This window comes from Arthrobacter gengyunqii, assembly GCF_023022985.1.
Classification (GTDB): Bacteria; Actinomycetota; Actinomycetes; order Actinomycetales; family Micrococcaceae; genus Arthrobacter_B; species Arthrobacter_B gengyunqii.
In genome coordinates, this window is sequence record NZ_CP095461.1 from 737,028 (window position 1) to 965,093 (window position 228,066).

The 228,066-nt window shown below is 65.0% G+C and carries 221 protein-coding genes, 1 pseudogene and 3 riboswitches (2 of these 225 running past the window's edge); of the genes and pseudogenes, 131 read left to right on the forward strand and 91 right to left on the reverse strand.

What is annotated here, in order from left to right; all coding sequences use genetic code 11:
* Both MUG94_RS03340 and MUG94_RS03345 read right to left on the reverse strand, forming a co-directional pair.
* On the reverse strand, positions 1-774 hold the 5' portion of the coding sequence (locus MUG94_RS03340; protein ID WP_227908390.1) for a carbohydrate ABC transporter permease. The gene continues 213 nt to the left of window position 1, outside the view; 774 of the gene's 987 nt are visible here — the first part of the coding sequence; it begins with the start codon at positions 772-774; the stop codon falls past the left edge of the window.
* Positions 774-2,138 carry an ABC transporter substrate-binding protein gene (locus tag MUG94_RS03345; RefSeq protein WP_227908391.1) on the reverse strand — a complete coding sequence of 455 codons (1,365 nt, stop codon included), beginning with the start codon at positions 2,136-2,138 and terminating at the stop codon, positions 774-776. Before MUG94_RS03345 ends, MUG94_RS03340 begins: the two co-directional genes overlap by 1 nt.
* A 147-nt stretch (positions 2,139-2,285) precedes the next feature.
* Between MUG94_RS03345 and MUG94_RS03350 the strand changes: the two genes are divergently transcribed.
* Positions 2,286-3,317, forward strand: coding sequence for a LacI family DNA-binding transcriptional regulator (locus MUG94_RS03350; protein WP_227908392.1), 1,032 nt, complete (start codon positions 2,286-2,288; stop codon positions 3,315-3,317).
* Positions 3,318-3,436: 119 nt separating this feature from the next.
* Here MUG94_RS03350 and MUG94_RS03355 read toward each other — a convergent pair whose 3' ends face one another.
* The 4 genes from MUG94_RS03355 to MUG94_RS03370 all read right to left on the reverse strand — a co-directional run bounded on the left by MUG94_RS03355 (position 3,437) and on the right by MUG94_RS03370 (position 7,663).
* Positions 3,437-4,240, reverse strand: coding sequence for an ABC transporter permease (locus MUG94_RS03355; RefSeq protein WP_227908393.1), 804 nt, complete (start codon positions 4,238-4,240; stop codon positions 3,437-3,439).
* Between the two features lie 9 nt (positions 4,241-4,249).
* On the reverse strand, positions 4,250-5,176 hold the full coding sequence (locus tag MUG94_RS03360) for an ABC transporter permease (protein WP_227908394.1): 927 nt from the start codon (positions 5,174-5,176) through the stop codon (positions 4,250-4,252).
* Between the two features lie 145 nt (positions 5,177-5,321).
* Entirely contained in the window at positions 5,322-6,521 is a 1,200-nt protein-coding gene (locus MUG94_RS03365; RefSeq protein WP_227908395.1) for an ABC transporter substrate-binding protein, read from the reverse strand.
* Positions 6,522-6,598: 77 nt separating this feature from the next.
* Positions 6,599-7,663 (reverse strand): ABC transporter ATP-binding protein, encoded by a 1,065-nt coding sequence (locus tag MUG94_RS03370; RefSeq protein ID WP_227908396.1) that lies wholly within the window; start codon positions 7,661-7,663, stop codon positions 6,599-6,601.
* A gap of 169 nt (positions 7,664-7,832) precedes the next feature.
* On the opposite strand from MUG94_RS03370, the gene MUG94_RS03375 reads away from it, so the two are divergent.
* The 10 genes from MUG94_RS03375 (at position 7,833) to MUG94_RS03420 (ending at position 17,530) form a co-directional block, all read left to right on the forward strand.
* Complete coding sequence (locus MUG94_RS03375) at positions 7,833-8,621, forward strand: FadR/GntR family transcriptional regulator (protein ID WP_227908397.1); 789 nt, start codon at positions 7,833-7,835, stop codon at positions 8,619-8,621.
* Entirely contained in the window at positions 8,618-9,373 is a 756-nt protein-coding gene (locus MUG94_RS03380) for a PDC sensor domain-containing protein (RefSeq protein WP_227908398.1), read from the forward strand. The genes MUG94_RS03375 and MUG94_RS03380 overlap by 4 nt, the downstream gene beginning before the upstream one ends.
* Before the next feature lie 30 nt (positions 9,374-9,403).
* The gene (locus MUG94_RS03385) at positions 9,404-10,003 is read left to right on the forward strand and encodes a phosphatase PAP2 family protein (RefSeq protein WP_227908399.1); all 600 of its coding nucleotides are present in this window, start codon (positions 9,404-9,406) and stop codon (positions 10,001-10,003) included.
* Positions 10,004-10,104: 101 nt separating this feature from the next.
* Positions 10,105-10,602: a hypothetical protein gene (locus MUG94_RS03390; protein WP_227908400.1), complete on the forward strand. Its 498-nt coding sequence runs from the start codon at positions 10,105-10,107 to the stop codon at positions 10,600-10,602.
* Positions 10,599-11,594: a hypothetical protein gene (locus tag MUG94_RS03395; protein WP_227908401.1), complete on the forward strand. Its 996-nt coding sequence runs from the start codon at positions 10,599-10,601 to the stop codon at positions 11,592-11,594. The genes MUG94_RS03390 and MUG94_RS03395 overlap by 4 nt, the downstream gene beginning before the upstream one ends.
* Positions 11,545-12,126: a hypothetical protein gene (locus tag MUG94_RS03400; protein ID WP_227908402.1), complete on the forward strand. Its 582-nt coding sequence runs from the start codon at positions 11,545-11,547 to the stop codon at positions 12,124-12,126. The genes MUG94_RS03395 and MUG94_RS03400 overlap by 50 nt, the downstream gene beginning before the upstream one ends.
* Before the next feature lie 5 nt (positions 12,127-12,131).
* A complete protein-coding gene (locus MUG94_RS03405) occupies positions 12,132-12,563 on the forward strand; it encodes a hypothetical protein (RefSeq protein WP_227891693.1) in 432 nt (143 codons plus the stop codon).
* A 364-nt stretch (positions 12,564-12,927) separates the two neighbouring features.
* Entirely contained in the window at positions 12,928-15,039 is a 2,112-nt protein-coding gene (locus tag MUG94_RS03410; RefSeq protein ID WP_227908403.1) for an FAD-dependent oxidoreductase, read from the forward strand.
* Between the two features lie 442 nt (positions 15,040-15,481).
* Positions 15,482-16,132, forward strand: coding sequence for an Ltp family lipoprotein (locus MUG94_RS03415; protein ID WP_227908404.1), 651 nt, complete (start codon positions 15,482-15,484; stop codon positions 16,130-16,132).
* Between the two features lie 189 nt (positions 16,133-16,321).
* Positions 16,322-17,530, forward strand: coding sequence for an alpha-hydroxy acid oxidase (locus tag MUG94_RS03420; RefSeq protein ID WP_227908405.1), 1,209 nt, complete (start codon positions 16,322-16,324; stop codon positions 17,528-17,530).
* A 108-nt stretch (positions 17,531-17,638) separates the two neighbouring features.
* Here the strand turns inward: MUG94_RS03420 and MUG94_RS03425 are convergent, their stop codons facing one another.
* The 7 genes from MUG94_RS03425 to MUG94_RS03455 all read right to left on the reverse strand — a co-directional run bounded on the left by MUG94_RS03425 (position 17,639) and on the right by MUG94_RS03455 (position 26,589).
* A complete protein-coding gene (locus MUG94_RS03425) occupies positions 17,639-19,033 on the reverse strand; it encodes an LLM class flavin-dependent oxidoreductase (protein ID WP_227908406.1) in 1,395 nt (464 codons plus the stop codon).
* On the reverse strand, positions 19,033-20,331 hold the full coding sequence (locus tag MUG94_RS03430; protein ID WP_227908407.1) for an acyl-CoA dehydrogenase family protein: 1,299 nt from the start codon (positions 20,329-20,331) through the stop codon (positions 19,033-19,035). Before MUG94_RS03430 ends, MUG94_RS03425 begins: the two co-directional genes overlap by 1 nt.
* Before the next feature lie 67 nt (positions 20,332-20,398).
* The gene (locus tag MUG94_RS03435) at positions 20,399-22,207 is read right to left on the reverse strand and encodes an ABC transporter ATP-binding protein (protein ID WP_227908408.1); all 1,809 of its coding nucleotides are present in this window, start codon (positions 22,205-22,207) and stop codon (positions 20,399-20,401) included.
* Positions 22,208-22,221: 14 nt separating this feature from the next.
* The gene (locus MUG94_RS03440; RefSeq protein ID WP_227908409.1) at positions 22,222-23,109 is read right to left on the reverse strand and encodes an ABC transporter permease; all 888 of its coding nucleotides are present in this window, start codon (positions 23,107-23,109) and stop codon (positions 22,222-22,224) included.
* A gap of 23 nt (positions 23,110-23,132) precedes the next feature.
* Positions 23,133-24,092: an ABC transporter permease gene (locus MUG94_RS03445; RefSeq protein ID WP_227908410.1), complete on the reverse strand. Its 960-nt coding sequence runs from the start codon at positions 24,090-24,092 to the stop codon at positions 23,133-23,135.
* A gap of 2 nt (positions 24,093-24,094) precedes the next feature.
* A complete protein-coding gene (locus tag MUG94_RS03450) occupies positions 24,095-25,750 on the reverse strand; it encodes an ABC transporter substrate-binding protein (RefSeq protein ID WP_227908411.1) in 1,656 nt (551 codons plus the stop codon).
* Between the two features lie 98 nt (positions 25,751-25,848).
* A riboswitch (SAM riboswitch) is annotated at positions 25,849-25,937 on the reverse strand.
* A 154-nt stretch (positions 25,938-26,091) separates the two neighbouring features.
* The gene (locus MUG94_RS03455; protein WP_227908412.1) at positions 26,092-26,589 is read right to left on the reverse strand and encodes a hypothetical protein; all 498 of its coding nucleotides are present in this window, start codon (positions 26,587-26,589) and stop codon (positions 26,092-26,094) included.
* A 210-nt stretch (positions 26,590-26,799) separates the two neighbouring features.
* Between MUG94_RS03455 and MUG94_RS03460 the strand changes: the two genes are divergently transcribed.
* From MUG94_RS03460 to MUG94_RS03490, 7 genes are all read left to right on the forward strand, one after another.
* A complete protein-coding gene (locus MUG94_RS03460) occupies positions 26,800-27,024 on the forward strand; it encodes a hypothetical protein (RefSeq protein ID WP_227908413.1) in 225 nt (74 codons plus the stop codon).
* A 148-nt stretch (positions 27,025-27,172) separates the two neighbouring features.
* The gene (locus MUG94_RS03465; RefSeq protein ID WP_227908414.1) at positions 27,173-28,138 is read left to right on the forward strand and encodes a D-2-hydroxyacid dehydrogenase; all 966 of its coding nucleotides are present in this window, start codon (positions 27,173-27,175) and stop codon (positions 28,136-28,138) included.
* Between the two features lie 164 nt (positions 28,139-28,302).
* A complete protein-coding gene (locus MUG94_RS03470; protein ID WP_227908415.1) occupies positions 28,303-29,340 on the forward strand; it encodes an NAD(P)-dependent alcohol dehydrogenase in 1,038 nt (345 codons plus the stop codon).
* Entirely contained in the window at positions 29,337-29,963 is a 627-nt protein-coding gene (locus tag MUG94_RS03475; protein WP_227908416.1) for a hypothetical protein, read from the forward strand. Before MUG94_RS03470 ends, MUG94_RS03475 begins: the two co-directional genes overlap by 4 nt.
* Positions 29,960-31,585, forward strand: coding sequence for a GMC family oxidoreductase (locus MUG94_RS03480; RefSeq protein WP_227908417.1), 1,626 nt, complete (start codon positions 29,960-29,962; stop codon positions 31,583-31,585). The genes MUG94_RS03475 and MUG94_RS03480 overlap by 4 nt, the downstream gene beginning before the upstream one ends.
* A gap of 6 nt (positions 31,586-31,591) precedes the next feature.
* Positions 31,592-32,758 (forward strand): NAD(P)/FAD-dependent oxidoreductase, encoded by a 1,167-nt coding sequence (locus MUG94_RS03485; protein WP_227908418.1) that lies wholly within the window; start codon positions 31,592-31,594, stop codon positions 32,756-32,758.
* Positions 32,759-32,905: 147 nt separating this feature from the next.
* The gene (locus tag MUG94_RS03490; protein WP_227908419.1) at positions 32,906-33,868 is read left to right on the forward strand and encodes a lantibiotic dehydratase C-terminal domain-containing protein; all 963 of its coding nucleotides are present in this window, start codon (positions 32,906-32,908) and stop codon (positions 33,866-33,868) included.
* A gap of 46 nt (positions 33,869-33,914) precedes the next feature.
* Here MUG94_RS03490 and MUG94_RS03495 read toward each other — a convergent pair whose 3' ends face one another.
* Entirely contained in the window at positions 33,915-34,265 is a 351-nt protein-coding gene (locus MUG94_RS03495) for an ArsR/SmtB family transcription factor (RefSeq protein WP_227891676.1), read from the reverse strand.
* 111 nt (positions 34,266-34,376) lie between these two features.
* Between MUG94_RS03495 and arsB the strand changes: the two genes are divergently transcribed.
* From arsB to MUG94_RS03520, 5 genes are all read left to right on the forward strand, one after another.
* Positions 34,377-35,474, forward strand: coding sequence for an ACR3 family arsenite efflux transporter (gene arsB / locus MUG94_RS03500; RefSeq protein WP_227908420.1), 1,098 nt, complete (start codon positions 34,377-34,379; stop codon positions 35,472-35,474).
* Positions 35,471-35,896, forward strand: coding sequence for an arsenate reductase ArsC (locus MUG94_RS03505; protein ID WP_227908421.1), 426 nt, complete (start codon positions 35,471-35,473; stop codon positions 35,894-35,896). The genes arsB and MUG94_RS03505 overlap by 4 nt, the downstream gene beginning before the upstream one ends.
* A gap of 12 nt (positions 35,897-35,908) precedes the next feature.
* Positions 35,909-37,405 (forward strand): FAD-dependent oxidoreductase, encoded by a 1,497-nt coding sequence (locus MUG94_RS03510; protein ID WP_227908422.1) that lies wholly within the window; start codon positions 35,909-35,911, stop codon positions 37,403-37,405.
* A complete protein-coding gene (locus MUG94_RS03515; RefSeq protein ID WP_227908423.1) occupies positions 37,406-38,521 on the forward strand; it encodes an ArsO family NAD(P)H-dependent flavin-containing monooxygenase in 1,116 nt (371 codons plus the stop codon).
* Between the two features lie 101 nt (positions 38,522-38,622).
* Positions 38,623-39,069: a hypothetical protein gene (locus MUG94_RS03520; RefSeq protein WP_227908424.1), complete on the forward strand. Its 447-nt coding sequence runs from the start codon at positions 38,623-38,625 to the stop codon at positions 39,067-39,069.
* 61 nt (positions 39,070-39,130) lie between these two features.
* On the opposite strand, the gene MUG94_RS03525 is transcribed toward MUG94_RS03520, so the two are convergent.
* A complete protein-coding gene (locus MUG94_RS03525; RefSeq protein WP_227908425.1) occupies positions 39,131-40,333 on the reverse strand; it encodes an ROK family transcriptional regulator in 1,203 nt (400 codons plus the stop codon).
* A 232-nt stretch (positions 40,334-40,565) separates the two neighbouring features.
* Here MUG94_RS03525 and xylA point away from each other — a divergent pair, with 232 nt between their 5' ends.
* From xylA to MUG94_RS03555, 6 genes are all read left to right on the forward strand, one after another.
* On the forward strand, positions 40,566-41,753 hold the full coding sequence (gene xylA / locus MUG94_RS03530) for a xylose isomerase (RefSeq protein ID WP_227908426.1): 1,188 nt from the start codon (positions 40,566-40,568) through the stop codon (positions 41,751-41,753).
* A gap of 91 nt (positions 41,754-41,844) precedes the next feature.
* A complete protein-coding gene (locus MUG94_RS03535) occupies positions 41,845-43,251 on the forward strand; it encodes a xylulokinase (protein WP_227908427.1) in 1,407 nt (468 codons plus the stop codon).
* Between the two features lie 48 nt (positions 43,252-43,299).
* Complete coding sequence (locus MUG94_RS03540; protein ID WP_227908428.1) at positions 43,300-43,704, forward strand: DUF3021 domain-containing protein; 405 nt, start codon at positions 43,300-43,302, stop codon at positions 43,702-43,704.
* Positions 43,705-43,799: 95 nt separating this feature from the next.
* Positions 43,800-44,333: an ArsR/SmtB family transcription factor gene (locus MUG94_RS03545; RefSeq protein ID WP_227908429.1), complete on the forward strand. Its 534-nt coding sequence runs from the start codon at positions 43,800-43,802 to the stop codon at positions 44,331-44,333.
* 1 nt (position 44,334) lies between these two features.
* Entirely contained in the window at positions 44,335-45,423 is a 1,089-nt protein-coding gene (locus MUG94_RS03550; RefSeq protein WP_227908430.1) for a serine hydrolase domain-containing protein, read from the forward strand.
* Positions 45,423-45,902 carry a hypothetical protein gene (locus MUG94_RS03555; protein WP_227908431.1) on the forward strand — a complete coding sequence of 160 codons (480 nt, stop codon included), beginning with the start codon at positions 45,423-45,425 and terminating at the stop codon, positions 45,900-45,902. Before MUG94_RS03550 ends, MUG94_RS03555 begins: the two co-directional genes overlap by 1 nt.
* A gap of 4 nt (positions 45,903-45,906) precedes the next feature.
* Here the strand turns inward: MUG94_RS03555 and MUG94_RS03560 are convergent, their stop codons facing one another.
* Genes MUG94_RS03560 through MUG94_RS03580 form a run of 5 tightly spaced genes read right to left on the reverse strand, consistent with a single transcriptional unit; the run spans position 45,907 to position 52,351 of the window.
* On the reverse strand, positions 45,907-46,878 hold the full coding sequence (locus MUG94_RS03560) for an acetylxylan esterase (protein ID WP_227908432.1): 972 nt from the start codon (positions 46,876-46,878) through the stop codon (positions 45,907-45,909).
* 9 nt (positions 46,879-46,887) lie between these two features.
* Positions 46,888-49,272, reverse strand: a complete 2,385-nt coding sequence (locus MUG94_RS03565) for a beta-xylosidase/alpha-l-arabinosidase (protein WP_227908433.1) — start codon at positions 49,270-49,272, stop codon at positions 46,888-46,890.
* Positions 49,272-50,090 (reverse strand): carbohydrate ABC transporter permease, encoded by an 819-nt coding sequence (locus MUG94_RS03570; protein ID WP_227908434.1) that lies wholly within the window; start codon positions 50,088-50,090, stop codon positions 49,272-49,274. The genes MUG94_RS03565 and MUG94_RS03570 overlap by 1 nt, the downstream gene beginning before the upstream one ends.
* Positions 50,090-51,037: a carbohydrate ABC transporter permease gene (locus MUG94_RS03575; RefSeq protein WP_227891659.1), complete on the reverse strand. Its 948-nt coding sequence runs from the start codon at positions 51,035-51,037 to the stop codon at positions 50,090-50,092. The genes MUG94_RS03570 and MUG94_RS03575 overlap by 1 nt, the downstream gene beginning before the upstream one ends.
* 9 nt (positions 51,038-51,046) lie before the next feature.
* A complete protein-coding gene (locus tag MUG94_RS03580) occupies positions 51,047-52,351 on the reverse strand; it encodes an ABC transporter substrate-binding protein (protein ID WP_227908435.1) in 1,305 nt (434 codons plus the stop codon).
* Positions 52,352-52,503: 152 nt separating this feature from the next.
* Here MUG94_RS03580 and MUG94_RS03585 point away from each other — a divergent pair, with 152 nt between their 5' ends.
* On the forward strand, positions 52,504-53,553 hold the full coding sequence (locus MUG94_RS03585) for a LacI family DNA-binding transcriptional regulator (protein WP_227908436.1): 1,050 nt from the start codon (positions 52,504-52,506) through the stop codon (positions 53,551-53,553).
* Between the two features lie 13 nt (positions 53,554-53,566).
* On the opposite strand, the gene MUG94_RS03590 is transcribed toward MUG94_RS03585, so the two are convergent.
* Together MUG94_RS03590 and MUG94_RS03595 are read right to left on the reverse strand one after the other, a co-directional pair.
* Positions 53,567-54,865, reverse strand: a complete 1,299-nt coding sequence (locus MUG94_RS03590) for a multidrug effflux MFS transporter (RefSeq protein WP_227908437.1) — start codon at positions 54,863-54,865, stop codon at positions 53,567-53,569.
* A gap of 121 nt (positions 54,866-54,986) precedes the next feature.
* The gene (locus MUG94_RS03595; protein WP_227908438.1) at positions 54,987-55,976 is read right to left on the reverse strand and encodes a nucleoside hydrolase; all 990 of its coding nucleotides are present in this window, start codon (positions 55,974-55,976) and stop codon (positions 54,987-54,989) included.
* Between the two features lie 140 nt (positions 55,977-56,116).
* Here MUG94_RS03595 and MUG94_RS03600 point away from each other — a divergent pair, with 140 nt between their 5' ends.
* The 6 genes from MUG94_RS03600 (at position 56,117) to MUG94_RS03625 (ending at position 62,131) form a co-directional block, all read left to right on the forward strand.
* Positions 56,117-57,058, forward strand: a complete 942-nt coding sequence (locus MUG94_RS03600) for a DUF5996 family protein (RefSeq protein WP_227908439.1) — start codon at positions 56,117-56,119, stop codon at positions 57,056-57,058.
* 209 nt (positions 57,059-57,267) lie between these two features.
* Positions 57,268-58,248, forward strand: coding sequence for a carbohydrate ABC transporter permease (locus MUG94_RS03605; protein WP_227908440.1), 981 nt, complete (start codon positions 57,268-57,270; stop codon positions 58,246-58,248).
* On the forward strand, positions 58,245-59,168 hold the full coding sequence (locus MUG94_RS03610) for a carbohydrate ABC transporter permease (RefSeq protein WP_227908441.1): 924 nt from the start codon (positions 58,245-58,247) through the stop codon (positions 59,166-59,168). Before MUG94_RS03605 ends, MUG94_RS03610 begins: the two co-directional genes overlap by 4 nt.
* Positions 59,169-59,214: 46 nt before the next feature.
* The gene (locus MUG94_RS03615; protein WP_227908442.1) at positions 59,215-60,612 is read left to right on the forward strand and encodes an ABC transporter substrate-binding protein; all 1,398 of its coding nucleotides are present in this window, start codon (positions 59,215-59,217) and stop codon (positions 60,610-60,612) included.
* A gap of 115 nt (positions 60,613-60,727) precedes the next feature.
* The gene (locus MUG94_RS03620) at positions 60,728-61,591 is read left to right on the forward strand and encodes a methylenetetrahydrofolate reductase (RefSeq protein ID WP_227908443.1); all 864 of its coding nucleotides are present in this window, start codon (positions 60,728-60,730) and stop codon (positions 61,589-61,591) included.
* An 84-nt stretch (positions 61,592-61,675) separates the two neighbouring features.
* A complete protein-coding gene (locus tag MUG94_RS03625; RefSeq protein WP_227908444.1) occupies positions 61,676-62,131 on the forward strand; it encodes a DUF3817 domain-containing protein in 456 nt (151 codons plus the stop codon).
* Positions 62,132-62,235: 104 nt separating this feature from the next.
* Here the strand turns inward: MUG94_RS03625 and MUG94_RS03630 are convergent, their stop codons facing one another.
* From MUG94_RS03630 to MUG94_RS03640, 3 genes are all read right to left on the reverse strand, one after another.
* Complete coding sequence (locus MUG94_RS03630) at positions 62,236-63,099, reverse strand: SDR family oxidoreductase (protein WP_227908445.1); 864 nt, start codon at positions 63,097-63,099, stop codon at positions 62,236-62,238.
* A gap of 7 nt (positions 63,100-63,106) precedes the next feature.
* Positions 63,107-63,808: a type 1 glutamine amidotransferase domain-containing protein gene (locus MUG94_RS03635; RefSeq protein WP_227908446.1), complete on the reverse strand. Its 702-nt coding sequence runs from the start codon at positions 63,806-63,808 to the stop codon at positions 63,107-63,109.
* 62 nt (positions 63,809-63,870) lie between these two features.
* Positions 63,871-64,743, reverse strand: coding sequence for an aldo/keto reductase (locus MUG94_RS03640; RefSeq protein ID WP_227908447.1), 873 nt, complete (start codon positions 64,741-64,743; stop codon positions 63,871-63,873).
* Positions 64,744-64,878: 135 nt separating this feature from the next.
* On the opposite strand from MUG94_RS03640, the gene MUG94_RS03645 reads away from it, so the two are divergent.
* The 15 genes from MUG94_RS03645 to MUG94_RS03715 all read left to right on the forward strand — a co-directional run bounded on the left by MUG94_RS03645 (position 64,879) and on the right by MUG94_RS03715 (position 77,905).
* Complete coding sequence (locus tag MUG94_RS03645; RefSeq protein WP_227891638.1) at positions 64,879-65,271, forward strand: protocatechuate 3,4-dioxygenase; 393 nt, start codon at positions 64,879-64,881, stop codon at positions 65,269-65,271.
* Between the two features lie 28 nt (positions 65,272-65,299).
* Positions 65,300-66,151: a class III extradiol dioxygenase subunit beta gene (locus MUG94_RS03650; RefSeq protein ID WP_279324705.1), complete on the forward strand. Its 852-nt coding sequence runs from the start codon at positions 65,300-65,302 to the stop codon at positions 66,149-66,151.
* Positions 66,144-67,547 (forward strand): MFS transporter, encoded by a 1,404-nt coding sequence (locus MUG94_RS03655; RefSeq protein ID WP_227908449.1) that lies wholly within the window; start codon positions 66,144-66,146, stop codon positions 67,545-67,547. Before MUG94_RS03650 ends, MUG94_RS03655 begins: the two co-directional genes overlap by 8 nt.
* Positions 67,544-68,245, forward strand: a complete 702-nt coding sequence (locus tag MUG94_RS03660; RefSeq protein WP_227908450.1) for an alpha/beta hydrolase — start codon at positions 67,544-67,546, stop codon at positions 68,243-68,245. The genes MUG94_RS03655 and MUG94_RS03660 overlap by 4 nt, the downstream gene beginning before the upstream one ends.
* Before the next feature lie 27 nt (positions 68,246-68,272).
* The gene (locus tag MUG94_RS03665; protein WP_227891634.1) at positions 68,273-68,551 is read left to right on the forward strand and encodes a muconolactone Delta-isomerase; all 279 of its coding nucleotides are present in this window, start codon (positions 68,273-68,275) and stop codon (positions 68,549-68,551) included.
* A complete protein-coding gene (locus tag MUG94_RS03670; protein WP_227908451.1) occupies positions 68,548-69,291 on the forward strand; it encodes an SDR family NAD(P)-dependent oxidoreductase in 744 nt (247 codons plus the stop codon). Before MUG94_RS03665 ends, MUG94_RS03670 begins: the two co-directional genes overlap by 4 nt.
* A gap of 58 nt (positions 69,292-69,349) precedes the next feature.
* Positions 69,350-70,075, forward strand: coding sequence for a PIG-L deacetylase family protein (locus MUG94_RS03675; RefSeq protein ID WP_227908452.1), 726 nt, complete (start codon positions 69,350-69,352; stop codon positions 70,073-70,075).
* Positions 70,072-70,752 (forward strand): 4-carboxy-4-hydroxy-2-oxoadipate aldolase/oxaloacetate decarboxylase, encoded by a 681-nt coding sequence (locus MUG94_RS03680; RefSeq protein ID WP_227908453.1) that lies wholly within the window; start codon positions 70,072-70,074, stop codon positions 70,750-70,752. Before MUG94_RS03675 ends, MUG94_RS03680 begins: the two co-directional genes overlap by 4 nt.
* Positions 70,753-70,909: 157 nt before the next feature.
* Complete coding sequence (locus tag MUG94_RS03685; protein ID WP_227908454.1) at positions 70,910-72,415, forward strand: GAF domain-containing sensor histidine kinase; 1,506 nt, start codon at positions 70,910-70,912, stop codon at positions 72,413-72,415.
* On the forward strand, positions 72,415-73,080 hold the full coding sequence (locus tag MUG94_RS03690) for a response regulator transcription factor (RefSeq protein ID WP_227891627.1): 666 nt from the start codon (positions 72,415-72,417) through the stop codon (positions 73,078-73,080). The genes MUG94_RS03685 and MUG94_RS03690 overlap by 1 nt, the downstream gene beginning before the upstream one ends.
* A gap of 231 nt (positions 73,081-73,311) precedes the next feature.
* Complete coding sequence (locus MUG94_RS03695; RefSeq protein WP_227908455.1) at positions 73,312-74,178, forward strand: methylenetetrahydrofolate reductase; 867 nt, start codon at positions 73,312-73,314, stop codon at positions 74,176-74,178.
* An 8-nt stretch (positions 74,179-74,186) separates the two neighbouring features.
* On the forward strand, positions 74,187-75,134 hold the full coding sequence (gene purU, locus MUG94_RS03700) for a formyltetrahydrofolate deformylase (protein ID WP_227908456.1): 948 nt from the start codon (positions 74,187-74,189) through the stop codon (positions 75,132-75,134).
* A gap of 72 nt (positions 75,135-75,206) precedes the next feature.
* The gene (gene ligM / locus MUG94_RS03705) at positions 75,207-76,616 is read left to right on the forward strand and encodes a vanillate/3-O-methylgallate O-demethylase (protein ID WP_227908457.1); all 1,410 of its coding nucleotides are present in this window, start codon (positions 75,207-75,209) and stop codon (positions 76,614-76,616) included.
* A 52-nt stretch (positions 76,617-76,668) separates the two neighbouring features.
* The gene (locus MUG94_RS03710; protein ID WP_341482171.1) at positions 76,669-76,935 is read left to right on the forward strand and encodes a GntR family transcriptional regulator; all 267 of its coding nucleotides are present in this window, start codon (positions 76,669-76,671) and stop codon (positions 76,933-76,935) included.
* Positions 76,925-77,905 (forward strand): DUF1648 domain-containing protein, encoded by a 981-nt coding sequence (locus tag MUG94_RS03715; protein ID WP_227908458.1) that lies wholly within the window; start codon positions 76,925-76,927, stop codon positions 77,903-77,905. The genes MUG94_RS03710 and MUG94_RS03715 overlap by 11 nt, the downstream gene beginning before the upstream one ends.
* Positions 77,906-77,932: 27 nt before the next feature.
* Here MUG94_RS03715 and MUG94_RS03720 read toward each other — a convergent pair whose 3' ends face one another.
* The 3 genes from MUG94_RS03720 to MUG94_RS03730 form a co-directional block, all read right to left on the reverse strand.
* Positions 77,933-80,749, reverse strand: coding sequence for an FAD-binding and (Fe-S)-binding domain-containing protein (locus tag MUG94_RS03720; protein ID WP_227908459.1), 2,817 nt, complete (start codon positions 80,747-80,749; stop codon positions 77,933-77,935).
* 161 nt (positions 80,750-80,910) lie between these two features.
* A complete protein-coding gene (locus MUG94_RS03725; protein WP_227908460.1) occupies positions 80,911-81,423 on the reverse strand; it encodes a CinA family protein in 513 nt (170 codons plus the stop codon).
* 53 nt (positions 81,424-81,476) lie between these two features.
* Positions 81,477-81,614 carry a hypothetical protein gene (locus tag MUG94_RS03730; protein ID WP_227908461.1) on the reverse strand — a complete coding sequence of 46 codons (138 nt, stop codon included), beginning with the start codon at positions 81,612-81,614 and terminating at the stop codon, positions 81,477-81,479.
* Between the two features lie 212 nt (positions 81,615-81,826).
* On the opposite strand from MUG94_RS03730, the gene MUG94_RS03735 reads away from it, so the two are divergent.
* The 3 genes from MUG94_RS03735 to MUG94_RS03745 are packed head-to-tail and all read left to right on the forward strand — an operon-like array spanning position 81,827 to position 84,800.
* Entirely contained in the window at positions 81,827-82,627 is an 801-nt protein-coding gene (locus MUG94_RS03735; RefSeq protein ID WP_227908462.1) for a (Fe-S)-binding protein, read from the forward strand.
* Positions 82,624-84,168 (forward strand): LutB/LldF family L-lactate oxidation iron-sulfur protein, encoded by a 1,545-nt coding sequence (locus tag MUG94_RS03740; protein ID WP_227908463.1) that lies wholly within the window; start codon positions 82,624-82,626, stop codon positions 84,166-84,168. Before MUG94_RS03735 ends, MUG94_RS03740 begins: the two co-directional genes overlap by 4 nt.
* Positions 84,165-84,800: a LutC/YkgG family protein gene (locus MUG94_RS03745; protein WP_227908464.1), complete on the forward strand. Its 636-nt coding sequence runs from the start codon at positions 84,165-84,167 to the stop codon at positions 84,798-84,800. The genes MUG94_RS03740 and MUG94_RS03745 overlap by 4 nt, the downstream gene beginning before the upstream one ends.
* 32 nt (positions 84,801-84,832) lie before the next feature.
* Here MUG94_RS03745 and MUG94_RS03750 read toward each other — a convergent pair whose 3' ends face one another.
* Entirely contained in the window at positions 84,833-85,936 is a 1,104-nt protein-coding gene (locus MUG94_RS03750; protein ID WP_227891614.1) for an alpha/beta hydrolase, read from the reverse strand.
* A gap of 226 nt (positions 85,937-86,162) precedes the next feature.
* On the opposite strand from MUG94_RS03750, the gene MUG94_RS03755 reads away from it, so the two are divergent.
* Entirely contained in the window at positions 86,163-86,843 is a 681-nt protein-coding gene (locus tag MUG94_RS03755) for a hypothetical protein (RefSeq protein WP_227908465.1), read from the forward strand.
* A gap of 86 nt (positions 86,844-86,929) precedes the next feature.
* Here the strand turns inward: MUG94_RS03755 and ligM (MUG94_RS03760) are convergent, their stop codons facing one another.
* Positions 86,930-88,336 carry a vanillate/3-O-methylgallate O-demethylase gene (gene ligM / locus MUG94_RS03760; protein ID WP_227891612.1) on the reverse strand — a complete coding sequence of 469 codons (1,407 nt, stop codon included), beginning with the start codon at positions 88,334-88,336 and terminating at the stop codon, positions 86,930-86,932.
* Between the two features lie 222 nt (positions 88,337-88,558).
* On the opposite strand from ligM (MUG94_RS03760), the gene MUG94_RS03765 reads away from it, so the two are divergent.
* Positions 88,559-89,521, forward strand: a complete 963-nt coding sequence (locus MUG94_RS03765; RefSeq protein ID WP_227908466.1) for an ABC transporter substrate-binding protein — start codon at positions 88,559-88,561, stop codon at positions 89,519-89,521.
* A gap of 25 nt (positions 89,522-89,546) precedes the next feature.
* Here MUG94_RS03765 and MUG94_RS03770 read toward each other — a convergent pair whose 3' ends face one another.
* The 10 genes from MUG94_RS03770 to MUG94_RS03815 all read right to left on the reverse strand — a co-directional run bounded on the left by MUG94_RS03770 (position 89,547) and on the right by MUG94_RS03815 (position 100,554).
* Positions 89,547-91,004 (reverse strand): DUF5129 domain-containing protein, encoded by a 1,458-nt coding sequence (locus MUG94_RS03770; protein WP_227908467.1) that lies wholly within the window; start codon positions 91,002-91,004, stop codon positions 89,547-89,549.
* 101 nt (positions 91,005-91,105) lie between these two features.
* On the reverse strand, positions 91,106-91,798 hold the full coding sequence (gene urtE, locus MUG94_RS03775) for an urea ABC transporter ATP-binding subunit UrtE (protein WP_227891609.1): 693 nt from the start codon (positions 91,796-91,798) through the stop codon (positions 91,106-91,108).
* Entirely contained in the window at positions 91,798-92,625 is an 828-nt protein-coding gene (gene urtD, locus MUG94_RS03780) for an urea ABC transporter ATP-binding protein UrtD (protein WP_227891608.1), read from the reverse strand. The genes urtE and urtD overlap by 1 nt, the downstream gene beginning before the upstream one ends.
* Positions 92,622-93,902, reverse strand: a complete 1,281-nt coding sequence (gene urtC / locus MUG94_RS03785) for an urea ABC transporter permease subunit UrtC (protein WP_227908468.1) — start codon at positions 93,900-93,902, stop codon at positions 92,622-92,624. Before urtC ends, urtD begins: the two co-directional genes overlap by 4 nt.
* A complete protein-coding gene (gene urtB / locus MUG94_RS03790; RefSeq protein WP_227908469.1) occupies positions 93,899-94,783 on the reverse strand; it encodes an urea ABC transporter permease subunit UrtB in 885 nt (294 codons plus the stop codon). Before urtB ends, urtC begins: the two co-directional genes overlap by 4 nt.
* A gap of 46 nt (positions 94,784-94,829) precedes the next feature.
* Positions 94,830-96,092, reverse strand: coding sequence for an urea ABC transporter substrate-binding protein (gene urtA / locus MUG94_RS03795; protein ID WP_227891605.1), 1,263 nt, complete (start codon positions 96,090-96,092; stop codon positions 94,830-94,832).
* Positions 96,093-96,230: 138 nt separating this feature from the next.
* Positions 96,231-97,247, reverse strand: a complete 1,017-nt coding sequence (locus MUG94_RS03800; protein WP_227908470.1) for an alpha/beta hydrolase — start codon at positions 97,245-97,247, stop codon at positions 96,231-96,233.
* Positions 97,248-97,256: 9 nt separating this feature from the next.
* On the reverse strand, positions 97,257-98,993 hold the full coding sequence (locus MUG94_RS03805; protein WP_227908471.1) for an L-lactate permease: 1,737 nt from the start codon (positions 98,991-98,993) through the stop codon (positions 97,257-97,259).
* Positions 98,994-99,241: 248 nt separating this feature from the next.
* On the reverse strand, positions 99,242-99,796 hold the full coding sequence (locus MUG94_RS03810; protein WP_227908472.1) for a GNAT family N-acetyltransferase: 555 nt from the start codon (positions 99,794-99,796) through the stop codon (positions 99,242-99,244).
* Between the two features lie 62 nt (positions 99,797-99,858).
* Positions 99,859-100,554, reverse strand: a complete 696-nt coding sequence (locus MUG94_RS03815) for a YoaK family protein (protein WP_227908473.1) — start codon at positions 100,552-100,554, stop codon at positions 99,859-99,861.
* 117 nt (positions 100,555-100,671) lie between these two features.
* Between MUG94_RS03815 and MUG94_RS03820 the strand changes: the two genes are divergently transcribed.
* The 6 genes from MUG94_RS03820 (at position 100,672) to MUG94_RS03845 (ending at position 108,367) form a co-directional block, all read left to right on the forward strand.
* Positions 100,672-102,339 (forward strand): ABC transporter substrate-binding protein, encoded by a 1,668-nt coding sequence (locus MUG94_RS03820; RefSeq protein ID WP_227908474.1) that lies wholly within the window; start codon positions 100,672-100,674, stop codon positions 102,337-102,339.
* 2 nt (positions 102,340-102,341) lie between these two features.
* The gene (locus tag MUG94_RS03825) at positions 102,342-103,295 is read left to right on the forward strand and encodes an ABC transporter permease (RefSeq protein ID WP_227908475.1); all 954 of its coding nucleotides are present in this window, start codon (positions 102,342-102,344) and stop codon (positions 103,293-103,295) included.
* Entirely contained in the window at positions 103,295-104,197 is a 903-nt protein-coding gene (locus tag MUG94_RS03830) for an ABC transporter permease (protein WP_227908476.1), read from the forward strand. Before MUG94_RS03825 ends, MUG94_RS03830 begins: the two co-directional genes overlap by 1 nt.
* Before the next feature lie 70 nt (positions 104,198-104,267).
* Positions 104,268-106,016, forward strand: a complete 1,749-nt coding sequence (locus MUG94_RS03835) for a gamma-glutamyltransferase family protein (protein ID WP_231705240.1) — start codon at positions 104,268-104,270, stop codon at positions 106,014-106,016.
* A complete protein-coding gene (locus tag MUG94_RS03840; RefSeq protein ID WP_227908478.1) occupies positions 106,000-107,655 on the forward strand; it encodes a dipeptide ABC transporter ATP-binding protein in 1,656 nt (551 codons plus the stop codon). Before MUG94_RS03835 ends, MUG94_RS03840 begins: the two co-directional genes overlap by 17 nt.
* Positions 107,645-108,367 (forward strand): GntR family transcriptional regulator, encoded by a 723-nt coding sequence (locus tag MUG94_RS03845; protein ID WP_227908479.1) that lies wholly within the window; start codon positions 107,645-107,647, stop codon positions 108,365-108,367. Before MUG94_RS03840 ends, MUG94_RS03845 begins: the two co-directional genes overlap by 11 nt.
* Here MUG94_RS03845 and MUG94_RS03850 read toward each other — a convergent pair.
* A complete protein-coding gene (locus tag MUG94_RS03850; protein ID WP_227908480.1) occupies positions 108,364-109,080 on the reverse strand; it encodes a hypothetical protein in 717 nt (238 codons plus the stop codon). The two genes, MUG94_RS03845 and MUG94_RS03850, sit on opposite strands and share 4 nt — an antisense overlap.
* Positions 109,077-109,514, reverse strand: a complete 438-nt coding sequence (locus MUG94_RS03855) for a hypothetical protein (RefSeq protein WP_227908481.1) — start codon at positions 109,512-109,514, stop codon at positions 109,077-109,079. The genes MUG94_RS03850 and MUG94_RS03855 overlap by 4 nt, the downstream gene beginning before the upstream one ends.
* Before the next feature lie 217 nt (positions 109,515-109,731).
* Between MUG94_RS03855 and MUG94_RS03860 the strand changes: the two genes are divergently transcribed.
* Positions 109,732-110,694 carry an L-lactate dehydrogenase gene (locus MUG94_RS03860; RefSeq protein ID WP_227891596.1) on the forward strand — a complete coding sequence of 321 codons (963 nt, stop codon included), beginning with the start codon at positions 109,732-109,734 and terminating at the stop codon, positions 110,692-110,694.
* 58 nt (positions 110,695-110,752) lie between these two features.
* On the opposite strand, the gene putP is transcribed toward MUG94_RS03860, so the two are convergent.
* The 5 genes from putP to MUG94_RS03885 form a co-directional block, all read right to left on the reverse strand.
* Entirely contained in the window at positions 110,753-112,264 is a 1,512-nt protein-coding gene (gene putP, locus MUG94_RS03865; protein ID WP_227908482.1) for a sodium/proline symporter PutP, read from the reverse strand.
* A gap of 99 nt (positions 112,265-112,363) precedes the next feature.
* Complete coding sequence (locus MUG94_RS03870) at positions 112,364-113,869, reverse strand: gamma-aminobutyraldehyde dehydrogenase (protein ID WP_227908483.1); 1,506 nt, start codon at positions 113,867-113,869, stop codon at positions 112,364-112,366.
* Positions 113,866-115,305 (reverse strand): NAD(P)/FAD-dependent oxidoreductase, encoded by a 1,440-nt coding sequence (locus tag MUG94_RS03875; protein ID WP_227908484.1) that lies wholly within the window; start codon positions 115,303-115,305, stop codon positions 113,866-113,868. Before MUG94_RS03875 ends, MUG94_RS03870 begins: the two co-directional genes overlap by 4 nt.
* Positions 115,306-115,310: 5 nt before the next feature.
* Complete coding sequence (locus MUG94_RS03880) at positions 115,311-116,684, reverse strand: aspartate aminotransferase family protein (RefSeq protein ID WP_227908485.1); 1,374 nt, start codon at positions 116,682-116,684, stop codon at positions 115,311-115,313.
* Positions 116,685-116,703: 19 nt separating this feature from the next.
* The gene (locus MUG94_RS03885; protein ID WP_227908486.1) at positions 116,704-118,194 is read right to left on the reverse strand and encodes a CoA-acylating methylmalonate-semialdehyde dehydrogenase; all 1,491 of its coding nucleotides are present in this window, start codon (positions 118,192-118,194) and stop codon (positions 116,704-116,706) included.
* A gap of 164 nt (positions 118,195-118,358) precedes the next feature.
* Here MUG94_RS03885 and MUG94_RS03890 point away from each other — a divergent pair, with 164 nt between their 5' ends.
* Complete coding sequence (locus MUG94_RS03890) at positions 118,359-120,011, forward strand: PucR family transcriptional regulator (protein WP_227908487.1); 1,653 nt, start codon at positions 118,359-118,361, stop codon at positions 120,009-120,011.
* A 14-nt stretch (positions 120,012-120,025) separates the two neighbouring features.
* Here MUG94_RS03890 and MUG94_RS03895 read toward each other — a convergent pair whose 3' ends face one another.
* Genes MUG94_RS03895 through MUG94_RS03915 form a run of 5 tightly spaced genes read right to left on the reverse strand, consistent with a single transcriptional unit; the run spans position 120,026 to position 124,264 of the window.
* The gene (locus MUG94_RS03895; protein ID WP_227908488.1) at positions 120,026-120,271 is read right to left on the reverse strand and encodes a helix-turn-helix domain-containing protein; all 246 of its coding nucleotides are present in this window, start codon (positions 120,269-120,271) and stop codon (positions 120,026-120,028) included.
* Entirely contained in the window at positions 120,271-120,936 is a 666-nt protein-coding gene (locus MUG94_RS03900) for a hypothetical protein (RefSeq protein WP_227908489.1), read from the reverse strand. Before MUG94_RS03900 ends, MUG94_RS03895 begins: the two co-directional genes overlap by 1 nt.
* Positions 120,937-120,991: 55 nt before the next feature.
* The gene (locus tag MUG94_RS03905; RefSeq protein ID WP_227908490.1) at positions 120,992-122,395 is read right to left on the reverse strand and encodes an NAD(P)/FAD-dependent oxidoreductase; all 1,404 of its coding nucleotides are present in this window, start codon (positions 122,393-122,395) and stop codon (positions 120,992-120,994) included.
* 1 nt (position 122,396) lies between these two features.
* A complete protein-coding gene (locus MUG94_RS03910; protein WP_227908491.1) occupies positions 122,397-123,800 on the reverse strand; it encodes an aspartate aminotransferase family protein in 1,404 nt (467 codons plus the stop codon).
* Complete coding sequence (locus MUG94_RS03915) at positions 123,797-124,264, reverse strand: Lrp/AsnC family transcriptional regulator (protein ID WP_227908492.1); 468 nt, start codon at positions 124,262-124,264, stop codon at positions 123,797-123,799. Before MUG94_RS03915 ends, MUG94_RS03910 begins: the two co-directional genes overlap by 4 nt.
* Before the next feature lie 238 nt (positions 124,265-124,502).
* On the opposite strand from MUG94_RS03915, the gene MUG94_RS03920 reads away from it, so the two are divergent.
* The 4 genes from MUG94_RS03920 to MUG94_RS03935 are packed head-to-tail and all read left to right on the forward strand — an operon-like array spanning position 124,503 to position 128,672.
* Complete coding sequence (locus tag MUG94_RS03920; protein ID WP_227908493.1) at positions 124,503-125,717, forward strand: ABC transporter substrate-binding protein; 1,215 nt, start codon at positions 124,503-124,505, stop codon at positions 125,715-125,717.
* Positions 125,717-126,910 (forward strand): ABC transporter ATP-binding protein, encoded by a 1,194-nt coding sequence (locus tag MUG94_RS03925; RefSeq protein WP_227908494.1) that lies wholly within the window; start codon positions 125,717-125,719, stop codon positions 126,908-126,910. Before MUG94_RS03920 ends, MUG94_RS03925 begins: the two co-directional genes overlap by 1 nt.
* Positions 126,910-127,866, forward strand: a complete 957-nt coding sequence (locus MUG94_RS03930) for an ABC transporter permease (protein WP_227908495.1) — start codon at positions 126,910-126,912, stop codon at positions 127,864-127,866. Before MUG94_RS03925 ends, MUG94_RS03930 begins: the two co-directional genes overlap by 1 nt.
* 8 nt (positions 127,867-127,874) lie before the next feature.
* Positions 127,875-128,672 (forward strand): ABC transporter permease, encoded by a 798-nt coding sequence (locus tag MUG94_RS03935; protein ID WP_227891581.1) that lies wholly within the window; start codon positions 127,875-127,877, stop codon positions 128,670-128,672.
* A 5-nt stretch (positions 128,673-128,677) separates the two neighbouring features.
* On the opposite strand, the gene MUG94_RS03940 is transcribed toward MUG94_RS03935, so the two are convergent.
* Positions 128,678-128,974, reverse strand: a complete 297-nt coding sequence (locus MUG94_RS03940; protein ID WP_227908496.1) for a DUF3253 domain-containing protein — start codon at positions 128,972-128,974, stop codon at positions 128,678-128,680.
* Between the two features lie 154 nt (positions 128,975-129,128).
* Here MUG94_RS03940 and MUG94_RS03945 point away from each other — a divergent pair, with 154 nt between their 5' ends.
* From MUG94_RS03945 to MUG94_RS03965, 5 genes are all read left to right on the forward strand, one after another.
* Complete coding sequence (locus MUG94_RS03945; RefSeq protein ID WP_227908497.1) at positions 129,129-129,617, forward strand: SRPBCC family protein; 489 nt, start codon at positions 129,129-129,131, stop codon at positions 129,615-129,617.
* A gap of 110 nt (positions 129,618-129,727) precedes the next feature.
* On the forward strand, positions 129,728-130,717 hold the full coding sequence (locus MUG94_RS03950) for an LLM class flavin-dependent oxidoreductase (protein ID WP_227908498.1): 990 nt from the start codon (positions 129,728-129,730) through the stop codon (positions 130,715-130,717).
* 44 nt (positions 130,718-130,761) lie between these two features.
* Entirely contained in the window at positions 130,762-131,232 is a 471-nt protein-coding gene (locus MUG94_RS03955) for an acyl-CoA thioesterase (protein ID WP_227908499.1), read from the forward strand.
* 186 nt (positions 131,233-131,418) lie between these two features.
* Complete coding sequence (locus MUG94_RS03960; protein ID WP_227908500.1) at positions 131,419-131,967, forward strand: DUF421 domain-containing protein; 549 nt, start codon at positions 131,419-131,421, stop codon at positions 131,965-131,967.
* A gap of 229 nt (positions 131,968-132,196) precedes the next feature.
* Complete coding sequence (locus MUG94_RS03965; RefSeq protein WP_104055090.1) at positions 132,197-132,400, forward strand: cold-shock protein; 204 nt, start codon at positions 132,197-132,199, stop codon at positions 132,398-132,400.
* A gap of 154 nt (positions 132,401-132,554) precedes the next feature.
* Here the strand turns inward: MUG94_RS03965 and glsA are convergent, their stop codons facing one another.
* Positions 132,555-134,438, reverse strand: coding sequence for a glutaminase A (gene glsA, locus MUG94_RS03970; RefSeq protein ID WP_227908501.1), 1,884 nt, complete (start codon positions 134,436-134,438; stop codon positions 132,555-132,557).
* Positions 134,439-134,649: 211 nt separating this feature from the next.
* On the opposite strand from glsA, the gene MUG94_RS03975 reads away from it, so the two are divergent.
* Positions 134,650-134,853: a cold-shock protein gene (locus MUG94_RS03975; protein WP_104055094.1), complete on the forward strand. Its 204-nt coding sequence runs from the start codon at positions 134,650-134,652 to the stop codon at positions 134,851-134,853.
* 149 nt (positions 134,854-135,002) lie between these two features.
* Here the strand turns inward: MUG94_RS03975 and MUG94_RS03980 are convergent, their stop codons facing one another.
* Genes MUG94_RS03980 through MUG94_RS03990 form a run of 3 tightly spaced genes read right to left on the reverse strand, consistent with a single transcriptional unit; the run spans position 135,003 to position 138,893 of the window.
* Positions 135,003-136,805, reverse strand: a complete 1,803-nt coding sequence (locus MUG94_RS03980) for an ABC transporter permease (RefSeq protein ID WP_227908502.1) — start codon at positions 136,803-136,805, stop codon at positions 135,003-135,005.
* Between the two features lie 10 nt (positions 136,806-136,815).
* The gene (locus MUG94_RS03985; protein ID WP_227908503.1) at positions 136,816-137,829 is read right to left on the reverse strand and encodes an ABC transporter ATP-binding protein; all 1,014 of its coding nucleotides are present in this window, start codon (positions 137,827-137,829) and stop codon (positions 136,816-136,818) included.
* A gap of 14 nt (positions 137,830-137,843) precedes the next feature.
* Complete coding sequence (locus tag MUG94_RS03990; RefSeq protein WP_227908504.1) at positions 137,844-138,893, reverse strand: extracellular solute-binding protein; 1,050 nt, start codon at positions 138,891-138,893, stop codon at positions 137,844-137,846.
* 211 nt (positions 138,894-139,104) lie between these two features.
* Between MUG94_RS03990 and MUG94_RS03995 the strand changes: the two genes are divergently transcribed.
* The 12 genes from MUG94_RS03995 (at position 139,105) to MUG94_RS04050 (ending at position 151,264) form a co-directional block, all read left to right on the forward strand.
* A complete protein-coding gene (locus MUG94_RS03995) occupies positions 139,105-140,637 on the forward strand; it encodes an ABC transporter substrate-binding protein (RefSeq protein ID WP_227908505.1) in 1,533 nt (510 codons plus the stop codon).
* 6 nt (positions 140,638-140,643) lie between these two features.
* Positions 140,644-141,591, forward strand: a complete 948-nt coding sequence (locus tag MUG94_RS04000) for an ABC transporter permease (protein WP_227908506.1) — start codon at positions 140,644-140,646, stop codon at positions 141,589-141,591.
* Positions 141,588-142,415: an ABC transporter permease gene (locus tag MUG94_RS04005; protein ID WP_227908507.1), complete on the forward strand. Its 828-nt coding sequence runs from the start codon at positions 141,588-141,590 to the stop codon at positions 142,413-142,415. The genes MUG94_RS04000 and MUG94_RS04005 overlap by 4 nt, the downstream gene beginning before the upstream one ends.
* Positions 142,415-144,208, forward strand: coding sequence for a dipeptide ABC transporter ATP-binding protein (locus MUG94_RS04010; protein ID WP_227908508.1), 1,794 nt, complete (start codon positions 142,415-142,417; stop codon positions 144,206-144,208). The genes MUG94_RS04005 and MUG94_RS04010 overlap by 1 nt, the downstream gene beginning before the upstream one ends.
* 96 nt (positions 144,209-144,304) lie before the next feature.
* A riboswitch (SAM riboswitch) is annotated at positions 144,305-144,429 on the forward strand.
* A gap of 30 nt (positions 144,430-144,459) precedes the next feature.
* Complete coding sequence (locus tag MUG94_RS04015) at positions 144,460-144,636, forward strand: hypothetical protein (protein WP_227908509.1); 177 nt, start codon at positions 144,460-144,462, stop codon at positions 144,634-144,636.
* Positions 144,633-145,031 carry a PIN domain-containing protein gene (locus MUG94_RS04020; RefSeq protein ID WP_227908510.1) on the forward strand — a complete coding sequence of 133 codons (399 nt, stop codon included), beginning with the start codon at positions 144,633-144,635 and terminating at the stop codon, positions 145,029-145,031. The genes MUG94_RS04015 and MUG94_RS04020 overlap by 4 nt, the downstream gene beginning before the upstream one ends.
* Positions 145,032-145,239: 208 nt before the next feature.
* Positions 145,240-146,541 carry an Nramp family divalent metal transporter gene (locus MUG94_RS04025; protein WP_227891564.1) on the forward strand — a complete coding sequence of 434 codons (1,302 nt, stop codon included), beginning with the start codon at positions 145,240-145,242 and terminating at the stop codon, positions 146,539-146,541.
* Between the two features lie 216 nt (positions 146,542-146,757).
* The gene (locus MUG94_RS04030) at positions 146,758-148,122 is read left to right on the forward strand and encodes a serine/threonine-protein kinase (protein ID WP_227908511.1); all 1,365 of its coding nucleotides are present in this window, start codon (positions 146,758-146,760) and stop codon (positions 148,120-148,122) included.
* On the forward strand, positions 148,119-148,424 hold the full coding sequence (locus MUG94_RS04035; RefSeq protein ID WP_227891562.1) for a hypothetical protein: 306 nt from the start codon (positions 148,119-148,121) through the stop codon (positions 148,422-148,424). Before MUG94_RS04030 ends, MUG94_RS04035 begins: the two co-directional genes overlap by 4 nt.
* A gap of 39 nt (positions 148,425-148,463) precedes the next feature.
* On the forward strand, positions 148,464-148,904 hold the full coding sequence (locus MUG94_RS04040; RefSeq protein WP_227908512.1) for a YchJ family protein: 441 nt from the start codon (positions 148,464-148,466) through the stop codon (positions 148,902-148,904).
* Between the two features lie 145 nt (positions 148,905-149,049).
* Positions 149,050-150,105: a zinc-dependent alcohol dehydrogenase family protein gene (locus tag MUG94_RS04045; protein ID WP_227908513.1), complete on the forward strand. Its 1,056-nt coding sequence runs from the start codon at positions 149,050-149,052 to the stop codon at positions 150,103-150,105.
* A 142-nt stretch (positions 150,106-150,247) separates the two neighbouring features.
* A complete protein-coding gene (locus MUG94_RS04050; protein WP_227908514.1) occupies positions 150,248-151,264 on the forward strand; it encodes a zinc-binding dehydrogenase in 1,017 nt (338 codons plus the stop codon).
* A gap of 8 nt (positions 151,265-151,272) precedes the next feature.
* Here MUG94_RS04050 and MUG94_RS04055 read toward each other — a convergent pair whose 3' ends face one another.
* Positions 151,273-151,428, reverse strand: a complete 156-nt coding sequence (locus MUG94_RS04055) for a hypothetical protein (protein WP_227908515.1) — start codon at positions 151,426-151,428, stop codon at positions 151,273-151,275.
* Here MUG94_RS04055 and MUG94_RS04060 point away from each other — a divergent pair.
* The 6 genes from MUG94_RS04060 (at position 151,418) to MUG94_RS04085 (ending at position 158,483) form a co-directional block, all read left to right on the forward strand.
* Entirely contained in the window at positions 151,418-153,088 is a 1,671-nt protein-coding gene (locus tag MUG94_RS04060; RefSeq protein WP_227908516.1) for a glycoside hydrolase family 13 protein, read from the forward strand. The two genes, MUG94_RS04055 and MUG94_RS04060, sit on opposite strands and share 11 nt — an antisense overlap.
* 76 nt (positions 153,089-153,164) lie before the next feature.
* Complete coding sequence (locus tag MUG94_RS04065) at positions 153,165-153,806, forward strand: ABC transporter permease (protein WP_227908517.1); 642 nt, start codon at positions 153,165-153,167, stop codon at positions 153,804-153,806.
* Positions 153,799-155,031 carry an ABC transporter ATP-binding protein gene (locus MUG94_RS04070; RefSeq protein ID WP_227908518.1) on the forward strand — a complete coding sequence of 411 codons (1,233 nt, stop codon included), beginning with the start codon at positions 153,799-153,801 and terminating at the stop codon, positions 155,029-155,031. Before MUG94_RS04065 ends, MUG94_RS04070 begins: the two co-directional genes overlap by 8 nt.
* Positions 155,028-155,846: an ABC transporter permease gene (locus MUG94_RS04075; RefSeq protein WP_227908519.1), complete on the forward strand. Its 819-nt coding sequence runs from the start codon at positions 155,028-155,030 to the stop codon at positions 155,844-155,846. Before MUG94_RS04070 ends, MUG94_RS04075 begins: the two co-directional genes overlap by 4 nt.
* Positions 155,847-156,863: a glycine betaine ABC transporter substrate-binding protein gene (locus MUG94_RS04080; protein ID WP_227908520.1), complete on the forward strand. Its 1,017-nt coding sequence runs from the start codon at positions 155,847-155,849 to the stop codon at positions 156,861-156,863.
* 159 nt (positions 156,864-157,022) lie between these two features.
* Positions 157,023-158,483 (forward strand): SLC13 family permease, encoded by a 1,461-nt coding sequence (locus MUG94_RS04085; protein ID WP_227908534.1) that lies wholly within the window; start codon positions 157,023-157,025, stop codon positions 158,481-158,483.
* Here the strand turns inward: MUG94_RS04085 and MUG94_RS04090 are convergent.
* From MUG94_RS04090 to MUG94_RS04125, 8 genes are all read right to left on the reverse strand, one after another.
* Positions 158,480-159,415, reverse strand: coding sequence for an alpha/beta fold hydrolase (locus tag MUG94_RS04090; RefSeq protein WP_227891552.1), 936 nt, complete (start codon positions 159,413-159,415; stop codon positions 158,480-158,482). The two genes, MUG94_RS04085 and MUG94_RS04090, sit on opposite strands and share 4 nt — an antisense overlap.
* A gap of 95 nt (positions 159,416-159,510) precedes the next feature.
* Positions 159,511-160,371, reverse strand: coding sequence for an urease accessory protein UreD (locus MUG94_RS04095; protein WP_227908521.1), 861 nt, complete (start codon positions 160,369-160,371; stop codon positions 159,511-159,513).
* On the reverse strand, positions 160,334-161,119 hold the full coding sequence (ureG, locus tag MUG94_RS04100) for an urease accessory protein UreG (protein ID WP_227908522.1): 786 nt from the start codon (positions 161,117-161,119) through the stop codon (positions 160,334-160,336). The genes MUG94_RS04095 and ureG overlap by 38 nt, the downstream gene beginning before the upstream one ends.
* Positions 161,112-161,840 (reverse strand): urease accessory protein UreF, encoded by a 729-nt coding sequence (locus tag MUG94_RS04105; RefSeq protein WP_227908523.1) that lies wholly within the window; start codon positions 161,838-161,840, stop codon positions 161,112-161,114. The genes ureG and MUG94_RS04105 overlap by 8 nt, the downstream gene beginning before the upstream one ends.
* A 10-nt stretch (positions 161,841-161,850) precedes the next feature.
* Positions 161,851-163,557, reverse strand: a complete 1,707-nt coding sequence (locus tag MUG94_RS04110; protein ID WP_227908524.1) for an urease subunit alpha — start codon at positions 163,555-163,557, stop codon at positions 161,851-161,853.
* Positions 163,558-163,559: 2 nt separating this feature from the next.
* Entirely contained in the window at positions 163,560-163,901 is a 342-nt protein-coding gene (locus MUG94_RS04115; protein ID WP_227908525.1) for an urease subunit beta, read from the reverse strand.
* The gene (locus tag MUG94_RS04120) at positions 163,898-164,200 is read right to left on the reverse strand and encodes an urease subunit gamma (protein ID WP_227891546.1); all 303 of its coding nucleotides are present in this window, start codon (positions 164,198-164,200) and stop codon (positions 163,898-163,900) included. The genes MUG94_RS04115 and MUG94_RS04120 overlap by 4 nt, the downstream gene beginning before the upstream one ends.
* Before the next feature lie 109 nt (positions 164,201-164,309).
* A complete protein-coding gene (locus MUG94_RS04125; RefSeq protein ID WP_341481656.1) occupies positions 164,310-164,861 on the reverse strand; it encodes a hypothetical protein in 552 nt (183 codons plus the stop codon).
* Between the two features lie 238 nt (positions 164,862-165,099).
* Between MUG94_RS04125 and MUG94_RS04130 the strand changes: the two genes are divergently transcribed.
* Positions 165,100-165,996: a phosphodiesterase gene (locus MUG94_RS04130; RefSeq protein WP_227891545.1), complete on the forward strand. Its 897-nt coding sequence runs from the start codon at positions 165,100-165,102 to the stop codon at positions 165,994-165,996.
* A gap of 13 nt (positions 165,997-166,009) precedes the next feature.
* On the opposite strand, the gene MUG94_RS04135 is transcribed toward MUG94_RS04130, so the two are convergent.
* Complete coding sequence (locus MUG94_RS04135; protein WP_227891544.1) at positions 166,010-166,447, reverse strand: pyridoxamine 5'-phosphate oxidase family protein; 438 nt, start codon at positions 166,445-166,447, stop codon at positions 166,010-166,012.
* Positions 166,448-166,621: 174 nt separating this feature from the next.
* Between MUG94_RS04135 and MUG94_RS04140 the strand changes: the two genes are divergently transcribed.
* Positions 166,622-168,283 (forward strand): catalase, encoded by a 1,662-nt coding sequence (locus tag MUG94_RS04140; protein WP_279324697.1) that lies wholly within the window; start codon positions 166,622-166,624, stop codon positions 168,281-168,283.
* 113 nt (positions 168,284-168,396) lie between these two features.
* On the opposite strand, the gene MUG94_RS04145 is transcribed toward MUG94_RS04140, so the two are convergent.
* The 5 genes from MUG94_RS04145 to eat form a co-directional block, all read right to left on the reverse strand.
* Positions 168,397-169,176, reverse strand: coding sequence for a 3-oxoacyl-ACP reductase (locus tag MUG94_RS04145; RefSeq protein ID WP_227908527.1), 780 nt, complete (start codon positions 169,174-169,176; stop codon positions 168,397-168,399).
* 22 nt (positions 169,177-169,198) lie between these two features.
* Positions 169,199-170,566 (reverse strand): aldehyde dehydrogenase family protein, encoded by a 1,368-nt coding sequence (locus tag MUG94_RS04150; protein WP_227908528.1) that lies wholly within the window; start codon positions 170,564-170,566, stop codon positions 169,199-169,201.
* The gene (locus tag MUG94_RS04155; protein ID WP_227908529.1) at positions 170,563-171,297 is read right to left on the reverse strand and encodes a gamma-glutamyl-gamma-aminobutyrate hydrolase family protein; all 735 of its coding nucleotides are present in this window, start codon (positions 171,295-171,297) and stop codon (positions 170,563-170,565) included. The genes MUG94_RS04150 and MUG94_RS04155 overlap by 4 nt, the downstream gene beginning before the upstream one ends.
* Positions 171,278-172,615: a glutamine synthetase family protein gene (locus tag MUG94_RS04160; RefSeq protein ID WP_227908535.1), complete on the reverse strand. Its 1,338-nt coding sequence runs from the start codon at positions 172,613-172,615 to the stop codon at positions 171,278-171,280. The genes MUG94_RS04155 and MUG94_RS04160 overlap by 20 nt, the downstream gene beginning before the upstream one ends.
* A 125-nt stretch (positions 172,616-172,740) precedes the next feature.
* On the reverse strand, positions 172,741-174,174 hold the full coding sequence (gene eat / locus MUG94_RS04165; protein WP_227891539.1) for an ethanolamine permease: 1,434 nt from the start codon (positions 174,172-174,174) through the stop codon (positions 172,741-172,743).
* 169 nt (positions 174,175-174,343) lie between these two features.
* Here eat and MUG94_RS04170 point away from each other — a divergent pair, with 169 nt between their 5' ends.
* Positions 174,344-175,072 (forward strand): FadR/GntR family transcriptional regulator, encoded by a 729-nt coding sequence (locus MUG94_RS04170; protein ID WP_227908530.1) that lies wholly within the window; start codon positions 174,344-174,346, stop codon positions 175,070-175,072.
* Here the strand turns inward: MUG94_RS04170 and MUG94_RS04175 are convergent, their stop codons facing one another.
* A complete protein-coding gene (locus MUG94_RS04175) occupies positions 175,073-176,518 on the reverse strand; it encodes a stealth family protein (protein ID WP_227908536.1) in 1,446 nt (481 codons plus the stop codon).
* A gap of 359 nt (positions 176,519-176,877) precedes the next feature.
* Between MUG94_RS04175 and MUG94_RS04180 the strand changes: the two genes are divergently transcribed.
* The 7 genes from MUG94_RS04180 to MUG94_RS04205 all read left to right on the forward strand — a co-directional run bounded on the left by MUG94_RS04180 (position 176,878) and on the right by MUG94_RS04205 (position 182,481).
* Positions 176,878-177,525 carry a hypothetical protein gene (locus tag MUG94_RS04180; RefSeq protein ID WP_227908531.1) on the forward strand — a complete coding sequence of 216 codons (648 nt, stop codon included), beginning with the start codon at positions 176,878-176,880 and terminating at the stop codon, positions 177,523-177,525.
* A gap of 184 nt (positions 177,526-177,709) precedes the next feature.
* Complete coding sequence (locus MUG94_RS04185) at positions 177,710-178,351, forward strand: DUF6318 family protein (RefSeq protein WP_227909260.1); 642 nt, start codon at positions 177,710-177,712, stop codon at positions 178,349-178,351.
* A gap of 107 nt (positions 178,352-178,458) precedes the next feature.
* Complete coding sequence (locus MUG94_RS04190) at positions 178,459-179,268, forward strand: hypothetical protein (protein ID WP_227907941.1); 810 nt, start codon at positions 178,459-178,461, stop codon at positions 179,266-179,268.
* A gap of 322 nt (positions 179,269-179,590) precedes the next feature.
* Entirely contained in the window at positions 179,591-180,235 is a 645-nt protein-coding gene (locus MUG94_RS04195; protein ID WP_227891830.1) for a DUF6318 family protein, read from the forward strand.
* A gap of 227 nt (positions 180,236-180,462) precedes the next feature.
* Entirely contained in the window at positions 180,463-180,765 is a 303-nt protein-coding gene (locus tag MUG94_RS17315; RefSeq protein ID WP_423724357.1) for a PKD domain-containing protein, read from the forward strand.
* Between the two features lie 213 nt (positions 180,766-180,978).
* Positions 180,979-181,653 (forward strand): DUF6318 family protein, encoded by a 675-nt coding sequence (locus MUG94_RS17185; protein WP_227907942.1) that lies wholly within the window; start codon positions 180,979-180,981, stop codon positions 181,651-181,653.
* 141 nt (positions 181,654-181,794) lie between these two features.
* Positions 181,795-182,481 carry a DUF6318 family protein gene (locus MUG94_RS04205; RefSeq protein WP_227907943.1) on the forward strand — a complete coding sequence of 229 codons (687 nt, stop codon included), beginning with the start codon at positions 181,795-181,797 and terminating at the stop codon, positions 182,479-182,481.
* Here MUG94_RS04205 and MUG94_RS04210 read toward each other — a convergent pair.
* The 3 genes from MUG94_RS04210 to MUG94_RS04220 all read right to left on the reverse strand — a co-directional run bounded on the left by MUG94_RS04210 (position 182,478) and on the right by MUG94_RS04220 (position 184,707).
* On the reverse strand, positions 182,478-183,275 hold the full coding sequence (locus MUG94_RS04210; RefSeq protein WP_227907944.1) for an MSMEG_6728 family protein: 798 nt from the start codon (positions 183,273-183,275) through the stop codon (positions 182,478-182,480). The two genes, MUG94_RS04205 and MUG94_RS04210, sit on opposite strands and share 4 nt — an antisense overlap.
* Positions 183,276-183,287: 12 nt before the next feature.
* Positions 183,288-183,839 (reverse strand): GNAT family N-acetyltransferase, encoded by a 552-nt coding sequence (locus MUG94_RS04215; RefSeq protein WP_227907945.1) that lies wholly within the window; start codon positions 183,837-183,839, stop codon positions 183,288-183,290.
* Positions 183,840-184,071: 232 nt separating this feature from the next.
* The gene (locus tag MUG94_RS04220; protein ID WP_227907946.1) at positions 184,072-184,707 is read right to left on the reverse strand and encodes a DUF1684 domain-containing protein; all 636 of its coding nucleotides are present in this window, start codon (positions 184,705-184,707) and stop codon (positions 184,072-184,074) included.
* A 22-nt stretch (positions 184,708-184,729) separates the two neighbouring features.
* Between MUG94_RS04220 and MUG94_RS04225 the strand changes: the two genes are divergently transcribed.
* Both MUG94_RS04225 and MUG94_RS04230 read left to right on the forward strand, forming a co-directional pair.
* Entirely contained in the window at positions 184,730-185,482 is a 753-nt protein-coding gene (locus tag MUG94_RS04225; protein WP_227891529.1) for a TSUP family transporter, read from the forward strand.
* A 106-nt stretch (positions 185,483-185,588) separates the two neighbouring features.
* Complete coding sequence (locus tag MUG94_RS04230; protein ID WP_227907947.1) at positions 185,589-186,875, forward strand: cell division protein PerM; 1,287 nt, start codon at positions 185,589-185,591, stop codon at positions 186,873-186,875.
* A 164-nt stretch (positions 186,876-187,039) separates the two neighbouring features.
* Here MUG94_RS04230 and MUG94_RS04235 read toward each other — a convergent pair whose 3' ends face one another.
* The gene (locus MUG94_RS04235) at positions 187,040-187,477 is read right to left on the reverse strand and encodes a hypothetical protein (RefSeq protein WP_227891526.1); all 438 of its coding nucleotides are present in this window, start codon (positions 187,475-187,477) and stop codon (positions 187,040-187,042) included.
* A 39-nt stretch (positions 187,478-187,516) separates the two neighbouring features.
* Between MUG94_RS04235 and purN the strand changes: the two genes are divergently transcribed.
* Positions 187,517-188,095, forward strand: a complete 579-nt coding sequence (gene purN, locus MUG94_RS04240; protein ID WP_227907948.1) for a phosphoribosylglycinamide formyltransferase — start codon at positions 187,517-187,519, stop codon at positions 188,093-188,095.
* 33 nt (positions 188,096-188,128) lie between these two features.
* On the opposite strand, the gene MUG94_RS04245 is transcribed toward purN, so the two are convergent.
* Positions 188,129-189,481: an MFS transporter gene (locus MUG94_RS04245; RefSeq protein ID WP_227907949.1), complete on the reverse strand. Its 1,353-nt coding sequence runs from the start codon at positions 189,479-189,481 to the stop codon at positions 188,129-188,131.
* A gap of 288 nt (positions 189,482-189,769) precedes the next feature.
* On the opposite strand from MUG94_RS04245, the gene MUG94_RS04250 reads away from it, so the two are divergent.
* The 3 genes from MUG94_RS04250 to MUG94_RS04260 all read left to right on the forward strand — a co-directional run bounded on the left by MUG94_RS04250 (position 189,770) and on the right by MUG94_RS04260 (position 194,449).
* Positions 189,770-191,317, forward strand: coding sequence for an HNH endonuclease (locus tag MUG94_RS04250; protein ID WP_227907950.1), 1,548 nt, complete (start codon positions 189,770-189,772; stop codon positions 191,315-191,317).
* Positions 191,318-191,440: 123 nt separating this feature from the next.
* Entirely contained in the window at positions 191,441-193,054 is a 1,614-nt protein-coding gene (gene purH, locus MUG94_RS04255; RefSeq protein WP_227907951.1) for a bifunctional phosphoribosylaminoimidazolecarboxamide formyltransferase/IMP cyclohydrolase, read from the forward strand.
* A 174-nt stretch (positions 193,055-193,228) separates the two neighbouring features.
* Positions 193,229-194,449: an NADP-dependent isocitrate dehydrogenase gene (locus MUG94_RS04260; RefSeq protein ID WP_227891521.1), complete on the forward strand. Its 1,221-nt coding sequence runs from the start codon at positions 193,229-193,231 to the stop codon at positions 194,447-194,449.
* 273 nt (positions 194,450-194,722) lie between these two features.
* Here MUG94_RS04260 and MUG94_RS04265 read toward each other — a convergent pair.
* The 3 genes and pseudogenes from MUG94_RS04265 to MUG94_RS04275 all read right to left on the reverse strand — a co-directional run.
* Positions 194,723-195,118: pseudogene (locus tag MUG94_RS04265) on the reverse strand (Hsp20/alpha crystallin family protein); the annotation flags it as partial.
* Between the two features lie 193 nt (positions 195,119-195,311).
* Positions 195,312-196,781 (reverse strand): glutamate-cysteine ligase family protein, encoded by a 1,470-nt coding sequence (locus MUG94_RS04270; protein ID WP_227891520.1) that lies wholly within the window; start codon positions 196,779-196,781, stop codon positions 195,312-195,314.
* A 93-nt stretch (positions 196,782-196,874) separates the two neighbouring features.
* The gene (locus MUG94_RS04275; RefSeq protein WP_227907952.1) at positions 196,875-197,414 is read right to left on the reverse strand and encodes a hypothetical protein; all 540 of its coding nucleotides are present in this window, start codon (positions 197,412-197,414) and stop codon (positions 196,875-196,877) included.
* 272 nt (positions 197,415-197,686) lie between these two features.
* On the opposite strand from MUG94_RS04275, the gene MUG94_RS04280 reads away from it, so the two are divergent.
* From MUG94_RS04280 to MUG94_RS04290, 3 genes are read left to right on the forward strand one after another with little or no spacing between them, the layout of a single operon-like run.
* Entirely contained in the window at positions 197,687-198,487 is an 801-nt protein-coding gene (locus MUG94_RS04280; protein ID WP_227907953.1) for a hypothetical protein, read from the forward strand.
* A complete protein-coding gene (locus MUG94_RS04285) occupies positions 198,487-198,906 on the forward strand; it encodes a phage holin family protein (RefSeq protein WP_227891517.1) in 420 nt (139 codons plus the stop codon). Before MUG94_RS04280 ends, MUG94_RS04285 begins: the two co-directional genes overlap by 1 nt.
* Positions 198,903-199,499 (forward strand): DUF3618 domain-containing protein, encoded by a 597-nt coding sequence (locus MUG94_RS04290; protein WP_227907954.1) that lies wholly within the window; start codon positions 198,903-198,905, stop codon positions 199,497-199,499. The genes MUG94_RS04285 and MUG94_RS04290 overlap by 4 nt, the downstream gene beginning before the upstream one ends.
* Positions 199,500-199,613: 114 nt before the next feature.
* Here the strand turns inward: MUG94_RS04290 and MUG94_RS04295 are convergent, their stop codons facing one another.
* The 3 genes from MUG94_RS04295 to purU (MUG94_RS04305) all read right to left on the reverse strand — a co-directional run bounded on the left by MUG94_RS04295 (position 199,614) and on the right by purU (MUG94_RS04305) (position 202,243).
* Complete coding sequence (locus tag MUG94_RS04295) at positions 199,614-200,609, reverse strand: Gfo/Idh/MocA family protein (RefSeq protein WP_423724360.1); 996 nt, start codon at positions 200,607-200,609, stop codon at positions 199,614-199,616.
* A gap of 190 nt (positions 200,610-200,799) precedes the next feature.
* Positions 200,800-201,324: a gamma carbonic anhydrase family protein gene (locus MUG94_RS04300; RefSeq protein WP_227891514.1), complete on the reverse strand. Its 525-nt coding sequence runs from the start codon at positions 201,322-201,324 to the stop codon at positions 200,800-200,802.
* A gap of 58 nt (positions 201,325-201,382) precedes the next feature.
* Complete coding sequence (gene purU / locus MUG94_RS04305; RefSeq protein WP_227907956.1) at positions 201,383-202,243, reverse strand: formyltetrahydrofolate deformylase; 861 nt, start codon at positions 202,241-202,243, stop codon at positions 201,383-201,385.
* A gap of 46 nt (positions 202,244-202,289) precedes the next feature.
* Here purU (MUG94_RS04305) and MUG94_RS04310 point away from each other — a divergent pair, with 46 nt between their 5' ends.
* Entirely contained in the window at positions 202,290-202,832 is a 543-nt protein-coding gene (locus tag MUG94_RS04310) for a GNAT family N-acetyltransferase (protein ID WP_227891512.1), read from the forward strand.
* Here MUG94_RS04310 and MUG94_RS04315 read toward each other — a convergent pair.
* The gene (locus MUG94_RS04315; RefSeq protein WP_227907957.1) at positions 202,757-203,875 is read right to left on the reverse strand and encodes an FAD-dependent oxidoreductase; all 1,119 of its coding nucleotides are present in this window, start codon (positions 203,873-203,875) and stop codon (positions 202,757-202,759) included. The two genes, MUG94_RS04310 and MUG94_RS04315, sit on opposite strands and share 76 nt — an antisense overlap.
* A gap of 168 nt (positions 203,876-204,043) precedes the next feature.
* Positions 204,044-204,131: riboswitch (ZMP/ZTP riboswitch) on the forward strand.
* Between the two features lie 106 nt (positions 204,132-204,237).
* On the opposite strand from MUG94_RS04315, the gene glyA reads away from it, so the two are divergent.
* From glyA to MUG94_RS04340, 5 genes are all read left to right on the forward strand, one after another.
* A complete protein-coding gene (gene glyA, locus MUG94_RS04320) occupies positions 204,238-205,521 on the forward strand; it encodes a serine hydroxymethyltransferase (RefSeq protein WP_279324698.1) in 1,284 nt (427 codons plus the stop codon).
* Positions 205,522-205,631: 110 nt separating this feature from the next.
* The gene (locus MUG94_RS04325) at positions 205,632-206,525 is read left to right on the forward strand and encodes a bifunctional methylenetetrahydrofolate dehydrogenase/methenyltetrahydrofolate cyclohydrolase (RefSeq protein ID WP_227908112.1); all 894 of its coding nucleotides are present in this window, start codon (positions 205,632-205,634) and stop codon (positions 206,523-206,525) included.
* A gap of 39 nt (positions 206,526-206,564) precedes the next feature.
* Positions 206,565-207,530, forward strand: a complete 966-nt coding sequence (locus MUG94_RS04330) for an ABC transporter ATP-binding protein (protein WP_227891510.1) — start codon at positions 206,565-206,567, stop codon at positions 207,528-207,530.
* On the forward strand, positions 207,523-208,428 hold the full coding sequence (locus MUG94_RS04335) for an ABC transporter permease (RefSeq protein ID WP_227891509.1): 906 nt from the start codon (positions 207,523-207,525) through the stop codon (positions 208,426-208,428). The genes MUG94_RS04330 and MUG94_RS04335 overlap by 8 nt, the downstream gene beginning before the upstream one ends.
* 2 nt (positions 208,429-208,430) lie before the next feature.
* A complete protein-coding gene (locus tag MUG94_RS04340) occupies positions 208,431-209,270 on the forward strand; it encodes an ABC transporter permease (RefSeq protein WP_227908113.1) in 840 nt (279 codons plus the stop codon).
* Here the strand turns inward: MUG94_RS04340 and MUG94_RS04345 are convergent.
* Complete coding sequence (locus MUG94_RS04345; RefSeq protein ID WP_227907958.1) at positions 209,233-209,787, reverse strand: O-acetyl-ADP-ribose deacetylase; 555 nt, start codon at positions 209,785-209,787, stop codon at positions 209,233-209,235. The two genes, MUG94_RS04340 and MUG94_RS04345, sit on opposite strands and share 38 nt — an antisense overlap.
* 190 nt (positions 209,788-209,977) lie before the next feature.
* On the opposite strand from MUG94_RS04345, the gene MUG94_RS04350 reads away from it, so the two are divergent.
* The 6 genes from MUG94_RS04350 (at position 209,978) to MUG94_RS04375 (ending at position 214,321) form a co-directional block, all read left to right on the forward strand.
* Positions 209,978-210,730, forward strand: coding sequence for an SDR family NAD(P)-dependent oxidoreductase (locus MUG94_RS04350; protein WP_227907959.1), 753 nt, complete (start codon positions 209,978-209,980; stop codon positions 210,728-210,730).
* A gap of 10 nt (positions 210,731-210,740) precedes the next feature.
* Positions 210,741-211,103, forward strand: a complete 363-nt coding sequence (locus tag MUG94_RS04355; protein ID WP_227891505.1) for a VOC family protein — start codon at positions 210,741-210,743, stop codon at positions 211,101-211,103.
* 95 nt (positions 211,104-211,198) lie between these two features.
* On the forward strand, positions 211,199-211,714 hold the full coding sequence (locus MUG94_RS04360; RefSeq protein ID WP_227907960.1) for a hypothetical protein: 516 nt from the start codon (positions 211,199-211,201) through the stop codon (positions 211,712-211,714).
* 131 nt (positions 211,715-211,845) lie between these two features.
* A complete protein-coding gene (locus MUG94_RS04365) occupies positions 211,846-212,694 on the forward strand; it encodes an exodeoxyribonuclease III (RefSeq protein WP_227891503.1) in 849 nt (282 codons plus the stop codon).
* A 10-nt stretch (positions 212,695-212,704) separates the two neighbouring features.
* A complete protein-coding gene (trpS, locus tag MUG94_RS04370) occupies positions 212,705-213,739 on the forward strand; it encodes a tryptophan--tRNA ligase (protein WP_227907961.1) in 1,035 nt (344 codons plus the stop codon).
* Positions 213,740-213,760: 21 nt separating this feature from the next.
* On the forward strand, positions 213,761-214,321 hold the full coding sequence (locus tag MUG94_RS04375; RefSeq protein WP_227891501.1) for a 2'-5' RNA ligase family protein: 561 nt from the start codon (positions 213,761-213,763) through the stop codon (positions 214,319-214,321).
* Between the two features lie 33 nt (positions 214,322-214,354).
* Here MUG94_RS04375 and MUG94_RS04380 read toward each other — a convergent pair whose 3' ends face one another.
* The 5 genes from MUG94_RS04380 to sdhC form a co-directional block, all read right to left on the reverse strand.
* A complete protein-coding gene (locus MUG94_RS04380) occupies positions 214,355-215,146 on the reverse strand; it encodes an alpha/beta hydrolase family protein (RefSeq protein WP_227907962.1) in 792 nt (263 codons plus the stop codon).
* Positions 215,147-215,236: 90 nt separating this feature from the next.
* Positions 215,237-216,013 (reverse strand): succinate dehydrogenase iron-sulfur subunit, encoded by a 777-nt coding sequence (locus MUG94_RS04385; protein ID WP_227891499.1) that lies wholly within the window; start codon positions 216,011-216,013, stop codon positions 215,237-215,239.
* On the reverse strand, positions 216,013-217,779 hold the full coding sequence (sdhA, locus tag MUG94_RS04390) for a succinate dehydrogenase flavoprotein subunit (protein WP_227891498.1): 1,767 nt from the start codon (positions 217,777-217,779) through the stop codon (positions 216,013-216,015). Before sdhA ends, MUG94_RS04385 begins: the two co-directional genes overlap by 1 nt.
* A gap of 72 nt (positions 217,780-217,851) precedes the next feature.
* Positions 217,852-218,331: a succinate dehydrogenase hydrophobic membrane anchor subunit gene (locus MUG94_RS04395; RefSeq protein ID WP_227907963.1), complete on the reverse strand. Its 480-nt coding sequence runs from the start codon at positions 218,329-218,331 to the stop codon at positions 217,852-217,854.
* A gap of 3 nt (positions 218,332-218,334) precedes the next feature.
* Positions 218,335-218,715, reverse strand: coding sequence for a succinate dehydrogenase, cytochrome b556 subunit (gene sdhC / locus MUG94_RS04400; protein ID WP_227891496.1), 381 nt, complete (start codon positions 218,713-218,715; stop codon positions 218,335-218,337).
* A 226-nt stretch (positions 218,716-218,941) separates the two neighbouring features.
* Between sdhC and MUG94_RS04405 the strand changes: the two genes are divergently transcribed.
* The 8 genes from MUG94_RS04405 to MUG94_RS04440 all read left to right on the forward strand — a co-directional run.
* Positions 218,942-220,081, forward strand: a complete 1,140-nt coding sequence (locus tag MUG94_RS04405) for a mannose-1-phosphate guanylyltransferase (RefSeq protein ID WP_227907964.1) — start codon at positions 218,942-218,944, stop codon at positions 220,079-220,081.
* A gap of 119 nt (positions 220,082-220,200) precedes the next feature.
* Positions 220,201-221,367, forward strand: coding sequence for an amidohydrolase (locus tag MUG94_RS04410; protein ID WP_227891825.1), 1,167 nt, complete (start codon positions 220,201-220,203; stop codon positions 221,365-221,367).
* A gap of 255 nt (positions 221,368-221,622) precedes the next feature.
* Positions 221,623-222,735, forward strand: coding sequence for a BMP family lipoprotein (locus MUG94_RS04415; RefSeq protein ID WP_423724363.1), 1,113 nt, complete (start codon positions 221,623-221,625; stop codon positions 222,733-222,735).
* Positions 222,736-222,868: 133 nt separating this feature from the next.
* Positions 222,869-224,413, forward strand: a complete 1,545-nt coding sequence (locus MUG94_RS04420) for an ABC transporter ATP-binding protein (protein ID WP_227907965.1) — start codon at positions 222,869-222,871, stop codon at positions 224,411-224,413.
* A gap of 68 nt (positions 224,414-224,481) precedes the next feature.
* On the forward strand, positions 224,482-225,777 hold the full coding sequence (locus MUG94_RS04425) for an ABC transporter permease (protein WP_104055502.1): 1,296 nt from the start codon (positions 224,482-224,484) through the stop codon (positions 225,775-225,777).
* The gene (locus tag MUG94_RS04430; protein ID WP_227907966.1) at positions 225,774-227,063 is read left to right on the forward strand and encodes an ABC transporter permease; all 1,290 of its coding nucleotides are present in this window, start codon (positions 225,774-225,776) and stop codon (positions 227,061-227,063) included. The genes MUG94_RS04425 and MUG94_RS04430 overlap by 4 nt, the downstream gene beginning before the upstream one ends.
* A gap of 113 nt (positions 227,064-227,176) precedes the next feature.
* On the forward strand, positions 227,177-227,590 hold the full coding sequence (locus MUG94_RS04435) for a cytidine deaminase (RefSeq protein ID WP_227891492.1): 414 nt from the start codon (positions 227,177-227,179) through the stop codon (positions 227,588-227,590).
* 5 nt (positions 227,591-227,595) lie between these two features.
* Positions 227,596-228,066, forward strand: partial view of a thymidine phosphorylase gene (locus MUG94_RS04440; protein ID WP_227907967.1) — the beginning only. Its footprint extends 819 nt past the window's final position; 471 of the gene's 1,290 nt are visible here — the first part of the coding sequence; it begins with the start codon at positions 227,596-227,598; the stop codon falls past the right edge of the window.

Consider the following 228,066-nt stretch of genomic DNA (forward strand, 5'->3'; position numbering starts at 1 on the left):
CAAGGTCGCCAGGACCGCGATTTCCTGCCGCAGCCCCGGCAGCGTGACGGTGAAGAATTCCCGCCACCAGCCGGCGCCGTCGAGCCTGACCGCTTCATAGAGGGAGGTATCGATTTTGCCGATGCCGGTCAGCAGCAGCACCGTGCACAGACCGGTGAGGACCCAGGAACCGATGAGCCCGACGGCGGGAAGGGCCGTTCCGTAATCCGCCAGCCACGAACGGGTGATCCCGCCGAGCCCGACAGCACTGAGGAACTGATTGACCGTGCCTGTCTGCGCGTACATCCATGACCAGGCAATACCGGCCGCGGCAAGGGGCACAATCTGCGGCAGGAACAGGATGGTCTGTGCTGCCGAAGACATCAGGCCCTGGCGCATGGAGCGGATCAGGCTGGCCAGGATCAGCCCGACGCCGATGGGGATGAGCGTGAAGAACACGATCAGGGTGATGGCGTTGAGGATCGAACCGAGCAGAACGGGGTCCGTCAGAACCTTCGCGTAATTCTTGATCCCCACGAAGGTGGATGCTCCGACCCCGTTCCAGTCATAGAACGAGTACTGCAGCCCCATGGCCAGCGGAATCAGGACGAACCCGGCGTAGACGCCTATTGCCGGAAGCAGCATCAGCCAGGCGACATAGCCGGCGCGGCCCACGGACTTCCGTTTGCGCGGTTTGCGGGCGGCCACTGCCGGCCCTGCCGGAGTCGAACCCGCAGCTGCGTTTTCCTGCTGCCCGGAACGACGGCGGACAGGGCCGGTGGCGGCCTTTTGCATTAGTCGTTCACTTCGCTCTCATAGAACGCCTGCACGCGGTTGACGAAGTCCTCGCCGGTGATCTTGCCTGTCACCAGCAGCTGCGACTCCGGGATGATCGATCCGGCGTAGATGCCGGAGGTGGTGTTGGACATGAAGTCCACCTGGCCGTTCTCCGCACCGATCTGTGCGGCCATATCCAGGGCGGACGCAATCAGCGAACCTTCCTCCACCGTGGGCTGCTCGAGCTCGGGGTCTCCGCCCGGGGACGCTCCGGTGACGTCGGAGATGATCTGGCGTGCGGCCGGATCCGTGTGGATCCAGTCCAGGAAGTACGTGGTGGTGTCCAGATCATCAGAGCCCGCGGCCACCGAGAACGAGTTGGCGGCGCCCATGGCTACGTGGTCGCCTCCCTCTTCCAGCGGCGGAACGAGGAAGAAGTCGACGTTGTCGCCCAGCGCCTTCTGGTAGTTCGCGGCCTCCCAGTTGCCGTTGAAGGTAAACAGGCCGTCACCTTCCGAGAACCGGCTGACGAAGGTGAAGTAGTCAATGGCATTGATGTCGGAAGGGAAGTACCCCTTGTCGGCCCAGGTGCGGATGACTTCGGCACCCTGGATGTTGCCCTCGGTGGCATAGGAACTTCCGGGTTCGTTGAACATCCAGGAGAGGAACTCGTCCTTGTCCGCATACTGGTTCATCGCTGCCTGGATTGCGAAGTTCACCACGCCGTCCTTGTCTCCGGCCATGATGGGCTGGACACCGCCGGCTTTCGCCGTTGCGAGGTCCTCCTCGAGCTCGGCCCAGGTTTGCGGAGGGCCGTCAATCCCCAGCTCGTCGGCAAGGGCGGTGTTCATGAAGATACCCGTGACGCTGTAGCCAAGGCCCACCTGGTAGAGCGGTCCGGAACCGCGCGTTCCTTCCTCATTCATCCGCAGCGGTGACAGCTGCGTCTCGGGCCAGGCATCCCATCCGTAGGCTTCGGCGTACGGATCGAGGTTTGCGAGCAGCCCGTCGCCGGCGGTGTCACCGATGGTGGGCAGCCGGATCAGGTCCGGAGGATTGTCCCCGGCCAACAGCTTGGGGGCGTTGGCGGTGAGGTTCTGGAAGGTGTCCCGCGTGATCTCAAAGGTGACGTTGGGGTGCTGCTTGGTGAACTCCTCCGCCAGCTTGTCCGTCACGGGGAAGCCGGTTTCATCGGCGATGGTGATGGTGACGTCCTCTGATGTGAGCTCGGTGTTCACCTCGGCGCTGGTGACGTCCGAGGACTCGGTGTTGTCTCCGCCGCTGCCCGGAGCGCATCCGGCGAGGGCCAGACCGGCGGCGGCCATGAAAGTAACCACGGCAACTGGTTGACGGCGCCGCGAGCGCCCCAGGGATGAAAGCATTGTTGACTCCTTTGTCGCTGCTTGTGTGACAGGTCACTTGGCGCTGTGCGCTAAATCCATTCAGCACACACCCTGTCCCTTATCCGGCAATACCGCAAGTGAATTTGCCAAGTCGTTACAGGCGGTTAGCATCGAGCAGGAGGAATTATGGCCACCAGCAAGCGTGTGACCCTTGCCGACGTCGCACGTCGGGCAGGTTTGTCGTCTTCCGCGGCGTCCATGATTCTCAACGGCCGTCCGGATACCCGGTTGTCCAAAGATGCCCATGACCGGGTGAACCGCGCCGCTGCCGAGCTCGGTTACCGGCCGAATGTGGCGGCGCGCAGCCTGCGCATGGATAAGACCCAAACCATTGGATTTGTCTCCGACACTGTCGCCACAACACGATTCGCCAGCGGGCTGATCAAGGGCGCCCTGGCGGCAGCGGAACGGGCCGGGCACGTCATTCTGTTGGCCGAGACCGGCGGAGACCATGCGCGTGAAACCGAAGCAATTGCCGCGCTGCTGGATCGACAGGTTGACGGCATAGTTTTCGCCGCGACCCGGGCCCGTGAACTGTTTATCCCCGCTCTGCAGGAAAACGTCCCCGTGGTTCTGCTCAACGCCATCAACGAGCACTTCCCGGTGTCGGTTCTGCCCGACGAAGAACGCGGCGGCCGGGCAGCCGTGTCACTGCTGGCAGACGCCGGCCACAAAGAGGGCATATTCCTTATCGGGCATGACGGGGTGAAAGAGCGGAATGTTTTCCGGTCGACCACGGTGGCCCGGCGGCTGGACGGAATACGGGCGGAAATGAAGGACCGGGGACTGTCCTTTGAACGCGAAGAATCCATCTGGGATTGGGAACCGCAGAACGGCTACGCCTGCGTGCATGAACTCCTGAACGAAGTGCCCCAGCCACGGGCATTGATCTGTTTGAATGATCCGCTGGCATTCGGTGCCTATCAGGCGTTGACGGAGAAGGGCCTCCGGGTGCCGGAGGATGTTTCCATTGTTTCCTTCGACAATGACGAAATAGCGTCCTATCTTCGGCCCGGACTGACGACGATCGGACTTCCCCACGAGGAGATGGGCCGCCTCGCCGTTGAATTGCTTTTGGACGGCGCCAAGGGCGGCGAGCACCTCGTGGACATGCCCGTCATTGTCCGCGCCTCCATCAAGAAGCGAGACCAGCCATGAAACGCAGAATTCCCCAATCAAAGAACTCCGCGACCTGGCCCGGTTCAAGCCTCTTGACCTCGACCGGTGCCGGGCACGGCTGGCGAAGGCCACCAATGCGTGGGAACTGCGCGCAGGCGCTACTTCTTGTCATCTCCGGTGAGCCGCTGGGAAAGATAGACCGGGATCATTGAGGCCACGATCAGGACGGCGGCGATCACGTTGACGATCGGTGCCTGGTTGGGCCGGGCCATGTTGTTGAAGATCCAGATCGGCAGGGTTTCGGTGCCCGGCGGAGCGGTGAAAGTAGTCACCACCACCTCGTCGAAGCTAAGCGCAAAGGCGAGCAGGCCACCGGCCACAAACGCCGAGCGGAAGCCCGGGAACGTCACGCCGAAGAAGGTCTTCACCACATTGGCTCCCATGTCCATCGCAGCCTCTTCCAGTCCGCGGTTCATCCGCCCCAACCGGGCCTGCACGTTGTTGAACACCATCACGATGCAGAAGGTGGCGTGGCCCACGATCACGGAAAACAGGCCCAGCCCGATCCCGAGGGGTTCAAGCACGGTCTTGAAGGTGTTGTTAAGCGCGACGCCGGTGACGATGCCCGGCAGGGCGATTGGCAGGACCACCAGCAGATTGATGGTGTTCTTTCCGAAGAAGTCGTAGCGGGACAGGGCAAAGGCCACCATGGAACCCAGCAGCAGCGCGATCACGGTGGCGACGGATGCCACTTTGAGCGAGGTCCAGAGGGCCTCGCGGACGCCTTCGTTGTGCCAGGCTGCCACCCACCAGCGGGTGGTGAATTCCTTGATGGGGAACGCGCCGGAGGTGGTGGCGTTGAACGAGTTGGCGATCACCAGCAGCAGCGGCAGGTAGATCGCGGCCATCACCAGCCCGGCGAAAACGCGCAGGGTGATCTTGGCGGAAGCGGAAAGCCTCATGGCAGTCTCCTACAGTTGCTTCAGGGCGCCGGACTTGCGGGCCAGGAACAGATAAAGCACGACGACGATGATCGGCACGGTGCCGAATGCTGCGGCGAGCGGCGGGTTCAGGTTGATGTTCGAGGCGATGACGGTGCCGATGACCTGGGTCTTACCGCCGACAAACTGGGCTGCGATGTAGTCGCCCAGGCTCAGCGAAAAGGTGAAGATGGACCCGGCTACGAAGGCCGGCTTCAGCAGTGGAACGGCCACGGTCCAGACCGTGGACCACGCTTTGGCGCCGAGGTCAGCGGAGGCATCAAAGAGGCTGTCGGGGATCTGCCGGAACGCATTGTAGACCGGCACTGCCATATAAGGGAACCAGAGATAGGCCAGCGTGACGATCAACGCGGCGGTGCCGTAGCCGGGACCGGTCATGCCCAGCGGTGCCAGCAGCCAGTCCAGCGGTCCGCCGGAGGAAAACGTGATGCGCCAGGAGAAGACCTTGACCAGGTAGCCGGCCCAGAGCGGCAACGTGATTCCGATAGCCAGAGCGGCCCGCATCCGCGGCGAGGCGACCTTGGCCATGTACAGGCCCAGCGGCAGCGCAAGTGCCGCGCAGAGTACCGTCACTGCCAGGGCGATTCCGATGGTCCGCAATGCAGTCTGCTGGTAGGCCGGGACGGTGATGATCTCAATGAAGTTTTCCAGCGTGAACGCGGGAATGACCTTCGAGGTGAAGCTGTCCGTGGTCCAGAACGCCGTGATGAACAGAAGGATCAGGGAGCCGATGTAGAGCACGCCGAGCCAGCCGAGCGGAAGCAGCAGCAGGCCGGCCAGTCGGGCCTTCGGCCGGGCATAGAGCATTCGGGAGAGCCGGTCGCCCGGACTGTTCCGGGGGTGTGCCTGGGACGCGCCGGGGGCGGGCGGGGACGGTGTTTCTTGGATTACTGCCATGGCGCTTTCCGGCGGGTTCCGCCGATTCTCCTCTTGGGCCGGGCCTGTGGGACATGTCGCCGCGGTGTGCGGCGGGGAGGGTTGGTACTGGTGGGGGCGGAGGTCGTTCAATCCGCCGCCCACCAGCGGTCACTGCAGGGCCTGGCTAGCCCTTGATCTCGGTCCAGGCCTTGGTCCAGTCCTGGTAGTTAGTGCAGGTCACGTCCGTGCGGCCGTCAACGCACTGCTCAACCGGGGTGGTCCACATCCAAACCTGCTTGTAGTACTCCTCGTCCGTGGCGTGGAAGGTCTCGCAGTGCGCGGTGTTCGCCTCGGAACCTTCACAGGCAAGGGCGTTGGCAGGGGCCATGCCGAAGTTCTGCGATATCTGCGCGTTGACCTCGGCGGAAGACGCGTAGTCCATCCACTTGTAGGCACAGTTCGGGTTCTTCGACTCTGCGGCGATCATCCAGGTATCGGACCAGCCGGTAGCGCCTTCCTTGGGCAGAACGGACTCGACCTTGCCGCCGTCGCCCTGTGCCAGGTTCACGATTACCTGCCAGCCGCTGCCCATGTGCACGGTGCCGGAGGAGATGGAGCTGACAGCCTTCAGGGCATCGTTCCAGTACTCGCCCACCAGCCCGTTCTGGGTCTTGAGCAGTTCGACGGCGGCAGCGAGCTGCTCTTCGTCGAGGGCGTAGGGGCTGGTGATGCCCAGGTCCGGCTGCGTCGCCATCAGGTACACGGCGGCGTCGGCGATGTAGATCGGGGAGTCGTACGCCATGGTCTTGCCGGCGTAGTCAGTGTCCTCTTCCCACAGCGGCGCCCAGGAGTCCGGGGCTTCGGCTACGTGGTCGGTGTTGTACATCAGCACGTTGGCGCCGCGGCCGATCGGAACGCCGTAGCTCTTGCCGTTCAGCGTGTCATAGACCTGGCCCTTGAGGCCGTCCACAATGTTGCCGAAGTTAGGGATCAGATCGGTGTTGATCGGGGCAACGTCGCCGCCTGCGATCAGGCGCAGGGACGCGTCGCCCGACGCGGATACGAGGTCGTATTCCCCGCTGCGCATCAGCTGGACCATTTCATCCGAGGTAGCGCCGACCTTGCGGTTCACCTGGCATTTGGTCTCTTCCTCGAATGCGGAAACCCAGTCGGCGTCGGGGTTGGTCGAGCCGTCTTCCACGAAGCCAGCCCAGGCGATGATGTTGACCTGGCCTTCGCTTTCGCCAACTTCGGACGCCGTCGGCAGATCGGGGACCTGGATGCCGGTTGAGGATGAATCAGAGGCTGCTCCGCCTCCGCATCCGGCCAGGACCAGCGAGAGCGAGGCGAGGGCTGCCAGGGGCAGCGCCTTGGAGATCTTCATAAGGGAACCTTTCATAGTGGGTGCGGGTGGAGCCTGTGAGCGGGTGGAGAGTGAATCGGCCGGGGCGGGCCCGAGGCCTAAAGGACGGTGAAGTTGAAGCGGGAGGGCCACTGCAGTTCGACGGCGTCTCCGCGGCTGGCGGCGGTGGCACGGGAGTCGTTCTGCTCCTGCACAATCAGCCGGTCCCCGGTTTCCGTGGCGGCGATGTACCGCGTGGTGGGCCCGGTGTAGACGATCTCCTCGATGGTTGCGGAGACAGCGGAGAAATCCTCCGGTGCCGCAGTGCCGGGGGAGACGAGGTGGATGCGCTCGGGCCGGATGCTGACCAGCCCGCGGGAGCCGGTCAGGCGGCGGGCGAGCTCGCCTTCGATCAGGTTGGTGCTGCCCAGGAAGGTCGCAACGAACCGGGTGGCCGGACGCTCGTAAAGGTCCTCCGGGGTGCCCACCTGTTCGATTCCGCCGTCATTGAACACCGCGATCCGGTCCGAGAGGGTCAGCGCTTCCTCCTGGTCGTGGGTGACAAAGACGAAGGTGATGCCGACTTCGCGCTGAATCTGCTTGAGCTCGATCTGCATCTGTTCACGCAGCTGCTTGTCCAGAGCGCCCAGCGGCTCGTCCAGCAGGAGGACCTGCGGGCGCAGAATCAGAGCCCGGGCCAGGGCGATGCGCTGGCGTTGGCCGCCGGAGAGCTGGGAGGGCAGTCGGTCGGCCACCTGCGGCAGCCGGACCATCTCCAGTGCTTCGGCGACGCGGCGCTGCCGTTCGGCCCGGGGCGTTTTGCGCAGCTTCAGCCCGTAACCGACGTTCTGGGCAACCGTGAGGTGGGGGAACAGGGCGTAGTCCTGGAACACTGTGTTGACGTTGCGTTCGAACGGCGCCTTATTGGTGACATCGGTGCCGTGGAGTGCAATGGTGCCGCTGGTCACCGGCTCGAAACCTGCCACCATGCGCAGCACCGTGGTTTTTCCGGAACCCGAGGGACCAAGCAGGGAGAAGAACTCGCCCGAGTGGATGTCCAGGTCCAAGTTCTTGACCGCGGAGAAATCGCCGAAGCTCTTTGTCACCTGGGACAGGCTGATGGCGTTGCCGGAGGGAGCCTGCTCCTGGGCGGCGGTGGAGTCGGTTGCTGCACTGGCTCGCACGTTTGGTTCCTTTCACTTCAGCTGGGGGGCGCCGAAGCGCTTCAGGTAGTAAAGCTATAAAACCAGATGTTATATGTAATTTAGGTCACTTCATGTAAATTTCTTGTTACGGATGCGCGGCCCGGCCTCTTGGCATCATCGGTGCCGCCAAGCTGGAAAGATCGTGTATATGCCCCAAAACACCACTCCGCAGAAACGCCTGCTCACCGCTGTCTTCGCTCCGCTGGGCGACGCAGGCAAAGCCAGCCGCGTCGAAGAACGCATAGTTCAGGGGATCTCTGCGGGTGCCCTGCTCGACGGCGACAGGCTCCCCACCGAACTGGAACTGGCGGCTTCCATGGGCGTTGCCACCGTCACCGCGCGCGAAGCGCTGGCCGGGCTGCGAAACCGCGGTTTGGTGGAGACCCGGCGCGGACGTGAAGGCGGCACCTTTGTTACGTTGCCCTCCGGCGACAGATCGGAGTTGGTCAGACGCAGGCTGGCCGCCATGAGCCGGGTGGAACTGCGGGACCTGGCCATCCACTATTCAGCGATCGCGGCCACTGCCGCGGAGCTCGCCACCGATGCTGCGGATGGTGAAGATATCGCCGCGCTCGCACACCTGCTCGATGCTCCCATGGGCGGTAACCGCGCCGTCGGGAATTTCCTGCTCGAACTCGCAGCCTTGAGCCAATCTGCTCGGCTGACCCGTGAGTATGTCCGTCTGCACACCGACTACGGGTCGCTGCTTGGCCTGGCCCATGCCGACCCCGCCTTCGATGCCTCCATGGTCAGCCTGTGCCGGAGCATCTGCGCCGCCATGGGCGCGGAGGATGCTTCGACTGCCCGGGCGCTCGTCCGTGAGTATGTCCAGACCTCAGTGGCCTGGCTGATCGATGAACACACCCGTCTTCACTCCTCTGCCGAAGTCACTACGGCAGAGAACCCACACCCCGCACCCGCCAGGAGGAAAGCATGAGCATTTCCCGCAGTGAGTCCCTGCCGTCCGGAGCGGCGCCGCCCGCGTCAGCACTGGGCAGTTTCTTTGAGAATGTCCTGGGCCTCCTTGAGGCCTGGACGCCGGAACTGGCCCTTCTCTTCGACGATCCGGCGGCGCCGCCCGATCGTCGGGACGTTGACGCCGTCGTCGAACCCCTGACCGCCTCCCTGCTGGCGCAGGAGGACTATCCGCTGGCCGGCGGCGGATTCGTGGCTGCCCATCAGGTACTCGGCGATGCCCCCTGGCACATGGCGTGGTGGCAGGGACGGAGCAAGGAACTGCTGGTGCTCTCCTCTGTGGAGTCCATGGGGGAGGCATACTCGCGGCGCGAGTGGTTTACGGTTCCGCTCGAGACCGGGGTCCGCCATGTGACCGGCCCGTATGTCGATTTCATCTGCACGGACGAATACACGGTGACCCTGACTTCCCCGGTCATCGTGGATGGCCGGGTGGTTGGCGTGGTGGGAGCTGATGTCTATGTGGAGTCACTTGAGAAAATCCTGCTGCCCGGTCTGCGCCGGCTGCATCCGGAAGCTTCCCTGGTGAACCGGGTGGGGCGAGTGGTGGTGTCAGCGGACCCGCAGCTGGCGGCCGGGCGGCTGCTGGTGGGGGACTGGCGGCACGCCGCGGACCCGCTGAAGATGGAACTGCGCGGCGCCGAATATTTCGGTCGTCTGACCGCCGTCCACCCCTGCGGATCGTTGCCGCTGGCAGTGACCCTTCCCCGCTGAATCTCAAGCCGGCCCCGCTAGAATCGAATGATGTCTCAAACGCAGCAGATTCCAGCCACCGGCGTGTCCACAGTGGCGCGCATCGTCACCGAAACGACGGCCCCGGCCGTCCTGGTGGGGATCCTCCTGCTGCTGCAGCCCCTGCTCAGTCCCGGTGTCACCTGGGTGCAGGGCATCGTGGCGGCCGGATTCACCGTGGGCTTGCCCTTCCTGATGATTATTTGGCTGAAGCGGCGCGGCGCCGTGACCGACCACCACGTGGGAGTGCGCTCGCAGCGGGCGCCGATCCTGGCGGCATCGGCGGTGTCGATTGGTATCGGCGCCCTCATCCTTTTTTTCCTGGGAGCCCCGGCGGTTCTCTTCGGCGAAATCGGCGGCGTATTTATTGGCCTTGTTCTTTGCATGGCGGCGAACTTGGTGTGGAAACTATCCGTTCATTCCGCCGTCGCCGCCTACGTCGGCCTGACGCTGCTGGCCCCCATCCCGGTCTTCGGTCCGGCGCTGGCCGTGATGTTGGCATCAGCGACGGGTTGGTCCCGGGTGAAGCTCGGCGACCACACCCCTACGCAGGTGTTCGCGGGCCATCTGGCCGGCTGCGTGGCCTTCGCCGCCGCACTGCTGCTGCCCTGACGCCAGCTTTGTGGGTGACCCACGCCCCTTTTGGGATACAGTCCTAACGTCCAGGCTCTTCACCTGCGCGCATAATGTCGCGAGACAACGATGGGGAATTGATGGCAGTGCGTTTTAGGAAGTCCGACGGCGGCGGGCAGGCGGCGTCGAAAGCAGCGGTGGCAGCCCTGAAACTGGACGGGCACGTGACCTTCGAGGAATTGCTGGCCGTTGTCACCAAAGCCCACGGAAAGCCAATCGAGCTGCGGGACATTGACCATTCAGTGATTCCAGCCGTCACGGGGCTGTGGATCGAGAAGGACAAGAAGTCGATCATCCTGCTGCCCGCCGGTGACAATCGCCTGCACCGCACCCATGCTGCGTGCCACGAATTTGGGCACATCCTCCTGCGCCACCAGGGCTGTGGCGGTGTGGAGACGTCCATGCCGTCCGTCTTCCAGCACGTTGGCAGCCGCAAGGGCATCAAGCGGATGCTGGCCCGGTCCCTGGACTGGAACGAGACCGAGCGGGCCGCGGAACACGTTGCCTATCTGCTCTCCCTGGCGCTGCTGCCCCATGAGCGGGAAAGCCCCAGCGACTTTGAGCGGACGTTCATGTGACGTGGCTGCAGATCCTTCCGATCATCGTGCTCTGGACGATGGTCGCGATCCGGCTGCTGGGGCTCTGCTTTGGCTGGCGGCCGGGCATCCTGCCTGCCGTGTCGCTGGTGGCCCTGGGCGCAACCCTGAACATCGACCCGGTGTACCTGGCCGTTGATCAGTACCTGGGCGGTTGGAATCTGCTCAATCTGATGGTGCACCTGCTCATGGGACTGGGCATGACCGAGCTGAGCCGGCTGCTGCTGAGAGTCACCGGCCGTTCACACCACGTCAAAGTGCTGATCAGCATAGGGTCGGTGCTGGCGGTGGCACAGATTGTGCTCCTGCTTGTTTCGAACACCGAAGGATCCGCCGCCAGCTTCACGGACACCTTCGGCGACACCCCGACCGTTGCTTTGTACCAGGCCAGCTTCTTTGCCTGGTTCGGCATGATCACCGGCTATACGGGCTGGGAAACCCTGCGCCGGAACCGGCGGGGAGAATCGCGTCCCTTCCGGATCGGTTTCGACATCCTGTGTGCCGGCTGCATGGCCGGTGTCCTGGCGGCAGCCACAAAAATGATCCAGATCGGCCTGGAAATCGGAGGCGTCAATGACCGGGACAACAACGCCCTGGTCACCGGATACCATGTTCTGCTCGCCCTGATGATTGTGGGATTTGCGGTGGGCTTCATCCTTCCGTCCTACGAACGCATTCGGCAGACCTTCCGGGCACGGACAGAATGCGCAAGGGACCTTGCAGCCTTGCGGCCCGTTATGGGTCGTCTGGTGCAGACGCCCGAAGGCCGCCGGTCCATGGGGGCCGCCAACATTGTCCTCGACGCCCGCGCGTCCAAGGCCCAGCTGTACCGCTGGTTCATCTTCATAGGCGATATCCGGGTCCTGGACCCCGGCCTGCTGTCGCCGCAGGAAACCCGAATCATCGACGAGATAGGCACGAGAATTGAGCACAACAGTTCACCGGCGCAGCGTACCGCTGCTCCTCGCGGCTAGCTGCTCCAAGATACTGCCGCCCGCCCTGGTCCTGACCGTCCTGGTGTTCCTGGCGGGGATCAAGGCGGGGCTGGGGCCGGCGGGAGTGATCCTGCTGGTGGCCGGCATCGTCGGTATTCCGGGAGTGATCTACAAAGGGGCCAAGCCCGTTTTCCGTCGCCGCGGCCTTCCGGACAGCTGGCGGACCAACATTGTGGCAGTCCTGATGCTTGTGGGCACGGTGATCTGCTGGATTATTCCCCTTGAGGCGCCGATCCCGCTCACCGTCGCGGCGTTGTTTCTCGGCAATGCAGGACTGGTGTTCTTCCGCCGCTGGCTCGATGTTTCAGCCCATGTGTCCGTTATTACCTTCGCAGTTTTGTGGGTTACGGCAATGTCTGGGGGAGCCTGGGCGTGGCTGTTGGTACTATCGCCGTTGATGATGTTCAGCCGGGTGGTCCTGCGCGAACACACCCGACGGGAAGCGTTGTCAGGCGCGGCATTGGGAGTGTCAACTTTCTGCTGTTATCTCGTAGCAATGACTTGGAGCTGAACTAAGTGAACGATTTTGGTCTTTCCCCGGAACGAGCCGCCGGCATCCGGCGCGCCGAGACGCTCGCTCGAAAGATCAATCTCCTCTTGGATGTCATCATGTCCGACTCAGGCAAGCCGTATGACTACCAGGCCATCAGGGACGGCGCGCAGAAAGCCGGCTACTACCTTTCCCGCACCCGTTGGTCCCTGTTGAAGTCAGGCAAGGAGCAGGTTGTCCCGGACGAGGCACTGCGTGCCATTGCCGCGGTCTTCGACGTGGATCCGGAATATCTGCTGCAGGAGGGCGGAAAGCTGCCGGAGCGGGTTGAGGCCGAGCTGGAACTGCTCCGCAGCATGCGGCGTGCCGAGGTGCGCAACTTCGCCGCCCGCGCCCTGGGTCCTGTCGACCCGGAAGCACTGCGCGCCATTGCGAAAATCCTGGATGAGGACGAGTAGTTCTTGAGGACCCTCCCGTAAAAGTCTTTGACCGCCCATCGACACACTGCTATGGTTTCAATCATGTTTCACACATGTGTGAAACATGATTGAAACCATAAGGCTGCAGGTTGGAGACGGTGGTTGACTGGGGGGTCACCTCCGTCTCCGCCTGTGCTTATGAGCGGTATATCCGAGCTGCAGGGCTCGGTGGACCACTGATTGTGGAACATCCGCTGCCTGTGGGGGGTCAGCGTGACGTGAATGCGAAGCCAGCGAATTTTTCCGCTGGCTTCGCTGCGTTTGGGGCGGGTGTGGAACCGGGGGTGCCCGCGGTGGCAGCCCCGCGTGGTCGTCGTCGGCCGTTGTAGGTAGAATTCATAAAGTGAAACTCAATTCCTTTTCCCATCTGATGGCACCGGGCACCATCGGTCCGATGGAAGCCCACAACCGCATCGTTCTGCCCGCCATGGACATGAACGTCTCCGAGCACGGCGAGATCGAACAGACCGAGATCGACCACTACGTGGCACGTGCCGCCGGCGGCGCGGGCCTGATCATCACCGGCGCCTGCGCCATTGCGTTCCCGCACGGCGCAGCTTCCATGAAGGAACCGGGCCTCTCCGATGACAAGTTCATTCCAGGTCTGAAGGCGCTGGCCGATGCCGTCCACGCCGCCGGCAGCAAGCTGTGCATCCAGTCCACGCACCACGGCAAGGTAGCCCGCGTGGACGTCGCCAACGACCGTCCGGTGCTGGCCCCGAACCAGCCGGACTACAGCTATGACATGTCCGCCCTGGCCGACAGCACCCCGACCGAACTTGGCAAGATGGGCGCGGCCACCGCCGGCAAGCAGGTCACCTACCGCGAGATGACCGCTGAGGACATTTCCTGGCTGGTCTCCACCTGGGCCGATGCCGCCGAACGCATCGCCAAGGCCGGAGCCGACGCGATCGAGATCCACGCCGCCCACGGCTACATCCTCGGCGTGTTCCTGAACCAGCGGGACAACAAGCGCACCGACGAATACGGCGGCTCGCTGGCCAACCGCGCCCGTCTGGCGTGTGAAGTCATCAGCGCGGTGAAGGAACGGGTCGGCGACAAGCTGGCCATCCTGGTCCGTGTTGCCGGTGAGGAATACGGGCAGGAGGGCGGACTGACCCTGCCCGAGGCCGTTGAAGCCTCCAAGCTGTTTGAGCAGGCCGGCGCGGATGCCATCCACGTCACCGGCTGGGGCCGGAACCCGTTCGACAACTTCACCGACGGCCCGCTGCCCAGCAAGGTCGGCGCCTACCTGGACAACGCCGCGGAGATCAAGAAGCACGTCAAGGTGCCGGTCATCGCCGTCGGCCGGATGCTGCCGAAGGTTGCCGAGAAGGCGCTGGCAGCCGGGCAGATCGACTTCGCCGCCATGGGACGCCAGCTGCTGGCCGATCCGGAGCTGCCGAACAAGATCCGGGACGGCAAATTCGACCAGGTCCGCCCCTGCATCAACTGCTACCTGTGCGTCGCGGAGAACTTCTTCGACGACACCCCCTTCTGTGCGGTCAATCCGGCCCTCGGCAACGAGGCCCTGCTTCCGCTGAAGCCCGCCTCGATGACCAAGCACGTCGTCGTCGTCGGCGCCGGTCCCGCGGGGATGGAAACCGCACGGGTGCTGACCGAACGCGGCCACCGTGTCACCATCGTGGACAAGGCCGACCGGCTGGGCGGCACCATGTGGTTCTCCACCATGACGACGCCGGACAACGAACGCCTGCTGCGCTGGTTCAAATCCGAGATCAAGCGGCTCAACATTGCTGTCAAGCTGAACACCCCGGCAACCGTTGAGACCATCCGTGAACTGCACCCGGACCATGTCATTGTGGCAACCGGCGCCGTCCGCCCCAAGCCTGACTTCCCGGGCGGCGATCTGCCGAATGTGCAGACCGGCGACACGCTGCGCGCGATGATGCTCGGCACGGCAACGGCGGAGGAAGCGGGTGCGGTGCTCAGTACGCTCGGCAAGCTCGGCCGCCTTTCCGGCGTGACCAAGAGCCCCGAGTTTGTCCGCCAGTTCACCAAGTTCTGGCTCCCCATGGGCAAGGACGTTGTGGTCATCGGCGGGTCCTTGGTGGGCCTGGAGCTGGCCGAGTTCCTCGCCGAGCGCGGCCGCAGCGTGACCCTGCTGCACGAGAAGCAGCAGCTTGGGCTGCCGCTGGCCATGCCGCGCCGCTGGACCGCGGTGAAGGATTCCAAGGACCACGGCGTGCGGATCCACCGCAACGTGAAGATCACGCGCATCACGGAGAAGGCCGTGGAGTGGACCGAGGGGGAGCAGAGCTTCACCGCACCCGCCTCCATGGTGGTTTACGCGGACGGCACGACGTCGGCTGCCCCGCTCGCGGACGAGCTGCGCGCGGCGGGCATCAGCTGCGACGTCGTTGGCGACGCCGGTGCCGTGAACTACATCCACGGCGCCATCCATTCCTCGTGGAAGGTCAGCACCGAGCTTTAGACGAGTTCCGTCTGGAGGGGAGGCTCGGTTCATTCGGACCGGGCCTCCCTTTCCATTTGGGTTCCGACTCTCTTTTTGGTCCTGACTTGTCCTGCTCGGTGTCATTGCCGTGGCAGGAGACCCTTCCACTTGGTAAAGCAAGGCATCATCGCCGGGACACGGCCCAACCCCTCGCGGGTGGTCGATTCACCTGCGGGAAGCGAGGGGCCCTTCCGCGGACCAAACCGGCAATGATGCTTCTCACGAAGGTCCGAAAGCCTGCTGGCGGAGGCGGGCCGGGGGCCAATTCTGCAGGGAGGTACATAGGAACAAGAACTAAATCCACCACTTTCGAACCGTTTTCTGACTCTTGTCTTAGCGAGACGTTCCCCCGCTAAGACACCCCGGCCCCGTCACCGCGGCGGGGCCTCGACCAGACTCACTCGGAAAGGAACGCACCACCATGAAGATCAACAGGAAGATTGCCGCCACCGTCGCCTCTGTCGTCATCATCGGTGGAGCCGCTGCAGCAGGCGGCGAGGATGCCCCGGCTCCTGACCCCACTCCCGACGTCACCGCCGAGGCCACCGCGCCCGCTACCCCTGAGGTGTCCGAGGAGACCCAGGCTTTAATTGACGAGAGTAAGGCCCTTAAGGAACAGGTCAAGGAAGACATTGCCGCTGAGGAGGCAACCGAGCCCGCTGAACCGGCCGAGACCGGGGCCGTTGAACCGGCTGAGACCGAGGCCGCAGAACCTGCTGAGACGGGGGCCGTTGAACCGGCTGAGACCGAGGCCGCAGAACCTGAGGTCCCGACCGAGTACAAGTCCGCGCTCCGGAAGGCCCAGTCCTACTCCGACCACATGCACATGAGCAAGGCAGGCCTGTACGACCAGCTCACCAGCGAGTATGGCGAGCAGTTCACCCCTGAAGCCGCCCAGTACGCCGTCGATAACGTGGACGCCGACTGGAACGCCAACGCCCTTGCCAAGGCTGAGAGCTATGTGGAGACGATGGCGATGTCCCCAGCAGAGGTCTACGACCAGCTCACCAGCGAATACGGCGAGCAGTTCACCCCTGCAGAGGCGGAATACGCGGTAGCGAATCTGCGGTAGCCATCGCGCACCTACACCTAACAGGAGTGGCCTGTACCGCTACGGGGGCGGGTGGCTGGTTCTTCGGAATCGGCCGCCCGCCCTTTCTGCGCCTCCAAGCTTAAGGATGGTGCGTAACGAACGGTTTCCCACTGCTGCCCGGCGTCCCGGCCGTCCTAGACTGGCGTCACACCGAGCCAGAAAGCAGCCATGAAACGCCGAATTCCCCAGTATTCCGAGCTCCGCAACCTCGTCCAGTTCAAGCCCTTTGACCTCGACCGCCGGCGGGCGCGGCTGGCGAAGGCGACGAACGTCTGGGAACTGCGGGACGTTGCCAAGCGGCGGATTCCGACGGCGGCCTTCGACTATGTGGACGGCGGGTCGTTCGGCGAACACTCCCTGAACCGCAACCGCGCGGCGTTCGACGACGTCGAATTCGTGCCGAACGTGCTGCGCGACGTCACGAGCGTGGACCTGAGCACCAAAATCGCCGGCACCGAGGCCGCGATGCCGGTGGGCATTGGACCCACCGGGCTGACCCGGCTGATGCATTCCGAGGGCGAGGTGGGGGGAGCGCAGGCAGCGGCCGCTTTCGGCATTCCGTTCTCGCTCTCCACCATGGGCACGGCATCGATCGAGGAACTCACCGAGACCGTGCCCGACGCCGCGAAGTGGTTCCAGCTCTACCTCTGGAAGGACCGCGGCCGGTCCCGGGAACTGGTGAGCCGTGCGGCGGCCGCCGGGTACGGCGCGTTGATTGTCACCGTGGACACCCCGGTGGCCGGCGCCCGGCTCCGCGATACCCGCAACGGCATGACCATGCCGCCCACCCTGACGCCGAAGACCATCCTTGACGCCTCCTACCGGCCGGAGTGGTGGTTCAACTTCCTGACCACCAAACCACTGGGGTTCGCGAACTTCGAGGGGGAGCGGGTGTCACTGGCCGAGACAGTGAACTCCATGTTCGAGCCTTCGCTGAACATGGAGGACCTGGGCTGGCTGCGCGAAACCTGGCCGGGAAAACTGATCGTCAAGGGCATCCAGAACCCGGCCGACGCCGTCGAGGTCTTTGCCCGCGGCGCCGACGCAATTGTGGTCTCCAACCACGGCGGCCGACAGCTGGACCGGGCTCCCGTGCCGCTGCGGATCCTGCCCGCCATCCGCGCAGCCGTCGGGCCCGATGCCGAGATCATCCTGGACTCGGGCATCATGTCCGGCGGCGACATTGTGGCCGCGATCGCCGCCGGTGCCGACTTCACCCTGATCGGCCGCGCCTATTTGTACGGGCTGATGGCCGGCGGGCGGCAGGGCGCCGAGCGGACCCTGGAGCTGCTGCGTACCGAGATGACCACCGTGATGCAGCTGCTCGGCGTCACCAGCCTCGCGGAGCTGACGCCGGAACATGTGCGGCGGGTTTAGGCTCAGGCGCTGACCGGTGCCGCCCAAATCCCTCCGATTTGGTAAAAATCGACCGGTTTGGGAAATCCCTGCCACTGCGGAACGGCAGGGATTTCCCAAAGTGGAGGCCTAAACCTCCACTGGCTCCACCGACGAAAACGCACCGCGGTACTTCGCGCCGGGATGCCGCGGCGGCAGCCGGGCATCGCCGTCGAACAGTTTCTGGCGCAGGGTGCCGGGACGGTATTCGGTCTGGGCAAGGCCGCGGCGCCGCAGCTCCGGCAGCACCCCGTCGATGAAGTCTGTGTAGGAGCCCGGCAGGATCTGGTTGATGATGTTGATGCCGTCCACGCCGGCGTCCTGCCAGACCTCCAGCTGGTCCGCGATCTGTTCCGGAGTCCCGGCGATCTGCTGGTTGTAGGCACGGTAGCGGGCGACGTCGGCAATGGTCGGATTGCCGCCGGGCACCGAGGCGAACAGCGCCTCCAGTACTCCGCGGGCGCCGTCGGTCCGCAGGTCGCCCAGCGTGGTGTCCAGCGGCAGGCCGCCGAGGTCGACGCCGATGCCGCCGCCGATGTGCGCGACAATCGCGTCCAGATCCAGATACTCGTCAAACTCGGCCTGTTTCGCCTTCACTTCGGCCTCGGTGGAGCCGACTACAAAGGACAGGCCGGCAAAGAACTTGATGTCCTCGTTGCGCCGGCCCAGGCTCCGGGCCAGCGCCCGGACGGAGTCGGTGGTTTTCTTCGCGTAGGCGGTGTGCGGGGCAAAGATGAACACGGCTTCGGCGTTGGCGGCGGCGAACTGCTGGCCGCGTCCGGAGCTGCCGGCCTGGAACAGTACCGGCGTGCCCTGCGGGGAGGGCGCGGACAGGTGTGGTCCGTCCACGGAGTAGCGCGGGCCGCGGTGCAGGATCTTGTGCACCCGCGCCGGATCGGCATGGATCCCGGCGGCCTTGTCCTGCAGCAGAGCGCCCTCGTCCCAGGAGCCCTCCCAGAGTTTGTAGCAAACCTCAAGGTACTCGTCGGCCCAGTCGTAGCGGCTGTCATGCTCGGCCAGCCCGTCGCCGCCAAAGTTGCGGTGCGCGTTCTCCAGCACGGACGTGACAATGTTCCACGCCGCACGCCCGTTGCTGAGGTGGTCCAGCGTGGACAGTTGCCGGGCGAACTGGAACGGATGCGCCTGCACCACGGAGCTGGTCAGCGCCAGGCCCAGATGCTCGGTCCGGGCGGCCAGCGCGGACTGCAGCACCAGCGGATCATTCGCCGGCACCTGCAGGCCGCGTTCCACATGGGAGGCCCAGCCGCCGTCGTGATTGCCGTACAGCCCGACGACGTCGGCCAGGAACAGGGCGTCAAACTTCGCCGCCTCCAGCCGGGCCGCCAGATCGGTCCACAGCCCGAGTTCGTTGAAGCGGTGCTGCTGCGCGTCGGGATGCCGCCACAAACCCCCGAGGATGTGGCTGGTGGTGTTCATGGCGAAGGCGCTCAGCAGCAGCCGCGGGCGTTGCGTGAAGGTTGCCATCAGGAAATCGCTCCGGAGGTTGAAGGGGCAGCGGATGAGGGAGAGGTCGACGACGCCGCGGCAGCGGGCGACGGGGCGTCGCCGATGCTGTGCAGGCCGGTGGGGATGGTGCCGTTGACCAGGTAGTCGCCGACGGAGCGGGCCTTGAACGCACTGGGGTTGTGGGTGGCGACAGTGCGGGCGTTGCGCCAGTGCCGGTCCAGGCCCCTGCCCCGGCTGACCGCGGAGGCTCCCGTGACGTCGAAGAGGGCGCTCGCGGCGTCCAGGACCAGGCCGGGAACCGCCACGTGAGCCTGCTGCACGGCCAGTTCCGCGCGCAGGAATGCCTCCTCGGGGGAAAGCTCCAGGGCCGGATCAACTGCGGCGTCCAGGTCGCGGGCTGCTGCGGTGACCACGGCCTCGGCCGCGTAGACCTTGGCGGCGAGCAGACCAACGTGTTCCTGAATCAGCGGATCGTTGCGGAACAGCTCACCGGACCCGGTGTTAAAGGTGCGGGTGCGGGACTGCACCAGTTCCGTGGCGTCGCGAAGGGCTGCCCGGCCGATGCCGGCGAGGACGGCCAGCAGGAACAACTGGAAAAACGCGGGTTCCAGGGTGCTGGTGACCTGGCGCTGCAGGATGTTCCCGGCTTCCACCGGCACGTCATTGAACACCGCGGTGCCGGTGCCGGTGAGCGGCTGCCCGAAGCCGTCCCAGTCATCGACGATGCGCACCTGCGGGGCGTCGGCGGGCACGACGGCGTACTGCCGGCCCTCCACGCCGGCGGTGCTGGCCATGACGACCACCCAGTCAGCGAAGATGCTGCCCGTGGTGTAGTACTTTTCGCCCTTCAACAGCCAGCGGCCGTCCTCCTCCCGCAGTGTGGTGGAGGTGGTGCCCAGGGCGTTGTCGGAGCGTTCGGTGGCGGCGTTGCCGAAGATCTGCCCGGCCAGGATCCGCGGAAACCAGAGCTCCCGGAACGCGGCCGGTTGCAGGGCGGCGGTCTCGCCGAAGGCGAAGTGGGAGCGCAGCAGGTGCGCCACGTTGGAGTCCGCCGCCGCCAGCTCAATCAGCAGCCGGAAGAGGTGTTCGGCGCTGACCGGGTCTCCGCCGTGCTCGGCCGGCACACGCAGTGCGGTGAAGCCGGCGTCTTTGAGCCAGCCCACCTGTTCGAACGGCAGGGTCCGGGACTGTTCACGGTCCAGGGCTCCGGCGGCGATGCGGTCAAAGACGGGACGGAAATGGGCGGCGAGGTTCGCGTATCGGGCCTCGCCGGTGGCGGTTCGATGGTTCAGGGTGATGCTGCTGGTGCTGGTCATGGGATTCCTTTCGGAAAGGGGAGAACGTGGAAGGAGCGTGAAAGGGGCTACGGGACAGGAAAGCTGTTCAGGTCCGGGACGGGGCCAGATTTCGCGGCGGGGCAGGACTCAGGGAAGGGGCCAGATCCCGGGACGCGGCGAGGTCCCGGAGCCGGTGCCCGGGGTTGGCGGCGAGGAGCCGCCGGGTGTATTCACTGGCGGGATCGGCGAAGATGGCCGCGGTGGGCCCGGTTTCGACCAGCTGCCCGCGGTGCATGACGCCGACGTCGTCGGAGACCTGTTCCACCACATGCAGGTCATGGGAAATGAACAGATAGGACAGGCCGAGCTCCTCCTGCAGCGACTTCAGCAGCTCCAGGACCTGTGCCTGGGTCAGGACATCCAGGGCGCTCAGGGCCTCGTCGAGGACCAGCGTCCGGGCACCCGGCGCCAGCGCGCGGGCGATGGCCACCCGCTGCCGCTGGCCGCCGGACAGCTCCATCGGCCGGCTCCGTCCCAGGCGGCCGGGCAGATTCACCTGCTCCAGCAGCTCGGTCACCCGCGCCTTCTGCTCGGCCTTGGACCCAATCCGGTAGTTGCGCAACGGTTCACCGATGATGTCCGCGACGCTCAGCCGCGGATCCAGCGCGGTGTCCGGATTCTGGTAGACCAGCTGCACGCTGCGCCACAGTTCCCGCCGCGCATTTCCGGCGGTGGAGGTGACGTCGTCGCCGGCGATCCGGATGGTGCCGCCGGTGGGGTCCGCCAGCCGCAGGATCAGCCGGGCAGTGGTGGATTTGCCGGAGCCGGATTCCCCGACGAGAGCGAAGGTGGTGCCGGGGCGGACGGCGAAGGACACTGCGTCCACCGCCCGGCGTTCGGTGCCGGTGCGGGAGAAGACCTTGGTCAGGTTCCGGACTTCCAGCGCGGGCACGCCCGACGACGACGGCGGCCGGGGCCGGGAATCGTCTGACCGGTGTCCGGGGGAGGCGCCGGCGAGCAAGTGCGCTGTGTACGGGTCCTCGGGCCGGGCCAGGATGTCCAGCACCGGCCGGTCTTCGCGGATGCGGCCTCCGTTCATGACGACGACGCGCGAGGCATGGTCGGTTGCCACCGCCAGATCATGCGTCACGAAGAGGACGGCGGTTCCGTAGCTGCGGGCGAGCCGCTCGAAGACCTCCAGCACGCGGCTCTGCACCGTCACGTCCAGGGCCGACGTGGGCTCATCCGCGATCAGCAGATCGGGTTTGAGCGCGAAAGCGATCGCGATGAGGACCCGTTGCTTCAGGCCGCCGGAGAGCTCATGCGGATACTGATGCAGGCGTTCTTCGGGACGGTCAATGCCGACCAGTTCCAGCAGCCGAAGCACCTCGCCGCGCAGCTCCGCCCGGGTATGCCGCTTTCCCTGCGGGCCCGCCTCCGGGTGCAGGCGGAAGATCTCGGCAACCTGCGCCCCGATGGTCTTCACCGGGTCCAGCGATGCTCCCGGATCCTGCGGCACCAGGCCGATCCGGCGGCCGCGCAGCCGCCGGAAGCCGCGGTCCGGCAGGCCGGCCAGATTCTGTCCGTCGAAGGTGATGCTCCCGGCGGTGATGCGGCCGGTGTCCGGCAGAAGTCCGATGATCGCCTTGGCCAGGGTGGATTTCCCGGACCCGGATTCACCGACCACCGCCACCACTTCGCCGCGGTTCACCTCGAGGTCGACGCCGCTGACCGCCGGAGCGGAAGCGTTGCCGGAGCGGGCAGGGTGGCGGCCGTACTCGACGGTCAGACCGCGCACCGAGAGCAGGGGCCGCGCAGGGGTGTCAGCAGGGGTCTGAGCGGGGGAACCGGCAGGGGAGCCGGAGGGGGAGGGAGCGGGGGACGAACTGGGGGACGAAGCTGTGGAGGAGTTCATGCGGGGTTCCTTTCTCAGAACCGGAAGCTCTGAAGCAGCTGCCGGCCGAGGGCGGCCAGCAGTACCACGGCGGCAACGATGACGAGGCCGGGCAGGGTGGTCATCCACCAGGCGGTGCCCAGATACTGGCGGCCCTCGGCGATCAGCAGCCCCCACTCGGGTTCGGGCGGGGGCGCGCCGAAGCCCAGGAAGCCCAGCGAGGACACCACGAGGATGGCAGCGCCCAGATCCACGGCGACGAGGGACAGCACCGGGCCGGCGGCGTTGGGCAGCAGGTGCCTGCGCAGCACGGTCCAGTAGGTGCCGCCGGTGAGGAAGGCCGCCTCCACGAATTCCAGGTTCCGCACCCGCAGCACTTCGGCCCGGACCACCCGGGCAAAGGAGGCGATGGCGGCGATGCCCACCCCCAGGCCAAGGGACACGGGCCCCGGTGCGGACGCGGTGACGATGATCAGCGCGATCAGGAAGCCGGGAACCGCGAGCAGGACATCGACCAGGCGCATGGTGACCGCGTCGGCGGCGCGTCCGCCGGTGGCGGCGAGAACACCGATTCCGGTGCCGGCCACCAGCCCGATCAGCACGGCCAGCCCGGCGGTCAGGAACGTCTGCGAGGTCCCGTGCACCACGCGGGCAAACACGTCCCGGCCCAGGTGGTCGGTGCCGAACCAGTGCTCGGCCGTGGGCGCCTGGAACTTTTCCTGCGGGATGCCGCTGATCGGATCCTGTCCGGTGAAGAGTCCGGGAAAGAGCGCCCAGGTGGCGATCAGGAGCACCGGCAGCAGGGACAGGGCGAGGGCGGGGCGCACTCCCGGCCGCCGTCGTCGTCGTGCCGGTGCGGCGGGCGGGTCTGCCGGGCCGGGCGCAACGTCGCCCGGTGCTGCGGAAGGGGAAAGAAGGGTCATCGGGAGTCCTTGGGGAAGCGGTGTCAGGAGACCAGGGCGGGGGCTGAACCCTGCCGGGAGTCTTTGAGGATGCGCGGATCCAGCAGCGGGTGCAGCAGATCCACGAGGAGGTTGACCGCCACAAACACCGTGGCCGTCAGCAGCACCAGGCCCTGGACCAGGGGGACGTCCTGGGTGGTGACTGCCTGCAGGACCACCGAGCCCAGGCCTGCGCGCGCAAACACGGTCTCCGTGATCACCGAACCGGCAAAAAGCGTGCCCACGGTGATGCCCAGAATGGTCATGGCGGGACCGGCCGCGTTCTTCAGTACGTGCCGGTAGAAAATCCAGGCCGGAGAGGCGCCCTTCGCCCGGAGCACATCAATGAACGGCTGCCGGTAGACCTGCTCCACGCTCTTGAGCAGCACCTGCGCCATGGGCGCCGAGACGTGGACGGCCAGTACGAGGACCGGCACGGCGAGGGAGAGGAAGGACCCGTCGGGGAACAGCGAAAGCAACCCCAGCCGGATGGAGAGCAGTTCCAGCAGCACAAGCCCGAGCCAGAACACCGGCACGGCGGAGAACAGCGGCGGCAGGTTCGCCAGTGCCCGGCGCAGCACCGGCGACGGTGCCAGGGCGGCCGCCGCGACCACGGCCAGGGCGATGACGGCGGCGGTCACCAGCGCCGAGCCGGCCAGCGCCAGGGTGGAACCGATGGCGCCGCCGATGCGCTCGGTCACCGGCTCGCCCGAGGTCAGGGAGTAGCCGACGTCGCCGCGCAGCAGGGCGGCCAGCTGCTGGAGGTACTGGATGAGCAGCGGCTGGTCGTAGCCGTATTGGCGTTTCATGGTGTCGATCGCGGCCTGGTCCACCGCGGAGTCGGAGGTCAGGAAGATAGTGACCGGATCGCTGGGCAGCAGCTGCACGGCGAGGAAAATCAGGGTGTACGCGAGCCAGACCACCAGCAGTGCCTGCCCGATCCGGTGCACGAGGTAGCGGGCCACGGTTAGCCGTCCACTTTCCAGGCGCCCTGGAAGATGGGAGCGGTGCCGGAGGTGAACTCGATGTGCGTGTTGCGGTGCGCGCCGTAGACCTGGACTTCATCCCAGAGGACCAGGGAAAAGGCCTTGTCCACTACGAGCGCCTGCTGCTCGGCCGCCAGGACCTCGTCCCGTTCCGGGCCCGGGGCTGCGGCGCGCTCGGCGGCGAACAGGGCATTCAGCTCCGGGTCAGAGGTGTGGGTCATGGTGTTGTTGGCCGGTTCGAAGATGGGCCCGAGTCCGCCGTAGATGAACTGGCGGGTGCCGAAGAACTCGACGTTCGGATCGGGCATGGCGGTGGTGAGGAACGTGTTGTCGCCGGCCCGGTTGTTCAGTTTTACGCCGATCTGCCGCCACTGCTGTTCGATCAGTTCGAAGGCCGGCTTGATGACCACCGAGTTGTTGGAGCTGGTGACCGTGATTTCAAGCTTCTCCCCGTCCTTTTCCCGGATACCGTCGCTGCCTTCCTTCCAGCCGGCGTCGTCCAGCAGTTGCCGTGCCTTCTCCGGGTCGTAGGCCAGATCCGTGCTCAGATCCACGAAGCCGGGGGCCTGGTGGTTCAGGACCGACGCGGCCAGGGTGTAGCTCTCGGAAAGCACGGTGTCCTTGATGCTCTGCCGGTCGATGCCAACCTGCAGGGCCTGCCGCACGGTGGGATCGCCCAGTTTTCCGCTGCCGGTGCGCACGGCTGCCATGTTGACGGTGAGGTCCACGCCGTCGGCCGCCAGCACCTGGTTGCCGCTGGCCGCCAGCGCCGCCTCGTCCACCGGCTGCAGGCCGCGCACCAGATCCACCTGCCCGGACTGCACGGCGCCGGCGCGGTGCGCGACCTCGGGCAGGTACTTGATGACCACGCTGTCCAGGTGCGCCTCGCCCGGGTTGTCCGCTCCGTCCGGAGCCCAGGCATAGCCGTCCCGCTTCACGAGCACGACTTCCTCGTCGGGCTTTTCCGATTCATAGACAAAGGGTCCGGAACCGGAAATGGAGGAGATGGCGGACTGTCCGGCAGCATCCTTCTGCAGGGTGGCAGGGGAGACGAGGCCGGCGGTGACGGAGGAGGTGGCGCGCAGGAAGTTGGAGTTCGGGGCCTCCAGGGTTACCTTCACCTGGTCGGCTCCGATCACTTCGGCGGTCTTGTAGCGGGCGAAGTCCACGTTCGGCTGGATCTGCGCGGCGGGAACGCCCAGGCCAAAACTGTCCAGGTTGGCCTTCACCGCCGCAGCGTCGAGCGGAGATCCGTCGCTGAAACTGACGTCGGGGCGGATGGTGAAAGTGAACTCCGTGCTGTCGGCGTTGGCGGAGAACGCGGAGGCAATCCACGGCACCAGTTCCCCCTTCTCCGGATCAAAGTAGGTCAGGCGGTCCAGGACGCTGTTGAGCACGTTGGCTTTTTCGTAGAACCGGGCAGCCTGCGTCTGCCAGTTGTTGATGGGGGTGACCTCCGCATAGACCAGGGTGCCGCCGGAAACGGGTTCCCCGGTACCGGCCGGCGAGTTGGCAGCTGCGGTTTCCGGACCGGATCCGCAGCCGCCCAAGGCGAGTGCAGCAGCAGCCAGCAGCGCGGCGAGGCGCGGGGCAGCGGGGGAGCGGCGGGTACGGGAAGGGGATGGGTGGGCAGGCATGAAGAGTCCTCTCAGTCAACACCGGGGAACACTGCGTTCACGCACGCTGGAGGCGTCACTGAGAAGGACTCTGCAGTGACGGACCAACGCCGGAAGTGAGTCCATCGGTCCTGGCATGAGCACCGGCCCCGAAGGGTGGTTGCTGCGGCGTCAACGAGCCAGGTCTCTCAGCCGCTCTGGATGGTTAGTGTCCGTACCGGAAAGGCGGACAGGACCATGGAAGCTGAGAAACGCAGACCGGGGCAAGACAATGACGCGGCATTTCCGTAAACGCCGGCAGGTGTTGTTTTATGACGCGTCTGACATTCCCGTTGTCATAAAGGGCGTCACCAACGGGATCACTAACGACGGCGGACGGGCCGGCGCGACGGCGGCCGGCCGGGTTTCGCCGTCGACCGCTCACCCGGCGGCAGGCCGCGCACCCGGCGCCGCCCGTCGCTGAGCAGGCGCACGCCCTCGTCCAGGGTGTCGCGCAGCTCCATCAGCGCGAACTGGTAGCGCTCCGGCTCCCGGCTGGCCCGGCGCAGATAGAGGGTGCAGGCCGCTGCCATCCGCAGGAGTACTCCGGTGTTGGCTGAGCCCCCGCGCATGTAGGTGAGGGTTTCCATAATTCGGTCACGGGCGTCCAGCACCGTGCCGCGCAGCCGGGCCTCGCCGTCGGATCCATCGACGACGCGGGGTTCGATGGCTGCCAGCGACCGCTTCAGGTGCAGGTCCATGATCAGCGCATTCAGGGCCGCCGACTCCTCGCGGCGGTCGATGCCCGCGCGGGTGCTCCAGCCCGCTCCCATGCCCACTATGAGGCCGAGGATGGGCGCGGTGAATGCCAGCCATTCCATGCAGGACCTCCGGACGGTGCGTTCTTCGACGGTACCTTCGGGCCCTTAACCCGGGCCAGCGTTGGGGCGGGTTCCCGAGGTGCACAAAGGAAATTCGCCGGCCGTCAAGCCGGTCTTGAAAGCAGGGGACCGAACCTGTCCGCAATACCCTGCGCTGTGCCGTTCCGGCAGGCCTAGCGTGAACTATTACGGGCCAAGGAGGCGAGAACTATGGGCCTGATGGAAATCGAACTGGCCAAAGCGGTGCACCGGGAGCGTTTGGCGGATGCGGCCCGACAGCGGCAGCGCAAAGAGTGCCAGCGTATGGCACGGGAGCAGGAAGCTGCGGATACGGCGGATCAGCGCATCAGCCCGAAGGTGGACTGGCCAATATTCTCGCTGCGGATTGGCGGCTTTCAACTGGTCGCATTCCGAACCGTGAGGCTCGGATCTTAATCCTCTGCGGCTGCTCACGAGGAACTGAAGAATCCGGTGAGCCCCGGGACGGATCAGGAACTCACCGTGGAACCGGCCGGTTCCTGCGTGTCCGCTGCCCGTATGGCCGGGCCGATCTGCTCTTGGCCGTAGGCCGTAGGGTGGATCCATGCAGCCTCAACCCGTCATCGCAGTCCTGGCCGGCGCCCAACCCGTGGAAGGACTAGCCGCGCTTGAACGGCAGGCCGAGGTTCGGGTCACCGACGCTGCAGGGCTGCCGGAAGCCCTGGCCGGAGCGGACATTCTCTACCTCTGGGACTTCTTCGCCGACGGCGTCCGGCAGGCGTGGCCGGCCGCCGGATCGCTGCAATGGATCCATGTTCCCGCTGCCGGAGTGGAGAAGCTGCTGTTCCCCGAGCTGGTGGCCTCCGACGTTGTGCTCACCAACGCGCGGGGACTCTTCGACCGTCCCATGGCCGAACACGTACTGGGTGCGATGCTGCACTTCGCCAAGGACTTCGGCCGGGCTGCGGCTCAGCGGCAGCAGAAGCAGTGGCGCCGGTACGCCACCACCGACCTGGCCGGCGCCTCGGTGCTGGTGGCCGGCACCGGCAGCATCGGCCGCTGCACCGCACGCCTGCTGACCGCAGTCGGGATGCGGGTGCAGGGACTTGGACGCACCGCCCGCACCGGTGACCCGGATTTCGGAACCATCCATGCCAGCGCCGACTTCGCCGCCGTCGTCGGGACCTTTGATTACGTGGTTCTGGCGGCGCCGCTGACGTCGGCAACCCGGGGAATGCTCGGCCGCGGGGTGCTGGCGGCGATGAAGCCGACGGCGGTCCTCGTCAACGTGGGCCGCGGAGCGTTGGCGGAGGAGACAGCGCTGGAGGAGGCGCTGCGCAACGGGACCCTGGCGGGGGCTGCGCTGGATGTCTTCGAGACCGAGCCGCTGCCCGGCAACAGCGGGCTGTGGGAGCTGGACAACGTGCTGATCACCCCGCACCTCTCCGGAGATGCACGAAAGCAGCTGCCGGCGCTGGCGGAGCAGTTCGCGGACAACCTCGCCGCGTGGAAAGCCGGCCGTCCGCTGATGAACGTCGTGGACAAGGAGCTGGGGTTCGTCGCCTCGTAGGCCGGACGCGGGTCCGCCGGACAAATCCCGTTACCCGTTGACCCTGCACCCGCTCCGGACAAGACTGGGACGCACTGCCGGACGGATTCCCTGAGAAGAATCTCCGTCACCGAATCCTGCCGGTGAATTCAGCTGACCGAATTCAATGGAGAAGGAAGTGCTGCGTGAAAGCTGTCCGGCTGCACCGCTACGGCGAGGATCCACACATTGACGAGGTGCCGGAGCCGAAGATCACAGGTCCGTGGGACGTGATTGTGGACGTTGGAGCAGCAGGGCTGTGCCGCACCGACCTGCACATCATCGAGGGCCAGTGGGACGCGATCCAGCACCCGCAGCTGCCCTACACTCTGGGCCATGAAAACGCCGGCTGGGTGCGGGAGGTGGGTTCGGCCGTTTCCAATGTGGCACCCGGGGACACGGTCATCATGCATCCGCTGGTGACCTGCGGACTGTGTTCCGCGTGCCGGGAAGGACAGGACTCGCACTGCGAGAACGCCCTGTTTCCCGGACTGAACACCGACGGCGGCATGGCCGAGCAGCTGAAAACCAATGCCCGCGCCGTGGTGAAGCTCGATCCCGCGCTGCAGCCGGCGGACATCGCGGCGCTGGCCGACGCCGGCCTGACCGCCTACCACGCGGTCCGCAAGGCAGCACCGCTGCTGTATCCGGGAACCCACGCCGTGGTGATCGGCGCCGGCGGGCTGGGACACATCGGCGTGCAGTCACTCAAAGCGCTCACCGCCGCGGCCATCACCGTGATCGACACCTCCGAAGCGGCCCTGGAACTGGCATCATCCCTGGGCGCGGACACGGTGCTGCGCAGCCCGGACACCGCCGCCGTGCTAGAAGCCACCGACGGCGGAGCCCATGTGGTCTTCGACTTCGTGGGGGAGCACGGCACGGAGGCACAGGGCCTGGAGACGCTCCGCAACCGGGGCAGCTACTACGCCATCGGGTACGGCGGAGAAGTGCGGATTCCCACCATCGAGCTGATCTCCCGGGAAATCTCCGTGGTGGGCAACCTGGTGGGCACCTATCAGGACCTGGTGGAACTCATGACCCTCACGGCCCAGCGCGACATCACCCTGCACACCACCGCCTACGACCTCGACGACGCTCTCCAGGCCATCCACGACCTCGACGCCGGCAAACTCACCGGCCGCGGCATCCTCATCCCGCCAGCAGGAGGAAGAACCCCATGACGTATCCGGCCAAATATCCCACCCTGAACGAAACCACCCTCACGCCCGAGGCCCGCGCCATCCTGAAGCGCATCATCAAAACGGCCTTTCCGCATCCGGACTTCCCCGACGAAGCCTACGAGCGGATGACCAGCCGGATTGTCACCGAAGCCGACGCATCCACCTGGTTCCGGGTGGTCCTGACCCAGGGGCTCATTGCGCTGGGAGCCCAGTCGGAGGAACCCTTCCTGGAACTGTCCGATGAGCGGGCGCTCGCCGTGCTGCGCCGGGTAGCCGACCTGGAGTTCTTCGGCTTCATCCGCCGCACCACTGTGCTGAATCTTTACGACGATCCGCAGGTCTGGGAAGTGCTCGGCTACGAAGGACCTTCCTTCGACAAGGGCGGCTACCTGCACCGCGGGTTCGCCGACCTGGACTGGCTGCCCACGCCGCGGATCGAAGCGCTGGTTGGTTCCGTTCCGGACACCGGACCGCTGCCGTATCCGGTCCTTCAGCCAGGCCAGCCCCGCCAACCTGAAACAGACGCCGCGGCAGGCTCGGCGGCCGCCAGAGCGGCAGGGCCGGCTCCGGAATCGGGCACCGGAGCCCAGGCATCCCAGCAGCGAGGTGGAGGAAGCAAATGAGCGAAGATATCAGCAGTTTCTCTCCCACGGGGAGCAGGGATCCGCTGGCGGAGTCGGCGCACTTTGAGCTCGACGACGAGTCCGTCGTCGTCGTCATTGGTTCCGGAGCCGGCGGCGGCACGCTTGCCCACGAATTGGTGGAAAAGGGCGTGAAGGTGGTGCTGCTCGAAGCCGGACCGTTCCTGACCAACTCGGACTACGTGAACAACGAGTGGGAAGCGTTCAACCAGATGGCCTGGCTGGATCCGCGCACCACCTCCGGGACCTGGCGCATCGCCCGCGACTTTCCGAACCTGCCCGCCTGGATCGTCAAGGCCGTGGGCGGCTCCACCACGCACTGGTCCGGAGCCACGCCGCGGTTCAAGGCGCACGAGTTCACCGCACGCACCACGTATGGGCGGATCGACGGCGCGAACCTGCTGGACTGGCCGCTCACCCTGGAGGACCTGGAACCCTACTACGACCGCGCCGAGCGGAAGATGGGTTCCACCCATGTGCACGGCAGGCCGGCGCTGCCGGCGAACAACAACTACAAGGTGTTCGCCAACGGTGCCGAAAAGCTGGGCTACCGCCACTTTGCCACCGGCCCCTACGCCACCAACGCCGAACCCTACGACGGACGGCCGGCCTCGGTGCAGGACGGCTTCAACTTCCAGGGCGACAAGTCCGGCGCCAAATGGTCCACGCTGGTGTCCGAGATTCCCAAATCCTTGAAGACCGGACGGCTGGACCTGCGCCCGGACAGCCAGGCCGTGCAGATCACCTCCACCCCCGAGGGCCGGGTGGACGGGGTGGTGTACGCCGACGGCGACGGGCAGCTGCATCATCAAAAGGCGCGGGTGGTGGCGGTGGCGGGCAACGCGATCGAGACGCCGCGGCTGCTGCTGCTCTCGGGCTCGCCGCTGTTTCCCGACGGGCTGGCGAATTCCTCGGGCCAGGTGGGGCGGAACTACATGCGCCACACCACCGGTTCGGTGTACGCCCAGTTCGAGGCGCCGGTGCACATGTACCGCGGCGAGACCATGGCAGGTCTGATCGCGGACGAGTCCCGGCATGACCCGGACCGCGGGTTCGCCGGCGGCTACTACATGGAAACCATTTCGCTCGGTCCGGCATTTCTGGCGTCCTTCGTGGACCCCGGGGCGTGGGGACCGGGCTTCGCCTCCATCCTGGACGGCTACCGGCGCACCGCCGGCATGTGGATTGTGGGGGAGGACATGCCGCAGGAAACCAACCGGGTCACGCTGAACACCACGGTCACCGACCCGCTGGGGCTGCCGGTGCCCAACGTGCACTTCGATGACCATCCCAACGACGTTGCCATGCGCGAACACGGCTACGGGCAGGGCGCCGCGCTGTACGAGGCGGTGGGCGCGACGTCGGCGGTGCGGACCCCGCCGTATCCCTCCACCCACAACATGGGCACGGCGCGGATGAGCCTGCGCCCGGAGGACGGGGTGTGCAACGGGTTCGGGCAGACGCATGACGTGCCGAACCTGTTCATTTCCGACGGCTCGCAGTTCACCACCGGCGCGGCAGCGAACCCCACGCTGACCATTGTGGCGCTGGCGATCCGGCAGGCGGAGTACCTGTCGGCGCAGATGGCCCTGGGCGAGATCTGAGATGCCGTGAGTTCGGGCGGGAGCGACGGGAACGGGCCGCAGATCGCCGTGCTCGGCGCCGGGATCCTGGGGGTGTCCACGGCGGTGCAGCTGCTGCGCGGCGGCGCGTCCGTCACCCTGGTGACGGATGCGCATCCTGCCAGCGGGGCATCGGGTCGCTCCCTTTCGTGGTTGAACTCCGGCGGCGGCTATCCGCCGGAGTATCACCGGCTGCGGCTGGCCGGCATGGACCGTTACCGGACCCTGCTGGCGGAGAACCCCGACCTCGACTGGCTCCGGTTCGACGGCGGCGTGTACTGGGACGGCGGCGCGCTCGCGGACAGGTGCGAGGCGCAGCGGGACCGCGGATATGACGCACGGCTGGTTCCGGCGAGCGGCGTGGCCGGCGTGGCCCCCGGCCTGGACCCGGCGGCGCTGCCGGCCGAAGTGCTGTTCAATCCCGGCGAAGGCTGGGTGAGCCTGCCACACCTCATCCGGCACCTGCTGGCAGAATTCGCGCTGCTCGGCGGAACCCTGGTCACCGCAGCGGGACCGGCCTCCGTGATCGTGGAAGGAGGCGCCGCCGTCGGGCTCCGCACTGAATCCGGGGAAGTGCATCCGGCTGACGCGGTGCTGGTGGCCGCCGGCGCCGGCACTCCCGCCCTCCTTGATGGGCTGGGGGTACAGCTGCAGGACGGATCGGATCTGGCCATGCTGGTGGTGACCGAGCCCAAGGCACACAGCCTCAGGGCGGTGCTGAACACCCCGCGGGTATCCGTGCGGCCGCATCCGGGCTCCCGGCTTGCGATGGATTCCACCTGGTATCTGGATCAGATCACACCCAACGACGACGGCGGCTGGTCGGTGGATCCGCAGGTGGTGCTGGACCTGGTGGACGAGGCCTCGGCTCTGCTTGCCGGCCACCCGCGGCTGGTGGCACAGAGCTGGCGGATCGGGTTGAAGCCGGTGCCCGGCGACGGCCGGCCCGTGCTGGGGGAGCTGACGGGGATGCCCGGATGCTACGTGGCGTTTACCCATTCCGGAGCGACTCTCGGGTTGATTGCCGGTGAGCTGCTGGCCCGCGAGATCCTCTCCGGACGGCGGCATCCAATGCTTGGTCCATTCCGGCCGGAGCGGATGGCATGCTACGCTCCGGTGCGGGCCGGACAGGCCGGGTTCTTCGGCCAACTTTGAAACACTACGCAGCCGGTGAACGGCTTTCAAGAGGAACTTCGTGCAGATTACGCATTGTTTTCGCTTGGACATGGCTCACGCGGTTTCCGTGTCACGCTTTCGAATCCAGACAGTGCCGCCTGGGCAGCCACGAATCCGGAGGACGGAATGAGTCACACCACGATACCGAGGACAGTTGAAGGGTCAGCGGACAGATCCGGCAGGCAGCGGGCCGGAAAGACCAGCCTTTGGTGGGCCCTGACTATTGAACCGGAGGAGAAGGGGTCGTGTGACGGGTGGGTCAAGCATGTTGTTGCGCCGCTGAGCGCGCAGGCGCGGAACTGGGGTGCCGGCCGGGCGGGCTTCTCACGCAGCGAAGATGAGAACAGCCCCTCCCTCAACATGAATGTGGTGGCCCCCGCCGACGTTGTGGACCGTGTGTGGGACTTTGCCAACGCGCTGGCTCTCCGGTCCGGCCCGACGCTTGGCTCCGTAAAGCTTGCTCAAACCAAGGCAATCACCCCGCCATGGGCGGGAGGGCCGGTGCCACGGAAAATGGAAGCAGCACTGGCAAAGTACGGTGGCATGCAGGGTATGGAGCTGGCGGGCGATGTTGCGGAGCTTTCCTCTGACCTGGCTATTTGGGCGGTCGGCCGTTTCCCCGGCAGCAACGTGCGCTCGCCGTTGGCCGCCCTGCTGCTCTTCGACACGTGCCACAGCATGATGAGGGGGCCGCGGTCGGCTGTGTGGGCTGACCGCCGGACAGTGAGCTGGAATTACTACTGGGACATGCACCTGCGCAGCTGCACTGCTTCCTACGGCCTCCGCTCGGAGCGCGCGCACCAGACGCTGAAGGACCAGCTTGCTCCGAGGATTGTTCCTGCCCACCGGATTATGGCCGCCCTTGCCTCTGAGCCTTCCGTTGACGCTTGGCGCAAGCGCTGGGTGCGGGTCATTGATAACTACCTGTACCGGGCAGACAAGGCACGCGTTAGCCGCAGCGCTCAGCAGATGACCATGACCCAGGGCAGGCACATGCTCAACCGCCTCGGCATCTCCGTGCGTGATGAGGCTGCCCTCGGCCAGTACGCACGTGCCTGGACCAAGGAACTTGAGGATGGCCTTGCGTGAAAGGGCGCTCTGAGACAGTAAGCCGGACGGGGCCGCCGGGCCCTGTCTACCGCGGTGAGAGAACGGCGGCGGCCCGCTCCAGAGCACCGGGAACAATCGAGTAGTACGCCCAGACACCCCGCTTTTCGCGGTGCAGGATGCCGGCGTCCACGAGGATCTTCAAGTGATGCGACACGGTGGGCTGGCCCAGGCCGACCGGCTCGGTGAGATCGCAGACGCAGGCTTCCTTGTTCTCCTGTGCGGCGATCAACGAGACCAGGCGCAGCCGCGTCGGTTCAGCCACGGCTTTGAGCAGCCGGGCAAAACGCTGGGCATCTTCGGCACTGAGCGCTTCGGAAGTCAGCGGCGTGCAGCACTCTTCGGCAAGGGGATCGGCGGCGATCTGAACGGGGGTCACCCGTCCATTATGCTCCCCGGATTGACATCCGTCGATGGCTGGGAGAATACTCAATATTGATAAACATCGATATTGTTCGATACCTGCTGTCTCGAACGTCTGAGGAGTTACGTGAGCACCCCCGCCACATCTACCGGTCAGGTTACTGCCCGGCTGTCGACCCTGGACCGCTTCCTGCCTGTGTGGATCCTGACCGCCATGGTGACCGGCCTGCTGCTGGGCCGGCTGCTCCCCGGCGTCGGCCCGGCCCTGGACTCGGTCAAGGTCGCCAACGTGTCCCTGCCCATCGCCGTCGGCCTGCTGGTGATGATGTATCCGGTGCTGGCCAAGGTCCGCTACGACGAAACCTCCAAAGTGGTTGCGGACCGGAAGCTGATGGTCACCTCTCTGGTGCTGAACTGGGTGGCCGCGCCGGCGTTCATGTTTGCGCTGGCTTGGATTTTCCTGCCGGACCTGCCCGAGTACCGCACTGGATTGATCATTGTGGGGCTGGCCCGCTGCATCGCCATGGTGATGATCTGGAACGATCTGGCCTGCGGGGACCGCGAAGCCGCCGCCGTGCTGGTGGCGATCAACTCCGTCTTTCAGGTCCTGGCTTTTGGTGCCCTGGGCTGGTTCTACCTGCAGGTGCTGCCCGGCTGGCTGGGGCTGGAAACCACAAGTGTTGAGTTCTCGTTCTGGGCCATTACGCTCAGCGTCCTGATCTTCCTGGGCATCCCGCTGCTCGCCGGCTTCCTGACCCGCATCCTCGGCGAAAAAGCGAAGGGCCGCGACTGGTACGAGGGCACGTTCCTGCCGAAGCTGGGCCCGTGGGCTCTCTACGGACTGCTGTTCACCATCGTGCTGCTGTTCGCCCTGCAGGGGGACGAAATCACCTCGAACCCGCTCGACGTCGCCCGGATCGCCCTGCCGCTGCTGGTCTACTTTGTTGTTGTGTTCAGCGTCGGCATGCTGCTCGGCAAGATCCTGAACCTGGGCTACCCGCGCACCACTACACTGGCGTTCACCGCCGCCGGCAACAACTTTGAACTGGCTATCGCCGTGGCAATCGGCACCTACGGGGTGACCTCCGGGCAGGCCCTGGCCGGCGTCGTCGGGCCCCTGATCGAAGTCCCGGTGCTGGTGGCCCTGGTTTACGTTGCCCTCTGGGCGCAGAAAAAGTACTGGCCCTCCGCCGCACCCGCCTCTCCAGAAATGACGAACCGATGAGCACCACCGAAACCACAACCAAGCCCTCCGTCCTCTTCGTCTGCGTACACAACGCCGGCCGGTCGCAAATGGCTGCCGCCTACCTGCGCAGCCTCGGCGAGGGACGGATCGAGGTCCGCTCCGCCGGCTCCGCACCCGCGGACGCGGTTAACCCCGCCGCTGTGGCCGCTATGGCAGAGGACGGGATCGATATGTCCGCGGAACTGCCGAAGGTCCTGACCACCGAGGCCGTGCAGGAGTCCGACGTCGTGATTACCATGGGCTGCGGCGATGCCTGCCCGATCTTCCCCGGAAAACGCTACGAGGACTGGAAACTCGAGGATCCCGCCGGACAGGGCGTGGAAGCAGTCCGGCCCATCCGGGACGACATCAAGGCCCGGATTCAGGATCTGATTGCAGACCTGCTGCCCGAGCACGCATAGAGGAGAACACCCATGCCTGAGAACACCGAGATTTCCGAACTTCCCGTCGCCGTGATCGGTGCCGGACCCGTGGGCCTGGCCGCCGCCGCAGAGCTGCTCGAACGCGGCCTGGCCCCGATCATCTTCGAAGCCGGCGCCACGCCCGCTTCCGCGGTCGCCTCCTGGGGCCACATCCGCCTGTTCTCGCCGTGGCAGTACGACGTCGACGCCGCCGCCCGCCGCCTGCTCGCCCCCACGGGGTGGCAGGAACCCGACGCCGAAACCCTGCCCACCGGCGCCGAACTCCATGCGCAGTATCTGTCACCGCTGGCCGCCGTCCCCGCGATCGCCGACGCACTGCACACCTCCACCCGGGTTCTCGCCGTCAGCCGCGAGGGACTGGACAAGACCCGCACCGGCGGCCGGGAGAACGCGCCGTTCCTTCTCCGGGTGGAAGATGCAGAGGGCACGATCACCGATTACCGGGCACGCGCCGTCATCGACGCCTCCGGCACTTGGAGCACACCGAACCCGCTGGGCCAGGCAGGGCTGCGGGCCGTCGGGGAAGCCGACGCGTTTGAGGCAGGGCTCATCACCGCTCCTTTGCCTGACGTTACCGGCCGCGACCGCGCCCGGTTCGCCGGCAAACACGTCCTGGTGGTCGGCGCCGGCCACTCGGCCGCGAACACCCTGCTGGCCCTGGGCGAGCTGGCCGAGCAGGAGCCCGGCACCCGGATCAGCTGGGCCATCCGCAGTGCCTCCGCCAACGGGGTTTACGGCGGCGGCGACCTGGACGGCCTGCCCGCCCGTGGCGCGCTGGGCAGCCGGCTGCGCACCCTGGTGCAGGAGGGGCGGATCGAGCTGCACACCTCCTTCACCATCACCGGCTTCAAGACCTCCGATACCCTCGCAGTGGTCGGCACTACGCCGGAAGGTGAGAAGCAGCTGGACGTGGACCTGCTGGTTCCGGCCACCGGATTCCGCCCTGACCTGAACCTGCTGCGCGAAATCCGGCTGGACCTCGACCCCGCCGTGGAGGCACCGCGGGAACTCGGTCCGCTGATTGACCCCGAGTTCCACAGCTGCGGCACCGTGGCACCGCACGGCGCCAAGATGCTGTCCCACCCGGAGAAGGACTTCTACATCGTGGGCATGAAGTCCTACGGCCGGGCCCCCACATTCCTGATGGCCACCGGCTACGAGCAGGTCCGCTCCATCGCCGCAGCCCTGGCCGGAGACCAACAGGCCGCCGACGACGTGCAGCTGGTCCTGCCCGAAACCGGCGTCTGCTCCACCGACCTCGGCGGCAGCTGCGACGCACCGGCCGCTGATGGGGCAGCGGAAGCAGTGTCCTGTTGCGGAACGGCACCTGAACCCGCAGCCGAGCAGGCATCATCCTGCTGCGGCGCTCCCGAAGCGGCACCGGAACCTGCCCCGGCGGCGTCGTCCTGCTGCAGCGCACCCGAACCGCAGTTCCTGGGTATTCCCACCGGACTGGAACACGGCCGCTCCGCGGCTCGGGAGAGCTGATTGCCCGTCACCTCGGGGCGCAATGTTGATGTCCTGGTGATCGGGGGCGGCCAGGCCGGTCTCGCCGCAGGGTTCTACCTGAACCGGCTGCGGCGGGACGAGGCCTCGGGTCGCTCCGGTCCGGCTCCAACCTTTGCCATTCTGGACGCCAACGCGGAGCCCGGCGGTGCGTGGCAGCACTACTGGAACAGTCTGGAACTGTTCTCCCCAGCGGCCTACAGTTCCCTGCCCGGTTACCGGATGCCTGCATGGAAGGGCGAAGGCAACCCCTCCGCCGACCACGTTGCGAACTATCTTCGCACCTATGAATCGCGCTATGACCTGCCGGTGCACCGCCCGGTCCGGGTGCAGGCAGTTCGCGCGGCCGATGGCGGCGGATATGTAACGGACACCGATCGCGGGCAGTGGACCAGCCGGGTGGTCATCAACGCCACCGGGAGCTGGAACACCCCTCAGTTCCCGCGGCCGCCCGGCAGCGACCGGTTCGCCGGACAGCAGCTGCACACGGCCGGCTACCGGGGCCCGGAGCCTTATGCCGGACGAAACGTTGTGGTGGTGGGCGGCGGGAACTCCGGTGCGCAGATTGCCGCGGACCTCGCACCGACTGCGGCGGTCACCTGGGTGACCCGGAACCCGCCGCGGTACCTGCCCGACGACGTCGACGGCCGGGCACTGTTCGACATCGCCACCCGCCGCGTCCGGGCCCTTGCGGCGGGGGAGCCCGAGGGCGGCGGGGTCGCTTCCTTGGGAGACATTGTTGCCGTTCCGTCCGTGCGGGCGGCACGGGACGCCGGCCTGCTTGATGCGCGGCCAATGTTTTCCCGGCTCACTCCCGGCGGCGTGCAGGAGGAGGACGGGAAACAGCTGGATGCCGATGTGATCATTTGGTGCACCGGTTTCCGGCCGGACCTGCAGCATCTGCAGCCGCTTGGCCTCACCACCCGGAACGGTGTCCCGGCAACTGACGCGTTGCCGGCCACGCGCTCAGTCGACAGCCCTGGCCTGTTCTTCCTGGGGTACGGAGACTGGTGCGGTCCGGCGTCGGCCACCCTCATCGGCGTGGGCGCTGCCGCGCGTGACACCGTGGCGGCCGTTGCGGGATCGGTGTCTTTGTAGCGAACCGGGGTTCTCTGCGTTAGGCTCCCGAAATGGGGAATTCCAAGCGCACATCCGAAGAGGATTACCGGCATTATGCCCGACCAGAACCAGGCTCCAATGTGAGTTGGGTGGAGGTCATTGACGACGGCAGCGGACGAGAGACACCGGCGGACTCAGATCGGTTGTTCGATCCGGTGTCCGGGTCCGTGACGAATCCTGACCTCGGCGGGGCGGAGAACGTCGGCGTTCCTGTGCAAGTGCCGTCGGGCGCTCCCGTGGTGCACCGCAGAAATCGAAGCCTCTGGGCTGCATGGGTGCTGGTGGCGTTTGCCCTGGTAGTCGGGCTCGGTTGGCTTTTCGGGCTCCTCCCGTCGCAGTGGGACGGCAACGTGTGGGCGGCCGACGGTTCTTTTTCCTCAGCAGCCGAGACCTCATGGCTCAGCCTGGAGATGCAGATGAACCTGTCTATGGCGGGGCCGTATCTTGTTTTCGTAGGACTGCTGGGCGCCATCATCCTGCTGGCCCTGCAGGCAGTCATCTTCCGCCGGGATCCCCGGACGGATTGAGTCCTGAGGGACAGCTCCATGTAGTTATCCGTTGTACGGCACGGCCGCGAGTCCCGTGGAGTCAGCGTCGGCTCAGGTCGTGCGCCGGCAGCGACCCCACCGAGGGCGGATCGGCCAGCAGCCCGGCAAACACCAGTTCGGCGGCGCCCACCAGCAGCAGATCGGTGCCCAGGGCGGCGCGGCGGATGGACACTTTGCTGCCCAGGCCGCCGATGGCGCCGGCGGCCACTCCGGACTCCAGTCGACCCGGAATAAAAGAGTCCAGGACGCCCAGGAAGCCGCCGAGCACGATGGTGCCCGGGTTAAAGATGTTCACGAAGTTGGCCAGGGCCTCCGCGAGCAGGTCCAGCTGCCGGTGGGTTTCGGCGATCAGCGCGGGGGAGTTGTCCTGCGTCATGGCGTCTTCGAGCTGGTCCTGATCAGCATGGTCCAGCCCCAAGATCGCCAACAGCCTGCCCAGGCTGACCTCCGTTTCCAGGCAGCCGCGGCGCCCGCAATGACAGGGGGTGCCTCCGGGCGTCACCACGGTGTGGCCGAGTTCCCCGGCGAAGCCCGCCGCTCCGCGGAGCGGAACCCCGCCCACTATCGCTCCGCCGCCGATGCCGCTGGCGCTGCCGTTGAGATAGACGACGTCGGATGCTCCCACCGCCGCGCCGAACAGGCTCTCGGCCAGGGAGCCGAGATTGGCATCATTTGCGGCGCGTGCGGGCAATCCCAGGCCCGCGCTGAGGGCGGCCGCGAGCGGCTCGTTGGACCACTGCAGGTGCGGGGCGAGCAGGACGGAACCGTCGGTGCTGTTGACCAGTCCAGGCACGGCTGCACCCACTCCGATTACCCGGGTCATGCCCGCCAGCTCGGTCTGCATGCCTTCGACCACTGCCTTGGAAATGTTGACGGTCTCCGTCACGGTAGGCAGGGACCCGGCGTCGTACCGGACCCTGCGGTGGACCTTGCCGCCCAGTCCCACCACGCCCACCGTGACCGCATCGACGTCGGGATGCACGGAAATGGCCGCAATGCGATTGTTCGCGTGAACCAGCGGACTGGGCCGGCCCACCCGTTTGAGGGCAGGCGGCTCCGTCTCATACGCGAGTCCCAGTTCGCCGAGTTCGGCCACGAGCGCGCCCACAGTGGAGCGGTTGAAACCGCAAAGGCGGGTCAGATCGGCACGGGAGAGCGGTCCGCGGCGGTGCAGGAGGGTTAGGACACGGGAGAGGTTCTGCGCGCGGATACTCTCCGTGCCGGAGGGGGTGCCGTTGTGCATGCTCTGCCGTTTCTGCCGGGAAGTTGTTTGCCTGCGTTGTTCCGGACCGCAAACCGGACCGTTTCTCAGCGTAACCCCATGTGGACGCGGATGTCCGGTTTTGTTGTGGGGAGACAGAAATATGGTGCAGGGAGGGTTGACGGGCGCATCTATGGAAGCAGAAGGCATTGACAGCGGAGCCCGGGAGCCATAAGTTGTTGTTCCCAACTAATATCGGCTTTTGGAGTGAATTGTGACAACGACGCCCTCACCTTCCGACCGTTTTACCTTTGGCCTCTGGACAGTGGGCTGGACCGGCAATGACCCGTTCGGTGTTCCCACCCGCGTGGAGCTGGATCCGGTGGAGGCCGTCCACCGGCTCGCCGATCTGGGCGCGTACGGCATCACGTTCCACGACAATGACCTGATTCCGTTCAACGCCACGGCCTCCGAACGCGAGCAGATCCTCAAGAACTTCCGGGCAGCCCTGGCCGAAACCGGCCTCAAGGTTCCCATGGTCACCACCAACCTCTTCAGCCATCCGGTGTTCAAGGACGGCGGTTTCACCTCCAATGACCGCTCCATCCGCCGTTTCGCGCTGCGCAAGGTCATGGCCAACATGGACCTGGCCGCCGAAATGGGTGCTGAAACCTTCGTCATGTGGGGCGGGCGTGAAGGCTCCGAGTATGACGGCTCCAAGGACTTCGCCGCCGCCTACGACCGGATGAAGGAAGGCGTCGACACCGTCGCCGGCTACGTCAAGGAGAAGGGCTACAACCTCCGCCTGGCGCTGGAGCCCAAGCCCAACGAACCCCGCGGCGACATCTTCCTGCCCACCGTCGGACACGCCCTGGCGTTCATCAACGAGCTGGAGCACGGCGACATAGTCGGCCTGAACCCGGAAACCGGCCACGAACAGATGGCCGGACTGAACTTCAACCACGGCATCGCCCAGGCGCTGTGGGCCGGCAAGCTCTTCCACATTGACCTCAACGGCCAGAAGTCCATCAAGTTCGACCAGGACCTGGTGTTCGGCCACGGCGACCTGACCAGCGCCTTCTTTACGGTGGACCTGCTCGAAAACGGCTTCCCCAACGGCGGCCCGCACTACGAGGGTCCCCGCCACTTCGATTACAAGCCCTCCCGCACCGAAGGCTATGACGGCGTCTGGGAATCCGCGAAGGCCAACATGTCCATGTACCTGCTGCTCAAGGAACGCGCCCTGTCCTTCCGCGAAGACCCCGAGGTCCAGGAAGCACTGGCCACCTCCGGTGTGTTCGAGCTGGGCCAGCCCACGCTTGGCGCCGGGGAAAGCACCGCGGACCTTCTGGCGGACACCGCGTCCTTCGAAGATTTCGACGCCGACAAGGCCGCCGAACGCTCCTTCGGATTCGTCCGGTTGAACCAGCTCGCCCTGGAACACCTCATGGGCGCCCGCTAAAAGAGATGCCTTGCTGCCGCCGGGTCCGTCACAACGGGCCCGGCGTTGCAGCGTCGAACGAGTTCCGCCGAAAACGATGAAAGGTACCGCCATGGCACTGGTCGCCGGAGTGGACAGCTCCACCCAATCCTGCAAAGTGGTGATCCGGGATTCCGCCACCGGCACCCTGGTCCGCTCCGGAACCGCGCGGCATGCCGAGGGCACCGAGATAGATCCCGAAAACTGGTGGCAGGCCCTGCAGGATGCGGTGCGGGCTGCCGGCGGGCTCGACGACGTCGAGGCCGTGGCGGTCTCCGGCCAGCAGCACGGCATGGTGTGCCTCGATGAGGACGGCGCGGTGGTCCGCCCGGCCCTGCTGTGGAATGACGTGCGCTCCGCGGCGGCGGCCGAAAAGATGGTCTCCGAGGCCGGGCCCGACGGCGCTGCCTACTGGGCGGGGGAAACCGGCACCGTGCCGGTGGCCTCCATTACCGCGGCCAAGCTGCGCTGGCTGGCGGAGAATGAACCGGAAAATGCTGCCTGCACTGCTGCGGTCTGCCTGCCGCACGACTGGTTGAGCTGGCGGCTGGCCGGCTACGGCCCGGGCAGCGGCCGCGCCGGACTCGAAGCGCTGCGCACCGACCGCTCGGACGCGTCCGGGACCGGCTACTGGTCACCGGCCACCGGTGAATATCTTCCCGCCGTGCTGGAGCAAACCCTCGGTCATGTACCGCTGCTGCCGCGTGTTCTGGGGCCGCTGGAAGCGGACCAGCGGACGCCGTCGGGCGCTGTGATCGCGCCGGGCACCGGGGACAACGCCGGCGCCGCCCTGGGTGTGGGAGCCGGAGTGGGCGACGTCGTTGTGTCCGTGGGCACCTCCGGCACCGTGTTTGCGGTGACCGAGGATCCTTCCGCCGACGCCATCGGTCTGGTGGCCGGATTTGCCGATGCCACCGGACACTTCCTGCCGCTAACCGCCACGCTTAATGCCTCACGGGTCCTGGACGCCACCGCAGCGCTGCTGTCCGTGGACCTTCCGGAACTGACCCGGCTGGCGCTGGCAGCACCGGACGGTGCCGGCGGGCTGAGCCTGGTGCCCTACTTTGAAGGGGAACGAACCCCGAACCTTCCCGACGCCACGGGTTCGCTGCACGGGATAACCCTGGCGAACTTCACGCGGGAGAACCTGGCGCGCGCCGCCGTTGAAGGAATCGCCTGTTCCCTGGCAGATGGCTTGCAGGCGCTGCGCAATCTGGGCATTGAAGCCCGCCGCATCATCCTGGTGGGCGGAGGGGCCCGCTCCGAAGCGCTTCAGCACGCTGTTTCCGCAGTGTTCGGCCTTCCCGTGACCGTGCCCTCTCCGGGGGAGTATGTGGCCGACGGGGCCGCCCGGCAGGCGGCGGCCGTGCTCACCGGTGCATGGCCGGAGTGGACGGCCGCGAGCGAATCCGTGGTGAAGGCAGGCGCCGCGCCGGAGGTCCTGGCGCGCTACCGGCAGGCCGCAGCCACGGCAGGGTGACGTCGCCCCCTGCTCCCTGCATGAGGTGCGTCCGGTAGGTTGGGGCGCATGAAGCTTTGGGGGCAGGCAGTACTAAGGGGCGGAATTCCGCTCGTCATCATGTCGGGAATCTCCGTCGCGCTTTACGCACAGGGAGAAGCGAAGGATGGTCGTGGCACGCTGTTTGCTGCCCTTGTTTTCGGGGTGGTGTTGGCCGCATCCGTCATTTACGACGTCGAGAGGTGGACGCTCGCCCGGCAAACGGTGGTTCACTTTGCCGTGATGATCGTAACCGTCCTGCCGCTGCTCTTTGTCAGCGGCTGGTTCCCCACCCGGACAGCCGTGGACTGCTTCGCGATTGTGGGGACCTTCCTGCTGGTGGGGCTAGTGCTGTGGACAGCCGCGTTTGTGGTGTTCGGTGTGCTGGTTCCCCGGTTCCAGGCGCGGTCCACGCGTGATCGGGTGCCTCACTAACGACCCCTTCTAGGCCGACTTAAGCCGACTTTGTGAAATTTTGCGAATAATTCCGGAATCCTTGTAAAAGTTCTGGAATTACGTAATTATTGGGCATGGCCGAAGAACAAGATGCCGGGCGGGAAGCACTCGAGGCCCGGGTGCAAGCGCTGGAGGCGCGGCTTGGCGCCCTCGAGCAGCAGGTTGAGTCGCGGCAGCAATCGCCGGACGCAGACCCAACAGACGTCTTCTGGGCACTCAACGGACTGCGGGACCGCTACCCCGATCCCGGCGCCGTCCTTTTCGCCGGCACCGCCAGCACTGCGGGCGGTGCGCGCTATGAGTATCAATACGGACTGGAAACGGGGCATCTGCTCGACGTCGACTGGACCCAATTCGCCGACTCGCTGGCCTCACTGGGACATCCTGTCCGGCTGGCTGTCCTGCGGGCGGTCCTCGGCGGAACGGAAACCGTGGCCGGACTGGTGGACGATCTGGGGCTGGGAACCTCAGGCCAGATGTACCACCACATCCACCAACTGACGGCCGCCGGCTGGCTGACACCGCACGCCCGGTCCCGCTATGCCATTCCCCCGGCACGGGTCATTCCGCTGCTGGCCATTCTCACCGCTGCTTCCGGAGGTAACTGAAATGGGAACTCAACGACGAAAGATCCTGGGGATCCTGACGGCGGCCGCGGTCCTGGCCTGCGGGCTCCTGGCCGCACCCTGGGCGCCGCGGTTGTCTTCGGACATTTCCGGGGACAGGGCCTTGGCCGAAGCCGTCCGGCCCCTGCTGCAGAAACCTGCCGACCAGGTCAGTGTGGTCTATCTTGAGGACGGCACTGCCAAGTTCGCCGGATTCGGCGCCGACGAACACACCGAGTTCGAGATTGGCTCGGTGTCCAAGACCTTCACGGCTGCTCTCTTGGCGGACGCCGTGGAGCGCGGTGAGTTGACCCTGGAAACGACCGTCGCGGACATCCTGGGACCGGAGCTGGCCGACCCCGACGCCGAAATCGGCACAGTCACCCTTGCGGAGCTGGCGAGCCACCGCTCCGGACTTCCCCGTCTGTCTACGGATCCCGCGTCTCTGGTGTTCAGTTTTTTGGGGCCGGTTTTGCACCGTGACCCGTATCCGGCCTCACCGGCTGCGGTTCTTGACCATGCCCAGTCAGCCTCGGTGGGCGGCCGGGGCCGCGTGAGCTATTCCAATTTCGGCTACGCCTTTCTGGGACAGCTCCTCGCCAAGGCAGCAGGCATGAGTTACGCCGATCTGCTGCAGCAGCGCATCTTGGATCCGCTGGATATGGAGGACACCTACGCACCGGTGACCGCGGACAACCTGCGTCCAGGCGCTCCGACCGGCCGCAGTGCAGGCGGACAGAGGCAGGCGGCCTGGACCGCCAACGGCACCGCTCCCGCGGGCGGAATCCGCTCCACACCCGCGGACATGGCGCGGTACATCCAGGCGCTGCTGGCAGGCGCCGCACCGGGCTCGAAGGCGCTGGATCCGCAGTGGGACAGCGACGGTGACGGCGAACAGGTGGGCCTGGCCTGGTTCACCCAGGTCTCATCCGAGACACCGGACCGGGCCGTGACGTGGCACAACGGCATGACCGGAGGGTTCGCTTCCATGGCCGCGCTGGACCGCGACGCCGGACGGGCGGTGCTTACCTTCTCGAATGTGGCAACAGGTCAGGAAGAAGCTGCCCTGACGCTGCTGAAGGAGGGCATCTGATGCCTATTTCACTCATCTCATGGCTCCTCGCCGGAGTCCTTGCCGTGACCTGCCTTGCCGTGGCACGTTCGGCATGGAATCTGGGTGAGCGGGCACCCGGCATCAGCCGGATGGCACTCTTGTCCGGTCTGCTGGACGCAGCCGCCACCGCGGCGTTATTCCGGCTGGCCCTGCCCTGGAGCGCCGGAACCACGCTGCTGTGGGTGCTGGCCATGGCGGCTCTGGCAGCGGCGGTTGCCGGAGCGGTCATCCGCTGGCCGGTGCTGCCGTCGCATGCCGGGCTGCTGGACTTCGAGGAATCCGAACCCGGCACCACGGAATCCGGCAGCCCCGAACCCGGCAGCGGAGGCACGCTCCGGACCAAGCCGTCGCGAAAGGCGAAGAAGAAGTCCACAAAGAAGGAACCAGGACGGACGGCAGTGGCAGTGCGCGCGGGCGTGCTGGCCGCCGTCGTCGTTCTCTCCTTTGCCGTGGGGTAGGCAGTTAGCCGGCGGCGGTCATCTCGCGCAGGAAGCGGACGGCGGCGAGGTCGTCCTCGGGACCGCCGCCCTCGTGCCCGTTGAACGGCCACGCCGTGATCTGCTTGGGTCCGGCGTAGGCGTTGTACGCGGCATACACGGTGGACGGGGGAGTGATGGCATCCATAAGGCCGGCCCTGAACAGAGCCGGAACCGTGGCCTGGGCGGCGAAGTTCACGCCGTCGAAATAGCGCAGTGTCTGCTGCGCACGCTCGGCTTCGGTACGGTGGACGGCGAGGAAATCGCACACTTCGCGGTAGGGATACGCATCGGTGATCTGCAGGGCGCGCGGAATGTCGGACAGGAACGGCACCCGCAGCACGGCACCCCGCAGGTCCGGGCAGAGTCCGGCAACAGCCAGGGCGACGCCGCCGCCCTGGCTGATCCCGGTCACCGCCACCCGGTCCGGGTCCACCACGGTCAGCTCGCGGGCGGCCTGAACCGCCCGCACGGCATCGGTGAACAGCCGGCGGTAATAATAGGTCTGCGGATCCAGGATGCCGCGGGTCATGACACCGGGGACCTGCGGTCCGCCGCTGCCGGCGCCGTCCGGCGTGGCACCCCGGCTCCAGGAAGCACCCTGGCCGCGCGTGTCCATCTGCAGGTGGGCAAATCCGGCGCCCGCCCACAACAGGTTCTCGTGCGCTTCGCCGCGCCCGCCGCCGTAACCGACATACTCCACCACGCACGGCAGCGGTCCGGCGGCCCTGTGCGGCACCCGCAGCCAGGCCCGCACCGGTTCACCGTTCCAGCCGGCGAACTGCACGTCGTAAACATCGATCGCGTCCAGCACCGTGGGTTCGGCAGTGACCTGCAGATCCAGCGGATGCGAGCGCGCCTGTGCCAGGGTTTCGGACCAGAAGTCGGTGAAGTCCTCCGGCCGGGTCTGGCTGCTGGTGTATCGCGCGAGCTGGTCGGCGGGCAGATCGGTATACATGCGGCAAGCCTAGCGCGTGACCCGGACATCGCAATGCAGTCGCCGGGTGTGGTCCACCGGCCGGGTTGGTCCCGTGAGTTCCACCTGCTGCCGCAGCCTGATGTCGGTGCTGGAAACTCCGAACTGCAGTTCCAGCGCGCCGGGCTCCACAATGCGCTGACCATCGCGGCCGGTGAAGGACGCGACGTCGGCCGGCACCGTGAACTGCACCCGCGCCGAGGCTCCGGCGTCCAGCTCAACCCGGGCGTAGCCGATCAGCCGCTGCACCGGGCGGACCACGGAGGCCACCGGATCGTGCAGATACAACTGCACAATCTCGGTGCCGGACCGCCCGCCGGCGTTCGTGAGGGTCAGGCTTACGGCGGTTTCACCGTCCACCGGGAATTGCTGCGGGCCGTCCAGGACCAGGTCGGAGAACTCAAAGTTCGTGTAGCTCAGGCCGTGCCCAAATGGATAGGCCGGGGTGGGATCGATGTTGGAAACGCCGCTGGCCTGTCCCAGCGGAGCGGTCAGGTAGGTGGACGGCTGGGCGCCGCGGGCGGCGGGCATGCTGACGGGCAGGCGCCCGCTGGGGTTGGTGCGTCCGCTGAGCACACCGGCCAGCGCCGGTCCGCCTTCCTCGCCGGGGAAGAAGGCCTGCACGACGGCGGCGGCCCGCTCCGGTGCGCTGCCCAGGGCATAGGGGCGGCCGGTCAGCAGGGTGACGACCACGGGTTTGCCGGTGTCCAGCAGGAGATCCAGCAGTTCCTGCTGCACGCCGGGCAGGGCCAGTGACTCGACGTCGCAGCCTTCGCCGCTGGTGCCCCGGCCAAAGAGCCCGGCACGGTCACCCAGAACGGCAATGACGACGTCGGCCTCCGCCGCGGCAGTCACCGCGTCGTCGAATCCGCCGGTGTCCGCGCCGTCGATGCTGCAGCCGGCCACCACGGTGAGGGTGTCCTGCGGCAGTTCCCGGCGCAGCGCCTCGGCCACGGTGGGCAGGTCAATGCCGGCCTCCACCTCGGGATGTGCACCCCCCACATGGGCGGGGAAGGAATAGCAGCCCAGGAACGCCATCGGGTTGTCCGCGTTGGGGCCGATCAGTGCAATCTTCTGCCCGGCCTGCAGCGGCAGCACGCCGTTGTTGGCGGCCAGCACAATGGCCTGCTCGGCAACCTCGGCCGCCAGCTGCCGGTTGGCCGCCGGGTCCAGCGACACGCTGCCGCGCAACGCATCGGCGGCGGTGTCGCTGTCCAGGCCGGCGCCGTCGTCGTCCGTCGGATGAGCCAGCGCCGCGGGGACGGGACTCCACTCCGGATCGAGCAGGCCGAGTTCAATTTTCTGCAGCAGGACGCGGTGCAGGGCACGGTCAATGACGGCGGGATCCAGCCGCCCGGCGGCGATCTCTTCGAGGAGATGGTCCCCGAAAGCGTCAACCGTGGGCAGCTCCACGTCCACGCCGGCGGACAATGCGGCGTTGGCGGCTTCGCCCAGAGTGGCGGCGACGCGGTGCAGTTCCTTGAGGAAGGCAACGCCGAAGTAATCGGCCACCACGGTGCCGGTGAACCCCCAGGTCTCCCGCAGCAGCCCGGTAAGCAGGCCCGTGTCCGCGGCGGACGGAACGCCGTCCGTGTCCGTGTAGGAGTGCATGACCGAGCGCACACCGGATTCCCGGACCGCCATTTCGAACGGCGCCAGGATGACGTCGGCGAACTCGCGCGGACCAATGGACACCGGTGCCAGGTTCCGGCCGGCGCGGGAGGCGGAGTACCCGGCAAAGTGCTTCAGCGTGGCCACGATGCCCGCGCCCTCCAGCCCCTGGATGTAGGCGGTGGCGACGGTGCCGATCAGATAGGGGTCCTCGCCGATCGTCTCCTCCACCCGGCCCCACCGTGCGTCGCGCACCACATCCAGCACGGGCGCCAGTCCCTGATGGATACCCACGGAGCGCATGTCGGCACCGATGGCCCCGGCCATGCGGCGGATCAGATCGGGATTGAAGGTGGCACCCCAAGACAGGGGCACCGGATAGGCGGTGGCACCCCAGGCGGCAAACCCGGCCAGGCATTCCTCGTGTGCCATGGCCGGGATGCCGAACCGGTTGGCTGCAACAATGCGCTGCTGCGTGCGCATCAGGGACAGGGCGCCGACGGCGGCATCCACGGGTTTGGTGCCGAAGGGCCGGGTCAGCTGGCCCAGCCCGTGCGGCAGGATCTCAGCCAGGTCAGGTGCCGGGGTCATGTCGTGCTGGTGCGGGGCCACTTCGCCGCCCTCGCTGGAGACCCCCACCCAGATGCCGAACAGCTGTGCGGTTTTTTCCCGCAGGGTCATTTCGTCTATCAGTGCATCAGCGCGGGCAGCGGCGGGAAGGGTGGCATCGCGCCAGCGGGCGCGGTCGATGATTGCATCGGTCATTATTTTCCTCCGACCCCCATGAGGCCTTGAACAAGTGCGCGGCGCGCAAAGAGATACACCAGCAGGACGGGAATCATGGAGACGGTGACGGCTGCCAGGATGCCCGGCACGTTCACGCCGTACTGGGTTTGGAAGTTGAACAGGCCAAGGGTGATCACCCGGTTGGACTCGGACTGGGTCAGGATCAGCGGGAGCAGGAACCCGTTCCAGCCCTGCAGTGCGGAGAACACGGCAATGGTGGACAGTCCGCCTTTGGAGAGCGGCAGCACCAGGCGGAAGAACGCCCGGGCCGGGGTTGCTCCGTCCACTGACATGGCTTCGTAGAGTTCGGGCGTGATGTCCCGCATGGTGCCGGTCAGGATCAGCGTGCAGATGGGCAGGGCGAAGGCGGCCGTGGGCAGGATGATGCCCAGCAGGGTGTCATACAGGCCGGCGGTGTTGATCAGGTAGAACATCGGCACGATTACGGCCTGGACCGGAATGGCCAGTCCCAGCAGAAAGAACCGGAACACGAAGGTGGTGCTGCGGCCCTGGCTGCGCACAATCGCGTAGGACAGCGGCGGGACCACCAGCAGCACAATGGCCACCACGCCGCCGGTGACAATGAAGGTGTTCAGGAAGTAGCCGCCAAAGCCCTGCCGGAATACTTCCAGGTAGTTGTCGAAGGTCAGGCTGGTGGGCACGGACAGCGGTCCGTTGGCGCTGAAGTCGCCGCGGGTCTGCACGCTGGCCGCGACCATCACGTACAGCGGCAGGGCCACGATCACCAGCCAAAGGGCTGCGGCCGCGCCGGCAATGTAGTTGGGGCGGGTACGCATCAGAGTCCTTCCATGGTGCTGCGCATTTTGTCGTAGCCGGACACCTTGACCATGATCAGGGAGATCGCGGTGGCCACGACCACCAGGACCAGGGCCACTGCGGCACCGACACCGAAGTCGAAGCGCTGGAAGGCCTGCTCGTACATGTAGAAGGCAGTGATGGTGGTTGCGGTGCCGGGTCCGCCGTCGGTCAGGATCAGCACGGTTTCAAAGGTGGTGAGCCCGCCCACCACCATCAGGATCACCGAGGTGATGATGCTGTTGCGCATCTGCGGCAGCGTGATGCTGAAGAACGCCCGCACACGGCCCGCTCCGTCCACCTCCGCCGCCTGGTACAGCACCGCCGGCACGGATTTGGCGGCACCCTGGTAGATCAGGGTGTGGAACGGGGTGAACTGCCACATGCCCACAAAGATGATCACGGCGATGGCGGTTGACTGGTTTCCGAACAGGTTTCCGTCGCCGAACAGCCAGCTCAGCTGCCCCGGGATGCCGAAGTTCGGATCCAGCAGGGCACGCCAGAGCACGGAAATTGCGGCCGAGGACAGCAGCAGCGGAACAAAGTAGATGGCGCTGAGCACGGCACGGTTGCGTTGTTCGCCCGCCGCCCAGACCCCCAGCAGAATGCTGATGGGGGTCTGGGTGAGGACGCCGAGCACAATGAACAGCAGGCTCAGCCACAGGCTCTGAATCATGACCGAATCCCCGGCCAGTTCCTGCCAGTTTTCCAGGCCGACAAACTTGGGATCGCCGATGCCGCGCCAGGAGCTGAAGGACAGCAGGACGACGGCGATCAGCGGCACCACGGCGAAAAGCGAGAAGAACACCGTTGCGGGCAGGGTCCAGAGGAATCCCGGACGGGTCTTGTGTTCCCTTCCTCCCCGCGCCGGACGGTTCGCTGTGGAACCCTCCGGCGAGGCGGAACGGGGCGGATTCAGAGTTGTCATGGAGAGTTCCTAGAGTCCCTGCATGGCGGCGATGAAGCCGTCTTCATCGATGCGGCCGCTGAAGAAGTCGGCCATGGCGCCGTGAATGGCGGGGGTGGCCGAGGGCGGGTAGGCCTGGTCCCAGGAGAGCTGGAAGGAGGGAGCATTCTCCACCAGGGACAGCTGGTACTTGGCGTAGTCCGGGTTGGTGGCCTGATCCAGGAAGTCACCGGTGTTGGTGGTGGTGGGCAGGTTGCCGATCCCCACCTGCTGCTGCACGAACTCGTCGGAGTACATGAGCTTCAGGAAGTCCCGCACGGTGTCGGGGTACCGGGTGTTGGCCAGAACCGAGTAGAAGTTGTTGGTGTTGCCGACCAGGTTGGCCGGGTCGCCCTTGCCGCCGTCGACGGTGGGGAACTCGTTGTAGCCCAGGGAGTTGGCGGCGAATTCCGGAGCGGCGTCGCGGTGGGTCGAGTAGGCCCAGGAGCCCATCAGCTCAAAGCCGGCCTGACCGCTGGAGAGCAGGGAAGCGGAACCGCCGTCGGTGAACTTCACCGACTGGTAGTTGTTGCCGAAGGCCCCGGTGTCCACCAGGTCCTTCAGCATGCCCAGGGCCTCGCGGCTTTCATCGGATTCCCAGACGCTCGGATCTCCGCCCAGGGCGGCCTCAAAGAGTTCGGGACCGGCCACGCGGTCATACACGTATTCAACCCACATCAGGGTGGGCCATTCGTCGGCGCCGCCCAGGGCGATCGGGGTAACGCCGGCGGCCTTGAGCTTCTCGACATCGGCCAGCAGGTCATCCCAGGTTTCCGGTGCCCCGTCGATACCGGCTGAGGCCAGCACCTCCTCGTTGCTGAAGAGCATCACCGGCTGGGTGCCGCGCATGGGAATCCCGTACGCCTTGCCGTCCACCACTGCGGCATCAAACACCGACGGCAGGAACGCATCCTTGAGCTGCGGATCCTCGGCGATGAAGTCATCCAGCGGCATCAGGAGGTCCGCTTCCACGTAATCCGTGATGGATCCGCCGCCCCAGTTGAAGAAGATGTCCGGGGCCGAATCGGTGTCGATGATGGTCTGCAGCTTGCTCTGATATTCAGCGCCGGGGATGGTGTCAAGGACAACCTTCACATCGGAGGTTTCGTTGAACTGGTCAACCATGGCCTGCTCCACCGTGTTGCCGGCGTCGCCGTAGACCAGGACGTGCACTTCATTTTCGGGACGGTTCGAGGCCTCGGAGCCGCCGCTGGAACAGGCGGCCAGGGACAGGCCCAGGACTACCGCGCTGGTGGCGGCGGCAGCTGGGCGGAACCAGTTGGTGGTGTTCTTCATTGAACTGCTCCTTGTGAACGGCTGCTCCGAAAGTTTCGAAACAGTTGCCGAAAGTGGGCGGATGCCGATAGTTTAGGGGTACGGGTCTGTGATCCGCAACACTTTTTCGAGAGAACGAGTAACCTTTTTCATCCGCCCTGAGGAGACAACGCATGTCCGCATCCACCCCTGCCACTCGGGTCACCCTCGCGGATCTGGCATCGGAAGCCGGTGTTTCGCTCTCCACCATTTCGAAAGTACTGAACGGACGCAGCGACGTTTCCCGCAGCACCAGGTCGAAAGTTGAGACGCTCCTGGACGAACACGGTTACCAACGGCGGACGTCGCGCGCACCAAGCTCCCGGTTGCTGGAGCTCGTGTTCCATGAACTTGAGAGTGCGTGGGCGCTGGAAATCATCCGCGGCGTGGAAAACGTGGCCCGTGAAAACGGGCTGAGCGTGGTGCTCACGGAAAGCGGAACCCGGCACGCTCCGGGTCCGGAATGGGTGGAGGGTGTCATTGCACGCCAGCCTGCCGGCGTCGTCCTGGTTTTTGCCGATCTGCCGCAGGACTGCCGGCGGCAGCTGGAATCGCGCTCCATTCCGTTCGCCATCATCGATCCTGCCGGGGATCCGACACCTGACGTGCCGTCGGTGGGGTCGGCAAACTGGGCCGGCGGAATGATGGCCACCCGGCATTTGATTGATCTGGGGCACACCCGGATTGCCGCAATCACGGGGCCGGAGGATGTGATGTGCTCGCTGGCCCGCATTGACGGGTACCGCAGCGCCCTGAACGCGGCGGGCCTGCCCTATGACCGGGGGCTCATCCGCTACGGCAACTTCCATGTGGACGGCGGCCGGGATCATGCACTGGAGCTGCTGAGCAAGCCGGACCGGCCCACCGCCATCTTTGCCGGCAGCGACATCCAGGCCCTGGGAGTTCTGGATGCGGCGCGCCAGCTGGGAATTTCGGTTCCCGATGAGCTGTCGATCGTGGGCTACGACGATCTGCAAGTGGCGCGGTGGTCCAGCCCCGCGCTGACCACGGTGCACCAGCCGCTGATTGAAATGGCCGAGGAAGCAGCCCGCATGGTCCTCCTGCTGCGCGACGGCCAGCGTCCCAACAACCTGCGGCTGGACCTGGCCACGTCACTGGTGGTGCGGCAGAGCACCGGACCGGCACCGAAGGAGCTCCGTCCGCTGACTGCCCAGGGGAACTGAGTCTGCGCGGGTGCTAACGCTCGGGCAGTTCGGCCTCAGCGGCTGCGGCATCGGCTTCAAGGGAGGTGTTCGTGCCCTCCAACGCGGCCGGGCCGCCCCGCCGGTACGCGGGCGTGGCGGCGGCAAGAACCAGGAACATCACGGCGCAGCAGGCGATAATGACACCGGACATGGCAAGCGCCCCGCCGCCGAACACACCCACCAGGGGGCTGACGACGCCGGCCACGCCCACCTGCAGCGCACCGATCAGAGCAGCGGCGGACCCTGCCATGTGGCCGTAATTGCCCAGCGCAATGACGGTGGAGTTGGCCGCGATGAGTCCGTGCATGGCCAGTACCAGCCAGAGTCCGGCGGCCAGCCCGAAGACGCCGCCGATTCCGGTGAGGACGATGACCGGCAGCAGCAGGGACAAGCCCAGAATCACCGGAACGGTCACGCGCAGGATACGGGTGGGAGACACACGGTGGACCAGTGCGGCGTTCACCTGCGCGGAGATGACCATGCCCGCGCCGTTGACGGCGAACACCAGGGCGTACTGCCCCGGCGTCAGGCCGTACTCGTCCTGGAAAACAAACGGTGAACCCACCACGTAGCTCATGATGACGGCCATGCCCAGGCCTGGAATGAATGCCAGGGCAAGGAAGTGCCGGTCCCGCAGCAGCACCTTGTAGCCGCGGAAAACGCTCGGCCCGCCGCGGGTGCGCCGCCGTTCCGCGGGCAGCGTTTCAGGCATGAACCGCCAGACAATCAGCACCAGGACCAGCCCGATGACTGCCAGGGCCACAAAGACGGCCCGCCACTGCCAGATGCTGGCAACGGCCTGGCCAATGGTCGGCGCCAGCAGCGGTGCCAGCCCGATGACCAGCATCAGCCGGGAGAGCAGTTGGGCGGCATCCGATCCGACAAAACGGTCACGGATGACGGCGATGGCCACCACGCCGGCGGCGGCATTGAAGAATCCCTGCAGGACCCGCAGCCCGATCAGGGTGCCGATGCCCGGCGCAACGGCGCACAGGAGCGAGACAATCACGTGCATGCTGATGCCGATCAGCAGCGGCAGCCTGCGTCCGAACCGGTCCGAGAAAGGTCCGATCACCAGCTGCCCGAAGGCTGCGCCAATCAGGGTTCCGGACATGGTGAACTGGGCGGCGGCCTGGCTGGTGTTCAGTTCGGTTGCCACGATGGGCAGCGACGGCAGGTACATGTCCGTGGTGACCGCCGGAAGTGCCGCCAGCGCGCCCAGCATCAGGATGTACTTGATCCCTGGACGGTAGTTAGGGCGGCTGCCCTGGGTCCTGGGCGAAGTGCTCAACAGTGTTCCTTCAGAGTTTGTGGGGGAGTGAGAGGAAAGTGCTGGAAGCCAACAAAGTCCCCATTCAGCCTAGGTGCCGTCGGTGCAGGCGAACAAGGGCGAGGCACAGTGTGCTGCGCCACTAACGGGGCGACGGTGGCGGAAGCACGGTGTCCAGGAACGTCTCCGTCATCAGCCGGTGGTCCAGTCCCAGCGCCACCTCGATGACCGGCACGGGACCGGCCTCTCCGTGGTGCTCGCTTTCGCCCGGCTGCAGCCGCCGGTCCACGAGCGTCTGCCCGCGGCTGTGGCCGGACAGTTCCACCCGCACCGGATACCGCAGCAGCTCCACCGTTTGCGGAACGGCAATCAGGCATGCGGCACCGGCGTCGCCAATGGTCACCGGCTGCGGGTCGGCTCCTCCGCCGCGCAGTCCGCCCACGGTGAGGATGTCACCGACCAGGCGGGCGCCGTCGTCATCCGCGCGGGCCAGCGGCAGGTATTGCGCGGGTTCCAACGTCGCCTGGATGAAAACATCCAGCCCGTACATGACGGTGGGAACGCCACTGTGGATCACGATCGCCAGGGCCTCCGGGTCCTGCCACGCATTGAACTCGGCATGCGAGGTGGCGTTGCCGATGCCGGCGGAACCGCCCATGAACACGATGCGCTCCAGTTTGCGCGCCGTGGCGGGATAAGCGCGCAGGAACACCGCCACATTGGTCAGCGGTCCCAGCGCCAGAAGCGTCACGGGAACGGGAGAATCCTCGATGGTGCGGTGCATCAGTTCGACGGCGGCCAAGGTGCCGGGGGAGTGCGGGCTGCGGGGAAGCTCGAGCCCGCCCAAACCGTTGGCGCCGTGGAAGGCATGGGCGTCGCGGGGATCGTTGATCAGGGGCCGTTCCGCCCCGCGGGCCACCGGAATGCCGCCGGCGCCGGCGGCATGCAGCACGTCCAGGGTGTTGCGGACCACCTGATCGACGGCGGTGTTGCCTGCCACGCAGGTCACGGCCAGCAGATCGATGCGCGGGTCGCGGGCCAGGAACACCAGCGCCAGGGCATCGTCCATCCCGGTGTCGACGTCGGCAATCACGGCTGCGGGGAGCGCAGCGTTTGCGGGGGCGGGATTCATCAGGACTCCGTCGGTGTTGGAATTTCAGTCTAGCCAGCGCAGCAGCGGTCGTTGACCGTGAAACAGGCGCGTTTCACACTGGGAAGAGCCCGGCACGGCGGCTCCGCCGCTGGCTCCGCCACCAGGAAGAGGCAACTTCCATGGATAAGAGATTCCTCAATTACACCGACTGGCAGGACACCGCCGACACCCTGCATCTGTTCCTTCAGATGGCCGGAAAGGTGAAGCTTGAGCGCAGCTGCAAACGCCCGGAGTGGGGCCATGTCCGTATGGACACCACCATCCAAGGCATCGGCACCGGCATCATTCCGGCCGGGGACTGCAACTTCGAGATCTACTTCAACCTTGTCCGGCATCACGTGGACGTGCAGAACAGCCTGGGTGCGCGGGTGCGGATGCCGCTGGCCGACGGACTCAGCGTGGCGGATTTCCACGGGCAGCTGCTGAACGCGCTGGACACCATTGGTGCGCCGACAAGAATCACCACGGCTCCACAGGAGTTTCACGATCCCATCCCGTTTGACCAGGACACCAAGCACCACTCCTATGACCGGGACGCCGTGGAGCTCTTTTTGGCGAACCTGCAGTTTGCCCACCGGTCCCTGGCCGGTTTCCTGGCCCCGATGCGCGGAAAGGTGGACATGCCGGCCTTCTGGTTCGGCACCATGGACCTCTCCGGGAACGTATTCAGCGGGCAGCCAGCACCGTATTCGGGCACTGACGTGATTGGCAGGAACGGCTTCGATGAGAAGTTCTTCGAAGTTGGATTCTGGCCCGGAGATACCAAGAATGCAGCGCCGTCGTTCTACGCATTGCCCTATCCGTTCCTGGCGGACATCGGCACGTACGGATCCCTGCTGGAACCGCCGCAGGCTTCGTTCCTGGTCCAGGAGAGCGAGTTCGTCTTCCGGCTGGAGGATGCCTTTTCCGCGCCGGACCCGCAACGGGCGGTGGTGGACTTCTGCCGTTCCAGTTTTGCCATCCTGCAGCGGCTGGACCGGTGGGAAGACCTGGACTGGATCACTGAACCGCTGACGTACGGGCTGCAGCCGCTGCGTCCCGGCGGCGGAAAACACCCCTGACCGACCGTCCGATCACGCTCACCCGCTGCATTGTGCTGGCCGGGGAATCTTCTTTTCTTGCCATGCACCCCAAAATGACCGGCCGGACCGGGTATCAGAGTAATCCAAAGGTTCACCTGCAGTTTCCTTGCTTTCGCTTAATCCCCGTAGGTACTGTGGCGCCATCACTGCACGCCGATGGAGCAATGTTGCCCTCCGGATGGGAATGAATGAATGAGGGATTTCGGCAGGGCGGACAGATGAGCGCCCCTGGAGTGGCATCAACGAATACCCGCATCAGGCGGAAGAAGGCACATCCGCAGGCAGCACGCACCACGGACAGGGGCAGCATCAAAGCGTGGTGGTATTTGCTGCCCGCGCTGCTGGTCTTCGCCGCATTCCTTTTCTATCCGCTGGGACGTTCGGTTTTCCTGTCTTTCCAGGGCAGCGACCTCTTTGGGCGTCCCTCGGGATTTGTTGGCCTGGACCAGTACCTGCGGTTGTTTACGGACCCCGGATTCCGAACCGTGATGCTGGTGACCCTGGGCTTTACCGTCCTCACGGTGGTCCCGTCCATTGTGCTGGCCCTCGTCCTTGGCTTGCTGCTGCATCAAAAAATAAAGGCGGTGCGCTTTTTCCGCACCGCCTTCGCTCTTCCTTTCGCCTATTCAGTGGCCACCGCGTCGGTGATTTTCGGCGTCATGTTCAACCAGGCCACCGGGGTGCTCAACGGCATGCTGGCCTTCTTCGGCGTGGACCGCGTGGGCTGGCTGACCGATCCGGCGTGGGCGCTGCTGTCAGTGTCGCTCGCCACGGTCTGGATGCAGCTGGGCTACAACCTGCTGGTCCTCTCCGCGGGCCTCGGCGCCGTGTCCGAGGACATCGTTGAGGCCGCACGGCTCGACGGCGCCCACGGATGGCGGATGCAGCGCTCCATCATCATGCCGCTGCTGACCCCGCAGCTCTTTTTCCTGCTGGTCACCGGAACCATCCACGCCCTGCAGAGTTTTGGCCAGATCCACATCCTCACCAAGGGCGGCCCGCAGGACAGCACCACCACGCTCGTCTACTCAATCTACGAACAGGCGTTCGCCAACAACAATTCAAACTTTGGCTACGCCTCCGCGCAGGCCGTGGTGCTGCTGATCATCGTGGTGGTGGTGTCGGTGGTCCAATTCGGCATCCTGGAGCGGAAGGTGTTTTACCGGTGAGCCGCACAGCAACTCCCTCGGCCGCCGGCGCCAACGCCCGCACCGGTTCCGGAGCCCGTGCCCCGCAGGCAACAGCCGGCACACCGCGGCGCAGCCGCCGTCCCCTGACCCTGGGCCGTGTCCTGACGTATCTGGCGCTGACAGCCGGCGCCGTCGTCGTGCTTTTTCCCGTGTACTTCGGTTTTGTGGGGTCCTTCATGGGCCCGGGAGACATCAATTCCTACCCGGCGTCGCTGTGGCCCTTTGGCGGTTTCCGCGCCGAGAACTTCACCGGCGCCCTGAACAGCATTCCGCTGGGCCGGCAGTACGTGAACTCGGTGGTCATGGCCGGCCTGATCACGCTGGGTCAGCTGGTCACCTCCATGCTGGCCGCGTACGCACTGGTGTTCCTGAAGGTCCGCTGGCGCTCGTTCTGGTTTGCGTTGTTCCTGTGCAGCATGATGGTGCCGTCCGAGGCCATCATCATCCCCAACTACCTGACGATGAGCTCCCTGGGACTGATCAACACCACGTCCGCTCTCGTGCTGCCTTTCCTCGCCCACGGGTTTGGCATCTTCCTGCTGCGCCAGGCGTTCCTGTCCTTCCCGGTGGAGCTGTGGGAGGCGGCGCGGATTGACGGTGCCGGACACTTCCGTTTCCTGATCTCCGTCCTGGTGCCGCTGTCCAAGCCAACGCTGGCGGCCCTGGGCATCTGGTCCTTCCTGTCGGCCTGGAACATGTACCTCTGGCCGCTGCTGGTGACCCAAACCCCTGAGATGCAAACCATCCAGATTGGCATCACCCAGCTGCGTTCAGCGGACAACTTCAACGCCGGGCTGGTTCTTGCGGGAACGGTGCTGGCCATTATTCCCACCCTGCTGCTGGTGATTTTCGGCCAGCGGTTCATTGTCCGCGGCCTTACCGCCGGTTCGATCAAATGACCGCACGACCATATTCGACTGCGAAAAACCGATGAAGGGGAACCACATGCGAACCATACGACGACGCCGATTCCTGCCACTGGCGGCCGGAACCGCGGCCCTGGCCCTAGCCCTGTCCGCCTGCGGGTCAGGCGGCGGCGAGACGGCAGATGACAGTGCGGCACCGCCCGCCGATGTCCTGGAGGAGGCCGACGGCGTGACCGAGGTCAATTTCTGGCACTCCATGGACGGCACCAACGGCGAGACGCTGGACGCGCTCATCACTGAATTCAATGCTGCCAATGAGGGCAAGATTGAGGTCAAGAGCGTCTACCAGGGTGACTACGACGCCACCATCACGAAGTACAAGGCGGCAGTGCAGTCCAACAGCACTCCCACCATGGTGCAGATCTACGACATCGGTACCCAGTTCATGATCGATTCCGGGGCGGTGCTGCCCACGCAGGTCTTCATTGACCGGGACGAGTACAACGTGTCCGATCTGCAGCCCAACATCGCGGGTTACTACTCGATCAACGATGAGCTCTGGTCCATGCCGTTCAACACGTCCATGCCCGTGCTGTACTACAACAAAACCCTGTTTGAAGCAGCAGGACTGGATCCGGAAACGGCGCCGGAGACCCTGGACGAGGTGGGCACGGCTGCGGAGGCGCTGTCGAAGGTCAACGGCGGCCCGGCGGAATTCGGATTCAACGCCGCCATTTACGGCTGGCTCCTGGAACAGGAAATTGCTGCCAGCGGTGAGCTGTACTGCGGACCGGACAACGGCCGCAGCGGAGAGCGGGCCACTGAGTACACGCTCAACAATGACTCCGCCGTGGAGTTTGTCGACTGGTGGAAGGACCTGGTGGCCACCGGCATCGCGGGCAACACGGGCCGGGCCACGGCCGATGCGCAGAATGCCTTCAAGACCGGAACCATCGGCATGACGCTGGAGTCCACGGGTGCCCTGCGGGGAATGCAGCAGGCGGCCGAGGAGCAGGGCTTTGAACTGGGCGTGGGGTTCTACCCCAAGATTGAGGAGAACGATTCCGGTCCGATCATCGGGGGAGCCTCGCTCTGGGTCTCCGGCGAGGGACACTCCGATGCGGAGAAGGAAGCCTCCTGGCAGTTCATGCAGTTCCTGGCCGAGCCGGCCACCCAGGCCACCTGGCACACCGGCACCGGATACTTCCCGATTTCCAAGGCTGCCCTGGATGAGCCCAAGGACGTGGAGTGGCGCGAGCAGTATCCGCAGTTCGATGTTGCCGTGCAGCAGCTGGAAGCCACGGAACTGACCTCGGCAACCCAGGGCTGCTCGGCCGGTTCGATGCCGCAGGCACGCAAGGCGGCAGAGGATGCCCTCGAAGGGGCGCTGCTGGGCGGTGACAGCAAGACCGAGCTGACAGAGGCGGTCACTGAGCTGCAGCGGGAAATCGAAAGCTACAACAGCTCCGTTCAGTAGGGACCGGCAACGCCGGCAGCGGGGCGGGTTTTCCCCGGGACGGGAAACCGGCCCCGCTGCGCCGGCGTTAGGCGGCAGGCAACCAGACGAGCGAAACAATCCAAGGAGGATTCGCATGGCACGACCGGTGGCGGCCACGGACGGGCAGCGGAAGATACTTGCAGCCCTTTTGGACAACATCGGCTATGAAATCATGCCGTTTCCCTCCGCCAGGACCAAGGTAGTGGCGGACGTGCCGGCGAGCATTCCGCTGACCATTACGGCAACGGGCGGCAAGGGGCTGGAACCCACGCTGGACACCGCTGTTTTCCTCAGCGGCAGGGGCTACTCGGTGGCGCCCCACATCCCGGCACGGCTGGTCCGGGACGCCAAAGAGCTCAACACCCTGGTGCGCCGCCTGGAAGCTGCGGAGATCGACCGGATCTTCGTCATCGCCGGCGACGTTGAGGAGGCGGCAGGCGAGTTCCCCGACGCACCGAGCCTGCTGCGCGAACTCAAGAGCCAGGGACATCACTTCACTGAAGTGGGAATCGGCGGCTATCCGGAAGGCCACGGCTCCTTCAGCAACGAGGTGATGCGGCAGGCACTGCGGGACAAGGCACCCCTGGCCACGCGGATCCTCACCCAAATCTGTTTCGATGCCACAGCTGTCCTGGAGTGGGGCGCGGACATCCGGCAGGACGGAGTGGCTCTGCCGGTCTACGTGGGCATGCCGGGGCCGGTGAGCCGGCAGCGGCTGATCCGGGTCTCCGCCGGGCTCGGGCTGGGCCAGTCGGCCAACTTCCTGAAAAAACAGCAGAACATGGTGCGCCGGTTCTTCAGCCCGTCCGGCTACAAGCCCACGCAGCTCATCCGGGGACTGCTTCAGGGGCTGCCGGGCAGCGACGCCAACATCAGGGGATTCCACATTTTCACCTTCAATGACCTGGCCTCCACCGAGGCCTGGCGGCGGGAACTGCTGGCCCAGGCGCGGGGATAAAGGGACGCCGACGGCGATTGGCCTCCGCCCGCGCGATGCTGACATACTGTTGGCAAGACCCACGCGGAAGGTAAGCGCACCACCATGACCCCCCGAAAACTATTCACCACCCTCGCCTTTGCGGAGGCTGTGACGTGGACCCTGCTCATCGCCGCCCTGGTGGCCAAGTACGGCTTCGACAATGAGAGCTTCACTCCGATCGCAGGCGGCCTGCACGGGTTCGTGTTCCTGTCCTACGCCGCGGTCACGCTTTTTGTTTGGGCCAACCAGAAGTGGCCGGCGCGCACCGGCATCCTGGGCGTGGCGCTCGCCGTCATTCCGTGGGCGACCATTCCCTTCGAACGCTCGGTGGACCGCCGCGGGCTGTTGGACGGCGGCTGGCGCATGGCGCCCGGCGGCGAGGAGCCCGCCAACCCGGTCGACAAAGCAGCTGCCCTGGTGCTCCGCCGCCCGGTGGCCTCTGCCCTCGTCGCCCTGGTCGCCGTAGCCGTGGTCTTCTTGGTGCTCCTCATCCTGGGCCCGCCCATTCCGAAGGGCTGATCCGGGCAATTTGCACCGCAACAACGCCAAAGAGAGGCGGCCTTCCCGGTGGGGAAGGCCGCCTCTTTCGTGTCGGCGTTCCCGACGTTAGGGGGGTTGCACCTTTAGGGGTGCCGGATGCCCGTTCCGGCGAGCACGGCCCGGTAGCCCTCACGGAACGTGGGATAGGCGAACTCGAAGCCGGTGCCCCGCAGCTTCGCGTTGCGGAGCTTCCGGTCACCGCCGCGGCTGGAGGTGCCGGTGCCGGCCGGCTCGGCAGCGGGCAGTTCCCGGTCCAGCTCCGCGGCCAGGAACCGCAGCACCTCTGCCAGATCCACGGGCTCATCATCCACGCCCACATACAGCGGTTCCGGCTCCGGTACACGCGTGGTCAGGTGCACTATCGCGGCGGCGGCGTCGTCGCGGTGGATGCGGTTGGTCAGCTGCGGCACGGCCGGAACCACGGCGGTGCCGGCGGTCACCGAATCAATCAGCCGGGTGCGGCCCGGGCCGTAGATGCCGGACAGCCGGAGCACGACGGCGTCGGGCCGGCGCGCGTGCAGCAGTTCCTCCGCTTCGAGAATCACGGCACCGGTGGCGGATGCCGGCGCCGCCGGAGTGTCCTCGTCCACCCAGCCGCCCCCGGCATCGCCGTACACCGCGGTGGAGGAGACAAACAGGATCCGCCGCGGACGCACGCCGTCGCGCTCCAGCGCATCCAGGACGTTCGCGGTGCCGTCCACATACGCGGCGCGGTAAGCGTCTTCGCTGCGCCGGTCGGCGGCCACGGCAATGACGACGACGTCGGTGTCCGCCGGAATGCGCGGCAGGTCACCGCTTGAGCCGGTCAGGTCAGCGGCCTGGCCGGTGATCGGGGCAGGAATTTTGTCGGGGGAGCGGCGCCATCCGAGCACGGAAAAGCCGGCCGCGGCGAACCGCAGGCCGGCTTCAGTGCCCAGATCACCGCAGCCGGCGATCAGGACAGTCACGGGGAACCTACTCAGCCAGGGCGGAGAGCACGGCCTTGGCCACGTCCTCGCTGGACTGGGGGTTCTGGCCCGAAATCAGGTTCCGGTCGCGGACCACAAAGCTGGTCCAGGCCGGGCCGGACTCTATGACGGCGCCCTTGTTGCGCAGCACGTCCTCGCAGAACCAGGGGGTGTTTTCTCCGGTGCCGCCGCCCATTTCCTCTTCGTCCGTGAAGACGGTGAGCCTGCGGCCGGCAAAGACGAAGTCGCCGTTCTCGGTCTCGGCGCTCAGCAATCCTGCCGGGCCGTGACAGAACGGAGCGATGATCTTTCCGTCGTTGTCGGCTGCAATAAGGATTCGGCCCAGGTCCTTGTCAAAAGCCAGGTCCGCCATCGGGCCGTGCCCGCCCGGCATGACAACGGCGTCGTACTCAGCGATATTCGCGTCCGCGAGGGGCAGGGGGTCGGAGAGTTCAGCGTCGATGAAGGCGAGGTAGTTGGTGAAGGCCGCGGCCTTCTCAGCGCCGCCGGCCTGCGACGGATCCAGGCTGACCGCGTCCACGGTGGGCTTGGTGCCGTTGGGGGTGGCGATGCGGACGGTGTGCCCGGCGTCGCGCAGGACACGGTGGGACTCCGCGAGTTCCTCGGCCCAGAAGCCCGTGGGGTGCTCGCTGCCGTCCTTCATGGTGAGGGAATCGGCTGCTGAAACGACCATGAGGATATTGGCCATGGGGAGTTCTCCTTTGAGAGGGGATGGGAGGTGGGGGGTGCTGCGGCCTGCCGGTCAGAGACTTATTTGCCGGCGGCGTCGAGCTCCGCGAAGGTGGCGTCGTCGAGCACCAGATCCGCGGCGGCGAGGTTTTCCTCAAGGTGCGCAATGGAGCCGGTGCCGGGGATCGGCATCATGACCGGGGAGCGGCGCAGGAGCCAGGCCAGGGCCACTTGGGAATCGGTGGCGTTCAGGCGCTTTGCGGCTTCCGCCACGGGGCCTCCGGGCTGAGCCAGCTCGCCGGCGGAAATCGGGGCCCACGGGATGAAGCCAATGCCGTTGTCCTCGGAGTACTTCAGGACGTCCTCGGAGGAACGGTCGGTGAGGTTGTAGCGGTTCTGCACGGTGGAGACGGTGAAGAACTTCGCAGCCGCTTCCAGATCCTCGACGGAAACCTGGGACAGGCCGAGGGCCTTCACCTTGCCCTCCTGCTGCAGGTCGCGCAGTACGGCGAACTGCTCGTCGCGGTCCACCTTGGGATCAATGCGGTGCAGCTGCAGCAGGTCCAGCGAATCGACCTTGAGCTTGCGCAGCGACAGTTCGGTCTGCTGGCGCAGGTACTCCGGGCGGCCCACCGGCACCCAGGCATCCGGTCCGGTGCGGACAAAGCCCACCTTGGTGGCAATCCGGACGCCGTCCGGGTAGGGGTAGAGCGCTTCGGCAATGATCTCTTCGCTGATGTTCGGGCCGTAGGAATCAGCGGTGTCGATGAAGTCAACGCCCAGCTCGACGGCGCGGCGCACCACGTCGACGGCGGTGCCGCGGCTTTCCGGCTCGCCCCAGACCCCGGGTCCCACAATCCGCATGGCGCCGAAGCCCAGGCGGTGCACGGTGCCCAGGTCCAACAAATCGATGGTGGAGGACAGGGCAGGTGAAGTTTCCGTCGTATCAGTCATGTAGGCGTCAACAAGGGCCGTGAGGGGGTTTATTCCTCAGCACCCTGATAAACGCGGCATGCGACAAACGTCGCGGATCAAACAGGTCAGGCTGCCCATGCCACGGTGTCCGGGCAGACATAGGCTCACCAGACAATGAGCACCACCACCCGCCAATCAGGAGGAGGCACAGTGCCGTCCCACACTCCGCGCATTGAGGGCACCCACGTCTACGACACCGAATCGAGCAACCGGGGACGTGCCCTGAACAGGATGTTTTTCTCACTCAAGGATGCGGCTAACCGCGAAAAATTCAGCGCGGATGAGCCGGCTTACTGCGACGCCTACCACCTCAACGAGGAACAGAAGCGGGTGGTCCTGGAACGTGATTGGAAGCGGATGACGGAGATCGGAGCGTCGATTTTCTACGTCATCAAGCTTGCGGCCATCGACCGGAAATCCATGCAGGACCTGGGTGCAGTCTTTACCGGCATGACCACCGAAGAATTCACTGCAGAGCTGATAGCAGGAGGACGGAAGTTTGGCTGAGATCATTTGGGGTCTTGCTACCTCACACGTGCCGTCAATTGGGGCGGCGATGGACAACCACAAAACAACCGACGACTACTGGAAGCCGCTTTTTGACGGTTATGCGCCGGCGCGGGAGTGGATGGCCGATCATGCTCCGGACGTTGCTGTCATTATTTACAACGACCACGCGAATGCTCTGGACATGTCCATCATTCCGGCCTTCGCGATGGGAACCTCGGATCACTACGCCGTTGCTGATGAGGGCTACGGTCCCCGCCGGGTTCCCAACGTCGTCGGAGCACCCGAGCTCTCGGAGCACCTGCTGGTGAACCTCATGGATGAGGGCTTCGACCTCACCGTTCTTCAGGACCTCGACGTCGATCACGGCCTGACCGTTCCGCTGTCCGTCTACACCCCGGACCCGGGGGAAGCCTGGCCGTGTGCCGTAGTGCCCATCCTGGTCAACGTCCTGCACTATCCGCAGCCCACGGCACAGCGCTGCCTGGACCTTGGCGAAGCCCTCGGGCGTGCCATCCGGTCCTACCCCGAGGACATCAAGGTTGCTGTGTTCGGGACCGGGGGCATGTCCCACCAGCTCTCCGGAGAGCGGGCGGGCCTTATTAACGAGGAATTCGACCGGAACTTCCTGACCCGGATCGAGAAGGATCCGCAGAGCCTCGCCCAGATTTCCCGGGAAGACTACATCCGTGAGGCGGGTTCGGAAGGCATCGAGATGATCATGTGGCTGGTCATGCGCGGGGCAGTGGGAGACGACATCCGCCGGGTCCACGACACCTACCATGTGCCGGCCTCGAACACGGCAGCGGCGCTCGCCCTGTTTGCCACCCCCGAGGGCGATGCGGACAGCAGTGAACAACAGGGAGCCCTCCATGGCTGATCTGCCTTCAGCCGGTGTACCGGCAGGGGCGCTGTCCGGCAGCGCGGGCGGGGGCACGGCGCTGCCCTCCATGAAGGAGCGGCAGAAAGTACTGGGTGCCAGCCTGGTGGGCACGGCCATCGAGTGGTACGACTTCTTCATTTACGGGTCGGCGGCGGCCCTCATCTTTGGGCCCCAGTTCTTTCCCACCGAAAACCCGATGGCCGGAACACTTGCCGCTTTTGCCTCCTTTGCGGTGGGCTTCCTGGCCCGGCCCCTGGGCGGTCTGATGATGGGGCACTTCGGAGACCGGATCGGGCGCAAGTCCATGCTGCTGGTCTCCATGCTGCTGATGGGCATCGCCACGGTGGCCATCGGGCTGCTTCCCACGTACGCCACGATCGGCATTTGGGCGCCCATCCTGCTCGTGACTTTCCGGCTGCTCCAAGGCATTGGTGTCGGTGGCGAATGGGGCGGCGCGGTGCTCATGGCGGTGGAATATTCGCCGACCAACAGGCGGTCCTTCTACGGATCATTCCCGCAGATGGGGCTGCCGGTGGGCATCATCGGAGCCAACGTGGTGTTTGTCATTGTCACGAATATCCTGGCTCCTGAAGCCTTCCAGTCCTGGGGCTGGCGAGTGCCCTTCCTCTTCAGCGCGGTCCTGATCCTGATTGCCCTCTGGATGCGCCTGAAGATCGAAGACTCGCCGGCGTTCAAGGCGGTGAAGCAGGATAAGAAGGACGTCAAAGCTCCCATTCTGAACCTGTTCCGGAACCACACGGGCACCGTTCTCCTCGCAGGCGTTGTCTCTATCGCCGCTCCGGCCATCGGCTACCTGTATTCCGTCTACATGCTGTCCTACGGAACCAGTACCCTGGGGCTCGAACGAAACACCATGCTGATGCTCATCATCTTCGGTGCTGTGTGCCATCTGGTGACGATTGCCCTCGGCGCGGTGCTGGCCGACAGATTCGCGCAGAAGCCGGTCTTCCTCTGGGGAGCGGCGCTCCTCACCGTCTGGTCCTTCCCCTTCTTTTGGCTCGTGGACACCGGCAGGCCCCTGAACATTGCCCTTGCCTTTGCCGTGATCCTGCTGGGCCAGTCGCTGATGGCAGGGCCGCAGGCCGCCCTGATCGCGGAGCTCTTTCCCGCTGAAGTCCGCTACAGCGGCGCCTCCACGGCGTACCAGATCGGTTCCATCCTGGGCGGCGGTTTCATGCCCCTCATCGCCACCGGGCTGTACGCGGCTTTCAATTCGTCGACGCCGATCGCCGTCTATCTGCTTCTCATGGGCCTGATCAGCTTTGCTGCGATGGCCGTGCTCAAAGTGGGGCGGTACCCCGCCTCCGCTGATGCCGGCGAGGTGCCGGGAGCAGAACCCGAGCAGCTGCGGGCACGGGGAGGCCGGGCATGAGCAATCTTGTCCTGGTGCCCGGAGCCTGGCACGGCGGCTGGTGCTGGCAGCGGGTGGTGCCCGCCCTGCAGGAAGCCGGGCACCGGGTCTATACGCCCACGCTGTCCGGTGTCTCGGACCGCGCGCATCTGATCAGTCCGTCCATCGGAGTGGAGACGCACGTCGAAGACATCGTCCGGCTGATGGAAACGTACGATCTCGACAACGTCACCCTGGTCGGCCACAGCTATGCCGGCCAGGTCATCACGGGTGTGGCCGACCGGGTTCCGGACCGGTTGGCCCGACGGGTGCATCTGGACGGCTTCATCGGCGACGGACGCCCGGCGATTGACCTTCTTCCCGACAGTGTGGCGCACCATTACCGGGAGTCGGTCGAATCCGCCGGGTTCGGCTGGCTGATTCCCCCGAGGCCGCTGGAAAAACTTGGCATATCGGAGGCCGCGGACCATCAGTGGCTGGCGCCGAGGCTGACCCCGCATCCGTGGAAGACGTATACGGACCCGCTGCTGCTCACCGGAGCCTATGCGGACGTGCCCGGAGTCTTTATTGAATGCGTCGCCTGGATGCGGGTTTTCGAGTCTTTTGCCCGCCAGGCCAGCGCGGACGGCTGGGAAACCCACGAACTGGAGAGCGGACATGAGGCGATGGTGACTGCGCCCAAGGCCCTGGCATCGGTACTGCTGAAGATTGTCGGCTGAGCTCAGCCTCCGAGGGAAGGAATAGTCATGGAATTTTTGGTTCGATTCGAAACGGCGCTGCCGGACTCGTTCACAGCAGAACAGGTTGCCGGGCTCAAAGAATCTGAGCGGGAGCGGGCCATGGAACTCCGTAAGGACGGAGCGTTGAAGCGGCTGTGGCGCGTTCCGGGGCGGCGCGCCGTCGTCGGGCTGTGGGAAGCGGCGGACGCCACCGAACTCCACCACGCACTCTCTTCCCTGCCGCAGTTCCCCTGGATGGACGTGCAGGTCGAACCGCTGGCCACCCATCCCCAGGAGCAGGGATGACCTCAGCAGGCGGGCAACTCCCCGGCCGGGTCGTGATCGTCACCGGCGCAGCGGGCGGGCTGGGCAGGGCCATCGCCCAACGGTTCGCGGATGAGGGCAGCACAGTGGCTGTCCTGGACATCAAGAAACCGGAATCGGCGCTGGGAGAGGGCGAACACTTCTTTCCGTGCGACGTGACGGTGAAACCGGAGGTTGACCGTGCGGTTCAGGAGATAGCCGCGCGCTTCGGCGGGGTGGACGTGGTGGTCAACAACGCCGGGCTGCTCAGCGGCCGAGGGAGCTTCCAGGACGTCACCCCGGAAGAAATGCACCGTTACTTTGCGGTCAATGCGGTGGCGCCCCTGATTGTCACCCAGGCCGTTCATCCGCATCTGTTGGAGAGTGCCTTCCGCGGGCGGGTGATCAACGTTGCCTCCCGCACCTTTTTCACGGGCAACGCCGGCCAGGCGGCTTACATTGCATCCAAAGGGGCGCTGCTGGGGCTGACCAGGGTGCTCGCCAATGAGCTGGGGGAGGACCGCATCACCGTCAACGCGATTGTGCCGGCTCAGGTTGCCACCCCGGGGACGACGGCGCATTCCGGCCGGGATGTCTTTTCCTCCACCATGTCCCGGCAAGCCATCCGGGAGTTCGTCACCCCGGAGGCTTTCGCCGGCCTGGCCCTGTTCCTTGCCTCAGCCGACGCTGCCCTGATCACGGGGCAGACGATGATCTGCGACGGCGGAGGCCTCATGAGGTGAAGCAACCTTCGATCCCCAATGCACACCAGAGAGTTCCCACGACAGGCGGCAGCAACCCATGACCCAGCAGAAACAATCCCTTGTAGTTTTCAGTGCCCACTCCGGTGACTTCGTGTGGCGGGCGGGAGGGGCCATCGCCCTCTCCGCTTCCCGGGGCGACGACGTTCACGTCATTTGCCTGAGTTTCGGCGAGCGGGGCGAATCCCAGGGCCTCTGGCGCAGGGAGGGCATGACCCTTGACGAGGCAAAACGGATTCGGCGGGAAGAGGCAGCGCAGGCGGCGGAGACCCTGGGCGCCGACATCGATTTTCTGGATCTGGGGGACTACCCGCTTCGGGTCGATGACGCGGCCTTCAGCCGCGTCGTTGAACTGCTGCGCCTGTACAGGCCGGACACCATCATTACGCATGTAGCGAATGACCCGTACAACCGGGACCACAACTTGGCGCATGAGACCCTGCTGCAAGCACGGATGGTGGCACAGGCCATGGGACACCTCACTGACAACCCTCCGATCGGCGCGCCGCAGGTGTTGATGTTCGAGCCCCATCAGCCGGAGATGTGCGGCTTCTCGGTGGATCTTCTCCTTGACATCACTGAGGTTTTTGACCGCAAGCAGGCAGCGATGAAGTGCATGGGCGCCCAGGACCATCTGGTGGATTACTACACGGAGCTGGCGGGCCGCCGCGGCGTGCAGGCCGTGCGCAACGGCGGCGCGAAATCCATCACCCACGCGGAAGCCCATGCCCGCCTGTTTCCGGTGGTTGGGAGTGAACTGATATGAGCCACCGGATTGTACGGACAACGGCAGGCCCCGACCGCGAAACTCTGGCTGCCCTGGGACGGCTGGGCGTCTCCACTGTTCACGAAGCAATGGGCCGCCGCGGACTGGTGGAACCCGTGCTGAAACCGATCTACCCCGGTGCCCGCATCGCCGGGCGGGCGGTGACGGTGCTGAGCCATCCCGGTGACAACCTCATGATCCACGCCGCCATCGAACAGTGCGGGGAGGGCGATGTGCTGGTCGTGACCACTACGTCCCCCTCCACAGACGGCATGTTCGGTGACTTGTTCGCTACGGCACTGATGGCCCGCGGAACGGTGGGACTGATCATCAACGCCGGTGTTCGGGACGTGGCCGACCTGACGGCCATGGGGTTCCCGGTCTGGTCCAAAGCGGTGCATTCCCAGGGCACCAACAAGCTGAACCCCGGGTCCATCAACGTTCCGATCATGCTGCCCGGCATATCCGTGCTGCCCGGAGACGCCGTCGTGGCCGACGACGACGGCGTCCTGATCGTTCCGCTGGCGGAGGCTGCGGATGCCGCGGTCAAGGCGCAGCGGCGCCAGGACAACGAGGCCGAGAAGCGTGAGCAGTTCAGGGCAGGGATCCTGGGACTTGATCTGTACGATCTCCGGCCCAAGTTGAAGGAGCTGGGAGTGGAGTACGTGGACCAGTAGCCATCGGACGCCGAAGGCGCTGCGCCGGCTGCCCGCGGCCGTGCCCGCCGCGGGCAGCACACCGGGTCTTGTACTGTTGCCATGGGTGTGATGTGGAACACGAACCAGGGTCGGAGTGAATGGCCGGAGTAAATGGCCGGGGGTGAAAGGGGAGGGTGTGCGGAGCGGAAATGCGGACCTGTGGCCGGTGGGCCTTGCCCTCATTGATGACAGCGGAAAAGTCGTGGAGATCAACGCTGCCGGCGAGGAAATCCTGGGCTGCAGCGGACCGTCGCTGCTCGAGGGCCTGTGGGGGGCGCCTTCAATGCTCGGAGAAACAGGTCCGGCCAGCGGGCCAGGCTGGAGCACGGGGTGGATAGAGGTGTCCGGAACACCCCGTGAGCTGGCTTATCGGATGCAGCCGTCGGACGGCCGGCACGCGGTGGTTTTCCACGATGTCACCGCACGCCGGCAGCGTGAGCGGCGGGCAGCGGCCGTGGCGCGGACTGCTGCGCGCGTGGCCTCTGAACGGTCGCTTCCGGCAACACTCAATGCCCTGGCCCGCGAGATCCTGCAGGCCGACGGATTGGCCGGTGTCCAAGTGCTGACAAACGGGTACTCCGAGGACAAGCTGCACATGCTGGGCATGGCCGGCTTCCCCTCGGCCCGGAGCAATTCCTTCCATTCCCTGCTGATGGAGTGCCGGGAGCTGGGTGCGGACCTGCGCATGCTTGACGTCTTTGAATCCGGGAAACCGGTGGTTATTCCGCACCGCTACGCCGCCATCATGTCCAATCCCGCGTGGCAGCCACTGCACGAACTGCACCGGTATCCCGAGTGGGATGCCTTCGCCTCCATTCCGATCAACGTGCGGCAGAACACGATTGGCATCCTCAACGTCTTTGTGAAGCCCGGGAAGGAGATCGACGACGAGGCGGTCGACTTCCTGTCATCCATGGCCGACCAGGCGGGGCTGGCCATTGATTATGCGTCGCTGCTCGAGGAGGAACGCGCCGCAGCCCACCGGGAGGAACGGCAACGCCTGGCCCGGGACCTTCACGACTCGGTGGTGCAGCAAATCTTCTCCATGGGCATGCTCACCCAAACGCTCACTGTGCTGCTTGACGGGGACAACGTTGCTGCCGGTGACCCCCGCGCACGGTCGATCACGGAGGAACTGGGAACCATCACGGGGTCGGTGCTGAAAGACCTGCGGGGCCTCGTGGCGCAACTGCGGCCGAGCGCCATCGAGGGGGTGGGCCTGCACGGCGGGCTCACCAAACTGGCTGCCACCACGCACCGGCAGACCGGCGTGAAGTTTGAGCTGCATCTTGACCCGGGGCTTGACGACATTGACGGGGAGCTGGGCGAGGACCTTTACCATGTGGCTGCTGAAGCGGTACACAACGCCGTGAAACACTCGCCGGCGGATCTGTTGGATGTTCGGTGCGCCGTCGAAGGCGGGCGGATCGTGCTGACGGTGCGGGACAACGGCGGTCCGCACGGGCACGACCTCACCGCCGCAACCGCGGCGCAGGACGGACACGGGCTGGGTTTCATGCGTCAGCGCATCGTGCGCTGGCAGGGCTCGTTTGAGGTGGGCCGCAGTTTTGGAAATGTTGGCACGGTGGTGCGTGCCAGTGTTCCTTTTATGGTCGACAACCGGTTTCAGGAAGAAGAGTGATGAAGGATCCGCAGACCTTGAAAGTGCTGATTGTTGACGATCACGCCGTTGCGCGACGTGGCATCTCGGCCTATCTGGATGTCCTGGATGACATTGAAGCGGTGGGACAAGCCGTGGACGGACAGGACGCCTTGGAGCAGCTTGCCGACCTGGCAGTCCACGGGGGGCTGCCCGACGTCGTTCTCCTGGACCTCATGATGCCCCGCTTGGACGGTACCGCCGCCCTGCCGGAAATCCGGCGAAGGTACCCCGGCGTCAAGGTGGTTGTCCTCACCAGCTTCGGGGAAGCGGAGCGGATGAACACCGTGATGCAGCTGGGAGCATCCGGGTACCTGCTCAAAGACGCGGGCGCCCAGGAGGTGGCCGCAGCTATCCGCGCCGCCGCCCGGGACGAAGTCTTTATCGATACTTCAATGGCCCGGAAATTTGCGCAGATGATGCGCTCGCCCGGGGCGGGAATTTCGTCCCTGACCGAGCGGGAGCGGACTGTCCTTCAACTGGTCGGCGCCGGGAAATCCAACCGCGAAATAGCCAAGGACCTGTTTATCAGCGAACGCACGGCGCGCACGCACGTTTCCAACGTTCTCGGGAAACTGAATGTGTCCTCCCGGACCCAGGCCGCCCTCCTTGCCGTCAACGCGGGGCTGACCGCGCCCACCGCCTGATCTGTACTGTCCGCAGTTCTTGAAGTGCCGTTCCCCCGGGAGCGGCACTTTTGGGTTTCGGCTCCACCGGCAGCGGGGAACGTCGGGGGGAGTGGGGCAACCGCGTGGGGGCAACCGCGACAAACGTCGCGGGCAAAGCCGGACGGATACCTTACGGGCTGAGGCGATTCCAAACCTAGAGTGAAGGCGTCTGGATCCTCGGCACCGAGGGCCAATCATCAAGGAGGACGAATGGCTTCGCGATTGCTGGCGACCACGAACGAGCAGCGGGGCACGCTCGCTGCGCTGCTGGACAATATCAGCTACGAAATCATGCCGTTCAAAACAGCCAAGGACAAGGTTGTCGCGGAAGTTCCGACCAGCATTCCCCTGACGGTGACGGCCACCGGCGGCAAGGGCCTCGAACCCACCCTGGAGACGGCCGTCTATCTGAGGTCGCGCGGCTATTCTGTGGCCCCGCACCTGCCGGCACGCCTGGTCCGGGACGCAGAAGAGCTCGACACCGTTGTGCGCCGCCTCGAGGCTGCCGACATTGACAGGGTTTTCATCATCGGCGGCGACGCTGAGGAACCGGCGGGCGACTTTGCTGATGCTTACGGTCTGCTGACGGCGCTGAAGGAGCGCGGGCACCACTTTACCGACGTCGGAATCGGCGGATATCCCGAAGGGCACGCGCTCATCAGCGATGATGCGATCAACCGGTCCCTGAGCGACAAGGCGCCCCTTGCAACGCGCCTCCTGACCCAGATCTGCTTTGATCCGCGCACCTTCATGGACTGGGGGTCCCGGGTCCGCCAGCAGGGAATAGACCTGCCGATCTACGCCGGCATGCCCGGACCAGTCAGCAGGCAGAAGCTGCTTCGTGTGTCCGCCGGCCTGGGCCTGGGACAGTCGGCCAACTTCCTCAAGAAGCAGCAGAACATGTTCTGGCGGTTCTTCAGCCCCTCCGGTTACGAGCCGACGCAGCTCATCAAGGGGCTGGTCCAGGGGTTGCCGGCCAGTGACGCCGCCATTAAGGGCTTTCACATATTCACGTTCAACGATCTTGCCCAGACAGAAAACTGGCGCCGGGGCTTGCTCGAACAGACCCGCGGATAGGAACTCACATGGACACGTCCACGATCTCTTCTTCAGCCGAAGCCACAGCCCCGCGCCTCGGGCCTGCTCCGGTTCCCGCAGAATCCGCCGCCTCCGGACACAGGGCGGACGATGTTGCCCGGCTTGTGGTCAAGGGAACCGATCAATCGGGAATCGTGGCTGCCATTACCGAAACGCTGGCCCAGTTCGACGGGAACATTGTCTCCCTGGACCAACACACCTCCGATCCGGCGGGAGGACGCTTTTTCCAGCGCACTGTTTTCACCCTTCCGAATCTGAGCACCGTTCTTGAGGATCTCCGGCGTGCCCTTGACGCACGCCTTGCCGACTTCAAGCTCGACTGGCAACTGATCGAAGCGAAGAAGCGGAAGCGGACGGCCGTCTTCGTTTCCAAATCGGACCACTGCCTTTTGGACCTTCTCTGGCGTCAGCGCCGCGGAGAACTGCCGATGGACATCACCATGGTGATTTCGAATCATCCGGACCTCAGCGAGGACGTTCGTCCTTTCGGGATTCCCTACTTTTATATCCCGGCCGACAGGGAGAGCCGGGCCGAGGCTGAAGCCCGCCAGCTGGAACTCCTCCGGGGCAACGTTGATCTGGTCGTCCTGGCCCGGTACATGCAAATCATCACGGAAGACTTCATCGAGCAGGCCGGCGTGCCCATCATCAACATCCACCACTCGTTCCTTCCGGCGTTCATCGGGGCCGCCCCCTATCGAAAGGCCAAGGAACGGGGCGTGAAGCTCATCGGCGCCACGGCCCACTACGTCACCAAGGACCTGGATGAGGGCCCCATCATCAGCCAGGACGTCATTCATGTGTCCCACCGCGAATCCGCCGGCGATCTCCAGCGGCGCGGCGCCGACGTGGAACGCCGGGTGCTCTCCCACGCGGTTCAAGCGCACTGCGAGGACCGGGTCATCCGTGACGGCAACGTCACCATCGTTTTTTGACCGGGCCCACCGGCACCGGCCTCACCAGAAGCAAACTTTCCAAGCAGCACGTTCCATGAGAGGAAACCCGATATGACCAATGCTTCCCTGCAAGAGATTCTGGACCAGTCCGGAAACGTCGTGGACCACCTGCGCAATGTGCAGGTCGGGGCCTACGTCTACCCGGTTGTGGCAGCGGAATTCACCAACTGGCGCAACGAGGTGAGGTCCTGGCGGGAAACAGCGGTGCTGTTTGACCAGACCCATCACATGGATAACCTCTTTATCTCGGGGCCCGACGCTTTGCAGTTGATTTCTGATACCGCGATCAACTCGGTGGCAAACTTTCCCGTCAACAAGGCAAAGCAGTACGTGCCCGTTACCCCCTACGGCCACGTCATCGGGGACGGCATCTTGTTCCGCGAAGCCGAGCAGGAGTTTGTCTATGTTGGGCGCTCTCCGGCCGCGAACTGGCTCCTCTACAACGCAGAAAAGGGCGGCTACGACGTCGAGCTGAGGACCGACCGGCGGTCGCCGTCGCGTCCCATGGGGAAAGCGGTGTCACGCGACTATTGGCGCCTGCAGATCCAGGGGCCGCGCGCATGGGACGTCATTGAAAAAGTGCACGGCGGACCTTTGGAGCAGCTGAAGTTCTTCAACATGTCGCACATGTTGGTGGGAGGCACCGAGGTTCGGACCCTGCGCCACGGCATGGCCGGGGCACCCGGGCTGGAGCTCTGGGGGCCGTACGAAGACTATGACCGGATTCGGGAGACCATTCTTGAAGCCGGTGCGGAGTTTGGGCTGGAGCCGGCCGGTGCCCGCGCTTATTCCTGCAACACGCTGGAATCCGGCTGGATTCCCTCGCCGCTGCCCGGCATCTACAGCGGAGAGAAACTGGCGGATTACCGGCAGTGGCTCGGTGCGGACAGTTACGAAGCCAATTCCGCCATCGCAGGATCCTATGTCCCGGAGAGCATCGAGGGGTATTACACCACCCCGTGGGAACTCGGCTACGGGTCCTTCATCAAGTACGACCACGATTTCATCGGGCGTGAGGCCCTGGAAGCGATGGATCCGGCGGCGCAGCGCAAGAAGGTCACGCTTGCCTGGGACGGCGATGACACAGCCACCATTCATGCGTCCATGTACCAGAAGGACGAACTGCCCTATAAGTTCTTCGACCTGCCCAACGCCAACTACGGGGCGTCGAACTTCGACTCGGTGATTGATGAATCGGGCCGGGTGGTGGGGGTGTCCATGTTTACCGGATACAGCTGGAACGAGAAGCGGCCGCTTTCCCTGGCGATCGTGAATCCTGATGTTGAAATCGGATCTCAGCTGAAGGTGGTGTGGGGCGAGCCCGACGGCGGCACTCGGAAATCGTCAGTGGAGCCTCACCGGCAGTACGAAGTCAATGTGGATGTCAGCCCGGTGCCCTTCTCCGAGGTTGTCCGCAGGGGGTACACGGACGGAGGATGGCGGAAAACCGTAGCCGTCTAGCCTACTGGGAGAAGCCTGCAGCCGCTGACCGGGAAACCGGGCAGCGGCTGCTTTGCGCTGTGTTCGATCCCCCACTGCACGCGATGTGGCCGAGTCCCTCGGGGTGAATGTGCACACCGTGCTGCATGCCTACCAGGAGCTTCGCGCGGAGGGGCTGATCGAGCTTCGCCGCGGACGCGGAGCCGTGGTCACCGAAGCCGCCGCACCGCTGGCCGCCCTGCACGCCGATGTCCTGGCCCTGGTCACCAAGGGCAAAGCCCTCGGCCTCTCGCCGGAAACCCTGTCCGCCTACGTAAAGGAAATCGCTCATGAGCGCTGACACCGCAACCCTTGCCCGCCGCCGATTCCTGCTCGTTGCAGTGGGCGTTCCCGCCGTCGTCGTAGTTGCGGCCCTGGCCCTCCAGCTGGCTGCGCTGCCCTCCCTGCCAAATCCGGTGGCCATAAACTGGGGCACGGACGGGCCGGACGGTTTCGCCCCGCCCTGGCTGACGGTGCTGCTGACGGCGGTGCTGGGTGCCGGCATTCCTGCCCTCATGGTTGGCAGCAGCATGTCGGGCCTGCACGGCAACGGCCCCAGCTACCGTTTCCTCGGCGCACTGGTGCCCGCCATCACCACCATGTTCTGCCTGATGCTGACCTGGGGTCAGCTGATGCAGGCCGGTCTCGCGGATGCGCGGCAGGCGCCGGGCATCGGGGTGCCCGTCTTGTGCTCCCTGGTCGCCGCCCTGGCGGTGGGTGCGGCGTGCTGGTTGGTCCAGCCCAAGCAGGATCAGCCGACGACGACGGCGGCGCAGGAGCCGCTGCCGCTGGCCGCCGGAGAACGGGCGGTCTGGTTTCGGGAGACGACCCTGGCCCTTCCCACACTGCTGCTCATTCTCGGAGCGCTCACAGCGGTGGCAGCCGGCGCCCTTCTGGCCTGGGTGTGGGCTGAACCGGCCGTGGCCTGGGTGCTCACCGGCGTCACTGTGGTGCTGGCGGCCGCAGCGGCAACGTCCGCTGCCTTCCGGGTGAGGGTGGATAACAGCGGGCTGACCGTCACGTCAGTGGTGGGGTTCCCGCGGTTCCATGTGCCGCTGGCCGACATCCGGGACGCGGAAGCGGTGTCGGTGGTTCCCGCGGCCGAGTTCGGCGGCTGGGGCCTGCGCTGGGTTCCGGGCAGGTTCGGCGTGGTGGTTCGCACCGGTCCCGCACTGCAGGTCAACCGCCGCACCGGCCGCCAGTTCGTGGTCACCGTGGACGACGCGGCCACCGGGGCCGCACTGCTGCAGGCCCTTGCCGTCAGGAGCTGACAGCCGGCAGGTCCACGCCGGAGCCGCCTACCGCGTGGCTTCGGCCAGGTACTCCAGCACATGCCGGTAGGTGTGGCCCGTGGCCTTGGACATGCCGATTTCACAGGTCCGGTTCACGGACGCATAGGCGGCGAACTCGCGTTCGTTGATTTCCGCCGCCTGCTTGTCCGTGGCCGAGGCCGTCAGCTCCGGATGCAGCAGCCCGCGGTCGCCCGCAAAGGCGCAGCAGCCCCAGCTCGGCGGCACAAACACCTCCTCCGCCGTGGCCTGCGCGATTACCTGCAGGGCATCGTTGGCGCCAAGCTGGGTGGAGGAGCACGTGGGGTGCAGCGCCATCGACGGCAGCTTGCGGGTCACGGTCAGCTGCGGCAGGACGGTGTCCCGGACGAAGTCCACCGAATCAATGAACTGCAGCCCGGGATAGAGCGGGCTTTCACCGGCGAGCCGTTTCATGGTGTCCAGACCCTCGGTGCAGGAGGCTGCGTCGCAGATGACGGGCAGCGCCCCGCCGCCGGTGGCTTCCCACAGATTCGCCAGCACGCGTTCGGTCATGACCGCATAGCCTTTGGCAAAGCCCTTGGATTTCCAGGGCGTGCCACAGCACAGGTCTGCGATGCCCGCAGGAATCCGCACCCCGATGTCCGCCCGGCCGCACAGCTCCAGGAAGGCTGCGGAGACGCCTTCGCCGCCGCCGGCCGGGCCGAACATGGTGCCGATGCACGCCGGAAAGTACACGGCCACGGCGTCGGGATCCTCATGCGTCACCCGTTTGGACCCGCCGGAGGGCAGCACGGTTTCATAGGCGGGAACGTTTTCGGTACCAGCCACGGCGCGGGCGACGGCGGTGGCCGCCTTGGGCAGCAGCGCCGGCATTGCATTGGCCAGGCTCAGCGCCTTGCCGCCGGCCACCGTCACGGTGGACCAGTGCTCCGCAGCCGTTTTCCAGCCGGTATCTGCCACAACGTTGGCGTTTTCCTTGCGCAGGCGGCGCACCAGATCTCCGGTATTGATGAGGACCGGGCAGGCCGTGACGCACATGCCGTCGGCGGCGCACGTTTGAACGCCGTCGTACTCATAGTCCTTGCGCAGTTCCTTGGCCAGGGCGGCGTCCCCGCGGGCCTCGGCGGCGGCGATTTCCCGGCGCAGCACAATGCGCTGGCGCGGCGTGGTGGTGAGGTCCTTGCTGGGGCAGACAGGTTCGCAGTAGCCGCACTCGACGCAGCGGTCCACTACTTCTTCGACGGTGGGAGCCACCTTGAGGTCCGCGATGTAGGACGCCGGGTCATCGTTGATGATGACGCCGGGGTTGAGCAGGTTCGGCGGATCCACCAGCAGCTTCAGGTCGCACATGACTTCATAGAGTTCATCGCCGTACTGCCGGCGGACAAACGGTGCCATGATCCGGCCGGTGCCGTGCTCGGCCTTGAGCGATCCGCCGTTGTCCAGCACCAGGTCCACCATCTCCTCGGTGAACGCCTGGTAGCGGGACAGCTCCACGGGATCGTCGAAGCGCTCGTTGAGCATGAAGTGGATGTTGCCGTCCTTGGCATGGCCGAAAATCACCGAGTCCTGGTAGCGGTGTTCGGTGAAAAGCCGGGACAGCTCCTTGCAGGTGGAGGCCAATGCAGGCACCGGAACCACAATGTCTTCGAGCAGCGCGTTGGCTCCCGAGGGGCGGGCGCCCGCCACCGTGGTGTAGAGGCCCTTGCGCAGGTGCCACATGGCGGCACGGTCCCTGGCATTGTCGGTCATGGCGAAGGGGACGGCCAAGGCCAGCGATTCAAAGAGTTCGCGGGAGCCTTCGCGCTTGTCGGCCAGCTCCTCCGCCGTGCGGCCCTGATGCTCCACCAGCAGGGCGGCATGCGAAACGATGTCCAGGCGGCGCAGCTCCGGCGGGGCGGCGGGATCGGCGGCGGCTACCCGCAGCGACGTCGAGTCCATCAACTCAATGGTGGCCAGCCCGGTCGCCACCAGCTCAGGGAGAGCGGTGGCGGCACGGTCCAGCGAGTCGAAAAACATCAGGCCGGTGGCCACCTTGGGCAGCGCCGGCACCGTGCGGAACGTCGCCTCGGCCACAAAGCCGAGCGTTCCTTCGCTGCCCACCATGAGGTGGGTCAGGATATCCACCGGACTCTCATAGTCCAGGAACGCGTTGAGGCCGTAGCCCATGGTGTTCTTCATGGAGAACAGCCGCTCGATGGTGGCCACGGAATGCGGATTGGCCACGATGCGGCCGCGAAGGCGCAGCAGGCCTTCGAAAAGTTCCGGTTCCAGCGTCCGCAGCTTTGTCTCGGCGTCAGCTGCCGCAGTGTCGATCACAGTGCCGGAGGGCAGCACCACCACCATGGACTCAATGGTCTGGTAGGTGTTGAACTCGGTGCCGCAGGCCATGCCGGAGGAATTGTTGGCCACCACGCCGCCGATGGTGCAGGCAATTTCCGATGCCGGATCGGGGCCCAGCTTGAACCCGTGGGCTGCCAGCCGGGAGTTGACGGCGCGCACCGTGGCACCGGGCTGTACCCGGACCCGGGCACCGCCGTCGAGCACCTCAATGCCGCGGAAGTGCTGGCGGGTGTTGATCAGGAGGCTGTCGCTCTGGCCTTGGCCGGACAGTGAGGTGCCGCCGGAGCGGAAGGTGGCCGGAATCCGGAGTTCGCGGCTGCGGCGCAGCAGGGAAGCGACGTCATCGGTGGTGCGGGGCGTGGCCACCGCCTCCGGTATCAACAGGTAGTGCGAAGCATCGTGGGCCATTTTGCGCCGGTCGATATCCCGGGTGCTGATGTCCTGCGTGCCCAGCGCCGCGATCGACGCCGCGGCCGACGGACCTGCTGTTTGAACGCTCATATAACCTGATCCCACCCTCCAGAGGGAGCCGCGGTGCTCCCGCCTTCAAATGTAAGCGTCAACGCGTCCCCGGGGATAGTTGGTCAGGCCACGGCCTCCCTGCGTCCACGGTGCCGCAGCCGTCTACCCGGGTAGTCGGTCCGCCGGATCCGGCACGGTAGTTAGCGGGTTCCGCGTTCCGCCAGCAGCTTTTCCAGCTGCTCCTCCAGCAGTTCAAGCGCAGCGCCGACGGTGGAGTGGATGACGGTTTCCGGATCGCCCTCGAAGAACCGTTGGTGGACTTCCGGCTCCTCCCGGCCCGCCGCCAGGATGCCCAGGAACACGGTGCCGGGCTCCTGCCCGTCCTGCGGTTCCGGGCCGCCGGAACCGGTAATCGCCAGGGCCAGATCAGCGCCCAGCAGCTTCGCCGTCCCCGTCGCCATCTGCCCAGCCGACTCCTCCGAGACCACGGCCTCCGCCGTCACGCCCAGGACTGATCGTTTCACCTCGGTGGCGTAGGCGGTCAGGCCGCCCAGGAACCAGTCCGACGACGACGGCGCGGCGCCCAGGTGGGAGGCCACGAGTCCGCTGGTGAGCGATTCGGAGACGCCGATCATAACTCCGGTTCCCTGGATGCGTTCGGCAATACGTTCTGCGGTTTTGGTGGATGCTGCGTCCTGGTCCGACATGGACATGGTGATCTCCCGTTCGTTCTCCTCAGTCAGTGACCACCACTTTATCAGTGTGCTTAGTAGTTGCCGCCGTCGTCTGGAATCCGGGCATGGAACCATTCAATGTGCCCGCGCAGCAGTTCGGCTGCCTCGCGGCCGCGTCGGGCGGTCACGGCGTCGTAAATTTCATAGTGCTGGCGCTGCAGCTGCGTCATGACGGCCGGCCAGTCGTCCCTGCTCCATCCTGCCAGGTGGCGGGGGGCAGGCCACCCGGAACTCCCGCGGTCCGGCCCTCGGGGAGTCTGGCGCAAAACCGGGATGTCTGTGAGGGTGGTCACCAACACCAACGGGGCGGATGTGCCCGTCCCAACATGTTCCACTATGGTCAGACCACACGTACGGGGTGATGCCCCGCTGAAAGGCAGCCATGAGAATTGCTCTATTCGCCACCTGCATCGTGGACGCAATGTATCCGCGCACCGCCAGGGCAACGGTGGCCATCCTTGAGCGACTGGGCCACGAAGTGGTGTTCCCGGCCGGCCAGGCCTGCTGCGGGCAGATGCACGTGAACTCCGGATACCTGCCCGAAGCCGTCCCCGTGGTCCGCAACCACATCGAGGCGTTCGAATCGCAGGATTACGACGTCGCCGTCGCACCTTCGGGCTCCTGCGTTGCCTCCGTGAAGCACCAGCACCCGATGGTGGCCCGGTCCTGCGGCGACGCTGCCCTGGAAGCCCGGGCAGAGGCGGTGGGGGCCAAAACCTATGAGCTCTCCGCACTCCTGACCGACGTGCTGGGCATCACCGATGCCGCTGCCCAGCTGGGATCCTGGTTCCCGCACAACGTCACCTATCACCCCAGCTGCCACGGCATGCGCCTGCTGCGCCTGGGGGACCGGCAGCTGAACCTGCTCCAGAGCGTTGGCGGCATTACGGTCCAGCCCCTGCCGCAGGCGGACCAGTGCTGCGGCTTCGGCGGCACGTTCTCGCTCAAGAACGCCGACGTCTCCACGGCCATGCTGGAAGACAAGACAGCCAACATCAAAGCCACCGGGGCCGAGCTGTGCTCCGGCGGAGACGCCTCCTGCCTGCTGCACATCGGCGGCGGACTTTCCCGGGAGGGCAGCAGCGTCACCACCCTGCACCTCGCCGACATCCTCGCCAGCACGAGGGAAAACCCGGTGTCCGTCACCGGCGACATCCTCGTGGGCGGAAAGGTTGCACGATGAGCAGCACATACCTGGGCATGCCCGCCCTGCCGGTTTTCGGGCAGGGCAACCTTAACGCCGTCGAGTCCTTTCCCCTGGCCGCCAAACGGGAACTGGGCAACAGCCAACTGCGCGCCAACCTGGGCCATGCCACCCACACCATCCGTGACAAGCGGCTGCGGGTGGTGGGCGAACTGCCCGATTGGGAGGACCTGCGCAATGCCGGCAGCGCCACCAAGCAAGCCGTGATGGCCCGGCTGCCCGAGCTGCTGGAACAGTTTGAACAGAACTTCACCGCCCGCGGCGGCATCATCCACTGGGCCCGCGACGCCGCCGAAGCCAACGAAATTGTCCGCGACCTGATCGGTGAACAGGGCGCGGATGAAGTGGTCAAGGTCAAGTCCATGGCCACCCAGGAGATCGGACTGAACGAGTACCTGGAAGAGCAGGGCATTGCGGCGTTCGAAACCGACCTGGCCGAACTGATCGTCCAGCTGGACCATGACAAGCCCAGCCACATCCTGGTGCCGGCCATCCACAAGAACCGCACCCAGATCCGGGACATCTTCCTGCGCGAAATGCCCGGCGTCGATCCTGAGCTCACCGACAGTCCGGCGAAACTTGCCGAAGCTGCGCGCTCACACCTGCGCCGGAAGTTCCTCTCCGCCAAAGTGGCCATCTCGGGCGCGAACTTCGCGATTGCCGACGCCGGTACCCTCGCCGTCGTCGAGTCCGAGGGCAACGGCCGCATGTGCCTGACGCTGCCGGAAACCCTGATTACGGTCATGGGCGTGGAGAAGCTGCTGCCGTCCTGGCGGGACCTGGAAGTGTTCATGCAGCTGCTGCCGCGTTCCTCCACCGGCGAGCGGATGAACCCCTACACCTCGCTGTGGACCGGAGTGACAGAAGGCGACGGACCACGGAACGTGCACCTGGTGCTGCTGGACAACGGCCGCAGCGCCGCCCTGGCCGATGAAATGGGCCGCTCGGCGCTGCACTGTATCCGCTGCTCCGCCTGCATGAACGTGTGCCCGGTGTATGAGCGCACCGGCGGCCATGCCTACGGTTCCACCTATCCGGGGCCGATCGGTGCGATCCTGTCGCCGCTGATGACCGGCATTACCTCGGAGGAGAACAACTCCCTGCCGTACGCCTCCTCGCTGTGCGGTGCCTGCTATGACGCCTGTCCGGTCAAAATCAACATTCCGGAAATCCTGGTGCACCTGCGCGCGGAGGATGTGGACAGCAAGCGGGGCACAAAGAAACTGCCCTCCCAGATGGATCTGCTGATGAAGGGCGCCTCCTGGGCGTTCTCCTCCGGCAAACACCTCGGACTGCTGGAAAAGGGCCTTCCGCTGGGACGGATCGCCGCCGGACGCAAAAAGAAGATCACCAAACTGCCCGGAATCGCCGGAGGCTGGACCCGGAGCCGGGACGTTCCGGCGCCGCCCTCCGAATCCTTCCGCGGCTGGTGGGCCAAAGACCACAGGGATCCGGCAGCGGGTGCGGAGCTCCCGGACTCCCCGAACACGGATTCCACCAACACGGGAGAACAGGCATGAGTGCACGGGAAGACATCCTGGACCGGCTGCGTTCGGCGCTGCGGGATCACCCGGCGGTGCCGGAGATTCCGCGGACCTACCGAGAAGACTCCGGCATGAGCGCTGAGGAGCGCATCGAGCTGCTGGTGGACCGGCTGGTGGACTACAAGGCCGGAGTCACGGTGGTGGACGAGGCAGGGATCGGTGCGCGGATTGCCGAGCTGCTCCTTGACGCTGACAGCTACGTGGTTCCGCAGGGAATCGATGAGGTCTGGCTGGCCGAGGCCGACGCGACCGGTCCCGGGCGCCGCCGGACTGACACGCCGGAAGCGCAGCTGAGCGTGGCGGAACTGGATTCCGTGGACGCAGTGGTGACGGGCAGCGCAGTCTCCGTGGCCGAAACGGGAACGATCATACTGGACGGCAGCCCGAACCAGGGCCGCCGGGCCATCACGCTGGTTCCGGACCACCACATCTGTGTGGTGCGGGAAGGGGACGTGGCCGGAATCCTGCCCGAGGCCCTGCGCCGGCTGGACGGCACCCGCCCGCTGACCTGGATCAGCGGGCCCAGCGCCACCTCGGACATTGAACTGCAGCGCGTGGAAGGGGTGCACGGGCCGCGGAACCTGGACGTGATCATCGTCCGGGCGTGAAGCCGTGCACGGCCATCCGGGTTGTGTGCAGGTTAGGCGGCCAGTTTCTCCTCGATCACGGGAAGCTCCGCGAGCAGGTCCTCCTCCAGGGACACGACCTCCAGCGGCTGCCCGGGGAGTGCGGAGACACCGGTGACGTCCTCCAGGAAGGCAACGGTCTCCTGCAGCGCTTCCATCGCCTCGGGGCGGTGCAGCTGGAACTGGTACTCGTGACCCAGTGCCGGTTTGTAGTCTTTCGGCCAGAATTTGCGGACCAGGGGCACCCCGAGGTCCTCCAGCCGGTCGGCCAGGGGCACTGACTGCGTCAGGGTCAGGTTGTCGCCGTTTCCACCGGAAATGTAGGTGGGCGGAAAGCGGTGGTCCACATGCGACGGGATGGACATGTGGGCGGCGGCGGTGGTGGCCGCCCAGTCCTTGGCCCCGGTATAGGCCCAGAGAGCTTTCCGCAGTCCCCAGCCCACCGGGCCTGCCATGCCGGCCACGGCGTCCAAATCGAAGACTCCGCAGTTCAGCAGGATCCCACGCAGCTGGCCGGGGTCGGCCGCAGGAACAACTCCGGTTTCGCGGGCGTACTCCGGGTTGGTGACGGCCAGTGCCAGCTGCGCGGCCAGCTGCGCGCCGGCGGAATCGCCGGCCAGGACAATCCGGTTCGGATCCAGTCCGTAACGGTCGGCGTGCTCGCGCACGAAAGCCAACGCGGCGTTGAGCTCCTTCACTGCGGTGGGATAGACCGCTTTCGGTGAGATGGAGTACCCGACGCCCACCACCGCGTACCCGTACCCGGCGAGAACCTTCAGATAGGGTGCCACGTCGTCCTGGGACCCGGAGATCCAGGCCCCGCCGTGGATCCACATCACCACGGGAAGCGGTTTTCGGGTTGTTGAGGGAAGGAACAGGTCAAGGGAGGGCTGGTGTTGGGACCCGAGGTAGTTCAGTCCCCGGTGCCTGACGACGTTGAAGCCGGGAAGGCGGGGGTGGATTTTCTTCGGTTGAAACTTGTTGGCGCTGGAAAAAACCCCGCGGATGAGCAAAGCCGACGGCAGCGGATGCCGATGCAGTGCCGCAGCCGCGGCGAGCCCTGCAACAGTCGCCGCGCCGGCCAGAAGCCCCGCCGCGGGAAGCGAGAAGATCTTCATCTTTTTAAGCTAGGACCCGGTTCTGGGCGGTATTCGGCTGGTTCCCTGTCAGCTGGCGGGCTTCAGCCGGACGCTGGGAGCAATCTCATGCCCCATGGTGTTTGGCGGCACAACTATCAAGCGGGCGACTACCCGTTTCCAGGATTTCGCTGGCGCGCCGGAAGATGTGTTCGTAGTCTGCCCCATCAATGGCGGACTGCGAGCCGCCGGTGGGGGAGGGACAGGAATGATGGAGTGGATTCTTTTGGCCGGAGCTCTGGCCGGCGTGATGCTGGGCGTGCTGGGTGCTGTGCCGGGACTGCGCTGGCTGCAGGGCGCACGCGAGAAACGGGCGTTGCAGGCTCTGATTACGCAGGTGCACCTGAAAACAGTGTTCGCGGAAAGCGGCCCCGCCCGGGGTGGCTGGGGGTCAGAGGTTGATGTTGCGCGGTGCCGCTCGGCCGCTGCTGATATCCGCCAGCAGGTGCGTGAGACCGTGAGCGAGCTTCGTCCGGGATCTTCCGCGGCGGCGGACGCTCTGCTGGAGATGTACCGGGCGTGTGACACGTATTTGCTCGAGACCGAGCGCCGCGGCGCCAGCTTCGAGGCCCGGCTGCGCGAGCTTCGCCTGGTGCTCAACCAAGGTGCCCGCCGCCTGAGCAGCGGCCGCCACGTGCAGTACCTCGCTCCGGGGCAGCGCGCTGTCGTGAGACGGGAGACGCTGGTTGCCGCTGCGCGTGCCAGGACCGGGCCGCAGCGCGAGCTTGCGGTTGCGGGACCGGCTGCGGCACGGGCAGAAAACCGCCACGGTGCGAGGGGCAGGGACCGGGAACGGCGAGGCACGGTGCCCGTCCCCGCACGGCGGCCACAGGACCACTCCGTCCCGCATGCCCCGGTTCCGGCAGGGGTCGGAGAAGACCGTTCTTGAAATGAGTCAACAAAGGTGCCGCCCAACAGCCCGGCACGTTCACCTCTGACCGGCAGCCCGGGCCCGCCCCGGGCTGCCGGACCGGCCTACCCCTCGGTTTGGCCCGTGCGCCAGCCGCCCTTGTAATCCCTGCGCGCCGTTTCGGAGAACGGCACGGGACTGACCACGGCCCGGACATCCATCTGCCGGTGCGGTTCCACCGTGGACTTCGCGGATCCGCCGTCGGGCTCGCCCCACACCACCCGCAGCTCCGTGCCCGGCGGAACTGACGGATCCACCGTGGCCAGGGACAGCCCGCGGCGCTCGTTGGCCGAATATCCCGTAAACATGGACAGGCCCACCACGTTGCCGTCCGCATCGATCACCGAGTCATAGTTGGAGGAACCGTAGTTGGCCAGCGGGAGATCGAAATACTTGTAGGGTTCTTCGCCGCCGAGCGGGGCGGCCAGGATCTTGCCCAGGTCTTCGGCGTTCCAGTCCAGGGTGACTTTGCGCCGCTGGGCTGCGGGATCCATCTGTTCCAGGGCATCACGCCCAATGAAGTCATGGTCAAATTTCACGAATGAGCCATATCCCAGTTCCCAGGGCGTCAGGTAATAATCCTCGATGTTCGGACTGACAAAGCTGCCGGCGACGGCGTTGGTGGCTTCGTAGCTGTCCGCGCCCAGCCATTCGCGGTAAGGCCGCAGCTCCTCGCCGGTGTAAATGGCCGGAAGCGGTGAAGGGATCCAGCCGGACTCCAGCGTGTTGGACGGATAGGCCCGGGCACCGACGGCGGCCATGCCATATTCGCCGCCGACATCGAGGATGGTGTCCCGGACCTTGTCGTAGGAGGCGTACTCGCCCCAGATTTCCAGTCCCGGTGCGCCGGCCATGCCGTGGCGGAGCGTGCGGACCCGCTCGCCCGCGATGGTCATGTGGTCCATGTTGAAGAACTTCAGCTGTTCAACGGGTCCTCCGTTCAGCTGTTCGATAATCTGCCAGGCATTTGGACCCTGGATCTGGAACCGCCAGTACCGGCGGGAAACGGGCCGGCCCATCGGCCGGGAGGGGGAGCGCCGATCCACCTGGACGTCCAGGTTGTAGCCGCCGGTTTCGGCGTTGAAGAGCAGCCAGTTCGCGGCCGGCGCCCTGCCCACGTAGATGTACTCGTCGTCGTCCTCGTGGAACAGGATCCCGTCACCGATGACGTGGCCGGAGGGGCTTGTGGGCACATACTGCTTGGCTTTGTTCACCGGAAACTGCGCGACACTGTTTACTGCCGTGTCGGAAATAAGCTTCAAAGCGTCCGGGCCCTTGATGAAGAGGTTGTCCATGTGGTGGGACTGGTCAAAAAGCACAGCTGTTTCACGCCAGGCCCGCTGTTCGCTGCGCCAGTTGGTGAATTCCGGCGCGACGACGGGATAGATGTAGGCGCCGATTTGGGAACTGCGGAGCCGGTCCACTACGTTTCCGGAGGCGTCCAGGAGTTCCTGCAGATTCTGGGGTGCCACGTTGAACCTCTGTTTCGTTGGGATGCTGCATCGGCTGGTGCCGGGCTGCCCCGACTCTAGGACGGTTTCCACGCGGCTGTCGAGAGTGCTCCGGCCGCCTTCCCGTGCACCATGACGGGAACCGCCGGGCGGATTTCGCTGGCCGTGGACGGGTAACACCGCTAGGCTCCGCGGCAGCACCCAACACGGCCGGGGCATGGCCCGTTGAATCGGAGGAACGGCATGAAGAAAACCTGTGGCGCAGTGGTCCTGGCCGGAGTGCTGATGCTGACAGCGTGCGGCGGGGGATCGCCGTCGTCGGAAACCAGCGGTGGGCTGATCCCCGTGGAAGTAGGGGTAATTCCCATTGTGGATGTTGCGCCGATCTACCTGGGCGTGGACCAGGGGTTCTTTGAGGACGAGGGGCTGGAACTCACGCTCACCCAGGCACAGGGCGGGGCGGCGATTGTGCCGGCAGTGACCTCGGGGCAGATGGAGTTTGGATTCTCCAACGTCACGTCAATGGTTGTTGGCCGGTCCAAGGGACTGCCTCTGAAGATGATTGCCCCCGGCGGCAGCAGCACGGGCGACGTGGATGCCGACTTTGCGTCTGTGATGACGCTGCCGGACAGCGGAATTGCGGAAATCGCGGACCTGGCCGGCAAGAAGGTGGGAGTCAACACGCTGAACAACATCTCCGATTCCACTGTCTCGGAAGCGGTCAAACAGGCCGGCGGTGACTACGAGAGTATTCAGTTCGTGGAGATGGCGTTCCCGGACATGGTTGCCCAACTGGACAACGGCACGGTCGATGCAATCGCCGCCGTGGAGCCCTTCGTGACCATTGCAGAGGCCTCGGGGGCGGTGCCGGTGTTCTCCAACTACGCCGAACCCATCGATGATCTGACGGTGGCCGTGTATTTCTCCTCGGACACGTTTGTCCAGGAGAACCCGGAGACAGTCGAAAAGTTTGCCCGGGCCATGGCAGCGTCGCATGAATATGCCGAGCAGAACCCCGACCGGGTGCGCGAAATCCTGCCCACTTACACCACCTTGAAGCCCGAGGTCATTGAGCAACTGACGCTGCCGCGCTACCCCGGCGAAGTGAACAGTGCGTCCGTGGAGGAAGTGCTGCGGATTTCAATGGACCGAGGGCTGGTGGAGGAGGAGCCGGACATGGATGCCCTGCTTCCGGCTGCGCGGTAGGAAAGCGCCGGAGGGAGACCGGGCGTCAGAACCTTCCGGAGCTCCCCGCCCCCGAAAAGCTGCCGCCGGAGCTGCCGTACCCGGTGGAGCTGGAAGCGGAGCTGCGGGCCGATTCCACGCTGCTGGTGCCCCGCTGAATGCCGGTGTTGAAGCTTCCCACCGAGTAATAGAAGTAGGCGGGGAAGGCCGTGTCCACGATTCCGGGACGGTAGCCCCGGTCCCGGCGGCCCGGCGACGAGGCTTTGTCCAGTTCCTTCTGCATGAGCTTGCGCTCGCTGTCGGTCTTGGCCTGCGCCGAGATGACGGTTTGGGCGTGGTTGTCCAGCAGGTCCGAGAGCTTTTCCCGGGCGGCCTTGACGCGGTCCAGGGCCTGTTCGGGGGTGATGCGGTCCTCGGCCAGCTCCGTGGCGGCAGCGGTAAGGTCCTCGCGGGTCTGCCGGCGGAAGGCCAGCAGTGCGCGGGCCGTCGCGGAGTCCCCGGCCACGGCTTCCTTGCCTTCCAGCAGGTCATCGAGCCGGTCCAGATCCTGCTGCAACGGGTCGGTCTGGCGGTCCCAGGCCCGCTCCCAGCCCGGAGCCTTGTTGAGCAGGGCATTGGTGTCCGCGATGACGTCGTCCAAACCGTCCAGCTCAAGGGCGGCATCCGCGTACTCTTCAACCGTGGCCGTGCTGCTGCGGTTCAACAGGTCTTTGTCGGAGAGGGAATGGGCGGCATTGTTCAGCTCGGTGGCCCTGTTGTACCGCGTCATGAACGTCCGGTATTCCTCCAGCACCCGCGACCCGTAGGAGGAATCGTCCGGAATAGTGTTGGCATTGACCTCCGTGGCGTCCAGGTCCCGGGTCACGCTGGAATAGCTCGCATCGGCCTCGGTCAGCAGCTTCCGGTTCTTGGTGCGGCGGTTCCGCCGCACCGCCACATAGGTGAAAACCGACCCCACCGCGGCAACTCCGGCAACAATGAATCCGATGATGGCGCCGGGGGAGAGGTACCAGGGACGATTGATCAGTTTGGCCGCTTCTTCGACAGCGGCGATGGTTCCTTCAGTCCAGTTGGCCTCGGCGAACAATTCATTGGTTTCGCTCCGGATGTCCTCCTGCTGGTCGAGGGATATCTTGCGGTCCTCGCCAAAGTACGTGCCGGTCCACCGGCCCGTGGGATCCAGGGCAAAGATGAACAGGCCGTCAGCCCACTTCTGACCGTCTTCGCTCAACCACTCCGGATGCTGGTCCCGGGCGAACCGCAGCACTTCCGCGTTGAGGACTGTTCCGTCCTCATTGTCCGCCGGTCCGTTGTACGTGTAGACGGCAACCGTGGTGGGTTCCCGGAACTCGACGCCCTCCAGTGCGGGCACAAGTGTATTGGTGTCCAGAACTCCTGCCGTGTCTTCCACGATGACCTCGTCCGGGGTGACGGCAGCGGCAGCGCCGGCACCCCCGGTGAGCGTGATCAGGACCAGCAGCAAAGTGGTTAGTGCCCGGCGCATGGTTTCCCCCTGTTGGTGAATGATTGGGCACGAGCCTAGCGGATCCGGACGGGGGTCAGGGTACCGCCGGAACACTCGGCGGGGGGACGGCGCAGGCGTCCTCAGATCAACATGGCCTCGCGGACCGTTTCGGCGGCCTTGGTTCCGCCGCCGCCGGTGGAACTGACCCGCCCGGCCGCCAGGACGTAATACGTGTCCGCGGCCTGCAGTGCAAAGCCGATGTGCTGCTCCACCAGCAGCACCCGCATGCCGGACCGCGACGCGAGGTTCATGATCGTCTGTTCAATTTCGGCCACGACGTTGGGCTGGATGCCCTCAGTCGGTTCGTCCAGGATCAGCAGGGTGGGTTCGGTGATCAACGCGCGGGCAATGGCCAGCTGCTGCCGCTGCCCGCCGGAAAGCAGTCCGGCACGCCGGGCCAGCAGCGGTTTCAGGGCCGGAAACATGTCCAGTGCCTCGTCCACCAGCGCCTTGCCGCGCTTGCGTCCGTCCGCCACCAGCCGCAGGTTTTCCAGCGTGGTCAGCGGCCCGAAGGATTGCTGGCCCTGCGGGACGTAGGCGAGTCCGCGCGCCACCCGCTGATGCGGCCGCAGCCCTGAGATGTCCTCACCGTTGAACAGGATGCTCCCGGCTGTGGGCTTGATGATGCCGACGACTGCGCGCAGCAGCGTGGATTTGCCGGCACCGTTGTGTCCCAGGACGGAGGCGACGGCGTCATCGGGCACCGTCACGGAGACTCCGTGGAGAACTTCGGTGCGTCCGTACCCTGCCTTGAGGTCCTTGATTTCCAGCATCAGTGTCCTTTCGCGGGCGTGGTGCCCAAATAGACTTCCTGCACGCGCGGGTCCGCCTGCACCTGTGCCACGCTGCCCTCGCTGAGGACCTTGCCGGCGGCCAGGACGGTCACGGACGTGGCATATTCGCGGACAAAATCCATGTCGTGCTCAATGACCAGGGTGATCCGGTTGGCGCCGATCCGGCGCAGCAGCTCGCCGGTCTGGGCGCGCTCGTCCTGGCTCATGCCGGCGATCGGTTCATCCAGCAGCAGCAGCTCCGAATTCTGCACCAGCAGCATGCCGATCTCCAGCCACTGCTTCTGCCCGTGCGCCAGGGTTCCCGCCTGCTTGGACGCCAGATGCTCCAGGCCGATGATCTCCAACGCCTCATCCACGGCCGGGTCGGTGCCGCGGCGCCTGCGCAGCAACTCCAAGGGCCGCCGCCGGGCACCGGCAGCAATGTCCAGGTTCTGCAGCACCGACAGGTTCTCGAAGACGCTGGCTGTCTGGAACGTGCGGCCGACGCCGAGCTTGGCAATCTGGTGGACCTTTCGGCCGAGGATCTCGGTACCGGTGTGGTTGACGGATCCCGTAGCCGGCACCAGGCCGGTCATCGCGTCGATGATGGTGGTCTTACCGGCGCCGTTGGGACCGATCAGGAACCGCAGGTCACCCTGGGTGACATCAAGGTCGACGCCGTCGACGGCGGTGAATCCGTCAAAGACCACCCGGAGGTTCCGGACCTCCAGGTACTGTGGCCGCCCGGAGCGCTGTCCGCCGGGTAGAGGCTCTCCTTGCGGGAGCAGCGGATGCGGCTGTTCCGCGGCAATCATCTGGTGTTTCACGGGCGGAGCTCCTTGGAAGCGGCGGGCACTGCGGCAAGCGGAGAAGCGGCGGCGGAGACTGCCGGCACCGGGGTTGGGGCGGACATGCCGGGCGGGGCGGGGACTGCGGGTGCTGCGGGTATTTCGGGCGCGGCAGCAGCAGGCGGCACGGACGGACCGGCGTCGTTCTTCCTCCGCAACCGCCCCAGGACTGCGGGCAGCGAGGCCAGGCCGCCGGGCAGGAACCCGATGACCAGCACGAACAGCAGACCTTGGAAGTAGACCCAGAAGGAGGGGAAGGAAGACGCGAGCGAGGTCTGCGCAACGGCGACGCCGAGGGTGCCGAGCACGGGTCCCAGCACAGTGGACCGACCGCCGATCGCCACCCCGATGAGGAACGCGATGGAGGGGGTGACACCAACATCGGCCGGGGAAATGATGCCCACGAGCGGAACGAACAGCGCGCCGGCCACACCCGCCATCACCGCTGCCAGCACGTAGACCACGGTTTTGATGGTGGCGGGGTCGTAGCCCAGGAAGCGCACGCGTTCTTCCTGGTCCCGCACGGCCACCAGCAGCTCCCCGAAGCGGCTGTGCATCAGCTGCCGCGCCGCCGCCACGACCACCAGCAGCACGACGGCGGCCAGCAGGTACAGCATCCGCTTGTTGGCCGGGTCCGCCAGGTCGAAGCCGAAGAAGGAACGGAAGCCGCTGAGCCCGTTGGATCCTCCGGTGGTGGCCTGCTGGCCAATAAGCAGGACCGCGAACGCGGCGGCCAGCGCCTGGCTGAGGATCGCAAAGTAGGCGCCCTTCACCCGGCGCTTGAAGATCGCCAGCCCCAGGACCAGGGCCACCAGGCCGGGCACCAGTACGACGGCGAGGACGGTCACCACCGGGCTGCGGAACGGTTCCCACCAGCCCGGAACAGTGCCGGTACCGTATAGGGCCATGAAGTCCGGAACGCCCGAACCGCCGAACAGTGCGGCGTCGGCCAGTTTCATGTGCATGGCCATGATGTAGGCGCCAAGGCCGAAAAACACGCCCTGGCCCAGGGTGAGCATGCCGCCGCGGCCCCAGGCGAGACCGATGCCCACGGCCACAATCGCGAAGCAGAGAAACTTGCCGAGCAGGCTCAGGCTGAAGACCGGCAGCAGCGCGGGCGCGGCCACCAGCAGCAGTGCCGCCGCAGCGGCGAAAGCGGTCAGGACGCCGGCCCGGGACTGCCGCAAAGATGACAAACGGGAGGAGAAGCGGCCGGGAAAACCGCCGGCTGCGGTGCGTGTTGTTGTGATGCTCATGCCAGGCTCCTCGTTTTGAGGGTGAAGATGCCCTGCGGGCGGACCTGCAGGAAAATCACGATGGCCGCCAGGATCAGCACTTTGCCGATGCTGGCGGTGGTGGAGAACTCGAACACGGACTGCAGCACGCCAAGGGCAAAGGCCGCGATGGCGGCGCCCTTGATCTGCCCGATGCCGCCGGCAACCACCACCAGGAAAGCGTCCACGATGTAGTTCGGACCCAGATAGGGGCTGGTGGAGCCGATCAGGGTCACCGCCACTCCGGCGATACCGGCCAGGCCGGAACCGACAAAGAAGGTCAGCTGGTCAGTGCGGCGCGACGAGATGCCGCTGGCCTCGGCCAGGTCCCGGTTCACAACGACGGCGCGGATCCGCCGGCCCAGCGGAGTGACCCTCAGCAGCAGGGCCAGGGCCGCCAGGCAGGCAAGTGCCAGGGCCAGGATGAACAACCGGGTCAGCGGAATGGGAGCTCCCAGCAGCTCCACGTTGCCCTGCAGCCAGGACGGCACCCGGACATCCACGCTGGGGGCGCCGAAGATGTCCCGGGCCACCTGCTGCAGGATCAGGGAGACCCCGAAGGTCACCAGGAGGGTGTCCAGCGGGCGGTGGTACATCCGCTTGAGCAGCAGCTCCTCCAGGATCAGCCCCATGGCTCCGCCCACGAGAAAGGCCGCCGGCAGGGACACCAGGAGCGAGGCACCGGCGCTGCCCAGTGCCTGCTGCATCACAAACGCGGTGTAGGCGCCGGCCATGATGAACTCACCGTGGGCCATGTTGATGACCCCCATTTGGCCGAAGGTCAGCGACAGGCCCAATGCTGCCAGCAGCAGCACCGAGCCGAGGCTGAGCCCGGCGAACATTTGTCCAATCAGCAGTTCCATTGCGGCGGACCTTTCAGGTGGAAGAGGAGACGTGCGACGGCGGGGATCAGGACAGGCCCGACGCCCAGTCGTAGCTCTCCAGGAACGGGTCCGGTTCCACGGCAGCCGGCGCTTCCCAGACGGTTTCGATCAGTCCGTCGGAGGTGATCTTGCCGATCCGCGGGGTCTTGGTGATGTGGTTGTTGTCCCCGTTGACGGTGACGGTGCCTTCGGGGGCCTCGAAGCTCACGCCGTCGGCCGCGTCTTGAACCTTGTCGACATCGAAGGAACCTGCCTTTTCGACCATCTCCTTCCACAGGTAGAGGGAGGTGTAGGCGGCTTCCATCGGGTCGCTGGTGACGCGCTCGGCACCGTATTTGTCCTTGAACGCGGTGACAAACGCGGTGTTGGCCGGGGTGTCCAGCGTTTGGTAGTAATCCCAGGCGGTGAGCTGGCCTTCGATGTTCTCCAGCCCGATGCCGGGGACTTCCTCTTCGGCGATGGACACGGACACCACGGGCATGGTGTCGGGGGTGAGGCCCACTGACGTGTACTGGCGGAAGAATGCCACGTTGGAGTCACCGTTGAGGGTGTTGAAGACGGCGTCGGCTCCGGAATCGCGGACCTTGTTCACGATGGTGGAGAACTCCGTGGAACCCAGCGGAGTGTATTCCTCGCCGACAATTTCCATGCCGTGGGCCTCGGCGTAGGCGTTGATGATTTTGTTGGCGGTGCGGGGGAAGACGTAGTCGCTGCCCACCAGGAAAATGGTCTTGGTACCCTGCTCGGCGAGGTAGTCCAGGGCCGGGATGATCTGCTGGTTGGTGGTGGCGCCGGTGTAGAAAATGTTCTCCGAGGATTCCAGCCCTTCATACTGCACCGGGTAGAACAGCAGGGCGTTGTTGGACTCAAAGACGGGGAGCATGGCCTTGCGGGACGACGAGGTCCAGCCGCCAAACACGGCGGCCGTGCAGTCCTGTTGGATCAGCTTGCCGGCGCGTTCGGCGAACTTGGTGGGTTCGGAGGCGCCGTCCTCGCTGATGACATCCAGCTGCTTGCCCAGCACACCGCCGTCGGCGTTGATCTCCTCGGCCGCCAGGGAGAGGGAGTCAAAAACGGTGCTCTCGGAAATGGCCATGGTCCCGGAGAGGGAATTCAGGAAGCCGATCTTGACGCTGTCCCCGGATGTATCCACGCAGGACTTCGCTCCGCCGGTGGCCTGGCCGGCCTCCGCCGGATCCGCAATTTGCGAGCCGCAGCCGGCCAGGACCGCAGCCAGTGCCGTGGCTGCAACGGGAATGAAAGCGCCTTTAATGCTTTGTACTTTCACTGAGCACCTTATTTCTGAGGGCCGTGCTGATTCAGCAGCGAAGCCGGTGAACGGGCCTCTCTTCGGGCCGTTTCCTCAATTTAGGTGACTCGTGTTTCAGGCTTTGGGTATTCGCGTTTCCTCGATATTTCTTTTGTTTCAAACGTTTTTCGAAGGCGTATCCGTTGCGCACACGTCCTTGAGGAAGGCGAGTGTTTCCGCCAGGGCCTGCTGCGCTTCAGGCCGGTTCAAATAAAATTGGTATTCATGCGGCAGCTCCGGTTTGTGATCCCGGGGCCAGAACCGGAACCGGACATCTGCTTTGAGCTCCGCGAGGCGGGCAGCCAGCGGAATGGACTGCGTCCCGGTCAGGCTGTCTCCGTTGCCGCCGGTAATGAGCGCCGGCGGAAACAGGCCGGTGACATCGTTCAGCACGGAGATGTCGCGCCCGGCGGCGGTGCGGGACCAGTCCTTTCTGCCGGAGTAGGCCCACAATGCGGTCCGGAAGCCCCAGCCGAGGAGTCCCCGCAGCGGGGCCAGCGCGGTAACGTCATAGATCCCGCAGTGCAGAATGACGCCGCGCAGGTCGTCACGGCTCAGGGGAACAGGGAGCCCGGTCCGCAGCGCGTAGTCCGGGTTGGTGGCGAGCACCGCCAGTTGGGCTGCCAATTGTGCGCCGGCGGAGTCTCCGGCCAGGACCAGCCTGCGGGGGTCCGCACCGTAGTCCGCTGACTGCTTTTCCAGGAAAGCCAGTGCTGCTGCTATTTCCTCCACGGCCTGCGGATAGACGGCGCGCGGGGAACGGGTGTAGCTCACGCCGGCCGCCGCGAATCCGGAGGCCGCCAGGATGCGCAGGTAGGGCTCGACGTCGTTCCGGCTGCCCGAGAGCCAGGCGCCGCCGTGGATCCACACCACCAGGGGCACCGGTTCGCCGGCTGCCTCCGGAACGAAGAGGTCCAGGGTGCCGCTGCCGCTGTCCGTTTCAAAGGCCAGCCCCCGGTGTTCCGTCACACCGCCGGCCGGTACATGGTCGCGCATGACGGCGGCCGCCTGCCGGGCACCGCGGTAGAACACAGCCCGGATGAGCAGCGCCGACGGCCACGGGCTGAGTCGAAAGGCGGCGGCAGCGGCGGCTGTTGCAGCGGTGGCTGCGGCAAGACGGGGAAGACTGGGCATGGAGGAATACTACGGCAGCATCCAGCCGAGCACCGGTGTGGACTGCAGGAAGACGATGCAGCACAGGGCCAGCAGCAGGATGAGGCTCCAGCCCACCACCTTGCGGAACAAGACCGATTCCTGCCCGCTCATGTTCACTGCCGCAGCGCCGATGGCAAGGTTCTGCGGGCTGATCAGTTTGCCCATCACTCCGCCGCCGGTGTTTGCCGCGATCAAGAGCTGCGGATCGATGCCGGCTTGGATTCCGGCGGTCTGCTGCAGCTTGGCGAACAGTGCGTTGGCCGAGGTGTCCGAACCGGTCACGGCGGTGCCGATCCATCCCAATACCGGGGAAAGGAACGCGAAGAAGGCCCCGGTTCCGGCCAGCCAGGTTCCAATCGAGACGGTCTGTCCGGAGAAGTTCATGACATAGGCCAGGGCCAGCACCGCCAGGATGGTCATGGCGGCCGAGCGCATCCGGACCGCCGTTCGGCCGATTTCCTTTACGGCTTCACCGATGGCCAGCGGATACCGGCCGCCGTCATTGAACCGCGAATAGACCATCGCCACAATGAGCCCGCTGATCAGCAGCAGGGAGCCCGGGCTGATCAGCCACTCAAAGCTGTAGATGGTGGACGACTGCTGCTGCCCGTTGGCGTCCAGAAGTTTCTCATGCAGGACCGGCCAGGGAATTTGAATGATCGTCTTTTCCAGCGCTTCGGGAATGTTGACGCCCCAGGTCCACAGATTCACGATGCCGAAAACGACAATCACCAGCACATAGGGGAACAGTGCCATCCACGCCCGGCCCGGAGTGAGCCGGTCCGCTGCAGTGTCCGTTGCGGCCGTACCGACGTCCGCGTTCCCGGCACCTGCCGGAGTCCAGCCGGACGCGCGGGCGGCGGCGAGTTCCTCGCTCATCCGCGCGTCGGCCTCTGCTCCGTTGCGGGGATGCCACACCCGCAGGAAGCCGACGGCGGCGGCCATCGCGATCAGCGAGGCAACAATGTCGGTAAGTTCGTAGGAGAAGTAGTTGGAGCACAGGAACTGCATTACGGAGAAGACGACGCCGGTGACCAGGGCCACCGGCCAGCAGTCGCGCAGGCCTTTGCGCCCGTCCAGGATGAACAGCAGCACCAGGGGGATGAAGAAGGCGAGCAGCGGGGTTTGGCGTCCCACCACGGCGCCGATCTCTTCGCCGGGATAATTGGTGAGGTTGGCCGCCGTCGTAATGGGAATGGCGAGTGCCCCGAAGGCCACCGGTGCGGTGTTGGCCACCAGGACTGCGGCGGCGGCGCGGATGGGGGCGATGCCCAGTGCCAGCAGCATGGTGACGGTGATCGCCACCGGCGCCCCGAACCCTGCCAGCGCCTCCAGCAGTCCGCCGAAGCAGAACGCCACAAGGATGGCCTGGACCCGCAGGTCGCCTCCGCCGACGGCGTCGAACACGCGGCGCAGGTCCTCGAACCGGCCGCTCAGGACGGTGACCTGGTACAGCCACACGGCCATGATGATGATCCACACCACCGGGAACAAGCCGAAGGCGGCGCCCTGCGTGGCCGAGAGCAAAGCCAGGCCCACGGGCATGGAGAAGCCCAGCACGGCAATGACCAGTGCCGCCAGCAGGGAATAGGCGCCGGCTACGTAGGCCTTGGTCTTGACGTAGGCGAGCAGGAAGAAAAAGAGGAGCAGGGGAACCAGGGCCAGAAGCGCTGACCAGATGATGCTGTTGGCTACCGCGTCGGTGCTGGGGGTGAAGCTATCCATGGTTACCTCCGGATCGCGCCGGACCGCGGCGTCAACGGGAAACACGGGAAGCGGGCGATGCCGCCGAAACGCGGGCTGCGAACAGCTCGGAAGCCCAAAATCAGACTAAGTCCGGCAGGGACGTCCGGTACCGGCTGCCGGGAAAATGCTGATCAACAGGGAAACGGGGTTGACGGCGGGGCCAACCACGGGATGAAGGCGTGGGGGGCGCAGTGGTGGCCGCGCGGAGATTCACTGACGGTGTGCCCTTATTGCGGGCCTGTGTACCAGCCGCGGGCCAGGTAGATGTCGCGGTAGGTGCCCCGGTCGACGTCGAGGTCCTCACGCCGATCCAGACCGGCGGCGAGGGCAGTGCGCTGCGAACCGATGTTGTCCGCCGTGGTGTAAGCGACCACCGGCAAGCCGGGCAGTAGATCTTCAGCGAGGCGGACGGCCTCGCAGGCGCCCTCGGTGGCGTAGCCGCGGCCCCAGACCTCAGGAAAGTATCGGTAGTAAAGGTTCAGCGCGGGGCGGGCATGGACCAGCCGGTGGGACAGGCCGGTGAAACCGATCAGCGTCTGCGGATCGTCCCGGGTGCTGACGGCCCAGACGCCGAACCCGTGGCGGTACCAGTGCAGCCCTATTTCGTGGAAAATCCGGGCTGAGGAAGCTCGCGTGACGGTGCGCGGGGCCGGGTGGTGCACATTGGTCCGGGGATCGGTGTGCAGATCCAGGGCGGCATATTCGTCACTGCCTTCGGGGCGCCGAAGTATCAGCCGACGGGTGTGGACCGGAGTCCAGTCGGCTACATCCTGTGCGGGCATGGACCCACTCTAGGGCACGCCCGCGGGGCGGAACAGCGGTGTTACGGTGCTGCTGGCCCGGCCTAGGCGTCGGTCCGGAGCTCACGGTGATGGCGTACGTAGCCCATCACAGCCACCGCAATCGAGATGGCGGCCGAGACCGCCAGACCCAGCCACAGATCGACTTTCAGGGCAGCCGCACCCGCCAGCGCGCCGAGCAGGATCAGGGCTATGGCCAGCGCCCGCCGCTGCCAGTACAGGCTGCTGCCGCCGGCCAGCTTGGAATCCGAAGCCAACCCGGTGATGGTGGATGTGACCACCACAGTGGTGATTTCGGCTACCTTCAGCCGCTTGGCCGTGGCTGCCTGCACTCCCATGACCGCAGCCATGGTGGAGGTGGTGAGGCTGCCCAGCATTTCGTTGCCCTGGACGTCCGCCACCGCCACGAAGACGGCGAGCGCACTGAGGCCTGCGGCCACGACGGTCAGGGCAACAGACGTGCGCCAGGACCAGCCGTCAGGGCCCTTGCGCAGCATCCGTCCCGCCAGGGCGGCGCCAAGCATGAAGAAGACCAGGGCCAGCGCGGGCCGCAGGATCGGCAGGTCCGCCCCGCCGGCGAACGCCATGCCCAGGAGGACGACGTTTCCCGTCATGTTGCCGGTGAACACCCGGTCCAGCCCCAGATAACCCACGGCGTCCACCACTCCGGTGGAAAAGGTCAGTCCCAGCATCAGCCAGAGATGGACCCGGTCGGTGGGCACCGCATTCAAACGCTTCACGCCGGGAGCTCCTTCAAAAAAGTCGAAAAATAAATGTGATGCCGGTAACTGTATACGAACTTATGGGTGTAGCTTCGATTGTATTCAAAGCCGGACCCTCGAGATTCAAGGATTCCCATGGCATCATTTCGCACCTCACACAGCCTGCCGGGGCGGGGTTGGACTGGAATCAAAGCCGCCGCCGCGGGCGGTGCCGCAGTCCTGCTGCTAAGTGCCTGTGCACCGATCCAGGCCCTCGAACCTGCTCCGGAGCGCCAGGATGTTCCTGCCGCCGAGCTGGATGGAAGAACCGTCATTGAAGGCGGAGACCTGGTCATGGCCCTCTCCGCCGAACCCGACCGACTGGACCCCACCACTTCATCCTCCCTGTACACGCGCTATGTCATGCAGACCATGTGCCAGAAGCTCTACGACATTGACGCGGAGGGTGAGCTGGCACCGCAGCTGGCTACCGAGCTTCCGGAAATCTCAGCGGACGGACTGACCGTCAGCATTCCACTGCGGACGGACGCTGTCTTCGCGGACGGAAGCCCCTTCAATGCCGAGGCTGCGAAGACAACCCTGGAACGGCACCTGACGCTGGAGGGATCCACCCGCAAGGGCGAGCTGGGTCCGATCAGCGGCATCAGCGCCGTCGGGGAGTTCCTGCTGGAGATCACCTATGAAACACCCTTCGCCCCGCTGACCGCGGCCCTGGCCGACCGCGCCGGGATGATGCTCTCGCCCACGGCCCTGGAGCAGGCAGGGGACGCCTTCGGCGACCATCCGGTCTGCGTTGGCCCCTTCAAGTTCAAGGAACGGGTTCCCCAGACATCCATTTCGGTGGAACGCGACCCGCTGTATTACGACGCCGGCGCCGTCCATCTGGACACCATCACCTACCGCATCATGACGGACGCCAACATCCGCGCGGCCAACCTGCGCTCGGGCGACGTGCAGGTGGCGGACACCATTTCGCCCCAGGACGTGGATGCGCTGGTCCAGGAGCAAGGCCTCGGCATCCTGCAGATCGGTTCACTGGGCTACCAGGCAATGACGGTCAACCTCGGCAATGTGGACGGCACCGGAGAGCCGCCCGGCGACCTCGGCACGCCTCTTTCCCGGCAGGCGGACATCCGCCGGGCACTGTCCATGTCCATTGACCGGGAAGCCCTGGTCAACACGGTGTTCAACAGCTGGTATGAACCGGCGTGTTCGCCGGTGTCTCCGGACAGTCCGTATGCTTCAGAGCTGAGTGAAGACTGCGTGGACTATGATCCGGAGGCCGCGCTCGCCCTGCTGGAATCCACCGGAGCCCCGGTGCCGTTTCCCATCACCATGCAGGTCACCAACTCCCCGGACACGCTGCGCTACGCACAGGCGCTGCAGGCGGCAGTTTCCGAGGGTGGCTTTGACCTGACCATCCTCCCGGTGGAGTATTCAACTCTGCTGGACGTCCAGACCCGCGGTGATTTTGAAGCCCTTCAGCTGGGTTGGTCGGGCCGGATTGATCCGCACGGCAACATGTCCAACTTCCTGAAGACCGGCGGGGGCAACAACTACTCCGGTTATTCCAATCCCGAGGTGGACCGGCTGCTCACCGAAGCTGCCCAGTCCACTGATTCGGACACACGGGCCGCACTCTACGGAAAAGTGGTCGAGCAGGTGCACAAAGACAATCCCATCCTGTACCTGTACCGGGTGCGCAGCCTGACCGGCTACACCAAGGATGTTGCCGGTGTGGCGACCTACCCCGACGGCGTGGTCAGGCTTGGTACTGCAGCATTCGTGGAAAAGGAGGGCTGACCATGCTCCGTTATCTTGGTACGCGGCTGTGGCAGTCCGCGCTCACGCTGGTCCTGGCCTCACTGGTGATCTTCTTCGGCGTCCGCCAGTTGCCCGGCGATCCGGCCCTGGCCATGGCCGGAGAGGAAGCCACTCCCGAGCAGGTGGAAGCCGTCCGGGAGCAACTGGGACTCAATGAATCCGTGATCACCCAGTACGGAAAGTTCATCGGCAACATGTTCCGGGGCGACTTTGGGACTTCCACCCGGACCGGGACGGCCGTCACGGACCTGATTGCCACCACGCTGCCGGTCACCCTGTGGCTGTCCGCCTACGCCATTGCCGTGGCCGTGATCGTGGGCATCCTGTTCGGCGTCATTGCTGAACGCTTCCGCGGCCGGTGGCCGGAATGGGCGGCCAACGGCTTTGCCCTGATTGGCCTGTCCGTTCCGAATTTCTGGCTGGGCATCCTGGCCATCCTGTACCTGTCCGTGACGCTGGGCTGGTTCCCGGCTTCAGGCTACGTGGACATTACCGAGGATCCGCTGCGCGGGATTTACTACCTGACTCTGCCGGCACTGATCCTGGGCACCGGGCTGGCAGCCGTCATCATGCGCCAGACCAGGGCCTCGATGATTGAGACCATGAACACCGACTACGTCCGGACCGCCCGCGCCAAAGGCCTGGGACGGGGCCGGGTCCTGATGCGCTACGGGCTGCGCAACTCCCTGATCGTGGTGGTCACGATTGTGGGCCTGCAGCTCGGCGGGCTGATCTCCGGTGCCGTGGTGACCGAGCGGATCTTCGCCCTGCCCGGTTTCGGCAAGCTCACCCTGGACGCCGTTTTCACCCGCGACTATCCGGTCATCCAGGCCGTGGTCCTGATCATCACCGTCTCCTACATTGTGATCAACCTGGCCGTGGACATCCTGTACTCCCTGATCAATCCGCGCATCCGAGTCGGAGGAAGCAACTAATGGCTGTTACCGAGACCGTTCTTCCCCCCACCCCGCCCGGAACAGACCAGGGGCTGGGAACCGGGCGCGGCAGGGTCCTCAAATCCCTCCTGCACAACCCGCTGGGACTGACCGGCGGGATCCTGCTGGCACTCGTGATCCTGGCCGGGCTGCTTGCTCCGGTCCTGGCTCCTTACAGCCCAACGCAGGTGCACTTCGAGACACCGTTCCAGAAGCCGGGCACTGTGGGGTTCCTGCTGGGCACCGATGACCTGGGCCGCGACATCTTTTCCCGGCTGCTCTTCGGAATCCAGGCCTCCCTCAAGGTGGGTGCCCTCTCCGTGGCGCTGGCCGTGGTGATCGGCACCCCGCTGGGCCTGCTCGCCGGATACTGGCGCTGGCTGGACGGCATTATTTCCCGCCTCACCGATGTGACACTGGCCTTTCCCTTCCTGATCATTGCCGTGGCACTGGCGGCCATCAGCGGACCCAGCCTCACCAACGCCGCCGTCGCGCTCGGCGTTGCCCAGGTGCCCACCATGATCCGGGTGGTCCGCGGCGAAACCCTGCGCATCAAGGAAAGCGATTTTGTGCTCGGCGCCAAGACCATGGATGCCTCCGGGCTGCGGATCATCTTCAGCCACGTGCTGCCCAACGCCGCTTCCGCCGTCATTGTGCAGGCCACGGTCATCATGCCGGTGGCAGTGATCGGCGAAGCGCTGCTGTCCTTCCTTGGCCTGGGCATCCAGCCTCCCACTCCCAGCCTGGGCATCATGCTCTCGGACGCCCAGCAGTACATCTTCCGCTCACCGACCGCCGCCATCTTCCCGGGCCTGGCCATCGCGGCAATCTGCCTCTCCTTCAACCTTTTCGGGGACGCCCTGCGTGACGCCCTTGACCCCACCAACTCCAGCCGAAAGTGACCAAGACACCGTGACCTACACAGCACCCGATTCCTTTACCACCCGCCCCACCCTCCAGGGAACGTTCGGCATGAGCGCGTCCACGCATTGGCTGGCCACCGCCTCCTCCCAAGCAGTGTTGGAACGCGGCGGCAACGCCTTTGACGCGGCCGTCGCCGCGGCCTTTGTCCTGCACGTGGTGGAACCGCACCTCAACGGTCCCGGCGGAGACATGACCGGGGTATTCGTCACCGCCGAGAACCCGTCCGAACCGGTGGTCCTGATGGGCCAGGGCGCCGCCCCGGCCGCGGCCACGCCCGAACACTACCTGTCGGAGGGACTGGAGCTGGTACCCGGGGCCGGAGCCCTCGCCGCAGCCGTTCCGGCCGCCGTCGATGCCTGGCTGATGCTGCTGCGGGACCACGGCACCTGGGAACTCGGTGATGTCCTGTCTTTCGCCGTGGGGTACGCCCGCAACGGCCATCCCGTTGTTGGTCGGGTAGGCACCACCATCGCGTCCGTGGCGGACCTCTTCACGGAGCACTGGCCCACCTCGGCCGCCCAGTGGATGCCCGACGGGATGATCCCGGCGGACGGGGACATCATCAGGAACGAAGCGTATGCCGTGGTCCTGGACCGGCTTACGGCAGCAGGCAGCTCCGCGGGCACCCGCGAAGAACGCATCGAGGCAGCCCGCCGCGAATGGCGCGAAGGCTTCGTGGCGCGGGCCGCCGTGGATTTCCTGTCCGTGCCGCACCGGCATTCCTCGGGAGCGGACCACGCCGGCGTCATGACGTTGGAGGACTTCGCGTCCAGCAGCGCGTCGTACGAACCGGCGCTGACCTATGAGTTCCGCGGCCACACGATCGCCAAGACCGGGCCCTGGGGGCAGGGGCCGGCGCTGCTGCAGACGCTGGCGATCCTGGCCGGCTACGACGACGAATATCTGGATCCCTCCACCGAGTTGGGCGCGCACACCATCCTGGAGGCGCAGAAGCTCGCCATCGCAGACCGCGAGGCCTACTACGGCGACGCCGATGTTCCGATGGAGTACCTGCTCAGCGAGGAATACGCCGCCTCCCGCCGCGCCTTGATCACGGACAGCGCCTCGCACGAATTCCGCCCCGGCACGGTGCCCGGGCGCACGCCGTTCCTTCCGCCGCTGCGCACCGAGTACTTCGCGCCTGCACTGGAAGGGCAGCATGCCTTCGCAGGCGTCGGCGAGCCCACCGTCATGCCGACGGGGGAGACCCGCGGCGACACGTGCCATGTGGACGTGGTGGACCAGTGGGGCAACATGGTCTCGGCGACTCCTTCCGGCGGCTGGCTGCAGTCCTCGCCCACCATTCCGGAACTGGGCTTCTGCCTGGGCTCACGGCTGCAGATGACCTGGCTGGAAGAAGGCGCACCGTCCACCCTGGCCGCGGGCAAGCGGCCCCGGACCACGCTGACGCCCACTTTGGTGCTCAAGGACGGCCAGCCGGTCACCGCCCTGGGCTCGCCCGGCGGCGACCAGCAGGACCAGTGGCAGCTGCTGTACCTGCTGCGCACGCTTGTTGGCGGATATTCTCCGCAGCAGGCCGTTGATGCCCCCGCCCTGCACACCACGTCCATCCCCGGATCCTTTTATCCGCGGACCTGGACACCCGGCGGAGCCGTGGTGGAGGACCGTCTGGGAGACGACGTCATTGAGGGCCTCGAAGCCCGCGGCCATGTGGTCACCCGGGCCGGGGACTGGGCCCTGGGCCGCCTGTCCTCAGTGGTCAGCGATCCGGCCACCGGACTGCTCAAGGCAGCCGCCAACCCGAGGGGAGCACAGGGATATGCAGCAGGACGCTAAAACCACTCATCCGGACATGCTGCTGGCCGTCCGGGACCTGGAGGTCAGTTTCGGCGGCACTCCAGTGCTGCACGGCATCAGCCTTAACCTGCGCAGGGGTGAGCGGGTGGCGATCGTGGGGCAGTCCGGATCCGGCAAGTCCACCACTGTTGCGGCGGTCCTGCGGCTGCTGCCCGGCAGCGGAAGGATCACCGGGGGCTCCATTGAGCTCGACGGCGTGGACCTTGCCGCCGCACCCGAAGCCCGGATGCGGGGCATCCGCGGCCGGCAGATCGGGCTGGTTCCCCAAGACCCCATGTCCAACCTCAATCCGGCGATGAAGGTGGGAGCGCAGATTGCCGACGCCTTGATCAGCAACGGCAGCCAGGGCGTCACGGACAACAACCGGGAGGGCGTCAAGCGCCGTGCGGTGGAACTCATGGCCGAAGCGGGCATCCCTGATGCCGAACGGCGCTACGGCCAGTATCCGCACGAGTTTTCCGGCGGCATGCGCCAGCGCGTGCTCATCGCGATTGCCCTTGCCGGCGATCCGGAACTGCTGATCGCAGATGAACCCACTTCCGCCCTGGACGTGACAGTGCAGCGGCAGATCCTGAACCACCTGCAGAAGCTGGTGGAGGCGCGCGGCACCACCCTGCTGTTCATCACACACGACCTCGGGCTGGCGGCGGACCGCACCGACCGGATCATCGTGATGTCGGACGGCAGGATTGGGGAGGAAGGCACACCGCGGCAAATCCTGCTGGATCCGCAGCAGGAGTACACGAAAACGCTGGTGGCGGCAGCGCCGTCGGTCTCGGCCGCTTTGTCGCCTGAAGACTCATCAGCCGCGGCGGCGCCGGAAGATCATGATCCGGAACCGGTGGTGCGGGTTAGCCGCCTGGCGAAGGAGTTCAAGCTCCGGGGACAGCGCGGGCAGGTGGTGCGGGCTCTCAAAGACGTGTCCTTCACCGTGGCCAAGGGAACCACCACCGCCGTCGTGGGTGAATCCGGATCCGGCAAGACGACGGTGGCGCGCATTTTGCTCGGACTGGATGCGCCCAGCGGCGGGGAGGCGCTGGTGGGAGGACAATCCATCTCCGCCAGCCGCGGTCCGGAACGGCGCCGGCTCCGGCGGATGGTGCAGCCGGTTTTTCAGGATCCCTACGGCTCACTGGATCCAACCTTCAGTATTGAGCGGCTGATCGACGAACCGCTGCGCATCTTTGGCATCGGCGACCGCACCAGCCGCCGCAACCGCGTGGCTGAGCTGCTGGATCAGGTGGCGCTGCCGCGCAGCATCGCCCAGCGCCGGCCGAATGAGCTTTCCGGCGGCCAACGCCAGCGGGTAGGCATCGCACGTGCACTGGCTCCCGAGCCGGAGCTGTTGATCTGCGACGAAGCAGTGTCCGCACTGGATGTTCTGGTGCAGGACCAGATCCTGTCGCTGCTGGCCGATTTGCAGGACCGCTTGGGGCTGACCTATCTGTTCATCACTCATGACCTCGCCGTCGTCCGGCAGATTGCACATAATGTAGTAGTCATGAAAGCCGGAGAAGTCATTGAGAACGGAACAGCGGATCAGATCTTCCTGGCTCCGCAGCAGGATTACACCTCGGAGCTCTTGAGCGCGATCCCGGGAGCGGCATTTGCCCGCTGAACCGGCACCCGCCGGGCTTCCCGAGCCCGCTGCCGCTCCCAAAGACCGCATCGAAGACGAAATCCGCCGCGACATTATCTTCGGCGTCCTGACGCCCGGCGCCCGGATTACGGAAGCGTCGCTGGCCCGGAAATACGGCATTTCGCGGGTTCCGGTCCGGGAGGCGCTGCGCACCCTTGAAGCGGAGGGATTCGTGGAATCCCGGCCCTACGCCGGTTCCACGGTCTCCAACATTCCGGTGGACGAGGCCGATGACCTCTTCGCTGTCCGGACCGTCGTGGAAACGGCCACTGCACGCCGGGCCGCCGAGCGCGCCGGCAGGCAGCTGGCCGCCGGAACGCCCGACGACGAGTGGTGGTCGGCACGGGGCAGGGTTGCCGAGATTCTGGCCGCCGGAGATACGGCTGTTGCGGACGGCAGGCTGGAAAGGCTGCCGGAGCTGAATGTCCGTTTCCATCTTGCGGTGGCCGAGCTGGCGGACAGCCGCTCGCTCACTGCACTGCTGCGCCAGCTGGCCGGCAAGATCGAATGGCTTTACGCAGCGGACGTGGACAACCGCGGCAAGGACTCCTGGGCCGAGCACCGGGTGCTGATGACCGCCGTCGATTCCGGCGACGCGGACCGCGCGCAGGAACTGATGCGTTCCCATGTGGAGCAGTCCCGCGCCGGCTACCTGAGCCGCTTCACTCCGGTGCAGCTTCCCAAGGGCTAGGCGGCCGGCGCAGTGCTGCCGCCGGCGGCGCCGCGGGCAATCCGCCGGCGCTGCCACACGGACCAGGCCAGCCACAGGCCCCATACCGCCACGAGCACCGCCGCTCCGGCAATGACGGTGGACATATCCAGCGGTCCGGTCCGCCCGGCGATAACCAGGAATCCCCACCAGGACACCGCGGCCACCACGAGCAGGTTCACCGCTGGAGCCAGGGCGGCCGTCCCGCTGCGGGTCCGGACGGCGGTCACCACCACATCGACGGCCATCAGCACGGTGACTGCTGTGACCGTGCCGGTGGCAAAGGCCGCCACCTCCGGCGAGACGGTCCGGTTGATGAACCACAGGATCAGCAGTACCGCCGCTGCCGCCAGCGCCAGTGCCTGCACGACGGCGGCCAGCAGGTTCAGTCCCAGCAGCCGCCGGTCCGAGTCCCGGCGCTTGCCCGGGATGTTGGACCATGCTTCACGCCGAAACCAGGCCGCTGCGAGGTTGGCGAAGAGCATGGTTGATCCAGCCGCGACAAAAGGCACCACAAAGTTGTTGCTTCCAACCCACACCAGGGCCGCGACGGCGGCAAACACCTGGGGTGAGCCGATAATGCCCATCACCCAAGCCAGCAGGAACGGCCGGCGGGCTGGTGCCAAATCCAGCGGATGGACAAGATACTGTTCGTTGGCGTCGGGAAGTTGGACGCGTTCATTGATGGTTTTCACGGTGACCTCCAAGGGACCGTGTCCAGGTGCGGGCCGCGCAGGCCGCCCCGGGCAATTTCGTATATCTTCTGCCGGGACACGCCCAGCTCTTCGGCGACCGTTACCGCACTGAAGTCTTCGAGCAGGTCCGCCGCCGCGATTGACCTGATGCCCGAGGCCCGCCGGCCCAGCTGGGCAGCGAGTGCACCGACTTCACCGGCCAGCAAGGCCGCGGCCAGAGTGCCGCCAAATCGGTCCGCCCATCCGGGAGAGCCTTCGGCAGCTGCAGCGTAAAGCAGGTCCCCGCCGTCTGCCAGGACGGCGCGCACGTGCTCTGCTGACAACCCGGCCGCCTCGAAGCGGCTGGCAATGGCTTTCCGCTCTTCCGGAGGCCGGTGGGACAGGACGCTGTCCCATCGGGGTCCGGGGTTGTCATCCCCGGGGTGACTATTCATGTTGTGAAGTGTGCGCGCCGGTTCGGAGGTTGTCTACCCCCTGGTGACAAGTTTTTTGGCGGTAACGCACATCGAGTGACGCGGCGTCGGGCCGAGCCTGGGAACACATGACTCCCGCCGAGGCAGAGCGGCTGGAAGGCTCGGCCGTTCCCCTGGGCCGTGCCCGCGCCTACCATTGCTGGAAAGAGGATCCAAACCTATTGAGCGAGGCTCTGCCATGGCCAATATCACCACCAGGCCCGTGACCAAACTGGGAATCGTAGGCGCCGGAAGCGTGGGGACGTCCCTCGCCTACGCCGCCCTTATCCGGGATGCAGCCCGGGAAATTGCGATCTACGACATTGATGCCGTCAGGGCCGAAGCCGAGGGGCTGGACCTGGCCCACGGCACGCAGTTTACCGGCGCAAACACGGTGACCGGCGGCGGAAACATAGAGGCGCTGGCAGGATCGGATGTCATCGTGATTACGGCCGGGGCACGGCAGAAACCGGGACAATCGAGGCTCGACCTGGCCGGGGTCAACGTCGGGATCATTCAAAACCTGATGACGCAGCTGATGGAACAGGCGCCGGACGCCGTGTACGTGGTTGTCACGAACCCCTGTGATGTGCTGACCGTGGCGGCCCAGAAGGCTTCCGGTCTTCCCTGGAACCGGATTTTCTCCTCCGGCACCGTGCTGGACACCTCCCGGCTGCGTTTGCTGCTGGCCCGGGAAGCGCACGTGCTGATGACCAGCGTGCACGCCACCATCATCGGGGAGCACGGGGACTCGGAGTTTCCGGTGTGGTCCAGCGCCTCCATTGGTCCGGTGCCGATTCGGGACTGGAAAATCAGCGGCCGGCAGGTTTTCACCCAGGAGTATCTGGACGCGGTCACCCATGACGTGGTGACAGCCGCCTACAAGGTCATTGAGGGCAAGGGTGCCACCAACTACGCCATCGGGCTGGCCGGAATCAGGATTGTGGAAGCCATCATGCAGGCGGAGAACGCGGTGTTGCCGGTGTCGGCGATCATGCAGGGCGCCTACGGCATTGAGGGCGTCGCGCTGTCCCTGCCCTCAATCGTAGGCATCAACGGCGTCTACGGCATGCTGGAAATGCCCCTGGACGAGGCGGAAACCCGGCAGTTCCAGGACTCCGCCGAGACGCTGCGGAACACCCTCACCAAACTTGGGGTGTAGCTGGTGAGGGTGCCTTCTCCCGTGGATGCAGCAGCTCCGCCCGCGGGTTCCCGCGGAGCTAGGCGGGGACGGTCGTTGCCGGTTCGGCGTCGCCCTTGGAAATTCGCACGGCGTCGTCGAATTCGGCGTCGATCTCAGCTGAAGGCTTGAACGTCAACCGGCTGACAACAATGGTCAGCAGCAGATTGATGAGGAAGCCCGGGATGATCTCGTAAACGTCGCCCAGGATGCCGGGCATTTCGAAGGTTCCCCAAAGGAACGCAGTGACAGCACCGGCGATCATGCCGGCCAGGGCACCGGCTGTGGTGAGCTTGCGCCAGTACAGTGCCAGCAGGATGGTCGGGCCGAAGGCGGCGCCGAATCCGGCCCAGGCGAAGCCCACGAGTTCCAGGATGGAGGCGTTGCGGCTCACAGCGATCAGGATCGAGATCACGGAGACCACCAGCACGGCCATGCGGCCGAGCATCACCATGGAGCGCGGGGAAGCATCGCGCTTGAGCACAATTCTGTAGAGGTCCTCCACCAGTGCCGAGGATGTCACGATCAGCTGCGATGAAATGGTGCTCATAATGGCTGCCAGCACGGCCGCCAGGACAAAGCCGGCAATCAGCGGATGGAAGAAGATCTGCGCCAGTTCCAGGAACACGGCCTCGGGGTCGCTGAGCGTGAGGTTGTTCTGCTGGAAGTACGCAGCGCCGATCAGTGCGGTCATGATGGCGCCGACCACGGTCAGGAGCATCCAGCCCACGCCGATCCGGCGTCCGGCCTTAGCGTCAGCGGGAGAGCGCAGCGCCATGAAGCGGACAATGATGTGCGGCTGGCCAAAGTAGCCCAGGCCCCAGGCCAGAGCGGAGATGATGCCCACGGCGGTGCCGCCGGCGATCGGATCCAGCATGTCCGGGTTGATCTCGCGGAGGGAATCGGTCATGCCGCCGAAGCCGCCAACCTGTCCCAGGCCCACGAGCGGAACGAGGATCAGCGCGGCGAGCATCATCAGGCCCTGGACGACGTCGGTGTAGCTGGCGGCGAGGAATCCGCCGAAGAGCGTGTAGGCAATGGTAACGCCGGCGACAATCAGCATGCCCACCAGGTAGGAGGAGCCGAAGGAGCTTTCAAAGAACACGCCGCCGGCCACCATGCCGGAGGAGACGTAGAACGTAAAGAACACCAGGATGATGACCCCGGAAACCACGCGCAGGATGCGGGAACGGTCCTTCAACCGGTTCTCCAGGAAGCTGGGCACCGTAATGGAGTTGTTGGAGACCAAGGTGTAGGAGCGCAGGCGGGGAGCTACAAACTTCCAGTTCAGCCAGGCACCGGCGGTGAGGCCGACGGCGATCCAGCCTTCCACCAGTCCGGAGACGTAGATGGCCCCCGGCAAGCCCATGAGCAGCCAGCCGGACATGTCCGAGGCTCCGGCGCTGAGGGCGGCGACGCCCGGCTTCAGGTCTCGGCCGGCGAGCATGTAGTCGTCGAGGTCAGTGGTACGCCGGTAGGCCCACCAGCCGATCGCCAGCATGGCGAGCATATAAATCGCCATGGCGATCAGTTTGTACGTCTGGTCAGTCATAGTGTTGTTAGCCGTTTCACTCTGGTTACGTATCGTGGTCGGGGCCCGAAGGCCCGTACAAGTATGCCAACCGTCACAGTGAGCGGGAAATCGAGCGGTTCAGCGGGAGCGGAAAACCGTGTCCTGCCAGTCCTTGTGGGCTGCCGCATCGCGGCCCAGCATCACGTGCTTGATGTTGGTGTAATCCTCGAAGGAGTACTGGGACATGTCCTTGCCGAAGCCTGAGGCTTTGTACCCGCCGTGGGGCATTTCGGAGACGATCGGAATGTGGTCGTTAATCCAGACACAGCCCGCCGCGATTTCCTCGCTGGCGCGCAGGGAGCGGGACAGATCGCGGGTCCAGGCGGAGGCTGCCAGTCCGTAGGCGGTGTCATTGGCGAGGCGGATACCGTCATCGTCGGAGTCGAAGGGCAGTGCGGTGAGCACCGGACCAAAGACCTCGTCCTGCACGATTTCCGAGTCCTGAGCTGCATCGGTGACCAGAGTGGGCCGGTAGAACGCCCCGCCGGCCAGGTTCCCGCCGGGGGCGCTGCCGCCGGCCCGGACGGTGGCGCCGGCGGCCCGGGCGCGGGCCACGAAGCCGGCCACCTTGTCGCGGTGGACATGGCTGATCAGGGAGCCCAGGTCCGTGTCCGGATCGGTGGGATCGCCCACCACCACGGAGTCCATGAGTTCTGCCACCCGGGCGGCAAATTCCTCGAACAGGGGCCGCTGGATGTAGGCGCGGGTGGCGGCGGTGCAGTCCTGTCCTCCGTTGATGATGGAACCGGCCACGGCGCCGTGCGCTGCGGCCTCGACGTCGGCATCGTCGAACACCACAAAGGGCGCCTTGCCGCCGAGTTCAAGGTGGACCCGCTTGGCGGTGCGGGCCGCCAGCGCCATGATCCGGCGCCCGACGGCGGTGGATCCGGTGAAGGAGGTCATGGCCACATCCTGATGGGTCACCAGGAGCTCTCCGCAGACCGGACCCGATCCCGTCACCACGTTAATCACGCCGTCGGGAATTCCGGCGGCGGCTGCCGCTTCGGCAAAGAGCAGGGTGGTTCCCGGGGTCAGCTCACTGGGCTTGAGCACAATGGTGTTGCCGGCTGCAACGGCGGGCAGGATCTTCCAGCCGGCCATCTGCAGGGGATAATTCCACGGGGCGATGGAGCCGATGACACCGATCGGTTCACGCCGGATCATGGAGGTTCCGCCGGCCCCGTACTCACCGGCGGCCAGCCCGTGCAGCTGGCGGGCGGCACCGGCGAAGAAGGAGACGTTGTCCACGGTTCCCGGAACATCGAATTCCGTGGACATCCGGATGGATTTTCCGGTCTGTGCGGTCTCCAGGGCGGCGAGCTGCCCGGCCCGGGCGTCCAGCTCAGCCGCCAGGCGCAGCAGCGCTGCGGAACGGTCGGCGGGAATTCTCCTGGACCACCCGGCGAAGGCGGCCTTGGCGGCGGCGACGGCGTCGTTCACATCCCGGGCATCCGCATAGCGCAGGGTTTCGCTGATCTCGCCGGTGGCCGGATTGATCCGTTTGGCCTCCTCGCCGCGGCCCTGCCGGTACGCGCCGTTGATGAACTGGTGGCCGCCGTCAAACGCCGGTGTTGTTGTGCTCATGAATCAAACCCCATTCCGATGCTGTCCAAGGCCTTTAGCCACGGTCCGCGCCTGCCCTGCCGGCGGTCCGCGCGGACCAGGGCCGCCGTCGTGATTTTAATGCCCAGCCATGCTGCCGGTTCGGGCGGAAACGGCAGCGGTTTCCTGCGGACCATCTTCAGCCGGGTGCGTTCGGTGTCCTCGCCGGAGAGCAGGTCCAGCAGCACGTTGGCACCGAACCGGGTGGCGCCCACGCCAAGACCGGTGAAGCCTGCACAGTACGCGGTCTTGCCGCCGTGAGCTGTGTCGAAGAAGGGGAAGAACCGGCTGCAGGTATCAATGGCTCCGCCCCACGCATGGCTGAAGGACACCTCCGCCAGCTGCGGAAACGTGGCGCGGAAATGGGCTGCCAGCCGGTCATAGCTGGCGCGGCGCCCGTCATGTTCGGCCTTCAGGGAACGGCCGAAATGGTAGACCGCGTCATAGCCGCCGAACAGGATCCGGGACCGGCCCTGCGCGTCGGTGGTGAGCCGGTAGTAGTGGAACCGGTTGTTCAGGTCGGCCAGTCCCTGCCGGTTGTGCCAGCCGACGGCGGCCAGCTGGCCGTCGGTCAGCGGCTGGGTCATCAGCACGTAGTCGTAGACCGGAACGGTGTGCAGCCGGGTCCGCTTGAGCAGCGAGGGGAACACATTGGTGGCCAGCGCCACCCGGTCGGCGGTGACGGTGCCGCCGTCGGCCGTGAGCCGAACCCGGCTGCCCAGGTTTTCGATGCCGCGCACCGGCGTGTGCTCACGGATTTCGACGCCGGCAGCCAGGCAGGCGCGCTGCAGGCCCCACGCCAGGCGGGCGGGGTTGAGCATGGCGGTGCTTTTCCGGTCCCAGAGGCCGGCCAGATACAGCGGAGAATCCACCTCCTTGCGGACCTCCTGCCGGTCCAGGAACACCAGATCCGGATCCGCTCCGGCTTCCTCGGCCAGCCACTGCACCTGGTGTTCCTCCGTGGCCACGGACAGGGTTCCGGTCCATTCAAAACCGCAGTCGATGCCGTAGCGGTCCACCGCGGCGGCAATCTCCCTCAGATTTTCCCGCCCGAGCCGTTCCAGCTGTTCGGCTTCGCCGGGCAGATGGGCGCGTCCGTTGGCCTCCCCGTGGGTCAGGGACGCTTCGCAGAACCCGCCGTTGCGCCCCGAGGCCGCCCAGCCCACCCTGCCGCCCTCGAGCAGCACCACGTTCCGGCCGGGATCGCGCTCCTTGGCCAGCAGCGCGGTCCACAAGCCGGTGTAACCGCCGCCGACGACGGCGAGACCGGCGTCCATATTCCCGCTCAGTGCGGGCAGGGCGTCGGGGCGTTCGGGGTCATCCAGCCAGTAGGAACCGGATGTGGCAGACGCGAGTGAGCCCGCCACGGCAGTCGGCGGAAAACGTTGTTCGGCCTGTTCATAAACGGTGGCACCCATGGCACTTATTCGCTGACGAAGGTGTCAGCGATACCCAGGACGTCATCGAGGATGTCCAGTCCCGTGCGGGCTTCCTCATCGGTGACGTTCAGCGGCGGAACCACGTGAAGGCGGTTGAAGTTGGCGAACGGCAGCAGCCCGCGGTCCTTGCACGCGGAAATCAGGGTGTTCATCTCCGGACTGGAGGCGCCGTAGGGTGCCATTGGCTCCCGGGTTTCGCGGTTCTTGACGAGCTCGACGGCCCAGAAGGCGCCGGTGCCGCGGACTTCGCCCACACTGGGATGCTTGGCTGCCAACTCCGCCAGCCCGGGTCCGAAGACGGTGTCGCCCAGGCGCGCGGCGTTTTCCACCATGCCCTCCTCCAGCATGGCGCCAATGGTGGCCACGGCCGCAGCGCAGGCCAGGGGATGGCCGGAGTAGGTCAGCCCGCCGGGGTAGGCCTTGTCGGCAAAGGTGGCGGCAATTTCATCGGAGATGGCCACGCCGCCCAGCGGCACGTAGCCGGAGTTGATGCCCTTGGCGAAGGTGAGCAGGTCCGGCACCACGTCTCCGCCGTGCTCGACGGCGAACCACTTTCCGGAGCGGCCGAAGCCTGCCATCACCTCATCGGCGATGAACATGATGCCGTAGCGGCGGGTCAGTTCGCGGACACCGGCCAGGTAACCGGGCGGCGGGACCATGATCCCGGCGGTTCCGGGAATGGATTCCAGCACCACGGCGGCAAATGCGGACGGCCCCTCCAGCTGGATGATCTGCTCCAAGTGGTCCAGCGCGCGTGAGCATTCTTCCTGCTCGGTGGTGGCGTGGAACTGGGAGCGGTACAGGAAGGGAGCATGGAAATGGACCGTGCCGGCGGTGCCGTAGTCGTTGGGGATGCGGCGGGGGTCCCCGGTGACGTTCACCGCCAGGGCGGTGCCGCCGTGATAGGAACGGTACGCGGAGAGGACCTTGTAGCGTCCGGTGTGCAGGCGGGCCATCCGGACGGCATGCTCCACCGCGTCGGCGCCGCCGTTGGTGAAGAAGATGGTGTCCAGGTTGCCGGGAGTGAGTTCGGAGACCAGCCGGGCCGCTTCGGAGCGGGCGTCGTTGACGTACTGCGGAGCGATGGTGCAGAGCTTGCCGGCCTGCTCCTGGATGGCGGCGACCACCTTGGGATGCTGGTGGCCGATATTGGTGTTGACCAGCTGCGAGGAGAAGTCCAGCAGTTTCCGTCCCTCGCCGTCCCATACATGGGACCCTTCGGCGCGGATAACCGTCATGGGCTTAATCTGCTTCTGCGCGGACCAGGAGTGAAAAACGTGCTGGCGGTCCAGCTCGTAGGCTCGGCGGCCGGCGGCGAGTTCCGCTTCAGTGACTGCGGATTCGGTGGTGGTGTTCATATTCGGTGTTCCTTTGGTCTTAGGCGTTCTGCGGGAAGCCGAGGTTGAGTCCGCCGTGGCTGGGGTCCAGCCAGCGGGTGGTGACCACTTTGCCACGGGTGAAGAAGTGCACGCCCTCAGTGCCGTGGGCGTGCGAGTCGCCGAAGAGCGAGTTCTTCCAGCCGCCGAAGGAGTAGTAGGCCATGGGGACGGGGATCGGCACGTTGATGCCCACCATTCCCACCTCCACTTCGTTTTCGAAGCGCCGGGCGGCGCCGCCGTCGTTGGTGAAGATGGCGGTGCCGTTGCCGTACGGGTTGGCATTGATCAGCGCCAGCGCATCGTCGTAGCTGTCCGCACGGATCACGGAAAGCACCGGACCGAAGATCTCGTCGGTGTAGATGGACATGTCCGGCGTGACGTGGTCAAACAGAGTGGGGCCGAGGAAGAAACCCTCGCCCTCGGCGTCGGGCGCCACGTCCCGGCCGTCCACCACCACGCCGGCGCCGGCGGCAGCGCCCGCATCGATGTAACCGGCAACCTTGTCGCGGTGGGCGGCGGTCACCAGCGGCCCCATGTCGGCGCCGCGCAGTCCGTCGCCGACACGCAGCGTGCGGGTGCGCTCGGCGATCTTGGCCACCAGCTCATCGGCAATCGGTTCGACGGCGACCAGCGCGGAGATCGCCATGCAGCGCTCGCCGGCGGAACCGAAGCCCGCGTTGACGGCGGCGTCCGCTGCCAGGTCCAGGTCGGCGTCGGGCAGGACAATCATGTGGTTCTTGGCGCCGCCCAGGGCCTGGACGCGCTTTCCGGCGGCCGTGGCTTCACGGTAGACGTACTGCGCAATGGGTGTGGAGCCGACAAAGGAGACGGACTTGATGTCCGGGTGGTGCAGCAGGGTGTCCACCGCTTCCTTGTCGCCGTGGACCACGTTGAAGACGCCGTCCGGCAGGCCGGCTTCCTTCCACAGTTCCGCCATCCAGTTGGCCGCCGTCGGGTCCTTTTCGCTGGGCTTGACGACGACGGTGTTGCCGGCGGCGATGGCGACCGGGAAGAACCACATCGGCACCATGGCCGGGAAGTTGAAGGGGCTGATGATCGCGGCCGGGCCCACCGGCTGGCGCAGGGAGTGCACGTCCACGTTGGTGGAGGCGTTTTCGGTGTAGCCGCCCTTGAGCAGGTGTGGAATGCCGCAGGCGAATTCCACGACCTCCTGGCCGCGGCTGATCTCGCCGAGGGCATCGTCGAGCACCTTGCCGTGCTCGGCGGTGATGATGGCTGCCAGCTCCGGTTTGCGGGCGTTGAGCAGTTCGCGGAAGGTGAAGAGGATCTGCACCCGGCGGGCCAGCGATGTGTCGCGCCAGAGCGGGAAGGCCGCGCTGGCGGCGGTGACGGCGTCGTTGACAGTCTCCGCGGAGGCCAGGGCCACCTGGGACGTGACCTTGCCGGTGGCCGGATTGGTGACATCGGAGAGCCGGGTGTCGGCGGGTGCGGTGAAGATGCCGTTAATCCAGTGCTGGGTGGTCTGCATGCCTGCTCCTGTGGATGGAACGCCTGTGGATGGAACGCTAAAACGGAAGTGGCACCATCCTGTCGCGGCGGCTCCGCAGACACCATTGGCAACCTGTCAGGAAATATGCGGCCATCTTTACGGTTTGTAAGAATCCGGGGACCGTCACGGCTTAGACTCGCCGCATGATGCTGACCGTCGCTGCCGTGCTGGACCTGGACGTGGTGCGCGCCGGCGCTCCCGAAGTGCTGGCCGGAGGGGAACTCCTGGAACGCCCGGTGCGCTGGGTGCACGTCGCGGAGTTGAGGAACCTGGCAGACCTGCTGGAGGGCGGGGAGCTGGTGCTCACCACCGGACTGGCTTTCGGGGATTCGGCCGCGGATGCGGCGGAGTATCTGGCAGGGTTGGAGGCTGCCGGAGCAGCGGCAGTGATCGTTGAGCTCTCCGGCGAGCGGGCGGCGGATGCCGCGGCCCTTGCCGCTGCCGCCGCGGTTGCACGGCTGCCGGTGATCCGGCTGCACCGGCAGATCCGTTTCGTGGAGGTCACCGAGGTGGTGCACCGGCGGATCGTGGCCGGGCAGTTTGAACAGGTGGCCAGGGCGCGGGAGGTCCACGAGGTGTTCACCATGCTGAGCCTGCAAAGCGCCGGGGTGCAGGAGATCGTGGACCGGGCATCGCAGCTTCTGGCCGCTCCGGTGGTGCTCGAAGACGGCTCACATCTGGTGGTGGCCTTTGCACCGGGACCGGTGCCTCCGCAGGATTTGCTGCGCGACTGGCAGCGCCGCTCACGCGCGGTGCACCGCTCCGACCAGGGCGGAGACCGTGCCGGCGGAGGTTCCCCGGCGACGCCGGGGGCAGAGTGGCTGCAGACGCCCGTGGGGCTGGGCAGCCAGCAGTGGGGCCGGCTGGTGATGCCCGGGCTTCCGGATTCGGTGGAAGCTGCTGCGGAAGCTTCCATGGTGCTGGAACGCGCGGGGCAGGCACTGTCCATCAACCGGCTGACCGAGCGTGACCAGGCCGGTCTGGCGCAGCAGGCCCAGGCCGGACTGATCCATGAATTGCGCTCTCCGAGGGTGCCCGAAGAAACCGAAGTCCAAACCCGGGCCCAGGCGCTGGGGCTGAAACCTTCGCCGGCCTACCTGCCGCTGGTGCTGCATCTGGACGCAGGCGCCGGGCGGGATCCGATGTCCATGCAGCGCAAGGAACGCGCCCTGCTTGAGCTGCTGGACAGCGTCCTGTCCTCCACCCGGAATTCCGCGTTGGCCGCTGCCCTGCAGACCGGCCAGGTGGCAGTGCTGCTGGCCCTGCCCGCCCGGCTCCTCGAAGACAGTGTGCTGGAACGCATCTGCGGGGTGCTGGCGGAACGATCCGCTGCAGCCGACGAACCGCTGACCTGGACGGCAGGGGCGGGACGTGCCCGCTCCGCTCTTTCGGATGCCGCTGCCGGCCTGGATGAGGCGGCGCATGTGGCCCAGACTGCTGGAACCATGTCCGGCGGCGCCCGGCGGTACTTCCGGTCCACCGACGTCCGGCTCCGCGGACTGCTGGCGCTGCTGCGCGAAGATCCCCGGGCCGCCGCGTTTGCTGACACCGAGCTGCGCGGAATCCTTGAGGAAGGCGCGGGGGAGGACCTGGCACTGCTGCAGCGTTTCCTGGAGTGCGGCGGCAACAAAACGGAGCTGGCCCGCCGCGGTTACCTGAGCCGCCCCACCCTGTACTCCCGGTTGGAGCGGCTGGAAGAGCGGCTGGGCGTATCCCTTGATGACCCCGAATCGCGGACGTCGCTGCATGTGGCAGTGCTCCTGCGGCAGCTGCGGTCCCTGTCGGCGGCGGGCTGAGGATGCGCGTGCCTTCAGGTCCGGCGGGGAGCGTCCGCGGCAGGTTCCACCGTCAGCAGGTCTCCCACCTCGCAGTTCAGCGCCCGGCACACGGCGGTGAGGGTGGAGAAGCGAATGGCGCGTGCGCGGTCATTTTTCAGTACTGACAGGTTCACCACGCTGACGCCCACCTGCCGGCTCAGCTCCGTCAGCGTCATGCCGCGCTGCTCCAGCAGTTCATCAAGCCGGCAGTGAATGCTTGCCTCATCCTCGGCCGGCATCAGATCAGCCCTTCGGTATCCCGCTGCAGACGGCGGCCGTACTGGAATGCTCCCGCCACCAAAACGAGGAGCAGGCCGGCCACAGCGGGCGCAAAGCTGAAGGTGCCCGCGAAGAGGACATACTCGTTTCCCGTGCCCTGGTCCAAGCCGATGGAGTCCGCCAGCCGGGTGCGGGCCACCGTGTCGACTGCCTGGCCGGCACTTCCAGCCAGCGCCAGAACCGTTCCGCAGAAAACAATGATCCACGCCGAGCCGGCTGTGAACAGGACGTTCCGTCGAAGCCGGAAAGCGAGCAGGAACATCAGGGCCAGCACTGCCAGCACAGCCAGAAGGTCCAACGCTTCACCCCAGGCCAGCGCGGCAGCCTCAGAACCGGGAACCCGGGGAATCACCGCCTCCACCGACGTGTAGTGCGCCTCGGCGCCGAGCGACAGATCCGTTGGGCTGAGCTGCGTGGTGATCACCGGCAGGGTCAGTGTGACGGGGCCGGTGAGGTAATCGGCAATGCGGTAAACGGCCAGGACGGTGGCGGCAGCAGCGGCGGCAACCGCCAGAATCATTGCCGCTGCCGTGTCCGTGCGGGACACGATTCGTTTGCCGCCCGCTGCGGCTCGTTGCGTGCCGGTGTCCTGTTTCATGATGGCCCCGTTATCGTTTTTCGACATTATCGGAAAACGATAACAGCAGGTTCCTTCCGGCGGAAGGGCGAGGGCCCCGGACTCAGCGTCCCGACACCAGGTCCGCAGCTTTGGCGATCGGCGACGTTGTGCTCCGTCCGCTGCGTTCCGCGCGGTCCGCCGCGTAATACGCGCGGTACATGGCGTTCACGCCCAGCCAGCGCAGCGGTTCCGGCTCCCAGCTCCGCACGCGCCGGTTGACCCACGGCATGGCCGTCAGCTCGCTGTCCGGCGCCACAATCAGGTCCCGAAGGGTGCGCCCGGCCAGGTTGGACGCCGCGACGCCGGTGCCCACATAGCCGCCGGCCCAGCCGACGCCGGTGGCAGGATCCAACCCCACCGTGGCTTTCCAGTCCCGCGGCACTCCGAGCACTCCGGCCCAGGCATGGTCGATTCGTGCCCCGGCGGCGGCCGGGAACATCTCCCGCAGCAGATCAGTAAGCCCCGTGATGGTGGCCGGCTGCGTGGCGCCGTCGGTGTCCGTCCGGGATCCGAAACGATAGGGGACGCCGCGGCCGCCCAGCGCAATCCGCCCGTCGGCAGTGCGCTGGGCGTACATGTAGGCGTGTGCCATGTCCGCCACGGTGTCCCGGCCGGCCCAGCCGATGTCTTCCCAGAACCGATCCGCCAGCGGTTCGGTGACGATCATGGAGGAGTTCATCGGCAGCCACTCGCGGCGGGATCCGGGCAGGTTGGCGGTGAACCCTTCGGTGGCGCGCAGCACATATCGGGAGTGCACGGTTCCGCGCGGGGTCACGGCTGCGGCTTTCAGTCCGGCGCCTCCCGGCCGGATTTCGGTGACCGGAGTCTGCTCATAAACCGGTACGCCCAGGGCTTCGACGGTGGCGGCCAGGCCGCGCACCAGCCGGGCAGGCTGGATCCGGGCGCAGTGCGGATGGTGCAGCCCGCCCAACGCCCCGGCAATCCGCACCCGGTCCGCGGTTTGCGCCGCATCGAGCAGCCGGGCCCCGGACTGCGGCCACTGCGCTTCCTCCTCGGCCCACGCTGTCAGCCGGCCCAGCTGCGCCGGGTTGCGCGCCACGTTCAGCTCACCGCCCTTGACGATCCCGGCGTCGATCCCTTCCGCCGCCGCCACCGCAATCACCTCGTCCACCGTGGCATTGAGCAGCTCCTGGAACCTGCCCACCGTGGCGCGGCCGTGCGACTTCACGTACTGGCCGCGCCCGCCGGTGATGGAATTGGTCAGCCAGCCGCCGTTGCGCCCGGACGCGCCAAATCCGGCAAACCGGGATTCGAGCACCATCACGGACAGATCCGGGCGTGCCTTCTTGAGGTAGTAGGCGGTCCAGAGGCCGGTGTAACCGGCTCCGACGACGGCGACATCCACCTCGGCGTCCCCGTCCAGGCCCGGGCGGGGAACCGGCAGGCCCGTTTCCGCGTACCAGAAGGACACCTGCCCGTTGACGGGTGCATGGGATGTGTCCATGTCAGAGGTGGTTCAACCCTTCCGTGAGGACGCTGCGCAGGATCGACTCCATCTGGTCGAACTCGGGCTGGCCCATGGTCAGCGGGGGCGCGAGCTGGATGACCGGATCTCCGCGGTCATCGGCGCGGCAGTACAGGCCGGCGTCGTAGAGGGCGGTGGAGATAAAGCCGCGCAGCAGCCGCTCGGACTCCTCATCGGTGAAGGTCTCTTTGGTGGCCTTGTCCTTCACCAGTTCAATGCCGTAGAAGTAGCCTTCGCCGCGCACGTCGCCCACGATGGGCAGGTCCAGCAGCTTTTCCAGTGTGGCGCGGAACGCCGGGGCGTTGGTCTTGACCCGGTCATTGAGCCCTTCCCGCTCGAAGATGTCCAGGTTGGCCATGGCGACGGCGGCGGAGACCGGATGCCCGCCAAAGGTGTAGCCGTGGTAGAACGTCGTATCGCCCCGGCTGAACGGTTTGAAGAGCCGGTCGGTAGCGATCATCGCGCCAATGGGGGCGTAGCCGCTGGTCAGGCCCTTGGCGCAGGTAATGATGTCCGGCTGGAAGCCGAAGTCGGTGCTCGCGAACATGGAACCGATCCGGCCGAAGGCACAGATGGTCTCGTCGGACACCAGCAGGACGTCGTACTGGTCGCAGATTTCCCGGACCCGCTGGAAGTAGCACGGGGGCGGCGGGAAGCAGCCGCCGGAGTTCTGCACCGGCTCCAGGAACACCGCCGCGACCGTGTCCGCGCCTTCAAATTCGATCGCTTCGCCAATCCGGTCCGCGGCCCAGCGGCCAAAGGCTTCCGGATCCTCCAGACCGGCCGGAGCGCGGTACTGGTTGGTGTTCGGCACCCGGAAGGCGCCGGGGACCAGGGGCTCGAACGGTGCCTTCATGTCCGGGATGCCGGTGATGGACAGGGCGCCCTGGGGTGTGCCGTGGTAGGCGACCGCACGGGAAATGACCTTGGTCTTGCCCGGTTTTCCGGTCAGCTTGAAATACTGTTTGGCCAGCTTCCACGCTGATTCCACGGCCTCGCCGCCGCCGGTGGTGAAGAAGACGCGGTTGAGGTCTCCGGGCGCTCCGGCCGCCAGGCGTTCGGCGAGGTCGATGGCCGGCGGATGCGCGTAGGACCACAGCGGCATGAACGCCAGCTCGCGGGACTGCTTGGCTGCGGCTTCGGCCAGTTCTTCGCGGCCGTGTCCCACCTGCACCGCAAAAAGCCCGGCCAGGCCGTCAATGAGCTCGTGTCCCCGGTCATCGTAGATCAGATGCCCGCTTCCACGGGTGATGACGGGAACCCGGCCTCCGGCCATCGGGCCCGAGTGGCGGGCCATGTGCATCCACAGGTGATCCCTGGCAGCCTGCTGCCGGTCGGTGCCTCGCGGCGTGGTGGAGGTTGATTGGACTGCTGCTTCGGTCATCGCGTGCCCCAGTTGTAGGCCTGCTTCCGCAGGGAGAGATACATGAATGTTTCGGTTCCGCTGACGCCGGGAAGGCTGCGGACCAGATTGACCAGGCTCATCAGGTCCTGGTCGCTTTCGCAAACCACTTCCGCGAAGATGTCGAACGACCCGGCGGTGATTACGCAGTAATCCACCTGGCCGATGTCGGCGATCAGGTCAGCGGCTTCCTCAACGCCGCCGCTGGTCTTAATGCCGAGCATGGCCTGCCGCGGGAACCCCAGCTGCAGCGGATCTGTCACCGCCACAATCTGCATGATGCCCGCATCGGCCAGCTTCTGGACCCGCTGCCGCACCGCAGCCTCGGATAACCCCACGGCCTTGCCGATGGCCGCGTAGGACCGCCGGCCGTCTTCCTGGAGCTGTTCGATGATGGCCTTGGAGACATCATCAATTCCCGGCGCCGCCGCAATTTCCCCAGTCATCAGTGCCTTTCTCGTTGACGGTGCTTGAGGCCGAACCGCGCCTGCTGAACATTGAAGCGGGTAAAAGCCACTGAAACAAGGTTTTTGAGTGCGGAATACTCAGATTTGTCAGCATTTACTTTCGGAAACCGTTGTGTAACAAAAGATTTACAACTAAAAACCTTGTTTGCCCCGGCGCGGCTCTGACAATATCAACGCAACATCCTCACGTCCGCAGATGTTCAGCAAGGAGCACGCCATGGCAAAGCCACCCATCACCGATCCGATGCTCAGAAGCATCGTCAACGCCCAGCTCTCCCGCCGGAGGATGCTCGTGGGCGCCGGTGGGCTGACAATGGCCTCCCTGCTCGCTGCCTGCGGAACCGGCGGCGGCACGGCCGGAAAGTCAGCGGCGGCGGCAACAGCGGCGGCCGATCTGTCCGAGTCCGAGAAAACAGTGAACTGGGCCAACTGGACCCTTTACCTGGACTATGACGACTCCACCGGCACCTACCCCTCCCTGGAAGCCTTCACCGAGGCCACGGGAATTGACGTGAACTATTCCGAGGACGTGGACGGCAATGACACGTACTTCGGGAAAATCCAGGGCCAGCTTTCGGCGGGACAGGATATCGGTGCGGACATTGTCACGGTCACCGACTGGATGACCAGCCGGCTGATCCGGCTGGGATACACCCAGGAGCTGAACCGGGACAACATTCCCAATGCCGCCAATCTCCTGGCCGGTCTGCAGGACGTGGATTTTGATCCGGGACGCCGGCATTCCCTGACCTGGCAGACGGGTTTCGCCGGCATCGCCTGGAACAAGGAGGCCTTCCCCAAGGGGCTGAAGAGTGTCTCGGACCTGTGGCAGCCCGAGCTGAAGGGACGCGTTGAGGTCCTCGATGAAATGCGGGACACCATGGGCCTGATCATGATGGAAAACGGTGTGGACGTGACCGGAAACTGGACCGCCGATGATTTCGACAACGCCCTTGATGTGCTGTCCAAGCAGATTGCCGACGGCCAGATCCGGCAGGTCAAGGGGAACTCCTACAAAGAGGACCTCATCTCCGGGGATGCACTGGCGGTCATTGGCTGGTCCGGGGATATCACGCAGCTGAATTTCGAAGAGGGCGACAAATGGGAGTTCGCCCTTCCCGAAGCCGGCGGAACGCTGTGGTCCGACAACATGTCCATTCCCATCGGCTCTCCTCACAAAGCCAATGCGGAAAAGCTGATGAACTACTATCTGGACCCGGAAAACGCGGCCACCGTGGCCGCCTACGTGAACTACATTTGCCCGGTTGAGGGTGCGCGTGAGGCCATGGAGTCGATTGACCCGGAGCTGTCCGACAATCCGCTGATCTTTCCCACCGATGAGTATCTGGCCCGGGCCCACGTGGTGCGCACCCTGAGCGCGGATGAGGAAGCCGATCTTTCGGACCGCTTCCAGACTGCGATCGGCAACTGATGGCCACCGTCGGACTGCTGCCCGAGCCGGACTCCCGCCAGGAAGCATCCGGTCAGGACCTGGTCCTGTCGCAGCTGAGTAAACGCTTCACCGACTTCACCGCCGTCGACGGACTGGACCTCGTCATTCCCTCCGGCTCCTTCTTCGCGCTGCTGGGCCCCTCCGGCTGCGGCAAGACCACCACGCTGCGGATGATCGCCGGCCTGGAACAGCCCACGTCCGGAAGCATCAGCATCGGCGGCCGGGACATCACGGCCACCACGCCCCACCGGCGGCCGGTGAACACGGTCTTCCAGAACTATGCCCTCTTCCCGCACATGAGCGTGCTGGACAACGTGGGCTTCGGACTCAAGCGGCGCAAGGTGCGCGACGCCGATGCCCAGGCCAAGGCTGCCCTTGAACTGGTGGAGCTGGGTCATCTGGGCAGCCGGCGCCCCGCGCAGCTGTCCGGCGGCCAGCAGCAGCGGGTCGCCCTGGCCCGCGCCATCGTCAACCGGCCCGCGGTCCTGCTGCTGGACGAACCGCTCGGCGCCCTGGACATGAAGCTGCGACGGCAGATGCAGACGGAGTTGAAGAAGATCCAGACGGAGGTGGGGCTGACCTTTGTGCACGTCACCCACGACCAGGAGGAAGCCATGACCATGGCGGATACCGTGGCCGTGATGAACAGCGGGCGCGTGGAGCAGATGGGTGCGCCGCAGGAACTCTACGAGCTGCCCCGCACCGCTTTTGTGGCGAACTTCCTGGGTAAATCCAATCTGATGCCGGCTGAGGTCACCGGGGAAAGCGGCGGATATCTGCAGCTGAACGCCGGCGGCCAGCACCTGCAGGTCCGGCGTGACCGGGCCACGGACCACGCCGGACGGGTGCTGATCGGCATCCGGCCGGAAAAACTGCGCATGCTGCCGGGTGCCGGAGCGCCAACAGCACCGGGGTCGCCGTCCGCCGGGGCCGCGGAAGGGACGGAAGTTGCGCTGCGCGCCGTCGTGCTTGAGGCATCCTTCTCGGGCGCCAGCACCGAGTACCTGGTGGAGGTGGAGGGGATCGGCACCATGGGCGTGTTCAGCCAGAACCGCGGAGCGGCACTGGCGGCGCCCGGCGACCGGGTGAGCCTGAGCTGGGACGCCGACCACGCCTTTGGCCTGCGCGGCGACGAGGACCGCCTGGCCGGCGCGGGCGAGGACGGACTCTGATGGCGCTGCTCACCGGCAGCAGGTCCGCCGGAACGGGGGCTGCCGGAACGAACACCGCCGGGGGAGGTGCAGCCGGCGGCGAAGAGGCAGCCGAACGGCGCCGCGGCAGGGTCGGCTACCTGCTGATCCTGCCCGGGTTCATCTTCATGCTGCTGTTTTTTGTCCTGCCGGTCTTTTCGCTTCTGGCAACCTCCCTGTACGTGAAACCCGAAGGCGCGGATGTCGGCCAGTTTGTGCCGGCCCTGGAATTCGGCAACTACGCGGTGGTGCTGCAAAACTACTGGCCCGCCGTCGTCCGGTCCTTCGGTTTTGCGCTGATCGCCACGGTCGCCGCCCTGCTCATCGGGTATCCGATGGCCTATCTGGTGGCGGTGCGGCTGAGGGAACACAAACTGCTCAAGGGCATCCTCCTGGTGCTGATCATCGCGCCGTTCTTCACCAGCTTCATCCTGCGCACCCAGGCCTGGAAACAGATCCTCGCTGATGAAGGTCCCGTGGTGGGAATCCTGCGCGCAGTCTCCCTGCTGCCCGACGACGGGCGGCTCACCGCCACGGCCTTCGCCGTGGTCTGCGGATTGACCTACAACTTCCTGCCCTTCATGGCGCTGCCCATTTACGCCTCCCTGGAACGGATGGATGTCCGGTTGATCGAAGCCGGGGGAGACCTCTACGCCAGTCCAATGGAAACGTTCCGGCGGATCACCTTTCCGCTGTCCCTGCCCGGGGTGATGGCCGGCACCCTGCTGACCTTCATCCCGGCCACCGGCGACTACATCAATGCCGCCCTGCTGGGCAACAACCAGAACACCACCATGATTGGACAGGTCATCGATTCGCGGTTCTTCCGGGTGGTCGACTATCCGGGAGCCTCGGCCCTGTCCTTCCTGCTCATGCTGGCCATCCTGTTCCTGGTCCTCCTGTACGTGCGCCGCTTCGGCACCAAAGAACTGATGTGAGGGGCTCCATGCAACAGACCATTGGACGCTGGCTGATTCCCGTCACCGCCGGCTTGGCTTTCCTGTTCCTGCTGGTGCCGATCGGCTACGTGTTTGCGTACTCCTTTAACGACGCCGGACGCACCAACCTCACCTGGCGCGGCTTTACCCTCGCCAATTGGCAGAACCCCTGCGGGGCGCCGGAAGTGTGCGCATCACTGGCCAACAGCCTGCAGATCGGAGCCGTCTCCACGGTCCTGGCCACGGCACTCGGGACGGCTATCGCCGTCGGGCTGGTGCGTTACCGCTTCCGGTTCAGCGCAACGGCCAACATGCTGATTTTCCTGCCGCTGGCCACTCCCGAGGTGGTGCTGGGTGCTTCGCTGCTGGCCCAGTTCCTGAACGTCGGCGCGGAGCTGGGCAAGGGCACGCTGATCATTGCGCACACCATGTTCTGCATCTCGTTTGTGGTGGTCACCGTGAAGGCAAGGGTGGCCAGCCTGGACCCCAAGCTGGAGGAGGCCGCAGCGGACCTTTATGCCTCGCCCCTGCAGGCCTTCTGGCGGGTCACCTTTCCGCTGCTGCTGCCAGGCATCATGGCCGCCGCACTGCTCGCCTTCGCCATGAGCTTTGATGATTTCATCATCACGAATTTCAATTCAGGAAGCGTGGACACTTTTCCGAAGTTCATTTACGTGGCGGCCACCCGGGGAATTCCCGCGCAGGCCAATGTCATCGGATCGGCAATGTTCATTGTTTCGCTGCTGGTTGTTGTTGGCGGCCAACTGATTTCCCATCGCAGGGCCAAGGCACTGGCTGCCCGTTAAAGCGGTCAGCGTCTGCGGCGGATGCGAATCGGTCCGCGGACAGAGGACAGGTCCACGACTTCGCCGCGTTGGGTGATGTCGACGTCGCCGCTCGCCACCAGCCGGCCCGCAGCCCCGCGGGCCTCGTCCATCAGCGGACGCCAATTGTCCGGGGCCACCGCCCGGGCGGCATCCGAGGGACAGATAGTGGCGGTGTCCGCCCGGGCGGCGAGCAAACCCAGGATGGCAGCCTCAAGGCGCGGGCCGACGTCGTCCTGCCGTGTGTCAGTGTTTCCTGCCGCAACAGTTTCGCTGTTGTCCATGCACGCCATTGTGCCGCGGAAGGGCAGCCGCCGGAACCGGAACAGGGGTAATGCCGGTGCGGGCTGCCGGTTGCTGTGCCAGTGTGGCCATGCCGGGGTGCGACGGACCACACTTAAAGACGGAGTCGGGCGGAACCGACGCGAGAGGACTGTCATGGCTGATCCGGTGTCACCGCAGGGCGCGGAGAATGAGTTGCTGATGGTGCGGGATTTCCCGGTCCCGCAGCAGGACGTTTACGAGGCCTGGTCCGATCTGGCGCACGCCACGGACTGGTGGGGGCCCGAGGGGTTTATTGTCCCGCCGGAGCGGGTGCACATCGAGAACCGCGTGGGCGGAACCTATCGGGCGTGCATGGTCAACACCCTGACCGGCGATGAGTTGTGGTGGGGCGGGACCCTGACGGACCTCGAGCCGCCGGACCGGCTGGTGATGACCCAGGAGTGGCAGTCTCCGGACGGAACGCCGTCGAGCCCCGAAACCCGGATTTCCGTGGACCTGGCCCCGCATGACGGTGGAACGCGGATGACGTTCCGTCAGGGACCCTTCACGGACCGCCGTGATCTCGACGGACACCAGAGCGGGTGGAACTCTTCCTTTGACCGGCTTTCCCGGTATCTGGTCCGCCACCGCGGCGGCAGGTGAACGGCGGCTGGGGGAGCGTGAAATAAGAGCGCGCCCTCCGCTGTTGCACCCTGTGTGCCCGGGCAAACAGCCGGCGGGGCGCAACGTGCAACGAAAGGCCGAAAACCCACATGACTGTTCCGCTGTCGATCCTCGATCTGGCCATCATTGACGAGGGCGAGACCGCGCGCGACTCCTTCGCTTCCAGCCTCGCCCTGGCGCAGCAGGCCGAGAAGCTGGGCTACCGGCGCATCTGGTATGCCGAGCACCACAACATGCCCACTATCGCGTCCTCGGCCACCAGCGTGCTGGTGGGCTACATCGCCGCGAACACCGAAAGCATCCGGCTGGGCGCCGGCGGGGTAATGCTGCCCAACCACGCACCGCTGACCATTGCCGAGCAGTTCGGCACCCTGGAAACACTCTTCCCGGGCCGGATTGACCTCGGCCTGGGCCGAGCCCCCGGCAGCGACCAGAAGACGATGCGTGCACTGCGCCGCGATCCCACGTCCTCCGACAGTTTCCCGCAGGACGTGCAGGAACTGCAGGGCTACCTCACCGGAAACACCCTCATCCCCGGCATCGACGCCACCCCCGGCAAGGGCACCAATGTGCCGCTGTACATCCTGGGATCGTCCCTGTTCGGCGCCAAACTGGCTGCAGCCCTCGGTCTGCCCTACTCCTTCGCCTCGCACTTCGCGCCGCAGGCACTGCAGGACGCCGTGGCGATCTACCGCCGCGACTTCCGGCCCTCTGCCCAGCTGGCCGAGCCGTATGTCATTGCCGGCGTGAACGTCATTGCCGCGGACACCTCCGAAGACGCGCAGCAGATGTTCGAGGATGGCCAGCGCCGCCGCGTCACCCAGCTCTTTGGCCGGGACCGGACCTTTACCCCCGAAGAGGCGGATCTGATCCTGGAATCCCCGGGCGGGCAGCAGGTCAAGCAGATGGGCCGCTATTCAGCGGTGGGCACGCCTGTCGAGGTCCGCGATTACCTGGACTGGTTCAGCACCCACGCCGATGCCGACGAGCTGATCATCGCCACCCAGACGCCCACCCTCGAGTCACGGCTGCATTCCTTTGAGCTGCTGGCCGGCGTGACGGAGCTTGCCGGAGCGTAGCCTCCTCGATACGGCCGCCCTCCGGGCTGTGCTAGAAACGAAGAATGATTGAAAACCCGCAGGTAATCCACTGTCCCGTCGGCATGCGCTGGGGGGACATGGATGCCTACGGGCATGTGAACAACGTGGAAATCCTGCGGATCCTGGAAGAAGCACGGATCCACGCCTTCGGCCCGCCCGGCGGAACCGGCGGGCCGGGGCGGGAACCCGTCGTCGCGCTCTTCAACAACGTGCCGGCAGGCACCCAGGCACTGGTTGCAGAGCACCGGGTGAAGTACCTGTCGCCGCTGACCTACCGCAATATTCCTGCCGACATTGCTGTGTGGATCAGCGCGCTCAAGGCTGCGAGCCTGACCATTGCCTACGTCATCCGGGACCCGGTCACCTCGGTGGCCTGCGCCAAGGCCGAAACCACACTGGCCTTTGTCGACGGCGGTACCGGACGGCTGATGCGGATCGCACCGGAGCAAAAAGAGCTCATCCTCCCTTACCTGGGTGCATCCGTCTTCCCTTAGCCCGGGATCCTCCCGCCCGCCTGCCTGTCGGAACCTGCGGTCCCCGGCTAGCCTTTTCATATCGGCCCAGGCGGCTGCCGGCGCCACCCTCAGCTATTCAGCCCCGTTGTCCCTTCATCTCCGAGGCATCTGACGGGCCGGAACCGGACGATCGGTCCCGGCCCTGCCCTGCTAAGGAGAATGACCGTGTGGTCCCACAATCTCGGAATTTCGCCCTTTGAAGCCCTCGTGGTAATCCTGTCTGCGATTGGCATCTACGCCGCCTTTTTCCTCCTCATCCGGACAGCGGGGCAGCGTGCCCTGGCCAGCTGGTCAACGCTGGACAAAGCCATTGTCATTGCCTTTGGCTCCGTGCTGGGACGAGTCGTGCTGGGCTATACCCCCACACTGGCCGCCGGCGTCATTGCACTGGCCACCATGCTGGCCCTTTTCCGCTTGGAAGCCGTCCTGCGTCGGACCAAGCAGGGTTCCTATTTATCCAGCAAGCCCATCCTGCTCATGGTGGGTGAGGAACCCCTGGAGTCCGGGTTGCGTGCCGCCAGGATTGTGGAAGACGAGTTGTATTTCAAACTGCGCCAGGCCGGTATCAGGAACTTTGCCGAAGTGGCGCTTGTCGTCCTGGAACCCACGGGCGATGTCTCCGTACTGCGTCGAGGCGAGCTCATTGAACCGCGGTTGCTGCGCCGGATCACGGATCGGAGCAGTATTCCCGCTGAGTTCCTGCTCCCAAGTTGAGTTGGGGAGGGGTTGGGGAGGGGTGCGCAAAAGGTGCGGAATGAGGCCGGTTACCGCTTTGGTGGAAAGTGGTGTAGAGTCTTACTCAGTTGTTGGTTGTTGCGCATTTTGTATTTCAAGTGGCGAAACCCAAACGGGCTAGCCGCTTTTCTGTAAAAGCGGTAAATGAACACCGCGACTGAAGCTACCCGAAAGTCGGGATCTGCTTCACTCCAGAAGGAATATTAAAATGGCTACAGGTACAGTAAAATGGTTTAACTCCGAAAAGGGCTTCGGCTTCATCGAGCCCGATGACGGCAGCGCCGACGTGTTCGCTCACTACTCCGCTATCAACTCCAATGGTTACAAGTCCCTGGACGAGAACCAGAAGGTTAGCTTTGATACCGAGCAGGGCCCCAAGGGTCCCCAGGCTACGAACATCCAGGCGCTCTAATTTAGAGACTTCGGTTCAGTACTTGTACTGAATTGCCTTACAAAAGCAGGACGGGTTTCCCGTCCTGCTTTTGTGTTTAACCACCGCTTCCCACAGGGGACGCAGTATTCCGCGGCGGCGGACGCCGAACGCCCGCCGCCCTGTCTGCGGTCCGCTAATCCCGTGCGCGCAGGGCACTTTCGCGCAGATACTGTTCCACGCGCGTGTAGGCGTCGCGTGTGAGGGCCTTCCACAGCTCAACTGCCAAGCGGGGATTCTCTTCTTCAAGGGAGTCCATGGCGTCGGCGGTGAGGACCTTTAGCCGAACCGGCCCGGATGCCTTCACCGTTGTTTCCTGGCGTTTGTCGGTGCCAAGTGCCATCTCACCGAAGGTCATGCCCGGACCCAGAGTTGTGAGCTTGATCCGGGAACCGTCCGGCGCCGGCATGGACGTGGCGATCATTCCCGAAACAATGAAGAACACGCCGCCGAACCGCTGCCCCACGCGGCGGACCACATCGCCGTCGTCGTAGACACGTTCTTCCATGAGGTCCTGGACCTTTTGGGCGTCCTCGGGGTCCAGCTGGTTCAGGGCCGGCGATTCCACCGGTTCCATGACATCCGGAAGCACCAGTTCGCTGCCGTAGGACGCTATGAGCTGTGTCTCGCAGTATTCGACGGCGGCGTTGCGGGTGGGGAAGGACGGGACTTCCCGGCCGCGTGCGGCCAGGTCATTGGTGACTGTTCCTTCACCGTCCACCAACACCAGTCCCAGGCGGTTCATTGCCAGCATCTCGGCGGACTCGGCGAAGAGACGAAGAGCCACTTCGGAGACTTCATCCACGCTCCTGAGATCCAGGACCACCATGTCGACGTCGTCGTCCAGGTTGGATAGCGCCCGCACCACAGACTCGGCGCCGGCAAAGAGCAGATCCCCGTTGAGTTCCAGGACCTGGGCGCGGTGGCCGTGGCTGCGCAGCACCTCAACGGCCTCGTCGGTGCGCCGGATGCCGGACGGTGCGGCAGTGATGTCATAGACGTTGCGAATCGCCGAGCGTCCGGTGCGTGCAGCACGGACAAAGTGCAGCTGCATGTCGTGGGAGATGCGCTGGCTGGTGGCAACGCCGCGGACACTGGAGCCGTGCTCGTCCAGCGGAGGGGAGTAGACGGCCAGGCCAACCTGTCCGGGCAGGACGGCAATGGTGCCGCCGCCCACCCCGGACTTGGCCGGCATGCCCACACTGGAGAGCCAGGCTCCGGCGTCGTCGTACATCCCGCAGGTAGCCATGACGGAAAGCACCCGTTCCACGGATTCGATATCCAGCACCTGGTCGCCGGAGAGGGGGTTGCGGCCGCTGTTGGCCAGTGTGGCGGCCATCATCGCGAGGTCCAGTGCATTGACCATCACCGAGCACTGGCGGAAATAATCCTTGATGACCGGCGCCGGGTCGGACTCGATGATGTCAAAGGAACGCAGCAGGTAGGCAAGGGCGTGATTGCGGTGGCCGGACTTCAGCTCCGACCGGTAGATCCGCTCGCTCACGGACAGCTGGCGGCCGGCGAACGCCGAGTAGGTGTTAAGGATGCGCTTGAACCGGGTGCTGCCTCCGGAGCTGCGGACCAGCGAGGTGGCAGTCAGCGCGCCGGCATTGATCATGGCATTGGCCGGCCGCCCGGTGCCTTCTGCAAGGGAGATCTCGTTGAAGGAATCCCCGGAAGGTTCAACGTCCACCTTGGCGTCCACCGCTTCCATGCCCCTGTCGGCCAGGGCGAGCCCATAGGTGAAGGGCTTGGAGATGGACTGGATGCTGAATTCCTCCCGGGTGTCACCCACCTCGTAGACGTATCCGTCGGCCGTGGCCAGTGCAATGCCGAAGTTGTTGGGATCCACGTTCGCCATGGCGGGGATGCTGCTGTAGGGCTTGCCGTCCTTCAGCTCCGCTATTTCGGCGTGGATTCTCCGCAGGTATGACTCGATGGGGGAGGAGCTGGGGTAAGAGCCTGGAATGTGCGGGGAAGACGGGGCCGAAGCCGCAGTCGGGGAGGAAGAGGAACGCATATCTCCAGCCTAACGAGTAGTGCGCGAAGGGGGTGACGCGCCAGAGGCCTCTGTGTATACTAATTTCAGTTGCAGTGTTGCGCATGTTGAAGTCCAAGCGGCGAAACCCACATCAAGGGCCAGCCGCTTTTTCTGTAAGATGCCGCGTACGGCACAGCAACGTGAAACTCCCCGAAGGTCGGGGGTGGTTTCTTTAGAAGGATGATTAAAAATGGCAACAGGTACTGTGAAATGGTTCAACTCCGAAAAGGGCTTCGGCTTCATCGAGCCCGATGACGGAAGCGCCGACGTTTTCGCTCACTACTCCGCTATCAACTCGAGTGGCTACCGCTCCCTCGAAGAGAACCAGAAGGTTAGCTTCGATACAGAGCAGGGCCCCAAGGGTCCCCAGGCCGTCAACATCCAGGCCCTCTAAATCTAGACTTTGGGTTCCTTAGGGAATCGGCTTGAATCAGCTGCAGGACGGGAAGAAATTCCCGTCCTGCTTCTGCGTTAAAGCCCCGTTTCACGGGCGGACTTGGCCGAAGCGGTCCCGATGCCCTCGGTACAACGGGACCGCTAGCCTTACAACTTGGTCAGCTGTCCGCCTTCCGGTGCCGGAGCCGGCTGAACCTGGGTGGCAGGCTGCGCCGGCGCATCCGGCAGCACGATTGCCCGGCGGCGCTTCTTGGTTTTCACCGACCGTCCGTAGACCAGATACATGGTTGCCCCCATGATGATCATCAGCAACACCGTGTAAACGAAGGTCAGGGCCATCGCATCGCTGATGTTCTCTCCCTGGGTGCTGTTCTTAATCACGATACCCAGCGGCTCGTACAAGGGGTGATAGAGGAACACTGCTGTGTCGTAGTCGTCCAACAGGCTGTTAAAGTTCAGCGCGGTGATGGCCGCCGCCGTTGGCAGCACGATCGGCAGCAGGACCCTCCGGAACGTATACAGCGACTTGGCCCCAAGTATCGCCGACGCATCTTCCAGGCTGTCGCTGATCGAGTAGAAGGCAGCCTTGAGCATGCGAAGCGTGAACGGGATCTTGATGATGATGTAGGCGGCCAGCAGCACCCAGACCGTCCCGGTGAGCACCTGACCGCCAATGAACACTGAAGGCCGGTCGAAGGTCATGATCAGGCCCAGCGCAATCAGCGTGGAGGGCAGGATCCAGGGGATATGCAGGAGGTATTCAGCCACGGCGGTCACCGGGTTTCGGAACTTCTGCACCATCCGGGCCACGAACAGGAGACCCGCGACGACGACGACGGCCGCCACGGCGCTGTAGATGACGCTGACCGCGAAGGGCCGGAAGGCAGACTCATCGGTGAAGACGGTGATGTAGTTGTCGAACGTGAACCGGTCCAGCGACAACGTGGCCGAGGAGATGCTGGCGGTGTCCGTGAAGGAGAAGACAACGATCAGCAGGATGGGCAGGGAATACACGAGAAACAAGGCGTACGCGGCGATGTGAACCAGCACATTGGCCACCGGATTTTCGATCTTCTGCTTCTTCATGCCGGCGGAAACCTTGGACACGGAGAAGTAGGTGCCGCCGCGTTCCACACGGCTCATGATGGCGAGCATCACCACGGTGGCCAGCCCCAGGATCAGGGCGAGAAGTGCGGCGATGTCCCGGGAGGTGGAGGTGCCGGAGAAGGTCAGGATCATCGGGCTGATGGTCTGGAAATTCTCCCCTCCCAGCACCTGGGGTGCCGTCAACGCACTGAGGCCGCCCAGGAACACCAGGATGGTGATGGCGAAAAGCATGGGCCGCATCATGGGCAGCACAATGCGCCACAGAATCCGCAGGGTGGAGGCTCCCATGTTCCGGGCAGCTTCAATGGTTTGGTAATCCACCTTGTTCAGGGCCGAGGAAAGGAACAGCATGTGGTTTGAGGTCGTGGAGAACGTCATGACGAAAACCACGGCAAAGAACCCGCTGAACCATGCCGGATTCATATCGGGAAACCAGTCCAGGAGCAGATTGGTGACAAAGCCGTTCTGGCCATAGATGAACTTGTACCCGGCGACCAGGACAATGCCCCCGTAAATCAGGGTGGTGGCGTAGCCGAGCCACAGAATCCGTGAACCCACAATGTCGAAATACTGGGTGACCAAGACAATGAAAATGCCCACGGCGTTGACTGTCACGGACAGGACAATGGCCAGGATAAAGCTGTTGGCCAAGCTCTTCATGGCCCGGTCCGAGCTCAGCAGTTTCTCGACGGCACGCCCCGAGAACTCTCCCCTGGGAAAGAAGGTCTCGGTTAGCAGATTGATGTTGGGGAGGATCAGGAACGTACTGATGAACCAGACCAGCACAATGGAGGTGACAACCACCAGCGGGGAACGCCACATGCTCTTGACGGAAGTCTTCATCCCGGGCCGCCTAATACTGCAGAACGTTGGCTGGATTGATAAACACGTCCACGCTGTCTCCCACGTCCATCCGGGTCAGGCCGTTCTCCGTCACCAGGGCCTTGATCCGGTTGTGGCCGGCATCGACCGTGTAGCGGCTGTGCATGCCGTGGTAGCTGCGGGAAGAGACCACGCCGTTGACCTTCACAGATCCAGGGCCCGCCGTGAGCGGGTCAAGGGACACCTTTTCCACCCGCAGATATGAGCTCTTCCCCGGGTCCAATGCGGCGGGGGAGTGTTCATTGAGCCGGCGGACCAGTTCCTCATCCAGAACATTGATGTCGCCGATGAAGTTGCAGACAAACTCCGTGGCGGACCGTTCGTAGATTTCTGCCGGCGGTCCCACATGTTCCACCACGCCCTTGTTGAACACCGCAATGCGGTCGGACATGGTGAGCGCTTCGTCCTGGTCATGGGTGACATACACGGTGGTGATGCCGAACTGGCTCTGCAGGTCTTTGAGCTGTCCGCGCAGCTGCACCCGCAGCTTCGCATCCAGGTTGGACAACGGCTCATCCAACAGCAGGATCTTCGGCTTGAGCACCAGGGCGCGGGCAATGGCCACCCGTTGCTGCTGCCCGCCGGAAAGCTCTGCAACATTCTTTTGCAGCTGCTCGTCGCTAAGTTCCATCTGGCCTGCGATCTCGGCCACGAGCCGCGCAGTATCGGACTTGGAATCCTTTCGGACCTTGAGCCCAAAGGCAATGTTTTCCCAGACATTCATGCTGGGGAACAGTGCGTAATTCTGGAAGACCATGCCAATGCTGCGCTTGTCGCTGGAGAGGTGGGTAACCCGCTTGCCGTCGACGAAGACGTCTCCGGCACTGGGACTGATAAAGCCCGCGAGAGTGCGCAGGGCTGTCGTCTTCCCGCATCCTGAAGGACCCAGGAGGGTGAAGAACTCACCCTCCTGGATTTCAAGATCCAGTTTCGGGATGGCGACAAAATCGTCGAACGAAACCTCAATGTTGTCGTACCGGATCATTTTGTTGTTTCCTGTCAGGGCATGTATTCGAGTTCGATCTTTTCCACCCACTGGGAGATGTTGTCCCGGATAAAGAGCCAGTCCAGCTCCTGCGGCGGAATGGACTCATAGGCCGCCAGGACCTCGGGGTCCGTCATCTCCAGGGCCTTCTGGTTAGCGGGCAGGCTGGCGAACTCCGCAGCGAACGCGCCCTGGGTTTCCCCGCTGCCAAACCAGTTGATGAAGCGCTCCGCCTCGTCCTGCTTGTCCGTGCCCTTGATGACTCCCACCTGTTCCACGGCATAGGGGACGCCAATCTCCGGCTCCATGACGCCCGCCGTGACGCCGTACTGCGCCTCGCGGGCGGGGATGCCGCTGATGGTCATCTGGCCCATATCCACGGTGCCGGCCGCCATGCGGGCAAACAGGTCTTCGCCTTCCACCGCCTTGGAACCGTTTTCAAAGTAACCCTGGACCTGCTCCCAGCCTTCATCGGAAATGCCCAGGTCTCCTGACTCGTCCTGGTAACGGGTCAGGATGCTCGCCATGATGATCTGCTGCGTGGCTCCGGCCAGGGTGCTGACGGATTCGTAGCGGCCCTTGTACTGCTCGTCGGTCCAGAGATCAGTCCAATCGGAGGGGGCATCCCCTTCGGCAATGGCGTCGGTGTTGTAAGCCAGGACAATGCCCTGCTGTACGAGCGGCCAGAAAGTCTCGCCGTCACCGAGGCTTTCGTCCACGTCGCCGGACCACTCCGGGGTGTACGGCTCCAGCAGGTCTTCAGCTTTGATTTGTTCGAAGTACATGTTGTTCAGCCCGAAAACGAGGTCGGCAACGGGATTGCCTCCCTCGGCGATGATGCGGTTTGTCAGGTCACCGCCGCCGAGTCCCACAATTTCGATGTTGAAACCGGCGTCCGTCGCCTGCGCCTCGAGCCAGTCACCTTTGCCGTCCGAGTTGGAGTTGGTGTAAATCACGAGCGTGGCGCCCTCGGAACCGCCCTCGTTGCTGGAATCCGTTGAACCGCCGCATCCGGTGAGCAGCAGCGCCGCTGCCAGTCCGGCTCCGATAAATTGTCTACGCACGTCTTCGTGTCCTTTCAATGCCCCGGCCCGGCGCCGCGATTGCCCGAACCTATCCGCAATGGCGCTGACAGGCAATGACCGGCACGGCCAGTCGCGCATCAATTTCCGCTCTGTTCCTGCACGCGTTCATACTATGTAGGACAACCTTTGGCGCGGACGCATTGTCCGCAGCCGCGCGGCACAGCCCGCCCCACCGATGGAGATCAAAAAGATGCGCCGAATTCCCGTCCGCTCGTCGGCTGCCCTTCTGCTGACGGCCCTGACGCTCAGCGCCTGTTCCGCGGGCTCGGGCGGCCAGAGCGGCTCCGGCCAGGACGGTGCGGGGAACGGTCAGGGGAGCGACGGCGTCGTCGTGGCACTGACGGGCGAACCCGCAAACCTGGACTTCACCACCACCGCCGGCGCCGCCATTCCGCAGGCACTGATGGCGAACGTGTACGAGGGTCTGGTGGAAATCGATCAGGACGGGCAAATCCAGCCGCTGCTGGCCGAGTCCTGGGAGATCAGCGATGACCGCACCACCTACACCTTCACCCTGCAGCCGGGAGTGACGTTCTCCAACGGGGAAGCTTTCACCGCCGACGACGTGAAGTTCAGCCTGGAACGGGTGAAGTCGGACGCGTGGCTGTCCAGCCTTAAAACCAAAATGGATGTGGTGGACGGTGTCACGGTTCTGAGCGACACCGAAGTGCGCGTGCAGCTGTCCCGCCCGTCGAATGCCTGGCTCTTCGATCTGGGCACGCCCGTGGGTGCCATGTTCGACGAAAGCGGCGTCGCGGACCTGGCCTCCACCGCCATCGGGACCGGCCCCTTCACCGTCCAGGCCTGGAACCGCGGCGAATCCATCGAGTTGGCGGCACGCACCGACTACTGGGGCGAATCACCCAAGGTGGAGACTGCAACCCTGCGTTACTTCGCTGACGCCGTGGCCACCACCAACGCCCTGCGCTCCGGGGATGTGGACGTGGTCTACAACATGCAGGCTCCCGAACTGCTGCCCACGTTCGCCGGGGACGATGCCTTCCAGGTTCTGGAAGGAACCTCCAACGGCGAGGTCATGCTGTCCATGAACAACGCCCGGCCCCCGTTCGACGACGTGCGCGTTCGTCAGGCCGTGCTGCACGCGATCGACCGCCAAGCCGTTCTGGACACGGCTTGGAGCGGCTACGGCACCCTGGTGGGTGCGCCCGTGCCGCCCACCGACCCGTACTACGAGGACCTCAACAACGCCTATCCCTACGACCCGGAGAAGGCCCGTGCGCTGCTGGCGGAAGCCGGCGCGGAAAACCTGGATATCACCTTCACGGTTCCCACCCGCCCCTACGCCACCGCCGTGTCGGAGATTGTGGTGTCCCAGCTGGCGGAGGCGGGCATCAACGCCACCATCGAATCCGCCGAGTTCCCCGCCGTCTGGCTGGACCAGGTCTTCACCCGCCACGACTATGACATGTCAGTGGTCCTGGCCGTGGAGAGCCGCGATCTGCTCACCATGTTCAACAACCCCGACTACTACCTTGGCTACGACAACGCCAAGATCAAGGACGCTGCGGCCGCAGCGGATGCCGCGGACGAGGCCGGCTACATTTCCGGCATGCAGCAGGTGGTGCGCACCATCAACGACGACGCCGCTGCCAACGTCCTGTTCCTGTTCCCCAACATTGTGGTGGCCAAGGCCGGCGTGACCGGCCTTCCCGCCAACTCGGTCACTGAGGCGCTGGACCTGGGCTCAGCAGGCTGGCAGTAGCAGACCGTGGGAATCCGCCTGCTGATTAACGCTGCCCGGTTTGCCGCCACTTTCCTGGCGGCCACCGTGGCCGTGTTTCTCTTCATGCGCGCCATCCCCGGCGATCCCGCCCAGATAGCCCTGGGCGTCAACGCCACTGAGGAACTGCTGGAGCAGACCCGCCGGGAATTTGGCACCGACCGCCCGCTGGCGGTTCAGTACCTTGACTGGGTTGGCGGATTGTTCCGCGGTGACTTCGGGGTTTCCTATGTCACCCGGCAGGACATCAGCCCCCTGCTGCTGGACCGGCTGCAGGTCTCGCTCATCCTGGTGGGCCTGGCCATGGCCGCGGCGCTGCTCATCGCCGTGCCGTTCGGAACCATTGCCGCGCTGCGGCACCGCAAACCCAGCGGCGTCCTGCTCAGCGGGCTGAGCCAGCTGGGAGTGGCCGTGCCGGGTTTCCTGGCGGCCATCATGCTGGTGGTGGTCTTCGCCGTGGGGCTGGGCTGGTTCCCTGCCAACGGCTGGACACCGCCGGGCGTGGACTTCGCCGATTTCCTGCACCGGGTAACCCTGCCGGTGCTCGCGCTGGCCTCAGTTCAGGGCGCGGTCCTGACCCGCTACGTCCGGTCGGCCGTCCTGGAGGTCATGAGTGAGGACTATCTGCGCACCGCCCGGGCCAAAGGACTGGGCAAGCTGGAAGCACTGGTCAAGCACGGGCTGCGCAATGCTGCGGTTCCGGTGCTGACGGTTGCCAGCGTGCAGTTGGCGGCACTGATCATCGGCGCCGTCGTCATTGAACGTGTCTTTGTCATTCCGGGACTGGGCTCCATGCTCCTGGACGCCGTGGGGAACCGGGACCTGCTCACCGTTCAATCCGTGGTGATGGTGTTGGTGTCCCTCACGCTGATCATCAACCTGGCCGTCGACGTCCTCTACACCATCATTGACCCCCGGCTGAGGAAACGCTCATGAGGACCGCCCGCAGGATCTCTCCCACGCTGCTGGTCGGCGCCGCGCTGGTCTCGGTGGTGGTGCTGGCCGCACTGGTGTCCTTTTTCTGGACCCCCTATGACCCGGTCCGGGCCTTTCCGTCAGACCGGCTGCAGGGCTCCAGTGCCGATCACCTGATGGGCACCGACCGTTACGGGCGCGATGTTTTCTCCGGCATCCTCTACGGAGCCCGGATCACCCTGTCGGTGGGACTGGTCGCCGTGGGCATCGCCGCTCTGATCGGCACCCCGATTGGCATCCTCGCCGGCATGCGCCGGGGAGCGGTGGACGAAGTGGCGATGCGCGGTGCGGACATCCTGCTGGCGTTCCCCGCGCTGCTGCTGGCCATCATGTTCGGGGCGGTGTTCGGCGGCGGAACGACGACGGCGATGGTCGCCATCGGGATTGGCTCCATTCCCGGCTTCGCCCGCGTGGCGCGGTCCGGCACGCTGCAGGTCATGGGCACTGAGTACGTGCTGGCGGCCCGGGCAGCCAGCCAGCCGGCGCTGCGCATTGCCCGCCGGCATGTCCTGCCGAACATCGCGGGCATGGTGGTGGTCCAGTGCTCCGTCACGTTTGGCCTGGCCGTCCTGGCCGAAGCCGCCCTGTCCTTCCTGGGGCTGGGCACACCGCCGCCGGTACCGTCCTGGGGTCGGATGCTGCAGGAATCCCAGCAGTTCCTGGGCACCTATCCATCGCTGGCGATCTGGCCCGGAGCGGCCATTGCCGTGGCGGTGCTGGGCTTTAACCTGCTCGGCGACGGGCTGCGGGACCGGTTCGATCCCAAACTGAACGGAGAGCGCTGATGTCCGCGCCGCATCCGGCATCTGTGCCGTTGTTGGAGGTTGTGGGCCTGCGGGTCAGCGCCGGAAGCCGGGTGCTGGTGAAGGACTTTGCCCTTACCCTGGCCCGCGGCGAACGGGTGGGCCTGATCGGTGAATCCGGCTCCGGAAAATCGGTGACGGCGGCCGCGCTCACGGGACTTCTGCCGGAGGAACTCCAGACCTCCGGAACCGTCCGCCTGGACGGGGTTCCGCACAATCTGGTGGGTGCCTCCGACCGGCAGATGAGCCGTATCCGGGGCCAGCGGACGGGAATGGTGTTCCAGGAACCGCTGAGCGCCCTGAACCCGCTAATGCGCGTGGGCCGGCAGGTGGCTGAGGCGCTGACACAGCACGGAACCCTCCGCAGCCAGGCCGCAGCGGCACGCAGTGTTGAACTCCTGGCTTCCGTGCAGCTGCCCGATCCGGCCGAGGCTGCCCGCGCGTATCCACACCAGCTTTCCGGCGGGCAGCGCCAGCGGGTCATGCTGGCCATGGCCCTCGCCAATGACCCGGACCTGCTGATCTGCGATGAACCGACCACCGCTCTGGACGTAAGCGTGCAGCACCAGATGCTGCAGTTGATCTCGGACGGCGTTGCACGCCGGGGGAGCGGGCTGTTGTTCATCACGCATGACCTGGCCGTGGCGGCAAGCATCTGTGACCGCGTCCTGGTGCTGCGGGACGGAGTCCTCGTGGAACAGGGCGCCACGGCGGACGTGTTCACCCGGCCGCAGCACGACTACACCCGAGGGCTGCTCGCGGCTTCGGACCTGGACGCGACGGACAGCTCCGGACGGTTGTTTACGGTTTCCTCCGCAGCGGGATATGTCCCTGCGGCCGCGCGGAGGCGGGCACCAGCGGAGGAACCCGCAGTGCCGGACGTGCCAAACTCCTCAGTGTCAACCTCGACAGTGCCAGAATCGGCACGGCCGGGCGACGGCGCACATTCGGACATCCGGAACGCCGAGCCCCTGATCCGGGTAAGCGGCCTCAACCGCACCTACCGCCGCGGGCGCAGCTCACTCTTCCGTGCCCCTTCGGAGGTCCACGCGCTCCGCGACGTGTCCTTCGAGGTCGCCGCCGGGCAGCGGTTCGGCATTGTCGGTGAATCCGGATCCGGCAAATCCACCCTGTTGCGGATCCTCGCCGGGCTGGACCAGCCGACGTCGGGCTCCGTGCAGGTGGCCGGCAACGAGGTGGCCGGTTCGCGGGAAAGCGAACTGCTGGAGCTGCGCCGTCAGCTCCAGATTGTCTTCCAGGATCCGTTGGGATCCCTCAACCCCCGCATGCGGGTGCGGGACCTGATCGCAGAACCGCTGCTGCTGCCCGGGGAGCCGGTGGCCGCACGGCACCATGCCGGCAGGGTCGCGGAAATGCTGAACGCCGTGGGCCTGCCCCCGGACGCCGCGGAACGCTTTCCGCACCAGTTCTCCGGGGGGCAGCGTCAACGGATTGCGATAGCCCGCGCGCTGATCTGCGAACCGCGCATCCTGGTGGCCGATGAACCGGTGAGCGCCCTGGATGTTTCGGTGCGGGCGCAGGTGCTGAACCTGCTCGCGGACCTGGTGGATAAATACCGGCTCACGCTCGTGTTTGTCTCCCACGACCTGGGCGTCGTGAAGCACCTGTGCGACACCGTCGCGGTGATGCACCAGGGCCGGATCGTGGAGTCCGGGCCCACCGGTCAGGTCTACGCCGCCCCTGAGCATGAATACACCCAACGGCTAGTGGCGTCCTCGCTGTCCCTGCAGTCCGGCTCAAGCCTGCCGACCTAGTCCACGTCGGGGGCCCAGGACACAGAAGGCAAGGGCTCAGGACACAGAAGGCAATACGGCAGGAACAGCGGAAGATGTGGCTATACTTCCAAACAGCTTCAAGAACTGCGGCCGCCAAGCTCCGACTTGGCCGCATACCAACCCCACGCTCGTTGGGTGGTTCGGATGAAGAAGTGGCCTGCACTCGCCCTTCGGGCAACCGGTGCGGGCAAGAGCACGCCGAAAGGACCGGCGCACGTCGCCGTATTCTCATGGACAATTCCGTTGATACCGCTGACCGACAGACCGCCGGCCGGTTTGCTGACGCTGACAATCACCGCCGTGTCGCCGAACCCCGCGGTGTTTCGCTCCAGGACTACCGGGTTATCACCGCTGCCCGCAGAGAGTTCCTGGACTTCCTGCTGGCACGCACCGAGCATCGGACATGAACGGCCAGGCCGGGCTGTTGCTGGATACGCCCGTACTGTCTGACATCCGCAGCCCTGATCCCAGCGCTGCGCTGAGGGACTTTCTGCAGCGCCGCAGCAACCTGCGGATCTTCATTTCTGCGCTGACCCTGGGAGACCTGCCAAAGCCAAACCGCGCCTGGCTGCAGGAGCTTACCGGCCGCTTCGGCTGCCATATCCTGCCGGTGGACCCCGGGGTGGCACTGGCGTCCACGGGATTGGACCACGACGCCGGCACCCTCACCGTGGTGGTGGCCGCCACCGCCCTGCACCATGATCTGACGGTGGTGACGGACCGGCCGGAGGATTTCCGCCGGCTGGGGGCCTCCGCGGTTGATCCGTGGAGACCTGCCCCCGAACCTGCGCAGCCTGTCTAGACCGAGCGCTCCAGAGCAGCCTCCAGCAGTTCCAGCTGCCGAAGTCCGTCCTTGCGCATTAGCCGTCAAAGCCGAGGCAACCGCAGGCTGAAACGTGCCGGCCCTGATTCCGGCCAGCGTCAACACATGTGGGACAATGCATACATCCCAGTGACCGTCAGCACACCCGCTTTCGGCTGCCCAAAACCAGAGTTAGGAGTGCTGGCCCATGGCCGATGAAAGCACTATTCCCCCGTCACGGGTCGCGCACGCGGACCGGATAGATGATGACGGCGGTGCCCCCGCCAAATGGAAGGTCGTCGGTCCCGGACTCGTGGTGGCCGCCACCGGTGTTGGCGCCGCGGACATGGTCGCCACGCTCGTCGCCGGATCCCGGTACGGGTACGGGCTGCTCTGGGCGGTCATTCTCGGCGTCATCCTGAAAATCATCCTCGTTGAGGGCGCGGGACGCTATACCCTGGCCACCGGCAAGACGATTTTCGAAGGATGGCGCTCACTCGGCAAGTGGACCACCTGGTACTTCGGTCCTTACATCATGATCTGGGGCTTCGTTTACGGAGCCACGGCCATGTCCTCCGCCGCACTGCCCCTGGCCGCGCTGTTCCCCGCGGTTGATCTGTGGGTCTTTGCCATTCTCATGGGCCTGGCCGGTTTCGCCATGGTGTGGTTCGGGCGCTATGCCACCTTCGAAAAAATCACTGCGGTGCTGGTGGGCATCATGTTCGTCACCGTGGTGGGGCTGGCAGTCATCGCCGCGCCGAATATTCCGGAAATGATGTCGGGCCTTGTTCCCGTCATCCCCGAAGGCGGCCTGGTGTACACCCTGGCCCTCGCCGGCGGTGTGGGCGGAACCATCACCCTGGCGGCGTACGGCTACTGGCTGCGGGAAAAGGGGTGGTACACGCCCAAGTGGATGCGGGTCATGCGCATCGACAATTCGATGGCGTACGTCATGACCGGCATCTTTGTGATCGCCATGCTGATTGTCGGTGCTGAAGTGGTCCGTTCCGCCGGCATCTCCCTCAGCTCAGGTGACGAAGGCCTGCTGGATCTTTACGACGTGCTCAAGGCCGAGTACGGCGACGTTGTGGGCACGGGCTTCCTGGTCGGTTTCTGGGCTGCCTCCTTCTCCTCGATCATCGGTGTCTGGAACGGTGTTTCCCTGATGTTCGCCGATTTCTGGGGCAACATGCGCGGCAAGGAATCCGGTCACGAGGACACCCGGGTGGGCGGAAAGTACTTCAAGTTCTACCTCCTGTGGCTGACCTTCCCGCCGATGCTGCTGTTCATCCTGGGCAAGCCCATCGGGCTGATCCTGGCCTACGGCGTCCTGGGCTCGCTGTTCATGCCCTTCCTGGCGATCACGCTGCTGGGGCTGCTCAACGGCCGCCGCGTCCCCAAGGCCTGGGCCAACAAGCTGCACACCAACATCGCCCTGGGCATCACCGCTCTGCTGTTCATTGCGCTTGGTGTCCAGCAGGTCATCGACGCCATCATCAAGGCCTTCTGACCTGGTTCCGGGCGGATCCGAACGGGATTCCATCCGGGACAAACGGGCTGAAATCCCGGCTTCCAAACTGCCCTGCCGCGACGTTCGCGGCAGGGCAGTTTAGCGCAACGGAGACACTTCTGCGAGAGGTCCCGGAGGGGGTAAAAAAACTCGTCACGGGCCATCCACGCCATGATTTCCCTCGGCTACGCTGGAAAGGCGAGAAGAGGTTGCAGCATGGATAGTTTCGCAGCAGATGGCCCCAATCGGCTCATTTCAGGGCGATACCGACTCATCGAACCCATAGGCCACGGTGGCATGGCCACCGTCTATCGTGGACAGGACGAGGCTCTCGGCCGAGACATCGCCGTGAAACTCTTCCGGGCCAGCGCCGTCGCTCCAGACGACGTTGGCCGCCAGGAAACCGAAATGCGTTTACTGGCGTCTCTCTCACACCCGGGCCTGGTAACACTGTTTGACGCCGGCAAGGACGATGCCGGACGTGACGACGGCGAAGCGGGCGAACCCCGCGCCTTCTTGGTGATGGAACTGGTTGACGGCCCGGACCTGCGGAAGCGGCTTCGCGATGCCGATCCGCTGAGCCCTCCGGACGTCGCCCACATCGGAGCTGAACTGGCCGGGGCGCTGGCATACATCCACGGGCGCGGAGTTATCCACCGGGATGTGAAGCCGGCGAATATCCTCCTGCCCCCGGCAATCTCGGGGACCCTCCCACGGGCCAAACTTACCGATTTCGGGATAGCACGCATGTTGGACGGCGCACGGATTACGGCTACCAACTCCACCCTCGGCACCGCCAACTATCTGAGCCCGGAACAGGCCAGTTCCAAGGACGTTGGGTTTTCCAGTGACATCTATTCCCTGGGACTGGTGCTCCTCGAGGCCGTGACCGGGCGCATCGAGTTCGGCGGCAGCGCCGTGGAAGCTGCCATCGCCCGGCTGAGCCGCAATCCCGAGGTGCCGGACGCCCTCGGATCCTACTGGTGCTCGCTGCTCAGGGCCATGACCTCCCGCGATCCTGATCAGCGGCCAACGGCAGCGGAAGTGTCAGCGGCGCTGCTCGAGTACCGCTGGGAGATGCAGGCAAAGCCCACGACGGCTCCGCGAAACCGGGAGGAAGACTGGGAAGCCGACGACGGCGGGGAGCCCACCGCCGACGTCGTGATCCGTACTTCCGGTGAGGCGGGCCGGGATCCGGCACTGGAAAGCGGGCCGGCACCGGATTCCGAGCCCGACCGCGGGGAAAGCGAGCCGGCACCGGTGGAACGGCAAGAGTTGCCGGCTTCGGCGGCGGGAGGTACCTCAGCTCCGGCTCCACCGCCCATGCCGCCCCGCGTGGGACCCGCTCAGAGACGGTCCGCCTCGGCGTCGGCTTCCCTGCATGCGGTGCCCGGGCGTCCCACAAGGCTGGCGCTGGCAGGGCGGACGCTGCTGGGATTCGTGGCCGTGGCGGTCCTGGCCATGGCAGTGATCATGGTGGCCGACCGCATGGGTATCTTTCCCCAAGACCCGGGCTATCCGGCAGTCCCCGGCCAGCTGGGGGAGCACCTTCGCCAACTGCAGGAAAGCGTCACGCCGTGAGTCGGCTGAGAATGGTGTCCGTGGCTGCGGTCCTGCTGGCGGGCACCGCTTTGACCGGCTGTGAGTCCGCCGGACTTGAGCCGGGCACTGCGGAGGAGCTCCAGGGAGAGGTGTCCGCCGTAACAGAGGCAGCCTCTGCCGGCCGCTACCAGGAGGCTCTTCAGGACCTGGACGACCTGACGGTTCGGCTGGAGACCGCCACGCGACAGGGGGAGGTGTCCGCGAACCGCGGGCAGCGGATCGGCGAGGCCATCGACGCCGTGCGGCTGAGCCTGGAGACTGAGATCTCCCTGCAGAAATGAGCTGCCGGATCCAGGGACAGAACCGGAGATAATGGGTTCATGACCTCAGCTGCTCGTGCCTCTGACCCTGCCCCCGCTTCCAACCGCACGTCAGCCGTACCCGCGCCGGGCGACCGGTGCCCCTGCCTGAGCGGGGAAACCTATGCCGGCTGCTGCGGCAGATACCACTCCGGAGCCGGGAACGCCCCCACAGCCGAGGCCCTGATGCGCTCCCGTTACTCTGCCTTCGCCGTAGGCGACCAGCCGTACCTGCTGAGGACCTGGCACCCGTCGACCCGTCCGGATCGTCTGGAACTGGACGGAGACCTGCAGTGGCGCCGTCTGGACATCGTGGAGACCTCTGACGGCGGACCGCTTGACGGGCAGGGAGTTGTCCGGTTCCGGGCCCACTACCGGGACGGAGCCGCACGCGGAATACAGGAAGAAACCAGCCGCTTTGTCCGCGTCGACGGAGTCTGGCTCTATCTGGACGGTGAATAGCACGCGGCTCTTCCGTGTCCTCGTGTCCGGCTCCTAGGCTGGAATGGACCGATCAGGGGCGCTGCGCTCCGTGTTCCGGAATCCGCCGGACCAGGCTGCTGAGGCGGCCTGACATCAAGGATCGGTCCGAACAGACGAGGACACCATGAAAGCACTTGTCTATGACGGTCCGGGACAGAAATCGTGGAAGGACGTTCCGAATCCGCAGATCCAGGAGCCGCGCGACGCCATCGTCAAGATCGACGCCACGACCATCTGCGGCACAGACCTTCACATCCTCAAGGGAGACGTCCCGGCCGTGACCCCGGGCCGGATCCTGGGCCATGAGGGCGTGGGTACCATCACCGAAATCGGCAGCGGCGTCAGCAACTTTAAAGTGGGCGACAAGGTCATCCTGTCCTGTGTGTCGGCCGACGGTTCCTGCACCTTCTGCCGCGACGGACTGTACTCCCACTGTGTCGGCGAGGAAGGCAGCTCCGGCATCGGATGGATTTTCGGACACCTGATTGACGGCACCCAGGCCGAATACGTGCGGGCTCCGTATGCCGACACGTCGCTGTACCACCTGCCGGAGGAGGTCTCCGCTGAGCACGGAGTGCTGCTCAGCGACATCTTCCCCACGGGCTTCGAAATGGGAGTGCAGTACGGGCAGACGAAACCGGGTGACGTCGTGGCCGTGATCGGCGCCGGGCCGGTTGGCCTGGCGGTCATCGCCACGGCAAAGCTTTACGGGGCGGCGAAAGTCATTGCCGTCGATTTGGACGCGAACCGGGTGGAGCAGGCACGCAAGTTCGGTGCCACGCACGGGGTGAATTCCGGTGATTCCGACTGGCGCGAGCAAATCATGGCCCAGACTGACGGATGGGGAGTGGACGTTGCCGTGGAGGCGGTGGGCATACCGGCCACCTTCGAAATGTGCACGAACATTGTCCGCCCCGGCGGAAACGTCGCCAACGTGGGAGTGCACGGGAAGCCGGTCAGCCTGGAGCTGGACCGGCTCTGGATCGAGAACATCAACATCAGCATGGGCCTGGTGAACACCAACACCCTGCCCATGCTGCTGAAGCTGGTTGCCGAGGGAAAGCTGCCGGCCGAGGAGTTCATCAGCCACCGCTATCCGCTCCATGACATCCTGACGGCCTATGACACGTTTTCCCGGGCCGCGGAAACTGACGCGCTGAAGGTCATCCTTCAAGCCTAAGCAGTGTCCGATTTCCGGTTCCCGGACCGCAGGCCGCCGTTCCACCGGCGGCCTGCGGTCCTTTTGCTGCCCGCCTTGCAGCGGAGACATAATGGAGGCGGCGCTCCAATCGACCGCCCCCATCTTCGCGAAAGAGGTTTCCATGTCAGCCGGCACCATGCTTGCAGGACGTTTGAACATCGAGACGAAGGAGTTTGCGCTTCAGGAAGTTCCCGTTCCGGAACCCGGGCCCGGGTTTGTCCGCGTCAAAGTGGGTGCGGCAGGTGTCTGCCTCTCGGATGTTCATCTGATTCAAGGCCTGCTGCGTCCGCAGTTCCTCCGGGGCAGCGAAGTGACGCTTGGTCATGAGGTGGCCGGCACCGTGGATCTCCCCGGCCCGGGCGTGACCTCGGCGAAGCCCGGAGACCGCGTGGTCATTCAGGCCGGCTACGAGTACAACGGCACCACCCTCACCATGGGCGTGGACTACGACGGCGGCTGGGCCGAATTCGTCGTCGTGCCGGCGGGCGTCCTGGTGCCGCTGGGAGACGACATTCCCTTTGACCAGGCCTCAATTATTCCGGATGCCGTCTCCACTCCCTGGGGTGCCATCTCCTCTACCGCCGATGTGCGCGCCGGAGAAGCCGTGGGTGTCTGGGGCATCGGCGGACTGGGCGCACACGGCGTCCAGCTGCTGCGCCTGATCGGGGCGGCGCCCATCATCGCGGTGGACCCCATCGCCGAGGCCCGCGACCGCGCCCTGGAATTCGGCGCTGACTACGCCCTGGATCCGATGGCGGAAGACTTTTCGGATGCCATGAAGGCGGCCACCGCGGGCAAGGGACTGGACGTGGCCCTGGACTTTGCCGGCGTTGACGCCGTGCGTGCCCAGGCGATCAAATGCCTGGGCCGGCACGGCCGGCTGGTCCTGGTGGGACTGAGCGGCACCCCGATCACCATCGCTGACAGCACCGGGTTCTCCTATGCGCGCAAGCAGATTCTGGGCCACTACGGTTCCGAAGCCCATCACGTGCCGCAGCTGGTGGACCTGACCCGGCTGGGCCGGCTGGACTTCGCCAAGTCCATCAGCGGCCGTATTCCGCTCAGTGAAGCAGCGGAGGCGGTCAGGGCGCTGGACGCCAAGGAGGGCAACCCGATCCGTCTGGTGCTGATTCCGTAAGCTGCCCGCTAGGGCATGTCGGCATAGCGGAACGCTTCGGCCAGTGCCTGCTCCAATCCCTGTGCATCCAGGGCCGTAACGTACGCCGGGGTGTCCCGCTGCCAATGAAGCCGATGGTCCTGACCTGTGGTGTGCTCGACTATGAGGAACCGTATGGACCTCATCAACGGGACGGAACAGCAGATGGCATCGGGAAGAGAAACCACGTGGTGGCGCGACGCCCTCATCTATGAGGTGTATGTGCGCAGTTTCGCCGACTCCAACGGCGACGGCATCGGCGACCTGCCCGGTGTCACGTCCAAGCTGGATTACCTTGCCGGGCTGGGGGTGGATGCCCTCTGGCTGACCCCGTTTTTTCCCTCGCCGCAGGCCGACGGCGGCTACGATGTCAGCGACTACCGCAACGTGGACCCGATGTACGGCACGCTGGCGGATTTCAAGGACCTCCTCGCAGCGGCCCATTCGCGGAACATCCGGATCATCGTGGACGTTGTCCCCAACCATTGCTCGGACCGACATCCGGACTTTGAGGCCGCCCTGGCCGCCGGGCCGGGATCCGAGGAACGGGAAAGGTTCATCTTCCGCGACGGAGCCGGCCGGGACGGGGAACTGCCGCCGTCGGACTGGCAGTCCAAATTCGGCGGGCCGGCGTGGGAACGGGTGCCGGACGGGCAGTGGTACCTGCACATCTTCTCCAAGGAACAACCGGACTTTAACTGGCGCCACCCCGGGGTGCGCGCGGATTTTGAGCACACCCTGCGCTTTTGGTCCGACTTGGGCGTGGACGGATTCCGAGTTGACGTGGCGCACGGGCTGATGAAGGACCTGGAGCTGCCGCTCCGCAACACCTTCGGGGCTGACAGTGCCCCGCTGCTGTCCTCGCCGGAGGGGGACGACCATCCGTTTTGGGACCGGGACGAGGTGCACGGGGTCTACCGGCAATGGCGGAAGATCTTGGACGAGTACGATCCGCCGCGCCTGGCCGTGGCCGAGGCCGGAGTGAGCCTGGACCGGCTGCCGATGTATGTCCGCACCGATGAGCTGGACCAGGCCTTCAACTTTTTCTACCTCCGCAGCCCCTGGAGTCCGGATGTCTTCCGGACAGTGATTGACGACGCCCTGGCCGGGGTGGCACGGGTGGGCGCGGCGACATCCTGGGTGCTGTCCAACCACGACGTGGTTCGGCACCGCACCCGCTACGGACTGCCCACCGGCACCGATGTGCTCCGCTGGAGCGCATCCAACGGCACCGATCCGCTGCCTGACGACGCCGCGGGCCGGCGCCGGGCGCGGGCATCGGTGCTGCTGACCCTGGCCCTGCCCGGTGCCGCGTACCTCTACCAGGGAGAGGAACTGGGATTGCCGGAAGTGCCGGATCTTCCCGCGGACTGCCTGCAGGACCCCATCTTCGCGCGCACCGGGGGAGCGGAAAAGGGGCGGGACGGTTGCCGCGTGCCCCTGCCCTGGAACGCCGATGGCCCCGGTCTTGGGTTTACGGACGGCGTGCCCTGGCTGCCGCAGCCGCGGAACTGGGGTTCCTACGCCGCCTCGGCGCAGGAGCACGACGCCGGTTCCTTCCTGGCGCTGTACCGGCAAGCCGCCGCCGTGCGGCGGCAGGTCCTGGCAACCAACCCCGGACCGGAGATCAGCTGGCAGGACTTTGGTGCGGATGTCCTGGCCTTCCGGCGCGGCCGGCTGCTGTGCCTGGTGAACTTTGGTGACCGGGACGTGCTTTTGCCTGCCGGGAAACTAATCCTGGCCAGTGAGTCCGGGACCCGGGCAGCGCTGGCAACTGATACGTCTGCGTGGCTGTTGACGGCCTAGCCCCTGCCCACCGGCAGAGGGCCGGTTTACGCTGGAATGAAAGCAGATCCCACCCAACCGACGAAGTGGGTTTGGCGTGACAGACTTCATTGCGCAGCGCTGGAATGACATCCTCTTTTCGAGCTGGCAGCATTTCTCGCTGGTGGTGCAGTGCCTGACGGTCGCCGCAGTTCTGGGCGTGCTGATCGCGGCTTTGGCTTATCGGCGGTCGTCCCCGCGGTCTGCGGCGGACAGCATCAGTGCCGTGGGTTTGACCATTCCATCCTTTGCCTTCATTGGCCTTCTTATTGCCCCGCTGGGATTCGGCGTGCTTCCTGCCGTCATCGTGGTGGGCTTTTATGCCCTGCTGCCCATCCTTCGCAACGGCATTGTTGGCCTGTCCGGTGTCCCCCGGAACACTGTGGAAGCAGCCCGGGGACTGGGGATGGGAAGGCTGCGGCTGTTCTTCCGGATCGAACTTCCGCTGGCGTGGCCGGTGATCCTCTCCGGCATTCGGGTCTCCGGCCAAATGGTGATGGGTATAGCGGCCGTGGCAGCCTACGCCCTTGGCCCTGGCTTGGGCAGCTTCATCTTTTCCGGCCTGTCCCGGCTGGGCGGTGCCAATTCCCTGGAATCCGTGGTGACCGGCGTGGTGGGGGTGGTGCTGCTGGCACTCATCCTGGACCTTCTGCTGGTGGGCCTCGGCCGGCTGACCATACCGAGAGGCATCCGTGTCTGAAACGAATTCTCCTTCTGCCCGGTCATCTGCCGGAATCCTGCTCCGGGACGTCTCCAAACGGTTCCCCGGCCAGGACCGCGCGGCCGTGGACAACCTGAACATGGAGATCTCCTCCGGAGACATGGTCATGCTGGTGGGCCCTTCAGGCTGCGGAAAGACCACCACGCTGAAAATGATCAACCGCCTCATTGAACCGTCCTCCGGGCAGATCCTGTTGGGCGGCCAGGACATCTCCGCCGCCGATGCAGATCAGCTGCGCCGCGGCATCGGCTACGTGATCCAGGCCGGGGGTCTTTTCCCGCACATGACAGTGGCGGCGAACATCGGCGTCGTTCCCTCCATGTTGGGGTGGGACAAGGCACGCACCGCCCGCCGGGTCGACGAACTGCTGGACCTCGTTTCCCTGGACCCGGCGCGTTACCGGAACCGGTACCCCAAGGAGCTCTCCGGCGGCCAGCAGCAGCGGGTGGGAGTGGCGCGGGCACTGGCCGCGGACCCGCCGATCCTGCTCATGGATGAACCGTTTGGCGCAGTGGATCCGATTACCCGGGAACGGCTGCAGGATGAGTTGCTGCGCATCCACGCGGATCTGGAGAAAACCGTGGTGTTCGTGACCCATGATTTTGATGAGGCCCTCAAACTGGGGGACCGCATCGCCGTTTTTGCCGAGGGCGGGCACCTGGTTCAGTACGACTCCCCGGAGCGCATCCTGGCCGAACCGGCCACCGACTTTGTGCGGCAGTTCACCGGCGCCGATGCCGGCCTCAAACAGCTCGGCCTGGCCCGGATCAGCAGCGTCCCCGCCCTGCCGGTGGTCAGCGGAACCGTTGAGGAAGGCCCGCAGCACCTTCTGGCCCGGGCACTGACAGCGGGTCAGCAGTCAGCGGTGGTTGTCGACGGGACCGGCAGCCCCGTTGCCTGGTTCTCGGTAGCCGAACTGGAGAAGCTGAGGGTGCTTCCCGCTGACCGGCAACCGCAACTTCCCGTTGTTGGCCCCGGCGACAACCTTGCCGACGCCTTGAGCCTGGTGCTGGTGTCCAGCCGTGACGGGGTGCTCGTCACGGATGCGCAGGGACACCTGCAGGGCGTGATTGATGCTCCGCTCATTCTGCAGACAGTGCGCACGCGGCAGTGGGTATCCAACGCCCGACAGGAACGGGAGCGGAAGCGGGCTCCCAGGGGACGCCCGGCAGCGGCGGGTTCCACGGAGGCGGGGCAGCCATGAGCACCAACAGTGCGGCAGGAGTTGTCGCCGTACCGAAGACGGCCGAGACGGAACAGCGGCTCACCGATGCCGAAGCTGCATCAGAGCTCAGGGAAAGCTCCCCGCGGGGGCTCATCTGGCAGCTGGCGGGGATCGCTGCGGCCCTCGGGATTCTGCTGTTCTGGCTCTCGGCAGCCGACCTGACGCAGACCGAACTGACCACTCTGGATCCGGCCACCCTCTGGGTATATACGCTGGAACACCTGCGATTGACCGCAGTTTCAGCCGTCATCGTGCTGCTCATCGCCCTTCCGCTGGGTGTGCTCCTGACCCGCAGGCCGCTGCGCTTTTTGACCGGCCCGGTGCTGGCGGTGGTCAACATCGGCCAGGCGGCGCCGGCCATCGGGTTGGTGGTGCTGCTGGCCTTCTGGCTGGGTTTCGGATTCCGGACGGCAGTGGTGGCCCTGGTTCTCTATGCGCTGCTGCCCGTGCTGCGCAACACCATGCTGGGTCTGGACCACGTGGACTCCCGGCTGGTTGAGGCCGGGCGCGGCATGGGCATGAGCGCCGCGCGGGTGCTGTTCCGGGTGGAATTGCCCCTGGCCGTCCCGCTCATGCTGGCCGGGATCCGCACCGCTCTGGTGCTGCTGGTGGGTACCGGAGCGCTGGCCACGTTCATCAACGGCGGCGGGCTGGGCGTCCTGATTACCACGGGCGTGAACCTGAACCTGCCCAGGGTGCTGATCAGCGGTGCCGTCATGGTGGCCCTGCTGGCCTTGATGGTGGACTGGATTGGCCGTGTGGTGGAGTACGTTGCACGTCCGAAAGGTATCTGAATGAGTACTGCACCGCAGACAAGCCGGGCACCACGCAGCCGGTCTGCTGCCGCGCTCGCGGCCGCACTCGCCGTCGTCGCCCTGCTGTTGTCGGGCTGCGGGCTGCAGCCGGCGGGTTCCTACGTCCCGCCGGTGGCGCCGGGGAGCATTGAACCGATTGAGGACCTGCCCGAGGGGGCGTCCGTCACAGTGACCTCGAAGAACTTCACGGAGCAGCTCATTCTGGGCAAGATGAGCGTCCTGGCCGCCAAAGCGGCCGGGTTCGAAGTCACGGACCTGAGCAACGTGCCGGGCAGCACTCCTGCCAGGGAACTGCTGCGCAGCGGGCAGGCGGACATCATGTGGGAATATACGGGAACTGCGTGGCTTACGTATCTGGGCGAGGAGCAGGGGATCCCCGACCAGCAGGAGCAGTGGCAGGCGGTGTACGACGCCGATATCGCCAACGGGCTGACGTGGGGAGCCCCCGCGGAGTTGAACAACACGTACGCGCTGGCGATGAGCCGAGAGCGGGCCGAAGCGCTGGGCGTCAGCAGCATCTCCGACCTGGCGACACTGCCGGTGCAGGATCTGACCTTTTGCGTGGAGGCAGAATTCAACTCCCGGCAGGACGGGTTCACCCCGATGCTTCAGCTCTACGGATTGGACCGCGGCAGCGTGGTTCCGGAAGGGAACGTGGGCCTGTATGACACCGGCGCGATCTACGGAGCGGTGGACCAGGGGGAGTGCACGGTTGGGGAAGTCTTCGCGACGGACGGACGGATTGACGCCCTGGACTTGGTGGTGCTGGAAGATGACCGCAGCTTCTTTCCGGCCTACAACGCCGCACCGGTGATCTACACCAAGACCCTGCAGGAGTATCCGGAACTGGAAGCGGTTTTGGAACAGGTGGCCGCGAAGCTGAACGACGAAACCATGCGGTCATTGAACCGCAAAGTGGATGTCCAGGGCGAGGAACCGGAGCAGGTGGCCTATGACTGGATGGTGGCGGAGGGGTTGGTAAGTCCCGCGCAGTAGCGCAGTTTCGGTGCGGTTTTGTGACCTGGCTTTCTTTGCGTTCAACGGCAGAGCTGGGGTTGGATGAGGGGACGCCCGCCCACTCATCTGGAGGACTGCACTGTGACACTGCCCAGTACCGCACCAAGTACAGAGACTGACGAACAGACCGCGCCGGGGATGCTTGCCCCTGCCGAAGACAGACGGGTGCTGCTGCGCAAGCGCCTTGGATTGTTGTTCGGTGTTGTGTTGGGTGCGGTGGTCTACCTGATCATGCCGCAGGACCTCGCGCAGCCCGCCCGCGCAACTGCAGCCGTTGCCGTCCTGATGGCGGTGTGGTGGATGACGGAGGCAATTCCGCTCGCCGCGACGGCGCTTCTTCCGCTCCTGCTGTTTCCGGCGCTGGGCGTCTCCACCATCAAGGAAACGGCGCCGCCCTACGCTGATCCCATCATTTTCCTGTTCATGGGCGGCTTTTTCCTCGCCCTTGCCCTGCAGCGCTGGAACCTTCACCGCCGCATAGCACTGGCCACCGTGCTTCTGGTGGGGACCAAACCCAAGCAGCTGATTGCCGGCTTCATGGTGGCCACGGGCTTCCTGAGCATGTGGGTGTCCAACACGGCAACAGCGGTGATGATGCTGCCCATCGGCATCTCCGTGCTGACCCTGGTGGCCAACCTGAATGAAGAGAAGAAGGCTCCGCGGAACTTCAGCATCGCGCTCATGCTTGGCATCGCTTACTCAGCGTCGATCGGGTCTCTGGGCACCATCATCGGAACGCCGCCCAACGCCCTGATGGTTGGATACATGGCGGAAGCCCACGGCGTGAACATCGGCTTTGGCCAGTGGATGCTGGTCGGAGTGCCGCTGGCCGTCATTTTCATGGCGCTCGCCTGGTACCTGCTGACCTGCGTCATCTTCAAACCGGAAATCACGGAGATTCCCGGCGGCAAGGAAATGATCCAGCGTGAGTACAAGCGGCTCGGCCGAATGTCCCTGGGCGAAAAGCAGGTGCTGGCCATCTTTGTCCTGGCAGCCGCATCATGGATCACGGTGCCGCTGGTCTGGCCGGATTCCAATATCGCCGACGCCGTGATCGCCATGGGCGTGGCCGTCCTGCTCTTTGTCATCCCGGCCAGCATCAAGAAAGGCGTGCCGCTGCTGGACTGGTCCAGCGCCAAGGAACTGCCCTGGGACATCCTGATCCTCTTCGGCGGCGGACTCGCCCTGTCCGCCCGCTTCACCGCCAGCGGCCTCAGCGAATGGATCGGCACGCAGGTATCCGCACTGGAAACACTGCCGCTGATCCTGATCGTTGTGGTGGTCGCGGCCCTGGTCTTGGGCCTGACGGAACTCACCAGCAACACGGCGACGGCGGCGACGTTCCTGCCGCTGATCGGCGGAGTGGCGATTGGCCTCGGCGTTGATCCGATGCTGCTGGTCATTCCGGTGGCCATTGCGGCAACCTGCGCGTTTATGCTGCCGGTGGCCACCCCGCCCAACGCCATCGCGTTCTCCTCCGGTCACGTCCAGATCGCAGACATGGTGAAAGCCGGCATCTGGCTGAACCTCATTGCCCTGGTCCTAACCACGCTGGTGACATTCACCCTGGCTGTGTGGGTGTTCGGGATCGTGTACTAGAAGAACGCGAGCATCTCCGCCAGAACTTCCTCCGGGGCTTCCTCGGGAAGATAGTGCCCGGCGTCCACGGCCCTGCCGGTGGCACCGGGCACTGCTTTGCCCCAGAGCGCCAGCGGATCGAACTGCGACTCGATAACCCCGTGGGCTCCCCACAGTACGCGGAGCGGAACCGCCGGGGTGAGCCCGGCGTCGCGGTCCGCCCGATCGTGTTCCAGATCGATGGTGGCTGCGGCGCGGTAGTCCTCACACATGGCATGAACAGCGCCGGGAGAGGACAGGGCTGCCACATAGGCATCCAGCACCGGAGCCGGAAACGGCCCCAGCCCGGCGTAGCGGCTGCCGATGATGTTCTCCACGTAGGCCCGCGGATCGGCTTCGATTAGGGCCTCGGGCAGCGGTGCCGGCTGGATCAGGAAGAACCAGTGAAAATAGGCCTCCGCGAAGGCCCGGTCGGTTGCCGCGTACATGTCCAGGGTGGGAGCAATGTCCAGGAACATGGCTTTGGACACCACTCCGGGGAAATCAGCCAGCAACCGGTGCCCCACCCGGGCTCCCCGGTCATGGGCGCACAGGGCGAAGCTTCCGAAACCGCGCTCGGATCCGAAATGCTCCATCAACAGGACGGCGTCCCTGGCCATTTCGCGTTTGCTGTACGTGGAGTGGTCCGCTTCTCCGGCGGGCTTGGACGAACCGCCGTAACCGCGCAGGTCCGGTGCCACCACGGTGAAGTGCTCCGCCAGTGCATCGGCAACTCTGTGCCACATGAGGTGCGTTTCCGGATGCCCGTGCAGCAGGAGCAGCGCCGGCTTGGAACTGCCGCCGCCGGGACCGCCAGTGTCATCGGTGCGTGAGATGCGGCCGGTAACCGTAATGCCGTTGACCTCCACGGCAAACTGTTCAAAACGGGTAAAACCGGGCAATCCTTCAGCCATGGCGCTTTCCTTCCGCGGGGCAGGCACTCGCGTGCCAAGCTGGCACCAGCCAACCACCCCGTGCCTCGGTCCGCCAATCCGGCGCGCCGGACGGGTTAACCCGTCAACTCGGCCCGCCACGCCGCAAACATTGCTCCCGCCTCACGGTCCGCAGCATGCGCCTGGGCACCGAGACTCCGGGCCACCGCACCCGGGGCCGCCAGATCGAACCGCCGCACCCGGGATGATCCGCGGGCACCGGCGGCGTCGGCACCCGCGCTCTCCGCGGTTGGGACGGGCTGGGGCGCTGGGACGGGCTGGGCGCCGGGGCGCCAGCCCACCGCCGTCGCACTGGCCACGATCTTGGCGTCCCCGAGGATCCCGACGGCGCGCTCCCGCGCTCCGGTGAGGTCCAGGTCTTCGTAGAGGATGTCTCCGTCCGGTCCGGCGGCACGGGTGACGCTGCGCAGCATGCCGCCGTGCTCGCCGCTGCGGCCCAGAACCAGCGTCTCGCGGACCAGGGCCCGAGCTCCGGCGGCAAGATGCAACCGGGTGTGCCGCTGCACATTTGATCCGGCGGCAGCCACAAAGGAGGCGCCGTCCCAGATCAGGGACGAGTCCTCGCCCAGCTCCGCGTCCAGCGACCAGCGGGACGGCACCAAATCGGCGTCGTACGCCACCTGGCCCGCAGGTTCCACCACTTCCAGAGTGACCCCGGGACCCACCGTGATCTCGATCCGCACGTCGTCACCGCCCAGGAGCATCATGTGGATGCCAATCAGGGCTACGCGCAGATGCAGCGGATCCGTGGTGCCGTTGACCGGCCGCGGAGCCAGATACAGGCCTTGGTCCAGCACTGAGAACCGTGCCCGGTCCCCGGCGCGCTCCACGGAAATGCGAGTGGGGCGCGGCCGCGGCATGCCGGTGCCGGAGGAGGGTTTAGTGGCGGTGAGGGACAGTGTCCGGCTCCTCGTCATGGGTGTGGAAGAAGCCGCCGTCGCCGTCCTCATCGGCGTGGAAATGCGGCGCCATCGGTCCGGGATCCTGAGGAGTGTGGGAACCGGTGCGGTGCAGGGAAACCATGGAGCGGACCCAGGCGCTGAGGTCATCGATGGTGTTCTGCTGCTTGCGGGACAGGGCCAGCACCGGACCGCCTTCGCGGGCCGCCGTGGCGTCAGCGACCATCAGGTCCACATCGACGTCCACATGGGGAGCCAGATCGATCTTGTTGATGACCAGCAGGTCCGCCCGGGCGATGCCGGGACCGCCCTTGCGGGCCACGTCGCCGCCGCCGGCCACGTCCAGCACAAAGATCTGCGCGTCCACCAGGGCGGGGGAGAAGGTGGCGGTGAGGTTGTCGCCGCCGCTTTCCACCAGCACCAGATCGAGCGGGGCAAAGTCCGCTTCCAGGTCTTCCACCGCGAGCAGGTTGGTGGTGACATCGTCACGGATGGCGGTATGCGGGCAGGCACCGGTTTCCACGGCACGGATGCGTTCCGCGGGGAGTACCCCGGCCGAGCGCAGGAACCGGGCGTCCTCATCCGTGTAGATGTCGTTGGTGATGACACCGATGGACAGCTCGCCGGACATGGCCCGGCAGATGGTCGCGATCAGCGAGCTCTTGCCCGTTCCCACGGGTCCGGCGACGCCCAGGCGCAGCGAACGGTTCGGATCGGACAGGGGTGACGCGGTGGTTTTATCGGTGAATGCGGTGTTCTCAGGCAACGAACAATCTCCTTGTTCTTTCGGTGTGGTCTTCAGCCCAGTGCTCCATCAGGGGAGCGCTGAGCGCGGGAAGGTCATCCAGGCCGTTGGCGTGCAGGGCGTCGCCAGCGACGGCGTTGATCTGCGGCTCGGCGTCCAGGATCCAAGCGGTGGCGGACATCGGGTCGATGGGCAGCAGTTTCAGGGCGGCAGCCACCACCGATTGGGCGTCGTCGTAACAGCACAACCTGGCAAGCGCCGCTTCCCCCACGCCCAGGGCATGGGCGGCCACGCCCAAGGCCACCGGGCGGTGCGGGCGCGGCGCCTCCCGTTTCAGGGCGGCGACGGCGGGGTCCCCGGGTTTGAGCGTGGCTGCCAGCCGCAGCATTCCCCGGCCGAGCCGGCGGGAGGCTTCGCGCTGGGCGGCCGACGGCGTCCGGGCGTCAAGCGCTGCCTCCAGGGCCGCAAAGCCGGGGGCGCCGCCGTCGTGCTCTCCGGTCACCGTGCCGAGCTCGCGGGCACGGCGGTGCGCCAGTACCGCTGCTACGGTTTCCATCCGGCCCACGGTCTGCAGCCGGGAGATCAGGTACGGGTAGACGCCGTCCACCTGCAGCCCCGCTATCACCGCCGGTTCCAAGCCCGCTGAATGCGAGTATGCGCCAGAGGGGAGCCGGGAATCGGCCAGCAGGTACGCGGCAATGACCGATTCTCCGACGTTTGGGCCGTGCCGGGAAGATGTCATGCTTCCCGCCTCAAAACAGGGAGTAGCGCTGGGTCAGGGGCAGCTCCGAGGCGGGCGCGGGCTCAATGACCTGTCCGTCGATGCTGACCAGGAAGGTTTCCGGATTCACTTTGATGTCCGGAAGCGCAGTGTTGTTCGGCAGGGAAGCCTTCGTCACGTCCCGCGTGGAGCGGATGGCGGTCAGCTTCCGCACCAGGCCCAGCCGCTCCGCCAGGCCGTCGTCCAGGGCAGCCTGCGCCACGAAGGATGTGGACAGGTGCGGCGCCGAGGAAGCCCGGCCTGCCAGGGCCTCGCGCATCCAGACAGGCTGGGGTGTGGGCAGGGAGGCATTGGGGTCGCCCATCTGCCCCGCCACAATGGCTCCGCCCTTGATCACCAGGGAGGGGCGGATGCCGAAGAATGCGGGATTCCACAGCACCAGATCCGCCATCTTGCCCACCTCGATGGACCCGACTTCATGGTCAATGCCGTGGGCCACCGCCGGGCAGATGGTGTATTTGGCGATGTACCGGCGGACACGTTCGTTGTCCGCCGGCAGGGACGATTCCGTGGCCCCCATGTAGTCCTTCATCACGTGCGCCACCTGCCAGGTGCGGGTGATGGTCTCGCCGATCCGGCCCATTGCCTGCGCGTCGGAGGAGGTGATGGACATTGCACCCAGGTCCTGCAGCACGTCTTCGGCCATCATGGTGTTGGCGCGGATCCGTGACTCGGCGAAGGCCAGGTCCTCGGGGATGCGGGGATTCAGGTGATGGCAGACCATCAGCATGTCCAGGTGTTCGGCCACGGTGTTGACCGTGAACGGCAGCGTGGGATTGGTCGATGCCGGCAGCACGTTGGCGGCCGAGGCCACCGTGATGATGTCCGGGGCGTGTCCGCCGCCGGCCCCCTCGGCATGGAAGATGTGGATGCCGCGGCCCTTGATGGCAGCCAGGGTGTCCTGCACGTAGCCGGCCTCGTTGAGGGAATCGGCATGCAGCGCCACCTGCACGCCCCAGCGGTCTGCGGCGGTCAGCGCCGCGTCGATGGCGGCCGGGGTGGAGCCCCAGTCTTCATGAACCTTGTAGCCGGCCGCGCCGGCGAGGGCCTGTTCCGCCAGGGCGGCCTGGGATACGGTGTTGCCCTTGCCGTAGAGCAGGAAGTTCATCGGCAAGGTGTCCAGCGCGCGGTGCATCACCTGCAGATTCCACGCTCCGGGGGTGACGGTGGTGGCCTTGGAGCCCTCTGCCGGTCCGGTGCCGCCGCCGCCCACTGTGGTGATGCCGGAGGCCAGGGCTTCGCGCAGGGCATCGGTGCCAAGCAGGTGCACATGGGTGTCGATTCCGCCGGCGGTCAGGATTTTGCCTTCACCGGCAATGACTTCGGTGCCGGGCCCGATCACCAGGGCCGGCTCGATGTTGTTCATGATGTCCGGGTTGCCGGCCTTGCCGATGCCGGCGATGCGCCCGTCCCTGACTCCGACGTCGGCCCGGACAATGCCCCAGTGGTCCACGATGAGCACATTCGTGATGATCAGGTCCGGGGCACCCTCGGCGGAAGTGCGGGTGGACTGGGCCATCGATTCGCGGATGTTCTTGCCGCCGCCGAAGACCGATTCGTCGCCGCCGAAGGTGTAGTCCCTTTCCGGGCTGATCCACAGATCGGTGTCCCCGAGGCGGACGGAGTCTCCGACCGTTGGCCCGTACAGGTGTGCGTAGTCGTGCCGGGTGATCTGCATCTTCAGGACTCCGTTCCGGGAGCGTGCGCGGAGGAGGAGCCGCCGTCGTGGATTTGAAGGCCGGGCACGGTGCCGGTTCCGGCCAGGCGGACGAGCATGACTTCGCGGGAGGCACCGGGTTCAAAGCGCACGGCGGTGCCGGCGGGAACTCCCAGCCGGAAGCCGACGGCGGCCGTCCGGTCAAAGTCCAGCGCCGTGTTCACATCGGCGAAGTGGAAGTGGGAGCCAATCTGGACGGGCCGGTCGCCGTCGTTGGTGACGACGAGGACGCGCGTCTCCCGGCCGGTGTTGATGTCATGGTTTCCCGGGGCGGTGCGGATCTCTCCCGGAATGAGGCCGCTCATGAAATCGGATCCGTGATGGTGACGAGCTTGCGGCCGTCGGGAAAGGTCGCCTCGATTTGGAGGTCCGGAATCATTTCCGGAACACCCTCCATGACGTCGCTGCGCGTGAGGACACTGCGGCCCTGGCTCATGAGGTCGGCCACCAGCCCGCCCTCGCGTGCCCGTTCCATCACCCAACAGGAGATCAGGGCGACGGCTTCGGGATAGTTAAGGAGGACGCCGCGCGAACGTCGGTCACGCGCCACCATGCCGGCAACGCTCAGCAGGAGCTTGTCCGTATCCGAAGGGGTGAGAAACATGTGGCCGAGTGTGCCACCGCCATGTTTCCGATGTGTTGCGTATTACGTATTACCTGCGCGTGGTGCCCGGCCGGCAGCCAGCTGGCTCATCGGGCCGGGCACCACGGGGTTACTTCGACTTTTTGCTGTCCTTGTCGTCTTTGTGGCCCTTATGGTGCTTGAGGTCTTTGGCCGCCTTGACGGCCACGGCAGCAGCGCCCGCTTTGACCGGGGCCGGAACCTTCACTTCTTTGACCTTGGTGACCTCTTTGACCTTGGTCCGGTTTTTGCGGTCCAGGATCAGGGACGCGGCAATCCCCGCCATCCAAACGTCCTTGGCCAACGGCGTGCCCTGCGCGGTGGGCCGGATTCCGTCTTCTTCCGTCAGTCCGGGAGTCTTCAAATACATGGTCACCATGCCGCCGGAGAAGGCTCCGAGCACCAGGCCCGCCAACCTGCTGGGCACAAACGGTGTCAGCAGGGTCAGGCCCACGGCGATCTCCGCAGCGCTCAGCAGTTTGCCAAACCTGGCCGCGTCAACGTCCATGACCTGGGGAAAGGCATTGGCGGCCATCTGCTGCAGGCCGGCTGCGCTTTCCTCGTCCAAGTTGCGCTTGCCCAGGCCGGAGTTAAGGATGTACGCGCCGGTGGTCAGGCGCAGCGGAATGTGGCTGATTCTCATGAGGGGTCCTCCCGTGAAGTCACTGACATCCCCCGAGCCTACGGGCGCCGGCGGCAGTGCGCCAGAGCAGACAATTCAACTTGGTCCCGGCGGCAGGCGGGTCCCCGGTACTCCTGCGGCCGTCAGTTACCTGCACTACGCGGGGGGAGAACACGCCTCGTGAGGTTCACCCTCAACTGGAAACTCTGGTTTGATGGAAGAGAAGGAACGCAGCAGCTGTCGACACAAGAAGGTCCTTATGGATTTCCTCCCGGCCGAACACCCCCGGCCGCGACATTTCATTCTTCATCTCAGCGACACCCACCTGGTGGCCGGCGCCGATCCGCTCTACGGAGCAGTGGACAGCCAGGCCAAGCTCAAGGAGCTCTTCGCCAAGCTGGAAACGTCCGGACAAAAACCCGAGGCCATTGTGTTCACCGGTGACCTGGCCGACAAGGGTGAGCCTCAGGCCTACATTAAACTCCGCGACATCGTGGCACCCTTTGCGGAGCGCATCGGGGCCAAGCTGATCTGGGCCATGGGAAACCATGACAACCGGGAGAACCTCAAAGCCGCCTTGCTGGGCGAAGCACCTGACATGGCACCGGTGGACCGCGTCTACATGGTCAACGGCCTGCGGATCATCACCCTGGATTCCACCGTGCCCGGCTACCATCACGGGGAGCTGAGCGGAGCCCAGCTGGACTGGCTGCGGAAGGTGCTGAAAACGCCGGCGCCGGACGGCACGATTCTGGCTTTGCACCATCCGCCGGTGCCCAGTGTCCAGGACCTGACCGTCCTGGTGGAGCTGCGCCATCAGCAGGATCTTGCAGCGGCACTGGCGGGGACCGATGTCCGGTCCATCATCGCCGGGCACCTGCACTACTCAACGTTTGCCACGTTCGCAGGGATTCCCGTATCCGTGGCGTCGGCAACCTGTTACACGCAGGACCTCACCACTCCGGGGAGCCGCGGCCAGGACGCCGGGCAGGCTTACAACATGGTGCACGTCTATGAGGACTCGGTGGTGCATTCGGTGGTGCCGCTGGAGGAGGACCGGACCGTCGGCGAACGTGTGGACGAGGCAGAAACCCGCCGCCGTCTCGCCGCGGCGGGCGTCCGGATCCTGGACGCCCAGCAGCTGGCTTCCGCCTAGTACCGGCCGCGGGTCAGATCTCCTCGGGGTACCGTTCCGGTTCCCGACCCAGGTTGAAGAACCTGCCCGTGATGGTTTCCGGCTGGATCTCCACGTAACGGTACTTCAGGGTCCGCACCCACGGCTGCAACGGGAGCTCGTCCGCGGCGTCGATCTCGCTCTGCGTCTCCAAGAGGCGCGTGGTGCCATGGACCACCACGGACCAGGCTTGGTCACTGAGGATTCCGTCCGCCTCGAACGCCACATGGTCGTTTACGGTCAGCTCGGCGAGCTTGGTGCCGGGGCTGGTGCGGAACAGGATGACGCCGTCGTGCGCATAGTAATTCAGCGGATAAATGCTCGGCCGGTTGGCCACACTCACCGCCAGACGTCCGTGGAAGGTTTTCTCCAGATACTTCCAGCACTGCTCAGGACTTAACTCGACAATGGGCGGCCGTTCTTCGGTAGTCATGGCCCCAGTCTGCCAAGGGGAGGCCGTTGCCGCCACTGCGGGGCTCCGAACCGAGCTTGACGCGTGATGCGGCGCACAATAAGAGTGGAGGTGGAAAAAGTTTTTACCCTGGTCATGCAGGACCTGACCTCGACCCACAGACCTCCACACAGAGAGAACGTGATGACAGACGCAGTGAGCACGAACCCCGTCGACGGCGAAGGCCGAGACACCGTCCAACAGCACCTGACCACCCGGCAGGGCCACCCGGTGTATGACAACCAGAACACCCGCACCGTGGGAGCCCGCGGCCCGGCCACACTGGAGAATTACCAGCTCCTGGAAAAGATCAGCCACTTCGACCGCGAGCGGATCCCGGAGCGCGTAGTCCACGCCCGCGGTTTCGTGGCCTATGGAGAATTCGAGGCAACCGGAAAATGGGGCGACGAGCCCATTGCCAAGTACACCCGGGCCAAGCTCTTCTCCGAGCCAGGGAAGAAGACCGACGTCGCCATCCGCTTCTCCTCCGTGATCGGCGGACGTGACTCTTCTGAGGCGGCACGCGACCCCCGCGGCTTCGCGATCAAGTTCTACACCGAAGACGGTAACTGGGACCTGGTGGGCAACAACCTGGGTGTGTTCTTCATCCGCGACGCCATCAAGTTCCCGGATGTTATTCACTCCCTGAAGCCCGACCCCGTCACCTTCCGCCAGGAACCGGCCCGGATCTTCGACTTTATGTCCCAGACCCCGGAGTCCATGCACATGCTGGTGAACCTCTTCAGCCCGCGCGGCATCCCTGCGGACTACCGCCACATGCAGGGCTTCGGCGTGAACACCTACCGCTGGGTCAACGCCCAGGGCGAGTCCAAGCTGGTCAAGTACCACTGGCTGCCGAAGCAGGGCGTGAAGTCACTGACCGAGGAAGACGCCGCGAACATCCAGGCCAACGACCTCGGCCACGCCTCCAAGGACCTGTACGAGGCCATTGAGCGCGGCGACTACCCCCAGTGGGACCTGTACGTGCAGCTGATGGATGACAACGACCATCCGGAACTGGACTTCGATCCGCTGGATGACACCAAGACCTGGCCGGAGCAGGTGTTTGAGCCCAAGTACGTGGGCACCATGACGCTGAACCGCAACGTCACCGACCACCACAATGAAAACGAGCAGATCGCCTTCGGCACCGGCGTGCTGGTGGACGGCCTGGAGTTCTCCGATGACAAGATGCTGGTGGGCCGGACCTTCAGCTATTCGGACACGCAGCGCTACCGCGTGGGACCGAACTATCTGCAGCTTCCGGTGAACTCCGCGAAGAACGCCCCTGTTGCCACCAACCAGCGCGGCGGCCAGATGTCTTTCGGCACCGACCTCGCGCCGGGCCAGAACCCGCACGTGAACTACGAGCCGAACATCACCGGCGGGCTGCAGGAAGCACCGAAGACCGCGCCGTCCGAGCTGGGCCCGGAGCTTGAAGGCCGTCTGATCCGTGCCCGCCTGCCGCGTACGAATGACTACATGCAGGCCGGGCAGCGCTACCAGCTGATGGAGCAGTGGGAGAAGGACGACCTGGTGGCGAACTTCGTGGCCAATATCGGCGAAGCGGTCCGCCCGGTGCAGGAGCGGATGCTCTGGCACTTCTACATGTGCGACGACGAGCTGGGCGCCCGCGTCGGTGAGGGCCTGGGCATCAGCCTGGACGAGGTCAAGGATCTTGGCCCCCTGGCCACGCAGACCCTCAATGAGGAAGAAAGCGAGCGGATGAAGAACCTGGGCCATAACGGCCCCCGCAACGTGGAAGGCCTCACCATGACGCACTGCGTTCCCAATGAACACGTGGTGGTCACCCGCTAACTGCGGCAGCGGTCCGCAGGGCCCAAGCAGCACGACGACGGCGGCGCTCACCTGAAGTGGGGGCCGCCGTCGTCGTTGTTGGGCTTGCTTCTCCGGGGTGACCCGGAACCCGGTTAGACGGGCGTTACGTAGGCGCCCGAGATGCCGCCGTCCACCAGGAAGGTGGACGCGGTCATGAAGGACGAATCGTCGCTGGCCAGGAACGCGACAGCCGCGGCAATTTCCTCCGGTTCAGCGAAGCGGCCCAGGGGAACGTGGACCAGCCGCCGGGCCGCGCGTTCCGGATCCCGGGCAAAAAGGTCCCGGAGCAGGGGAGTGTTCACCGGTCCCGGGCACAGCGCGTTGACCCGCACGCCCCGGCGGGCGAATTCGACGCCGAGTTCGCGGCTCATGGCCAGGACCCCGCCCTTGGACGCACTGTAGGAAATCTGGGAGGTGGCTGCGCCCATCACCGCCACGAAGGACGCGGTGTTGATGATGGACCCCTTGCCGGCATCGAGCATGTGCGGCAGGGCGTACTTGCAGCAGTAGTAAACCGAGGTGAGGTTTACGTCCTGCACCTTGCGCCACGCGTCGATGCCGGTGGAGAGGATGGACGCGTCCTCCGGCGGGGAAATCCCCGCATTGTTGAAGGCGATGTCCACCCGCCCGTAGGTGTCCCGGGTGATGTCGTAGAGGGTCCTGACCTCTTCCTCGGAGGTGACGTCCACCGGCACGAAGAGTCCGCCCACTTCATCGGCGGCCGCCTTGCCGGCCGCAGGATCGTTGTCGGCCACCACCACGTGCGCTCCCTCGGCGGCCAGCCGCCGGGCACTGGCCAGCCCGATGCCGCTGCCTCCTCCTGTAATGACAGCAGTGCGTCCTTGGAGCCGGTTCGAGACCACTTCAGGCATGGTTTTCCTTCCAACGGGGCCGCTACCGGCCGGTGGCAATGAAGACGTTCTTTGTTTCGGTGAAGGCATCAAGGGCATCCGGTCCCAGCTCCCGGCCCAGCCCGGAGTGCTTGAAACCGCCAAAAGGAGTGGAGTAGCGAACTGAGGAGTGCGAGTTCACTGACAGGTTGCCTGCTTCCACTCCGCGGGCAACCCGCAGGGCGCGGCCCAGGTCATTGGTCCAGATGGAACCGGAAAGCCCGTAGTCGGAGTCATTGGCTATCCGGACCGCGTCAGCTTCGTCCCTAAACGGAACAACGGCCAGGACCGGGCCGAAAATCTCCTCCCGGAGAACCCGGCTGCCCGGCGCCGGCGTCAGGACGGTGGGCGGAAACCAGAAACCCGGCCCGTCTGGTGTTTGTCCGCGGAAGGCAACTTCGCCCTCGCTCACGAAGCCGGCCACCCGCTCCTGCTGGGCTGCGGAGATCAGCGGCCCCATCAGGGTGGACTCCCGGAGAGGGTCGCCCACCTCCCAAGCTTTGATATGTGGCTCAAGCAGTTCCAGGAAGCGGTCAAAGACGCTCTCCTGCACCAGTACACGGGAGCGGGCGCAGCAATCCTGTCCGGCATTGTCGAACGCCCCGGCCGGGGCGGCGGCCGCCACTGCGTCCAGGTCGACGTCGTCGAACACAATATTGGCGCTCTTGCCTCCGAGTTCCAGGGTGAGGCGCTTGATCTGGTCCGAACAGCCCGCCATGATCCGCCGCCCCACCTCGGTGGACCCGGTGAACACCACCTTGCGGACCGCCGGATGCGTGACAAACCGTTCGCCGATGACCGTTCCTTTTCCGGGCAGGATCTGCAGCACGCCCTCAGGGATTCCTGCTTCGAGGGCGAGTTCACCGAGCCGCAGTGCGGTCAGGGGCGTCAGCTCCGCGGGTTTGAGCAGCACGGTGTTGCCGGCGGCCAGCGCCGGAGCAAACCCCCATGCCGCTATGGGCATGGGGAAGTTCCAGGGGACGATCACACCCACCACGCCCAGCGGTTCATGGAAGGTGATGTCGATGCCGCCGGCCACGGGGATCTGCGCACCGGTATGACGCTCAGGGGCACCGGAATAGTAGTTCAGGACATCCCTGACGTTGCCGGCTTCCCAGCGGGCATTGCCGACAGTGTGGCCGGCGTTGGCGACTTCGAGGGCTGCCAGGTTCTCCAGATCCGCGTCCACTGCAGCAGCAAACCGGCGCAGCAGCAGTGCGCGATCCGCCGGCGCAGTGCTGCGCCAGGATTCGAAGGCGCCGGCGGCTTTCGCGATTGCCTCGTCGGTGTCTTCCAAGGACAGCGGGCTTACAGCGGCGAGCACCTCTTCGGTGGCCGGGTTGATGACGGATTCGGAAGTAGTTGTTGTCACTGGCTGATCCTTTCCCTGAAGCGTGCTGCCTCGGCGATGAACCCGGTGAACATCCTCAGATCGCCGGGGTTCTGTTCAGGATGGAATTGCACGCCCAAGACCCAGCCCGGACTGACGGTTTCGATGGCCTCGATGGTGCCTTCGGGTGCGACGGCAGTTACCCGCAGCCCGTGGCCGAGGTCCTCGATGCCCTGATGGTGGTAGCAGGGGGCGCTCGCTGCCTCGCCCAGCAGTGCGCCGATGATGCTGTCCGGAGCGGTGGTGAAGGCGACCTCCCCAAATACCCCCGGGGCGGGTTGGTAGGTGGCTTCAGGCCGGATGTCGGGAAGGTGCTGGATCAGGGTGCCGCCGAGGGCAACATTGAGAATCTGGGCGCCGCGGCAGACGGCGAGCAGGGGCAGGCCTGCCTCCAGCGCCGCCTTGGTCAGGGCCAGATCGTGGGCATCCCTCACCGGCTGGCTGACGGTGAGCGGATGCGGATCGTGGCCGTAGAGCGCCGGGTCGACGTCGGGTCCGCCTGCGGTGACCAGCCCGTCCAACGAGTCCAGGATCCGGGTGTCGGTTCCGACAGGGGGCAGCAGCACGGGGCTGCCGCCGGCTGCCGTCACGGCCTCCACATAGGTGCCTGGAATCAGGGCCGCCGTCCCTTCCCACACGCCCCAGGCGGCGGACTGATAGTAGGTGGTGATGCCGATCAGTGGACGGATCCGGTCAGAGCCGTTCAAATCCACGCTTGCGCTCCCAGTCGGTGACGGCGGCTTCAAAGGCGGAGAGTTCGACGTCGGCTGCGTGGACGTAGTGGGACACCACCTCGTCCCCGAAGGCCTTGCGGGCGATTTCGCTGCCGGCCAGCAGATCGCGGGAGGCGCGCAGCGTGGTGGGCAGCCGGTCTGCATCGGTGGTGTACGCGTTGCCGGCGGTGACGGGCTCCAGCGGCAGCCGGTTCTCGATGCCGTGGATGGCGCCGGCAATCAGTGCAGCCGCCGCGAGGTAGGGGTTGAGGTCTCCACCGCCAACCCGGTTCTCCGTCCTCATCCCGGCGCCGTGGCCCACCACCCGGAGGGAGCAGCTGCGGTTGTCCAGTCCCCAGGCAACGGCTGTGGGAGCAAAGCTGCCTTCAACGAAACGTTTGTAGGAGTTGACGTTGGGGGCAAGGAAATAGGTCATTTCCTTCAATGCCGCCAGCTGGCCGGCAATGAAGTGCTCCATCAGATCGCTGAATCCGTGCTCGCGGTCCCCGCTCAGGACATCGTCGCCGTTGAGGTCCCGCAGACTGAAGTGAATGTGGCAGGAATTTCCTTCCCGCTCATTGAACTTGGCCATGAACGTCACGCTCTTGCCCTGCAGATCAGCGATTTCCTTGGCACCATTCTTGTAAAAGGCATGGTTGTCGCAGGTGCGCAGCGCCTCGTCGAATCTGAACGTCACTTCCTGCTGGCCGAAGTTGCACTCGCCCTTGGAGGATTCCACCACCATGCCGGCGCCCTCCATGCCGTTGCGGATGGCCCGCAGCACCGGCTCCAGCCGCGAGGTTGCCAGCAGCGAATAATCAACGTTGTACCGGCTGGCCTCGCGCATCCCGGTGTATTCCCGGTCCCAGGCGGCAGAGAAACTGTCATCGAAAAGAAGGAATTCCAGTTCGGTGCCGATGTAGGCGCGGTAGCCCAGGGACTCCAGCCGGTCGATCTGCCGGCGGAGGATCTGCCGGGGAGACGGCGCCAGCGGCGTGCCGCCTGTGCTCAGCACATCGCATTGAATCATGGCTGTTCCGGGAAGCCAGGGGACCAGCCGCAGGGTGTCCGGATCCGGACGCATGACCAGGTCACCGTAGCCGTTGGCCCAGGACGATGATTCGTAGCCTTCGATGGTGTTCATCTCCACGTCCACGGCCAGCAGGTAGTTGCAGCCTTCGGCTCCGTGCGGGTACACGTCCTCCAGAAAGGACCGTGCCCCGCAGCGTTTGCCCTGCAGCCGGCCCAGATGGTCGGTGATGGCAACAATGACGGTATCGATGGTGCCGGCGGCGATGAGCTCCCGCAGGTCATCCATACTCACGTTGTTGTTCTTGCCGGAGTTGTTCTTGCCGGAGTTGTTTGTGGTGGGGTTGGCGGGGCTTTGGTCGGTCATGCTCTCCACATTCCTGTTGAGGCCGGGGCTAGTCTGGTTCCCCGCGGCTATCGGATTTCGGATTCGGCCTGGCTGATCTGAGCGAATTCCTCTTCCGGAGCGCTCGCCACCAGGTGATGGCGGCTGTAAAACCAGAAGTAGGCCAAAGCAGCGACAAAGATTCCGGCTGTGATGGAGGCCGCCAGCACATCCACGACAAAGGTGGCGATCACGGCCACCACCGCCAGGACCAGCGCGACGCCGGTGGTGAACACTCCGCCGGGTGTCCGGTAACTGCGCGGCAGGTCCGGTTCCTTCCGGCGCAGCACGATGTGGGAAAGGTTCAGCAGCACGTAGGACACCGTGGCGCCGAAGACGGCGATGTTGATCAGCAGTCCGCCGTCCTTGGTGAATGCTGCGAGAAGGAAGCCGATGGTGCCCGGGACGATCAGCGCCATGTACGGGGTGCGCCAGCGGGTGGTCAGCGACATCCAGCGGGGCAGGTATCCGGCGCGGGAGAGCGCGAACAGCTGCCGGGAGTAGGCATAAACGATGGAGAAGAAACTGGCCACCAGGCCGGCGAGCCCGGCGTAGTTCACGAAGTCGGCGAGGAAAGTGTTGCCGCCGTACGCGATGCGCAGGGCTTCGGGAAGGGGGTTGTCCGAGGTGCTCATGGCCTCGGCTCCCGCGGCTCCGGGGACCAGCACCAGCATCAGGGCACCGAACACCAGCAGGATGGCCATGGCTGCGATGATGCCCCGGGGCATGTCCTTCTTGGGATCGGCGGTTTCCTCGGCTGCCAATGGGACGCCTTCAACGGCAAGGAAGAACCAGATGCCGTAGACCAGGGCTGCGAGGGCCCCGGCGAACCCCATGGGAAGGAAAGCGCTGGCCCCGGCTGCGTCGGAGGGCACGATGTCGAAGAGGTTCGCGGCGTCAAACTTGGGGACCAGGCCAACCACGGTGGCCAGGAGTGCCAGGACAGCGATTGCGGTGATGACGAACATCAGCTTTAGCGCCTCGCCCACCCCGCGGAGGTGGATGCCAATGAAGACGGCGTAGGTGACCAGGTAGACCGGCCACGAGTTCGTGATGCCGAAGAGTCCCAGGGCCTCGATGTAGCCGCCAATGAAGGTGGCAATCGCCGCGGGGGCCACGGCGTACTCGATGAGGACGGCCATGCCGGTGGCGAAGCCTCCCAGCGGCCCGAGCGCCCGGCGGGCGAAACCGTAACCTGCTCCCGCCGTCGGCAGCGTGGAAGACAGCTCGGCGAGGCCGAAGACCATGCACGTGTACATGATCCCCATCAGGACAAAGGCGATCAGGAGTCCGCCCCAGCCGCCCTGTGCCAATCCAAGGTTCCACCCCGAGAAGTCCCCGGAAATCACGTAGGCCACGCCCAGACCGGCCAGCAGTATCCAGCCGGCCGCCCCGCGCTTGAGCTGGCGGTGGTCCATGTAGTTCGCGTCTACCTTGGTGTAGTCGACCCTGCTTTTTGCCATGCCGGTTCCTTTTCGAAGGGGAGCGGAGCAATGCTGAGAGACCAATGGACTGATTTCAGTCCATGATTTTGTCGCCAAGTCTGTAGCCCGCTGGAGAATCCGTCAAGGGGCTCAGGCAAGCCAAATTTCTTTGGTCTGCTTTCAGGACATTCAGGATTAGACTCACCACATGAATCAGCCGCACTTTGACCCGGTGGCGCTGGTGCCGCGCCCGGTCCGGACCGGCAACGCATTTGAAGAGACGATGGAGCGGCTGCTCCAGGGACTCAAGCTCGGCATTTATTCGGCCGGGTCCAAGCTGCCCGCTGAGCGTGAACTGGCTGAACAGCTCGGGGTCTCACGGGCCACCCTGCGCGATGCGCTCGCCGAACTGCAGACTGCCGGATATCTCCAGTCGCGCCGCGGCAGATACGGGGGGACGTTCGCTGTATCTGTGCTGCCGGAGGTGTCCGCCCCGGCCAGGACACGCGGGCAGGGGGCTTCTGCCGATGACGTGGAGGACATCCTGCTCTTCCGGAACGTGGTGGAACCCGCTGCGGCACGGCTGGCGGCCGAAGCAACCCTGGCACCGGACGCGCGCGCCCACCTGCTTGCCATGCTGGCGGAAGTGGACGGCGCCGGCACCGACACGTTCCGGCCCAAGGACTCACGCTTCCACATCGCAGTTGCGGAGTTGACGGGCTCGCCCAGCCTGGTCGCCGCCGTCGCCGACACAAGGGCACGGGTCAGCGACCTGTTGGACCGGATTCCCCTGCTGCAGACCAATCTGGACCACTCCCACACGCAGCACCGTCAGCTGGCCGACGCCATCCTGCGCGGTGACGGGGACGCGGCCGAAGCCGCCGCCGTCGTCCATCTGGAAGGAACCGCGCGGTTGCTGCGCGGGTTCCTGACCTAGCTACTTTTCCCAGGGCGCCTTGATCGGGAAGAACTTCTCGAGGAAGTCCGTGACCCGTTCCGCGCGCTCCTGCGCCGGAACTTCCGGGAAGCTGCCGTCGTTGAGGCAGAACAGGTCCATGTTCCGCTTGGCCAGCAGCTTGTCCATCGTCTTCAGCCCGGCGTAAGAGGTGGTGTCCACGTACTTCACCTTGGCGGTTTCCTGGGTGACGGCACGTCCGGTGAGCAGCGCGTAGTAGTGGTACAGCGAGTTGGTGACCGAGATGTTGTCCTTGGCACGGAAGGTGCTAGCTGCCGTGGCGGCGAACTCGTTCGGGAACTCCGCTTCCATTTCGAGCAGGACGCTTTTGCGCAGGGGAGCGGCAGTGTGTTCCAGGTGCCGGGTGGTGATGCGGCCAAACCGCTCCCACAGCAGCCGCCGGTTCACGCGGGCGGCGTTTTCGAAGCCGCTGCGCTCGGAGTCGTTGGCGCCCAGGCCAATGCGGGTGCTGGCTTCGATGAACTTGGTGATGCCGCCGGGGGAGAAGAACAGGTCCGGGCCCACCGGGCGGCCGAAGAACATATCGTCGTTGGAGTACAGGAAGTGCTCGGCCAGGCCGGGGATGTGCTGGAGCTGGGACTCAACCGCCTGTGAGTTGTGGGTCGGCAGGACGGAGGGATCCTTGAAGTGCTCCTCGGCGCGCACAAACGTCACCGACGGATGATCGGCCAGCCATTGGGGCCGGTCCGAGTCCGTGGCGATGAAGATCCGGCGGATCCACGGGGCAAACATGTAGACCGAGCGCAGGGCGTACTTGAGCTCGTTGATCTGGCGGAAGCGGGCCTCGTGGTCATCGCCTTCGCCGACGACGGCGTCCTTCATCCGGGCGGCGCGGGCGGCCTGGTACTCGGCCGAGCTGCCGTCCACCCAGGAGAAAACCAGATCCACGTCAAAGTCGATGTCCGTGGCGTGGTCGGCAAACATGTTTTCGATGGTCGGCCAGGTCAGGCCGTGCTTCTCCACGGTGCCGCGGACCACTTCATTGGCCGGCAGGGTGCGCCGGGTCAGCGAGTTTTCCACGGGCAGCGTGATTTCCGGGCCGGTCAGGTCCCACAGCTCCAGCTGGACACCGGCCGACGGGCCGAAGGTCAGGTTGGTGCCGCTGACAGCCCGGGGCCGGAACACCCGGATGATCCGGGAGTTGTCCGAGGGCGAGAGCTCGCCGTCGGCGATCAGCAGGGTGCGGGTCTTTTTCGTGTCCACGCTGCGTGAATAGAAGGGTTCTACCCGGCACGCGTCCACCATGGCGCGGCGAAGCTGCTGTCGGTGTGCCAGATCCACGGCGATCACCGGGCGCTGGTCATTCCCGCGCACCAACAGGTAGGCGATGCCGGCGTTCTCCAGGACTTTGCGGACAAACAACAGGTCCTCAACCATGGCCTGATTGGGAGTCAGCCCGGTATCCATCAGGGTCAGGCGGCCCTTGACCAGAGCAACGTCGGACCGGTGTTCCACCCGCTGGATGACAGCCAGCGACGCGGTTTGGAGGTCCTCGGTTTCATGCTCGGGTTCGGGGGTGCCGAAATACACATCGTGTTCTGCTGCTGTATCTGTAATCGGAACCTCCAATAAGTTCGAGTGCGGGGCGGAGGCCGCGGCCCAAGTGCGGGCGCGGCTCGTGCGGCTCTGCACATAGGGGTACTACTGGCCGGCGGGGACGCGGACCGGATATGCCGGCTGCTTCCCGGAAAGACCGGGTACTCTGGGCGCGGGTGCCGTCTGCTGAGTACCATGGGGTGCTAGCACGGACGTCTCCGGGAGCTGATGTGAGATACCGTAACACCACGCTGGCGGCGACAACGCTGCTTGTGCTCAGTATGTCATCCTGTGCCCCTGCTGCGGACACCGGGGAGACTTCCCGTGCCGCGGGAGCCTGGCCGTCCTACAGCACCACGGACGGGTCTCTCGCCTTCGAACACCGCCCCGACTGGACTGTGGAAGAGATCCAGCCGCTGGCCAACGATCCCGCCGGCGGCGTATCGATCCAGGTGAACGACGCCGAGGGAGACCTGATTGCCCAGCTGGACACCGGAATTATCACCGGTTTGGTGTGCTCCGACCCCGATGAGGCCGCGCAGTACACGGAGTACGACTCCGAGCCGATGCCAGAGCTGGATTCGGCCCAGGGTACAGATCAGCGGTTTGTCTACCATTCCCTTGCCTTCTCAACCCCGGAACGGGGTGAACCCGTGGCGACCTATGCGGTGATCAGCGAATTAGGGGACCGCGGCCAGTGCGGGCTTTTCGATTTCTTTACCTTCACCGAATCCAGCGGCGGGCGCTTTGCGGGCACGTATTCGGCAGAGGATGTTCCGTCCGGCCAGTCCTATCTGGACGGTGCAGCGGCGTACGAAAACAGTGCTGAATTCCGCGATGTGAAGCGGATGCTGGTGTCTTTGCGGGACATGGACTGACCTTCGGCTGCTGGCCTGAATTTGGGTGGGTTTCGGTTTTCTCTGGCGTGCTGTGGATAACTCCGTATGCTGTGGCGCAGTTACGTACTATTGGCGTCACGTCCAGTCCCGCACCATTTCTGCCCTGGGGGTATTTTCGATGTTCCGCACTCGCGCGCTTTCTTCCATACCCATTTCTGCCCGTATGAGTGCTGCCGCGGTGGCAGCTGTCCTGGTGTTGGGCGGCTGTTCCGGTTCCGGGGAGCCTGAAGCTGAAGCTGCCGAGAACGTCTCTTCCAGTGCTTCGCCGAGCGGGAGCGCCAGCGCGAGCGAGACCGCCACTCAGACGGCGACGCCGACACCAACACCTACTGCCGCTTACAAGCCAGCGACCGCTGAGGGCCCTGCGGAGAATGTGCCGTTGCCTGTGATGCCGGAACTTGCGAAGGAGAAGTCGAAGGAAGGCCTTGAGGCTTTCGCGGAGTATTGGTTTAGCTTGGTGAATTATGGGTATGAAACTGGAGATACTTCTCGAGTGAAAGAATTAAGCAGTCCGGAATGCGAATTGTGCGAGGCATACTATGTGGCGATGGAAAAGGGACACGCGGGTGAAGATTGGGTCCAAGGTGGAACGTTATCAATTGTAGCTTTGGGAACAAAATTTGTGGAAACGCCGGAAGGGCGATATCAAGTAATCCTTTCAATCAAGTCGGCTCCAGGCAATGATCGTGGGCCTAATGGGGTGATCTACAGGGAACATACACCCAGTAAGGATTCATTCGCCCAGATCATGGAGGCAACCTACGTAGAGGGACGCTGGGTTGTAGATCTTGTTGAGGGCATTTAGTCGTTATGGGAGCCTATAAGACGCAAAATCAAGTGCGGCGGATCCTCCCAATTTTATTTCTGACCTCTGTTTTATCCTTTATGGGCAACGTAGGTGCATTTCCAGTAGTGGAATCTACTGAAGACTTTGATTGGGGGAAAAACGGTATCGGAGTTGGTGGGAACTGGGGTGAACCGTCGGGTACAGATGTGTGGACAGATGAGCCTGCGCTTCTGAATGATGCATATATTTACTCGTATGATCCGGTTTGCTTCGAGGGCGATGTTGGTAACCTGCCCTGTTTGAACGCTAATTCATGTGACGAGGGACCTGGGGGTCAGTACGTCAGGTGGAAGCGGTCGATTCGTATTGATCCTCCTGTTTGGGAAACCTTCGTAGGCGATGGCCCATCATGCGTCTATTCTGAAAATCCGCAGGAGCTCCTCGAGGAAATAACCTCTCTTCTTCTCTCAGAATTCCAGGAGCACCCGGTGAATGCGGGCAAGGTTGCGACTCAACCGGGCCCTCACACAATGAGAGGCGCGGAGACCAATATCTTCGTGGATTCAAAGGAACAGGTCATCGACACTGTGCTTCTCGGACAGGACGTGAGAATTGTGGCTACACCATCCGAATACGTCCTTCACTACGGCGATGGAGATCAGAGCCAGTTGACCTACGATGCAGGTGCGCTACTGCCTGACCCGAGGATTGGTGAAAAGACAGCAACAAGTCATGTTTACACTGTCACAGGTAATTATCAGATACATGCCACGGTGTACTTCACTGCTGCGTATTCTCTCAATGGGGGTCCCCTGATCCCAATTGACGGACGCGGCGTCTTCGATACCCCTGCTGAGGCCATCAGCGTCTGGAAATCCGATTCCCACAACGTTGCCGATGATTGTTTGCAGAACCCAGCTGGCTTCGGTTGCTAGTGCCCTCGCTAACCCCCGCGGGTCCCCTCGCTGAGCTGACTATCTGATCGAAAGGTTTAGGGGAGTTCGGTGCATGAACCGCGCTTCCGGGTGTCAGCCATAGAGCATTTGGGGGAACGGTTGCGAAGATCGCGGCTGAAGATGGTTTGTAAACGATGCTGTGACCCTGAAGTGATCTGCGCAAATGTGTTGTGGATAAGTCCCTTGCTGTGGGTGAGCCACGTACTGTGGGCATCACGTCCAGTCCCGCACCATTTCTGCCCTGGGGGTATTTTCGATGTTCCGCACTCGCGCGCTTTCTTCCATACCCATTTCTGCCCGTATGAGTGCTGCCGCGGTGGCAGCTGTCCTGGTGTTGGGCGGCTGTTCCGGTTCCGGGGAGCCTGAGGCTGAAGCTGCGGAGAATCGCTCTTCCAGCGCTTCGCCGAGCGGGAGCGCCAGCGCGAGCGAGACCGCTACTCAGACGGCGACGCCGACACCAACGCCTACTGCCGCTTACAAGCCGGCGACCGCTGAGGGCCCTGCGGAGAATGTGCCCTTGCCTGTGATGCCGGAACTTGCGAAGGAGAAGTCGAAGGAAGGCCTTGAGGCTTTCGCGGAGTATTGGTATTCACTGATCAACTATGGATATGAAACTGGGGATCCTGGGCCACTTCGTGCTGCCAGCGCCGATACGTGTTTTGCGTGTGAGAGTTATTACGCGGTTCTCGATAATGGTTATTCAGAAAATGAGTGGATGACGGGGGCAAAACTGCACCTTCAAGACCTCAGCTCCAATTATGTTGAAACAGATGAAGGAGCGTTCCAGGCAACGATACTAATTCTCCAAGATGACTTGCAATACTACGGTCCGGCAGGACACTTAGGGACGGATCCGGGGACTAGCACGCCAGCTGTCCAATTAATGGAGGCCGTTTTCACCTCCGGGGGCTGGTATGTAGTGACTCTCGAGACTCTAGAGATGTGAGAAAAGAATGTCTCGACCGTGACGGACCCTCCTCGTGAGACTTGGCCCAGACATGGAGACACTCCTAGCTGTATCTACACCTCGGATCCTGACGAAGTCGCTGCCGAGCTGGTTGGACTGGTCCTCGAAGAGTTCCAGACTGCACCCATTGAACCGGGCAGTTTCACCCTGCAACCTAGTCCTTATTCGTTGGTCAATATGCCGAGGCACGCGAGCAGACATTCGACATGACCCTGCTAGGGCAGAGCGTGCGCATCCAGGTGACGCCCACGGAGTACGAGTGGAATTATGGGGATGGCACCATATACGGTCCCGCAGTCTGGCCCGGGAACCCGCTTCCAGAGGAGCTCATCGGCGAAGTAACCGAAACTAGCCACGTCTACGAGCGGCCTGGTGATTATTATGTGTCAGTTGCTATTTACTTTTCGGGAGAGTACTCGATCAATGGAGGGCCGATGATTCCCATTGATGGACGCGCATTGACCTTTCCTCTAGCGCAGACAATCAGTGTGGCAGTCCGAGTCGCGTAATGTCGCGGATGACTGTTTCCAGAACCCAAGCGGCTTCGGCTGTTAAGTCGATCCTCCTCAAGAATATGTGAATGGACGCCTGCACGTTTCCACAATTTGTAACGACTCCGACTTTCTCTGGCGTTCTGTGGATAACTCCATAAACTGTGGCGCAGCCACGTACTGTGGGTGTCAAGTCCAGTCCTGCTCCATTTTTGCCTTGGGGGTATTTAGATGTTCCGCACTCGTGCCTGTTCTGCCGTACCTGTTTCTGTCCGGGTGGGTGCTGCTGGTTTGGCTGCTGTTCTGGTGTTGGGCGGCTGTTCCGGTTCCGGGAATCCAGAGGCCGAGGCTGCCCAGGGTTCTTCCAGCGCATCGCCGCGTGGGAGCGCCAGCAGCGAGGAGACCGCCACTCCGACTGCGACGCCAGCGCCTACTGCCGTTTACAAACCGGCAACTGCTGCAGGTCCCGCGGAGAATGTGCCGTTGCCCGTGATGCCGGAGTTGGCGAAGCAAGAGTCAAAGGAAGGACTCGAGGCGTTCGCGGAATACTGGTATTCACTGATCAATTACGGGTATGAAACAGGGGATCCCGAGCCGCTTAGAGCGATTAGTGGTCCCGATTGTTCAGTATGTAAACACTTCTATTCATCATTGGAATCTGGTTATGATGACCAAGACTGGATGGCGGGATCCGTCGTCACGGTCCGAGATGTGCACTCCGACTTTATATTGACACCAAGCGGCTCGTACCAAGTACTTATACAGATTATGCAAGATGACTTGGAGTACTATGGGCCCGGGATTGATTATGGACCATCAGATGGAACCCCCTCCCCGATAGTGCAGCTAATCGAAGCGTCATACAAGAATAATTGCTGGTCTGCAGTGCTCGTGGAGAATATATAGATTGTTGTTTATCTAGTACTGGCACTATTCGAACGTGTTGCGGATATCTCCCCGTGCGGTGGGTGAGCCACCTACTGTCGGCATCACGTCCAGCCCGGCACCATTTCTTCCCTGCGAAAGAATCCTCTCGAGGGTAATCATATGAATCTCACTAAGCTGCACGCGACTGTGTCACCCGCCCGATTAGCACCATTCGGCCTGGTTGTTCTCCTTTTCGTTAGCGGCTGTTCAGGCTCTGAGGCAAGCCTCGGCGCACCGAGCAGCAGCGCTAGTGCGAGCAGCGAGAAGACGCCTGGATCGTCCCCCACTCCGACTCCCGCGATCTCACGAGCCGCCACATCGGCACGGCCATCCGAGAACGTTCCTCTGCCGGTACTACCGGAACTAGCCGAACAGCAGTCAAAGGAAGGGCTGCTGGCGTTTACCGAATACTGGTATGCCTTGGCGACCTATGCATTCGAAACAGGTGACCTTTCGCCGCTGCAGGAAGTGAGCGGTCCAGACTGCACAATCTGTTCCCGACTTTACGAGATGGTTGAGCTGGGTTATGAGGACCAGGATTGGATTGTCGGGGGTAACTTCACGGTGGGTTCGAAACACTCTGCATATGTATTAACCAGCAAAGATGTCTACCAGGTTCTGGCCATTGTTAGTCAGTTTCACATCCAATATCGCGGACCGGACAACCATCTATACGAATTAGAAGAGGGGTGGACAGACACACATATGCTCGAAGCGTCCTACGCTGACGGCAAATGGACTGCCCAGGATGTCGTTTGGTTTAAGGCTGCCGGCTCCGAGGCTCCTGTTCTGGGGAACACCGGCTAGCCAAGAGCAGCAGGGCGAGGAACCCTGAATAACGTTCGAGGATCCTGCAGCAACGCCGGGTAGCGAAACGCCGCACGGGGAATGGTGCCGTCAATCCTCACGCTCCGCTTCGCGGTGTCATTGGTCAGCGACACAGGCCCCACCGTGCCGACACTCAGGACAGCACGGTCGGCACCCAGCAGGACAACGTCGTCGCCGTCGTCCATGTCCTCCAGAAACCGAACCAGCTCGCGCCCCCGTTTTCCCGTGATTGGTGTGCCTTTTCCATTCAGCATCGGCAGCTCGATCACTGGATCTCCACTCGCCTTATCCACTGAGGGCCGGGCAACCCACACGGCGTCGCCGGCAGGTTCGGACGGAAGCACAGGATGCTCGGGCTCGGGCCACACATAGGGCAGCCCTCCCCGGGTGTCGGGAAAGAGGGGCGCGTAGAAGTCGGGAGCTTTAGTGATCAGGTTGGAGCGGTGGCTCTCGTGCAGGGCGGCATCCCCAAACCAGGGAGGAAGCACGACGTCGTCATCCGCGGCTTCCGGCGCGAATTCCAGGATCTGCTCGTAGACAGTGTCGGTATGCCCCCGCGACGTCCACTCATTGGTCATCGCCAGCCCGTAGGCGGTCAGGGCCGGGATATGGCCCATCCACATCCTCATGGCGGGATGACTCTGCCAGCCGTAGTCCGGAATCACGAGGGCGCGCAGGACCTGCAGAGTTTCCACGCGCTGCTTTCCCAGTCGGGCCTGGTCGAGGACCGCAGCGCTGCGGCTGAAGCTGTCATAGGGAAGAAACGTCTGCACGGACTCAGTGTGTCATTCGTCGCCGGGGAAGAGCGGCAGAGCAAGGATAAAGTCGCGGAACACATGTCCGCCGACGGTAAAGTTCCGCCTGCCTATCTCAGTGAAACCCGACTTGCGGTAAAACGACTGGGCCCGGAGGTTGAGGTCGTTCACGCCCAGCCATAGGGTCCGGCACCCGGATGCGACGGCGGTGTCCACGGCTGCCTGCATCAAGGAAGCAGCAGCCCCGGTGCCGTGGGCCCCGGGATGGACGTAGCACTTGGACAGCTCCGCAGCCGGAGCGGGAAGATGCCGCAGAGCTTCGGCGACCTCCGGATCACTTGGCGCGAAGAAAACCAGCAGCGCATAGCCAATCAGGTTGCCGTCCTGTCGAGCGGCCAGGATCTTTTTGGAATCGTCGGCGAGATACCGGGCGAAGGCGTCTTCGGACAGGTGGTCGGCAACGAACGCCGCACTGTCCGCGGCGGTCACCTCCGGCGGGCAGGCGAGCGGAAAGGTCAGTGCAGCAAGATCTGCCAGCTCCGGGGCGTCGGTGGGGGTTGCTGAAGTAACGGAAACGGTCACGAATCCAGCTTAGGCAAGAGAAGGCGCAATCCTTCGTGCAGGTCACGGGTCCTGCAAAAATCCTTCGTGCACGTCAGGGGCTTAAAAGAGGGTTTTCGGGGAGTTTGGGCCCGTGATGTGCACGAAGGATTCGGAGGAGGGCAGTTTGGGCCCGCGATCTGCACGAAGGATTCGGAAGAGGCGTGTTTGGGCCCGTGATGTGCACGAAGGATTCAGAGGATAGACCCTGCAGTCAGTACTCCGCGTACATTTCTCCAACCCGCAGCGGAACATCCGTCCGGTTGTCCGGGCCGGGCAGCGGACAGGCCCACGCCTCGTCGTAGGCGCAGGACGGGTTGTACAGAAAGTTGAAGTCCAGGACCAGGCTCGCCGGGGCTGCACCCTGCCCAAGATCCGCTCCCTTGATCGTGTCCAGCAGATACCGGCCGCCGCCGTAGCTTCCGCCGTCGGTGCCGGACAGCGCATCACGCACGGGCAGGAAAATCCCGCCGCCGTAGGACGCCAGCCGCCACACCGCCAGCCGGCCCACGCCGTCGACCGCCACGGTGCCCATCCGGACAAACGGAACCACGCCGTCCGTTCCGGTGGGCACGTCCATCCGCGCGCCGGCGCCGTCGTCGTCGATCAGTGCATCGCTGCGCAGGTCCGGATCGTAGGGTGCCACCTCCAGTCCGCGGAAGTGTTCACGGGCACGGGGCTTCAGCGGCGAGGCGGGGTGCTCGGCAAAAAGCCGGTCCCGCTCCGCGCGCCACAGCTCGTGGGCGTACGACGGCGACACCTCCTGGGCGGTAAGGCGCACCTGCGCGTAGAGGCTGAAGACGCGCTGGCGCCAATCCGCTGTCTGCAGGACCGTGACGGGGGAGATCATTCGTTCAGCGTAGTGTGTTCGAGTGACTACCGGACTGCTCATCGTCGTACTCGTGGCAATCTTCATCGGCGCCATTGCGCAGCGGATTGCAGGCCTCGGTTTTGCCCTGCTCATTTCTCCGTTCCTGGTGATTCTGCTGGGTTCCCACGGCGGCGTGCTGATGGTGAACGTCTGCGGCCTGGTCTCCTCGGCTCTGATCATGCTGCGGGTCCGGAAGGACATCGACTGGAGCATGTACCGCTGGCTGGCCATCCCGGCAGTCTGCGGCAGCATCCCCGCATCGGTTGCAGCCGTGTACCTGCCGGCGGCCCCCATGGCCGTGGTGGTGGGAGCGGTGGTGCTGGTGGCGCTGACCGCGTCGCTGGTCATGCAGCGCACCTCGGTGACCGTGACCGGCAACGCCCCGAAGGTGGTCGCAGGTTTCCTCTCCGGGGTGACGAATGCGGTGGCCGGCGTGGGCGGACCGTCGGTCAGTGCCTACGCGCTGATGGCGCGCTGGCCCCAGCGGCCGTTCGCCGCCACCCTCCAGCCGTTCTTCGTCACCATTGCCATTGTCACCCTGACCGCCAAGCTGTCCATGGATCCGGGGCAGATGCCGCCGTTCGGGCCCTGGGCGTGGGCGCTCATTGGCCTGATGATCATCGGCGGCATTTATGCCGGGGAGAAGCTGCAGCGCTTCATCCGCGATGAACAGGCACGTGCTGCCGTGGTGTTCATCGCCTTCTTCGGCGCGGCGGCTGCATTGGCCAAGGGGATCTTCGACTTGGCCAGCTGAGGTCCGAGCCAGCCCGTCCGCCGCCATCACCAAACCCCAACCGCCGGTGCCGACTCACGGCCCCTCCTAAACCTTCCGCCGCGCACCGGGTGGGACGATAGAAGCGATGAAACTCTTTACCCGCCCGAAAACTCCGGGTGTCCTACCGATGCCCCTGTGGCTGCAGGGAGTGGTCGAACTCGGCCAGGCTGCAGTCCTTTCCGCCCTCCTGGTTTTCCTGCCCCTGATCGGCGTCTGGTTTGCCGACGGCTTCACCGACCGGAACTTCGCCTCGCTGGCCCAGCTGGGCGGGCAGGGCTGGCTCCTGATCCACGGCGTCCCGCTGACCCTGGCCTTTCCCGCCGGAACCCTGGCCACCGGCGCCACCTCCGGCGTACTGTCCCTGTTCCCCTTGGGTCTGACACTGATTCCGTTTTTCCTTTCCTGGCGCGCCGGACGGCGCCTGGCCAGGGCCTCTTATACGGACCAGCTCTGGCAGGCGCTGCTGGGTGCGCTGGGAACCTACGCACTCCTCGGCGGTGCCGCCGCTTACTTCTCCGGCAACGAGGACGTCTCCATCTCAGTGACCGCGGGGGCATTGATTCCACTAATTTCGGCCGGACTGGGACTGTTTGTCGGTGCCCGGCGGGAGGCCGGTTCCTGGGTGCGGCTGATCGGCGTGGACCTCACCGACTGGATTTCACGCACCAGCCAGCACTCGCGCTGGGCCGGGTCCTACGTATGGGCCGTGATCCGGGCCGGAGTGGTCGGCATTACTGCGGCGCTGGGCTTCTCAGCCCTGCTGGTGACCGTGGCCCTGGCAATGAGCTGGGCTGAGATTGTGGCCGTCTATCAGCATTTGGATGCCGGAATCATCGGCGGAGCCGTCCTGACCGTCGTCGAACTGGGGATGATGCCCAACTTTATGGGCTGGGCGCTGGGCTGGACCTCGGGTGCCGGTTTCTCCCTTGGAACAGGCAGCCTGATCAGCCCGCTGGAAACCACGGTGGGTCCGCTGCCCGCCGTTCCCGTGCTGGCTGCGCTGCCCGCCGGCGGGGCGGAATACGCTGTCGCCGTGCTGATGCTGCCCGTCGCGGCAGGCTTCCTGGCAGGCTGGTGGTTCCTGCGCGAAGGCGAGAATCATTTTGACGAGTGGCTGTCCCTGAAGATCCGGGCCCGTTGGTTCACCGCCCCGGTCTCCACGCTGTTGTTGGGAGTTTTCGTGGGACTGGTGTCCGGGATCCTGGCGGCCGCCGCGGTCCTGATCTCGGGCGGCTCAGCGGGAATCGGCCGCTTCGTGGACGTGGGCGCGGATCCTTTGTGGACTGGCCTCTGGATTGCCGCGGAGGTGGCCGTGGGCGTGGTGGTTGGCTACGCCGTCGGGCCCTGGCTGGAGCACGAGGAGCGCCGCTGACGGAAGTGCTGGAAGAAGAGCAGCGCGGCATAGCCGAACTGTGCTGTACTGAGCGCCGGCCGAAGCCAGCCCGGGTCTCCGCGCCCCGCCACCAGCCCCAGCAGCGTCATAAGGATGCAAGGCTGAGGCCGGCTTTCCCATCAGCGGGTGCCCTGCGGCGTTTTTCAGCGCGGCAGCAAACCGGTGGTGAACTGCTCTTCGCACTGGTCCTTGGCCTGGATGGTCAGCGCGTTGGCCAGGCAGGCCTCAAGCTTCTCCGTGCTGTCCCACGTGGCGACAGCCAGCCCCAGGCCCAGGGTCATCACCACGGATGCGGCCAGGCCAAAGGCGGTCACGATGATCTGCGCCTGCCCCATATTGAAGCGCGTCATCTTCACGAGCGTCATAATGCCGACGACGACGGCGGCAACTCCCAGCACCAGCGGCACCACTTTCCACGGCAGGGCAAGCCCGGAGGTGAGCAGCACAGCCACAATGAGCGCCACGAAAATCCGCAGATAGCCGCGGGCGCTCTGCTTCTGTTCGTCTGTGGCAGCGGTCTTTTCGGGCGCCTGCTGCAACGGCGGGGGAGTCTGATCAGGGGCACGGCCGTCGTTGTTCATGGTTTAACCCTAGGCGACGGCTGAGCCTATGGTTGACGCATGCGCATCGTTGTTCTCGTGTCCGGTACCGGATCCAACCTTCAGGCCGTATTGGACGCTGTGGCGGAGGGGAAGCTCGACGTCGAAATTGCCGCCGTAGGCGCGGACCGGCCCGGCACCCTGGGAGTGCAGCGGGCAGCCGATGCGGGCTATGAAACCTTCGTGGTGAACTTCCGCGACTATGCCGTGCGTGCGGAGTGGAACGCGGCGCTGACGGACAAGGTGGCGTCCTATTCCCCGGACCTCGTGCTGTCCTCCGGCTTCATGCGCATTGTGGACGAGCACTTCATCAACACGTTCGAGGGGCGCTACCTCAACACCCATCCGGCGCTGCTGCCCTCCTTCCCGGGAGCGCACGGAGTGCGGGACGCCCTGGCCTACGGAGTGAAAGTCACCGGCTGCACCGTTCACATTGCCGACGCCGGGGTGGACACCGGGCCGATCCTCGCCCAAGCGGCCGTCGAGGTGCTCGACGGCGACACCGAGGAAACCCTGCACGAGCGCATCAAGGTCCAGGAACGCCGGCTGCTGATCGAGACCCTGGACCGGATCAGCGCTGAGGGTCTGCCTGCGCTCTAAGTGCGGGTGCCGGTGCTGCCCGTAGGCCCACTGCTAGTCCAGGGCCGCGCCCCGGGTCTCCGGCGCGAACCGCATCATCCACGCGATGGCCAGCACCACCAGGACACCGGCCAGTCCGAAGGACAGCGGCAGGCCCAGGTACGGCCACGCTATGGAGACGAAGATCAGCGGGCCGAAGCCGGCGCCGATCCGGCTGACCGTGGAGGCCCAGCCAAATCCGCTGCCGCGCAGCTCCGTGGGATACAGCTCTGACACGTACGCATAGAGCACCGGAATGGCCACCTGCACCACAAAGCCGTAGGCCAGCAGCCAGCCAGTGGCGGCGGCCGGCACGTCCAGGACCAGGGCCACAACCACCAGGATCAGCGCTGAGAGCGGACCGGTGATAGCCAGGATCCATTTACGTCCCACCCGCTCCACCAGCAGGGCCGCGGCGATAACTCCCAGGAGCCCGACGGCGGCCATCCCCGAGGTGGTCAGGAACGCCGCATATTCCTTGAAGCCGGAATCCACGAGGATCTTGGGCATCCAGGTCAGCGCCAAGTAGTACACCAGAAGGATGGTGAAGAACAGGGACCAGGCGGAGACCGTAATCTTCCAGCTGTAGCGCCAGAGGTCGGTCAACTGGGTTCCTACGCCCCGCAGAGACAGCCTGGCCGGCTCCTCGGGTTCCGGAAGCCGCCAATTGGCAACAGTGGCGCCGGTGCTTTGAATGAGCTGGTTAATGACCGTTTCCGCTTCGGATGTGCGTCCCTTGCGGACCAGGAACAGCGGAGATTCAGGCACCGAGCGCCGGACCCAGAAGACGAGCAGTGCCGGCAGCACCATGATCAGCATGGTGAACCGCCAGTCGGCCAGCGTGGCCATGATCAGCGCCGAGGTGGCTCCGCAGAGCGCCGCCCCCACCGGCCACCAGCCGTCCATCGCGGTCAGTACCCTGCCGCGCTGCTTGCGCGGCGTGAACTCGCCCACCAGCGCATAGTCCACGGGAACGCAGCCGCCTAGCCCAAAGCCTGCCATGAAGCGGAAAATGCAGAACCAGACGATGTCCGGGGAGAACGCTCCCAGCACCGTAAACAGGGAGAAGACGAGCAGGGTGGCCGTGAAGGCTTTCTTGCGTCCGATGGCATCGGCGATGGATCCCCACACGAACGCGCCAATGGCCATGCCCAGCAGATTGGCGGTGCCGATCCAGGCGGCCTGCGCCGGTTCCAGGTCCCAGTGCTTGGACAGCAGGGGAATGAGGACGCCGTTCAGGGTCACATCCCAGGCATCGAACATAAACCCGAGGCCGCCGATGATGAAGATCCGTCCCTGGACCTTCCATTTCCAGGGCAGATCCTGAACCACCTGGTCGCCCGTTGGCAGGGCACTCGTTGTTGTCATGGGGATGGCCTTCCAAGCGGCGGATGCGGGGAGCGGCGGCCAGGCCTCGCGGCAGGTCCGAAGAAACTGTACATCGCGGGCCGGACGATGCGGGAAACCCCAGTGAATCCAACTGCCGGCCTGCAGGCGCAGCAGCGGAGAACAGCGGGTCGCCCGTTCCTGGGCCGGCGGCTTCCGGCGAATCTCGACGGGGCAGGTAGTAGGGGGGAGATATTGGAGTGTTTGTTGTCCATTCTCCCGTAGCCCAAAGTGGTCCGTTGTGTGATTTGCATCACTAAACTAGAAGACATGTACTACTCATCCGCTCCTGATCGGGGCAGCACGGGCACGGGTATGGCCTCCGTGGCAGTCGGCAAACGCTGCGGTCGGTCGGACCCGGCCCTCGACCTGGACCCGGCCGCCGCGGAAGTGGACGCTGCCGGGTTGGGTCCCGCCGAAGTGGATGCAGTTGAATCCGCGGTAAGAGTGCAGCTCATCGATCACATCCGGGCCCTGGAGGAACTCAAGGGAAGTATTTGTGCTGCGCAGGCTCGTGCGGCCGCCGTTTTTGACGAGTCATCCAGGCGCAGTCAGGCCCGTGCGGGGGTGAAAGCGGATCAGCTTGGCCGGGGTGTCGCAGCGCAGATTGCGCTGGCCCGGCGCGAATCCCCGAATAAGGGCGCCCGGTTGCTTGGGCTGGCGCGAATCCTCAGTACAGAGATGCCCCATACTCTGCGCGCATTGAGCCGCGGAATAATCAGCGAATGGCGGGCCACAATTCTGGTGCGGGAGACCGCATGCCTGACACTGGCTGATCGGCAGAAGGTGGACGAGCTGATCGCCGGGGACCAGGAGCGGCTTGCACAACTCGGGGACCGGAAACTGATTGCCGCGATCGGAACTGTGTCCTACGGACTGGATCCGCTCACCGTGGTGAACCGCGCGGCAAAGGCCGCCTCGGAGCGATTCGTTTCCTGCCGTCCGGCACCGGACACCATGGCATACGTGACGGCGCTGCTGCCGGTGGCTCAGGGCGTGGGAGTGATGGCCGCGTTGATGCGCACGGCCGATCGGACCCGTGCCGCCGGAGATCCCCGCTCAAAGGGCCAGGTTATGGCCGACACCTTCGTCGAACTGCTGACCGGCCAGGCCCGGGCGGAGGACCTGCGGGTGGAAGTGCAGCTGATCATGACAGACAGGACTCTGCTGCATGGCGTCCTTCCGCCCGTCGTCTCCGGTGACAGTGATACCGGAGGCGGTGATACCGGCAATCCCGATAATTCACCCCGGACAGCCTGCGGCGGTGCGGCTGGATCGGCTGAGTCATTCGTGCCCGACGGTGCGGAACCGGCCGTGCTGGCCGGGTACGGAATTGTTCCCGCACAGTGGGCGCGGGATCTGATCCGAAGGGGCGGCAGCAGTGCAGCCCCGCAGCAGCTCCGGCCGCACCGAAGACAACCACGCACGGAGGTATGGCTTCGCCGGCTCTACACAGCACCGGACACCGGTCGGCTCACTGCCATGGACTCCCGCGCCCGGCTGGTTCCGGACGGTTTGGCGCGGCTGATCGCTGCACGCGATCAGGTCTGCCGGACGCCGTGGTGCGGGGCGCCGCTCCGGCACTATGACCACATCAAACCCTTCCGCGAGGGAGGCCCCACCAGCGCAGACAACATTCAGGGGCTATGCGAGGCGTGCAACCAGGCCAAAGAAGCGCCTGGTTGGACAACCCGGTGTGAAGGAGCACCCGCAGCGCTCGCCGACAATGACGGGACGGGCCGGCACAGCGTCACAATCACCACGCCAACCGGACACATTTACCGCTCCACCGCACCGCTGCTCCCCGGCTCCCGATAGGAGCAGCGCAATGATCCGGCAGACCCAGCTGTGTTAACCCCAGTCTCGGCTTCACACTCTGCCCGGCAGGACGCCGTGACCTAAACTGTAGCCACCGACACACTCTTACTTTGGAGATATTGCGTGAGCTCTCAGCCGCTGAACCGTGTACCAATCCGCCGGGCCCTGATCTCGGTCTATGACAAGACCGGCTTGACGGAATTGGCTCAGGGCCTTTCCGCCGCCGGGGTGACCATCGTATCCACCGGTTCCACTGCCAAGCAGATTGCTGCTGCAGGCGTTCCCGTCACTGAAGTCTCCGAGGTCACCGGTTTTGCAGAATGCCTGGACGGACGGGTAAAGACCCTGCACCCTCGGGTCCATGCCGGCATCCTGGCTGACCGCCGCCGGGAGGACCACGTGGCGCAGCTGGAGGAAATGGAGATTGAACCCTTCGACCTGGTGGTGGTGAACCTCTACCCGTTCGTGGAGACCGTGAAGTCCGGCGCCAGCCAGGATGAGGTTGTGGAACAGATCGACATCGGGGGACCCTCCATGGTCCGGGCCGCCGCCAAGAACCACCCCTCCGTGGCCGTCGTCGTTGATCCGAACAAATACGGCGACGTGGTCACCGCAGCGGCTGAAGGCGGTTTCGACCTGGACCAGCGCCGCCGCCTGGCGGCGGAGGCCTTCGCCTCCACCGCCGCCTACGACACCGCCGTGGCGGCCTGGACCGCCGAGCAGTTCGGTGACGGAACCGAAGAGGGCACCACATGGCCCGCCTACACCGGCCTGGCCCTGGAACGGTCCGAGGTGCTGCGCTACGGTGAAAACCCGCACCAGGATGCGGCGCTATATGCGGACAAGAGCGCGCAGCCCGGCGTGGCGCAGGCCGATCAGCTGCACGGCAAGGCCATGTCCTACAACAACTACGTCGACGCTGATGCTGCCCTGCGCGCCGCGTTCGACTTTCACGAGCCGGCCGTCGCCGTCGTTAAGCACGCCAACCCGTGCGGTGTGGCCGTGGCCTCCGCGGACGCGGCCGATCCCATCGCGGATGCCCATGCCAAGGCGCATGCCTGCGATCCCGTTTCCGCGTTCGGCGGCGTGATCGCAGCAAACCGCACGGTCACCGCAGGCATGGCACAAACGGTGAAGGACATCTTCACCGAGGTGGTCATCGCCCCGGACTTCGACGCCGAGGCCGTGGAGATCCTCTCCGCCAAGAAGAACATCCGTCTCCTGACACTGCCGGACGGCTACGGGCGCAGCGCGGCCGAATTCCGTCAGGTCTCCGGCGGCATGCTGATCCAGAAGTCCGACAAGATGCAGGCTGAGGGCGACAACCCTGACAACTGGACCCTGGTGTCCGGTCCGGCAGCGGATGACGCCACGCTGGCGGACCTTGCATTTGCCTGGACCGCTGTGCGCGCGGCCAAATCCAACGCCATCCTGCTGGCGCACAACGGCGCCTCTGTCGGCGTGGGCATGGGGCAGGTAAACCGAGTGGATTCCTGCCGGCTCGCCGTGGAGCGGGCAAACACCTTGGGCGGTGCGGACGAGGACCGCGCACGGGGTTCCGTAGCGGCGTCGGATGCGTTCTTCCCGTTCGCTGACGGACTGCAGATCCTGATCGACGCCGGTGTCCGCGCCGTCGTCCAGCCCGGCGGATCCATCCGTGACAACGAAGTCATAGAGGCAGCCAACGCCGCCGGAGTGACGATGTACTTCACCGGCTCACGCCACTTCTTCCACTAGCAGATGCCCGTTCGGCGGCCCTGAACTGCGGGACGGTGCAGGTAATGCGCCGTCCCGCAGTTTAGGGCCGCCCTAGTGGGCTGTGGCATAGTTGGACTCAAATACAAGCCAAAAAGACGGGCTCCGTCATGCCAAAAGACATGTCCGGTGCCCACCAACACACAAGGAGACCGTGTGGCTGAGAAAATCAAGGTTGTGGGTTCTGTCGTAGAACTCGACGGCGACGAGATGACCCGCATCATCTGGCAGTTCATCAAGGACCGCCTGATCAACCCGTACCTGGACGTAGATCTGAAGTACTACGACCTCTCCATCCAGAACCGCGATGCCACTGATGACCAGGTCACCGTTGACGCTGCCAATGCCATCAAGGAACACGGCGTGGGCGTCAAGTGCGCCACCATCACTCCGGATGAAGCACGCGTTGAAGAATTCGGCCTGAAGAAGATGTGGGTTTCCCCGAACGGGACCATCCGCAACATCCTCGGCGGCGTCGTCTTCCGCGAACCGATCATCATTTCCAACATCCCGCGCCTGGTCCCGGGCTGGAACAAGCCGATCATCATCGGCCGCCACGCCCACGGCGACCAGTACAAGGCCACGAACTTCAAGGTTCCCGGTGCCGGTACCCTGACGCTGACCTACACGCCCAAGGACGGCGGCGAAGAAATCAAGACCGAGGTTGTCACCTACGGTGATGACGGCGGCGTCGCCATGGGCATGTACAACTTCAACGACTCGATCCGCGACTTCGCCCGGGCGTCCTTCGCCTACGGCCTGCAGCGCAACTACCCGGTGTACCTCTCCACCAAGAACACGATCCTGAAGGCCTATGACGGCCAGTTCAAGGACCTGTTCCAGGAAGTCTTCGACGCCGAGTTCAAGGACCAGTTCGAAGCAGCCGGCCTCACCTATGAGCACCGCCTGATCGATGACATGGTTGCCTCCGCCATGAAGTGGGAAGGCGGCTACGTCTGGGCCTGCAAGAACTACGACGGCGACGTCCAGTCCGACACCGTTGCACAGGGCTTCGGCTCGCTGGGTCTGATGACCTCCGTGCTGATGACCCCGGACGGCCAGACGGTTGAAGCCGAAGCTGCACACGGCACGGTTACCCGTCACTACCGCCAGCACCAGCAGGGCAAGCCCACCTCCACGAACCCGATCGCTTCGATCTTCGCGTGGACCCGTGGCCTGATGCACCGCGGCAAGCTGGACAACACCCCCGAGGTCATCAACTTCGCCGAGACCCTTGAAGACGTTGTCATCAAGACGGTCGAGTCCGGCAAGATGACCAAGGACCTGGCTGCACTGGTTGGCCCGGACCAGGCATACCTGACCACCGAGGAATTCCTCGCTGAGCTGGATGCCAACCTGAAGACCCGCCTGGGCTAATTTTCGCCCCGCTTCAGCGCACGACGACGACGGCGCCCCACCTGCAAAGGTGGGGCGCCGTCGTCGTTTCGGGCAGGGTCGCTAAATGCCGGAGCCCTGGTCGCCCGAGGAACCGGAACCGCCGGAACCGCCGGAACCGCCGGACCCGGAGCCCGAGCCCATGGAACCGGAGCCCATTGACCCTGACCCCATGGAACCGCCGGAACTGCTCGAGGTAGACGAGGTCACCGGCTGGGAGCTGGACTCGCCGCTGATGGTGTTCGAGTCCTTGTAGGAGGAGGACACCTCAATCTTGCGCGGCTTGGCCCGCTCACTGACCGGAATAAGGACGCTGAGCACGCCGTTCTCGTACTTTGCGGAAATGCTGTCTATATCGATTCCCTGCCCCAGATTAAGCTGCCGCAGGAAACTGCCGGATTCGCGCTCCCGGGTCAGCCAGGTGACGGTGTCAGCGGCTTGGATGGTGCGCTCTGCCCTGATGGTTAGCAACTGGCCGTCCACATCCACGTCGACCGAACCCGGATCGATGCCGGGCAGATCCGCATTCAGGATGTAGTGGTCGCCCTCGCGGTAGAGATCAATGGGCATCAGCCTCAGCCGCTGCCGGGGATCGAGCAGGGCTCCGGCCATCCGGTCTAGCTCGCGGAATGGATCAAACTTCATGGCCATTATCATCAACTCCCATTGCGCCCACCTGCTGGGCAGGCGAATCGTTTTTCGGAACTTCAGACGGATCGATAACTTGAGTTATCTCCACTCAAGGATGAAACGAGGCTAGCAATCCCCGGGTGGGAGCGACAGAAGCGATCATGATTTAGGGCAGCGGAAGTCCAAAGTATTTCGTGCCGGCGGCACCTGACGGTCAGTCCAGCCGCCATTCGTGGACCGGAGCATTGGAGTTCATGTTTTGCCAGTATTTCCGGGTCAGTTCGGCCAGCGCAGCTCTGCGATCCAGGCCCTCGTCCTCCAGGCGGCGCAGGTAGGAGATCTGCCAGGAGGCCCCGTTCTGCTCCGTACGGGCACGTTCGCGGATGACATCCAGATAGCGCTCGATCAGCTGCTGGTCCACGCCGAGCTCCTGCAGTCCCAGGGCCGCCTGCGGAACCAGATGCCGGACGATCAACTCAGCGACGGGTATTTCGCCGATGCCGGGCCAATACACGGTCGATTCCAAGCCGTCACGGGCACAGGCCAAAAAGTTGTCGGCGGCGCTCTTGAAGGCGAGACGGGTCCACAGGGGACGGTCAGCCGTGCGCAGATGCTGGACCATGCCGTAAAAGAACGCGGCGTTGGCGACGATGTCCAGCACTGTGGGACCCGCTGGGAGGATCCGGTTCTCCAGGCGCAGGTTGGGGGTGTGTTCCCCGGGGTCGTAAATCGGCCGGTTCCACCGGTAGACAGTTCCGTTGTGGAGGCGGAGCTCGGGAAGCAGCGGCGCTCCGGCGCTGGTGGATCCTCCGCTGCTGCGGGACAGCTCCGGCAGCAGCGCCGGAAAGTATCGGACGTTCTCCTCGAACAGGTCAAAGATCGAGGTGATCCAGCGTTCTCCAAACCACACCCGAGGCCGGACCCCCTGGTTCCGCATCTCCGGAGGCCGGGTGTCGATGGCCTGCTTGAAGAGCTCAATCCGGGTCTCATGCCACAGGACATGTTCCATGAAGATCGGCGAATTGGCTGCCAGCGCCACCTGGGGTGCCGCGATAATCTGCGCTGCGTTCCACGCCGGGGCAAAGTCCTCCGGGCTCACTTCCAAGTGCAGCTGCACCGAGGTGCAGGCTGCTTCCGGGGCAATATTCTTGGCGTAGAAGGACAGGGATTCTTTGCCGCGCAGGTCAATGTGCACGTCCTCGCCGCGCGCCTGGAGCACCGAAGTGTTCAGCGCGGCGTAACGTTTGCCGGCGCTCAGCCATTCCTTGTTGTCCAACAGGCTGGGACGCAGCGTCGGCAGGATCCCCGTCATGAGGATTTCCGTTTTTACCTCAGCTGCATGGGTGTCGGCCCGGTTGAGCTGGAGCCGCAGGCTGTCCTCAAGATCCCTTAGCCCGGAACCCCCAATGGCCAGGGCAGGGTGGTTCATCTCGATGTTGAAGGCACCGATTTCGGTCTGGAACGCGGGATCGGCAATTTCTTCCAAGACAGCCGCATTGCGCAGAGCGGGGGAGAAGTCCTGGTTTGTCAGGTTCAGCTCCAGCTCCAGCCCAATGCTGGCTGTATCGGCGAACGTTGCGGTTGAAAGATAGCCCGCAAACCTGTCGAGGTTTTCAAGGAGCCGCTGGCGGTATCGTGTCCGCTGTTCCCTGCTGTACGTCTTGCTGTTGACTTCTGCGCCCATCGTCTGAAGATAACCATGGGTGCGGAAATATGTATAGCGTGTGCCGGAGGATGAGACGAATTGGGTCGGCGCACCGGTGACCACGGCAGCCGCTCAGGACTGCAGGAGGCCCTTGAAGACGTTGGTTGCGCGCTGCATTTCTCCGTGCTGGGCGCCCATCACAATCACGGCTCCCGATAAGACCGGAATGCACCACTGCACCACCTTCAGCTGCCGCTGGGCCGATTGCAGTTCCTTGGAGGCGCCGGGGCGGGGCTCAGTGGCACCGGCAGCACCTTCTTCGGAGTACTTGTCGACCTTGCGTCCCAGCATGCCAGCGTAGAAGGTTGCCAGCGCTCCGGCAGCCGTCACTCCGGTCTTGTAGACGGTAAGGCTGCCCACGCCGTCCTGCTTGGCGACGCGGCCCTTGTTTTCCCCAACGATTGCCAGGCCGGCCAGAAAGTGGCCGATGATGGCCGCTGTCTGCAGGGGAGCCCACTTTTTCCATCCCAGGCTGGAAAGCCGGGTGCGCTCCGCCGGGTCCTTGGCTTCCGCGGCGGCGCCGTTGAGGCCGACAGCCCCCATCAGCGACCCTCCAAACCAAGCGGCTGCGGTGAGGTCATGCACGGACCGGGCAAACAAATTTCCTGCCATTGGAATCTCCCTTGATGTCGGATTTTAGCTGTTGAACCTCGGTTCGAAGCGGGCGTCACCGCCGGTCCAAGCAGGCGGGAGTTCCACGGGCAGCGAACCATGCAGGGCCGAAAAAGCACAAGGGTAGCCCTTCCCGACATGGTAGTAAGCCTGCTTAGTTCCACTTTACTTTCCTAAAGTAAGTGTGCTTATGATTGGGGAACAAGTTGAGATGATCCTCATCTAAAGGATTCTGATTCTTCATCCCCAGCGATTCAGGAGAAAGAGTGACGATGACAGACAACGAATGGCCCCGAGAAGGAAGCCACGCCGCCACCCCCATGCAGGGCGCGACGGCTGACACCAAGTCCGCGAAAGCGGGAGCGGCCAAAGACGAGGCTGCCGGAGTTGCCCGTGAAGCTGCCGGGAATGCCCAGCATGTAGCGGAAACCGCCAAGTCTGAGGCTGCTGGAGTTGCCTCGGAGGCAGCAGCCAGCGCCAAGGACCTTCTGGACCAGGCGCGGAGCGACCTGACTGAGCAGGCGGGTGCCCAGCAGCAGAAGGTAGCAGAGGGTCTCCGCTCCATGGCAGGAGAACTGCAGTCCATGGCTGACAACTCCGACCAGTCCGGCATGGCCACTGATCTGGTCCGGCAGGCCGCGGAGCGCTCATCATCAGTCGCTTCATGGCTCGACAGCCGCAATCCCGGCTCGCTGGTGGATGAAGTCAAGGGCTTCGCCCGGCAGCGTCCGGTCGCCTTCCTTGCCCTTGCTGCCGGCGCCGGCTTCCTCGCGGGCCGGATGAACAAGGGACTGAGCGCCGGAGTGCCGGACTCATCCACGGCCGGTCACCCGGCAGCAGGCAATCGTACCGCCGGTACCGTCACCACCCCCGAAACGATCTACCCGCCGGAGCCCCCTGTGCAGCCCACATATGCAGCCGCCGGCGCAGGAGACGTGAACCCCGGGGGAGTTGCCGATGACGGATTTGCCGGTGAACCCACCGTTCCCGCAGGACTGCCCCCGGTTTCTGACAGCCAGCTGCCCGGTTCCGGTACCCGCGCCACGGATCCGCTTAGCGGTGGTCGGCACTGATGAGCACCGAAATCCCCGAACCGGCCCCCACGAAAGCCGAAACCACCTCCCTGGGTGACCTGCTGGGCGAAGTGACCGCTGACATGTCCACCCTTATGCGCCAGGAAGTTGAGCTGGCCAAGGTTGAACTGAAGCAGTCCGCCACCAAGGCAGGCAAGGGAGCGGGCATGTACGCCGGCGCCGCAGTTGCCGGATATTTTGTCCTCCTGTTTCTGTCGATTGCACTTTGGCAGGCGCTCGGCGACTTGATCGGCCTCGGCTGGTCGGCGCTCGTCGTTGCCGTGATTTGGGCAATCGCCGCTGCCATTCTGGCCATGCGCGGCCGGTCAGAAATGCGGAAGGTCAAGGGCATGCCCCAGACCTCGGAGACGCTGCAGGAAATTCCCGGAACCCTGAAACCGAATGAGGACCCACGATGAGCGAAAATCCCGACGCAATACGTGCAGACATTGAAGAGACCCGCCGCCGGCTCGGAACCAACGTGGATGCCGTGGCCGACAAGGTGACCCCGTCCCACATCGTCCAGCGGCAGACGGACAAGGTGAAGGACGCGGTGTTCGGCGTGAAGGACAAAGTGATGGGAGCAGCAGATCAGATGACTGACAAAGTACATTCCGGCACAGGTACGGCAACGGACGGCGTAGGCCGAGCCGGCTTGGCAGTAGGTGACGCTCCGCATAAGCTCGCGGACAAAGCCCAGGGTAACCCGATTGCTGCGGGACTCATTGCCTTCGGTGCAGGCCTGCTGGCAGCATCCCTTATTCCGGCCAGTGAGAAGGAACGCGTCGCTGCCGACAACATCAAGACTGCGGCGGAACCCCTGACCAACCAGGTGGCTGACGCGGCCAAGAACGTTGCTCAGGGTCTCAAGGAGCCTGCGCAGGAAGCCATGGACAACGTGCGGGCAACGGCCACTGAGGCTGCGCAAAACGTCCAGCAGGAGGGCCAGAGCGCTGCCGAAGACGTAAAGGGCAGGGCAACGGACGCGAAAGATAACGTTCGCGGCGCCTAACCTTCCCTCCGGCAGGAGCGTATGGCCTTCCCTCTGGCAGCAGCAGCAGCTGCCGGATCGAAGCAGACACAGAAAGCGGCCCCGCATTTGCGGGGCCGCTTTCGTATGTCCGGGCTACACGGTCCGTGCAGGAACGTCATTGCGGTAGCGGACACCCATTTGGCGTCGGGCTTCATCAAACAGCCGCATGGTGGCCAGGGAATGTTCCCAGCTCATGGTTGGGGATTCGAGCAGGCCCGACTGTATGCACCGGGTGACTTCCCGCAGTTCATAGGTGTATCCGTTGCCGACCTGGCGGAATCTCTCCACCCGCCGCTCGCCCAGATGGGGTTGGATGGTCAGTTCCACCGGGTTGTGCAGAGGTGCGCCGGTCCGCAGCCAGCCTTTACTGCCCGCAATGGTGCCCGTACGGGTGCACGCGGCCACCAGCGAAGAGCTCAACTGGGCCGTCGCTCCTGACCGATAGCTCAGGAGCAGGGCGTTCTGAGTGTCGATGCCGTCGCCGTTCACCGCGCCGACAGCTGTGACGGCGTCCGGAAAACCCAGTGATCCCACCGCCAGGGTGAGGGGATACACGCTCAGGTCCAACAAGGCTCCGCCGCCGGCCTCGGGGTTCCAGAGCCGGCTGGCCGGGTCAGGCGGCGAAGGGAAGCCCAAATCTGCCTGCACCCAGCGCACTTCCCCCAGTTCGCCGCTGGCCAGGATCTCCCAGATGCGGTTGATGCACGGCAGGAACCGTGTCCAGACAGCTTCCATCAGGAACAGCCCGCGGGAGGAGGCCAACGCCATGAGGTCTTCGGTCTCGCGCGCATTGATGGTCAGGGATTTTTCGCAGAGTACATGTTTTCCGGCGAGCAGGGCGGCTCGGGAGATTTCATAGTGCTGCGCGTGCGGCGCACCCACGTAAACGACGTCCACCTCGGGATCCTCGATCAGGTGGTGGTAACCCTTGCCCCGGTCATCGTCGAAGTAGGAGCGGGTGAACCCGAACCGGTCGGCAAACTCCTCTGCGGAATCCGGGCCGCGCGAACTCACGGCGTGCAGCACCGCATCTTCAAGCCGTGCGATGTCTTCACTGACCTTCGCTGAGATGTTTCCTGTGGCGACCACGCCCCATCGGAGCGTGCGGCCGGTTTTTGAAACCGGGCTGGGAGCCCCCTGAAAAACACACGGCGGCGTGGGAATGTACGGGGAATCCATGATCCTCTTTTCTGAAGATCACTACCGTAAGCACAAGCTGCGCGTCAGGCTAGGGTTAGCTGCCGCGGTGGCCGGAGCGGACGCAAAAGAGCGGCTTCCGTCAGACGGATTGCACCGCGTCGCGGTGTGCGGCGGCGGTCTCCAGATAGTTGGCCGCGTTGCGAAGGACGCCGTCGTACTCCTCATCCGTCAGCTCGCGGCGGACCTTCGCCGGAACGCCGGCCACCAGGGACCGGGGCGGAATGAGTGTCCCTTCCAGAACCACCGCACCGGCCGCCACCAGCGACCCGGCTCCCACTACGGCACCGTTCATGACAGTGGCGCTCATGCCAATGAGGCAGTCATCCTCGATGGTGCAGCCGTGGACCACGGCACTGTGCCCAATGCTGACACGCTGTCCCACCGTGGTGGGGAAGCCCGGATCAGCGTGCAGCACCACGTTGTCCTGCAAATTGCTGCCGGCACCTACCCGGATGGAGTTGGAATCCCCTCGGACGCACACGCCGTAAAACGCGCTGGACCCCGGCTCCATGACAACGTCGCCTATGAGTGACGCCGTGGGGGCGAGGAAAACGGAAGGATCTGCCTGCGGGGTCTTGCCCCGGAACGGAATGAGGTATGCCATTGCGCCAGCCTAGCCGCACCCGGGCATCCGGGTGCGGCAACGGCGCAGGGGAAGGACGCTAGTTAAAGACGATGGTGCGCTTTCCATCCAGCAGCACCCGGTGCTCGGCGTGCCACTGCACGGCCTTGGACAGGGTGCGTCCTTCGACGTCGCTGCCCAGCGCGGCCAACTGTGAAGCGGAACGGGAGTGATCCACGCGGATGACTTCCTGTTCGATGATGGGACCCTCGTCGAGGTCGGAGGTGACGTAGTGGGCCGTCGCGCCGATGAGCTTCACGCCCCGGGCATGGGCCTGGTGGTACGGGCGGGCGCCCTTGAAGGAAGGCAGGAAGGAATGGTGGATGTTGATGGCGCGCCCGGACAGGTCTTGGCACAGCTCGTTGCTGAGGATCTGCATGTAGCGGGCCAGCACCACCAGTTCAATGTTCAGATCCTGCATCAGGACCCGCAGTTGGTTCTCCGCGTCCTCCTTGCTGTCCGGCGCCACCGGAATGTGGTGGAACGGGATGCCGTAGAACGCCGCCAGCTCCGCCAGGTCCTTGTGGTTGGAGACAATGGCGGGGACGTCGATGTGCAGCGTGCCGGCGCGCTGCCGAAAGAGCAGATCGTTCAGGCAGTGGCCCGACTTGGACACCATGATGAGCGTGCGCACCGGGGCACCGGCAGGATGCAGTTCCCAGTCCATTCCGAAGGCGGCGGCCACCGGGACGAGTGCTTCCCGCACCTGGGCGTGGGTGCCGGGAGCCGTGAAATCCACGCGCATGAAGAACGACCCTGTTTCCGGGCTGCCGTACTGCTGGGATTCCGTGATGTTTCCCCCGGCAGCCACCAGGCCGCCGGAGACGGCATGGACGATGCCCGGCTGGTCGGGGCAGGACAGGGTGAGCGTAAACGCGGGGGCGGCGGAAGAATCAGTCACGGATACAAGGTTACCTGTCCGGGAACAGCTCGCTTAGGCTAAGGAAATGGATGTAACCTTCATGCCGCTCTCCGATAGGGACGCTGAGGAGCTGGTCAAGTTCCTGACCACCAACAGCTTTCCCTATCACCTCATTACGGCACCCTCCGAGGAGCTGGTCCGGCAGCTGATTCTGGACGGCCGGTTCGATGCCGACGGCGTCCGCACGTATTGGGTGTTTGGAGACAACCAGCGGCTCGGGCTGGTCATCCTTGAGCGTCTTGAAAGCAAGTGCCCCACCTTCGACCTTCGCCTGGTGGAGGAAGCTCGGGGTCAGGGCAGCGGCGTCCCGGTGCTTCAGGCCCTGACCGGTCTGGTCTTCAGCGACAGGCCCGGCGCGCACCGCTTTGCCGGGCGGACGAGGGAGGACAACATTGCCATGCGCAAGACTTTTCTCCGGTCCGGGTTCCTCAAGGAAGCCCATTACCGGGAGGACTGGCCGCTGGAGGACGGGCGGTGGATTGCCTCCGTCACCTATGCGGTGCTGCGCCGTGACTGGGAGCTGGGCACCGTGACGGAGTTCGTCTGGGAGGACGTCGACCAGCCCTGAAGGGCGGCCAGCGCCGCTGCCCGCCCGGCTCGGGTGGCACCCAGCGTGGAGGCGGATTCCCCGTAACCCACCAGGAACAGCGTTGGGAGCTTCACCACCCGGGGACCGTCCATGCGGATGCCGCCGCCCGGTTCCCGCAGATGCAGAGGCGCCAGATGGCTAAGGGACGCCCGAAATCCGGTGGCCCAAAGGATCACATCGGCAGCCGCGGTGCTGCCGTCCTCAAACTCCGCGCCCTCCGGCGTCAGCCGTTCCAGCGGCCCGCGCGAGATGAGGACGCCGTCGTCGATCCCTTTCTGGTACTGGGGTGTTAGCGGCAACCCGGTGGAGGCCACCACACTGAGCGGCGGAAGCCCGGCCCGGGTGCGGCCACTGACAAGGCGTTCGACGCCGCGTCCCCACTCGGCGTCGAAAGGGGTGCACGTGAATTCGGGCGGCCGCCGCGTGGACCACACGGTTTGTGCCCCGGCGTCGTGCAGCTGGAGCAGGAACTGCACCGCGGAGGTGCCGCCGCCCACCACCAGGACGCGGCGGCCGGCAAAGTCCGCTGCGCTGCGAAAGTCGCGGGTGTGCAGCTGGGAGCCCAGGAAGTCCCGCTGCCCCGGGTAGGCGGGCCAATAGGGTTTGTCCCAGGTTCCGGTGGCATTGATGACGAACCGCGCCCTCCACGCGCCGCTGTTCGTGGCGATCCGCAGCCGGTTCCCGGCGGTTCGGGAAACTTGACGCACCTGCACCGGGCGTTGGACGCGGAGCCCGAATTCGGCTTCAAAGGCGCCGTAGTAACGGCTAACTACGGACGACGCCGGCTCCCGGGGATCGGGGGTGCCCAGCGGAAAGCGCGGCAGGTCATGGATGCCGTGGGCGGACCCGAGCGTCAGCGAGTCCCAGCGGTGCCGCCATGCGCCGCCGGGCCCTTCATTGGCGTCCAGCACCACGAAACCGGACTCCGGGACCAGACCCCGGCGCGCCAGGTAATACGCTGCGCTCAGTCCTGCCTGCCCGGCACCGATCACTGCCACGTCGACGTCCCGGTCCTGCGTCATCACCATCGCCTCTCGAACGGGAAAGCCCTGTATCTAAGTACCCCAACCGGCTCCTTCCCGTTCCTATTCCGGCGCCCCGTGCAGCCTCAGTCCCTACCCGGCACAGCTCCCGTAAGAACACATTCTTCAAGGACATATTCGGCCGCCGCAAAGCAGGGTCAGCTACGATGGTTACGTCGCAACTGGCGTTAGGTGGGTCACCACCAGGGAGCGGCACAGCAGAACAGACCACGGATCGCACGCCTGGGCCGAAGGTCACGCTTACCCTCTGTTCGTCATGCCCGGACTGCTGTCAGTGGACAGAACCCGGAGATGCCGCCAGATCAGCCTGACCCAACAGAACCCGTCCCCAGGAGATCCTTGTGAGACTATCCACCCAGCCCGTCACGGACGCAAAGCTGTCCGACGTGGACCCGGAAATCGCCGCTGTCCTGAACGATGAACTGGCACGCCAGCGCGGCACGCTGGAAATGATCGCGTCAGAGAACTTCGCGCCGCGGTCCGTCCTCGAAGCCCAGGGTTCCGTCCTGACCAACAAGTACGCTGAGGGATATCCCGGGCGCCGGTATTACGGCGGCTGTGAGCACGTGGATGTGGCGGAAAACCTTGCCATTGACCGGGCAAAGGCCCTGTTCGGAGCAGAATTCGCCAACGTCCAGCCGCATTCCGGGGCGCAGGCCAACGCGGCCGCCCTCTCCGCGCTGCTTCAGCCCGGAGACAAACTCATGGGCCTGAACCTGGCCCACGGCGGACACCTTACCCACGGCATGAAGCTGAACTTCTCCGGCAAGCTCTACGAAGTGGCAGCCTACGGCGTGGATGAGCAGACGTACCGGGTGGATATGGACAAGGTCCGGGAGCAGGCTCTCGCCGAGCGGCCGCAGGTCCTCGTCGCCGGCTGGTCCGCTTACCCCCGCCAACTGGACTTTGACGCCTTCCGCTCCATCGCCGATGAGGCGGGAGCCTACCTCTGGACAGACATGGCACACTTCGCCGGGTTGGTGGCTGCCGGGCTGCATCCCAACCCGGTGCCCGCGTCCGACGTCGTCACCTCCACCGTGCACAAGACCCTCGCCGGCCCGCGGTCGGGAATGATCCTGGCCAAGGAGCAGTACGGCAAGAAGCTGAACTCCAGTGTTTTCCCGGGCCAGCAGGGCGGGCCGCTGATGCATGTCATCGCCGCCAAGGCCGTGGCGTACAAGATCGCCGGCTCGGAGGAATTCCGCGAACGTCAGGAACGCGTGCTGGAAGGTGCGCGGATCATCGCGGACCGGCTGAACGCGCCCGACGTCGCGGAGCACGGCGTCTCGGTCCTCACCGGCGGCACCGACGTCCACCTGATCCTGGTGGACCTGCGCCACTCGGCCCTGGACGGCAAGCAGGCCGAGGACCTGCTGCACTCAGTGGGCATCACGGTGAACCGCAACTCCGTGCCGTTTGATCCCCGCCCGCCAATGGTCACCTCCGGCCTGCGGATCGGCACACCGGCACTGGCCACCCGCGGCTTCGGCGCCAAGGAGTTTACTGAGGTGGGCGAAATCATCGCCGCGGCGTTGAAGCCGGCACCCGACGTCGACGCGCTGCGGGCGCGGGTTGCCGCGCTCGCCGACAATTTCCCGCTGTATCCCGGACAGGAAGACTGGTAACGAACATGGAGAAGGGAAGCAACATGGAAGGTTCCGTCACGGAAACCCCCGAGAACGACAGCGTCAACCTGGGCTGGGAGAAAAAGGAGAAAACTCCCTTTGGCACTCCGGTGGCCGCACGGATCCTCGACGGGCGCAAAGCCGCCCGTGACATCAAGGAGGAGCTGGCCGAACGTGTGCAGGTGCTCAAGGAGGAACACGGCATCACCCCGGGGCTTGGAACTGTGCTGGTGGGCGACGACCCGGCCAGCCACTCCTATGTGGGCGGCAAGCACAAGGACTGCGAACAGGTGGGCATCAACTCCATCCGCCGCGACCTGCCCGGCGACATCAGTCAGGAGGACCTTGAAAAGGTCATCGACGAGCTGAACGAGGACCCGGCCACCACCGGCTACATTGTGCAGCTGCCGCTGCCGGCGCACATCGACACCAACGCCATCCTGGAACGGATCGCGCCCGAAAAGGACGCCGATGGACTGCATCCGGTGAACCTGGGCCGGCTGGTCCTGAACGTCAGCGAACCGATGACGTCACCGCTGCCCTGCACCCCGCACGGAATTGTGCAGCTGTTGGTGCGCAACGGGATTTCCCTGACCGGCAAGAAGGTCCTCGTCGTGGGCCGCGGCGTCACCGTGGGCCGCCCGCTGGGGCTGCTGCTCACCCGCCGCCCGATCAACGCCACGGTAACCCTGGCGCACACCGGAACCCTGGACCTGTTCGAGCACCTGCGCGAGGCCGATGTGGTGGTGGCCGCCGCCGGGTTCCCGGAAATGATCAAGGCCGAGGACTTGAAGCCCGGTGCCATTGTGCTGGACGTGGGAGTCACCCGGGTCACCGATCCGGACACCGGCAAGACCACCCTCACCGGCGATGTGGAGAAGGCGGCGGCCGATGTCGCGTCCTGGATTTCCCCGAACCCCGGGGGAGTGGGACCGATGACCCGGGCCATGCTGCTGTCCAACGTAGTGGAGGCAGCGGAGCGCGCAGCCGGCATTCTCGCCTAACTGTTCCTCGGGTCGGGGCTGGTGCACTAGGCTGTTCCAGTGCCGCAGATCACATCAGCCCCGACTGTCCCCAAGACCGCCTCTTCCACCGTCATTTCGGCCCGGAACCTCCGCAAGACCTACGGCGATTTTAATGCCGTGGACGGCATCAGCTTTGACGTCCCTGCGGGGGAGTCCTTTGGGCTTCTCGGCCCCAACGGTGCCGGCAAGTCCACCACCATGAAAATGATCGGCGGCGTGTCATCGCGCACCTCCGGGGACCTCACCGTAATGGGGTTGGACCCGGACCGGTTCGGGCCCGAGGTGCGCGCCCACCTGGGGGTGGTGCCGCAGCAGGACAACCTCGATGAAGACCTTCGCGTGCGCGAGAACCTCCTGGCCTACGGCCGCTACTTCGGCCTGCCCAAGAGTTACCTGGGTCCCAAGGCTGACGAGTTGCTGGAATTCGCCCAGCTGACGGACAAGGCCAAGGACCGGATTGAATCCCTCTCCGGCGGCATGAAGCGGCGGCTGACCATCGCCCGGTCACTGATTAATGATCCCAAGATCCTCCTGCTGGATGAGCCCACCACCGGGCTTGACCCGCAGGCGCGCCATATCCTCTGGGACAGGCTGTTCCGGCTCAAGGAAGCCGGGGTCACGCTGATCCTGACCACCCATTACATGGACGAGGCGGAACAGCTCTGCGACCGCCTGGTGGTGGTGGACAAGGGAAAAATCATGGCAGAAGGATCTCCTGCAGCCCTGATCCGAGAGCACTCCACGAGGGAAGTTCTGGAACTGCGCTTTGGCTCCGATCGCAACACCACGGTGGCAGGCGAACTGCAGGGAATCGGCAGCCGGATCGAAACCCTTCCGGACCGCGTCCTCATTTACGCCGACGACGGCGAGGCCGCCCTGGAAGCGGTCAGCTCCCGCGGGCTGCATCCCATCACTTCGCTGGTGCGCCGCTCATCCCTGGAAGACGTGTTCCTCCGGCTGACCGGTAGGAGCCTCATTGACTGAGCACCAGCTATCAGGCGCCCCGGTGGGGGATGCAGAGGCAAACCGGCATGCCGTGCTGGGGCTGCGCTCGCCGCTGACACCGGAGCAGACCGCATCCCGGACCCGCCGCTTCGGCGCCATCTACTACGCCGAGCACTGGATCCGGCGCATGCGCGGCTACGGGTGGACCGTGCTCATGACGGCGGTGGGCACCCCGCTGGTGTACCTCTTCGGTATGGGTGTGGGGCTGGCGTCGCTGGTGGACACCGGCGACGCGGCGTTCGACGCCGGCGACGGGACCACGGTCTCCTACCTCGTTTTCGTGGCTCCGGCCCTGCTGGCCACCGCCGCCATCATGGTGGCGGCCGAAGAAAACACCTACATGGTGATGGGTGGCTTCAAATGGCACCGCACCTACTACGGTCCCAATGCCTCGCCGCTTTCCAGTAATCAGCTGGTGGACGGGCACCTGATCGGTTTCTCGGTCCGGATGCTGATCACCACCGCCCCGTACTTTCTCTTCCTGCTGCTCTTTGGTGCTGTCGAGCAGCCGGGGACGGCCTGGCTCATGATTTTCACCGCGGCTCTTGGCGGTGTGGCCTTCGGTATGCCGTTGATGGCCTACAGTGCGTCATTGGAGGAGGACAAGGGGCAGTTCGCCATGGTGCAGCGCTTCATCGTGATGCCGCTGTTCCTGTTTTCCGGCACGTTTTTTCCGCTGGAGTCCCTACCCGGAGCCATCCGCTGGATCGGTTGGATTTCCCCGCTGTGGCACTCCACAGAGCTCGGCCGGATCCTGAGCTACGGCTACGCCGAGGCTCCGGCACTCACAGTGGTCCATGTGGCGTATCTGCTGCTTCTCGGTTTTGTCGGCTGGGTCCTGGCACGCCGGAACTTCACCCGAAGGCTGGGAAAATGAGTATGGAACAGACGACGGCGCCGCGTCTGGCCCCCGCACAGCTGGACCCTAAGGGGCGTTTCCTGGGGTCCCTCTATGCACGGAACATCCGCGCAGTCTTCGCCCGCGGGCTGAAGGCCACGTGGGGCAGCAACTATGCCGTCATGATCAGCGGGTTCGTGGAACCGGTGCTGTACCTGGTGGCCATGGGCATTGGGCTGGGTTCCCTCATCGGCACCGTTGCCGGTCCGGGTGGCGAACAGATCGGCTACGCCAACTACATCGCCCCGGCACTGCTGGCCGTGTCCGCGATGAACGGTGCGGTCTATGACTCCACCATGAACGTGTTCTTCAAGTTGAATTACGCAAAGCTCTACGAAGGCATGCTCGCCACCTCGCTGGGCCCGCTCGACGTCGCCCTCGGCGAAATCCTGCTTGCCCTGCTGCGCGGTGCCATGTACGCCACCGGCTTCACGGCCGTCATGGCAGCCATGGGGCTGGTGACCTCTCCCTGGGCACTGCTGATGATTCCGGCCGCCGTGGTGGTGGCCTTCGGGTTCGCCTCCTTCGGCATGGCAATCACCAGCTACATGAAGACCTTCCAGCAGCTGGAGTGGGTGAACTTTGTCATGCTGCCCATGTTCCTGTTCTCGGCGACCTTCTATCCGCTGAGCGTGTACCCCCAGGGACTCCAATGGGTCATTCAGGCGATGCCGCTGTGGCACGGCGTGGAAATGATGAGGCAGCTTAGCGTTGGCATGCTCACTTGGGCAACCGCCGGGCACCTGCTGTACTTCGTGGTCATGATCGGGTTGGGCCTGGTGCTCACGACGGGTCGTCTTCGGTCCCTGTTCCTGAAGTAGCCGCCAGCACCTGCCACGCCCTGCGGAAGACAAGCTCGGTGGGTTCGCTGAAAAGAACGAACTCAACAGACCGGACGGCTCGGGCCGGATAGTCCCGAACCGTCCGCAGGGCCACCTCGGCCACGGTTGCCGGGTCCCAGCCGTACACGCCGGCGCTGACGGCGGGGAAGGCCACCGTCTCGGCGCCGAGTTCTTCGGCGACGTCCAGGGACCGGCGGAAGCAGGAGGCTAACAGTGCTGGATCGGTTTCTCCGGCCCGGGCATTCGGTCCAACGGTGTGGATGACCCACCGGGACGGCAGGTCAAAGGCCGGTGTGGCCACAGCGTCTCCGGTGGCAAGGCCCTGCCGATAGGCTCCGGCCCGCAATTCCCGGCACGCCCCCAGCAGGGCCGGGCCTGCCGCCCGGTGGATGGCTCCGTCCACACCGCCGCCGCCCAGCAGGGAAGAGTTTGCCGCGTTCACGATGGCATCCGCTGAGCTGGCAGTGATGTCTCCGGTGGAGATGGTGATGTGCATGCGGCCAGTCTGGCACTGTGCCGCGCCCGTCCGCCAGTTTCCGGGCAACCTGTGCCCATCCGCTTCGGAACCTTCCGCATCCGGGGACCCCACCGGATCATGGAACTACAAAGGGTGGAACGGGCTCAGGCGCTCGAATCGCCGCCAGCGTGAGTTCCCGGCCGTTCCGGGAACAACCGGAGGAGTTCCAATGGCTGATCAGTTCGCAGGAAAGACCGCACTTGTGACAGGAGCGGGTTCGGGAATCGGAATGGCTGCGGCGGTGGCGCTCGCGGCGGAAGGCGCCAACGTCGTCGTCAATGATTTGGATCTGGAAGCGGTACAGGCTGTAGTGAACTCCATTCTGGCGGCCGGCGGCGCCGCTGTGCCCTCCGTGGGGGACGTCGGAACCGCCGAAGACGTGAAGGGCGCGGTGGACACCGCCGTGGGCGAGTTCGGCGGCCTGCATCTGGCCTTCAACAATGCCGGCATTGGCGGACCCTTGGGACTGCTGACCGACATCGACCTGGAGGGCTACCGCCGGGTCATCGATGTGAACCTCAACTCGGTGTTCTACGGGATGTATTACCAGATCCCCGAAATGCTGAAGGCCGGGGGAGGCGCCATCGTGAACATGTCCTCCATCCTGGGGATGGTCGGTTCCGCCACTGCGGTTCCCTACGTCACGGCCAAGCACGGCGTGACGGGCATGACCCGGGCGGCAGCCCTGGGATACGCCAACCAGGGCATCCGCGTGAACTCCGTGCATCCGGGCTACATCGACACTCCGCTCCTGGAAAACCTGCCGGAAGAGGTCTATGCCTCGCTTGTGGGATTGCATCCGGCGGGTAGGCTCGGCACCGCCGAGGAGGTGGTGCAGGTGGTCCTTTTCCTGCTTTCCGACAAGGCGGCCTTCGTGACCGGCTCCCAGTACGCCGTGGACGGCGCGTACACCACCCAGTAGGAGGAACTCGATGATCGGCTCATGGCACGCGACCGTGATTGACTGTCCGGACCCGGATTCGCTGGCGTCCTTCTACGAATCCCTGCTGGGCATGATCCGCGTGGAGCATGAGGATGACGGCTCCTGGGTCACCATTGGCGACGCACCGGACCGCCCGGCGCTCGCATTCCAGCGGGTGTCCGGGTACACGCCGCCGCAGTGGCCTGGTCAGGACATTCCCCAGCAGCTGCATCTGGACGTCAGAGTGCCGGACCTGGACCTCGCCGAAGCGCAGGTCCTTGCCCTGGAAGCCACGAGTATGGACAGCGGAAGCGAGTCATTCCGGGTGTTCCTGGATCCCGCCGGGCATCCGTTCTGCTTGGTCGCCTGGTAGCGGGGTCCGCCCAGGACATCAGCGGGGAGGGCAACAGGTTTCGCCGGGGGAGGACGGTTTAACGGCTTCCCTTCCGAGTTTGAGACAATGAAGCCATGCAGTCCCTCCCTCACGGCATGAAGCCGCAGACCTCGTCCAAGCCCCGCCGCGGCGTGAGCCAGAAAATGGCATCCTACGGCATGACCCTGATGCTGTTTGTTTTCCTCGTTGCCGTGCTGTTTGCAGCCAACGAGAACGACTTCGTCGGGTGGGTGGTAGCCATCATTTCGCTGATTTGGCTCTGCCTGTTTGCCTTTGTGGTCTTCAGTGTCCGCGGAGCCGCGCGCAAGGCGGGAGCGAAGCTCGCTGAAGCACAGGACACCCTCAACCGGGCGGCCGGCGGCACACCGAGTGTGCAGGTCATTGACGAGGCCACCACCATCCGGGACCAGAAGCTGGATCACAGCTTCAAGATTGTCCAGGTGCAGGCCCGCGTCATCCGGGAGAACCTCGGCAAGGATGAGGACCAGGTGAACCGCGCCCTGGAGACCATCGAGATCACGTCGCACAACGCCCGTTCCATGATCAAGAAGGACGACGACGGCCCCGTGGAGGGCACCCTGGTGGATTAGTCCCACCCCTGCCGCCGGGGACAGGCATCCCAGCGGTCCAACAGCCGGAGAAAGCGGACACCAGACTGTGCGGACGCGACGCGTGCCGCCCCAAAGTGAACCGCACGCTACTGAGGAGTATGGTTATTCGCGTGAGTTTGGCATCAGCAGGAGAAACGGCCGGTCCGGCAAAGGCGCTGCGCATTGCGACAGTGAACGTGAACGGCATCCGCGCCGCCTACAAGCGCGGGATGGCCGATTGGTTGGCGGAACGGGATGTGGACATCCTCTGCCTTCAGGAAGTGCGGGCACCCGATGCAGTGGTCCGTGAACTCCTTGGTGACGAATGGAACATCCTGCATGCGGAGGCGGAAGCCAAAGGCCGGGCCGGGGTGGCGATCGCTTCCCGCATCGCGCCGTCGGCTACCCGCGAGCACATTGGAGACGAGTACTTTGCGATGTCCGGCCGCTGGGTGGAGGCCGACTTCAAAGTGAGCGTCGACGGTGCCGAGAAGATGCTGACCGTTGTGAGCGCCTACGTCCATTCCGGTGAAGTGGACACCCCCAAGCAGGCGGACAAATACCGCTTCCTGGATGTCATGACCGAGCGCCTGCCCGCACTGAAGCAGCAGAGCGACTATGTCCTGGTGGTGGGAGACCTCAACGTCGGGCACACCACCCTGGACATCAAGAACTGGAAGGGCAACGTCAAGCGCGCGGGGTTCCTGCCGGATGAACGCGCCTACTTTGACCGGTTCTTCAGCGACGAGATCGGGTACACCGACGTCGCCCGCAAACTGGCCGGCGACGTCCCCGGGCCGTATACCTGGTGGTCCTGGCGCGGACAGGCCTTCGACAACGACAGCGGTTGGCGCATCGACTATCACCTCGCCACCCCCGGGCTGGCCGAACGCGCCGTTTCCGCCGTCGTCGACCGGGCCCCCACCTATGACAGCCGCTTCTCAGACCACGCTCCCGTTGTGGTCGACTACCAGTTCTAAGGTTGAAACCATGAGTACCTCCACTTCCTCCGGCCGCCAGCGCATCCTTTCCGGGATGCAGCCCTCCGCGGACTCTCTGCACCTGGGCAACTATCTTGGCGCGCTGGTGAACTGGGTCCGGCTGCAGGATCAGTACGACGCTTACTTCTTTATCCCTGACCTGCATGCCATCACCGTGCCGCAGGACCCCGCGGACCTGCGCCAGCGCACCCGGGTCACCGCGGCGCAGTACATCGCCGGCGGGGTGGACGTGGACAAGGCGACGCTTTTCGTCCAGTCACAGGTTCCCGAGCATGCCCAGCTCGCCTGGGTGCTGAACTGCCTCACCGGTTTCGGTGAAGCTTCCCGCATGACCCAGTTCAAGGACAAGCAGCAGCGGTTCGGGGCGGACGCAGCGTCCGTGGGATTGTTCACCTATCCGATCCTGCAGGTTGCGGACATCCTGCTCTACAACCCGCACGGGGTCCCGGTGGGGGAGGACCAGCGCCAGCATGTGGAGCTCAGCCGGGATCTCGCCAAGCGCTTCAACTCACGTTTCGGTGAGACCTTCATCGTCCCCGAGGTCTTCGTGCAGAAGGAAGCGGCGAAGATCTACGACCTGCAGAACCCCACGGCCAAAATGTCCAAGTCCGCGGCCTCGCCCGCCGGACTCATCAACCTGCTGGACCCGGACAAGGTCATCGCCAAGCGCATCAAGTCCGCAGTCACCGATGACGGCACGGAAATCCGCTTTGACCGGGAAACGAAGCCCGGAGTCTCCAACCTGCTGTCCATCTACTCGCTGATTTCCGGCCGCAGCGTCGACACTCTGGTGAAGGAGTATGAAGGGAAGATGTACGGGCACCTCAAGGTGGACCTGGCCGAGGTGGTCACCGAGCACATCCGTCCCATCCGGGAACGGGCCCTGTATCTGCTGGAAGATCCGGCCGAACTGGACCGGCTGCTCGCTGTGGGCGCCGCCAAGGCACGGGAAACGGCGTCGGCTACACTGGCCGATGTGTACAGCAAAGTGGGTTTCCTGCCCTTGGGCTCCACCGCGGTCTGACCCATGAGCCTCTGGAACCCGATGATCCAAACTGCCACCGTCGAGGGCGACGGCGGCCGCAAGGACGTGCCCGACTGCACCGGTGTGGGGATCGTGATCGGTGTGCCTGAGCCCATGGCCACTGAACTGCGCCGGGCAAGGGCCTCATGCGGGGACCCCATGGCTGCGGTCATCCCGGCCCACATCACGGTGGTCACCACCACGGAAACCAATGACTGGGAGGCTATGGCAGCGCATGTGCGCAGGGTGGCCAGGAGGCATGCCGCTTTTGATGTGACCCTGCGGGGTACGGCCACGTTCCGTCCCGTCTCTCCGGTGGTCTACGTGCGGGTGGATGAAGGCTACGAGGAGTGCACCGCCCTGCACAAGGAAATGCAGAGCGGCCCGCTGGCACGGGACCTGCCCTTCCCCTACCACCCTCACGTCACTGTGGCCCACGACGTGAGCGAGGCCGGCATGGACATGGCCATGCACGCCCTGCGGGACTACGAGTCGCGGTTTACGGTGAGCACCGTCGGGCTGTATGAGCACGATGTGAGCGGTCTGTGGAAACTGCGCGAAGAGGTTGCACTCCGGCGCTGATTCAGCGCTAAGCCCGCCTGCTCCCGCTGAGGGTCAATCTTCTTCAGCTGCTGTGCTTCCTCCGCCGGTCAGGTAGACGGCGGACCAGGCTGCAATGATGTCCGCGGCCCGGCTGGTTTGGCCACGGTCCACCATCAGATGGTCGCTGCCCTCCAGGGAAATGAAGTTGCGGGGGTGGCGTGCGGTGGAGAAGATCTCGCTGGCATTGTCGATGCCCACAGTGTTGTCGGTGGGGGAATGCATCACGAGCAGGGGACGGTGCAGTTCCCTGATGCACCCGGTCAGGTCATGGGACTCGAGGTCGCTCATCAGCTCTTCCCTGATCTCCATGTTCCGTCCGCCCAGGTCCACCTGCGCCGAACCCTCCTGCAGGATGGTGTCCCTCTCATGTTCGAACAGGTGAACCACATGGGAGGGCTGGAAGGGAGCAGCGATCGTGACGACGGCGTCGACGTCCGGAAGGTTCCCCGCCGCGGCCAGGACGGCTGCTCCGCCCAAGGAATGGCCGATCAGCAGCGAAGCCTTCCGTCCCTCACCGCGCATAAATGCCACGGCGCTGCGGACATCAGCCACCTTAGTGCTGAACGTTCCGTCTTCCCATGCTCCGCTGGAGCCGCCCAGTCCGGCCGCATCGTAGCGCAGGACCCCGATGCCGTGCCCGGCGAGGGCCTTGGAGATGCGTGATGCGGCGGCACTGTTCTTGCCCAGTGTGAAGCCGTGGCAGAACACCGCCCAGGCGCGGACCTCGCCGTCGGGCAGATCAAGGGTGCCGGCAAGGGTGGTGTTGTTGACGCCGGGAAAAGACACGGACTCGAATACGGGCATGGAAACAACCTATACATCAAATGGACGGAGGCGGCGTCCGGCTGCCCTTTCGGGCTGCCAGACGCCGCCTCCGGCGGCGAAACGGAACTGCTAGACGGAGCGGCTCAGGATGGCCTGCTTGACCTCGGCAATTGCCTTGGTCACCTGAATGCCGCGGGGGCATGCTTCCGAGCAGTTGAACGTGGTGCGGCAGCGCCACACGCCTTCCTTGTCATTAAGGATTTCCAGGCGCATGTCTCCGGCGTCGTCACGCGAGTCGAAGATGAAGCGGTGGGCATTCACAATGGCAGCCGGGCCGAAGTACTGGCCGTCGGTCCAGAACACCGGGCAGGAAGACGTGCACGCAGCGCAAAGGATGCACTTGGTGGTGTCGTCGAACCGTTCCCGGTCTTCCGCGGACTGCAGGCGTTCCTTGGTGGGCTCGTGGCCCTTGGTGATCAGGAACGGCATGATTTCACGGTAGGACTGGAAGAACGGTTCCATGTCCACGATCAGGTCCTTCTCCACGGGGAGACCCTTGATGGGCTCCACGAGGATGGGCTTGGACGTGTCCAGGTCCTTCAGCAAGGTCTTGCAGGCCAGCCGGTTGCGGCCGTTGATGCGCATGGCATCGGAGCCGCAGACACCGTGGGCGCAGGAGCGGCGGAAGGAGACGGAACCGTCATGCTCCCACTTGACCTTGTGCAGGGCGTCCAGCACGCGGTCCGTGCCGTACATGGTCAGCTTCCACTCGTCCCAGTATCCTTCGTCAGATACCTCGGGGTTGTAGCGGCGGACCTTGAGCGTGATCTCGAACGAGGGGATGTCCCCGCCCACAGATTCCGGGAGTTCGATCTTGGAGGCAGGCTCCGCGATTTCCGTTGTCATTAGTACTTCCTCACCATCGGCTCGTAGCGCGTGAAGACGACCGGCTTGGTGTCCAGCCGAATGCCGGCGGTGTGCTCGTCATTGGCGGCTTCATCAACCTTGTACGCCATCGAATGCTTCATGAAATTCTCGTCGTCACGCTCGGGGAAGTCCTCACGGAAGTGTCCGCCGCGTGATTCCTCGCGGTGCAGCGCTGCCACGGTCATGACCTTGGCGAGTTCCAGCAGGAAGCCCAGTTCCACGGCTTCCAGCAGGTCCAGATTGAAGCGCTTGCCCTTGTCCTGGACGCTGATCTTCTTGTACCGCTCTTCGAGCGAGGCAATGTCGGTCAGCACCTGGTTCAGCGTGTCTGCGGTGCGGAACACCTGCATGTTGGCATCCATGGTGTTCTGCAGGTCCCGGCGGATTTCCGCAACCCGCTCGGTTCCCTCGGAGTTGCGGACCATGTCCAGCAGCTCGATCGTGGTGGCTTCCGGGTTTTCCGGCAGGTCCACGAAATCAGCGCTCAGGGCATACTCGGCGGCGTAAATGCCGGCGCGCTTGCCGAAAACGTTGATGTCCAGCAGGGAGTTGGTGCCCAAGCGGTTGGAGCCGTGCACGGAGACACAGGCCACTTCACCGGCTGCGTACAGGCCCGGGATCACGGTGTCGTTGTCCTGGAGGACTTCGGCCTTGATGTTGGTCGGGATGCCGCCCATCGCGTAGTGCGCGGTGGGGAACACCGGCACCGGCTCAGTGTAGGGCTCCACACCGAGGTAAGTGCGGGCAAACTCCGTGATGTCCGGGAGCTTGGCGTCAATGTGCGCCGGTTCCAGGTGCGTCAGGTCCAACAGGACGTAGTCCTTGTTCGGGCCGCAGCCGCGGCCCTCGCGGACCTCGTTGGCCATGGAGCGGGCCACGATGTCACGGGGAGCAAGGTCCTTGATGGTGGGGGCGTAGCGCTCCATGAAGCGCTCACCCTCGGAGTTGCGCAGGATGGCGCCTTCGCCGCGTGCTGCTTCGGAAAGCAGGATGCCCAGGCCTGCGAGGCCTGTCGGATGGAACTGGAAGAACTCCATGTCTTCCAGGGGGATGCCGCGGCGGAACGCGATGCCCATGCCGTCACCGGTGAGGGTGTGTGCGTTGGAGGTGGTCTTGAAGACCTTGCCCGCGCCGCCGGAGGCGAACACCACGGACTTGGCCTGGAAGACGTGCAGTTCGCCGCTGGCCAGATCGTAGGAGACGACGCCGGCAACGCGCTTCTGCCCGAAGCTGTCCGTAACGGTCAGGAGGTCCAGAACGTAGTACTCGTTGTAGAACTCCACGTTGTGCTTGACGCAGTTTTGGTACAGCGTCTGCAGAATCATGTGGCCGGTGCGGTCAGCCGCGTAGCAGGCACGGCGGACCGGTGCCTTGCCGTGGTCGCGGGTGTGGCCGCCGAAGCGCCGCTGGTCAATGCGGCCCTCGGGCGTGCGGTTGAAGGGCAGGCCCATCTTTTCCAGGTCCAGCACGGCGTCGATGGCTTCTTTGGCCATGACCTCGGCTGCATCCTGGTCCACCAGGTAGTCACCGCCCTTGACGGTGTCAAAGGTGTGCCATTCCCAGTTGTCTTCTTCGACGTTGGCCAGTGCTGCGCACATGCCGCCCTGTGCCGCACCGGTGTGCGATCGGGTGGGGTACAGCTTGGTCAGTACCGCCGTATGTGCGCGCTGGCCGGATTCAATGGCGGCACGCATACCGGCGCCGCCGGCGCCGACGATGACGACGTCGTACTTATGGACCTGCATACCAGATGCTCTTTCTGTTGAAACTGAGAAAACTTTTTGTGGAGTCCGTCCAAGTAAGGGGCGGACCTGCGGCTAGGCCTTGCAGAAGTCCGCGATCAGGTCGGCGGGGGCGCCGGCGGGGCACGGATCAAAGGTGAAAATCACCAGGGTGCCGAGCACAATGATCACGACGGATGCAACGTAGAGGATGGTCTTCAGCGCCATCCGGGTGGAGTTCTTGTCTGCGTAGTCGTTGATGATCACGCGGACACCGTTGGTTCCGTGGAGCATGGCCAGCCAAAGCATGACCAGGTCCCAGACCTGCCAAAGCGGGCTCGCCCACTTGCCGGCAACAAAACCAAAGTCAATGGCCTTGACGCCGTCGCCCACCATGAGGTTGACGAAGAGGTGGGTGAAGATCAGCACGATGAGGAGGGCACCGGAGATGCGCATGAACAGCCATGCGATCATCTCGAAGTTGCCTTTTCCACCCGCAGTGCGCGCGTACTTGGGGGCGATTCGGCCGGAGCGCGGAGCCTCGACGGAGACGGCTTCGTTGGTTGATGTACTCATGGCTTAGTGACCCCCGAAAATGATGGGAAGGGTACGAACGGAGAAAACGATCATGGTGACCGCCCACAGGCCGACGACGCTCCACAGCATCTGGCGCTGGTACTTGGGGCCCTTCTTCCAGAAGTCAATCAGGATCACACGCACGCCGTTAAAGGCGTGGAACACGATGGCGGCGACGAGGCCGATCTCGCCGAGGCCCATGATGGGGTTCTTGTATGAACCGATCACCACGTTGTAGGCCTCCGGTGAAACACGCACCAGTGAGGTATCCAAAACGTGGACCAAAAGGAAGAAGAAGATCACCACGCCGGTAATACGGTGTGCAACCCACGACCACTGGCCTTCACGGCCGCGGTAGAGCGTGCCTGCTGGTAACTTCGACACTGAATTTTCCTCCCTGCGACGCAGCGGCGCTGGCGTGTTTTCCACGCAGTGATGACGCCGGTGCGACAGCAATATAAGCTCAAGCATAATCTAGGTCCCCCGCTGGGCGCTTTCAATTTAGGTGGCCCTATCATGTGACCCTCGTTACACTGCGTGACACTGATGACTGCGGACTCCGAGCGTCACTCCGGGCTGCACCGGGCGCCGTCGGCTAATCTTGGCTCTGATGAATACCGAACCGACAAACCCTGATCCTTCCGCAGCGGACTTCGACCGCTTTTACGGCGTCATTCCTGCGGGCGGAGTTGGCACGCGCCTGTGGCCGCTGTCCCGGGCCGCTGCCCCCAAGTTTCTCCACGACCTGACAGGGTCGGGGTCCACACTGATCCGGGCCACCTATGACCGTCTGCGTCCGCTCAGCGGTGACCGCGTCATGGTGGTGACCGGTACGCTGCACCGCCAGGCGGTGCGCAAGCAACTTCCCGAGATCTCCAATGAAAACCTTGTTCTGGAGCTGGAGCCCAAGGATTCTGCTGCGGCCATCGGGCTCGCGGCAGCCATCCTCTTTAAAAGGGATCCGCACATCATCATGGGTTCCTTTGCGGCGGACCAGGTCATTGCACCGGTGGACGTCTTCCAGGACGCGGTGCGGGAGGCGATCCACACTGCAGCGCAGGGGTTCATCGTCACGATCGGCATCCACCCCACCCACGCCGCCACCGGATTCGGGTACATCCGTGCAGGTGATCCGCTGGAGATTGCAGGGGCGCCGAGTGCGCACTCGGTCGTTGAATTCGTGGAGAAGCCCTCGGAAGAGGTGGCGCGGACCTACCTGAAGAACGGGCATTACAGCTGGAACGCAGGAATGTTCGTGGCGCCGGTGGACCTGATGCTCAAGCACCTGGAAGCGAACGAGCCGGAACTCTACATCGGCCTGATGGAGATAGCCGAGGCTTGGGACACTCCGAAGCGGCGTGAAGTGGTGCGCCGGGTCTGGCCCACGCTGCCCAAGATCGCGATTGATTACGCCGTAGCGGAGCCCGCAGCGGCTGCCGGCGATGTCGCCATGATCCCGGGCATCTTTAATTGGGACGACGTCGGAGACTTCGCCGCAATCGGCCGCCTGAACCCAGCAGAGGAAAACAGCGACCTCACCGTGATGGGTGAAGGCGCTCGGGTTTACTCGGAGAATGCCTCAGGAATCGTGGTGTCGGACACCAAGCGGGTAATCGCCCTGATCGGCATAGAGGATGTTGTCATCGTCGACACCCAGGACGCGTTGCTGGTCACCACCAAGGAACATGCCCAGGAAGTAAAAAAGGCCGTGGAGCATCTGAAGGCCAGCGGGGACACCGACGTCCTGTAACGGGCTTCATTTGGACGCGTAACACAGAACATCGTCACACGGTTCCCGTAACAGGAGCCTCAGTGGCTACCCTAGAAAATGTGTCTACAATCCCACTGAACAGTTCATCGGTACCCTCCATGCGGGGGAGCGTCGCACCGATTCTGGGTGAGCTGATCGCGTTCCGCCGGGACCTTCACCAGCACCCGGAATTGTCGACGAAGGAATTTCGCACGACGGACCGCATCGTTGAGGCTCTGGAAGCGGCAGGCCTGCACCCGGTCCGGCTGGAAGGCACGGGTGCCTACGTGGACATCGGGGACGGGCCGCTGCTGATTGGCCTGCGTGCCGACATTGACGCGCTGCCGGTGCTCGAGGAGACCGGACTGCCGTACGCGTCCGTCAACACCGGCATCACCCATGCCTGTGGCCATGACATCCACACCACGGTGATGGTGGGCGTGGCGCAGATCCTGGCCAAGCTCAACGACGCGGGAGCCCTCGGCGGACGGGTCCGGATTGTTTTTCAGCCCGCTGAAGAGGTCATGCCCGGCGGTGCGCTGGGCGTCATCAAACAAGGTGTCCTGGAAGGGATGCCTCGGATCCTGGCGCTGCACTGCGATCCGCGGATCGACGTTGGGCAGGTGGGCACCCGGATTGGGGCCATTACCTCGGCATCGGACACCATCCGCATTGAACTGACCGGCCGCGGCGGCCACACCTCCCGGCCGCACCTCACCGAGGACCTCGTCTTTGCACTGGCGGAGATCGCCGTCAGCGTCCCCGCCGTGCTGTCCCGCCGCATCGATGTGCGCAGCGGAGTGTCGGTTGTCTGGGGCCAAATGCATGCCGGCTCCGCGCCCAACGCCATTCCCGCGCACGGCTTTATGGCCGGAACCATGCGCTGCCTGGACGCTGAAGCCTGGTACGCAGCCGGGGAACTGCTGGACGACGTCGTCCGCCAGATAGCTGCGCCCTTCGGCGTGGATGTGACGCTGGAACACACCCGGGGCGTGCCGCCGGTCATTAATACTGACGCGGAGACGAGCCTGATCGAGGTCGCAGCACGCGCGGAACTGGGGGAGGACTCCATCGTCCTGGCGCCGCAGTCTATGGGCGGCGAGGACTTCGCCTGGATGACGCAGGCCGTGCCCGGTGCTCTGATGCGGCTGGGGACGCGCACGCCCGGCGGCGAAACCTATGACCTGCACCGCGGCGACTACGACCCTGATGAGCTGGCAATCAGCACCGGCGTCAGCGTGATGGCAGCGGCCGCGGTACGGGCTGCGCGGAGATTGCGGCACTAGCCCCAGGCTGGCCCCCTTGTTGCACCTGCCCGGCAGACGTATCGCGTCATTTGCTTGCAAATAATAACAACATGTAAACAAATTCATCCCCTGAGCGTTATTTGCATCACGGTGTGTGTTGCAGGACATAGGATGGCCTTGCCGCGATCCACCGATGGACGGAGCGCTGCGCCACGCGATGCCCCGCTTCTCCCTGGAGCGGGCAGGAACAGAGTGACTCTGTGTGTGGACCCCATTTTCTTTCCTGGAGGAACATTGAAGAACTTCCCGCGCAGCTTCAAGCGCAACGCCGGCGTTTCCGCCGCCATGCTGGGCGTTTCGGCGCTCCTGCTCTCCGGCTGCGGCGCCGCCCCCGAAGAAGAGGACAGCTCCTCCGAGGCCGCGGGCAGCGCGAACAGCGACTTCACCGCCTGCATCGTTTCCGATGAGGGCGGCTTTGATGACCGCTCGTTCAACCAGTCCAGCTATGAGGGTCTGAAGGCTGCAGAGAAGGATCTGGGCGTCACGGTCCGCGAAGCCCAGTCCCAGTCCGAGACTGACTTCCTTCCGAACCTGGACTCCATGATCAGCGAAGGCTGCAACCTCACGGTAACGGTCGGCTTCCTGCTGGCGGATGCCACGAAGTCCGTCGCGGAGGCGAACCCGGACCGGAACTTCGCCATCGTTGATGACAACAGCATCGAGCTGGACAACGTCAAGCCGATCATCTACGACACGGCAGAAGCTGCCTTCCTGGCCGGCTACGTAGCGGCCGGCACCTCCGAAACCGGCAAGGTGGCCACCTACGGCGGCATCAACATCCCCACCGTAACCATCTTCATGGACGGCTTCGCCGACGGCGTGGAGTACTACAACGAGCAGAACGACGCCGATGTAGCGCTGCTGGGCTGGAACAAGGCCGATCAGACCGGATCCTTCGTGGGTAACTTCACGGATACCGTGGCCGGTAAGACCACCACCCAGAGCTTCCTCAACGAGGGCGCCGACATCATCATGCCGGTTGCCGGCCCCGTTGGCGACGGCACCCTGGACGCCATTGTCGAAGCCAATGCAAACGGCGGCAACAACAAGGTCATCTGGGTTGACTCCGACGGTTTCGAGACCAACGACAAGGGCACCGAGTACATCCTGACCTCGGTCATGAAGCTCATGGGCGAAGCCGTTGAAGAGGTCATCACCACCGACGTCGAGGGCAGCTTCGACGCTGAGCCGTACATCGGCACCCTGGAGAACGGCGGCGTTGCACTGGCTCCGTACCACGACCAGGAAGATGCCGTTCCGGCCGACGTCAAGTCAGCTGTGGACGAGATCAAGGCCAAGATCATCTCCGGTGAGATCACCGTGGAATCTGCCGCCAGCCCCCAGTAACAAGGGGTAAGCGGCACCTGAACCGCCGTTCGTCCGGCTGCGTTGCAGCGGGGGGACGGCGGTTCATTCTGTTCCGGGTACTCTCCATAGAGAGAAGCCCACACACTCAGACACAAACAGATTGGTTGGGGTTGTGAAACTCGAACTCAAGGGCATCACCAAGCGCTTCGGCACCCTGGTTGCCAACGACCACATAGACCTGGTCATCGAACCGGGTCAGGTCCACAGCCTCCTCGGGGAGAACGGCGCGGGCAAATCCACGCTCATGAATGTCCTCTACGGCCTTTACGAACCCACCGAAGGCCAGATCCTGATCAACGGCAAACCCGTTGTCTTCTCCGGTCCCGGGGACGCCATGGCGGCCGGAATCGGCATGGTCCATCAGCATTTCATGCTGGTGCCGGTCTTCACCGTCGCGGAAAACGTGGCGCTGGGACATGAAAGCACCAAGTTTGCCGGCACGCTGAACCTTGAAGCCACCCGCACACGTATCCGGGAGATTTCTGACCAGTACGGGTTCGACGTCGATCCCGATGCCGTGGTGGAAGACCTGCCGGTGGGCGTGCAGCAGCGCGTGGAAATCATCAAGGCGCTGATTCGTGACGCTGAAGTCCTGATCCTCGACGAGCCCACTGCAGTGCTCACGCCGCGGGAAACCGACGAACTGCTGGCCATCATGCGGCAGCTGTGCGACGACGGGAAATCGGTGGTCTTCATCTCGCACAAGCTGCGTGAGGTCAAGGCGGTTTCCGACGTCATTACCGTGATCCGGCGCGGCAAGGTGGTGGGTGATGCGCCTCCCAGCGCTTCGACCACCGAGCTGGCCTCGATGATGGTGGGCCGCTCCGTCAGCCTGAACCTCAATAAGGCCCCTGCGGAGCCCGGCGCCAACACCTTCTCCATCCGAGACCTGGTGGTGCGCTCCGACACCGGACAGGCCGTCGTCGACCACGTAAGCCTCGACATTGCCAAGGGCGAGATCCTCGCCGTCGCCGGCGTCCAGGGCAACGGGCAGACCGAGCTGACCGAGGCCATTATGGGCCTGCAGAACCACGTCACCGGCTCCATTCTGCTGGACGGCAATGAACTCGTGGGACGCAGGGTTGAGCAGGTTATCGACGCCGGCGTGGGCTTTGTGCCCGAAGACCGCAGCGTTGACGGCCTCGTTGGCACCTTCACCGTCGCTGAGAACCTGATCCTCAACCGCTACAACAAGGCCCCGTTTGCACGCGGGTTGTCCATGCGGCCGGCGGTTGTGGCAGCCAACGCCGGAGAAAAGATCGAGGAGTTCGATATCCGGACCCAGTCCGCCGAGGCGGCAGCGGGAACACTTTCGGGCGGTAACCAGCAGAAGGTAGTCATGGCGCGTGAGCTCTCGCGTCCGCTGTCGCTGTTCATTGCCTCCCAGCCGACCCGCGGCGTCGACGTCGGGTCCATCGAGTTCCTGCACAAGCGGATCGTGGCAGAGCGCGACGGCGGGACCCCGGTTCTGATCGTGTCCACCGAGCTTGACGAGGTTCTGGAACTGGCCGACCGCATCGCCGTGCTGTACGGCGGCAAAGTCATGGGAATTGTCCCGGGCAACACCTCACGCGATGTCCTGGGCCTCATGATGGCCGGGATGCGCGCTGACGAAGCACTTTCGCACGAACGCGAGACTAAGGGAGGGGCGCAGTGAGCCCGGAGGAGAAAAACAGGCAGCCGGGCGAACCAGCCCATCGGAAAGAGGAAGCAGAGGCCGAAGAGATGCGGCTGCTGACCGCTGCCGAAACCGCAGGCGGGGCGCTGCCGCCGCCGCCCGTTCCGGTCCCCGAAACAGAGTTGCACCCGGAAGAGAAGCAGGCATCGGTCCTGCACCGCATCGTCACGGGCGACGCACTGGTTTCAGTGCTGGCAGTGGTGATGGCGCTGATCGTCGGCGGGCTGCTCATCGCGCTCACTGACGAGGACGTTGCCGAATCAGCGGGGTACTTCTTCTCCCGGCCCGGGGACCTGCTGGGTGCTGCCTGGTCGGCTGCCTCCGGCGCCTATGCCGCCCTGTTCCAGGGATCAATCTTCAACTTTAAAGCCGATTCCTTCTCCCGGATGATCTATCCGCTGACCCAGACCCTGACGGTTGCAACACCGCTGATCTGTGCCGGGCTCGGCGTGGCCCTGGCCTTCCGGGCCGGTCTGTTCAACATCGGTGCGCAGGGCCAGATCATCATTGGCGCCACTCTGGCCGCATGGGTTGGGTTCAGCTGGCACCTGCCGGTTGGCCTGCACCTGATAGTGGTCATCCTCGCCGGAGCAATCGGCGGCGCAGTCTGGGGCGGCATTGCCGGCCTGCTCAAGGCACGCACCGGCGCGCACGAGGTCATCGTGACCATCATGCTCAACTACATCGCGATCCAGCTGGTGCTCTTCCTGCTGACCACTCCGGGTTTCCAGCGCCCGGGATCCACCAACCCGATCAGCCCGCAGCTTGACGACACCGCCATGTTCCCGCCGCTGCTGGGCAGCGGCTTCCGCCTGCACTGGGGTTTCATCATGGCCATCGCAGCCACAGTCTTCATCTGGTGGCTGTTGAACCGCTCAACCGTTGGCTTTGAACTGCGCGCAGTGGGCGCCAACCCTGCGGCTGCGCGGAACGCCGGCATCAGCACCACCAAGGGCTATGTCATCGTGATGCTCATTGCCGGCGCACTGGCCGGTCTCGCCGGCGTCGCGCAGGTCTCCGGCACCGAGAAGGTGCTGACCTCCGGGGTGGCCGCGAGCTTCGGCTTCGATGCCATCACGGTGGCGCTGCTGGGCCGTTCTTCCCCGTGGGGAACGTTCGCTGCAGGCCTGCTGTTCGGCGCTTTCCGCGCCGGCGGTGTCACCATGCAGACCAGCACCGGCACCAACATTGACATTGTGCTGGTGGTCCAGTCGCTGATCGTCCTGTTCATTGCTGCACCGCCGCTGGTCCGTTCCATCTTCCGCATTCCGCCGCCCGGTGCCTTCAAGACGGCCGGCAAACGCAGCACCAAGAAAGCCAACGCAGCCGGAGGAGCAGCATGAGCACCGCAACCGCACCCGCTTCCACCGGCCGTCCGGCCGCATCCGAGGCCATCCGGAGCTGGAAGACACCCATCATTCTGGGCGTCCTGGCGATCCTCGGCTTCATCCTCTTCGGGCTGGCAGCGCCGTCTTCCGACGTCACCTTCCGCCTTACCGAGGACAACGCAGCCATCCAGCTGCCCAACCTCGTGGTCTCGGCGCCCGTCCTGGGCTGGATCGCCTCGGTGGTTCTGCTGGCCTCGGCTGCTTACGCAGCCGTTTTGGTCAGCCGGTACCAGCGCATTCCGGTCTGGCTCATTGCCGTGTTTGCGGTGTTCTTCATCGCAGCCTTCCTGACCTGGTCCATCGGCAGCGCCCGCAGCCCCAGCGTTGCCCTTTACGGCCTGCTGGCGGGGTCCTTCACCCTGGCCTTCCCGCTGATCTTCGGTTCACTCTCCGGGGTGCTCTGCGAACGCTCCGGCGTGGTGAACATTGCCATTGAGGGACAGCTGCTCTTCGGTGCATTTGCCGCCGCCGTTGCCGGATCGCTGTCCGGCAACGCGTTCGTGGGACTCTTCGCCGCAGCCGTTGCCGGTGTGCTGGTGTCCCTGGTGCTGGCCGTCTTCAGCATCAAGTACATCGTGAACCAGGTGATCGTCGGCGTCGTCCTGAACGTGCTGGTCTCCGGTCTCACGGGCTTCCTGTTCTCCACGGTCCTGGCTACGGATGCGGCCAAGTGGAATTCCCCGCCGCGCCTGCCGTCCATTCGGATCCCGCTGCTGGCGGATATCCCCATCATCGGCCCGATCCTGTTCAACCAGTCCGTGATCGGGTACCTGATGTACGTTGCCGTGGCAGCCATCTACTTTGGCCTGTTCCACACCAAATGGGGCCTGCGCACCCGGGCAGTGGGCGAGCACCCCAAGGCAGCTGACACCCTGGGCGTGAACGTGAACCGCACCCGGTTCCTGAACGTCCTGCTCGCCGGCTCGGTAGCCGGCGTCGGCGGCGCGTTCTTCACCCTGGTGGCTGTCTCCTCCTTCAACCGGGACATGACGTCCGGTCAGGGATACATCGCCCTGGCGGCGCTCATCCTGGGACGGTGGAATCCGATCGGGGCGCTGTTCGCAGCGCTGCTGTTCGGCTTCGCCTCCAACCTGCAGTCGGTGCTGAGCCTGCTCGGCACCCCGGTCCCGAACCAGTTCCTGGCCATGCTGCCGTACGTAGTGACCATCTTCGCCGTCGCCGGCGTGGTGGGGAAGTCGCGCGGCCCTGCCGCGAGCGGCATACCGTACATCAAGGGGTGACCAAAGGAAGGCGCCCTTTCCGGCAATTACTGCCGGAAAGGGCGCCTTCCCTTAACCCGCACAACCAAAGGCCGCCGGCCTGAACCGGCGAAACTGCTTCAAGTGAGGAAGCCATGACAGAAAACACCGAAACCCCCGCCCCTGTGGACTGGGCCGAACTCACGGAGACGGCCCGCGCGGCACTGGCCCACGCCTACGTTCCCTATTCGAAGTACCCGGTGGGAGCGGCCGCCATCACCGATGACGGCCGGATCATCTCCGGGTGCAACGTGGAAAACGCCTCCTACGGTCTCACCCTCTGCGCCGAATGCGCACTGGTCAGTTCCCTGCACATGACCGGGGGAGGACGCCTGGCAGCGTTTGTCTGCGTGGACGGCGCCGGAGAAATCCTCATGCCGTGCGGCCGATGCCGGCAGCTGCTGTACGAATTCCGGGCACCGGGCATGCAGCTGCTCACCGTCAGCGGCATCAAGACCATGGACCAGGTCCTGCCTGACGCCTTCGGCCCCCAACATCTGGAAGGATAACCACCATGAGTGCTGAGAAGTTTGACGCCGTGGACATTATTGGAATCAAGCGGGACCGGGGCGTGTTGTCACCGGAACAAATTGACTGGACCATCGATGCCTACACCCGCGGGGCCATCGCTGATGAACAGATGGCCGCACTGAACATGGCCATCCTGCTCAACGGGATGACCCGCTCCGAGATTTCCCGGTGGACAGCAGCCATGATTGCCTCCGGGGAGCGGATGGACTTTTCCTCCCTGGGCAAGCCGACCACCGACAAGCATTCCACCGGCGGCGTGGGGGACAAGATCACCCTGCCGCTGGCACCCCTGGTTGCCGTCTTCGGCGTCGCCGTTCCGCAGCTTTCCGGGCGCGGGCTGGGCCACACCGGCGGAACCCTGGACAAGCTCGAAGCCATTCCCGGCTGGCGTGCCGACCTGTCCAACGAGGACCTGATGAAGCAGCTGGCCGACGTCGGCGCCGTCATCTGCGCC

Coding starts and splice junctions, on each gene's coding strand:
- MUG94_RS03930 (WP_227908495.1), top strand. CDS start 126,910: ATGGCGCTGCTCACCGGCAGCAGGTCCGCCGGAACGGGGGCTGCCGGA.
- MUG94_RS03995 (WP_227908505.1), top strand. CDS start 139,105: ATGCGCCGAATTCCCGTCCGCTCGTCGGCTGCCCTTCTGCTGACGGCC.
- MUG94_RS04030 (WP_227908511.1), top strand. CDS start 146,758: ATGGATAGTTTCGCAGCAGATGGCCCCAATCGGCTCATTTCAGGGCGA.
- MUG94_RS03435 (WP_227908408.1), bottom strand. CDS start 22,207: ATGAACTCCTCCACAGCTTCGTCCCCCAGTTCGTCCCCCGCTCCCTCC.
- MUG94_RS03390 (WP_227908400.1), top strand. CDS start 10,105: ATGGCAGTGCGTTTTAGGAAGTCCGACGGCGGCGGGCAGGCGGCGTCG.
- MUG94_RS04095 (WP_227908521.1), bottom strand. CDS start 160,371: ATGACGAGGAGCCGGACACTGTCCCTCACCGCCACTAAACCCTCCTCC.
- ligM (WP_227908457.1), top strand. CDS start 75,207: ATGACCAATGCTTCCCTGCAAGAGATTCTGGACCAGTCCGGAAACGTC.
- MUG94_RS04340 (WP_227908113.1), top strand. CDS start 208,431: ATGGAACAGACGACGGCGCCGCGTCTGGCCCCCGCACAGCTGGACCCT.
- MUG94_RS03805 (WP_227908471.1), bottom strand. CDS start 98,993: ATGGATAGCTTCACCCCCAGCACCGACGCGGTAGCCAACAGCATCATC.
- MUG94_RS03985 (WP_227908503.1), bottom strand. CDS start 137,829: ATGATCCGGTACGACAACATTGAGGTTTCGTTCGACGATTTTGTCGCC.
- MUG94_RS04105 (WP_227908523.1), bottom strand. CDS start 161,840: ATGACATCTTCCCGGCACGGCCCAAACGTCGGAGAATCGGTCATTGCC.
- MUG94_RS03915 (WP_227908492.1), bottom strand. CDS start 124,264: ATGACTGGGGAAATTGCGGCGGCGCCGGGAATTGATGATGTCTCCAAG.
- MUG94_RS03490 (WP_227908419.1), top strand. CDS start 32,906: ATGAGTCACACCACGATACCGAGGACAGTTGAAGGGTCAGCGGACAGA.
- MUG94_RS03645 (WP_227891638.1), top strand. CDS start 64,879: ATGAGCACCACCACCCGCCAATCAGGAGGAGGCACAGTGCCGTCCCAC.
- MUG94_RS04285 (WP_227891517.1), top strand. CDS start 198,487: ATGAGCACCGAAATCCCCGAACCGGCCCCCACGAAAGCCGAAACCACC.
- MUG94_RS03935 (WP_227891581.1), top strand. CDS start 127,875: ATGCAACAGACCATTGGACGCTGGCTGATTCCCGTCACCGCCGGCTTG.
- MUG94_RS03905 (WP_227908490.1), bottom strand. CDS start 122,395: ATGGACACATCCCATGCACCCGTCAACGGGCAGGTGTCCTTCTGGTAC.
- purN (WP_227907948.1), top strand. CDS start 187,517: ATGCGCATCGTTGTTCTCGTGTCCGGTACCGGATCCAACCTTCAGGCC.
- MUG94_RS04310 (WP_227891512.1), top strand. CDS start 202,290: ATGGATGTAACCTTCATGCCGCTCTCCGATAGGGACGCTGAGGAGCTG.
- urtC (WP_227908468.1), bottom strand. CDS start 93,902: ATGAGCATCACAACAACACGCACCGCAGCCGGCGGTTTTCCCGGCCGC.
- MUG94_RS03735 (WP_227908462.1), top strand. CDS start 81,827: ATGAGAATTGCTCTATTCGCCACCTGCATCGTGGACGCAATGTATCCG.
- MUG94_RS03745 (WP_227908464.1), top strand. CDS start 84,165: ATGAGTGCACGGGAAGACATCCTGGACCGGCTGCGTTCGGCGCTGCGG.
- MUG94_RS04045 (WP_227908513.1), top strand. CDS start 149,050: ATGAAAGCACTTGTCTATGACGGTCCGGGACAGAAATCGTGGAAGGAC.
- MUG94_RS04435 (WP_227891492.1), top strand. CDS start 227,177: ATGACAGAAAACACCGAAACCCCCGCCCCTGTGGACTGGGCCGAACTC.
- MUG94_RS04020 (WP_227908510.1), top strand. CDS start 144,633: ATGAACGGCCAGGCCGGGCTGTTGCTGGATACGCCCGTACTGTCTGAC.
- MUG94_RS04050 (WP_227908514.1), top strand. CDS start 150,248: ATGTCAGCCGGCACCATGCTTGCAGGACGTTTGAACATCGAGACGAAG.
- MUG94_RS04005 (WP_227908507.1), top strand. CDS start 141,588: ATGAGGACCGCCCGCAGGATCTCTCCCACGCTGCTGGTCGGCGCCGCG.
- MUG94_RS03680 (WP_227908453.1), top strand. CDS start 70,072: ATGAGCCACCGGATTGTACGGACAACGGCAGGCCCCGACCGCGAAACT.
- MUG94_RS04235 (WP_227891526.1), bottom strand. CDS start 187,477: ATGAACAACGACGGCCGTGCCCCTGATCAGACTCCCCCGCCGTTGCAG.
- MUG94_RS04315 (WP_227907957.1), bottom strand. CDS start 203,875: ATGACGCAGGACCGGGACGTCGACGTGGCAGTGATCGGTGCCGGGCAG.
- MUG94_RS03480 (WP_227908417.1), top strand. CDS start 29,960: ATGAGCGAAGATATCAGCAGTTTCTCTCCCACGGGGAGCAGGGATCCG.
- MUG94_RS03755 (WP_227908465.1), top strand. CDS start 86,163: ATGATGGAGTGGATTCTTTTGGCCGGAGCTCTGGCCGGCGTGATGCTG.
- MUG94_RS03675 (WP_227908452.1), top strand. CDS start 69,350: ATGACCCAGCAGAAACAATCCCTTGTAGTTTTCAGTGCCCACTCCGGT.
- MUG94_RS03430 (WP_227908407.1), bottom strand. CDS start 20,331: ATGACCAGCACCAGCAGCATCACCCTGAACCATCGAACCGCCACCGGC.
- MUG94_RS04280 (WP_227907953.1), top strand. CDS start 197,687: ATGACAGACAACGAATGGCCCCGAGAAGGAAGCCACGCCGCCACCCCC.
- MUG94_RS04350 (WP_227907959.1), top strand. CDS start 209,978: ATGGCTGATCAGTTCGCAGGAAAGACCGCACTTGTGACAGGAGCGGGT.
- MUG94_RS04135 (WP_227891544.1), bottom strand. CDS start 166,447: ATGACTACCGAAGAACGGCCGCCCATTGTCGAGTTAAGTCCTGAGCAG.
- MUG94_RS03605 (WP_227908440.1), top strand. CDS start 57,268: ATGAATGAGGGATTTCGGCAGGGCGGACAGATGAGCGCCCCTGGAGTG.
- MUG94_RS03380 (WP_227908398.1), top strand. CDS start 8,618: ATGAGCATTTCCCGCAGTGAGTCCCTGCCGTCCGGAGCGGCGCCGCCC.
- MUG94_RS04395 (WP_227907963.1), bottom strand. CDS start 218,331: ATGAGTACATCAACCAACGAAGCCGTCTCCGTCGAGGCTCCGCGCTCC.
- MUG94_RS03980 (WP_227908502.1), bottom strand. CDS start 136,805: ATGAAGACTTCCGTCAAGAGCATGTGGCGTTCCCCGCTGGTGGTTGTC.
- MUG94_RS04195 (WP_227891830.1), top strand. CDS start 179,591: ATGAGTGCTGCCGCGGTGGCAGCTGTCCTGGTGTTGGGCGGCTGTTCC.
- MUG94_RS03550 (WP_227908430.1), top strand. CDS start 44,335: ATGGGAACTCAACGACGAAAGATCCTGGGGATCCTGACGGCGGCCGCG.
- MUG94_RS04170 (WP_227908530.1), top strand. CDS start 174,344: ATGAATCAGCCGCACTTTGACCCGGTGGCGCTGGTGCCGCGCCCGGTC.
- MUG94_RS04055 (WP_227908515.1), bottom strand. CDS start 151,428: ATGAGGTCCATACGGTTCCTCATAGTCGAGCACACCACAGGTCAGGAC.
- MUG94_RS03635 (WP_227908446.1), bottom strand. CDS start 63,808: ATGGCCAATATCCTCATGGTCGTTTCAGCAGCCGATTCCCTCACCATG.
- MUG94_RS03655 (WP_227908449.1), top strand. CDS start 66,144: ATGGCTGATCTGCCTTCAGCCGGTGTACCGGCAGGGGCGCTGTCCGGC.
- MUG94_RS03565 (WP_227908433.1), bottom strand. CDS start 49,272: ATGACCGATGCAATCATCGACCGCGCCCGCTGGCGCGATGCCACCCTT.
- MUG94_RS04345 (WP_227907958.1), bottom strand. CDS start 209,787: ATGCACATCACCATCTCCACCGGAGACATCACTGCCAGCTCAGCGGAT.
- MUG94_RS03525 (WP_227908425.1), bottom strand. CDS start 40,333: ATGCACAACGGCACCCCCTCCGGCACGGAGAGTATCCGCGCGCAGAAC.
- MUG94_RS03375 (WP_227908397.1), top strand. CDS start 7,833: ATGCCCCAAAACACCACTCCGCAGAAACGCCTGCTCACCGCTGTCTTC.
- MUG94_RS04060 (WP_227908516.1), top strand. CDS start 151,418: ATGGACCTCATCAACGGGACGGAACAGCAGATGGCATCGGGAAGAGAA.
- MUG94_RS03890 (WP_227908487.1), top strand. CDS start 118,359: ATGATGCTGACCGTCGCTGCCGTGCTGGACCTGGACGTGGTGCGCGCC.
- MUG94_RS03750 (WP_227891614.1), bottom strand. CDS start 85,936: ATGAAGATCTTCTCGCTTCCCGCGGCGGGGCTTCTGGCCGGCGCGGCG.
- MUG94_RS03505 (WP_227908421.1), top strand. CDS start 35,471: ATGAGCACCACCGAAACCACAACCAAGCCCTCCGTCCTCTTCGTCTGC.
- MUG94_RS04375 (WP_227891501.1), top strand. CDS start 213,761: ATGATCCAAACTGCCACCGTCGAGGGCGACGGCGGCCGCAAGGACGTG.
- MUG94_RS03640 (WP_227908447.1), bottom strand. CDS start 64,743: ATGACTGATACGACGGAAACTTCACCTGCCCTGTCCTCCACCATCGAT.
- MUG94_RS03585 (WP_227908436.1), top strand. CDS start 52,504: ATGTCCGCATCCACCCCTGCCACTCGGGTCACCCTCGCGGATCTGGCA.
- MUG94_RS03350 (WP_227908392.1), top strand. CDS start 2,286: ATGGCCACCAGCAAGCGTGTGACCCTTGCCGACGTCGCACGTCGGGCA.
- MUG94_RS03415 (WP_227908404.1), top strand. CDS start 15,482: ATGAAGATCAACAGGAAGATTGCCGCCACCGTCGCCTCTGTCGTCATC.
- MUG94_RS03465 (WP_227908414.1), top strand. CDS start 27,173: ATGCAGCCTCAACCCGTCATCGCAGTCCTGGCCGGCGCCCAACCCGTG.
- MUG94_RS04130 (WP_227891545.1), top strand. CDS start 165,100: ATGGATTTCCTCCCGGCCGAACACCCCCGGCCGCGACATTTCATTCTT.
- MUG94_RS04115 (WP_227908525.1), bottom strand. CDS start 163,901: ATGAGCGGCCTCATTCCGGGAGAGATCCGCACCGCCCCGGGAAACCAT.
- MUG94_RS03620 (WP_227908443.1), top strand. CDS start 60,728: ATGGCACGACCGGTGGCGGCCACGGACGGGCAGCGGAAGATACTTGCA.
- MUG94_RS03720 (WP_227908459.1), bottom strand. CDS start 80,749: ATGAGCGTTCAAACAGCAGGTCCGTCGGCCGCGGCGTCGATCGCGGCG.
- MUG94_RS03765 (WP_227908466.1), top strand. CDS start 88,559: ATGAAGAAAACCTGTGGCGCAGTGGTCCTGGCCGGAGTGCTGATGCTG.
- MUG94_RS03920 (WP_227908493.1), top strand. CDS start 124,503: ATGGCAAAGCCACCCATCACCGATCCGATGCTCAGAAGCATCGTCAAC.
- MUG94_RS04250 (WP_227907950.1), top strand. CDS start 189,770: ATGTACTACTCATCCGCTCCTGATCGGGGCAGCACGGGCACGGGTATG.
- MUG94_RS03615 (WP_227908442.1), top strand. CDS start 59,215: ATGCGAACCATACGACGACGCCGATTCCTGCCACTGGCGGCCGGAACC.
- MUG94_RS04385 (WP_227891499.1), bottom strand. CDS start 216,013: ATGACAACGGAAATCGCGGAGCCTGCCTCCAAGATCGAACTCCCGGAA.
- MUG94_RS04270 (WP_227891520.1), bottom strand. CDS start 196,781: ATGGGCGCAGAAGTCAACAGCAAGACGTACAGCAGGGAACAGCGGACA.
- MUG94_RS03910 (WP_227908491.1), bottom strand. CDS start 123,800: ATGACCGAAGCAGCAGTCCAATCAACCTCCACCACGCCGCGAGGCACC.
- MUG94_RS03885 (WP_227908486.1), bottom strand. CDS start 118,194: ATGCAGACCACCCAGCACTGGATTAACGGCATCTTCACCGCACCCGCC.
- MUG94_RS04205 (WP_227907943.1), top strand. CDS start 181,795: ATGAATCTCACTAAGCTGCACGCGACTGTGTCACCCGCCCGATTAGCA.
- MUG94_RS04220 (WP_227907946.1), bottom strand. CDS start 184,707: ATGATCTCCCCCGTCACGGTCCTGCAGACAGCGGATTGGCGCCAGCGC.
- MUG94_RS03355 (WP_227908393.1), bottom strand. CDS start 4,240: ATGAGGCTTTCCGCTTCCGCCAAGATCACCCTGCGCGTTTTCGCCGGG.
- MUG94_RS03800 (WP_227908470.1), bottom strand. CDS start 97,247: ATGCCCAGTCTTCCCCGTCTTGCCGCAGCCACCGCTGCAACAGCCGCC.
- MUG94_RS03870 (WP_227908483.1), bottom strand. CDS start 113,869: ATGAGCACAACAACACCGGCGTTTGACGGCGGCCACCAGTTCATCAAC.
- MUG94_RS03895 (WP_227908488.1), bottom strand. CDS start 120,271: ATGCCGGCCGAGGATGAGGCAAGCATTCACTGCCGGCTTGATGAACTG.
- MUG94_RS04120 (WP_227891546.1), bottom strand. CDS start 164,200: ATGTTTCTCACCCCTTCGGATACGGACAAGCTCCTGCTGAGCGTTGCC.
- MUG94_RS03670 (WP_227908451.1), top strand. CDS start 68,548: ATGACCTCAGCAGGCGGGCAACTCCCCGGCCGGGTCGTGATCGTCACC.
- MUG94_RS04245 (WP_227907949.1), bottom strand. CDS start 189,481: ATGACAACAACGAGTGCCCTGCCAACGGGCGACCAGGTGGTTCAGGAT.
- MUG94_RS04360 (WP_227907960.1), top strand. CDS start 211,199: ATGCAGTCCCTCCCTCACGGCATGAAGCCGCAGACCTCGTCCAAGCCC.
- MUG94_RS03455 (WP_227908412.1), bottom strand. CDS start 26,589: ATGGAATGGCTGGCATTCACCGCGCCCATCCTCGGCCTCATAGTGGGC.
- MUG94_RS03695 (WP_227908455.1), top strand. CDS start 73,312: ATGGCTTCGCGATTGCTGGCGACCACGAACGAGCAGCGGGGCACGCTC.
- MUG94_RS03575 (WP_227891659.1), bottom strand. CDS start 51,037: ATGACAACTCTGAATCCGCCCCGTTCCGCCTCGCCGGAGGGTTCCACA.
- purU (WP_227908456.1), top strand. CDS start 74,187: ATGGACACGTCCACGATCTCTTCTTCAGCCGAAGCCACAGCCCCGCGC.
- putP (WP_227908482.1), bottom strand. CDS start 112,264: ATGACTGACCAGACGTACAAACTGATCGCCATGGCGATTTATATGCTC.
- MUG94_RS04040 (WP_227908512.1), top strand. CDS start 148,464: ATGACCTCAGCTGCTCGTGCCTCTGACCCTGCCCCCGCTTCCAACCGC.
- MUG94_RS04425 (WP_104055502.1), top strand. CDS start 224,482: ATGCGGCTGCTGACCGCTGCCGAAACCGCAGGCGGGGCGCTGCCGCCG.
- MUG94_RS04080 (WP_227908520.1), top strand. CDS start 155,847: ATGAGTACTGCACCGCAGACAAGCCGGGCACCACGCAGCCGGTCTGCT.
- MUG94_RS03875 (WP_227908484.1), bottom strand. CDS start 115,305: ATGGGTGCCACCGTTTATGAACAGGCCGAACAACGTTTTCCGCCGACT.
- MUG94_RS17185 (WP_227907942.1), top strand. CDS start 180,979: ATGTTCCGCACTCGTGCCTGTTCTGCCGTACCTGTTTCTGTCCGGGTG.
- MUG94_RS03740 (WP_227908463.1), top strand. CDS start 82,624: ATGAGCAGCACATACCTGGGCATGCCCGCCCTGCCGGTTTTCGGGCAG.
- MUG94_RS04290 (WP_227907954.1), top strand. CDS start 198,903: ATGAGCGAAAATCCCGACGCAATACGTGCAGACATTGAAGAGACCCGC.
- MUG94_RS17315 (WP_423724357.1), top strand. CDS start 180,463: ATGACCCTGCTAGGGCAGAGCGTGCGCATCCAGGTGACGCCCACGGAG.
- MUG94_RS03855 (WP_227908481.1), bottom strand. CDS start 109,514: ATGAATAGTCACCCCGGGGATGACAACCCCGGACCCCGATGGGACAGC.
- MUG94_RS03450 (WP_227908411.1), bottom strand. CDS start 25,750: ATGCCTGCCCACCCATCCCCTTCCCGTACCCGCCGCTCCCCCGCTGCC.
- MUG94_RS03385 (WP_227908399.1), top strand. CDS start 9,404: ATGTCTCAAACGCAGCAGATTCCAGCCACCGGCGTGTCCACAGTGGCG.
- MUG94_RS04355 (WP_227891505.1), top strand. CDS start 210,741: ATGATCGGCTCATGGCACGCGACCGTGATTGACTGTCCGGACCCGGAT.
- MUG94_RS03940 (WP_227908496.1), bottom strand. CDS start 128,974: ATGGACAACAGCGAAACTGTTGCGGCAGGAAACACTGACACACGGCAG.
- MUG94_RS03955 (WP_227908499.1), top strand. CDS start 130,762: ATGATTGAAAACCCGCAGGTAATCCACTGTCCCGTCGGCATGCGCTGG.
- MUG94_RS04110 (WP_227908524.1), bottom strand. CDS start 163,557: ATGCAGATCACCCGGCACGACTACGCACACCTGTACGGGCCAACGGTC.
- MUG94_RS04410 (WP_227891825.1), top strand. CDS start 220,201: ATGCGGGGGAGCGTCGCACCGATTCTGGGTGAGCTGATCGCGTTCCGC.
- MUG94_RS03880 (WP_227908485.1), bottom strand. CDS start 116,684: ATGAACACCACCACCGAATCCGCAGTCACTGAAGCGGAACTCGCCGCC.
- MUG94_RS04430 (WP_227907966.1), top strand. CDS start 225,774: ATGAGCACCGCAACCGCACCCGCTTCCACCGGCCGTCCGGCCGCATCC.
- MUG94_RS03540 (WP_227908428.1), top strand. CDS start 43,300: ATGAAGCTTTGGGGGCAGGCAGTACTAAGGGGCGGAATTCCGCTCGTC.
- MUG94_RS03425 (WP_227908406.1), bottom strand. CDS start 19,033: ATGGCAACCTTCACGCAACGCCCGCGGCTGCTGCTGAGCGCCTTCGCC.
- MUG94_RS03600 (WP_227908439.1), top strand. CDS start 56,117: ATGGATAAGAGATTCCTCAATTACACCGACTGGCAGGACACCGCCGAC.
- MUG94_RS04010 (WP_227908508.1), top strand. CDS start 142,415: ATGTCCGCGCCGCATCCGGCATCTGTGCCGTTGTTGGAGGTTGTGGGC.
- MUG94_RS03825 (WP_227908475.1), top strand. CDS start 102,342: ATGCTCCGTTATCTTGGTACGCGGCTGTGGCAGTCCGCGCTCACGCTG.
- MUG94_RS03555 (WP_227908431.1), top strand. CDS start 45,423: ATGCCTATTTCACTCATCTCATGGCTCCTCGCCGGAGTCCTTGCCGTG.
- MUG94_RS03440 (WP_227908409.1), bottom strand. CDS start 23,109: ATGACCCTTCTTTCCCCTTCCGCAGCACCGGGCGACGTTGCGCCCGGC.
- MUG94_RS03965 (WP_104055090.1), top strand. CDS start 132,197: ATGGCTACAGGTACAGTAAAATGGTTTAACTCCGAAAAGGGCTTCGGC.
- MUG94_RS03420 (WP_227908405.1), top strand. CDS start 16,322: ATGAAACGCCGAATTCCCCAGTATTCCGAGCTCCGCAACCTCGTCCAG.
- MUG94_RS03345 (WP_227908391.1), bottom strand. CDS start 2,138: ATGCTTTCATCCCTGGGGCGCTCGCGGCGCCGTCAACCAGTTGCCGTG.
- MUG94_RS03715 (WP_227908458.1), top strand. CDS start 76,925: ATGAGCGCTGACACCGCAACCCTTGCCCGCCGCCGATTCCTGCTCGTT.
- MUG94_RS03570 (WP_227908434.1), bottom strand. CDS start 50,090: ATGCGTACCCGCCCCAACTACATTGCCGGCGCGGCCGCAGCCCTTTGG.
- MUG94_RS04125 (WP_341481656.1), bottom strand. CDS start 164,861: ATGAGAATCAGCCACATTCCGCTGCGCCTGACCACCGGCGCGTACATC.
- MUG94_RS03950 (WP_227908498.1), top strand. CDS start 129,728: ATGACTGTTCCGCTGTCGATCCTCGATCTGGCCATCATTGACGAGGGC.
- eat (WP_227891539.1), bottom strand. CDS start 174,174: ATGGCAAAAAGCAGGGTCGACTACACCAAGGTAGACGCGAACTACATG.
- MUG94_RS03560 (WP_227908432.1), bottom strand. CDS start 46,878: ATGTATACCGATCTGCCCGCCGACCAGCTCGCGCGATACACCAGCAGC.
- MUG94_RS04160 (WP_227908535.1), bottom strand. CDS start 172,615: ATGGATGACCTGCGGGAGCTCATCGCCGCCGGCACCATCGATACCGTC.
- MUG94_RS03860 (WP_227891596.1), top strand. CDS start 109,732: ATGGCCAATATCACCACCAGGCCCGTGACCAAACTGGGAATCGTAGGC.
- MUG94_RS03900 (WP_227908489.1), bottom strand. CDS start 120,936: ATGTCGAAAAACGATAACGGGGCCATCATGAAACAGGACACCGGCACG.
- MUG94_RS04300 (WP_227891514.1), bottom strand. CDS start 201,324: ATGGCATACCTCATTCCGTTCCGGGGCAAGACCCCGCAGGCAGATCCT.
- MUG94_RS03595 (WP_227908438.1), bottom strand. CDS start 55,976: ATGAATCCCGCCCCCGCAAACGCTGCGCTCCCCGCAGCCGTGATTGCC.
- MUG94_RS03580 (WP_227908435.1), bottom strand. CDS start 52,351: ATGAAGAACACCACCAACTGGTTCCGCCCAGCTGCCGCCGCCACCAGC.
- MUG94_RS03365 (WP_227908395.1), bottom strand. CDS start 6,521: ATGAAGATCTCCAAGGCGCTGCCCCTGGCAGCCCTCGCCTCGCTCTCG.
- MUG94_RS04230 (WP_227907947.1), top strand. CDS start 185,589: ATGAAACTCTTTACCCGCCCGAAAACTCCGGGTGTCCTACCGATGCCC.
- MUG94_RS03545 (WP_227908429.1), top strand. CDS start 43,800: ATGGCCGAAGAACAAGATGCCGGGCGGGAAGCACTCGAGGCCCGGGTG.
- MUG94_RS03535 (WP_227908427.1), top strand. CDS start 41,845: ATGGCACTGGTCGCCGGAGTGGACAGCTCCACCCAATCCTGCAAAGTG.
- MUG94_RS03730 (WP_227908461.1), bottom strand. CDS start 81,614: ATGACGCAGCTGCAGCGCCAGCACTATGAAATTTACGACGCCGTGACC.
- MUG94_RS03925 (WP_227908494.1), top strand. CDS start 125,717: ATGGCCACCGTCGGACTGCTGCCCGAGCCGGACTCCCGCCAGGAAGCA.
- urtB (WP_227908469.1), bottom strand. CDS start 94,783: ATGGAACTGCTGATTGGACAAATGTTCGCCGGGCTCAGCCTCGGCTCG.
- MUG94_RS03810 (WP_227908472.1), bottom strand. CDS start 99,796: ATGCCCGCACAGGATGTAGCCGACTGGACTCCGGTCCACACCCGTCGG.
- MUG94_RS03665 (WP_227891634.1), top strand. CDS start 68,273: ATGGAATTTTTGGTTCGATTCGAAACGGCGCTGCCGGACTCGTTCACA.
- MUG94_RS03975 (WP_104055094.1), top strand. CDS start 134,650: ATGGCAACAGGTACTGTGAAATGGTTCAACTCCGAAAAGGGCTTCGGC.
- MUG94_RS04015 (WP_227908509.1), top strand. CDS start 144,460: ATGGACAATTCCGTTGATACCGCTGACCGACAGACCGCCGGCCGGTTT.
- MUG94_RS03820 (WP_227908474.1), top strand. CDS start 100,672: ATGGCATCATTTCGCACCTCACACAGCCTGCCGGGGCGGGGTTGGACT.
- MUG94_RS03725 (WP_227908460.1), bottom strand. CDS start 81,423: ATGTCCATGTCGGACCAGGACGCAGCATCCACCAAAACCGCAGAACGT.
- MUG94_RS04025 (WP_227891564.1), top strand. CDS start 145,240: ATGGCCGATGAAAGCACTATTCCCCCGTCACGGGTCGCGCACGCGGAC.
- MUG94_RS03460 (WP_227908413.1), top strand. CDS start 26,800: ATGGGCCTGATGGAAATCGAACTGGCCAAAGCGGTGCACCGGGAGCGT.
- MUG94_RS03360 (WP_227908394.1), bottom strand. CDS start 5,176: ATGGCAGTAATCCAAGAAACACCGTCCCCGCCCGCCCCCGGCGCGTCC.
- MUG94_RS04085 (WP_227908534.1), top strand. CDS start 157,023: ATGCTTGCCCCTGCCGAAGACAGACGGGTGCTGCTGCGCAAGCGCCTT.
- MUG94_RS04090 (WP_227891552.1), bottom strand. CDS start 159,415: ATGGCTGAAGGATTGCCCGGTTTTACCCGTTTTGAACAGTTTGCCGTG.
- MUG94_RS03840 (WP_227908478.1), top strand. CDS start 106,000: ATGCAGCAGGACGCTAAAACCACTCATCCGGACATGCTGCTGGCCGTC.
- MUG94_RS03945 (WP_227908497.1), top strand. CDS start 129,129: ATGGCTGATCCGGTGTCACCGCAGGGCGCGGAGAATGAGTTGCTGATG.
- MUG94_RS03690 (WP_227891627.1), top strand. CDS start 72,415: ATGAAGGATCCGCAGACCTTGAAAGTGCTGATTGTTGACGATCACGCC.
- trpS (WP_227907961.1), top strand. CDS start 212,705: ATGAGTACCTCCACTTCCTCCGGCCGCCAGCGCATCCTTTCCGGGATG.
- MUG94_RS03625 (WP_227908444.1), top strand. CDS start 61,676: ATGACCCCCCGAAAACTATTCACCACCCTCGCCTTTGCGGAGGCTGTG.
- MUG94_RS04185 (WP_227909260.1), top strand. CDS start 177,710: ATGAGTGCTGCCGCGGTGGCAGCTGTCCTGGTGTTGGGCGGCTGTTCC.
- MUG94_RS04405 (WP_227907964.1), top strand. CDS start 218,942: ATGAATACCGAACCGACAAACCCTGATCCTTCCGCAGCGGACTTCGAC.
- MUG94_RS03660 (WP_227908450.1), top strand. CDS start 67,544: ATGAGCAATCTTGTCCTGGTGCCCGGAGCCTGGCACGGCGGCTGGTGC.
- MUG94_RS04145 (WP_227908527.1), bottom strand. CDS start 169,176: ATGCCTGAAGTGGTCTCGAACCGGCTCCAAGGACGCACTGCTGTCATT.
- MUG94_RS03475 (WP_227908416.1), top strand. CDS start 29,337: ATGACGTATCCGGCCAAATATCCCACCCTGAACGAAACCACCCTCACG.
- MUG94_RS03830 (WP_227908476.1), top strand. CDS start 103,295: ATGGCTGTTACCGAGACCGTTCTTCCCCCCACCCCGCCCGGAACAGAC.
- MUG94_RS03510 (WP_227908422.1), top strand. CDS start 35,909: ATGCCTGAGAACACCGAGATTTCCGAACTTCCCGTCGCCGTGATCGGT.
- glsA (WP_227908501.1), bottom strand. CDS start 134,438: ATGCGTTCCTCTTCCTCCCCGACTGCGGCTTCGGCCCCGTCTTCCCCG.
- MUG94_RS03770 (WP_227908467.1), bottom strand. CDS start 91,004: ATGCGCCGGGCACTAACCACTTTGCTGCTGGTCCTGATCACGCTCACC.
- sdhA (WP_227891498.1), bottom strand. CDS start 217,779: ATGCAGGTCCATAAGTACGACGTCGTCATCGTCGGCGCCGGCGGCGCC.
- urtE (WP_227891609.1), bottom strand. CDS start 91,798: ATGCTGGAAATCAAGGACCTCAAGGCAGGGTACGGACGCACCGAAGTT.
- MUG94_RS04175 (WP_227908536.1), bottom strand. CDS start 176,518: ATGGATACCGGGCTGACTCCCAATCAGGCCATGGTTGAGGACCTGTTG.
- MUG94_RS04275 (WP_227907952.1), bottom strand. CDS start 197,414: ATGGCAGGAAATTTGTTTGCCCGGTCCGTGCATGACCTCACCGCAGCC.
- MUG94_RS04075 (WP_227908519.1), top strand. CDS start 155,028: ATGAGCACCAACAGTGCGGCAGGAGTTGTCGCCGTACCGAAGACGGCC.
- MUG94_RS04380 (WP_227907962.1), bottom strand. CDS start 215,146: ATGCCCGTATTCGAGTCCGTGTCTTTTCCCGGCGTCAACAACACCACC.
- MUG94_RS03835 (WP_231705240.1), top strand. CDS start 104,268: ATGAGCGCGTCCACGCATTGGCTGGCCACCGCCTCCTCCCAAGCAGTG.